The 230686-nt window shown below is 72.8% G+C and carries 197 protein-coding genes, 7 tRNA genes, 3 pseudogenes and 1 riboswitch (1 of these 208 cut by a window edge); of the genes and pseudogenes, 101 read left to right on the top strand and 106 right to left on the bottom strand.

Features of this window, described 5'->3' with window-relative positions; translation table 11 throughout:
* Nucleotides 1-128 precede the first annotated feature (128 nt).
* From OG556_RS18300 to OG556_RS18285, 4 genes are all read left to right on the top strand, one after another.
* Nucleotides 129-509, top strand: coding sequence for a hypothetical protein (locus OG556_RS18300; RefSeq protein WP_371517975.1), 381 nt, complete (start codon nt 129-131; stop codon nt 507-509).
* Nucleotides 481-900 (top strand): hypothetical protein, encoded by a 420-nt coding sequence (locus tag OG556_RS18295; RefSeq protein WP_371517974.1) that lies wholly within the window; start codon nt 481-483, stop codon nt 898-900. Before OG556_RS18300 ends, OG556_RS18295 begins: the two co-directional genes overlap by 29 nt.
* 96 nt (nt 901-996) lie before the next feature.
* Nucleotides 997-1533, top strand: coding sequence for a hypothetical protein (locus OG556_RS18290; protein WP_371517973.1), 537 nt, complete (start codon nt 997-999; stop codon nt 1531-1533).
* Between the two features lie 77 nt (nt 1534-1610).
* Complete coding sequence (locus OG556_RS18285) at nt 1611-1982, top strand: hypothetical protein (protein WP_371517972.1); 372 nt, start codon at nt 1611-1613, stop codon at nt 1980-1982.
* 39 nt (nt 1983-2021) lie between these two features.
* Here the strand turns inward: OG556_RS18285 and OG556_RS18280 are convergent, their stop codons facing one another.
* The gene (locus tag OG556_RS18280; RefSeq protein WP_371517971.1) at nt 2022-2255 is read right to left on the bottom strand and encodes a GntR family transcriptional regulator; all 234 of its coding nucleotides are present in this window, start codon (nt 2253-2255) and stop codon (nt 2022-2024) included.
* A gap of 157 nt (nt 2256-2412) precedes the next feature.
* On the opposite strand from OG556_RS18280, the gene OG556_RS18275 reads away from it, so the two are divergent.
* Nucleotides 2413-2862, top strand: coding sequence for a hypothetical protein (locus OG556_RS18275; protein ID WP_371517970.1), 450 nt, complete (start codon nt 2413-2415; stop codon nt 2860-2862).
* 328 nt (nt 2863-3190) lie between these two features.
* On the opposite strand, the pseudogene OG556_RS18270 reads toward OG556_RS18275, so the two are convergent.
* Both OG556_RS18270 and OG556_RS18265 read right to left on the bottom strand, forming a co-directional pair.
* Nucleotides 3191-3412: pseudogene (locus OG556_RS18270) on the bottom strand (fatty acid--CoA ligase); the annotation flags it as partial.
* 147 nt (nt 3413-3559) lie between these two features.
* Complete coding sequence (locus OG556_RS18265) at nt 3560-4417, bottom strand: glycoside hydrolase domain-containing protein (RefSeq protein WP_371517969.1); 858 nt, start codon at nt 4415-4417, stop codon at nt 3560-3562.
* Between the two features lie 152 nt (nt 4418-4569).
* Between OG556_RS18265 and OG556_RS18260 the strand changes: the two genes are divergently transcribed.
* Nucleotides 4570-5634 (top strand): DMT family transporter, encoded by a 1065-nt coding sequence (locus tag OG556_RS18260; RefSeq protein WP_371517968.1) that lies wholly within the window; start codon nt 4570-4572, stop codon nt 5632-5634.
* A 46-nt stretch (nt 5635-5680) separates the two neighbouring features.
* On the opposite strand, the gene OG556_RS18255 is transcribed toward OG556_RS18260, so the two are convergent.
* From OG556_RS18255 to OG556_RS18230, 6 genes are all read right to left on the bottom strand, one after another.
* The gene (locus OG556_RS18255) at nt 5681-6466 is read right to left on the bottom strand and encodes a pyridoxal 5'-phosphate synthase (protein ID WP_371517967.1); all 786 of its coding nucleotides are present in this window, start codon (nt 6464-6466) and stop codon (nt 5681-5683) included.
* Between the two features lie 506 nt (nt 6467-6972).
* Nucleotides 6973-7302, bottom strand: a complete 330-nt coding sequence (locus OG556_RS18250; protein WP_363579777.1) for a hypothetical protein — start codon at nt 7300-7302, stop codon at nt 6973-6975.
* Between the two features lie 428 nt (nt 7303-7730).
* Nucleotides 7731-8993, bottom strand: coding sequence for an FAD-binding oxidoreductase (locus tag OG556_RS18245; protein WP_371517966.1), 1263 nt, complete (start codon nt 8991-8993; stop codon nt 7731-7733).
* 110 nt (nt 8994-9103) lie between these two features.
* Nucleotides 9104-9931, bottom strand: coding sequence for a MerR family transcriptional regulator (locus tag OG556_RS18240; protein ID WP_363627853.1), 828 nt, complete (start codon nt 9929-9931; stop codon nt 9104-9106).
* Between the two features lie 117 nt (nt 9932-10048).
* Nucleotides 10049-10136 (bottom strand) — tRNA-Ser (locus OG556_RS18235).
* Nucleotides 10137-10199: 63 nt separating this feature from the next.
* Nucleotides 10200-12014: a S1C family serine protease gene (locus tag OG556_RS18230; protein WP_371517965.1), complete on the bottom strand. Its 1815-nt coding sequence runs from the start codon at nt 12012-12014 to the stop codon at nt 10200-10202.
* 323 nt (nt 12015-12337) lie between these two features.
* Nucleotides 12338-12485: riboswitch (TPP riboswitch) on the top strand.
* On the opposite strand from OG556_RS18230, the gene OG556_RS18225 reads away from it, so the two are divergent.
* The 4 genes from OG556_RS18225 (at nt 12478) to OG556_RS18210 (ending at nt 16777) form a co-directional block, all read left to right on the top strand.
* Complete coding sequence (locus tag OG556_RS18225; protein WP_371517964.1) at nt 12478-13935, top strand: cytosine permease; 1458 nt, start codon at nt 12478-12480, stop codon at nt 13933-13935. (Overlaps the previous riboswitch by 8 nt.)
* 79 nt (nt 13936-14014) lie before the next feature.
* The gene (locus tag OG556_RS18220) at nt 14015-14839 is read left to right on the top strand and encodes a glycerophosphodiester phosphodiesterase (protein ID WP_371517963.1); all 825 of its coding nucleotides are present in this window, start codon (nt 14015-14017) and stop codon (nt 14837-14839) included.
* Between the two features lie 305 nt (nt 14840-15144).
* A complete protein-coding gene (locus OG556_RS18215) occupies nt 15145-15687 on the top strand; it encodes an ATP-binding protein (protein WP_371517962.1) in 543 nt (180 codons plus the stop codon).
* A 106-nt stretch (nt 15688-15793) separates the two neighbouring features.
* The gene (locus OG556_RS18210; RefSeq protein ID WP_371517961.1) at nt 15794-16777 is read left to right on the top strand and encodes a DUF5926 family protein; all 984 of its coding nucleotides are present in this window, start codon (nt 15794-15796) and stop codon (nt 16775-16777) included.
* 206 nt (nt 16778-16983) lie between these two features.
* Here OG556_RS18210 and OG556_RS18205 read toward each other — a convergent pair whose 3' ends face one another.
* A complete protein-coding gene (locus OG556_RS18205) occupies nt 16984-17661 on the bottom strand; it encodes a bifunctional DNA primase/polymerase (protein ID WP_371517960.1) in 678 nt (225 codons plus the stop codon).
* Between the two features lie 613 nt (nt 17662-18274).
* Here OG556_RS18205 and OG556_RS18200 point away from each other — a divergent pair.
* Both OG556_RS18200 and OG556_RS18195 read left to right on the top strand, forming a co-directional pair.
* A complete protein-coding gene (locus OG556_RS18200; protein WP_371517958.1) occupies nt 18275-19711 on the top strand; it encodes a PP2C family protein-serine/threonine phosphatase in 1437 nt (478 codons plus the stop codon).
* Between the two features lie 136 nt (nt 19712-19847).
* The gene (locus tag OG556_RS18195; RefSeq protein WP_371517957.1) at nt 19848-21347 is read left to right on the top strand and encodes an aminopeptidase P family protein; all 1500 of its coding nucleotides are present in this window, start codon (nt 19848-19850) and stop codon (nt 21345-21347) included.
* A 52-nt stretch (nt 21348-21399) separates the two neighbouring features.
* Here OG556_RS18195 and OG556_RS18190 read toward each other — a convergent pair whose 3' ends face one another.
* Both OG556_RS18190 and OG556_RS18185 read right to left on the bottom strand, forming a co-directional pair.
* Entirely contained in the window at nt 21400-22854 is a 1455-nt protein-coding gene (locus tag OG556_RS18190; RefSeq protein WP_371517956.1) for a hypothetical protein, read from the bottom strand.
* Nucleotides 22851-23525, bottom strand: a complete 675-nt coding sequence (locus OG556_RS18185; protein ID WP_371517955.1) for an RNA polymerase sigma factor — start codon at nt 23523-23525, stop codon at nt 22851-22853. The genes OG556_RS18190 and OG556_RS18185 overlap by 4 nt, the downstream gene beginning before the upstream one ends.
* 234 nt (nt 23526-23759) lie before the next feature.
* Between OG556_RS18185 and OG556_RS18180 the strand changes: the two genes are divergently transcribed.
* On the top strand, nt 23760-24818 hold the full coding sequence (locus tag OG556_RS18180) for a helix-turn-helix domain-containing protein (RefSeq protein ID WP_371517954.1): 1059 nt from the start codon (nt 23760-23762) through the stop codon (nt 24816-24818).
* A 50-nt stretch (nt 24819-24868) separates the two neighbouring features.
* Here OG556_RS18180 and OG556_RS18175 read toward each other — a convergent pair whose 3' ends face one another.
* The 8 genes from OG556_RS18175 to OG556_RS18140 all read right to left on the bottom strand — a co-directional run bounded on the left by OG556_RS18175 (nt 24869) and on the right by OG556_RS18140 (nt 32003).
* Nucleotides 24869-25642, bottom strand: coding sequence for a MerR family transcriptional regulator (locus OG556_RS18175; RefSeq protein ID WP_371517953.1), 774 nt, complete (start codon nt 25640-25642; stop codon nt 24869-24871).
* Nucleotides 25643-25784: 142 nt separating this feature from the next.
* Nucleotides 25785-26954: a hypothetical protein gene (locus OG556_RS18170; RefSeq protein WP_371522747.1), complete on the bottom strand. Its 1170-nt coding sequence runs from the start codon at nt 26952-26954 to the stop codon at nt 25785-25787.
* Between the two features lie 227 nt (nt 26955-27181).
* Entirely contained in the window at nt 27182-28384 is a 1203-nt protein-coding gene (locus tag OG556_RS18165; protein ID WP_371517952.1) for an LPXTG cell wall anchor domain-containing protein, read from the bottom strand.
* 465 nt (nt 28385-28849) lie between these two features.
* A complete protein-coding gene (locus OG556_RS18160) occupies nt 28850-29428 on the bottom strand; it encodes a flavodoxin family protein (protein WP_371517951.1) in 579 nt (192 codons plus the stop codon).
* A gap of 98 nt (nt 29429-29526) precedes the next feature.
* Nucleotides 29527-30411, bottom strand: coding sequence for an NAD(P)-dependent oxidoreductase (locus OG556_RS18155; protein ID WP_371517950.1), 885 nt, complete (start codon nt 30409-30411; stop codon nt 29527-29529).
* Nucleotides 30412-30501: 90 nt separating this feature from the next.
* Complete coding sequence (locus tag OG556_RS18150) at nt 30502-30915, bottom strand: hypothetical protein (protein WP_063348559.1); 414 nt, start codon at nt 30913-30915, stop codon at nt 30502-30504.
* A gap of 43 nt (nt 30916-30958) precedes the next feature.
* Nucleotides 30959-31375 (bottom strand): PPOX class F420-dependent oxidoreductase, encoded by a 417-nt coding sequence (locus OG556_RS18145; protein ID WP_107453052.1) that lies wholly within the window; start codon nt 31373-31375, stop codon nt 30959-30961.
* 70 nt (nt 31376-31445) lie between these two features.
* A complete protein-coding gene (locus tag OG556_RS18140) occupies nt 31446-32003 on the bottom strand; it encodes a heme-binding protein (protein WP_371517949.1) in 558 nt (185 codons plus the stop codon).
* Between the two features lie 130 nt (nt 32004-32133).
* On the opposite strand from OG556_RS18140, the gene OG556_RS18135 reads away from it, so the two are divergent.
* Nucleotides 32134-33582, top strand: coding sequence for a sensor histidine kinase (locus OG556_RS18135; protein WP_371522745.1), 1449 nt, complete (start codon nt 32134-32136; stop codon nt 33580-33582).
* Nucleotides 33579-34223 (top strand): response regulator, encoded by a 645-nt coding sequence (locus OG556_RS18130; protein ID WP_371517948.1) that lies wholly within the window; start codon nt 33579-33581, stop codon nt 34221-34223. Before OG556_RS18135 ends, OG556_RS18130 begins: the two co-directional genes overlap by 4 nt.
* 605 nt (nt 34224-34828) lie before the next feature.
* On the opposite strand, the gene OG556_RS18125 is transcribed toward OG556_RS18130, so the two are convergent.
* A complete protein-coding gene (locus OG556_RS18125; RefSeq protein ID WP_371517947.1) occupies nt 34829-35338 on the bottom strand; it encodes a hypothetical protein in 510 nt (169 codons plus the stop codon).
* A 114-nt stretch (nt 35339-35452) separates the two neighbouring features.
* Nucleotides 35453-35920 carry a tail fiber domain-containing protein gene (locus OG556_RS18120; RefSeq protein WP_371517946.1) on the bottom strand — a complete coding sequence of 156 codons (468 nt, stop codon included), beginning with the start codon at nt 35918-35920 and terminating at the stop codon, nt 35453-35455.
* A gap of 485 nt (nt 35921-36405) precedes the next feature.
* On the opposite strand from OG556_RS18120, the gene OG556_RS18115 reads away from it, so the two are divergent.
* A complete protein-coding gene (locus tag OG556_RS18115) occupies nt 36406-37491 on the top strand; it encodes a sensor histidine kinase (protein ID WP_371517945.1) in 1086 nt (361 codons plus the stop codon).
* 60 nt (nt 37492-37551) lie between these two features.
* On the opposite strand, the gene OG556_RS18110 is transcribed toward OG556_RS18115, so the two are convergent.
* The 4 genes from OG556_RS18110 to OG556_RS18095 all read right to left on the bottom strand — a co-directional run bounded on the left by OG556_RS18110 (nt 37552) and on the right by OG556_RS18095 (nt 42185).
* A complete protein-coding gene (locus OG556_RS18110; RefSeq protein ID WP_371517944.1) occupies nt 37552-40089 on the bottom strand; it encodes an ABC transporter permease in 2538 nt (845 codons plus the stop codon).
* A gap of 5 nt (nt 40090-40094) precedes the next feature.
* Nucleotides 40095-40943: an ABC transporter ATP-binding protein gene (locus OG556_RS18105; protein ID WP_371517943.1), complete on the bottom strand. Its 849-nt coding sequence runs from the start codon at nt 40941-40943 to the stop codon at nt 40095-40097.
* A 311-nt stretch (nt 40944-41254) separates the two neighbouring features.
* Nucleotides 41255-41881: a DNA-binding response regulator gene (locus tag OG556_RS18100; RefSeq protein WP_371517942.1), complete on the bottom strand. Its 627-nt coding sequence runs from the start codon at nt 41879-41881 to the stop codon at nt 41255-41257.
* Nucleotides 41882-42111: 230 nt separating this feature from the next.
* Nucleotides 42112-42185, bottom strand: a tRNA-Gly gene (locus OG556_RS18095).
* A gap of 275 nt (nt 42186-42460) precedes the next feature.
* Here OG556_RS18095 and OG556_RS18090 point away from each other — a divergent pair.
* Together OG556_RS18090 and dcd are read left to right on the top strand one after the other, a co-directional pair.
* On the top strand, nt 42461-42682 hold the full coding sequence (locus OG556_RS18090) for a hypothetical protein (RefSeq protein ID WP_079135746.1): 222 nt from the start codon (nt 42461-42463) through the stop codon (nt 42680-42682).
* 72 nt (nt 42683-42754) lie between these two features.
* The gene (gene dcd, locus OG556_RS18085; RefSeq protein WP_363579803.1) at nt 42755-43330 is read left to right on the top strand and encodes a dCTP deaminase; all 576 of its coding nucleotides are present in this window, start codon (nt 42755-42757) and stop codon (nt 43328-43330) included.
* An 84-nt stretch (nt 43331-43414) separates the two neighbouring features.
* On the opposite strand, the gene OG556_RS18080 is transcribed toward dcd, so the two are convergent.
* The 4 genes and pseudogenes from OG556_RS18080 to OG556_RS18065 form a co-directional block, all read right to left on the bottom strand.
* Nucleotides 43415-44305, bottom strand: a complete 891-nt coding sequence (locus OG556_RS18080) for a metal-dependent hydrolase (protein ID WP_371517941.1) — start codon at nt 44303-44305, stop codon at nt 43415-43417.
* A 134-nt stretch (nt 44306-44439) separates the two neighbouring features.
* Nucleotides 44440-45498: a Yip1 family protein gene (locus OG556_RS18075; protein WP_371517940.1), complete on the bottom strand. Its 1059-nt coding sequence runs from the start codon at nt 45496-45498 to the stop codon at nt 44440-44442.
* Nucleotides 45499-45731: 233 nt separating this feature from the next.
* Nucleotides 45732-46805, bottom strand: a pseudogene (locus tag OG556_RS18070) (sugar phosphate nucleotidyltransferase); the annotation flags it as partial.
* Between the two features lie 307 nt (nt 46806-47112).
* Nucleotides 47113-49335, bottom strand: a complete 2223-nt coding sequence (locus OG556_RS18065; RefSeq protein ID WP_371517939.1) for a (Fe-S)-binding protein — start codon at nt 49333-49335, stop codon at nt 47113-47115.
* A gap of 296 nt (nt 49336-49631) precedes the next feature.
* Between OG556_RS18065 and dnaK the strand changes: the two genes are divergently transcribed.
* The 5 genes from dnaK to OG556_RS18040 all read left to right on the top strand — a co-directional run bounded on the left by dnaK (nt 49632) and on the right by OG556_RS18040 (nt 55233).
* Nucleotides 49632-51464, top strand: a complete 1833-nt coding sequence (gene dnaK / locus OG556_RS18060) for a molecular chaperone DnaK (protein WP_371517938.1) — start codon at nt 49632-49634, stop codon at nt 51462-51464.
* Nucleotides 51461-52096, top strand: a complete 636-nt coding sequence (gene grpE / locus OG556_RS18055; RefSeq protein ID WP_350876575.1) for a nucleotide exchange factor GrpE — start codon at nt 51461-51463, stop codon at nt 52094-52096. Before dnaK ends, grpE begins: the two co-directional genes overlap by 4 nt.
* Before the next feature lie 238 nt (nt 52097-52334).
* Entirely contained in the window at nt 52335-53492 is a 1158-nt protein-coding gene (dnaJ, locus tag OG556_RS18050; protein WP_371517937.1) for a molecular chaperone DnaJ, read from the top strand.
* 7 nt (nt 53493-53499) lie between these two features.
* Nucleotides 53500-54024 (top strand): heat shock protein transcriptional repressor HspR, encoded by a 525-nt coding sequence (locus tag OG556_RS18045; protein ID WP_371517936.1) that lies wholly within the window; start codon nt 53500-53502, stop codon nt 54022-54024.
* Nucleotides 54025-54225: 201 nt separating this feature from the next.
* On the top strand, nt 54226-55233 hold the full coding sequence (locus OG556_RS18040; RefSeq protein WP_371517934.1) for a hypothetical protein: 1008 nt from the start codon (nt 54226-54228) through the stop codon (nt 55231-55233).
* A gap of 83 nt (nt 55234-55316) precedes the next feature.
* Here the strand turns inward: OG556_RS18040 and OG556_RS18035 are convergent, their stop codons facing one another.
* Nucleotides 55317-55490: a hypothetical protein gene (locus OG556_RS18035; protein WP_371517933.1), complete on the bottom strand. Its 174-nt coding sequence runs from the start codon at nt 55488-55490 to the stop codon at nt 55317-55319.
* Between the two features lie 476 nt (nt 55491-55966).
* Between OG556_RS18035 and OG556_RS18030 the strand changes: the two genes are divergently transcribed.
* Nucleotides 55967-56482 carry a hypothetical protein gene (locus OG556_RS18030; RefSeq protein ID WP_371517932.1) on the top strand — a complete coding sequence of 172 codons (516 nt, stop codon included), beginning with the start codon at nt 55967-55969 and terminating at the stop codon, nt 56480-56482.
* A gap of 7 nt (nt 56483-56489) precedes the next feature.
* On the opposite strand, the gene OG556_RS18025 is transcribed toward OG556_RS18030, so the two are convergent.
* The 4 genes from OG556_RS18025 to OG556_RS18010 all read right to left on the bottom strand — a co-directional run bounded on the left by OG556_RS18025 (nt 56490) and on the right by OG556_RS18010 (nt 60385).
* The gene (locus OG556_RS18025) at nt 56490-57476 is read right to left on the bottom strand and encodes a LuxR C-terminal-related transcriptional regulator (RefSeq protein WP_371517931.1); all 987 of its coding nucleotides are present in this window, start codon (nt 57474-57476) and stop codon (nt 56490-56492) included.
* Entirely contained in the window at nt 57469-57603 is a 135-nt protein-coding gene (locus OG556_RS18020; RefSeq protein ID WP_371517930.1) for a hypothetical protein, read from the bottom strand. Before OG556_RS18020 ends, OG556_RS18025 begins: the two co-directional genes overlap by 8 nt.
* 90 nt (nt 57604-57693) lie before the next feature.
* Nucleotides 57694-58683: a LuxR C-terminal-related transcriptional regulator gene (locus OG556_RS18015; RefSeq protein ID WP_371517929.1), complete on the bottom strand. Its 990-nt coding sequence runs from the start codon at nt 58681-58683 to the stop codon at nt 57694-57696.
* A gap of 580 nt (nt 58684-59263) precedes the next feature.
* On the bottom strand, nt 59264-60385 hold the full coding sequence (locus OG556_RS18010) for a TDT family transporter (protein ID WP_371517928.1): 1122 nt from the start codon (nt 60383-60385) through the stop codon (nt 59264-59266).
* Nucleotides 60386-60455: 70 nt separating this feature from the next.
* Here OG556_RS18010 and OG556_RS18005 point away from each other — a divergent pair, with 70 nt between their 5' ends.
* The 4 genes from OG556_RS18005 (at nt 60456) to OG556_RS17990 (ending at nt 66270) form a co-directional block, all read left to right on the top strand.
* The gene (locus OG556_RS18005; protein WP_371517927.1) at nt 60456-61433 is read left to right on the top strand and encodes a LysR family transcriptional regulator; all 978 of its coding nucleotides are present in this window, start codon (nt 60456-60458) and stop codon (nt 61431-61433) included.
* Between the two features lie 80 nt (nt 61434-61513).
* The gene (clpB, locus tag OG556_RS18000; RefSeq protein ID WP_371517926.1) at nt 61514-64120 is read left to right on the top strand and encodes an ATP-dependent chaperone ClpB; all 2607 of its coding nucleotides are present in this window, start codon (nt 61514-61516) and stop codon (nt 64118-64120) included.
* A 312-nt stretch (nt 64121-64432) separates the two neighbouring features.
* The gene (locus tag OG556_RS17995) at nt 64433-64990 is read left to right on the top strand and encodes a YbjN domain-containing protein (RefSeq protein ID WP_063348532.1); all 558 of its coding nucleotides are present in this window, start codon (nt 64433-64435) and stop codon (nt 64988-64990) included.
* 119 nt (nt 64991-65109) lie between these two features.
* Entirely contained in the window at nt 65110-66270 is a 1161-nt protein-coding gene (locus OG556_RS17990) for a pyridoxal phosphate-dependent aminotransferase (protein WP_371517925.1), read from the top strand.
* Here the strand turns inward: OG556_RS17990 and OG556_RS17985 are convergent.
* Nucleotides 66250-66864 (bottom strand): TetR/AcrR family transcriptional regulator, encoded by a 615-nt coding sequence (locus OG556_RS17985; RefSeq protein ID WP_371517924.1) that lies wholly within the window; start codon nt 66862-66864, stop codon nt 66250-66252. The genes OG556_RS17990 and OG556_RS17985 overlap by 21 nt on opposite strands.
* Nucleotides 66865-66956: 92 nt before the next feature.
* On the opposite strand from OG556_RS17985, the gene OG556_RS17980 reads away from it, so the two are divergent.
* The 5 genes from OG556_RS17980 to pyrE all read left to right on the top strand — a co-directional run bounded on the left by OG556_RS17980 (nt 66957) and on the right by pyrE (nt 72844).
* Nucleotides 66957-68372 carry an amidase gene (locus OG556_RS17980; protein ID WP_371517923.1) on the top strand — a complete coding sequence of 472 codons (1416 nt, stop codon included), beginning with the start codon at nt 66957-66959 and terminating at the stop codon, nt 68370-68372.
* A 491-nt stretch (nt 68373-68863) separates the two neighbouring features.
* Entirely contained in the window at nt 68864-69394 is a 531-nt protein-coding gene (locus tag OG556_RS17975; protein ID WP_371517922.1) for a DUF2617 family protein, read from the top strand.
* 139 nt (nt 69395-69533) lie between these two features.
* A complete protein-coding gene (locus OG556_RS17970; RefSeq protein WP_371517921.1) occupies nt 69534-71171 on the top strand; it encodes a polyamine aminopropyltransferase in 1638 nt (545 codons plus the stop codon).
* 92 nt (nt 71172-71263) lie between these two features.
* On the top strand, nt 71264-72277 hold the full coding sequence (locus tag OG556_RS17965) for an SRPBCC family protein (RefSeq protein WP_371517920.1): 1014 nt from the start codon (nt 71264-71266) through the stop codon (nt 72275-72277).
* Between the two features lie 30 nt (nt 72278-72307).
* Entirely contained in the window at nt 72308-72844 is a 537-nt protein-coding gene (gene pyrE, locus OG556_RS17960; RefSeq protein WP_063348526.1) for an orotate phosphoribosyltransferase, read from the top strand.
* Between the two features lie 100 nt (nt 72845-72944).
* Here pyrE and OG556_RS17955 read toward each other — a convergent pair whose 3' ends face one another.
* Entirely contained in the window at nt 72945-73664 is a 720-nt protein-coding gene (locus OG556_RS17955) for a DedA family protein (protein ID WP_371517919.1), read from the bottom strand.
* A 343-nt stretch (nt 73665-74007) separates the two neighbouring features.
* On the opposite strand from OG556_RS17955, the gene fbaA reads away from it, so the two are divergent.
* Nucleotides 74008-75030, top strand: coding sequence for a class II fructose-bisphosphate aldolase (fbaA, locus tag OG556_RS17950; RefSeq protein WP_371517918.1), 1023 nt, complete (start codon nt 74008-74010; stop codon nt 75028-75030).
* A 113-nt stretch (nt 75031-75143) separates the two neighbouring features.
* Here the strand turns inward: fbaA and OG556_RS17945 are convergent, their stop codons facing one another.
* Nucleotides 75144-75563: a DUF3151 domain-containing protein gene (locus OG556_RS17945; protein WP_350876615.1), complete on the bottom strand. Its 420-nt coding sequence runs from the start codon at nt 75561-75563 to the stop codon at nt 75144-75146.
* Between the two features lie 122 nt (nt 75564-75685).
* On the opposite strand from OG556_RS17945, the gene OG556_RS17940 reads away from it, so the two are divergent.
* Complete coding sequence (locus OG556_RS17940; RefSeq protein WP_371517917.1) at nt 75686-76579, top strand: DUF3152 domain-containing protein; 894 nt, start codon at nt 75686-75688, stop codon at nt 76577-76579.
* Nucleotides 76580-76597: 18 nt separating this feature from the next.
* On the opposite strand, the gene OG556_RS17935 is transcribed toward OG556_RS17940, so the two are convergent.
* The 4 genes from OG556_RS17935 to purS all read right to left on the bottom strand — a co-directional run bounded on the left by OG556_RS17935 (nt 76598) and on the right by purS (nt 80674).
* Complete coding sequence (locus OG556_RS17935) at nt 76598-77425, bottom strand: sterol carrier family protein (RefSeq protein ID WP_371517916.1); 828 nt, start codon at nt 77423-77425, stop codon at nt 76598-76600.
* Nucleotides 77426-77490: 65 nt separating this feature from the next.
* The gene (purL, locus tag OG556_RS17930) at nt 77491-79746 is read right to left on the bottom strand and encodes a phosphoribosylformylglycinamidine synthase subunit PurL (protein ID WP_363579826.1); all 2256 of its coding nucleotides are present in this window, start codon (nt 79744-79746) and stop codon (nt 77491-77493) included.
* Entirely contained in the window at nt 79746-80423 is a 678-nt protein-coding gene (purQ, locus tag OG556_RS17925; RefSeq protein WP_063348520.1) for a phosphoribosylformylglycinamidine synthase subunit PurQ, read from the bottom strand. Before purQ ends, purL begins: the two co-directional genes overlap by 1 nt.
* A complete protein-coding gene (gene purS, locus OG556_RS17920; RefSeq protein ID WP_045692676.1) occupies nt 80420-80674 on the bottom strand; it encodes a phosphoribosylformylglycinamidine synthase subunit PurS in 255 nt (84 codons plus the stop codon). Before purS ends, purQ begins: the two co-directional genes overlap by 4 nt.
* Nucleotides 80675-81142: 468 nt before the next feature.
* On the opposite strand from purS, the gene OG556_RS17915 reads away from it, so the two are divergent.
* The 7 genes from OG556_RS17915 (at nt 81143) to OG556_RS17885 (ending at nt 85772) form a co-directional block, all read left to right on the top strand.
* Nucleotides 81143-81460 (top strand): Lsr2 family protein, encoded by a 318-nt coding sequence (locus OG556_RS17915; protein WP_063348519.1) that lies wholly within the window; start codon nt 81143-81145, stop codon nt 81458-81460.
* Between the two features lie 137 nt (nt 81461-81597).
* Nucleotides 81598-81670, top strand: a tRNA-Gly gene (locus OG556_RS17910).
* 39 nt (nt 81671-81709) lie between these two features.
* Nucleotides 81710-81785, top strand: a tRNA-Gly gene (locus OG556_RS17905).
* 157 nt (nt 81786-81942) lie between these two features.
* Nucleotides 81943-82956, top strand: coding sequence for an ABC transporter ATP-binding protein (locus OG556_RS17900; protein ID WP_371517915.1), 1014 nt, complete (start codon nt 81943-81945; stop codon nt 82954-82956).
* Nucleotides 82953-83786: an ABC transporter permease gene (locus OG556_RS17895; RefSeq protein ID WP_371517913.1), complete on the top strand. Its 834-nt coding sequence runs from the start codon at nt 82953-82955 to the stop codon at nt 83784-83786. Before OG556_RS17900 ends, OG556_RS17895 begins: the two co-directional genes overlap by 4 nt.
* A gap of 104 nt (nt 83787-83890) precedes the next feature.
* Nucleotides 83891-85123: a sensor histidine kinase gene (locus OG556_RS17890; protein ID WP_371517912.1), complete on the top strand. Its 1233-nt coding sequence runs from the start codon at nt 83891-83893 to the stop codon at nt 85121-85123.
* A 28-nt stretch (nt 85124-85151) separates the two neighbouring features.
* A complete protein-coding gene (locus OG556_RS17885) occupies nt 85152-85772 on the top strand; it encodes a response regulator transcription factor (protein ID WP_350876631.1) in 621 nt (206 codons plus the stop codon).
* A gap of 36 nt (nt 85773-85808) precedes the next feature.
* On the opposite strand, the gene OG556_RS17880 is transcribed toward OG556_RS17885, so the two are convergent.
* The 4 genes from OG556_RS17880 to purD form a co-directional block, all read right to left on the bottom strand.
* Nucleotides 85809-86708 (bottom strand): phosphoribosylaminoimidazolesuccinocarboxamide synthase, encoded by a 900-nt coding sequence (locus OG556_RS17880; protein ID WP_371517911.1) that lies wholly within the window; start codon nt 86706-86708, stop codon nt 85809-85811.
* Nucleotides 86709-86781: 73 nt separating this feature from the next.
* Nucleotides 86782-88395, bottom strand: a complete 1614-nt coding sequence (locus tag OG556_RS17875) for a N,N-dimethylformamidase beta subunit family domain-containing protein (protein ID WP_371517910.1) — start codon at nt 88393-88395, stop codon at nt 86782-86784.
* Between the two features lie 219 nt (nt 88396-88614).
* Entirely contained in the window at nt 88615-90198 is a 1584-nt protein-coding gene (locus OG556_RS17870) for a hypothetical protein (protein WP_371517909.1), read from the bottom strand.
* Nucleotides 90199-90730: 532 nt separating this feature from the next.
* Nucleotides 90731-91978: a phosphoribosylamine--glycine ligase gene (gene purD / locus OG556_RS17865; protein ID WP_371517908.1), complete on the bottom strand. Its 1248-nt coding sequence runs from the start codon at nt 91976-91978 to the stop codon at nt 90731-90733.
* Nucleotides 91979-92345: 367 nt separating this feature from the next.
* Between purD and OG556_RS17860 the strand changes: the two genes are divergently transcribed.
* Nucleotides 92346-93131: an SLATT domain-containing protein gene (locus OG556_RS17860; RefSeq protein ID WP_371517907.1), complete on the top strand. Its 786-nt coding sequence runs from the start codon at nt 92346-92348 to the stop codon at nt 93129-93131.
* Between the two features lie 111 nt (nt 93132-93242).
* Here the strand turns inward: OG556_RS17860 and OG556_RS17855 are convergent, their stop codons facing one another.
* The 3 genes from OG556_RS17855 to OG556_RS17845 form a co-directional block, all read right to left on the bottom strand.
* Nucleotides 93243-93890, bottom strand: coding sequence for a hypothetical protein (locus OG556_RS17855; protein ID WP_350876643.1), 648 nt, complete (start codon nt 93888-93890; stop codon nt 93243-93245).
* Nucleotides 93891-94005: 115 nt separating this feature from the next.
* Nucleotides 94006-95070, bottom strand: coding sequence for a GntR family transcriptional regulator (locus OG556_RS17850; protein ID WP_371517906.1), 1065 nt, complete (start codon nt 95068-95070; stop codon nt 94006-94008).
* Between the two features lie 205 nt (nt 95071-95275).
* Nucleotides 95276-96073, bottom strand: coding sequence for a carbon-nitrogen family hydrolase (locus OG556_RS17845; RefSeq protein ID WP_063348508.1), 798 nt, complete (start codon nt 96071-96073; stop codon nt 95276-95278).
* A 173-nt stretch (nt 96074-96246) separates the two neighbouring features.
* Between OG556_RS17845 and OG556_RS17840 the strand changes: the two genes are divergently transcribed.
* Both OG556_RS17840 and OG556_RS17835 read left to right on the top strand, forming a co-directional pair.
* Nucleotides 96247-97068, top strand: a complete 822-nt coding sequence (locus tag OG556_RS17840; protein WP_350876647.1) for a maleylpyruvate isomerase family mycothiol-dependent enzyme — start codon at nt 96247-96249, stop codon at nt 97066-97068.
* Nucleotides 97069-97689: 621 nt separating this feature from the next.
* On the top strand, nt 97690-98538 hold the full coding sequence (locus OG556_RS17835; protein WP_371517905.1) for a Bro-N domain-containing protein: 849 nt from the start codon (nt 97690-97692) through the stop codon (nt 98536-98538).
* A 57-nt stretch (nt 98539-98595) separates the two neighbouring features.
* Here the strand turns inward: OG556_RS17835 and OG556_RS17830 are convergent, their stop codons facing one another.
* From OG556_RS17830 to pdhA (OG556_RS17805), 6 genes are all read right to left on the bottom strand, one after another.
* The gene (locus OG556_RS17830; protein ID WP_371517904.1) at nt 98596-99957 is read right to left on the bottom strand and encodes a nitrate/nitrite transporter; all 1362 of its coding nucleotides are present in this window, start codon (nt 99955-99957) and stop codon (nt 98596-98598) included.
* Between the two features lie 162 nt (nt 99958-100119).
* Complete coding sequence (locus tag OG556_RS17825) at nt 100120-101352, bottom strand: M64 family metallopeptidase (RefSeq protein WP_371517903.1); 1233 nt, start codon at nt 101350-101352, stop codon at nt 100120-100122.
* 176 nt (nt 101353-101528) lie between these two features.
* Nucleotides 101529-102752 carry a benzoate/H(+) symporter BenE family transporter gene (locus OG556_RS17820; RefSeq protein ID WP_371517902.1) on the bottom strand — a complete coding sequence of 408 codons (1224 nt, stop codon included), beginning with the start codon at nt 102750-102752 and terminating at the stop codon, nt 101529-101531.
* Between the two features lie 380 nt (nt 102753-103132).
* Nucleotides 103133-104605 carry a dihydrolipoamide acetyltransferase family protein gene (locus OG556_RS17815; protein WP_371517901.1) on the bottom strand — a complete coding sequence of 491 codons (1473 nt, stop codon included), beginning with the start codon at nt 104603-104605 and terminating at the stop codon, nt 103133-103135.
* Between the two features lie 15 nt (nt 104606-104620).
* Nucleotides 104621-105595, bottom strand: coding sequence for an alpha-ketoacid dehydrogenase subunit beta (locus OG556_RS17810; protein ID WP_063348502.1), 975 nt, complete (start codon nt 105593-105595; stop codon nt 104621-104623).
* Complete coding sequence (pdhA, locus tag OG556_RS17805; RefSeq protein ID WP_371517900.1) at nt 105595-106749, bottom strand: pyruvate dehydrogenase (acetyl-transferring) E1 component subunit alpha; 1155 nt, start codon at nt 106747-106749, stop codon at nt 105595-105597. The genes OG556_RS17810 and pdhA (OG556_RS17805) overlap by 1 nt, the downstream gene beginning before the upstream one ends.
* Nucleotides 106750-107175: 426 nt before the next feature.
* Between pdhA (OG556_RS17805) and OG556_RS17800 the strand changes: the two genes are divergently transcribed.
* Both OG556_RS17800 and OG556_RS17795 read left to right on the top strand, forming a co-directional pair.
* Entirely contained in the window at nt 107176-107835 is a 660-nt protein-coding gene (locus OG556_RS17800) for a response regulator transcription factor (protein WP_350876661.1), read from the top strand.
* Nucleotides 107836-107902: 67 nt separating this feature from the next.
* Nucleotides 107903-109003 (top strand): phosphotransferase, encoded by a 1101-nt coding sequence (locus OG556_RS17795; RefSeq protein ID WP_363619424.1) that lies wholly within the window; start codon nt 107903-107905, stop codon nt 109001-109003.
* Between the two features lie 20 nt (nt 109004-109023).
* On the opposite strand, the gene OG556_RS17790 is transcribed toward OG556_RS17795, so the two are convergent.
* From OG556_RS17790 to OG556_RS17740, 11 genes and pseudogenes are all read right to left on the bottom strand, one after another.
* Complete coding sequence (locus OG556_RS17790) at nt 109024-110736, bottom strand: protein kinase (RefSeq protein WP_371517899.1); 1713 nt, start codon at nt 110734-110736, stop codon at nt 109024-109026.
* Nucleotides 110737-110919: 183 nt separating this feature from the next.
* The gene (locus OG556_RS17785; protein ID WP_371517898.1) at nt 110920-112395 is read right to left on the bottom strand and encodes a protein kinase; all 1476 of its coding nucleotides are present in this window, start codon (nt 112393-112395) and stop codon (nt 110920-110922) included.
* A gap of 258 nt (nt 112396-112653) precedes the next feature.
* Entirely contained in the window at nt 112654-113265 is a 612-nt protein-coding gene (locus OG556_RS17780; protein WP_371517897.1) for a bacterial proteasome activator family protein, read from the bottom strand.
* Nucleotides 113266-113464: 199 nt separating this feature from the next.
* The gene (locus OG556_RS17775) at nt 113465-114148 is read right to left on the bottom strand and encodes a hypothetical protein (RefSeq protein ID WP_371517896.1); all 684 of its coding nucleotides are present in this window, start codon (nt 114146-114148) and stop codon (nt 113465-113467) included.
* Nucleotides 114149-114312: 164 nt separating this feature from the next.
* On the bottom strand, nt 114313-115290 hold the full coding sequence (locus OG556_RS17770) for an NAD(P)H-quinone oxidoreductase (protein ID WP_371517895.1): 978 nt from the start codon (nt 115288-115290) through the stop codon (nt 114313-114315).
* Nucleotides 115291-115337: 47 nt separating this feature from the next.
* Nucleotides 115338-116384: a TrkA family potassium uptake protein gene (locus OG556_RS17765; protein WP_371517894.1), complete on the bottom strand. Its 1047-nt coding sequence runs from the start codon at nt 116382-116384 to the stop codon at nt 115338-115340.
* A gap of 49 nt (nt 116385-116433) precedes the next feature.
* On the bottom strand, nt 116434-117687 hold the full coding sequence (locus tag OG556_RS17760) for a molybdopterin molybdotransferase MoeA (RefSeq protein WP_371517893.1): 1254 nt from the start codon (nt 117685-117687) through the stop codon (nt 116434-116436).
* Nucleotides 117684-117965 (bottom strand): annotated as a pseudogene (locus tag OG556_RS17755) (DUF6457 domain-containing protein); the annotation flags it as partial. The pseudogene OG556_RS17755 and the gene OG556_RS17760, both read right to left, overlap by 4 nt.
* A 106-nt stretch (nt 117966-118071) precedes the next feature.
* Complete coding sequence (locus OG556_RS17750; protein WP_371517892.1) at nt 118072-118653, bottom strand: molybdenum cofactor guanylyltransferase; 582 nt, start codon at nt 118651-118653, stop codon at nt 118072-118074.
* A gap of 16 nt (nt 118654-118669) precedes the next feature.
* Nucleotides 118670-119725 (bottom strand): MBL fold metallo-hydrolase, encoded by a 1056-nt coding sequence (locus tag OG556_RS17745; RefSeq protein ID WP_371517891.1) that lies wholly within the window; start codon nt 119723-119725, stop codon nt 118670-118672.
* Between the two features lie 232 nt (nt 119726-119957).
* On the bottom strand, nt 119958-120722 hold the full coding sequence (locus tag OG556_RS17740) for a polyprenol monophosphomannose synthase (RefSeq protein ID WP_371517890.1): 765 nt from the start codon (nt 120720-120722) through the stop codon (nt 119958-119960).
* 330 nt (nt 120723-121052) lie between these two features.
* On the opposite strand from OG556_RS17740, the gene manA reads away from it, so the two are divergent.
* Complete coding sequence (gene manA / locus OG556_RS17735; protein ID WP_371517889.1) at nt 121053-122243, top strand: mannose-6-phosphate isomerase, class I; 1191 nt, start codon at nt 121053-121055, stop codon at nt 122241-122243.
* 74 nt (nt 122244-122317) lie between these two features.
* Here the strand turns inward: manA and OG556_RS17730 are convergent, their stop codons facing one another.
* Together OG556_RS17730 and dnaB are read right to left on the bottom strand one after the other, a co-directional pair.
* Nucleotides 122318-123796: an acyltransferase family protein gene (locus tag OG556_RS17730; protein ID WP_371517888.1), complete on the bottom strand. Its 1479-nt coding sequence runs from the start codon at nt 123794-123796 to the stop codon at nt 122318-122320.
* A gap of 83 nt (nt 123797-123879) precedes the next feature.
* Nucleotides 123880-125517 (bottom strand): replicative DNA helicase, encoded by a 1638-nt coding sequence (gene dnaB / locus OG556_RS17725; protein ID WP_371517886.1) that lies wholly within the window; start codon nt 125515-125517, stop codon nt 123880-123882.
* A 452-nt stretch (nt 125518-125969) separates the two neighbouring features.
* Here dnaB and OG556_RS17720 point away from each other — a divergent pair, with 452 nt between their 5' ends.
* The gene (locus OG556_RS17720) at nt 125970-127310 is read left to right on the top strand and encodes an MATE family efflux transporter (RefSeq protein ID WP_371517885.1); all 1341 of its coding nucleotides are present in this window, start codon (nt 125970-125972) and stop codon (nt 127308-127310) included.
* Nucleotides 127311-127408: 98 nt separating this feature from the next.
* Here OG556_RS17720 and rplI read toward each other — a convergent pair whose 3' ends face one another.
* The 4 genes from rplI to rpsF form a co-directional block, all read right to left on the bottom strand.
* Entirely contained in the window at nt 127409-127855 is a 447-nt protein-coding gene (rplI, locus tag OG556_RS17715; RefSeq protein WP_063348488.1) for a 50S ribosomal protein L9, read from the bottom strand.
* A 17-nt stretch (nt 127856-127872) separates the two neighbouring features.
* A complete protein-coding gene (gene rpsR / locus OG556_RS17710; RefSeq protein ID WP_030304537.1) occupies nt 127873-128109 on the bottom strand; it encodes a 30S ribosomal protein S18 in 237 nt (78 codons plus the stop codon).
* Between the two features lie 80 nt (nt 128110-128189).
* Entirely contained in the window at nt 128190-128807 is a 618-nt protein-coding gene (locus tag OG556_RS17705; RefSeq protein WP_350876693.1) for a single-stranded DNA-binding protein, read from the bottom strand.
* A 96-nt stretch (nt 128808-128903) separates the two neighbouring features.
* Nucleotides 128904-129194: a 30S ribosomal protein S6 gene (rpsF, locus tag OG556_RS17700; RefSeq protein WP_063348486.1), complete on the bottom strand. Its 291-nt coding sequence runs from the start codon at nt 129192-129194 to the stop codon at nt 128904-128906.
* Between the two features lie 315 nt (nt 129195-129509).
* Here rpsF and OG556_RS17695 point away from each other — a divergent pair, with 315 nt between their 5' ends.
* From OG556_RS17695 to OG556_RS17685, 3 genes are all read left to right on the top strand, one after another.
* Nucleotides 129510-129809, top strand: a complete 300-nt coding sequence (locus OG556_RS17695; protein WP_063348485.1) for a hypothetical protein — start codon at nt 129510-129512, stop codon at nt 129807-129809.
* Between the two features lie 176 nt (nt 129810-129985).
* The gene (locus OG556_RS17690; RefSeq protein WP_063348484.1) at nt 129986-131104 is read left to right on the top strand and encodes a peptidoglycan bridge formation glycyltransferase FemA/FemB family protein; all 1119 of its coding nucleotides are present in this window, start codon (nt 129986-129988) and stop codon (nt 131102-131104) included.
* A gap of 13 nt (nt 131105-131117) precedes the next feature.
* Nucleotides 131118-132152, top strand: a complete 1035-nt coding sequence (locus tag OG556_RS17685; protein WP_371517883.1) for an alanine racemase — start codon at nt 131118-131120, stop codon at nt 132150-132152.
* 24 nt (nt 132153-132176) lie between these two features.
* Here the strand turns inward: OG556_RS17685 and OG556_RS17680 are convergent, their stop codons facing one another.
* Together OG556_RS17680 and OG556_RS17675 are read right to left on the bottom strand one after the other, a co-directional pair.
* Nucleotides 132177-133754: a glycosyltransferase family 87 protein gene (locus tag OG556_RS17680; protein WP_371517882.1), complete on the bottom strand. Its 1578-nt coding sequence runs from the start codon at nt 133752-133754 to the stop codon at nt 132177-132179.
* 162 nt (nt 133755-133916) lie between these two features.
* Nucleotides 133917-136583, bottom strand: a complete 2667-nt coding sequence (locus tag OG556_RS17675; RefSeq protein WP_371517881.1) for a transglycosylase domain-containing protein — start codon at nt 136581-136583, stop codon at nt 133917-133919.
* A 352-nt stretch (nt 136584-136935) separates the two neighbouring features.
* Here OG556_RS17675 and OG556_RS17670 point away from each other — a divergent pair, with 352 nt between their 5' ends.
* The 4 genes from OG556_RS17670 (at nt 136936) to OG556_RS17655 (ending at nt 141090) form a co-directional block, all read left to right on the top strand.
* Entirely contained in the window at nt 136936-137637 is a 702-nt protein-coding gene (locus tag OG556_RS17670) for a PadR family transcriptional regulator (RefSeq protein ID WP_063348480.1), read from the top strand.
* A 126-nt stretch (nt 137638-137763) separates the two neighbouring features.
* Nucleotides 137764-138846, top strand: coding sequence for an inositol-3-phosphate synthase (locus OG556_RS17665; RefSeq protein ID WP_363579861.1), 1083 nt, complete (start codon nt 137764-137766; stop codon nt 138844-138846).
* Between the two features lie 140 nt (nt 138847-138986).
* A complete protein-coding gene (locus OG556_RS17660) occupies nt 138987-140324 on the top strand; it encodes an MFS transporter (protein WP_371517880.1) in 1338 nt (445 codons plus the stop codon).
* A 106-nt stretch (nt 140325-140430) separates the two neighbouring features.
* Nucleotides 140431-141090 (top strand): hypothetical protein, encoded by a 660-nt coding sequence (locus tag OG556_RS17655; protein ID WP_371517879.1) that lies wholly within the window; start codon nt 140431-140433, stop codon nt 141088-141090.
* A 109-nt stretch (nt 141091-141199) separates the two neighbouring features.
* Here OG556_RS17655 and OG556_RS17650 read toward each other — a convergent pair whose 3' ends face one another.
* Complete coding sequence (locus OG556_RS17650) at nt 141200-142600, bottom strand: CCA tRNA nucleotidyltransferase (RefSeq protein WP_371522743.1); 1401 nt, start codon at nt 142598-142600, stop codon at nt 141200-141202.
* 355 nt (nt 142601-142955) lie between these two features.
* Here OG556_RS17650 and OG556_RS17645 point away from each other — a divergent pair, with 355 nt between their 5' ends.
* The 7 genes from OG556_RS17645 (at nt 142956) to trxA (ending at nt 153786) form a co-directional block, all read left to right on the top strand.
* Nucleotides 142956-145523 carry a DUF6049 family protein gene (locus tag OG556_RS17645; RefSeq protein WP_371517878.1) on the top strand — a complete coding sequence of 856 codons (2568 nt, stop codon included), beginning with the start codon at nt 142956-142958 and terminating at the stop codon, nt 145521-145523.
* Between the two features lie 57 nt (nt 145524-145580).
* A complete protein-coding gene (gene murJ / locus OG556_RS17640; protein ID WP_371517876.1) occupies nt 145581-148070 on the top strand; it encodes a murein biosynthesis integral membrane protein MurJ in 2490 nt (829 codons plus the stop codon).
* A gap of 307 nt (nt 148071-148377) precedes the next feature.
* A complete protein-coding gene (locus OG556_RS17635) occupies nt 148378-150366 on the top strand; it encodes a serine/threonine protein kinase (protein ID WP_371517875.1) in 1989 nt (662 codons plus the stop codon).
* Nucleotides 150367-150407: 41 nt separating this feature from the next.
* Complete coding sequence (sigM, locus tag OG556_RS17630; protein ID WP_371517874.1) at nt 150408-151151, top strand: RNA polymerase sigma factor SigM; 744 nt, start codon at nt 150408-150410, stop codon at nt 151149-151151.
* Entirely contained in the window at nt 151148-152143 is a 996-nt protein-coding gene (locus tag OG556_RS17625) for a hypothetical protein (protein WP_371517873.1), read from the top strand. Before sigM ends, OG556_RS17625 begins: the two co-directional genes overlap by 4 nt.
* 204 nt (nt 152144-152347) lie before the next feature.
* Nucleotides 152348-153316 carry a thioredoxin-disulfide reductase gene (trxB, locus tag OG556_RS17620; protein WP_371517872.1) on the top strand — a complete coding sequence of 323 codons (969 nt, stop codon included), beginning with the start codon at nt 152348-152350 and terminating at the stop codon, nt 153314-153316.
* A gap of 143 nt (nt 153317-153459) precedes the next feature.
* Complete coding sequence (trxA, locus tag OG556_RS17615; RefSeq protein ID WP_371517871.1) at nt 153460-153786, top strand: thioredoxin; 327 nt, start codon at nt 153460-153462, stop codon at nt 153784-153786.
* Between the two features lie 75 nt (nt 153787-153861).
* Here the strand turns inward: trxA and OG556_RS17610 are convergent, their stop codons facing one another.
* The 9 genes from OG556_RS17610 to rpmH form a co-directional block, all read right to left on the bottom strand.
* Entirely contained in the window at nt 153862-154479 is a 618-nt protein-coding gene (locus OG556_RS17610; protein WP_371522741.1) for a GNAT family N-acetyltransferase, read from the bottom strand.
* Nucleotides 154480-154603: 124 nt separating this feature from the next.
* Nucleotides 154604-155650, bottom strand: coding sequence for a ParB/RepB/Spo0J family partition protein (locus OG556_RS17605; RefSeq protein ID WP_371517870.1), 1047 nt, complete (start codon nt 155648-155650; stop codon nt 154604-154606).
* Between the two features lie 14 nt (nt 155651-155664).
* Nucleotides 155665-156615: a ParA family protein gene (locus tag OG556_RS17600; RefSeq protein ID WP_371522739.1), complete on the bottom strand. Its 951-nt coding sequence runs from the start codon at nt 156613-156615 to the stop codon at nt 155665-155667.
* 282 nt (nt 156616-156897) lie between these two features.
* Nucleotides 156898-157737 carry a 16S rRNA (guanine(527)-N(7))-methyltransferase RsmG gene (rsmG, locus tag OG556_RS17595; protein ID WP_371517869.1) on the bottom strand — a complete coding sequence of 280 codons (840 nt, stop codon included), beginning with the start codon at nt 157735-157737 and terminating at the stop codon, nt 156898-156900.
* Nucleotides 157738-157915: 178 nt separating this feature from the next.
* Nucleotides 157916-158446 (bottom strand): protein jag, encoded by a 531-nt coding sequence (locus OG556_RS17590; RefSeq protein ID WP_371517868.1) that lies wholly within the window; start codon nt 158444-158446, stop codon nt 157916-157918.
* A gap of 82 nt (nt 158447-158528) precedes the next feature.
* Nucleotides 158529-159692, bottom strand: a complete 1164-nt coding sequence (gene yidC, locus OG556_RS17585; protein WP_363579875.1) for a membrane protein insertase YidC — start codon at nt 159690-159692, stop codon at nt 158529-158531.
* Nucleotides 159689-160060: a membrane protein insertion efficiency factor YidD gene (gene yidD, locus OG556_RS17580; RefSeq protein WP_063348465.1), complete on the bottom strand. Its 372-nt coding sequence runs from the start codon at nt 160058-160060 to the stop codon at nt 159689-159691. The genes yidC and yidD overlap by 4 nt, the downstream gene beginning before the upstream one ends.
* A complete protein-coding gene (rnpA, locus tag OG556_RS17575) occupies nt 160057-160485 on the bottom strand; it encodes a ribonuclease P protein component (protein WP_350876735.1) in 429 nt (142 codons plus the stop codon). The genes yidD and rnpA overlap by 4 nt, the downstream gene beginning before the upstream one ends.
* An 18-nt stretch (nt 160486-160503) precedes the next feature.
* Nucleotides 160504-160641 carry a 50S ribosomal protein L34 gene (gene rpmH / locus OG556_RS17570; protein ID WP_030392420.1) on the bottom strand — a complete coding sequence of 46 codons (138 nt, stop codon included), beginning with the start codon at nt 160639-160641 and terminating at the stop codon, nt 160504-160506.
* A 471-nt stretch (nt 160642-161112) separates the two neighbouring features.
* Here rpmH and dnaA point away from each other — a divergent pair, with 471 nt between their 5' ends.
* From dnaA to OG556_RS17505, 13 genes are all read left to right on the top strand, one after another.
* Entirely contained in the window at nt 161113-163026 is a 1914-nt protein-coding gene (dnaA, locus tag OG556_RS17565) for a chromosomal replication initiator protein DnaA (protein WP_371517867.1), read from the top strand.
* Between the two features lie 962 nt (nt 163027-163988).
* Entirely contained in the window at nt 163989-165119 is a 1131-nt protein-coding gene (gene dnaN / locus OG556_RS17560) for a DNA polymerase III subunit beta (RefSeq protein ID WP_363579877.1), read from the top strand.
* Nucleotides 165120-165302: 183 nt separating this feature from the next.
* Nucleotides 165303-166178 carry a phosphogluconate dehydrogenase (NAD(+)-dependent, decarboxylating) gene (gene gnd / locus OG556_RS17555; protein ID WP_363368219.1) on the top strand — a complete coding sequence of 292 codons (876 nt, stop codon included), beginning with the start codon at nt 165303-165305 and terminating at the stop codon, nt 166176-166178.
* A gap of 37 nt (nt 166179-166215) precedes the next feature.
* Entirely contained in the window at nt 166216-167349 is a 1134-nt protein-coding gene (gene recF / locus OG556_RS17550) for a DNA replication/repair protein RecF (protein WP_371517866.1), read from the top strand.
* Between the two features lie 106 nt (nt 167350-167455).
* The gene (locus OG556_RS17545) at nt 167456-167995 is read left to right on the top strand and encodes a DciA family protein (protein ID WP_363579880.1); all 540 of its coding nucleotides are present in this window, start codon (nt 167456-167458) and stop codon (nt 167993-167995) included.
* 268 nt (nt 167996-168263) lie between these two features.
* On the top strand, nt 168264-170279 hold the full coding sequence (gene gyrB / locus OG556_RS17540; RefSeq protein WP_363579881.1) for a DNA topoisomerase (ATP-hydrolyzing) subunit B: 2016 nt from the start codon (nt 168264-168266) through the stop codon (nt 170277-170279).
* Between the two features lie 133 nt (nt 170280-170412).
* Entirely contained in the window at nt 170413-172950 is a 2538-nt protein-coding gene (gene gyrA / locus OG556_RS17535; RefSeq protein WP_363619519.1) for a DNA gyrase subunit A, read from the top strand.
* A gap of 151 nt (nt 172951-173101) precedes the next feature.
* Nucleotides 173102-173842 carry a DUF3566 domain-containing protein gene (locus OG556_RS17530; RefSeq protein WP_371517865.1) on the top strand — a complete coding sequence of 247 codons (741 nt, stop codon included), beginning with the start codon at nt 173102-173104 and terminating at the stop codon, nt 173840-173842.
* A 260-nt stretch (nt 173843-174102) separates the two neighbouring features.
* Nucleotides 174103-175497 (top strand): class I SAM-dependent methyltransferase, encoded by a 1395-nt coding sequence (locus OG556_RS17525; protein ID WP_371517864.1) that lies wholly within the window; start codon nt 174103-174105, stop codon nt 175495-175497.
* 16 nt (nt 175498-175513) lie between these two features.
* Nucleotides 175514-175590 (top strand) — tRNA-Ile (locus OG556_RS17520).
* 131 nt (nt 175591-175721) lie between these two features.
* Nucleotides 175722-176099 (top strand): DUF6191 domain-containing protein, encoded by a 378-nt coding sequence (locus OG556_RS17515; RefSeq protein ID WP_371517863.1) that lies wholly within the window; start codon nt 175722-175724, stop codon nt 176097-176099.
* A gap of 246 nt (nt 176100-176345) precedes the next feature.
* Nucleotides 176346-176474 carry a DLW-39 family protein gene (locus OG556_RS17510; RefSeq protein ID WP_014137031.1) on the top strand — a complete coding sequence of 43 codons (129 nt, stop codon included), beginning with the start codon at nt 176346-176348 and terminating at the stop codon, nt 176472-176474.
* A gap of 210 nt (nt 176475-176684) precedes the next feature.
* Nucleotides 176685-176757: transfer RNA gene (locus OG556_RS17505), tRNA-Ala, on the top strand.
* Between the two features lie 116 nt (nt 176758-176873).
* Here OG556_RS17505 and OG556_RS17500 read toward each other — a convergent pair.
* Nucleotides 176874-177686 carry a DUF5324 family protein gene (locus tag OG556_RS17500; protein ID WP_371517862.1) on the bottom strand — a complete coding sequence of 271 codons (813 nt, stop codon included), beginning with the start codon at nt 177684-177686 and terminating at the stop codon, nt 176874-176876.
* A gap of 193 nt (nt 177687-177879) precedes the next feature.
* On the opposite strand from OG556_RS17500, the gene OG556_RS17495 reads away from it, so the two are divergent.
* The gene (locus OG556_RS17495; protein ID WP_371517861.1) at nt 177880-178725 is read left to right on the top strand and encodes a rhomboid family intramembrane serine protease; all 846 of its coding nucleotides are present in this window, start codon (nt 177880-177882) and stop codon (nt 178723-178725) included.
* Nucleotides 178726-179059: 334 nt separating this feature from the next.
* On the opposite strand, the gene crgA is transcribed toward OG556_RS17495, so the two are convergent.
* Nucleotides 179060-179308, bottom strand: coding sequence for a cell division protein CrgA (gene crgA, locus OG556_RS17490; RefSeq protein WP_350876761.1), 249 nt, complete (start codon nt 179306-179308; stop codon nt 179060-179062).
* 175 nt (nt 179309-179483) lie between these two features.
* On the opposite strand from crgA, the gene OG556_RS17485 reads away from it, so the two are divergent.
* From OG556_RS17485 to OG556_RS17465, 5 genes are all read left to right on the top strand, one after another.
* Nucleotides 179484-180242 (top strand): DUF881 domain-containing protein, encoded by a 759-nt coding sequence (locus tag OG556_RS17485; protein WP_371522737.1) that lies wholly within the window; start codon nt 179484-179486, stop codon nt 180240-180242.
* 69 nt (nt 180243-180311) lie between these two features.
* Entirely contained in the window at nt 180312-180491 is a 180-nt protein-coding gene (locus OG556_RS17480; protein WP_350876763.1) for a hypothetical protein, read from the top strand.
* A 63-nt stretch (nt 180492-180554) separates the two neighbouring features.
* On the top strand, nt 180555-181226 hold the full coding sequence (locus tag OG556_RS17475) for an aminodeoxychorismate/anthranilate synthase component II (RefSeq protein WP_371517859.1): 672 nt from the start codon (nt 180555-180557) through the stop codon (nt 181224-181226).
* 5 nt (nt 181227-181231) lie between these two features.
* Nucleotides 181232-182365, top strand: coding sequence for a class E sortase (locus tag OG556_RS17470; RefSeq protein ID WP_371517858.1), 1134 nt, complete (start codon nt 181232-181234; stop codon nt 182363-182365).
* A gap of 37 nt (nt 182366-182402) precedes the next feature.
* On the top strand, nt 182403-183206 hold the full coding sequence (locus OG556_RS17465; protein ID WP_371517857.1) for a class E sortase: 804 nt from the start codon (nt 182403-182405) through the stop codon (nt 183204-183206).
* A 168-nt stretch (nt 183207-183374) separates the two neighbouring features.
* Here the strand turns inward: OG556_RS17465 and pknB are convergent, their stop codons facing one another.
* From pknB to OG556_RS17435, 6 genes are all read right to left on the bottom strand, one after another.
* Nucleotides 183375-185531 carry a Stk1 family PASTA domain-containing Ser/Thr kinase gene (pknB, locus tag OG556_RS17460; protein WP_371517856.1) on the bottom strand — a complete coding sequence of 719 codons (2157 nt, stop codon included), beginning with the start codon at nt 185529-185531 and terminating at the stop codon, nt 183375-183377.
* Nucleotides 185532-185791: 260 nt separating this feature from the next.
* The gene (locus OG556_RS17455) at nt 185792-187249 is read right to left on the bottom strand and encodes a penicillin-binding transpeptidase domain-containing protein (protein WP_363619391.1); all 1458 of its coding nucleotides are present in this window, start codon (nt 187247-187249) and stop codon (nt 185792-185794) included.
* Entirely contained in the window at nt 187246-188622 is a 1377-nt protein-coding gene (locus tag OG556_RS17450; RefSeq protein ID WP_371522735.1) for an FtsW/RodA/SpoVE family cell cycle protein, read from the bottom strand. Before OG556_RS17450 ends, OG556_RS17455 begins: the two co-directional genes overlap by 4 nt.
* 160 nt (nt 188623-188782) lie before the next feature.
* Nucleotides 188783-190408 carry a PP2C family serine/threonine-protein phosphatase gene (locus tag OG556_RS17445; protein WP_371517855.1) on the bottom strand — a complete coding sequence of 542 codons (1626 nt, stop codon included), beginning with the start codon at nt 190406-190408 and terminating at the stop codon, nt 188783-188785.
* Between the two features lie 53 nt (nt 190409-190461).
* Nucleotides 190462-191004, bottom strand: coding sequence for an FHA domain-containing protein (locus tag OG556_RS17440; RefSeq protein WP_371517854.1), 543 nt, complete (start codon nt 191002-191004; stop codon nt 190462-190464).
* Between the two features lie 46 nt (nt 191005-191050).
* Nucleotides 191051-191911: an FhaA domain-containing protein gene (locus OG556_RS17435; protein WP_371517853.1), complete on the bottom strand. Its 861-nt coding sequence runs from the start codon at nt 191909-191911 to the stop codon at nt 191051-191053.
* A 418-nt stretch (nt 191912-192329) separates the two neighbouring features.
* On the opposite strand from OG556_RS17435, the gene OG556_RS17430 reads away from it, so the two are divergent.
* Nucleotides 192330-192413: transfer RNA gene (locus OG556_RS17430), tRNA-Leu, on the top strand.
* Between the two features lie 51 nt (nt 192414-192464).
* Here OG556_RS17430 and OG556_RS17425 read toward each other — a convergent pair.
* Nucleotides 192465-193613, bottom strand: coding sequence for a sensor histidine kinase (locus OG556_RS17425; RefSeq protein WP_371517852.1), 1149 nt, complete (start codon nt 193611-193613; stop codon nt 192465-192467).
* The gene (locus OG556_RS17420) at nt 193610-194281 is read right to left on the bottom strand and encodes a response regulator (protein ID WP_371522733.1); all 672 of its coding nucleotides are present in this window, start codon (nt 194279-194281) and stop codon (nt 193610-193612) included. The genes OG556_RS17425 and OG556_RS17420 overlap by 4 nt, the downstream gene beginning before the upstream one ends.
* Before the next feature lie 321 nt (nt 194282-194602).
* Between OG556_RS17420 and OG556_RS17415 the strand changes: the two genes are divergently transcribed.
* Together OG556_RS17415 and OG556_RS17410 are read left to right on the top strand one after the other, a co-directional pair.
* Nucleotides 194603-196432: a phosphatidylglycerol lysyltransferase domain-containing protein gene (locus OG556_RS17415; RefSeq protein ID WP_371517851.1), complete on the top strand. Its 1830-nt coding sequence runs from the start codon at nt 194603-194605 to the stop codon at nt 196430-196432.
* Between the two features lie 172 nt (nt 196433-196604).
* The gene (locus OG556_RS17410) at nt 196605-197402 is read left to right on the top strand and encodes a hypothetical protein (RefSeq protein WP_371517850.1); all 798 of its coding nucleotides are present in this window, start codon (nt 196605-196607) and stop codon (nt 197400-197402) included.
* Nucleotides 197403-197439: 37 nt separating this feature from the next.
* Here the strand turns inward: OG556_RS17410 and OG556_RS17405 are convergent, their stop codons facing one another.
* On the bottom strand, nt 197440-200247 hold the full coding sequence (locus tag OG556_RS17405; RefSeq protein WP_371517848.1) for a SpoIIE family protein phosphatase: 2808 nt from the start codon (nt 200245-200247) through the stop codon (nt 197440-197442).
* A 386-nt stretch (nt 200248-200633) separates the two neighbouring features.
* Here OG556_RS17405 and OG556_RS17400 point away from each other — a divergent pair, with 386 nt between their 5' ends.
* From OG556_RS17400 to OG556_RS17385, 4 genes are all read left to right on the top strand, one after another.
* The gene (locus OG556_RS17400) at nt 200634-201824 is read left to right on the top strand and encodes a rhodanese-like domain-containing protein (protein WP_371517846.1); all 1191 of its coding nucleotides are present in this window, start codon (nt 200634-200636) and stop codon (nt 201822-201824) included.
* 124 nt (nt 201825-201948) lie between these two features.
* Nucleotides 201949-202608 (top strand): DUF5819 family protein, encoded by a 660-nt coding sequence (locus tag OG556_RS17395; protein WP_371517845.1) that lies wholly within the window; start codon nt 201949-201951, stop codon nt 202606-202608.
* Nucleotides 202605-203924: an HTTM domain-containing protein gene (locus OG556_RS17390; protein ID WP_371517844.1), complete on the top strand. Its 1320-nt coding sequence runs from the start codon at nt 202605-202607 to the stop codon at nt 203922-203924. Before OG556_RS17395 ends, OG556_RS17390 begins: the two co-directional genes overlap by 4 nt.
* A gap of 10 nt (nt 203925-203934) precedes the next feature.
* On the top strand, nt 203935-206055 hold the full coding sequence (locus OG556_RS17385) for an FUSC family protein (protein WP_371517843.1): 2121 nt from the start codon (nt 203935-203937) through the stop codon (nt 206053-206055).
* 82 nt (nt 206056-206137) lie between these two features.
* On the opposite strand, the gene OG556_RS17380 is transcribed toward OG556_RS17385, so the two are convergent.
* Entirely contained in the window at nt 206138-206806 is a 669-nt protein-coding gene (locus OG556_RS17380; protein WP_371517842.1) for a hypothetical protein, read from the bottom strand.
* Nucleotides 206807-206906: 100 nt separating this feature from the next.
* Here OG556_RS17380 and OG556_RS17375 point away from each other — a divergent pair, with 100 nt between their 5' ends.
* Together OG556_RS17375 and OG556_RS17370 are read left to right on the top strand one after the other, a co-directional pair.
* Nucleotides 206907-207629 carry a TetR family transcriptional regulator gene (locus tag OG556_RS17375; protein WP_371517841.1) on the top strand — a complete coding sequence of 241 codons (723 nt, stop codon included), beginning with the start codon at nt 206907-206909 and terminating at the stop codon, nt 207627-207629.
* Nucleotides 207630-207652: 23 nt separating this feature from the next.
* A complete protein-coding gene (locus OG556_RS17370; RefSeq protein ID WP_371522731.1) occupies nt 207653-208408 on the top strand; it encodes a TrmH family RNA methyltransferase in 756 nt (251 codons plus the stop codon).
* A gap of 33 nt (nt 208409-208441) precedes the next feature.
* Here the strand turns inward: OG556_RS17370 and OG556_RS17365 are convergent, their stop codons facing one another.
* From OG556_RS17365 to OG556_RS17340, 6 genes are all read right to left on the bottom strand, one after another.
* Nucleotides 208442-209791: a peptidoglycan-binding protein gene (locus OG556_RS17365; protein WP_371517840.1), complete on the bottom strand. Its 1350-nt coding sequence runs from the start codon at nt 209789-209791 to the stop codon at nt 208442-208444.
* A 314-nt stretch (nt 209792-210105) separates the two neighbouring features.
* Nucleotides 210106-211119, bottom strand: a complete 1014-nt coding sequence (locus OG556_RS17360; protein ID WP_371517839.1) for an XRE family transcriptional regulator — start codon at nt 211117-211119, stop codon at nt 210106-210108.
* A gap of 299 nt (nt 211120-211418) precedes the next feature.
* Nucleotides 211419-213569, bottom strand: coding sequence for a protease pro-enzyme activation domain-containing protein (locus OG556_RS17355; RefSeq protein ID WP_371517838.1), 2151 nt, complete (start codon nt 213567-213569; stop codon nt 211419-211421).
* Between the two features lie 407 nt (nt 213570-213976).
* Nucleotides 213977-215464: an FAD-dependent monooxygenase gene (locus OG556_RS17350; protein WP_371517837.1), complete on the bottom strand. Its 1488-nt coding sequence runs from the start codon at nt 215462-215464 to the stop codon at nt 213977-213979.
* 156 nt (nt 215465-215620) lie between these two features.
* On the bottom strand, nt 215621-217321 hold the full coding sequence (paaN, locus tag OG556_RS17345) for a phenylacetic acid degradation protein PaaN (protein WP_371517836.1): 1701 nt from the start codon (nt 217319-217321) through the stop codon (nt 215621-215623).
* A 173-nt stretch (nt 217322-217494) separates the two neighbouring features.
* On the bottom strand, nt 217495-218763 hold the full coding sequence (locus tag OG556_RS17340; RefSeq protein ID WP_371517835.1) for a hypothetical protein: 1269 nt from the start codon (nt 218761-218763) through the stop codon (nt 217495-217497).
* 128 nt (nt 218764-218891) lie between these two features.
* On the opposite strand from OG556_RS17340, the gene OG556_RS17335 reads away from it, so the two are divergent.
* Nucleotides 218892-219476: a TetR/AcrR family transcriptional regulator gene (locus tag OG556_RS17335; protein ID WP_371517834.1), complete on the top strand. Its 585-nt coding sequence runs from the start codon at nt 218892-218894 to the stop codon at nt 219474-219476.
* A 43-nt stretch (nt 219477-219519) separates the two neighbouring features.
* Here OG556_RS17335 and OG556_RS17330 read toward each other — a convergent pair whose 3' ends face one another.
* Entirely contained in the window at nt 219520-219966 is a 447-nt protein-coding gene (locus tag OG556_RS17330) for an Lrp/AsnC family transcriptional regulator (RefSeq protein ID WP_363581606.1), read from the bottom strand.
* 164 nt (nt 219967-220130) lie between these two features.
* Here OG556_RS17330 and pdhA (OG556_RS17325) point away from each other — a divergent pair, with 164 nt between their 5' ends.
* From pdhA (OG556_RS17325) to OG556_RS17310, 4 genes are all read left to right on the top strand, one after another.
* Nucleotides 220131-221270, top strand: a complete 1140-nt coding sequence (gene pdhA / locus OG556_RS17325) for a pyruvate dehydrogenase (acetyl-transferring) E1 component subunit alpha (RefSeq protein WP_063348428.1) — start codon at nt 220131-220133, stop codon at nt 221268-221270.
* Nucleotides 221270-222274, top strand: a complete 1005-nt coding sequence (locus tag OG556_RS17320; RefSeq protein ID WP_371517833.1) for an alpha-ketoacid dehydrogenase subunit beta — start codon at nt 221270-221272, stop codon at nt 222272-222274. Before pdhA (OG556_RS17325) ends, OG556_RS17320 begins: the two co-directional genes overlap by 1 nt.
* Nucleotides 222274-223647: a dihydrolipoamide acetyltransferase family protein gene (locus tag OG556_RS17315; RefSeq protein ID WP_371522730.1), complete on the top strand. Its 1374-nt coding sequence runs from the start codon at nt 222274-222276 to the stop codon at nt 223645-223647. Before OG556_RS17320 ends, OG556_RS17315 begins: the two co-directional genes overlap by 1 nt.
* A 224-nt stretch (nt 223648-223871) precedes the next feature.
* Nucleotides 223872-225596, top strand: coding sequence for a globin domain-containing protein (locus OG556_RS17310; protein WP_371517832.1), 1725 nt, complete (start codon nt 223872-223874; stop codon nt 225594-225596).
* 96 nt (nt 225597-225692) lie between these two features.
* On the opposite strand, the gene OG556_RS17305 is transcribed toward OG556_RS17310, so the two are convergent.
* Nucleotides 225693-226235 carry an NUDIX domain-containing protein gene (locus OG556_RS17305; protein ID WP_063348425.1) on the bottom strand — a complete coding sequence of 181 codons (543 nt, stop codon included), beginning with the start codon at nt 226233-226235 and terminating at the stop codon, nt 225693-225695.
* A 327-nt stretch (nt 226236-226562) separates the two neighbouring features.
* On the opposite strand from OG556_RS17305, the gene OG556_RS17300 reads away from it, so the two are divergent.
* On the top strand, nt 226563-227426 hold the full coding sequence (locus OG556_RS17300) for a helix-turn-helix domain-containing protein (RefSeq protein ID WP_363626243.1): 864 nt from the start codon (nt 226563-226565) through the stop codon (nt 227424-227426).
* 289 nt (nt 227427-227715) lie between these two features.
* On the top strand, nt 227716-228141 hold the full coding sequence (locus OG556_RS17295) for an SsgA family sporulation/cell division regulator (RefSeq protein WP_371517831.1): 426 nt from the start codon (nt 227716-227718) through the stop codon (nt 228139-228141).
* Nucleotides 228142-228277: 136 nt separating this feature from the next.
* On the opposite strand, the gene OG556_RS17290 is transcribed toward OG556_RS17295, so the two are convergent.
* Nucleotides 228278-228658, bottom strand: a complete 381-nt coding sequence (locus OG556_RS17290; protein ID WP_063351244.1) for a phage holin family protein — start codon at nt 228656-228658, stop codon at nt 228278-228280.
* A gap of 153 nt (nt 228659-228811) precedes the next feature.
* Here OG556_RS17290 and OG556_RS17285 point away from each other — a divergent pair, with 153 nt between their 5' ends.
* The 3 genes from OG556_RS17285 to OG556_RS17275 all read left to right on the top strand — a co-directional run bounded on the left by OG556_RS17285 (nt 228812) and on the right by OG556_RS17275 (nt 230248).
* A complete protein-coding gene (locus OG556_RS17285; protein WP_363626245.1) occupies nt 228812-229129 on the top strand; it encodes a cupin domain-containing protein in 318 nt (105 codons plus the stop codon).
* Nucleotides 229130-229162: 33 nt separating this feature from the next.
* Complete coding sequence (gene tenA / locus OG556_RS17280; protein WP_371517830.1) at nt 229163-229831, top strand: thiaminase II; 669 nt, start codon at nt 229163-229165, stop codon at nt 229829-229831.
* A 216-nt stretch (nt 229832-230047) separates the two neighbouring features.
* On the top strand, nt 230048-230248 hold the full coding sequence (locus OG556_RS17275; protein WP_350876827.1) for a DUF5326 family protein: 201 nt from the start codon (nt 230048-230050) through the stop codon (nt 230246-230248).
* A gap of 68 nt (nt 230249-230316) precedes the next feature.
* Here the strand turns inward: OG556_RS17275 and OG556_RS17270 are convergent, their stop codons facing one another.
* Nucleotides 230317-230686: the 3' end of an IS30 family transposase gene (locus OG556_RS17270; protein WP_371522649.1), read on the bottom strand. Its footprint extends 764 nt past the window's final position; the window shows 370 of its 1134 coding nt (coding positions 765-1134); the start codon falls outside the window, past its right edge; it ends in the stop codon at nt 230317-230319.

Here is a 230686-nt window from a genome sequence, read left to right as displayed (position 1 = left end):
TACCACCACTCAGTGTCGGTCCTGAGTGGACGTCCCGGTACGGGAACAGCGGTCTCGTCCGTACATGCCCCCCGTCGTGGACGGGCGAGACCGCGCCCACCTGTACCTGCCAGCACAAGGAACCGCACGTGGCCCGGTGGCGAAACTGGAAGAACGGCGTTGAGGCGGCCGAACTGGCCGCGCGAACCGATGTGGAGAACAGCGGGACCGTCTCCCCGGCCGTGGCCGGTCGCCTGACTGGCCCGTCGCCCGGCTCGACCGCTGTCGACACCCAGCTCGGCACGCGGATCGGAATCGTCCACAACTACACGCGCGGGGTCGCGTACCTGCGTGAGCCCGGGTCTAACCAAGTCGTGTGGCCCTGTCCCTACCCCTACATCAGTCGCCCGACGCCCGAACAGGCCTTACGGGCGAAGCTTCTTGACGCCGGGGTTGCGCTGTACCGGGAAGACCCCACTTCGAAGAAGGGAGCTACCTGCGGTGCCGATCCCCCGACGGCTGCCGGCTGAGCCGATCGCCCCGAGTCTGTACAGCAGCATCGCGACTGCCATCTACGACGACCTGGAGTTCGACCCGGGCACTGGCTGTCGATGTCCGGAGCGGGCGGCGGGCGGCTGCGTTGACGACCTGGACCTGACTCTCCAGGGCTGGTACCTGCACACGGACGGACGAGAGGGCGTGTTCGTGCGCCGCCGCCGGGTATTGGACGCCGACTCGAAGGTCACGCTCCGCACCGAAGTGGCGTTCCGCAGCCACAACGCGCACGGCCAGCCCGTCTACTGGGCGCTCAAGTGCGCGGGCCCGCTGCACGTCGAGAACGAGTACGAGCGGGCGCGAACGTCCCGTCCGCCCGCGTCCGCGAGACTCCCGTTCCAACCGGCTACCTCCGTGGGTAGCTAGTCCGCACAACCCATCAGACTCCCGTCGGTTGAGCCGGCGGGTTGCACAACCCGTGCCCACTTCCGTGGGTACGGCCCTCCCATCTAGGAGGCAAAGTTGAGCACCATTGACACCGCCAAGCGAACCGGCCGTGAGCTGGTCGACCCGAAGCTGTTCTCCAGCGTCGCCGCGTTCGCGGTCGCGGAGCTGGGCGCGCCGAAGCAGTACGCGGACCGCATCGTGGGTCAGGCGGTCGCCTTCCTGGCGACGGTCGCGCAGTACGACGGTCCGGCGCTGATGCCGAGCGCCGCCGTAGACAAGGGCGTCCACGCCTTCTACCTCCACACGGCGGACGCCGCCGCGTGGTTCGAGAAGGTGGCCGGTCGGTTCATCCACCACAACCCCCGGCCGAACGCGGGCGGGCGCGGTAAGGCCGACCTGGGCCGCACGATCGAGGCCATGGAAAAGGCCGGGTTCGCCGTCGACCTGAAGTTCTGGGCGGAGACCCCGGATGGCCTGATGCAGTGCGACAGCGACGACGGCCGCCCGTACGGAGCCGTCGTCGGGGTCGACCCGGACGAGAGCCCCGACGACGGCGGCGGCAGCAACCCGCAGCCCGGCGACAGCGACGACGGCCGTGACTACCTCGCCTGACTCGCTAGCCTGAAGTGATCAGCCGGGCCGGTTCCCGAACGCTGGGGGCCGGTCCGGCGCCGACCTGATGGGGAGTCATGGCGTTGCACTGGCATGCATACGGGTGGATCGGACGGGAACGGGCGGAGAGTAAGAGCGTTGACGACGAGCTGCCGCCCATGGAAATTAAGTATTGGCTGAGGAAGCCCCCGCGATTGATCAGGGGCACGTTCCACGAGATCGACAAGGCGGTCGACTGGATGGCCGGGGAGCTGGCCCAGTACCCCTACCCGGAGTCCTACGGAAGCGATGACAAGGCGCGCCTGGAGTTCGTCAGGGACACGCTGGCCCAGGCTTCGGGGCGTGATGTGGTCTGGGGCTGGTACCCGAACAACAGCCAGTACGTCGCGCGCGCTCTCATTGCTTGCCCGCGCACTGTGGACGGGATCGCCTGCCCGGAAGGGCTCTAACGTTCGACCGGGTCCCGTCCGGGTTCGCCTGGGCGGGGCTCATCTCTGTGTGCGGTCCGTGACGAAGCTGCCCATCCCAGTTTCAGTCCGAATCAGCCCGTCTGCGCGCAGCGATGCCGTGACCTTCTGAACGGTCGCGCGCGCCACGCCAAAGTCCCGTTCGAGCTGTACCGCCGAAATGAGATAGCCGGGCGGGTACTCGCCGATTTCGATCTTGCGGGCGATCTCGTCGCGGATCTGTCGCCACTTGGGACGGGTCGGGTCGAACTCCATGCCACGAAGGTATCCGTCGACGGGCGCTGACGGCAGTCGGGTGCTATAGGGAGTGATGGACAGTGGTAGGGACCCCTAGTAAGGTCAACGCGACAAGAGCCCCGGCGACCGCGCCAACGGTCCCGGGGAATGGCCCTAGCTTTCTCGGAGCTAAGACATGACCCACTTTATCGCCTGGGTGTTCTTCACCTGGGCCGGCATCCTGCTGGCTGGCCTGATAGCGCTGTACCTGCCCATAGAGGCGGGGGACCCGTTCCAGGCCAAGCCCCCAGCGCCGCCCACCGCGCCGGAACCGGAGATGCCCGCACTCTGGAACATCCCGCCGCACGTAATCGAGCGCTCGAAGCCGCTGAACGCGGAAGATCACGCACCCGTCCGCCTGTACACCCCAGAGGCTCAGGAAGCCCCCGAGCCAGCCCGAGAAGACCCCGCGCCTGAACTCCCCCGACCGGCTACGGTCCGAGTGGTCCCGCTGTGGGTGGCGGTGCTGCTCGAAGACCAGCGGCAAACCGCCCGGCGGCAGGCACTCGAAGCGGCTTCGGCAGGACTGCCTGACCCCGGCTACACCTACCTGGGCGCCCAGGCGCTCATCGGGGCCGGTGCGTGATGGCAACGACGATCACCGAGACCTGCGGCGCCCAACCCCCCGACGGGAAGGCCGGACCGGCCCACAACACCCCGATCCGACCTTGCCACCGCTGTGGCGACACCCGCGACACCGTGACCGCAGTAGCCCACATCGAGGCCATCAGCGGCCCCGGCTTCACAGTCTGGGGATGCCCGACATGCACACCGCTTCTTCGCTGATCGGTTAACCAGCCTCTGCGCACGAGAAGCCCCCCTCCGGCCGGAGGGGGGCTTCTCGCTGTTCCGCCACCGCGGCCGATACCGCTCCGCCGCGTTTCCCCAGGTCAGGCTACGAGTGCTTTAGAGACGTTGTTCCACATCAGGGTCGCGACCCGGTCGTCCCCGGTCACCCCCAGTTCGTCGCGGAGCGCGTGGGCGAGCTGCGCGGCCCGCGCGCCCACCTCGGCGTACGTCCGCACGACCGGCCCGGTGCCGTCCCAGGTGGTGACGGTGGACCGGCCGTGGATGGTGGACCCGTGCTCCAGAATCCGGGCGACGGTGAGCGGGACGTCCTGCATCGTGCTGAACACGGGTCCTCCTTGACCTGGCGGCACTGGCGGCTGCGCCTGCGGCACCTACCGGGCGGTAATGCGCGCGGACGTGCCCGATTGTGCCGCCCCGCCCCGCCCGCTGTCAGTATCCCGGCTCCGTTGCCCGCGTCACGGATCGGCGTCGCGTCAGCCCGCGGTCGGGCCGTCGACGTGGTTGCGGTCGATCGTGAGGGCGGCGCCGCCGTAGGTCTCCTCGACGTTGCCGCGGTACTGGTGGACGCGCTGGTGGTAGCCCCAGAGGTCGGAGCCGAGGGCGCCGGAGTCGGCGGTGTCGGCCCGGTCGTCCCAGCGGGCGTACCAGAGGGCGTCGGGCAGCGGGGAGCTGCCGGCCCGGGCGGCGGCGGCCAGGTCGGCGATGCCGGAGTCGAGGCTGGAGTAGAAGCCGGAGCGGTAGCCGGCGGCGTGCAGGGCCTGGGTCCAGCCGACGGCGAAGTCGACCACGGCCTGGCCGCAGGCGGGGTCGCGCCGCGGGTAGGCCTCGACGTCGAGGTAGACCGGGCCGCCCTTGCCGAATCCGAGCGATCCCATCGCGTGGACGGCTTCGGTGGCCTCGTCCCGGCCCTGCTCGACCGCGTGGGCGGGGTCGATCCGGCGCGGCTTGTTGCCGAGTTCGCTGCACGGCGCCTGGAGCCCGACGTGGGCCGGCAGGAAGCGCCAGCCCAGTGCGCGGGCCTGGCGCACCCACTCGGCGGTGAGCCGGGGCTGGCCGCAGCCGCGCTGGGCGCCGCTGACGTAGATGCCGAGCGCGCCGTACGGGGAGGTCCCGTGCCAGGCCCGCAGGGTGTCGAGGGGCGGCGCGGTGCAGACGTCGAAGGCGGGGCCGGTGAAGTCGTCGTGGATCCTGGGCGGGCCGACCCGGTCGGGCAGGGTGAGGGCCCGGATGCGGGGGAGGGCGGTGGCTCCGGCGCTCACGCCCGTCCCGTCGGTGGCCAGCAGGAGCACGAGGGAGGCGGCGAACAGGGCCGCGGGGCGGAGGTAGCGCACCCGCCCTTGCTACTGACGGACCATCGGACGAACGCGGCAACCACGCCGGGCGCCCTGGGAGAGCCCACCCTTTCGGCCGTACCCGTCCACATCCGTCCCGATAGTTGTAACGAGCTTGCCCGTTTATCACTCCTTACGGCAAACTCGCCCATATGCCCAGCTCCCATCCCAGCGAAACCACCGCCCCGATGCCGGCTGCCGCCGTCGCCGAGGCGCTTGCCATGCCGCCCGCCCCCCAGGGCGAGCCCGCCGGCGAGCGGGGCAGCTGGCGACGAGGCGGGGCACCCGGCTCCACGGCACCGCCCGACGCGCCCCCCGGCCGGCCCACCGGCCGACTCCCGAAGGTCCTGCGGCGCCCGGAGAGGATCCCGGCGCCGCTTCTCTGTCTGACCGCGATGTTCCTGGTGCAGACCGGGATCGCCCTGTCCAAGCCGCTGTTCGGCCCGCTCGGGGTCAGCGGCACCACCTTCCTGCGGCTGGGCTTCGCGGCGGTCATCCTGCTCGCCGTCACCCGGCCCCGGCTGCGCGACAAGCGCCCGCGCGACCTCGCCGCGGCGGCCCTGCTGGGCGTGGCCTCGGCCGGGATGACCTTCCTGTTCGCCGGGGCGATCGACCGGCTGCCGATGGGCACCGCCGCGACCATCGAGTTCCTCGGCCCGCTCGCGGTCGCCCTGGTCTTCGCCCGGCGCGCCAGCCACCTGCTCTGGGCGCTGCTCGCCGCCGGCGGCGTCGTCCTGCTGACCCTGCTCGGCGAGGGCGGCGACGGGGGCGGGCTCGACCCGGTCGGACTCCTCTACGCCTTCGGGGCGGCCGCCTGCTACGCCGCGTACATCCTGTTCACCGACAAGGTCGGCGCCGCCTTCCAGGGCTTCCAGGGCCTGGCGGTGTCGATGACGGTCGGCGCGCTCGCCCTGGCGCCGTTCGGACTCGGCCAGGCCTGGGACGGGCTGACCGCGCCCGGCGCCTCGCCGCTGGGGCTGCTGGCCGCGGTGGCCGGGGTGTCGCTGCTGCTGCCGGTGATCCCGTACGCGCTGGAGATGACCGCGCTGCGGCGGATGCCGCAGCGGGTGTTCAGCGTGCTGGTCAGTCTGGAGCCGGCGGTCAGCGCGCTGGTCGGCCTGGTGGTGCTCGGCCAGCTGCTGGGCGTGCCGCAGCTGGCCGGGATCGGCTGCGTGGTGGCGGCCAGCGTGGGAGCCACGCTGACCGGGCGGCGGTAGGGCGGCACGGCCGGTCCGAGGGCCTGGCCCTCGGACCGTCGGACCGTTACGGCCACAGCAGGGTGCGCGACCACTCCGGGGTCCGGACCGGGCCGGTGCGGGTGTAGCGCAGCCGGACGTGCCGGCGCTGCGCGTCGCCCTGCCAGTACTCCACCTCGTGCGCCCACAGGGTGTAGACCGCGTGCCCGGCCGCGACGGCGTCCGGGGTGGCCTCCAGCCGGCGGCGGGCGACGGCGACGGCCTCGTCGTACTCGGCGAGCGAGGCCATCGGCTCGCTCTGCCGCCCGACCAGCGCGCCGACCCGGGCGTCCGGGGAGCGGGTGGCGAACTCGGCGGCGGCGACCAGGTCGGCGGCCCGCTCGACGGTGCCGCGGACCCGGACCTGGCGGCCCAGCTGGGGCCAGTAGACGGTCAGCGCGGCGGCCGGGTGGTCGGCCAGCTGGCGGCCCTTGGGGCTGTCGGCGGCGGCGGAGAAGACCCAGCCGGTGCCGGACGCGTCGACGTCGCGCAGCACCAGCACCCGGGCGTCCGGCAGGCCGTCCCCGTCGACCGTGGAGAGGGTGACCACCTGCGGGTCCGGCACGCCGGCGGCCAGCGCGGTGGCGAGCCAGTCCACGAACAGCGGGCCGGGCTCGGCGGGCGCGGCCTCGGCGTCGAAGGTCGGCAGCGGGCGGGCCATCGGCGGGCGTCCGAGCAGCAGCTCGGGCACGGACTTCGGCTCGGGCCGGTGCTCGGCCGGCTCCCGGCGGGCGTCCGGCCCGGATCGCGGATCCGGCTCCGGTGCAGGCCAGGCCTCGCCCGGGCCGGTCAGGCCCTCCTCCTCCGCCGCCATCGCGCGCCCTCTCCTCCGGTTGCCGCGGTCGCCGCCCCGGCCGGGCCGTCCTTCCCGGGCCCGGGCACGTGGTGCGCTGTCGGAGCGCAACCGTACCGCCGAACACCGACGGCTCCGGGCGCGGGCCCTCGCTGGACGCGTTCGCGCAGTCCGGGCCTGCCTCGACGGGCGGTCCCGGGCGGTCCCGGGCGGTCCCGGGCGGTGTCGGCGGCGACGGACGCTACCGGGCGGCGCCGGACGCTGCCGGCGGCGACGGGCAGCCGGCGACGAGCGGGCCCGGGCGGTTCGCTCCCGGCCCCGGACGCACTCGTGGGCGGTGCCGATGGCGGCACCGCCCACGAGGCCGGCTTCGCGGTGACCCTTTCCGCTGGCCGGTCATGCGCTGTTCTGATCCGCGCCCGGGCGGCGATTCCGCCCGGAGACTGGTTCGAGCCCCTCCGCGAGTGCTCAGCTCACCCGCGGCCGCCCACCTCCGGCGCCCCCGCCGTCGGTGGTGCCCGATCGGATCAGTGGAAGATCGGGGCGAACACGACGTTGATGTTCTTGTTGGACTGCCCGGCCAGGATGGTGCCCGCGTTGTCCTTCACCGCGAGGGTGTTGTTCTGGTTCGAGGCACCCGTCCCGGTGGCGGTCTGCTGGGTGGAGATGTAGTTGCCGTCGACCCCGCCGAACACGTTGCCCGTGCCGACGTTGGACACCACGCCGGCGTTGGAGCCGGCACCGGCGCCCGCACCGTTGTCGGCCGCCGCAGCGCCGGCGCCGGCCAGCAGCAGGCCGGCCGCGAGCGGGGCGGCGAGCAGGAGTCCGGCCACCCGGCGGGTGTGGATGCGAGCCATGAGAGCCTCCAAGAAGCTGTAAATCGTGCAATTGTCGAGCAGGGGGTGCGGGAGTTCGCCGGCCAGACGAACACCTGCGGGCTGCGACGCCGAGAGACAGACTTCCGCAACAAATCGACAAAGCACTAGTCGACGGAGCAGTTTTCGCCCGTTAGCGTGATATCCACCCGGGCTGCGCATAACGGACCGAAAATCGGACAGCGCGCCGACACACCCCTACTGAGCTGGCACTTTGCTTGGACGGCAGCCTCCCGGAGGGCCCTTCAGACAGGGCGCTCCACCGTCACGCGAGCCACCAGGCGCACCACCCCCGGCGCAGGGAAATCAGGAAACGCGCCCCCGAAAAGTTCGACCACCCTCCCATGTCGACTTTTCCAGCCATTCCCAGACCATCGGAAAGTCGTACTGAAATATGGGGGGAAATAACATCACACCATCTTGCCCGGGTTCATGATTCCCAGCGGATCGAAGACCGCCTTCAGCTGTCGCTGGAGGTCCAGCGCGACCGGCCCCAGCTCGCGCGCCAGCCAGTCCCGCTTGAGCAGCCCCACCCCGTGCTCCCCGGTGATCGTGCCGCCCAGCTCCAGCCCCAGCGCCATGATCTCGTCGAAGGAGCGCTGCGCCCGCGCCGCCTGCTCCGCGTCCGAGCCGTCGAAGATCACGATCGGGTGGGTGTTGCCGTCCCCGGCGTGGCTGACCACCCCGATGGTCAGCGCGGGCAGCGCCAGTCGCCGGGCCTCCAGCAGCAGCTGCGACTCCGCCTCGTCCTCGGCCGGCACCACCTCGGTCGCCCCGGCCGCCCGGCAGAGCTCCGCCACCCGCGCCAGCCCGGCCTCCCGGTCCGGCCCGTCGAAGGCCACCAGCAGCAGCGCCCGGGTCGTCTCCGGCAGCCCCATCCGCCCCAGGTCGTTGACCGCCCGCACGCTGACCGCGTCCATCAGCTCCATCAGCGACGGGGTCAGGCCGCACGCCATCACCTCGCAGACGGCCGCGCCCGCCGTGTCCGCGCTCGGGAACTCCGCCGCCAGCGCCAGCTGCGGCGCCGGCGCGGGCCGCAGCGCGAGCACCGCCCGGACCACCACGCCCAGCGTGCCCTCCGAGCCGACCAGCAGCCGGGTCAGGTCGTACCCGGCCACGCCCTTGGCCGTCCGGCGCCCGGTGGACAGCAGCCGCCCGTCCGCCAGCACCACGTCCAGGCCGAGCACGTACTCGCTGGTGACGCCGTACTTCACGCAGCAGAGCCCGCCCGCGCCGGTGCCGATGTTGCCGCCGATCGTGCAGGACTCCCAGCTGGACGGGTCCGGCGGGTACGACAGGCCCAACTCCTCGGCTGCTCGCGACAGTTCGGCGTTCACCACGCCGGGCTCGACCACCGCGATCCGGTTCACCGGGTCGAGCTCCAGGATCCGGTTCAACTTCACCATCGACAGCACGATGCAGCCGTCCACGGCGTTCGCCGCCCCCGACAGCCCGGTCCGCGCCCCCTGCGGCACCACCGGCACCCGCAGCGCGGTGGCGGTGCGCAGCACGTGCTGCACCTGCTCGACCGTCTCCGGGAACACCACCACGGCGGGCGCACCGGCGGCGCAGAAGCCGGCCATGTCGTGGCGGTAGGCGGCGGTCACGTCCGGATCCACCACCACCGCCCCGGCCGGAAGGCCCTGCGCCAGTCGGTCCGTCAGGTCACCCATCGCCGCCTCCACTCGCCGCCCGCCGCCTCCACCGCACTCTGCCCGCCCGCCGGGGGCCGGGCAAGTGGGCCCCGGCGGATCCGCGGGCATGAGGCCCGGCCGGATCGGGCCTACCGGCGGACCACCGGCTCCTGGAACTCCGTGACCCACCGCGCCGGGTCGTCCGGGCACTCCAGGTAGAGCTCCCGGGCGTAGCCGGCCGAGCGGTAGCCGTTCGCGTCGATGAAGCGGGCCAGCTCCTGGAAGCTCCCCATCGCCTCGTCCATCGAGCCGCGGTGCACGACCGTCGCCGCCTCCTCGATCGGCGGCAGGTCGAGCACCGCGAAGCCGTACCGGCCCGGCTCCACCGCCGGCCCGACCGGGACGGCCACCCGGATCAGCACCGTGCCCTCGCCCTCCGGCACGTCCTCGTACCGGGCGACGGACGGGCCCGCCTCGGCGATCCCGGCCTCGGCCAGCCGCCGGCACAGCTCCGCGAACAGCGGGCCGATCACCGGTCCGATGTCCTCCGGCTGGTAACTCGCGGCCACTGCGGTCAGTTCGGCCACCCGGACGGACGGCACCCGCTTCAGTACGACGTCGTGTGCGGACATGGTCCCCTCGCTCTCGATCGTCCGGAGCCTCGCCTCCACCCGGGTCAGCCGCTGCTCGTCCGCGGCGATCGCCTCGGCGAGTTGGGCCCGGCGCAGCCGCAGCATCCCGCGCAGTTCGGCCGCGTCCACCTGCTCATCCAGGACGGCCCGCACCTGCTGCAGCGTGAAGCCGAGCTCCTTGAGCGCGATCACCCGGTTGAGCCGGGCGAGTTGGGACGCCTCGTAGGACCGGTACCCGCTGACCGGGTCCACCCTGGCGGGCCGCAGCAGCCCGATCGCGTCGTAGTGGCGCAGCATCCGCACCGACACCCGGCCGTGGCTGGCGAAGTCTCCGATGTTCAACATGGTGCCCCCACTCCACCCCCTGCCACCGTGTCAGGGTCAACCCCCGCCCCCGGAAACGCGGAAGGCGGGTGCCGAGTGATCTCGGCACCCGCCCTGAGCAGGTGGTTCTCCAACCAGCGGAGAGCGTGGGATTCGAACCCACGGTACGGGGTCACCGCACGACAGTTTTCAAGACTGTTCCCTTAGGCCGCTCGGGCAGCTCTCCAGGCGGAGGTCAGCCTAACGGGTCCGGCGGGGTTCGGTGCACACCGTTTCGTGCGGGTGGGGGTCAGCTGTCGCCGTCCCGCTGGCCGAGGGTGACCTTGGTGTTGAACTGCTGGCCGTTGCGGGTGTACTCGACGTCGACGGTCTCGCCGGGCTTGTGCGTCCAGATCCGGCTGACCAGGGCGGGGCCGTTCTCGATCGGCACTCCGCCGAGCTTGGTGATGACGTCGCCCGGCTTGAGACCGGCCTTGTCGGCGGCGCCGCCGGGGGTGACGGCCGGCTGGCCCTGGATGTCGCGGGTCTGGATCTGCGCGCCGTCGCCCTTGTAGTCGTCGTTGCGCAGCACGTCGAGCTTGGCGTAGACCGGCTTGCCGGTCTTGATCAGGGTGTCGGCGACCCACTTGGCCTGGTTGATCGGGATGGCGAAGCCGAGGCCGATGCTGCCGGCCCGGCCGTTGGCGGAGGCGTTGGACTGGATCGCCGAGTTGATGCCGATCACCGAGCCGCTGGAGTCGAGCAGCGGGCCGCCGGAGTTGCCGGGGTTGATGGAGGCGTCGGTCTGCAGCGCGTTCATGTAGGAGGACTGGCCGCCGGTCTCGTCGCCGGAGGCGACCGGGCGGTCCTTGGCGCTGACGATGCCGCTGGTGACGGTGGACTCCAGGCCGTACGGCGCACCGATCGCGACGGTGGCGTCACCGACGTTGACCTTGTCGGAGTCGGCCAGCGGAAGCGGGGCCAGCTTGCTCTTCGGCGGGTTGTCGATCTTGACCACGGCGACGTCGTAGCCCTCGGCGTGGCCCAGCACGGACGCGTTGTAGGACGTGCCGTCGGCGAACTTGACGGTCAGTTTGCCGCCGTTGAGGGTCGGCGCGACCACGTGGTTGTTGGTGAGGATGTGGCCCTCGGTGTCGAAGACGAAGCCGGTGCCGGTGCCCGACTCGCCGTTGCCCTGCGCCTTGATGGTGACGACGCTGGGCAGCGCCTTCTGCGCGATGCCGGCGATCGAGCCGGGGGCGGGCTCGTTCTTCTGGGTGTTGCTGGCCTGGACGGTGGTGCTGCGGTGGTCGTCGGCGCTGTTGGTGCTGTCGTTGCGGTCCGCGACGGTCACGCCGAGCGCACCGCCGGCCACGCCGGCGACCAGGGCGACGGCGGCGATCAGGGCGACCAGGCCGCCGCGCTTCTTGCGCGGGCCGCCGGGGCCGCCGGGGTAGTCGGCCGGGTAGCCGAGCGGTCCGGCCGGGCCGCCCGGGTAGCCCGCGCCGCCGCCGGCGTCGTGGGCGGCACCCCAGCCGCCGAGCGGCTGGCCGGCGCCGAACGGGTGGTGGCCGGGCGCGGGGTGCGCGGCGGGCGCGCCGGGGGCGGCCGGGGTGCCGTACGGGTCGTGCGGGCCGGCGGCGGGGACGCCGTGGGCCGGGGTGGCGTACGGGTTGGCACCCGGCGGCAGGGCCGGGCTCTCGGCGACGGGTGCGACGGGTGCCGCCGGCGCGGCCGGGACCGGCGGTGCCGGCGGCAGGACCGGCGGCGGCGCGTCGATGTAGCCGGTGGCGGCGTCGACCGGGGCGGCCGGCGCGTCGGCGACCGGCACGGCCGGGGCCTGCGCGGGCGCCTCCGGCGCGGGGACCTTGGTGAAGGCCACCGTGGGCTGGTACCCGCCCTCGGCCGGAACACCGTCGGCCGCCACGCCCTCCGTCGGCGCGGCCTCAGCCGGTGCTGCCTCGGCGGCCGGAGCGGCCCCGGGCTCGGGGACCCGGCCGAAGGCCAGTGTCGGCTGGTGCCCGCCCGAGGCGTGGCCGTCGGAAGCGGGAACAGCCGCCGCCTGGCCGCCCGAGGGCTGCTCCCCCTGCGGCCCGGTGGGCCCAACCTCGCGCTCGGTGCTCACGAACGACCTCCATAGCTGACAGAACCAAGGACCATAGTTTTTCGTACTGCCGATTCGTTTGCCGTAAGGACCCCTCTGAATAACTCATAAGAATCCTTAGCCGCCGCCGACAGCCGGGCCGCCGACCAGGCTGTCCTGCGCCGACGACCGGGCCCACGACCGAGCCGACGGGCAACACGACCGAGCCGACGGGCAAGTCGACGGCCGAACCGGCGACCGGCCGACGACCGGAGGCTCCCCCACCTCCGCCGGGCGTCCCGCGATGCGGGCCGCACACCCCGTGGCCTTGGCGTTCACCCCCGGGCCGGTTAGCCTGTCGCTCACAACTGACACGCGGGAGCTTGGACCGTCCAGGCTGAGAGTGCGCTGGTCGACCGTACGCCACGGGATCGTGGGCGGACCGTCGAGGGGGCGCAGACCGCCGGAACCTGTCCGGGTAATGCCGGCGTAGGGAGTATCGGCCATGTCGCCTGCTTCGCCATCCTCTTCTTCGGGCGCGCCCGCGTCCAAGGGTTTCCCCGAACCGTCCCCGGCCGCTCACGGCGGTGACGGCGGTCACGCGGACCCCACCGGCACGGCGACCGCCGTCCTGGACCGCCCGGAGCGTGCCGAGGCGCCGCTCGTACTGGACACCGAGCCGCCGCGCACGCTGCGCTTCCGGGACCACTTCGCGCTCTGGATGAACCTGGGCGTCAGCCTGATCGGCTTCTCCACCGCCGCGACCGTGCTCGGCGCCAAGGGCAGCGAGCTGTCGCTGGCCGCCGCGGTGACCGCGATCGTGGCCGGCACCGTGGTCGGCACCGCGATGCTCGGCGTGGCCGCGCTGATCGGGGCCCGTACCGGCGCGCCCGCGATGGCGAACCTGCGCGGGCTGTTCGGCACCCGGCTGTCGTACGTCCCGACCGTGCTGAACATCGTCCAGTGCGTCGGCTGGGGCGTGTTCGAGCTGCTGACGATCGCGGCGGGCGCGCAGACCGTCGCCCACACCGACGGCTACCGCTGGCTGTTCGTGCTCCTGGCGGGCGCGCTGACCACCGCGCTGACCATCTGGCCGCTGGGCTCGATCGCGGTGCTGCGCCGCTTCGTGGCCGGTGCGGTCGCCGTCGCGATGGTGTACTTCACCGTCCAGCTGGGCCGCCAGGGGGTGCCCGACCCGGGCGCCGGCAACTGGCACGGCTTCCTGGGCGCCACCGACGCGATGATCGCGGTGTCGATCTCCTTCGTCCCGCTGGCCGCCGACTACACCCGGCACTCGCGCACCGCGCGCTCGGCGTTCTGGGGCAGCTTCTCCGGCTACACGATCGCCCAGGTCTGGTGCTACGTGCTCGGCCTGATGGCCCTGCTGCAGTCCGACGGCGACCCGAACAGGATCTTCGACTCCTTCCTCGGCGTCTGGGCCGGCTGGCTGTTCCTGCTGGTGCTGGTGCTGCGCGAGACGGACCAGTCCTTCGCCAACGTGTACTCGACCGCGATGTCGGTGCAGAACCTGCTGCCGAAGGTGGACCGCCGGGTGCTGACCGGCGGGATCGGCCTGCTGATCACCGTGCTGGCGCTGCAGATCGACAAGTTCACCGACACCTACACCAACTTCCTCGGCCTGATCGGCTCGGTCTTCGTGCCGCTGCTCGCGGTGCTGGCGGTGGACTACTTCTTCGGCGCCGGCCGGTACGGCTGGAACCTCTCCGCCGACGCGCCCTCGCGCCGCCTGATGCTGCTGCCGTGGGTGCTGGGCTTCGCGGTCTACCAGTTCATCGCGCCGACCGCGGTGGCCAGCTGGTGGACGGGCTTCTGGACCTCCGCCCAGGACGCCCTGCACTTCACCCCGCAGGAGTGGACGTCCGCCTCGCTGTTCGCCTTCCTGGTGCCCGCGCTGGTCACCTGGGCGCTCACCCCGCTGACCCGCAGGGCGGCGCTGAGCTGACCGACCGACACCGAAGACGGCCCCGCGGATTGGGGCCGTCTTCGCCTGCGCGTCACTTCCGCCGCCTATCGTGGGGCCCGTGACCAGCACAGACCCGTCCTCGACGGCGGCGCGCAGCACGCCGCCCGTCCAGGTGATCGCCCACCGCGGTTCCTCGCACGCCCTGCCCGAGCACACCCTGGCGGCGTACCGGCGCGCGCTCGACGAGGGCGCGGACGCGGTCGAGTGCGACGTCCGGCTGACCGCCGACGGCGAGCTGGTCTGCGTGCACGACCGCCGGATCGGCCGGGTCTCCAACGGCCAGGGCACCGTCTCGGCGATGACGCTGGCCGAGCTGGAGGCGTACGACTTCGGCGCCTGGAAGACCGGCCGCCCCAGCACCGACCCCGAGCTGCGCGGCGTGCTGCGGCTGGAGCGGCTGCTGGAGCTGGTGGTGGACTGCGGCCGCCCGGTGGACCTGGCGATCGAGACCAAGCACCCGGTGCGCTACCGCGGCCGGGTGGAGGCCGAACTGTTGCGGACGCTCGAACGCTTCAAGATCGGCGCGAACCGGGAGGGCGAGCGCCCCTCGGCCCGGATCATGAGCTTCTCCTCGGTGGGGCTGGACCGGGTGGCGGCCTCGGCGCCGGAGTACCGGCGGGTGTTCCTGTTCGAACGGGCCCTGCCGCTGGTCGGCCGGCTGCGCCCGGGCTCCCCGCTGCCCGGCGGGGCGCGGATCGCCGGACCGGGCATCGACCTGGTGCGGGCCCGCCCGCAGCTGGTGACGCGGCTGCGCGAGCTGGGGCACGAGGTGCACGTGTGGACCGTGGACGAACCGGCCGACGTGGAACTGTGCCTGGAGCTCGGGGTGTCCGCGATCATCACCAACCGGCCCGCCGAGGTCCTGGCGCAGCTCGGCCGGTGATCCGGCGTCGGACGGCGGGCCGCCCGCAAATCCACCCGCAAAGCCCGGACACAACCTGATCGTTCTGGTCGGCAGTCAAACCTTCCGGGCCCGTTATTGCCGGAATTCATGCGCCGGGGCGACGCACGGTGAGCACGGAATGACCTCAGGTCCACCCTCGGTCGCAATCGCTTGAAATGTCCTCGCGGGATCGTCCGGCGGTCGTTTCCGACGCATTACCAAGGGGCATCTCTCCCTCGGCATACGCTGAAGGAGGTCCGGGGGTGGCGTTGATGGTGGCGCGTGAAGTGCCGACTTCATCGACCATGGCAGTGCCGCACGGCCCGGCGAGTGTCGGGGTCGCACGGCGCCGACTGCGTCGAGATCTGGGTGACCGGCAGATACCGGAGCCGGTCATCGATGATGCCGTACTGATCCTTTCCGAACTGCTGAGCAACGCCTGTCGGTACGCCCGTCCGCTCGGCCCGCTGCGGGCCCTGGGGCGCGGCGCCCGGGCCGAGGTGGTGGACCAGCTGCTGGTCGGCGTCCCCTCCGGGACGCATTCCGCCACGGGCGGCCGGGAGCGCGACGAGCACGGGAGCGGAACGGACGGCGGCGTGCTGGTCCGCTGGCAGCTGCACGCCGACGGCGTGCTCACCCTGGAGGTCACCGACGGCGGCGCGACCACCCGGCCGCTGCCCGCCGGCCCCTCGCTGACCTCGCGCGGCGGTCGCGGACTGAACATCGTCGACCAGCTGGCCAGCGACTGGGGCGTGCGCGACGCGCCCGGCGAGGTGACGGTCTGGGCGGCGCTGCCCGCCCGGGCCCGGCACGCCCGGCGCACCGGTGGTGACGCCCGCAGCGCCTGAACCGACGCGCGCTCCCCACCCGTCCGCCCGGCGTGTGCCCGCGCGCCGGGGGAACGTCAGTAGGCTGCCCGGAGCAAAGGACCACCGTTCCCGGGAGAGCCGCACCATGGGCAAGAAGGCCGCCAAGAAGGCGCCGCAGCGTCAGTCCACCACCGCCGTCGCGGGCGAGGTCCCCGTGGTGGGGGCCCGCGAGAACTGCCCCTGCGGTTCGGGCCGCCGGTACAAGGCCTGTCACGGCCGGGAGGCCTCGCACGCGGTGCAGGAGCTGGTGCACCGCCCGTTCGAGGGCCTGGCGGGCGAGGCCGACTGGGTCGCGCTGCGCGAGCTGGTGCCCGCCGCCACGGTGCCGCTGACGCTGGCCGCCGGGGTGGCCGAGGGCGCCACCGGCGAGGTCCCGTCGGTGACCCTGGCCACCGTGCTGCCGCTGGCCTGGCCGGCCCTGCGCCGCCAGGACGGCTCCATCCTGCTCGGCCTGCAGACCCAGTCCTCCTCCGGCGACCTCAGCCGCGACCTCGCGGACGCCCTGGAGCTGGCGCTGGCCACCGAGCCGGGCAACCCGGTGCCGTCCCGCCGGACCGAGGCGGGCGGGCGCCGGCTCCAGGACCTGCTGGACGTCACCGCCGCGTTCACGCCCGCCGTGCACACCGGCTTCGAGTTCTGGCTGGAGGACGCCGAGACCGCGACCGGCGAGGTCGCCGCCTCCCTGGAGCGCGCCAACGCCTCGGCCATCCCGACCGAGAAGCTGGCGAGCGCCGACGCCGCCTACTGGTGCGGCACCCCCGACAAGAACCACCTGCGCTGGGTGATGACCGTGCCCGAGGAGCGGCTGCTGGACGCGCTGGCCCGGCTCAGCGCCGCCGACCAGTCCTCGCTCGGCCCGGACACCCGCCTGGTCGGCTCGTTCCGCGCGCACGGCCTGACCGTCCCGGTCTGGGACCTCCCGCTCGCCATGACCGCCGCCGACTGCGAGAAGCCGGCCGCCGAGTTCGCCGAGCGGCTGGCCTCGGTGCTCGCCGACGAGACCCCGTTGACCGCCGAGGAGCGGCGTGCCCGCGCGAACCTGGTGAACCGTCAGGTCACCTTGAACTAAAGCGCCCGGGATCCGGGTGATACGCGTCACATTGTCGCCATGGAGCCGCAATTTCCGGGCGGGCAGGGCGTCTTGGAAATTGGCGCGGGCGCGGATCCTTGTTACTGTCTAAAGAGTCCGGCCGCTGGTGCATCCCCCGTCGCCAGCGGCCGGATCTTTTGTTTTCCGCAGGGCCCCGACGAGCGGCCCGGGAACGGACCGGCGGATCAGTACGCCGAGCGACCGCTGTCCAGTCGGACCGTCGCCTCCACCAACTCGCCCAGCAGCGGCCCGACCTGCGGCAGCCACACCCCGCCGTCGGCGTCCGGGCGCGGGGCCAGCACCCAGCGCACCCGGCCGGCCGCTCCGCCGGGCGGCAGCGGCAGGAAGCCGTCCACCCCGTGATAGCGCAACGAGCCCGGCACCCAAGGGAGTTGAGCGAGCATCTCGCCGAGCGCGTCCAGCGAGTACGGGGCCACCAGCAGCGCGTACCGGCCCGGCATCGCCAGCACCGGACCGAGCGGCAGCCGCAGCGCGCCCAGGTAGACCAGCGCCCGGGCGCCGGCCGCCGCAGGCAGGCTGACCGCCGAGACCACCGAACCGGTGGCGGCCAGCACCGGAGCGTCCGGGCTCTGCCGCTCCCACCACCAGCGCACCATCCGGGCGTCCGTGGTGGCGGCCAGCAGCGACGGGTCGTGCGGGTGCGCGCCCGGCACGGCGCAGTCCTGGTCGCCGCAGGAGCACTGACCGCCGCGCAGGACGGCCCCGGGCACCACGGGCCAGCGGTGGTCGACGGCGGCCGTCAGGGCCGCGGCGAGCCGGGCAGGGCGCTGACGTGCGACGTCGTCCTGGACGGGGTGGTGGGGAGTGGCGGGCGGACACGGATCTTTCGGGTTCTCACGCATGGCGCTCGTTCCTTTCCCTGACCGCTCGGTTCGCTCCGGCCCGTCGGCACCGCCGGGACTCGTCACGCGGACCCGCGGTGGCACGGCCCCGGCGGCGCGAAGGGGGGCGGGCGGCATGGCGGGCGGCGCGGCGACGACGTGGATCACGGTGTGGAGCACGACATGAGAAGGGCCGCGCACTGGAACAGCCCCTGGAACGAGAATCCCGTATGCGACCGGATGGACGCCGCCCGGGCGCGCTTGGTTCCACCGTACGAGTGAGAGACTTCCGGCCAGCCCAGGTCCCGGGCGGCGCGGGCATACGATCCGGACGGCCGCCGGGTCCGTCCCCTCCGTTCTGCCCGCTCCCGGTCCCCTCCATTCCTCCCGACCGGACCAGCGCGCGCCCAGGCCGTACGCGCCCCCCGACCGGGTCTCGCGGATGTGGAACAGGCCACCGCGTCGTCCTGGATCTGGACATGCCCCAAATGGCCTGTGTAGAAGTGGTGGCATTGCTGTCGATCAATGACGAGTAGTAGCGAATCGAGGCGAAACGCGCCCTTTGGCCGTCATCGCTCCACACCGGCCGTACCTGGGGGTTCCGCATGGCACGTAGCACGTCAGGAGTGGCGGCATGACCGAGTCCCACCCGTCGTCGTCGACACCCTCCGAGCCGGGCGAGCCCGGCAGCGCCGGCGGGCTGACCGTCCTCGACCCACCGGGCTTCCCCGGCCCCGCCGACGCGCAGGACGGCACGGCGGACGTCCGCACGGCCCCGGCCGCCGGGGTGCAGGACCGTTTGGCCGGACGACTGTCCGATTTCGCCAGCCTGCACCGGCACACCGAACAGCTCGCCCGAGCCCGCGGCCTCGACGCCACCCTGGACACCGTCCTCGCCTCCGGCGCCGCCCTGCTCGGGGCCCGCCGCGGCGTCCTGGTCACCCGGATGCCCGGCGGCCGGCCCGGCCAGCCCGTCGGCCTCGGCCTCGACCGCGCCAGCCTCGGCGCGCTGGAGACCGTCCCGCCCGAGCAGAGCCTGCTCGCCAGGCTGCTGCGCGAACAGGACCGGCCCGAACGGCTGCACTCCCCCGACCTCGCCGAGGACCCGGCCACCGGCGCCCGGCTGCGCGAACTCGCCACCCAGCTCGGCCTCGGCGGCTGCTACGGCCTGCCGCTCGCCACCGAGGAGGACGGCCCGCTCGCCGCCGCCCTCTGGTTCTACGACGAGCCCGCCGAACCCACCGAGCGCCAGCGCGCGCTCGCCCACCGCTACGCCGGGATCGCCGCCCCGCTGCTCGCCAAACAGCTGGAGGCGGACAAGGTCCGGCGCACCACCGAGGCGCTGCGCCGCGGCCTGCTGCCCGACCGGCTCCCCCAGCCCGCCGGCCTGCGACTGGCCGCCCGGATCCTCCCGGCCGGCCTGGACCGCTCCTGCGGCAGCGACTGGTACGACGCCATCCCGCTGCCGGACGGCACCGTCGGCCTCACCGTCGGCTCCGTCTCCGGCGACGGCCCCGGCGCGGGCCCCGGCTCCGCCCCCGGCGCGGCCGCCGCGATGGGCAGGATCCGGGCCGCGCTGCGCGCCTACGCCGTCCTGGAGGGCGAGGACCCGGTGTCCGTCCTCGGCGACCTGGAACTGCTGCTCAAGACCACCGAGCCGGCCCGCACCGCCACCGCCGTCTACGCCTGGGTGGAACCCGAGGAGCGCCGGATCACCCTGGCCGGCGCCGGCCACTGCCCGCCCGTCCTGGTCGGCCGGCACGGCGCCGAGTTCGTGGAGACCTCGCTCTCCGCCCCGCTCGGCATGCTGGCCTGCTGGGAGGCCCCCGGCGTCGAGCTCACCGCCGACCGCGGCGACACCCTGCTGCTCTACACCGAGGGGCTGGCCCGCCGCTGCGGCCCGACCCTGCACGCCGGCCAGGCCAACCTGCGCCGGGCCGCCGCCGACGCCCCGCGCGACGTGCGGATCGACCCGGACCGGCTCTGCGCCCACCTGCTGGCCGTCTGCCCCGACCCCGGGCCCGGACCGGCCACCGACGACCTGCTGCTGCTCGCGGCCCGCTTCGAATAGCCGCCCCGAACAGTCGTCCCGACCCCGAACGGGCGAGCGGCCGGGCGTCCGTACCATGGACGCACGGCCGCCCGCGCGTGTCGCGATCCGACACTCCCCCGAGGGGCGGCGGTACCACCCCAAGGAGGCGTTACACGTGACCGAGGACCGCACGCCCGCAGTGGCCGAGAACCCCGAAGCCGACGGCGGCGACGAGCCGCAGCAGTTCAAGGGCCGCAAGAACGGCCTGTACGGCGAGGTCTCCGACGAGCTGGCCGCCTCGATGAAGACCGGCTGGGCCGACACCGACCTGCACGGCCTCGTCCCGGTCGCCCAGGCCCCGTACGCGGCCGAGCGCCGCGCCCGGCTCTCCGCCGCCTACCCCGGCGAGCGGCTGGTCGTCCCGGCCGGCAACCTGCGGGTGCGTTCCAACGACACCGACTACAGCTTCCGCGCCGCCAGCGAGTACGTGCACCTCACCGGTGACCAGACCGAGGACGCCGTGCTCGTCGCCGAGCCCACCGGCGACGCCGGCCACGAGTTCGCCCTCTACCTGCTGCCCCGCTCCGACCGCGAGAACGGCGAGTTCTGGCTGGACGGCTACGGCGAGCTGTGGGTCGGCCGCCGCAACAGCCTGGGCGAGCAGGAGCAGCTGCTCGGCCTGCCGGCGCGCGACGTGCGCAAGGCCGCCGAGGAACTGGCCGGGCGCACCAAGGACTCCTCGGTGCCCACCCGGATCGTCCGCGGCTACGACGCCGGCCTGGAGGACACCCTGGCCGACGTGCTGGACGCCGACCGGGACGCCGAGTTCAAGGAGTTCCTGAGCGGCCTGCGCCTGGTCAAGGACGAGTGGGAGGTCGGCGAGCTGCGCGCCGCCTGCGACGCCACCGTCAAGGGCTTCACCGACGTGGTCCGCGAGCTCGGCCAGGCCGTCGCCACCTCCGAGCGCTGGATCGAGGGCACCTTCTGGCGCCGCGCCCGGGTCGACGGCAACGACGTCGGCTACGGCACCATCGCCGCCGCCGGCCCGCACGCCACCACCCTGCACTGGGTCCGCAACGACGGCGACGTCCGCCCCGGCGAGCTGCTGCTGCTGGACGCCGGCGTCGAGACCCACACCCTCTACACCGCCGACGTCACCCGCACCCTGCCGATCGACGGCCGCTTCAACGAGCTCCAGCGCAAGATCTACGACGCCGTGTACGACGCCCAGGAGGCCGGCATCGCCGCGGTGAAGCCCGGCGCCCGCTTCCGCGACTTCCACGACGCCTCGCAGCGCGTGCTCGCCGAGCGCCTGCTCGCCTGGGGCCTGCTGGACGCCTCGGCCTACGACGTCGAGAAGGTCCTGGAGCTGGGCCTCCAGCGCCGCTGGACCCTGCACGGCACCGGCCACATGCTCGGCCTCGACGTCCACGACTGCGCCCACTCGCGCCGCGAGGAGCACGCCGACGCGCTGCTGGTGCCCGGCATGGTCCTCACCGTCGAGCCCGGCCTGTACTTCCAGCAGGACGACCTGACCGTGCCGCAGGAGTACCGCGGCATCGGCGTCCGGATCGAGGACGACATCCTGGTCACCGCCGACGGCAACGAGAACCTCTCGGCCGGCCTGCCGCGCCGCGCCGACGAGGTCGAGGCCTGGATGGCCTCGCTGGCCTGAGCCACGCACCGAGGGCCCGGCCTCCCCGTGGTGGGGAGGCCGGGCCCTCGTGTCACTTGGTGACCTTGACGGAGATCTTCTTCTCGCCGAGCACGGTCAGCTTGCTTCCGTTGTACGGAAGCGTCACCTGCGCCGAGACCGGCATGTCCCCCGGGCCGTTCCCGGCGCCCAGGGTCAGCCGGTAGGTGACCTTCCGGCTCTGCCCCGGGGCCAGGGAGAAGAGCGACGCCTGGTCCGCGATCGCGTAGCCCATGTCGCTGCCCGGCCCCATCGGCCCCGGCTTCCAGGTGTCGCCGTCCTGACGCTCCAGCTTGCCGTCGTTGGGCGTCTGCACGACCTGCACCGGCGGCGACCCCGGGTAGGGCTCCGTGACGACCAGCGGCTGCAACTTTCCGTAGGTGTTCTGGCTGGTGTTCCGGAAGGTCACCGAGAAGGTGACGACCGAACTCCCCGCCGTCAGCTGCTGACCGGCCGCCAGGCCGTCGAAGGAGACCGCGATGTCGTTCCGGTTGGCCTCCGTGGGCGGCGCCTGGCGGCCGCTCAGGTCGAGGGTGTTGACGATCGTCATCAGTCCGGGCTGGTAGTCGGCCTTGAGGCCGATCGCCGAGACGGACACGAAGTCCTTCGGCAGGGCCCACATCTGGGCCGTGAAGGCGTCGCCGCCGCAGTTGATCTGCCACTGCGACTTGCGTGCGGCACGGCCTGCCACGGTGGGTGTGCTCTTGGTCGGCCCGGCACTGTCGATCCCTCCGCTCCTGTCGAGCGTGGGGGAGTAGGACCACGCCGGGCACCAGGGCTGCGTGGTCCAACCGCTGTCGGAATCCAGGTCGGCCAGTCTCGGCCAGGTGTACGACTCCTGGTCCAGGACCGTCAGGAGCACGCCGTGCGGCAGGCAGTCACCGGCCGACGCGTCCTGCGGAGCACTCGGGCTCAGGATGCAGAGGCTGTTGGCGGCAGGATCCGGATTGACGGCCCGCCAGCCCGGCGGGATCTTGAACCTGGCGCCCCGGAAGGGGTACGTCGTCCCGGCCGGCGCGGTGGTGGCCGGGGTGGTGGCGGGGGTGGTGGGCGGCGCCGTCGTCCGGGTGCCGGCCGACGTCGGGTCGGAGAGGGGGGCACCGGTCCCCGGGTCGGCGGCGGGGCTGCCGGTGTCCGGCGAGGTGGCCGTGGGGGTCGGGGCGGCGGTCGGCTCGGGAGTCGGGCTCGGCGAGGTCGTCATGGTGGCGGCCGGCGGGGGGACGTCCTTCTTGGCCAGCGGATCGCCGTGGAAGGTGAGCAGGCCGATCGCCAGCGAGGCGGCCAGCGCGAAGACCGGCACGGCCGTCAGGTAGACCGGGCGCAGTCGCCGCACCCGGCCGCGCGGCGGTTGCGCCGGGCGCAGGTCGCGCGCGGTGATCAGCGAGGCGCGGGCGCTCATCGCCTCGCGCAGCAGCCGTTCGGTCGCCGTCTCGGCCGGCCCGTCACCGTCTCGGCCTCCGCTCTCGCGGCCGGGGAGCTTGTCGGTCATCGAACCTTCTCCAGATGCTTTTCCAAGGCGTCCAGGGCCCGGCTGGCGGTGGACTTCACGGCGCCCCGGGACAGCCCCAGGGTCTCGGCGATCTGCGCCTCCGACTGGTCGGACCAGTAGCGCAGCACCAGCACCTCGCGCTGGCGGGAGGTCAGCTCCTGCATGGCCGCGAGCACCCGTCGGTGCTCGTCGTTGAGCACCGCGTGGTCCTCCGCGGAGGCGGCGTCCGGCTCGTGCGGCGGGACGTACTCGCGGGCGGTCTTCCGGCGGCGCAGCATCGACCGGGCGCCGTTGACCACCGCGGTGCGCAGGTAGCCGAGCGCGTTGTCCAGGTCGTCCAGGTGCTCGCCGTACCGCTGGTAGAGCTGGGTGAAGGCCTCCTGGACGACGTCCTCGGCCAGGTCCTGGTGGTCGACCAGGAGGACGGCCATCCGCACCAGGCCCAGCCGGTGGGCGTGGTACAGGTCGGTCAGGGTGGGCCGGTCCTCCGCAGGCTTGCGCCCGCCGCGCAGCAGCCGGAAGCCGGAGCGGCGCTGCGCCGCCTGCTCGTCGCCCGGGCCGGCGGGCACCTCGCCGGACTCCTGCGCGCCGAACAGCACGGCGACCACTCCGCGAACGGAGAAACCGCGCCCCCTCGTCGGCCCGGCGATCGGCCCGATGGCCATGGACATGCGCGTTTCCGCTTTCCCCCGGGACGGTGGCGGCTCTCGCCGGACCGTCAGGACTCCTGATCAAGATCGTGATCGGGGAGATCCTGACAGCCGCGCTCGGCCCGCCTCTCTCCGCCCCCGTACCAATGGACGTGTGACCGGGGTGGAGGTTGCAGGTGGATCCGAGGAAGATTTCCGACCGGCCGGAACGGCTACACTCACCGCCATCCCGCCACCCGTCAGCAGGGGGTCCGCATGACCGAGCAGCACGTCGAGGGCCCGGTCGGCACCGGGCCGGGCCCGGTGCCCGTCGTGATCGGCCCCCGCCCGGAACCGGTGCACCACGTCGCGGTGTACGCCTTCGCGGGCATGGCGCCGTTCGAGCTCGGCGTGGTGGTGGAGGTGTTCGGACTGGCCCGGCCCGAACTGGGCGGCCTGCTGGCAGCGCCCTGGTACGGGCTGAAGGTGTGCGCGGACCGGCCCGGGACGGCGCTGGACGCGGTGGGCGGGTTCGCGCTGACCGCCCGGCACGGGCTGGACGACCTGGCCTCGGCCGACACGGTGGTGGTCCCCGGGGTGCCGAACGCGTTCAGCGGCGCGGTCTCCCCCGGGCTGGTCGCCGCGCTGCGGACGGCGCACGAGCGCGGCGCCCGGATCGTCTCGATCTGCTCGGGCGCCTTCGCGCTGGCCGCCGCCGGACTGCTCGACGGGCGGGAGGCGACCACCCACTGGAGGTACGCCGACCTGCTCCAGCAGCGCCACCCGGACGTGCTGGTCAACCCGGACGTGCTGTACGTCGACAACGGGAACGTGCTCACCAGCGCGGGCAGCGCCGCCGGGATCGACCTCTGCCTGCACCTGGTCCGCCGCGACCACGGCGCCAAGGTGGCCAACAGCGTGGCCCGCCGCTTCGTGGTGGCGCCGCACCGGGACGGCGGGCAGGCCCAGTTCATCGAGGCCGCCGTCCGCCCGGTCGAGGAGGAGGACGACGGGGTCGCCCGCAGCATGCAGTGGGCGATGGGCCACCTCGCGTCCCCGCTGACCATCTCGGTGCTGGCCCGCGCCGCCCGGATGTCGGACCGCTCGTACCTGCGGCACTTCACGGCCCGCAACGGCACCAGCCCGATGCGCTGGGTCGTCACCCAGCGCATCGCGGCCAGCCTGCCGTTGCTGGAGTCGCCGGAGGGGACGGTGGAGGAGATCGCGGCGGCGGTCGGCTTCGAGAGCGCCGCGACCTTCCGCCACCACTTCGGCCGGGTGATGCGCACCTCCCCGACCGCCTACCGGCGCTCCTTCGGGCGCGGGGTCGCGTAGCCCCCTCGGCCACGCGGCCCGCTCTCCGGTCTCCGGTCTCCGCCTGTGGGCTACGCCTTCTCGTGCCGGTCCGCGTTGGCGAGGATGGCGTCGTGCAGCCACTGCGCCAGGCCCGGGGCGAGGTCCTCGTAGGTGGTGGTCCACCGCGGGTCCGAGACGTACAGCCCGGCCAGGCCGCGGTGAATGGTGAACGTGCAGTCGTAGAAGTTCTGGCAGATGTGCTGCCGGTGCGCCTCGGCGAGGTCCGTGGCGACGGTGCCGTCGGCGGGTTCACCGGCGGTGAGCGCCTCGACCAGGCGGGTGTTGAGGGCGGCCATCTCCGCCTGGATCCGCTGCCAGTCGGCCTTGTCGTAGCCGCCGGTGCGGCGCTGCGACTCGGCCCAGGCCGCGGTGTCGCCCCAGCGCTGTTCGGCCTCCTGCTCCCACTCCTCCCGGTAGCCCTCGCCGAAGATCTCGAACTTCTCCTCCGGGCTCAGCTGAATGCCCATTCTTCGTGCCTCCATGGCGTGTTCGACGGCCGTGGCGAGGTCCTGGAGGTGCCTGATCCGGTCGGTCAGCAGCCGGTGCTGCCGACGGAGGTGCTCGCTCGGACTGACCGAGTCGTCGTCCAGGATCGCCGCGATCTCTTCCAGGGGGAACCCGAGTTCGCGGTAGAAGAGGATCTGCTGCAACCGGTCGAGGTCGGCGTCCCGGTAGCGGCGGTAGCCGGTCCGGGTGCGGTCCGCGGGGGACAACAGGCCGATCTCGTCGTAGTGGTGCAGGGTGCGGACGGTCACCTTGGCGATCTTGGCCACGGCTCCGACCGAGTAGCCCTCGCTGCTCATCCGGGTTCTCCCTTCGTGCTGACCACCAGCCTCCGCTCTCACGCCGCGTGAGGGTCAAGCCGTCCTCGGGGGGAGGGCCCCGGCGCTGTGACTGCGCCCGCGCCTGCGCTGGGGACCGTGCCGGTGCCGGTGCCGGTGCCCGTCAGGCTCCGGTGCCGGTCAGGACGCGCTCGCGCCGCCGGGAGGAACGGCGCCGCCCCTCGCCGTCCGCCGGGGTTCGCGGGCGGCGCGTCTGCTGGGTGGGCCAGAACAGCACGTACGCGGCGGAGACCACCACGAAGGCCAGCCGGACGAAGCCGCGGCCCGCGTCGGACGGGATGAACAGCGTCCCGCCGTACAGCGCGGCCAGCGCTATCCAGCTCCACCACGGGACGAGCCGCTTCTGCCCGACCGCGTCCCAGAGCAGGGTGCCGAGCAGGATCGAGGCCGTGTAGTAGGTGTACACGCTCGGGTCGAGCAGGATCCGGGCGTCCGCGCCGAGCAGCACCACGGCCGGCCAGCGGCCGCGCCAGACCGCGATGGTGCCGAGGCCGAGGCCGAGGGCGAACTGGGTCGGGCGGTCCCACCAGGGGGTGGCCGGGTCGGTCACCCCGAACCAGCGCAGTGCGGAGGCCGGCTGGTTGGGGATGGTGAACTTGGCGGCGGCCAGGGTGTCCAGATTGCCCAGGTAGAACGGCAGCCAGGCGACCGCCACCAGCCCGACGAACCAGAGCGCGCTGCGCAGCCAGGCGGGCCTGGGCAGCGCCAGGATCAGCGGGGCGAAGGCGATCGCCCACGGCTTGGAGTCCACCGCCAGCGCCAGGTAGACACCGACCATGGTGGGTTTGCCCCGGGCCAGGGCGTGCACGGCGAGGGTGGTGAAGAACAGCGCCAGGACGTCGTCCAGGTGCGCGAAGCGGACCGAGACCTCGACCCACATCGGGATGAACGCCAGCCCGGCGATCAGCAGGCGCTGCTGGAGCCGGCGGTGGTTGGTGCCGGTGCCCAGGTAGTACAGGGCGGCGGTGCGACCGATCAGGACCAGCATCACCAGGCCGAGCCCGGACATCGCCGCCTCGGCGATCAGCTGGCCGGTGTGGGCCGAGAACGGGGCCGTGAGCCGGGCCACGGCCAGGCTGACCGGGCCGATCTGCAGCTCCGGGTGGTGGGCGTAGAGCGCCAGCCCGCCGTCCGGGTGGTCGCTGAAGAGCAGCTGCTCACCCTGGCGCAGGTAGTGCCAGGAGAAGCCGCCGCTGGGCTCGACCAGGAAGAACCAGAGCACCGTCCAGGCCACCAGCAGAACGTGGTGTCTGCGCAGCGGCAGCCCCGCGATCCGCCCGGTCGCCGACTCGTAGTCGGTGGCCGCCCGTGCCGTGCGTGATCCCCGCACCTGTCCCTCTCCCCGCCGGTTCCGCCCCCCTCCGGCCGGACATCCTATGTGACGGAGGTGTCCCGCCCGCGCCGCCCGGAGGTCCGTCGAACGGACGGCCGGGCGGCGCGGGCGGCTGTCAGGCGGGTGCCGCCTCGGTGCAGCGGCTGGAGCGTGCCTTGCGGCCGCGGTCAGCCCTGCTGGGCCGACTTGCGGCGGCGCAGCACCACGAGGGTGCCGACACCGGCGAGCAGCACGGCGCCGCCGGCCGCGGCGATGGCGGTGGTGTCGTCACCGCCACCGGTCTGGGCCAGGGCCTTGTCGCCGTTGTCGGCGGCGGCCTTGGCCTTGGTGACGGCGGCCGGGGTGAGCGGCGGCGGGGTGAGGGTCGGGACGGCCACCGGGAAGTCGATCGGGCCGGCGGTGTCGCCGTTGCCGTCGGCCGGGGCCGGGGCGGAGGTCGACGCGGAGGCGGAGCCGGACGGCTCGCCCGTGGTCGGGGTGGTCGGCGGGACCGAGGGCGACGGCGTGGTCGGCTCGGCGCTCGGGGTGGCCGAGGTGGAGGGGGTGGCCGAGGTGGACGGGGTGGCCGAGGTGGAGGCGGTCGGCGACGTGCTCGCGGTCGCGGAGTGGGAGGCCGTCGGCGAGGTGGAGGCGGTCGGCGAGTGGGAGGCCGTCGGCGAGGTGCTCGCGGTCGGGCTGGGCTTGCCGGTGTGGGTCGGGCTGATGGTCGGGCTCGGCTTGCCGCCGCCGCCCGCCTTGATCACGAAGCCCGCGCCGCGGACGCCGTCGCAGCTGAGGTGGCCCCCGTCGACCGGCGCGTGGGTCTCGTCGTCGAGCTCGGCGGAGAACACCACCGGGACGACGCCGGCCCGGCCGAGCGGCGCCTCCGAGGTGAAGGAGACCCGGACCTTGATCGAGAAGCTCTTGCCGCGGTTCACGACGAGCAGGTCGTCGTCGGTGGGGTTGCCGTCCTGGCCGAGGGCGCCGAGCAGGGTGAGGACGGACTTGTCCTTGTCCTCGCCGCCGTCTGCGGCGACCGAACCGGTCTGCCACTGGCCGCCGGGCAGCTGGTACTGGACCTTGAGGTCCTTCGCCTTGAGCGAGCCCGCCTTGTTCTTGAACTTGAGCAGCGGGAGGAAGAGGAAGTCGTGCTTCGTCGAGTTGTCGATCTTGAAGGTGAAGTCGCGGGCGTCGCCGCCGGCGATGAAGGTACCGGGCACGCCGTTCACCGAGAGGTCGAGGCTCTGGTGGGAGGCCTTGCCGGCCGCCTGGGCGGCGGCGGACGGGGAACCGGTGGTGCCGACGGCCATGGCGCCCTGGGCGCCGGACAGCACGAGCGAGGACGCGAGCGCGGCGACGCCGGCAAGGGCAAGACTGCGACGTATGGACAAGGGAGACCTCACGGAAGAGTCCGGGCGAGGCCCGGGGCGCGGCGGGGCGGGCGGCCGTGGACGCCTCTGACCCCTCGCGAAGCTTGAAAGTCCGACGGAGATTACCGAAGGATCCGGCCACTCCGGAAGGCGGGTGTCACGCTGGGGACCGCTTACGGGACGGGAGTGCCCGAATCGCCCAATTCCGTCCAGTGGTAAGGCTTTTGCGCTTTGCCGAAAGATGACCGGAGAGTGACGGGTACACGTCCGGGGGACCGTATCGCACCGCCTCGCGTGGCGTGAAGCGATCGGTCGTGTGAACGTCCGGCGAATGCCTGGGTGAATGTCCTGTGAGGGTCGGCGCCAACGCCTTGTGCGCGCCGGCGCGAACGCCCTGCGGATGTCCGCACGAACGTCCGCGTGGACGTCCGTGCGAGCCCCCGCGTGAACGTCCGGGTGAGCGCCCGCCGGAACGGGTGCGCGGGCTCAGTCCGCGAAGAAGGACTTGGCCGCGATCAGCGCCCGCTCGTCGCGCAGCACGTCCCCGGGGCGGGTGCCGTTGCCGAGCAGCGCGCCGCCCCAGCGCATCCCCATGTACTCGGCCGTCAGCCGGAGCGTGCCGATCAGCGGTTCGGCCTTGTCGTCCTCGGTGGCGAGGGCGGTGACGCCCCAGACGGTGCCGCCGCGCATCCGGGCGCGGAAGTCCGCCCCGGGCTGCCGGAGCCAGGACGACCAGTGGTCGAGGTAGAGCTTCGCGCTGGTCGGCAGCGAGTACCAGTACAGCGGTGCGACGAAGACCAAGTCGGTGGCCGCCAACGTGGCGTCCAGCAACGTCCGTTCGTGACCGACCGGCTCGGGGTAGCGGCCGCCCTCGACGTGCCGCAGGTCCTCGAAGGGCGGCAGCGGGTGCTCGCTCAGCCGCAGCCAGCGCTGCTCCGACCCGGCCGGCAGGCTCGCCTCGGCGGCCAGCCGGGCGAGTTGCTCGGAATTGCCGCCGGCGCGCGCACTGGCATCGAGGAACAGGAAGGTGCGCGGCGCCTCGGCGCCCGTCGGCTGGTCCGCCATCGGAACTCCCCCGGTCGGTGGTGCGGATGGAGGTGCGAGCACCCCCCGCACCCCGGTTATTCCGCTTCCGGCGCACGGGAGTTCGCCCGGGAGTCCGCTCAGGCGGGCAGGCCGGCCCGGCGCCGGGCGACGGCCGCGACCGCCGCCCAGTCCTTGTCCGCGTCACCGTGGGCCAGCGCGTCCAGGAAGGCGTCCCGCAGGATGCTGCCGAACGGGAGCGGGACGTTCCGCGCGGCCCCGGCCTCCAGGGCCAGGCCGACGTCCTTGAGGCCCAGAGGCAGCCTGAACCCGGCCGGCTCGTAGCGGCGTTCGGCCACCATCGCGCCGTAGCCGGAGTAGACCGGCCCCGGGAACAGCGTGCCGGAGAACATCTCGACCAGGTCGGTCGGCCGGACGCCGTGGGCCTCGGCCAGGCTGCACGCCTCGGCCATCGACTCGATCGCGCAGGCCAGCAGGAAGTTGGTGCTGATCTTGGCGGTGTTGGCCTGTCGCGGGCTCGCACCGAAGTGCCAGGTGCGCTCCCCCATCGCGGCGAACAGCGGCTCCGCGCGGGCCAGCAGCTCCGGCGCGCCGGCGGTCAGGATGTTCAACCGGCCGGCCGCCGCGACCGGCGGACGGCCGAGGACCGGGGCGGCCAGGTAGCCGATGCCGTGCTCGGCGTGCAGCGCCTCGGCGCGCTCGGCGAGCCCGACGGAGATGCTGGCCATGTTGACGTGCAGGGTCGTCGCGGCGCCCGCGAGCAGGGCGGGGTCGAGCAGCAGCCGTTCGACCGCCTCGTCGTTGGCGAGCATGGAGACCACGGTGTCGGCGGCGTACACCTCGGCGAGCGTGCCGGCCGCCTCGGCGCCCTCGGCCACCAGGGCGGCCACCGGTTCGGGCGAGCGGTTCCAGACCCGGACGGCGTGGCCGGCCCGCAGCAGGCTGCCGGCCATGCCCCGCCCCATCGCACCCAGCCCCACGAAGCCGATCGTCGCCCCGGCCATCACGCACTCCCGTCGCCGTCACCGTCACTGTCGCCGCACTGCGGATGACTGTACGTCAGGAAACGGTGGTCTCCCGCGTACTGGACGGACTCACGCGCAGGCGCGCTCCGGCAGCCGGACGCGGCCGCGCTCCAGTTCGGTGACCACCCGGTGGCTCAGCAGCTCGTACTGGGCCTGGAGCCGGCCGGGGCGGGCCGGGCGGGCGACCGGACGGCCGGGGCTGACCAGTTCGTCCGGCCCGAACTGCTCGCGGGTGAGGTCGATCTCGATGCCGGTGGCGAAGCGGTTCCACCAGTGCAGATCCGTCCGGATCCCGCCGACGTGCACCTCGCCCATCATCAGCTCGCCGCCGAGCAGGTCGTGCACCACCATCGCCGTCACCCCGCACTGGCCGCGGGCGGGATTGTCGGGACGCCAGTGGGCCAGATCCTCGGGCGCACAGGTATCGACACCCCAGGAGGAGCGGATCGCACGTTCGATGTCGTTGAGGGTCCACGCCGTCATACCGGGAAGCCTGCCATGCACCACTGACAGCGGCACCGGCTTTTCAGAGGGCCACCCCGTGTTCTGCGGAGACCTTCTCGATCTTCACCCGAACGAGCAGTTCCCCCGGCACGCCGTTCCGGGCCCCGTACTGCTCCGCGACGTCCTCCCCCATGTACCGGGCGGCGATCCGGGTGGCCCAGGCGCGCACCTCGGCCAGGTCCTCGCTCAGCCGGGCGGTGCCCTGCACGAGGACGTACGCGAAGGGCGGCCGGTCGTCGTCCACGCAGATCATCACCCGGCCGTCGCGGGCCAGGGTGCGGCCCTTGACGGTGCCCGCACCGGTGTTGAAGACGAGCTCGTCGCCGTCCAGCAGGAACCAGACCGGCGCGACGTGCGGGCGGCCGTCGGCCCGGGTGGTGGCGAGCTTGGCGGTGCGGGTGCCCTCGGAGAGGAACGCCCGCCACTGGTCATCGGTCATCGTCGGCATACCGCACATCCTGGCCGGTCGGCCCGCCCCGCGCATCAGGGGACGGGCAACCGGCCGGGGGTCACTTCGCCAGTACGGCGACACCCGCCTGCGCGAACTGCTCGTCCAGGTCGCCGCTCGGCGCGCCCGCGACACCGATCGCCGCGACCGGGGCGCCCTTGGACTGCACCGGGGCGCCGCCGGCCAGGAACAGCGTGCCCGGGATGTCCTTGAGGGTCGGGGCCTGGGCCAGTCGCTTGGTCAGCTCCGAGGTCGGCGCGTTCCAGGAGACCGCCGTGAACGCCTTGCGCTGCGCCGACTCCGGGGACTGCGGGCCGGCGCCGTCGCCCTTGAGCAACACCCGGGTGACGCCGTCCCGGTCGACGACCGCGACCGAGACGTGCTGGCCGGCCTTGGCCGCCGCGTCCAGGGTGGCCTGGGCGGCGCGGGTCGCGGCGTCGATGGTCAGGCCGGTGCTCTGGGCGAGGTTCCTGTTCTGGGTGTCGACCTTCACCGCAGCCGGCGCGGGCGGGGTCTCGGAGGTCTCGGCGCTGGCCGAGACGGCGCCCACGGTGGCGGCGAGCGCGGCGGCGGCGAGGGTGCCGGTCAGCACCCGGGTGCGCACGGAGATCTTCTTCATGGTCCAGCTCCTCAGCGGATCGGCGAACGGGATCGGGGCCGCCGGGCGGCAGGGGTCCGCCCGGCTCCACCCCGATCCTCCGGCCGGGGCGGGGCCCGCCACATCGGCGCTCCGGCGCGACCGCGCGGGCATGATGGAGGACAACCCCGTCAACCGATCGGCTGATGCGGGACCGGGCCGAACGGGCCACCATCGAGGGATCGGTGCAGGTCGGTGCACCGGGCGTACCGAGCCCGCCGGGCACGCCGGGCACGCGGCCGAGGCGGCCGGTGCCCGTCCGGATGCCGATCGCCCGTCCAGCCAGGAGCCACCCGTGCAGCAGCCCCGCCCCGCCGCCGGTCACGACGCCGGCGACCCGGACGCGGGCCGCCTGGCGGTGCTGCTCGACTCCGCCTTCCTGCTGCTGCTCGCCGCCTCGCTCAGCCGCTACCTCACCCACCACCCCGGCAACCCCCGGATCCCCTGGGTGATCGGGCTGAGCATCGCCCTCGCCCTCGCCCAGCCGGCCGGCTCCTGGCTCGCGCACCGCCACCCGTCACCGTCACCGTCACCCGCGCCCGTGCCTGGAGCTGGGGCTGAAGCCGCGCCCGGCAACCGGGTTCCGCGGCGGCGCCGGTGGCCGCTGGCCCTGGTGGTCGCGCTCTGGGCGGTGCTGGTGCTGCTCGCGCCGAGCTTCGCCTGGTGCGCCGTCCCGCTGATCTACACCGCGCTGCGCACGCTCCCCGCGCGGGCGGCGATCCCACTCGTGGCGGCCCTGACGCTGCTGGTGGTGATCGCCGAACTCCGGCTGGCCGGCGGGGCGGACGCCACCCTCGTCCTGCTGCCGTTCGCGGTGGCCGCGCTCGCCACCGGCGTGTTCCTCTTCATGGACCGGCAGGACGCCCGGCAGCGCGCCCTGATCGCCGACCTGGTCCGCACCCGGCGCGAACTCGCCGCCACCGAACGGCGGGAGGGCACCCACGCGGAGCGCGAGCGGCTCGCCATGGAGATCCACGACACCCTGGCCCAGGGGCTGTCCAGCCAGCAGATGCTGTTGCAGGCCGCCGAGCGCACCTGGGACACCGAGCCGACGACCGCCCGCACCCACGTCCGGACCGCCGCCAAGGTGGCGGCCCGCAACCTCGCCGAGGCCCGCCGCTTCGTCCACGACCTCGCACCGGCCGAACTCGCCGACGGCCGTCCGCTCGACCAGGCGCTGCGCGCGCTCGCCGGACGGGAGGCCGCCGAGAGCGGTCTGCCGGTCCGCTTCCACCTGGACGGCACGCCCGTCCCGCTGCCCGCCGCCGCGCAGTCCGCGCTGCTGCGGATCGCCCAGGGCGCGCTGGCCAACGTCCGGGAGCACGCCGGTGCGTCGGCCGCGGCGATCACCCTGTCCTACCTCGGCGACCAGGCCGTCCTGGACGTCGCCGACGACGGGCGGGGCTTCGACCCGGGCGCGGTCGGGGCGGCCGGCGGCCGCGGGTACGGGCTGCCCGCGATGCGCGCCCGGCTGCGGCAGTTCGGTGGCACGCTGACCGTGGAGAGCACCCCCGGCGAGGGCACCGTCGTCTCCGCCGCGATCCCCCTGGAGCACCGATGAGCGAACGAACCGGACCCGCCCCCGTCCGGCTGCTGGTCTGCGACGACCACGCGGTGGTCCGGGCCGGCCTGCTGGCACTGCTCGCCAGCGCGGGCGACATCGAGGTGGTCGGCGAGGCGAGCACCGGGGAGGAGGCCGTCGCGCTGGCCGTCGGGCTGGCACCGCAGGTGGTGCTGATGGACCTCCAACTCGGCGACGGCATCGACGGGGTGGAGGCCACCCGGCGGATCACCGCCGCCCCGGGCGGCCCGCACGTGCTCGTGCTCACCACGTACGACACCGACGCCGACATCACCCGGGCGATCGGCGCGGGCGCCACCGGCTACCTGCTGAAGGCCGAGCGGCCGGAGGAGTTGTTCGCCGCCGTGCACGCCGCCGCGCGGGGCCGTACGGTGCTCTCGCCGCCGGTCGCCTCCCGGGTGATGGCACAGATGCGGACGCCCGCACCGCAGCTCACCGAACGCGAGCAGGACATCCTCGTGCAGCTGGGGCAGGGGCTGGGCAACCGGGAGATCGCCCGGGCGCTGTTCATCAGCGAGGCCACCGTGAAGACCCATCTCGGCCGGATCTACGACAAGTTGGGGGTCGACACCCGGTCCGGCGCGGTGGCCGTGGCCAAGGAGCGCCGACTGCTGCGCTGACCGGCCCTCACCTACGGCCGGCCCGGCCCGCCGGTGAACTCACTCCGCATCAGCCTGCCGGAGCACCCTCGGACGCATCCACTGCGCTCAGCGCTCGCGCGGTGTCACTGCGTGCTGCCATGATGCTCGGAATGTCGGATTCCAGCACGGCCGGCCGCCCGGCCCGCTTCCCGCCCCGGAGCCCGTCGTGCGCCCACCGAAGGGTCGCCGGGCGTCCTGCCTGGCCTCAACCCGCTGGTCCAGCGCTTGGCGGGACCTTCCGGACCGACCATCACGTTTGTGGATTTTTCGTGGATCCCACTATTGACAAACCAACCACGCGGTTTGTTAGCGTGAGACCACGACGTCCCCGGGGGTGGGGGCTCGCCGGGGCCTGTGTACCGCTCTCGCCGGAGGGTGCTGCCAGGGGGGAACGGCGAGGCTGCCGGGGAGTCGGGGGGAGCGGCAACGCGAAGCCGCGCAACGAGGCGGTGCGGAGCGAGTCCGGGGGGACTCGCTCCGCGCCTCCCCTGCGTCCACGACCCTCTGCCGCCCCAGCGCCTTCCGGCTCTTCCGGCCCCCGGTTCTTCCGGTTCCCGGTTCTTCCGCAGCCGGACAGGGCCCGGCTAGGCCATCGCGCTCCAGTACGGGCAGCACACGTTCGGCAGCGGCGCCGGGCCGCGACCGCCTGCACCCTGCAGCGACGGCAGCCGCTCCGAGCGGGCCACGCCGGGCGAGCTCGCGGTCAGTCCTGCCTCGCCCAACTCGCCGAATGTCAGGGCCAGTTGATAACCGTCCAGAGTGGCGGCGGCGACTCCTGGCCGGCTCCGGCCGGCGTTCAGCGAAGTGATCGTCCAGCCGCGCTGCCGCCAGTGCCGCTCGACCGCGTCCACCAGCGCCGCCCGCCGGACGGCCGAGACGATGGTGAGGATGTCCCGCCCCCGGGTGACGTACCAGCGCAGGTCCGGGTCCCGCCCCGGCAGCGGCAGCCGCGCGCCCGCCCTGGGCGCCGCCCCCTGCCAGACCGGCGCCGGCCGGACGGCGTCCAGGGTGTCCTGCAGCAGTGTCTCGCAGCGCTCGGCAGCGTCGAGCTGATCGACCGCCGGCGTCGGGCCGGGCCACCGGGCGGGCGGCACGACCGGCGCACCGCCTCGGCTTCCACCCGGGCATCCGACGTTCAGTTCGGCACCACCTGGCTGCACTGGTCCCCTCCACGCTCCTCCCGGCGTTCAGACCGGGCCGGGATTCCGTCACTCCTTGGACGGTGGACGTGGACGGACAGTTCCGCCTCTTACCGTTCCCACACCCTCTTCCGCACCACTCCCGCACGCCCCTCCCGCGCCCCCCGCATCCCCCTTGTCCCCCGCATCCCGCGGTTCGCTCAGGCGCTGGACCTCGGCGGCGAGTTCGTCGATGCGCCGGCTCAGGGCCTGGATGCAGACCAGGGCGATGCCGTTGGCGTCGACGACGGGGATCACGCGGGTGTTCTCGTGGTGGAAGTCGAAGGAGTCGTGCCAGTCCTGGGCCATCGGTCCGATGTGCCGCACCTGCTCGGGCTCCCACAGGTAGCGCCAGGTGCTGATGGGCAGGGCGACGACCGTCTCCAGCACCTGATGGCCGTTGACCGCCCCGGCCGGGGCGACCACGGCGGTGTCGGCGGTCTCGGTGCGCTCCGGGGCGGTCCGAGCCGCCTTCCCGGAGCGTCGGAACAGACCCATGCTCAGCGGCTCCAGTCGATCGGGACGCCCATCCCACCCGAGCACACCGCCCACGCACGTCCGGGAATCAGGGCATAGCGGACCCCGCCGCCACGCTTCCCCCCATCGAGTGAAGCCCCCGCCCGGACCCGCATTCGACCGCCGCACCACCTGTACGAGCCGCCGCCCGGTCCGTCGAGAGCCGATCATCGCGAAGTCCAGGGCGAGTTGGCAGGAGCAATCGTCGGTGGACCTCGGATTCGTAGGCCGGGGAACAACGTTGACGGTGAGTTTCCGACGGGAACTATGCTCACGGTCGGGAGCGCGGGGGGCCTTGAGACGGGCGACGGTCCTCACATGCGCCCATGGCGGGTCAAGTCACTTTTCGGGAGCTCTCATTGGGTCACGACGCGTACCGAAGGGGCGACGATCGCTACTCGGAGTCGTCGGACGAACAGCCACCCCCGAGGGATCCCCTGTCCCGTCTCGCCAAGGGCATCGTGGTCATGGTGGCCCTCGGGTTCTTCACCGCCTCGGTCGTGGCCACCGTCCGCAACCGCGACGGCCTCCCGTACCAACTGGCCGCCGTCATGGTCCTCTTGGCCCTGCTCGGCTTCCAGCTCCTGCACGCCGGCCCGTGGCGCCACAGGCGGCCGTGGTGGCCGTGGAGCCTGCTCGCCCACGGAGTGATCACCTACCTGCCGTTCCTGGCCTTCGACGGGGCGTGGGTCGGCCTCCCCGGGTCGTTCGCCGGATCGGTGCTGCTGACCGTCGCCGCGCCCAGGTCCTGGATCCTCTTCACCCTGCTGGTGGCGGGCCAGTACCCGATCTACGCGGCGCTGGGCGACAACGCCGGGCAGTGCCTCAACGCGAGCGTCTCCACGGCCGCGGGCGGGATCGTCGTCTACGGCGTGGCCCGACTGGCCGACATGACAGCGGAGTTGCGGGCGGCCCGCACCGAACTGGCGGAGCGCGCCGTGGACCAGGAGCGGCTGCGCTTCTCGCGGGACCTGCACGACCTGCTCGGCTACAGCCTCTCCGTGGCAGCACTGAAGTGCCAGATCGCCGAGCGGACCGTACTGGAGGACCCGCGGCGCGCCCGGGCGGAGATCTCCGAGGTGCTGGCGATGGTGAGGCAGGCGATGTCCGACACCCGCTGGATCTCCAGCGGCGATCTCCAGATGTCGTTGGCGCGGGAAACCCGCTTCGCCGCCTCGGCGTTGCGGGCGGCCGGCATCAGCGTGGAGGTCGACCTGGCCTACGGCACCCTGCCGCCCGAGCACGACGCCGTACTGGCGACGGTGGCGCGCGAGGCCGTCACCAACATGCTGCGGCACAGCGCGGCACGGCGCTGCGAGATCCGGGCCGTCAGGGGCGAACTCGGCGACGTGAGCCTGGTGGTGTCCAACGACGGCGTCCTGGCGGAGGGCGTCCCGGCGGAGCCGGGCGGCGGCCGGGGCATCGGCAACCTCACGGAGCGGTTGCTCGCCGTCGGGGGACGGCTGACCGCGGAGGAGGGCGAGACCGGCTGGTTCCACCTCTCGGCGGTCATCGCGGCCCCGCAGACCAGGACGACGTCCACGGCCGGCTGACCGTGCGGTCGTGGCCGCGCGGTCAGCCCGGCGGCGACGGCCACGACCGCATGGCGCCCGCTACTCCCGGAGTCCCATGGCCTCGACCGGCTCCCTGCGCAGCGCCAGCCGGGTGGTCAGCAGCACGGTGCCCAGACCCAGCAGAGCCGCCCCGCCCAGCACCGCGGCCGCCCAGGGCGCGGACACGGACGGCCAGGCCGAGCCGGTGAGCGCGAGGCTGACGGGCACCAGGACGGCGGCGGTGACGGCGGCGCCGAGGGCGAGGGCCACGCCGACCGTGATGCCCCCCTCCCAGGCCATCATGCGCAGGATCTGACGACGGGTGGTGCCCACCAGACGCAGCAGGGCGAACTCGCGCAACCGCTCGGTCGTGGCCATCACCAGGGTGTTGACGACGGCGATGGCGGTGAAGAGGCTGATCATGCCGAGGAGCAGCCGGCCGACGGCCGTGGCCGACTCCTGCCGGTGCCTGCGGGCGTCGTCGTACGCGGCCCGGTCGCTCGTACGGGCCATGGGGTAGGCGGCGGTGAGGCCTTGGAGCTCCCGGCCGACCTGCTGCGGGTCGGCGTCGGGGGCGGAGCGGACCAGGACCGTCGGCGCGAGGGGGTTCGGCGTGTGCACGGCGGCGAACTCGGTGGGCATGAGGGCGTCGGCGAACCCCAGGTCGCGGTCGTAGACGGCGACCACCGTGGCGGTGCTCTCGCTGCCGTCCGTCCAGCCGATCCGGAGCCTGGTGCCGACGCCCGCGCGGAGTCCGGAGGCCGCGCGCCGCCCCAACGCGACGCCGTCCCCGTGCAGTTGGTCCAGCGAGCCCGCGGTGACCCCGGGATCGAGCAGCTCGGACAGCTCGGCGGAATCGACCACCTGGGCGCTGACGCCCCGCGAGCCGACGGTGCCGGGCGATACGTCGGAGACCATGGTCATGGCGGGCACGACCCCGCTGACCGCTTCGACGCCCGGCAGTCGGCGGGCCGCGGCGACGAAGTCCGGCGGGAGCCCGACACCGCCGGCCTGGACCACGTGGTCGGCCCGCAGCCTTCGGCCGTCCTCGACCCCGGCGGCCTGGGCCTTGACGCCGGGGACGAACAGCACCGTGCCGGTGAAAGCCACCGCCAGCACCAGCGGGGTGACGGCGGCGGCGAAGCGGCGGGGCTGGGCGCGCAGGGCCGCGGACGCGAGGAACCCCGCCACGGGGAAGAGCCTGCCCACCGGTCCACCGATCACCACACTGGCGACCCGCCCGATCACCGGTCCGAGCAGCGCCACCCCCAGGAGCAACAGCAGGACCATGCTCTCGGCCGTGCCCGCCCCGCTCCGGCTGCCCGTGGAGGACGCCAGCACCACGGCGCACCCGGCGAGCGTCCCGGCCCCGAGCACCGCCCGCACCCAGCCGATCCGCGGCGCGGGCGCAGCGGACTCGCGCAGGGCCCGGGTCGGTTCGACCCGGGACGCCCGGCGCGCGGAGGCCCACACAGCGAGTTGCGCGGTGCCGACGGCCACGCCGACGACGGTCAGCAGTGCGGTGGGCCCGACGTGGAGCGGGACGTCGGAGCGGACCACACCGCGGTCGACGAGTACGCCGCGGAGCAGCGAGGCGACGCCGACCCCGACCGGGCATCCGACCAGCGCGGCGCCGAGGCTCAGGACCAGCGTCTCCATCGCGATCATCCGCCGCACCTGTCCCGACGTGGCACCCACGGCCCGCAACAGGGCCATCTCCCGCAGGCGTTGCTGGACGGTGAGCGCGAGCGCTCCCGCCACCACGAACACCGAGATGAACAGGGACAGGACGCCGACGGTCCCGGCGAGCGAGGCCAGGCCGTCGCCGGGCCCGGGTGTGCCCGAGAACTCCCGCTCGCCCCGCTGGTCGCCGGTGCTCACCTCGGGCCCGTACCAGAGCTCCGTCCCGGCGGTCGGGAAGGCCGTGGCAAGGACCTGCTCGACCTGCGCGGCCAACGCCTGCGGGCCGGCTCCGTCCCGTGCCGTGATGCCGATCGCGTCCGCGCCCTTGGTGGTGCCCGCGAGCCGGGCCGCCTGGTCGGAGCTGAAGAAGAGGGCGGACTGGCGGGCCAACTCCCTTGGAGGCGCGGCCAGTCCGGACACCGTGTAGGTGCGGGGGGCGGTAGTGGTGGCCAGCCGCACGGTGTCGCCGGTCCTGAGCCCGCCGCGAGCGCCCGTCGCCTCGTCGAGGACCACCTCGTCGGGGCCGGTCGGCGGGCGGCCAGAGGCCAGGCGGAAGGGGGCGAGGACGGCGCTGGTCCAGGAGTGCCCGAGGGACGCGCCGCCCTGCGGGCCGGAGAGGACCTGCCCCGATCCGGTGATCACGGCGGCGGGGAAGGAGACCTCCGGGGCGACGGTCCCGGCGCCGGGCAGTGCGGCCAGCTTCCCGATCAGCGGGTCGACGTCGGCCATCCGGGTCGAGCCGCTGATCACGACCGGGGCCGCCGCATAGCGTTCGGTGGGGGTGCCCGCACGCAGGGCGGACTCCAGCAGGACACCGCACGCGGCGGTCAGGACGAGGGCGAACGACAGTGCGGTGAAAGCACCGGCGAAGCCCGCCTTGCGGGCGCGCACCGTCTGCCAGGCCAGGAGGAGCATGCCGTTCAGCGCCTTCCCAGGTGGGTCATCCGGTCCGCGACCTGCTCGGGCGAGGGGTTGGCGAGTGCCTCGGCGAAGGAGCCGTCCGCCAGGAAGAACACCCGGTCCGCGTAGGAGGCGGCGACCGGGTCGTGCGTCACCATGATCACGGTCTGCCCCAGTCCGTCGACGACGTGCCGCAGCAGCCGCAGGACCTCCGTACCGGTGGTGCTGTCCAGGGCGCCCGTGGGCTCGTCCGCGAAGACGACCTCGGGCCGCGTCACCAGGGCCCGGGCGATCGCCACCCGCTGCTGCTGGCCGCCCGACAGCTGGGTGGGCAGGTGCCGCACCCGGTCGGCGAGGCCGGTCCGGTCGAGGACCTCCCCCAGCCAGGCCCGGTCCGCCCGACGCCGGGCCAGCCGCAGCGGCAGCGTGACGTTCTGCTCGACCGTCAGGGAGGGCAGGAGGTTGAAGGACTGGAAGACGAAGCCGATCCGCTGCCGGCGCAGGACGGTCAGCTCGGTGTCGCCGAGCGCCCCCAACTCCACGCCGGCCAGCCGGACCTGCCCGGAGGTCGGGCGGTCGAGCCCGGCGGCGCAGTGCAGGAACGTGCTCTTCCCGGACCCGGAGGGCCCCATCACCGCGGTGAACCCGCCCCGCCGGAATTCCATCGACACCTCGCGCAGGGCGTGCACGGCCCCCGCCCCGCGCCCGTACACCTTGCTCACCCCGTCGAGCCGCACCGCCAGGTCCGGCTCCGCAGTGGAACGGGCCTGTTCCGGATCGCTGGAATCCGCAGTCCGAGAGAAAACAGGAATCCCCTCCTCGATGTGGCGCCCTGCCCTCGTCCACCGCGAGCCTAGCCAGATCCACATCGCCCGCCCGGGACCTCCGACGGCGTCCGGACAGCGCCCGGGCGGCGGCCCCGGAGGCTCCTCCCCAGGTCAACCGGCCACTCAGTCCGCTGGACCGCCCGGCCGGGAGGGGCTGGACGTGGACAACCCATGGACACATCCATGCGAATCGCATGGGGCGCTCCATGGAATTCATCGCAGCCAAAAGGCCGCCCGAATACCGGGACCACACCTGTGCGGAATAACCGAACGCCGGCCTTCGGAATTCGACGAAGAAAACGTCCGGTCCGGCTTTCCGGACTTCCGATGGTTCGGCCCCTGCGTCCGGGGCCCTACGAGGGGCGAGGGCCGGCGGAGAGCCAGCCCATCTCCTCGGCGATCCGAATGGCGTCCACCCGGCTGCGTCCACCGGCCTTGGTCACCGCGGCGGCCAGGTGGTTGCGCGCGGTTCCCGCCGAAATGAACAGCCGGGCGGCGATCTCCGCGACGGAGGCACCTTCCGCGGCCAGCCGCAGGGTGTCCAACTCCCTGGGCGTCAGCGGGTTCTCGCGCGCCCCCAGGGCGGCGAGGGCCAGCTCCGGGTCGACGGCGCGCTCGCCGGCGGCCACCTTCCTGATCGCCGCGGCCAGTTCCTCGGCCGGGGCGTCCTTGCCGAGGAACCCGAGCACGTGAACGGACATCGCACTGCGCAGATGCGCGGGTCTCGCCAGCCCGGTCAGGATGAGCGTCCCGCACGTCGGGAGCTTGTCGTGCAACTCGGCCGCGGCCCGGAGCCCGTCCAGACCTGGCATGTCGATGTCGAGCACCGCCACGTCCGGCCGGACCCGCAGCGCCGTCGGCACCACCAGGTCACCGCGTTCGACGTCAGCGACGACCTCCAGATCGTCCTCGTACGCGAGGAGTGCCATCAGCGCGCTGCGCACCATGGCCATGTCCTCGGCCAACAGAACCCTGATCATCCGCGTCCTCCCCTGCCAGGCAACCCCGCCCACACAGCCCCATGAGACAACAGGGCCGCGGGCAGCCCGTATCCGATTGATCCACCATGCGTGACCGCGAGCGACGGAAACAACAGCGCGAACCCCATCGAACTACGGCCGACCCCCGCGAGCACGGACCCGGCACGGCGGACCCGAAATGGTCCGGACAACACGAGAGCCGCAGGTCAGATGACCTGCGGCTCTCGGTATGGAGCGGGCGACGAGAATCGAACTCGCGCTCTAAGCTTGGGAAGCTCATGTTCTACCATTAAACTACGCCCGCCTGATGAGCCGTCAGAGACCGCTCAATCCAGTGTCACTGTACCCCATTCGCGACTGTGGTTGCACGGCCCGCCCGGGGAGTGGTGGGGCGGGCGGGGGTGGGCGGGGGGCGTACTGTGTGGGCCGCGTACGAGTGCTCCGGCGGGTGGGTCCGGGGCGGCGAGCCACGGTGTGGAATGTCCGGAGCATCCCCTAATGTGACGCTGTCCCGGGGCGAGGTCCCGTGGGGCGCGATGAGTACGGGTGAGTACTGGGTTAGGGATGGGAAGGGGATCGATGGAGCAGCGCGCCGTCGTTCGTTGTGCCGAGGGGCACCTGTTCAGCACCACCACGTTCCCGATGCAGAACCTCGGGCCGGGCCGGCTCGGGCCCGGGCGGCTGATCCGCTGTCCGCAGTGCGGGCGGCTGAGGAGTTCGGTGCTGGCCGACGTGCGGGAGCTGTCGGCGCCGCAACTGGACCGGGCGCTGCGGCTGGAGGCCGCGGAGTTCCTGGCCTGACGGTCGACGCGAGGACGGAACGGGCCCCGGGCGGATTCGTCCGGGGCCCTGTCGTGCACGTAACCTCGAAGCGTGCTGCTCTCTGACAAGGACATCCGGACCGAAATCGACCTGGGCCGGGTCGTCGTCGACCCGTTCGACCCGGCGATGATCCAGCCGTCGAGCATCGACGTGCGCCTCGACCGCTTCTTCCGCGTGTTCGAGAACCACCGCTACCCGCACATCGACCCCTCCGAGGAGCAGCCGGACCTGACCCGGCTGGTGGAGCCCGAGGGCGACGACGCGTTCATCCTGCACCCGGGCGAGTTCGTGCTGGCCTCGACGTACGAGGTCATCTCGCTGCCCGACGACGTGGCGTCCCGGTTGGAGGGCAAGTCGAGCCTGGGCCGGTTGGGCCTGCTGACGCACTCGACGGCCGGCTTCATCGACCCCGGTTTCAACGGTCACGTGACGCTGGAGCTGTCGAACGTCGCGACGCTGCCGATCAAGCTGTACCCGGGGATGAAGATCGGGCAGCTCTGCCTGTTCCGGCTCTCCTCGCCGTCGGAGCACCCGTACGGCTCGGAGCGGTACGGCTCGCGCTACCAGGGCCAGCGCGGCCCGACGCCGTCCCGTTCGTTCCTGAACTTCCACCGCACCGACGTCTGATCCGGGCGGAGCGCACGCAGTACGGGCGGCCGACCCTCGCCGATGACGGACGAGGGGCGGCCGCCCGTCGCGTTTCCCGGGGGCTCAGGCCCGCTTGGGGCGGGTGACGGCGACCAGTTCGGTGCCGTCCTCGGAGAGCCGCAGTTCGGTGCGGAGTTCGGCGAGTTCGCCGAGGTGGTGCAGGTGGGTGCCGCCGCAGAAGATCTGCGCGCCGCCCTCGGGCAGCTCGCAGTGCCACTGGCGGCGGGCGGTGAGCTCGGGGCCGGGGACCTCGATGCGGACCGGGGCGTCGGCGGCGACCCAGGCGGCGAGCCGGGTGTTGACGGCCTCGGTGAGGGCGGGCAGGGCGTCGGCGAGGGTGGGGAGCTCGTCGGTGGCGTCCGCCGTGAAGCCCTTCTTCTTCAGCGACTTGCCGAGCCGGTAGGTGTCGGTGCTGGCCTCGGTGTCCATCACCGAGGTGGCCATCGCGAGGCTGTCGAAGTCGGGGTGGCCGAGGGCGTCGGAGCGGCCCGGGTCCTTGCGCCAGCGCGGCGCGAGGGCCTCGTTGAGGGCGAGGGCGAGCAGGTGGCAGCCGCTGTGCGAGGCGCTGAGGGCGGCCCGGCGGTCGGCGTCGACGGCGAGGACGGCGGTGCGGCCGACGAGGTCGCCGGGGTCGGTGTCGACGACGTGCAGGACCAGCCAGGACCACTCCTCGTCGCCGCGCCGGACCGGGATGTCGGCGCCGGCCAGCGGCGTTCCGCCGTCCGGGCCGACGGCGCCGGTGAGGCAGTCGACGACGGCCAGCTCGGTGCCGTCGACGGTGAGGGTGCCGAGGTCCGCGGGCTGGTCGGGCCAGGTGTGGTCGAGCGGGTGGAACGGGGTGGCCCCGGTCACGACGGCGTGCCGGCCGTCCCCCAGCGGGTGCACCGCGATCACCGTCGACTCGCCGGTCACCGCCCCGGCCGGGAAGCTGACGTGCGTGGTGGGGAGGGTCATTCCTGGCTCCGGTGACGTGTGACGTGGAACGGGTGAGGGAGTGCGGGGGTGGGGGGGGTGAAGGCTGAGGGGGTGCAGAGGGTGGACGGGCCCCGGCCCGACCGGGATCCGTCCACCATTGTGCCCTCCGACCGTCAGCCCAGGGTCGGCAGCTTGATCAGCACCAGCAGCGCGAGCAGTTGCACCGCCGAGGCGGCGGCCGCCTTGCCCCAGGGCAGGTCGTGCACCCGCCGGACCATGCTGGTCAGCAGGTACGCGCAGAACGCCCAAGTGGCCCAGCCGGCGACCTGGACGACCGCGCTGCCCGAGGGCAGCACCAGGTCGAGCAGCAGCCGGGGCGTGTCCGTCAGCCAGCCGATCAGCGCGGCCAGGCCGACCGTCGACTTCCACGGGCCGTCCCCGCCGAGCTGGCGGGCCAGCGCGTAGGTGACGCCGCCGAAGACCGCTCCGGCCACGGCGAAGCCGATCGCGGCGGCGGCGATGCCGGTCAGCGCGACGGTGAAGGTCGAGTCGACGATGTCGTCGTGGGTCAGGCCGATGCCGAGCACCGCGAGCGCGCCGTACAGCATCGAGACGGTGAGGGCGGGCAGCCAGACCTGGTGGTCGCGGGCGCGGTCGAAGGTCGCGGTGGGGGCGCGGAAGATGCCGATGAGCAGTTCGCGCCAGTGCGGGCGGGGCCCGGCGACGTGCGGGGCGGACTGGCCGCCGGCCCGGTAGACGGTGACGTTGTCCTGGCCGTACGGCGGCTGCTGCGGCCCGTAGCCGTCCTGGCCGTAGCCGTCGCCCTGCGGGTGTCCGCCCTGGTCGTAGCCCTCGGCGCCGTACCCCTCCTGCGGGTACCCGGAGTACCCGGGGTAGCCGGGGTGCCCGGCCGGTCCGGGGTGCCCGGGGTACTGGCCCTGGTCGTAGTACCCCTGGTGGGGCGGCTCCTGCGCGTACGGGTCACCGGTCGGGAAGGCCCGGGTGCCACCGGGCCGGTCGGCGGCGTACGGGTCGTAGCCGCCCTGCGGGCCCGGGGCGCCGGGGCCTCCGGGCGTGCCGTCGGGGCCGTCGGCCACGCTCCGGTGCGAGGTCGTGAAGTACTCCGGCCCGTCCGTCTGCCCGTGCCCCCCGGGCCCCGCCGGCGGCGGAGGGGGCGCCCACCTGCCGTGGGGGTCGGCGCCCTGCCCGCTGTCGTATCGATTACCAGCCACGCTCTGACGGTACCCGTCCGGCCCAATCCGCGTGGGGCCTGGACGGAGCCGGGGGCGGTTTGCAGCGAGCCTGAGACGAACGAGGCCGAAATCCCGCCGCCGAGGACGCCACCGACGACGCCGCCGACGGCCCGGCGACAGCGGCCCGGCCCGGGGTCCTACCGCTGCGCGCTGACCGAGGGCCCGTGCACCGCGGCGGCCGCGGCGGTGCCGGCCGGGCAGCCGCCCGGGCCGGCCGAGGTGCGGACCGCGCCGACCGGCAGCAGGGTGCCGCAGGCGATCCGGATGCCGTTCGGCAGCTCGTTGTCGGATTCGACGATCGCGCCGTCGCCGATCACCGCGCCGTCCAGCGCCGAGCGGGCGCCGACGGTGGCGAAGGCGCCCACGATGGAGTCCTTGACCAGGGTCTCCGGGCCGACCACCGCGCCCGGCAGGATCACGCTGCCCTCGACGATCGCGCCGGCCTCGACCACCGCGTTCGCGGAGACCACGGTGCCGCCGCTGAGCACCGCGCCGGGGTGGACGGTGGCGCCGGGCAGCAGCAGGGCGTCGCCGGTCGGGCCGGGGACGGCCGGGGAGTCGACCTTGCCGAGCACCAGGTCGGCCGAGCCGCGGACGAACGCGGCCGGGGTGCCGAGGTCGAGCCAGTACGAGGTGTCGACGACGCCGCGCAGCAGCGCGCCGGTGGCCAGCAGCTCGGGGAAGGTCTCGCGTTCGACGGACACCTCGCGGCCGGCCGGGATGCGGTCGATGACGGACCGGGTGAAGACGTAGCAGCCGGCGTTGATCTGGTCGGTGACGATCTGCTCGGGCGTCTCCGGCTTCTCCAGGAACTCCAGCACCCGCCCGCTCTCGTCGGTCGGGACGAGGCCGAAGGCGCGCGGGTCCTCGACCCGGGTGAGGTGCAGGGTGACGTCGGCCCCGGCGGCCACGTGGCCGTCGCGCAGGCCGGCGATGTCGACGCCGGAGAGGATGTCGCCGTTGAAGACCAGCACGGGTTCGTCGGGGCCGCAGGTCAGCCCGGACGCCGCGTTGCGGATCGCGCCGCCGGTGCCCAGCGGCTCGCGTTCGGTCAGGTAGACCAGCTCGATGCCGTACGGGGTGCCGTCCTGGAAGTGGTCCTCGAAGACCTCGGCCAGGTACGAGGTGGCCAGCACGACGCGGGTGACGCCGGCGGCGGCCGCGCGGGCCAGCTGGTGGGCGATGAAGGGGACGCCCGCCACCGGCAGCATGGGCTTGGGGGTGTGGGTGGTCAGCGGACGCAGTCGCGTGCCCTTACCACCGACCAGCATGATCGCCTCGGTCATGGTCTGCGCTGTTCCCCTTGTGCTCTGCGGCCCGGCCCGGCGGGCCGATACCTCCGTCGGTGGTCTGGACCCGTCCGGCCGTCCGGAACGGGTCGACCGGCGCGAGGCCGGTCTGCCGCCTACTGTATTTCCTCCCAACGGGCGGACACTCAGGCGGCCGTGCGATTGGCACCACTCCCCTACGAGTCCCGCCCCGGATCCGCCCCCGGTCCGGCCCGTCCCGGCGCCCCAAAAGCCCGGCCCGGCGGGCGCTCTCGCGGCGACCACCGGGCCGGGCAGTTGTAGCAGAACTGTCGAACAGAGGACGCTACGCGTCCACCGTCGCAGGCTCCTCGGCGGCGGCCGGCGGAGTCGCCTTCACCGAGTCGAGCAGCAGCTGGGCGACGTCGACCACCTTCAGGTGCTCCTTGGCGGCGCCCTCGTTCTTCTTGCCGTTGACCGAGTCGGACAGCATCACCAGGCAGAACGGGCAGGCGGTGGAGACGATGTCCGGGTTGAGGGACAGCGCCTCGTCCACGCGCTCGGTGTTGATCCGCTTGCCGATGCGCTCCTCCATCCACATCCGGGCACCGCCGGCGCCGCAGCAGAAGCCGCGCTCCTTGTGCCGGTGCATCTCCTGCTGGCGCAGACCGGGGACCTTGTCCATGATCTCGCGCGGCGGGCTGTAGACCTTGTTGTGGCGGCCCAGGTAGCAGGGGTCGTGGTAGGTGATCAGGCCCTCGACCGGGTTGACCGGGACGAGCTTGCCCTCGTCGATCAGGTGCTGCAGCAGCTGGGTGTGGTGGATGACCTCGAAGTGGCCGCCCAGCTGCGGGTACTCGTTGGCGATGGTGTTGAAGCAGTGCGGGCAGGTGGCGACGATCCGCTTGACCGGCGCGTCCTCCAGGGCCGCGTTCAGCGTCTCGACGTTCTGCGCGCCGAGCATCTGGAAGAGGAACTCGTTGCCCAGCCGGCGGGCGGAGTCACCGGTGCAGGACTCCTCCTTGCCGAGGATGGCGAACTTCACGCCCGCGGTGTGCAGCAGCTCGGCGAAGGCCTTGGTGGTCTTCTTGGCGCGGTCCTCCAGGGCGCCGGCGCAGCCGACCCAGTAGAGGTACTCGACCTCGGCGGGGTCGATGTCCTCGCCGATCACCGGCACTTCGATGCCGGTCTCCTTCTTGAGCTCCTTGACCCAGTCCAGGCGGGCCTTGGTGGCCATGCCCCACGGGTTGCCCTTGTTCTCCAGGTTCTTGAGCATCGTCCCGGCCTCGGTCGGGAACGAGGACTCGATCATCACCTGGTAGCGGCGCATGTCGACGATGTGGTCGATGTGCTCGATGTCCACCGGGCACTGCTCGACGCAGGCGCCGCACGTGGTGCAGGACCACAGGACGTCCGGGTCGATGACGCCGTTCTCCTCGGCGGTGCCGATCAGCGGGCGCTCGGCCTCGGCCAGGGCGGCCGCCGGAACGTCCTTGAGCTGCTCGGCGGTGGCCTTCTCCTCGCCCTCCATGTCCTTGCCGCCACCGGCCAGCAGGTAGGGCGCCTTGCCGAAGGCGTGCTCGCGCAGGCTCATGATCAGCAGCTTCGGCGAGAGCGGCTTGCCGGTGTTCCAGGCCGGGCACTGCGACTGGCAGCGGCCGCACTCGGTGCAGGTGGAGAAGTCGAGGATGCCCTTCCAGGAGAAGTGCTCGACCTGGGAGACGCCGAACACGGCGTCGTCGGCCGGGTCCTCGAAGTCGATCGGCTGACCGCCGCTGGTCATCGGACGCAGGGCGCCGAGCGCGGTGCCGCCGTCCTCCTCGCGCTTGAAGTAGATGTTGAAGAAGCCGAGGAAGCGGTGCCAGGCCACGCCCATCGAGGGGTTGATGCCGATGGTGGTCGCCCACGCGAACGAGATGCAGATCTTCAGCATCGCGAACAGGTAGATCAGGTTCTCCAGCGTGCCGTGCGACAGGCCGCCGAAGGCGGAGACCAGCGGGTACGAGACCAGGTGCTCGGGCCCGTACGAGTCGACGCCGTTGAGGGCGCCCTCCAGGGCGCGCAGCATCAGGATGCAGAGGCCGATGCCGAGGATCGTGTACTCGACGTAGAAGGCCTGCCAGGCGATCGAGCCGGCGAAGCGGGACTTGCGGCCGGACCGGGACGGCAGGCTGAGCAGCCGGATCACGATCAGCGTCGCGATGCCCAGCGTGGTGAGGGTGCCGACGAGCTCGACGAAGAGCTGCCAGAGCATCCAGTGGCCGATGATCGGCAGCGCGAACTCGGCGTCGAAGAGCTGGCCGAAGGCGTTGACGATGGTCAGCACCAGGCTGAAGAAGCCGACCGCGACGAACCAGTGGGCGATGCCCACGATCCCCCAGCGGTTCATCCGGGTGTGTCCGACGAACTCGACCGCGACGGTCTTCACCCGCTGGGCGGGCTGACCGAAGCGGGTGGGGTCCGGCTGGCCGGTCCGTACCACTTTGTAGATGTACAGCGCCGCACGGGCGGCGAGCGCGGTGCCGATCACGAACGTGACCAGCGAGATGACGATCGCTGCTAGCTGCATCGGCTCTCCGTCTCCTGCGGCTTGCTGTTGAGCGGTCTTTGAACGGTCTTGCGTGGAACGGATTGTACTCGCCGGTAACTTGCCGGGCCGACGGCCCGGACATTACCGCCCACCACCAGTACTCCAGAAGGTTCCCAAGCTATGGCGGCAGTCACGTGGCGCCACACGCCCCACGGCTGCGGGAAGGGGACCGCTCAGCAAAGTTGAGCGATGTCGACTCATCCCTGTTGACGGCACCCACCCGGTCATGCATCCTTGAGCCTGTAAAGCTCAACTCTTCCGTGGAGGTATTTACGATGGCACGCGCGGTCGGCATCGACCTCGGTACGACGAACTCGGTCGTCAGCGTTCTTGAGGGTGGCGAGCCCACCGTCATCACGAACGCCGAGGGCGCGCGGACCACGCCGTCCGTCGTCGCTTTCGCGAAGAACGGCGAGGTCCTGGTCGGCGAGGTGGCCAAGCGTCAGGCGGTCACCAACGTCGACCGCACCATTCGCTCGGTCAAGCGCCACATGGGCACCGGGTGGAAGATCAACCTGGACGGCAAGGACTTCAACCCGCAGCAGATCAGCGCCTTCGTGCTGCAGAAGCTGAAGCGGGACGCCGAGGCCTACCTGGGTGAGACCGTCACCGACGCCGTCATCACCGTTCCGGCGTACTTCTCCGACTCCGAGCGCCAGGCCACCAAGGAGGCCGGTGAGATCGCGGGCCTCAACGTCCTGCGCATCGTCAACGAGCCGACCGCGGCCGCCCTGGCCTACGGCCTCGACAAGGACGACCAGACCATTCTGGTCTTCGACCTCGGCGGCGGCACCTTCGACGTCTCCCTGCTGGAGATCGGCGACGGGGTCGTCGAGGTGAAGGCCACCAACGGTGACAACCACCTCGGTGGTGACGACTGGGACCAGAAGGTCGTCGACCACCTGGTCAAGGTCTTCCAGGCCGGCCACGGCGTCGACCTGTCCAAGGACAAGATGGCCCTGCAGCGTCTGCGCGAGGCCGCCGAGAAGGCCAAGATCGAGCTGTCCTCGTCCTCCGAGACCTCGATCAACCTGCCCTACATCACGGCCTCCGCCGAGGGCCCGCTGCACCTGGACGAGAAGCTCACCCGCGCCCAGTTCCAGCAGCTCACCTCCGACCTGCTGGAGCGCTGCAAGGTCCCGTTCCACAACGTGATCAAGGACGCCGGCATCTCGCTCTCCGAGATCGACCACGTCGTCCTGGTCGGCGGCTCGACCCGCATGCCCGCCGTCGCCGAGCTCGTCCGCGAGCTGACCGGCGGCAAGGACGCCAACAAGGGCGTCAACCCGGACGAGGTCGTCGCCATCGGCGCCGCGCTCCAGGCCGGTGTCCTCAAGGGCGAGGTCAAGGACGTCCTGCTGCTCGACGTCACCCCGCTGTCCCTCGGCATCGAGACCAAGGGCGGCATCATGACCAAGCTGATCGAGCGCAACACCACGATCCCGACCAAGCGCTCCGAGATCTTCACCACGGCCGAGGACAACCAGCCGTCGGTGCAGATCCAGGTCTACCAGGGCGAGCGCGAGATCGCGGCGTACAACAAGAAGCTGGGCATGTTCGAGCTGACCGGCCTGCCGCCGGCGCCGCGCGGCCTGCCGCAGATCGAGGTCACCTTCGACATCGACGCCAACGGCATCATGCACGTCGGCGCGAAGGACCTCGGCACCGGCAAGGAGCAGAAGATGACCGTCACCGGCGGCTCCGCGCTGCCGAAGGACGACATCGAGCGCATGATGCGCGAGGCCGAGCAGTACGCGGAGGAGGACCACAAGCGCCGCGAGTCCGTCGAGACCCGCAACTCCGCCGAGCAGCTCGTCTACTCGACCGAGAAGTTCATCGCGGACAACACCGACAAGCTCCCCGCCGACGTCAAGACCGAGGTCGAGACCGCCATCGGCGAGCTCAAGGAGGCCCTGAAGGGCGAGGACATCGCGAAGATCCGCGAAGCCTCGGAGAAGGTCTCCACCACCGCGCAGAAGCTCGGCCAGGCGCTGTACGCCAACGCCGACGCCGCCGCCCCGGCCGGCGAGTCCACCCAGGCCAAGGACGACGACGTCGTCGACGCCGAGATCGTGGACGACGAGAAGCCCAAGGGCGGTGCGGCATGACGGACAAGCCGCAGGGCGGCAAGCCCGGCGACGACTCCGCCGCCGACGAGGCTGTGATCAAGGCCGCTGAGGAGGCTGCCGCAGCCGGCGCCGCCGACTCCGGCTCCGGTGCGGGCTCCGACGAACTCGCCGCTGCCAAGCGGGAGTCGGCCGAGCGCACCGCCGACCTGCAGCGCCTGCAGGCCGAGTACCAGAACTACCGCAAGCGGGTCGAGCGCGACCGGCTGACGGTCCGCGAGATCGCGGTCTCCAACATCCTGGAGTCCCTGATCCCGGTGCTCGACGACATCGGCCGCGCCCGCGAGCACGGCGAGGTCACCGGCGGCTTCAAGTCCGTCGCCGAGTCCCTGGAGACGGTCGTCGCCAAGCTGGGCCTCCAGCAGTTCGGCAAGGAGGGCGAGCCCTTCGACCCGACCATGCACGAGGCGCTGATGCACAGCTACTCCTCGGACGTCACCGAGGACACCTGTGTGCAGATCCTCCAGCCTGGCTACCGCATCGGCGAGCGGATCATCCGCCCCGCCATGGTCGCCGTCGCGGAGCCCCAGCCGGGCACCCAGACCACGGCCGCGCCCGACGGCGAGGCGAAGTCCGGGGACGCGGACAAGTCCGACGGTGGTTCGGACAGCTGACAACCTGTGACAGCTGACAACCAGTGCGCTGCGGAGTCGTACGCCGGCCAGTACGGCGGCCGGCTCCGCAGCGCGCTGTCAACAGCGCCAGGTGAAGCGGCTGTTGACAGCGCAGCGACGATGGACATCGGGAGGTGGCGGCAGCTATGAGCAAGCGCAGCGAGCGAATCGTTGAAGAACGAATCGCCGAAAGGCGTGTGTTGCGCGGGGCGGCTGCCGAGCGGAGCGAGGTGGACGCATGAGTGGCAAGGACTACGTGGAGAAGGACTACTACAAGGTCCTCGGCGTGCCCAAGGACGCCACCGCCGCCGAGATCAAGAAGACCTACCGCAAGCTCGCGCGCGAGTTCCACCCGGACGCCAACAAGGGCGACGCCAAGGCCGAAGAGCGTTTCAAGGACATCTCCGAGGCCTACGACGTCCTGTCCGACGAGAAGCGCCGCAAGGAGTACGACGAGGCCCGCAGCCTCTTCGCCAACGGCGGCTTCCGGGCCGGCGGCCCCGGCCAGGGCAACGGCAGCTACAACTTCGACTTCGGCGACCTCTTCAGCGGCAGCCAGAACACCGGCAGCGGCGGGCTCGGCGACGTCTTCGGCGGGCTCTTCAACCGCGGCGGCGGCCGGCAGGCCCAGCCCCGGCGCGGCGCCGACGTCGAGACCGAGGTGACCCTCGCCTTCGACGAGGCCGTCGACGGTGCGACCGTCCCGCTGCGGATGACCAGCCAGGCCCCCTGCCGCACCTGCAACGGCACCGGCGCCAAGTCCGGCACCACCCCGCGGGTCTGCCCGACCTGCGTCGGCGCCGGCACCGTCAGCCGCGGCCAGGGCGCGTTCGCGCTCTCCGAGCCGTGCAAGGACTGCCGCGGGCGCGGCATGATCGTCGACGACCCGTGCGTCGACTGCCACGGCAGCGGCCGGGCCAGCTCCGCCCACACCATGCAGGTCCGCATCCCGGCCGGCGTCCAGGACGCCCAGCGCATCCGGCTCAAGGGCAAGGGCGCCCAGGGCGAACGCGGCGGACAGCCCGGCGACCTCTACGTCACCGTGCACGTCGGCCCGCACCCCGTCTTCGGGCGCAAGGGGGACAACCTCACCGTCACCGTCCCCGTCACCTTCCCCGAGGCCACCCTCGGCGCCACCATCGAGGTGCCCACGCTGAACGGGCCGGCCGTGAAGCTGAAGCTGCCCCCCGGCAGCGCCAACGGCCTCACCATGCGCGCCCGCGGCAAGGGTGCCACCCGCAAGGACGGCACCCGCGGCGACCTCCTCGTCACCGTCGAGGTCGTGGTGCCGCGGCACGTCACCGGGGACGCGCTGAACGCCCTGGAGCAGTACCGCGAGGCCACCGCCTCCGACGACCCACGAGCCGCCCTGTTCCGGGCGGCGAAGGGAGCGTGACGACCAGATGATCCCCGACAGCCCCATCGGCCCCGGCATCGGTGAAGGCCTGCCCGGCATCGGCTCCGGCCTGCCCGGCGACGGCCGCCGCACCCGGCGGCCCGCCGCCCCGCCGCAGTACGTCCTCACCGAGGACACCCCGGTGTACGTCATCTCCGTCGCCGCCGAGCTCTCCGGCTTGCACCCGCAGACCCTCCGCCAGTACGACCGCCTCGGCCTGGTCAGCCCCGACCGCACCGCCGGCCGGGGCCGCCGCTACTCCGCGCGCGACATCCAGCAGCTGCGCGAGGTCCAGCGGCTCTCCCAGGACGAGGGCATCAACCTGGCCGGCATCAAGCGGATCATCGAGCTGGAGAACCAGGTCACCGCGCTCCAGTCCCGCATCGGCGAACTGGTCGACTCCCTCGAAGGCGCCACCAGCGCCCTCCAGCAGCGCGAGGCCGCCGTCCACGCCTCCTACCGCCGCGACCTCGTCCCCTACCAGCCCCCCACCCAGTCCAGCGCCCTGGTCGTCTGGCGCCCCAAACGCTGAGACTTGGCTGAACACCTCCGGCCGCCGGCTCCCCTCCGCCCGGGGGGTGCCGGCGGCTCGGTCTTGGTGAGAGGGTGCTGTCAGCAGACACACATCGAGGCTGCACGTCGACTCCGGCCCGCGTGAAAGGCGCCTATGATCCCAGCCGGGACCGACCTGTCCAGCCCTCGTCCGGATCTGTACAACACCAAGGAGCCGCAAATGCCAGAGACGGCCGAGCCAGGGCTCACGTCAGGCGGGCTTGGTGTTCTCTCGGCCGATGCCCGGAATCTCTATCTCCACGTGGTCGGCAATCATGGCCGACTTACGCGCCAAGAGCGTGTAAAGGCCGAGACCAAGCATCTGCAAGAACTCCTCGATATCGGCCTGCTGGTGCCCGACACGGACGAGGACGATGTGCTCATCGCGGTCGACCCCCAGCAGCTTTCCGTCGGCCTCATCGCGTCGTGGCAACGCAAGGCGCTCGACCTCCTGTCCCGGGCGGAGGAACTGCCGACCGACTTGAAGGAGTTGGCAGAGGCCTTCAACACCCCGATGCAATCCGGTGGAAGTATCGAGTACGTCCGGGGAAAGGCCCTCATCAACCAGCGGCTCAGCCAACTGGCGAACAGTTGCACCGAGGAGTTCCTCGCCGCACAGCCCGGGGGACCCCGCCCGCCGGAAGCCCTCGCCGGAAGCCGTGACCGTGACCTCGCGCTGCTCCAACGAGGTGCGTTGGCCCGGACGATCTATCATCCGAGCACCCGCTACCACCCGGCCACCCGGGACTACGTCCTGGCGATCACCGAAGCGGGCGGACACGTCAGAACTCTTGACGAGCCGTACGCCAGACTCATCATCGTCGACCGGCGGACCGCGATCATCCCGGTCGCGGACGATCTGAACGTCGCGGCGTTCATACACGACCGCGCCATTATCAGCTTCCTCGTCTCCGAGATCTTCGAGCGGCACTGGAGCCACGCGCTGGAATTCGACGGCGCCCGCGTCGTCCCGCAGCAGGTGATATCAAGCCTGCGACAGACGATCATCGACCTTTTGCTCAAAGGCACCAGCCACCGCGTGATAGCCCGCAGCCTCGGGATCAGCGAGCGCACTCTCGCACGCCACATAGCGGACATGAGAGAGGACTACCAGGTGGATTCGCTCTTTCAGCTGGGCTACGTCCTCGCTCGCGCCACTCAGCACCGGGATCCGGACGGCCCTGCCTAGGTCGTCGAACCGGACGGCCCGACCCCGCGTCGCAACGCGGGATCCCGGCCAGGCCCACCCCCGACAACCCAACTGGCCCCGCCTCAGGTCCAGTTGCTGTCGTTCTCCAGCGTCATGACGCCGGTCTTCGCCTGCTGGGTCACCGAGGCCCCTCGATCCACCGAGCCGCCCTCGGAGGCCTGGAACTGAGCGCCACCGGCCAGTACGGCGATAACCACAGCGACCGTGGCCGCCGCGATGCGAACGTGTCGGATCATGCGAGGCACGCGATCACACCTTCCAAATAGTCGCAGTGTCGAGACAAATTGAGGACGTGTCCTCCAACCGCCCACATAATGCCGCAGTATCGACGTAGACGCCACAGCCCCCCTTCGGGGGGAGTGCGTCATCTCCATGCCAGGCATGGAGATGCCACCGTGCGGGAGTGGACTCGGTCCCCGGCAACGATGGACGATCAGTTCGCTCCCGATGGTCCCGGCAAGCTCACCACACTTGCCGATGTACCTTCAATCCAGTCCTTTACCTACTCATGTCGAGTGCCCGCCGAGCGGCTCTCGACATCGCCTGCCTGCTTACCCACCGGGCCCGGTGAACCCGGTCAGCCACTCCCCCGGAGTCGACAATGAGTGAGCCCTACCTGCGAGAGCACGCTGGACAGGCCCCCGAGGGCCGGCGTGCACGTGTGTTTCTGGCCGCGCCGCTGATGCGGTTGACCGGGCCGGCGGACAGTGTGGTGACGCTCGCCAGCCGGACGCGGCTGACGACGCTCCGTACCACCCTGCTCCGCAGCGGTGCCGCCGTGTACAGCGCGCACCACAGTGACGCCTGGACCGTCGCCGGGCAGGCGCCGGAGCCCCGGGTGCCGTCCGACTTCCGGGCCCTGCAGTCCGCGGACCTCGTGTTCGCCTACGTCGGGGCGCCGCTGTCGGCCGGGGTGAGCCTGGAGCTGGGGTGGGCGTCGGCGCTGCGGAAGCCGATCGTCCTCCTCGTCGACGAGGCCATCACGCACAACCCGCTGATCGCCACCATCGAGCAGGTCGCCCCCGTCCTGCCGCTGGTCTTCGACGACACCTGGTCGCAGGAGGCCCTCAACCACACCGTGGAGACCGCGCTCGACTGGGCCGGCATGGCGCTGTCCCTGCGCGAGGGCTTCTGGACCGCCCCCGGTGAGCAGTTCAACGTCCCCCGGCAGCAGCCCCCCGTCGTCGGCCGGACCGGCTACTGGCCGACCAGCGCCGCCACCGGCTGAACAGCGCTCACCCACCGGACTCCCCGCTCCTGGTCCGGGCTCCCCGCATCTGCCAGCCCAGTTGGAACAGCGTCTCCGCGTCGTACAGCTCACGCAGCCGGGCGATGTGACCGGCGATCGTCCGCTCGCTCAGCCCCAGACGGCTGGCGATCGCCCGCTGCGTGAGCCCCTGCGCGAGCAGGCGGCCGACCTGCTCGTGGATGGTGGGCTCCGCCCCGCCGACGGCGAGCACGGCCCAGTTCACGCCCTCGGCCTGCCGCCAGTGCAGTTCGAAGTCCCGCACCAGGAAGTCGACCACGGCCGGATCCTCGACGAAGGCCGCGCTGCTGTGGTCCGAGGCGGCGGGGATCACGGCGACGGCCCGACCGAAGATCATCAGCCGGGTGAACGGGACCGGTAGGACCCTGATCGCGGCGCCGAGCTCGGTCGACCTGGCAGCGAAGGCCACCGTCACCGGATCGAGTCGGGCTGACACCTCGTAGATCGTCCGCAGCGTGCCGCCTCGTGCGAGGTGGCGTCGGCTCTGCTCCAGCCCGTCGTCCAGGTGCTCCACAGGACGAGCACCCCCGGGCTGCATGGCGAGGGCCTCACTCGGATGGTCGTTCTGCACCTGGGCGATCCGGTGGCGGATCTGCAGCATTCCAGCGACGTACTCCACCCCGGGCGAACGCTCGGGGTGGCAGCGCGGCACCGCGTCGTAGGCCTGGGTCAGGTCGTCCAGCATCCTCGGCAGAAGTGCCGCCCGAGTGATCAGCCGGGCTCCCTCCTCGCGGAGTTCGGTGCCGATCCGCTCACTGACTGCGCGTGGGTTCATCGCCGAGTAGACGCCGTCCACGGCCCGCAGGACGAGCAGGCCCAGGTCGGTGAGCTGCTTCAACGCCGCCTCGTCCTCGGGGCGGGTCTCACCCACCCGGATCCGGCCGCCCTCGCCCAGGATCGCCCGGTAGAGATCACGGGCGGCGTCGTCGAGGAGGTCGAGTACGGGCTCAGGCACCGCGATCTCCCCTCATCTGCCGGACGAGTCGGAACAGCGCCTCGGCGTCGTGCGGTTCGCGCGGCCGGGCGATGTGGCCGGCCACCGTACGCTCGCTCAGGTCGAGTCGGGTATGAGGTTCGGTCACGGGGATCCCCCCGGAGCTGCCCGCCGAGGTGGAAGCGGGTGCGGGCGCGGGGCTGGCCGGTCGGCCGGGGCCCGCCCGGCGGGGCCGGGTTCATCGGTCATCGCGGGCGCCTCTCATCAGCCAGCCGAGTTGGAAGAGGGTCTGGGCGCCGTGGCGGTCGCGGAGGCGGGAGATGTGGGCGGCGACGGTGCGTTCGCTGAGGCCGAGGCGGGTGGCGACGGCGCGCTGGGTGAGGCCTCGGGCGAGGAGCCGGCCGACCCGGTCGGGGATGGTGCGGGTGGGGCCGAGGGCGGCGGAGGTTTCGGCGGTTTCGGCGCGGGCCCAGTCGCGTTCGAAGGCGCCGACCAGGAAGGTGATGGCGGCCGGGTCGGTGATGAAGGCGGCGGTGCTGTTGTCGTCGTTGGCGGAGATCACGGCGACGGTGCGGTCGAAGACGAGCAGCCGCTGGAACGGTTCGTCGAGGACACGGATGAGGGAGCCGTGCTGGGTGACCTCTTCGACGTAGGCGAGGGCGGGCGGGTCGGCGAGGGCGACCGGCTGGTAGATGGTGCGCAGGGAGCAGCCGCGCCGGAGCAGGTGGACGTCCTGGAGGAGGGCGACTTGCAGGCTGCTGGCGGGGCGGCGGCCGGGTTGGGCGGCGAGGACTTCGGAGCGGCAGTCGGAGGCGAGCTGGGAGATCCGCTGGCGGATGTGGACGTGGCCCTCGACGTGGACGGCGCCGCCGGCCCGGCCGGAGGGCCGGGGCATCGCGTCGTAGGCGCGGGTCAGGCCGTCGAGGGTGCCCGGGAGGTTCTCCGCGCGGACCAGCAGCCTGGTCGCCTCGCTGCGGAGTTCGGCGCCCAGGCGGTCGGTGACGGAGCGTGGGCTGACGGCGGTGTAGCAGTGGTCCATCGGGTTGGCGATGAGCAGGCCGAGGTCGACGAGCTGCTGGAGCGCGGCCTGGCCGGTGTCCTGGGTGTCGGTGAACGGGATGCGGCCGCCCCGGGCGAGGATCGCCAGGTACAGCTGCCGGGCGGCCTCGTCGGGTTCCTCGCCCGGTGGCTGTCCGTGCTGCGGCGCGACCGCCGGTTCCGCCGTCACGTCGCACACTCCCTGCCGGATGCTTCTCCCTCGTCGCCGCGCCCGCGCCGTCGGGCGCGGGGCTCGGCGGTCACGGTACCGGGCTCGACGTCGGCCCCCGGGGCCCGGGTGCCGTCGCACTCCGGGGTGTCCTGGGGGCCGCCGTCGCCACGCCCGTGCCTAGGCGCTTCCGTCGAGGCGGAGCAGCAACGCCTCGTCGGCTCCGGTTCCGGGGGGCCATCACCACACATGGCGCCCCGACCGGCGCTCTCCCCCCCGTTTCACGCGTGCGGGACGTTGCACCCGTGGTCAGTTCCGAAGAGCAAGTCGCCACCATCGGGCTGCGGTGCCCGGACGGCCTGGCGTGACTCCACCCTCACAGCGTGACGGCCGGTGAACAAGTGTCGCCCGAGTGCAGGTTCGCGCAATTGCAGCTATCTGCACGAGGGGTGCGGCGGGAGGGGTCGAGCGGCGGGCCGGGTTCCGGTAAAGGCCGAGGCCAGCGCGGTGACCGGGCGGTGACCGCCCGTACGGTCGGTCGGCGGTGCGCGGTCGGGCCGCGGGTGCGGGTTCCTGCAACGGCGGCGGGCCGCGGGAGGGGTCAGGCGCGCCCCAGCAGGCGTCCCCGGGCGAGCCCGGCGGCGGTCCCGCCGGCGGCGAGCATCCAGGCGGTGGCCAGCAGCAGGTAGAGCCCGGTGGCGATCGCGGTGAAGCCGCCGAACCCGGTGTGCCGGGCGAGCGCGGAGGCGCCGGTGACGCAGGTGCCGATCGGGAAGGTGTACGCCCACCAGGTCATCGCGAACGGCATGCCGGCCCGGCGGGCGCGCAGGTTGGCGGTGAGTGCGACGGCCAGCCAGAGCATCGCGACGCCGAGCACCGCGACGCCGTACAGCTCGGCGAAGGGGAGCATGGCGGGGGCCAGCGCGGGCAGCACCGGGCGGGCGGCGTCGGCGAGTTGGTGGACGGCGGTGACGGACTGGCCGAGCGGGCCGAGCACCAGGAACAGCGAGGGGGTGAGCACCAGGGTGGGCAGCTTGCTGTGGAACAGCCCGGTGAAGACCACCGGCAGCAGCACCAGGGTGGCCAGCAGGCCGATCCCGAAGAGGGCCCAGCAGGCGTACAGCATGGCCTGCTGCGGCAGCCCGGCCGGCAGGTGCGGGATGAGGGCCGGGCCGGTGGCGGAGGCGACCAGCGGGGCGACCACCGGCAGCAGCCAGGTCGGGTTGGCCTCCAGGGCGGAGACCGGGTGCCGGGTGATCATCAGGTACGGGATGCCGCCGGCGACGGCCAGCGCGTACAGGGTGCCGACGCCCCACAGCACGGCGTCGACGGCGACCGCGGGGCCGGTGCCGATCACCCGGGAGCCGAGCAGCAGGGTGCCGAGGCCGACCGAGAGCAGCGCCATCGGCGGGCAGCCGTAGAAGACGGCGGTGGCCGGGTTGTCCAGCAGCTGGGTGCGGGCGGCCTCGCGGTGCCGGGTGAGGTGGACCAGCCGGGCCGCGACCAGCACCAGCAGGGCGGCGAGTCCGAGCGCCCACATCACCTCGCCGAAGCCGATCAGCCCGGGCAGCCGGAGTGGCAGGACGGCCGCGCCGTTGCCCAGGATGGCGGTGCCCATGACGGCGGCGTACCAGTTGGGGCCGAGCTGGGCGAGGTCGAGGCGGGCACGCAGCGAGGTACGGGAGGGGCGGGTGAGCGGGCGGGCATCGGCCAAGGTGGACATGGTTCCACCGTGCCGCCCCGGGCCGGGCTCCGGTAGCGCCGCGGGCTCTATGAGGACATAGCCTGGACCTATGGCCCTCTCCCCCCGCGTCCCCGAGCTCGGCGCCCTGGAACTGCTGCTCGCGGTGGCCCGGCTGGGCAGCGTCGGGCGGGCCGCGGCCGAACTGGGCGTGAGCCAGCCGACCGCCAGCGCGCGGATCAAGGGGATGGAGCGGCAGATCGGCGTCCCGCTGCTGGAGCGCTCGCCCCGGGGCAGCCGTCCGACCGAGGCGGGTCGGCTGGTGGTCGAGTGGGCCGGGCACGTGGTGGAGGCGGCGCAGGCGCTGGACGCCGGGATCGACGCACTGCGCGAGCGGCGGGACGCCAAGCTGCGGGTGGTGGCCAGCCTGACCGTCGCCGAGTACCTGATGCCGGGCTGGCTGCTGGCCCTGGCCGAGGCCAGTCCGGGCACGGCGGTGACGCTGCGGACGGCGAACTCGGCGGAGGTCGCCGGGCACGTGCTGGCCGGGGACGCCGACCTCGGCTTCGTCGAGGGGCCGTCCACCCCGCCCGGGCTGGCCGGCGCGGTGGTGGCGGCGGACCGGCTGGTGGTCGTGGTGGCGCCCGGCCACCCGTGGGCGCGCCGCCGGGCGCCGCTGACCGGGCCGGAGCTGGCCGCCACCCCGCTGGTGCTGCGCGAGTCGGGCTCGGGCACCCGGGAGGTGCTGGAGATGGCGCTGGCGCCGTACGGGGGCGCGGTGCGGCCCCGGCTGGAGCTGGCCTCGTCCACCGCGCTGAAGGCGGCGGCGATGACCGGGGCCGGGCCGGTCTGCCTGAGCGAGCTGGCGGTGATGGAGGAGCTGGCCGTCCGGCGGCTGGTGGCCGTGCCGCTGGCCGAGGGGCTGGACCTGCGGCGGCCGCTGCGCGCGGTGTGGCCCGCCGGGCAGCGGCCGAGCGGGCCGGCCCGGGAGCTGCTGGGGCTGACCCGCCAGGTGCCCCGGGCGCAGCGGCCGCCCCGCGCGGAACGGGTGGAGCGCACGGAACGCACGGGACGCGCAGAACGGGCGTAAAAACTTGAGCGGAATAGACTCAACTTAGTGCATGCTGTACGTAGCAGCATTGAAGGACGACGAGGGAGGACCCCCCAGCAGTGGACGCCAGCAAGTTCACCACCAAGACGCAGGACGCCCTGTCCGCCGCGATCCGGCAGGCGGGCGCGGCCGGGAACCCGGACGTCAAGCCGGTGCACATCCTGATCGCCCTGCTGGAGCAGCCCGAGGGCATCGCCCGGCCGCTGCTGGAGGCGGTCGGGGCGGACGTCACCCGGATCGACGCCGAGGCCCGCCGCCAGCTGGCCGCCCTGCCCAGCGCGATGGGCTCGACGGTCGCCGCGCCGCAGCTCGCCCGGGACACCCTCGCGGTGCTCACCGAGGCCGGCAAGCGCGCCGACGACCTGGACGACCAGTACGTCTCCACCGAGCACCTGATGGTCGGCCTGGCCGCCGAGGGCGGGCCGGTCGCCGAACTGCTGACGCAGCAGGGCGCGACGGCGAAGGGCCTGCTCGCCGCGTTCAAGGACGTGCGCGGCAGCGGCCGGGTGACGTCTCCGGATCCGGAGGGCACCTACAAGGCGCTGGAGAAGTACGGCACCGACCTGACCCAGGCCGCCCGGGACGGCAAGCTCGACCCGGTGATCGGCCGGGACCAGGAGATCCGCCGGGTCGTCCAGGTGCTCTCCCGCCGGACCAAGAACAACCCGGTGCTGATCGGCGAGCCGGGCGTGGGCAAGACCGCGGTGGTCGAGGGCCTGGCCCAGCGCATCGTCGCCGGCGACGTGCCGGAGTCGCTGCGCGGCAAGCGGCTGGTCTCGCTGGACCTCAGCGCGATGGTCGCGGGCGCCAAGTACCGCGGCGAGTTCGAGGAGCGGCTGAAGGCCGTCCTGAACGACATCAAGCAGAGCGACGGCCAGGTCGTCACCTTCATCGACGAGCTGCACACCATGGTCGGCGCTGGCGCCGGCGGCGACTCCGCGATGGACGCCGGCAACATGCTCAAGCCGATGCTGGCCCGCGGCGAGCTGCGGATGGTCGGCGCCACCACGCTGGACGAGTACCGCGAGCGGATCGAGAAGGACCCGGCCCTGGAGCGCCGCTTCCAGCAGGTGCTGGTCGGCGAGCCCAGCGTGGAGGACTCGATCGCCATCCTGCGCGGCCTCAAGGGCCGCTACGAGGCGCACCACAAGGTGCAGATCGCGGACGCCGCGCTGGTCGCCGCGGCCACCCTGTCCAACCGCTACATCACCTCCCGCTTCCTGCCCGACAAGGCGATCGACCTGGTCGACGAGGCGGCCTCCCGGCTGCGGATGGAGATCGACTCCTCCCCGGTCGAGATCGACGAACTCCAGCGCTCCGTCGACCGGTTGAGGATGGAGGAGCTGGCCCTGGAGAAGGAGTCGGACGCCGCCTCGATCGACCGGCTGGCCCGGCTGCGGCGCGATCTCGCCGACAAGAACGAGCAGTTGAGCGCCCTGACCGCGCGCTGGGAGCAGGAGAAGAAGAGCCTCAACCGGGTCGGCGAGCTCAAGGAGCGGCTGGACGACCTGCACGGCGCGCTCGAACGGGCCCAGCGCGACGGGGACTTCGAGCGGGCGTCGAAGCTGATGTACGCGGAGATCCCGGCCGCCGAGGCCGAGCTCACCGAGGCCCAGGAGCGGGCGGCCGACCAGGACGCCTCCGCCTCGATGGTGAAGGAGGAGGTCGGCCCGGACGACGTGGCCGACGTGGTCGCCTCCTGGACGGGCATCCCGGCCGGCCGACTGCTGGAGGGCGAGAGCGCCAAACTCCTGCGCATGGAGGAGGAGTTGGGCCAGCGCCTGATCGGCCAGGCGGAGGCCGTGCGGGCGGTCTCGGACGCAGTGCGCCGCACCCGTTCCGGCATCGCCGACCCGGACCGCCCGACCGGCTCGTTCCTCTTCCTCGGCCCGACGGGCGTCGGCAAGACCGAACTCGCCAAGGCCCTGGCCGACTTCCTCTTCGACGACGAGCGGGCCATGGTCCGGATCGACATGAGCGAGTACGGCGAGAAGCACTCCGTCTCCCGCCTGGTCGGCGCCCCGCCCGGGTACATCGGCTACGAGGAGGGCGGCCAGCTCACCGAGGCGGTCCGCCGCCGCCCGTACAGCGTGGTGCTGCTGGACGAGGTGGAGAAGGCCCACCCGGAGGTCTTCGACGTCCTGCTCCAGGTGCTGGACGACGGCCGGCTCACCGACGGCCAGGGCCGCACGGTGGACTTCCGCAACGCGATCCTGATCCTCACCTCCAACCTGGGCAGTCAGTTCCTGGTCGACCCGGCCATCCCGGAGGACCGGAAGAAGGCCCTGGTGCTGGACTCCGTCCGGGCCGCGTTCAAGCCCGAGTTCCTCAACCGGCTGGACGACATCGTGGTCTTCGACCCGCTGGGCACCGCCGAGCTGAGCCGGATCGTCGACCTCCAGGTGGCCCGCCTCGGCGACCGGCTGCGCGAGCGGCGGCTCACCCTGGACGTCTCCGAGGCCGCCCGCGACTGGCTGGCCCTCACCGGTTACGACCCGGCGTACGGCGCCCGCCCGCTGCGCCGGCTGGTCCAGTCCGCGATCGGCGACCAGTTGGCCCGGGCCATCCTGTCCGGCCAGGTGCACGACGGGGACACCGTCCTGGTCGAGCGGGACGAGGAGGGCGACCGCCTCACCGTCCGCAGCCGCGGACTGCTGGAGAAGTAGCGGCACCGGCCCGGGCCGCCCGCACGACAGCGCGGGCGGCCCGGGCAACTCCCTTTCCAAACAGCACAGTTGACGTCCCACTCGGCTACGGTCGCACCCCGCCGCACCCCGCCGGAGCCCCGGCCGCGACGGCCCTCCACCCGGACACGCTCCGTCACCATCACCGCTCACGGCGGGCGTCGGAGCGCCCCGGACGAAGATCGACGCGTGGCCGGGTGCCCCTGTGAGGCAGGCCCCGGATGAGGCAGGATGGGAAGTGGAAAGGGCGGCCTCTCATTGCCGGCCACCACGTGCACTGAGGAAGAGGACCCCATGAGCATCGACCCGTCGTCCATCCCGTCGTTCGGCGCGCCCCAGGGCGGCGGCCAGCCCGGCGACCAGGGGCGGCCGGCCGGCCCGCCGCCGATCATCGTCCCGGACCAGGGCCTGGTGACCCAGCTGCTGGACCAGATGCAGCTCAAGCACGTCGTGGACGAGGAGGGCGACCTCACCGCCCCCTGGGAGGGCTTCCGCGTCTACTACATGTTCCGCGGCGAGCAGAAGGAGCTCTTCGCGGTGCGCGCCTTCTACGACCGCGCGTACCCGCTGGAGAAGAAGGGCGAGATCCTCGACCTCATCGACGAGTGGAACCGCGAGACCCTCTGGCCCAAGGTCTACACCCACACCCACGAGGACGGCGTGGTCCGCCTGATCGGCGAGGCCCAGATGATCGTCGGCACCGGCGTCAACCTGGACTACTTCGTCACCACCACCGCCAACTGGACCCAGGCCGCCGTCGGCTTCGAGCAGTGGATCGTCGAGCGCCTCGGCCTGCAGAACGAGATCGAGGGCGAGGACGGCGAGACCCCCGAGGGCACCAACGAGGCGTGACCCTGCCCGCCCCGCGAGCACACGGCCCGACCACTTGGCCCCAGGTGGTCGGGCCGTCCTTGTCCCCGGCCCCCGGCTGACCCAGGATGGGGCCGACGACGACGCGTGAGGAGCCACCGATGGGCAACAGGCCGCTGCTGAACCGCCGACTGGCCGACATGGGGACGACCATCTTCGCCGAGATGTCGGCCCTGGCCACGGCCACCGGCTCGATCAACCTCGGCCAGGGCTTCCCCGACACCGACGGCCCGGCTTCGGTGGCCCGGGCCGCTGCCGACGCCGTGCTGAGCGGCCGCGGCAACCAGTACCCGCCCGGCCCCGGCATCCCCGAGCTGCGGCAGGCCATCGCCGAGCACCAGCAACGCTTCCACGGCCTCGGCTACGACCCGGACACCGAGGTGCTGGTCACCGCCGGCGCCACCGAGGCCATCGCCGCCACCCTGCTCGCCCTGCTGGAGCCCGGTGACGAGGTGATCGCCCTCGAACCCTTCTACGACTCCTACGCCGCCTGCATCGCCATGGCCGGCGCCACCCGCCGCCCGCTCACCCTGCGCGCCCCGGACTTCCGCCCCGACCTGGACGAACTGCGCGCCCTGATCACCCCGCGCACCCGCCTGCTGCTGATCAACACCCCGCACAACCCGACCGGCACCGTGCTCACCGCCGACGAGCTGGCCGCCATCGCCGCCCTCGCCGCCGAGCACGACCTGCTGGTCGTCACCGACGAGGTCTACGAGCACCTCGTCTTCGGCGCCACCCACCACCCGATCGCCGCCCTGCCCGGCATGCGCGAGCGCACCGTCTCCATCTCCTCCGCCGGCAAGACCTTCTCCTTCACCGGCTGGAAGGTCGGCTGGGTCACCGCGGACCCGGCCCTGGTCACGGCCGTCCGCACGGCCAAGCAGTACCTCACCTACGTCAGCGCCGGCCCCTTCCAGTACGCCGTCGCCGAGGCGCTGCGGCTGCCCGACAGCTACTTCGACGGCTTCCGCGCCGACCTGCTCCGCAAGCGCGACCTGCTGGTCGACGGGCTCACCGCGGCCGGCTTCCGGGTGTTCACCCCCGAGGGCACGTACTTCATCACCACCGACATCACCCCGCTCGGCGAGAAGGACGGCATCGAGTTCTGCCGCGCCCTGCCGGAGCGCTGCGGCGTCGTCGCCATCCCGAACGCCGTCTTCTACGACAACACCGAGGCCGGCCGCAGCCTGGTCCGCTTCACCTTCTGCAAGCAGGACTCCGTGCTGGAGGAAGCGGTGTCACGGCTCCAGCGCCTCTGAGCCGTCGGCCGGCCGCCGCCCGAGGCCGGACAGGTGGGCGTCCAGGATCGCCCGGGCCTCGGGGGCGGTGAGGCGGCCGACGAGGACGTGCGTGGTGAGCCCGTCGGCAAGGGCCAGCAGCGTCTTCGCCTCCCGTGCGGCGTCCGGCCCGACCGCCGGCGACGCCTCGGCGATCAGCCGGGCGAACAGGCCCTCCAGGGCGGCGTAGTCGGCGTTCAGCGGGCCCGCCAGCCGCTCGTCGACGGCGGCCTGCGCGACGAAGGCCAGCCAGACCCGCGCCTGGGAGCGCTGCCCGTCGCCGAGCAGCGCCACCTCGCCGGCCGCGTGTGCCAGGAGCGCGGCGGGCGAGGGCGCCGGGTCGTCGGCGGGGTACGCCCGGACCCGGGCGGTGATCCGCTCGCCGACGTAGCCGAGGGCGAAGCGGAGCATCTCGTCCTTGGTGCGGAAGCAGCGCTGGACGGCGCCGGTCGACACCTGCGCGCGGTCGGCCACGTCGCGCAGGGTCACCCCTTCCAGGCCGCGTTCGTCGGCGAGCCGGCAGACGGCCTCGGCGATCCGCCGGCGCCGGCCGTCGTGGTCCACCTGTCTGGGCACGGGCTCCCCCTCCGGTTTATTCGATGCGCTCGTATCGGTTCCCAGGCTACGGTACCGATACGAGCGCATCGGAACGAGGAGGGGAGTACGTCATGCAGGACGCCCTGTGGCGACTGACGGCCACCGCGCAGGCGGCGGCGGTACGCGGCAAGGAGGTCTCGGCCGTCGAACTGCTCGACAGCCACCTGGAGCGGATCGGCGCGGTGAACCCGCAGGTCAACGCCGTCACCCAGGTCCTGGCGGAGCGCGCCCGGGTGCAGGCCCTGGAACTCGACCGGCGTCTGGCCGCGGGCGAGGACCCCGGCCCGCTGGCGGGCGTGCCGTTCACCGTGAAGGAGACCACCGCCATCGAGGGCGTGGCCACCACCTTCGGGGTGCCGCGCTTCCGCGACCTGGTGGCGCGGGCCGACGCTCCCCCGGTCGCCCGGCTGCGCGCGGCCGGGGCCGTACCGATCGGGCACAGCAACATGCCCACCATGATCCTGGCCGGGATGCACACCCGCAGCGAGCTCTACGGCGACACCGCCAACCCGTGGGACCGCGGCCGCACCCCGGGCGGGAGCAGCGGCGGCGACGGCGCGGCCGTCGCGACCGGCCTGGCCGCGCTCGGGCTCGGCAACGACTCCGGCGCGTCCGTCCGCGTCCCGGCCGCGTTCTGCGGGGTCGCCGGGCTGGTCCCGTCCAGCGGCCGGTTCCCCGCCGACCACCGCGCGTTCGGGCCGCAGGACCCGGGGCCGGCCTCCCAGTGGCTGGTCTCCGACGGCCCGCTCGCCCGGAGCGTCGCCGACCTCCGGCTGGCCTACGAGGTGCTGGCCGGCCCCGATCCGCGCGACCCGCGGGCCCTGCCCGTGCCGCGCTACGGCGAGCCGCTGCCCGGGCCGGTGAAGGTCGCGGTGGTGGCCGATCCGGGCGGCCACGGCGCCCACCCGACGGTCCGGGCCGCGGTCGGACGCGCGGCGGAGGCGCTGCGGGACGCCGGGTACGACGTGCGCGAGGTGGCGGACGTCCCGCGGCTCGACGAGGCCCTGGAGGTGTGCGACCGGATCACCATGACCGAGTTCGCGCCCAAGTGGCCCGCCGTACGCCGCCTGCTCGGCCCGGGCGGCGACCGCTACATCGAGCTGACGATGGCCCGGACCCCGCCCGCGACGGCCGCCGAGCTCATGGAGCTGATGGGGAGCTGGCTGGGCATCCGCCGCTCCTGGGCCGAGTTCCTGGACGAGTACCCGCTGCTGCTCGGACCGGTGTTCACCGAACCGCCGGTCGAACCGGGCATCGAGTCCCGGGACGCGGCCGGGTGGGAGCTGGTCCGCACGGCGATGCGGCTGTGCAAGGCGACCAGCTTCGCGGGGCTGCCCGCGGTGGCGGTGCCCACCGGTCTGGCCGACGGACTGCCGACCGGGGTGCAGCTCGTCGGGCGGGCGTTCCGGGAGGACCTCTGCCTGGAGGCGGCCCAGGCGGTCGAGGACCGGCTCGGGGTGCTCGCGCCGATCGACCCCCGGCCGTGAGCGGAGCAATGATGGCCCGGCGAGTGGGCCCAGTTCTTCTCAACTCGCCTGACAGTCATGGTTGGTTGACGTCTGGTTGACGATTGAATGATGTCTGTGAGGCAATTCCCTCGGCCTCGACGGAACGCTCCGACCGCCCTGCCCGCCCGGTGCGTGCAGGGCGGTGGCGCACGAGGCGTGCACCCGGCGCACTACCAGCGTGCACGGCGCACGACCCGGTCATAGGGGCGCGCGCTGTGCAGAGTCGCACACCGGGTCGATCAGAGCCGGGAAGCTGGTGTGCTCGAAACGGTGAATGCTTGACAAAGTTGGGTAAATCACCGGCGGACCCGGCGTATTCATGCTTCTCTGCTGCTGAATCTCCAGCCGGAATCCCTCCTTCCACGGTCGGCCGCGCCCAGGGCCGCACAGCCACGAACAGCCTCGCCATCGCCTAGGCCTACTCGGTGCTGCTCGGCGGGCGCGCACGGAGCTGAAACGCGGAGCCGAGCATGCTCACCACACTGCAGACCTCCTACACGGACACCCGCGCCGGTGACCTGGCCTGGTGCCTGGGCGGCGACCCGCTGCCCGCTCTCGCGGTCCGCGACCTGAGACTCGACGGAGGCGGCCACCCCGCCGCGTCCGGCACCCTCCAGCTGCGGCTGCTCGGCGCTTCGCACCAGGTGCTGATCGCCGCCGGCCCCGGCGAGTGCCTGGAGACCGTCGCCTGCCTGCCCGGCCGCCGCACCCCGCTGCCGGCCCGGGTGGCCAAGCAGGTCGGCGGCTGGGAGTACGAGTTCGCGGCCCGGATCGAGGCGCTGCCCCCGCACGACTTCGCGGCCCGCGCGCAGGAGCTGCTGGCCCTGGTCGAGGGTCACCCGCGCGGCCTGGCCGGAGTGTTCCCGGGCGACCCGAGCGCCTTCACCGCGCTGGTCACCCAGGGCGGCGCCGACCGGCTGCTCTGGCGGACCTGGCACGCCTACCCGCAGGAAGGCCGACTGGTCTGCACCCGCTCCTCGCTGGTGGTGTCCGGGGCATGACCGCCAGCCGTCCGAACAGGGTCGCCGATCCCGCCATGGCCCATGAATCGTACGCAGGAACGATTCGTCAATCCGGCGTCCCGCACTGTCCGTCGAATGGGCGCAGCTATCCGTCCCGAACGTCCCCTAGCGTTTGTTCGTGATCAACCATCCGGCCGGTCCACCCGCCCGCTCGCGAGTGGACCTCGACGACGGCGCCCCACCCCGGCCCGGGCGGAGCCTCGCCCCCCTGCCCGCCCGCCGTCGGTCCCGGCTGCGCTCCCGCCCCCGACTGGCCCGCCTCACCGTCCTGCTGGCCGCGTTCGTCTGTGCGGCCTGCGGACTCGTGTACGAACTCGAACTCGTGGCGCTCGGCGACTACCTGCTCGGGGACTCGGTCACCCAAACCTCCGTCGTGCTCTCCGTCATGGTGTTCGCGATGGGCCTCGGCTCGCTCCTCGCCAAACGCCTCACCCGGCAGCCCGCCACCGCCTTCGCCCTGGTCGAATGCGCCCTCGCGCTCACCGGCGGACTCTCCGTCCTCGCGCTCTACTCCTGCTGGGCCTGGATCGGCCGCTACCAGGCCGCCATGGTCGGCCTCACCTGCCTCATCGGCATCCTCATCGGCGCCGAGATCCCGCTCCTGATGACCCTCATCCAGCAGATCCGGCGCGAGGACGCCGGCCGCGCCGCCGCCGACCTCTTCGCCGCCGACTACGTGGGCGCGCTGATCGGCGGCCTCGCCTTCCCCTTCCTCATCCTCCCCGGCCTCGGGCCCGGCGACGGCGCCCTCGTCACCGGCGCCGTCAACGCCGTCGCCGGAGCCGCCGTCGTGCTCTGGCTCTTCCGCGAGGAACCCGCCCCCCGGATACGGCTCCTGCTCTGGGGCGGCTGCGCGCTCGTCCTCGCCCTGCTCGCCGCGGCCGCCGCCGGCTCCGGTGCCATCGAACGCGCGGCCCGGCACGCCCTCTACGGTGCGCAGGTCCGCTTCGCCGCCCGCAGCCGCTCCCAGGAGATCGTGCTCACCGGCCCCACCGAAGGCCCGCTCCGGCTCTACCTGAACGGCCGCCTCACCGTCTGCGGACCGGACGAGTACCGCGGCAACGAGGCCCTGGTCCACCCGGCGATGGCCGCCGGCCCGGACACCCGGGTCCTGCTCCTCGGCGGCGGCGACGGCCTCGCCCTGCGCGAGGTGCTCCGGCACCGCGGCGTCCGCTCCGTCCGGCTCGTCGACGCCGACCCCGCGCTCCCCCGGCTCGCCCGCACCGACCCCGGGCTCGCCGCCCTCACCGACCACTCCCTCGACGACCCCCGCGTCCACGCCACCGCCGCCGACCCGATGGCCTGGCTGCGCGGCGCCGCCACGGCCGGCGGACCGTACGACGTGGTGCTCGCCGACCTGCCCGCGCCCGCCGACGGCGGACCGGTCACCTTCCACTCCCAGGAGTTCTACGGCCTCGCCACCCGGCTGCTCTCCCCCGGCGGCCGCGTCGCCGTCCGGGCCGGCGGCGACCCGGACGGCCTCTGGCCGATCGAGTCCGGCCTGCGGACGGCAGGGCTGCAGACCGTCCCGTACGCCGTCCAGGGCAGCGCCACCGCGAGCTGCCGCCCCGACCAGCCGGGCGCCGCCCAGATCTTCCTCCTCGCGGCCGCCGCCCGGCCCCCGCTCACCCTCGCCCCCGACGCCCCACCGCCCCGCGCCCTCACCCCCGACGGCCTCCGCGGCTCCGCCACCCGGCTCGCCGCCCTCCGCCCCGCCCACCCCCCGGCCGCCCTCACCCTGCTCGGCCCCCGCTGAGCCGGGGGCGCGGGGCCGGACACCGGTGGTCCGGGGAAGTCGGGTGGCGGTGGGTGGGGACCGGGCGGGGTTGGGTCGGTAGGCTCCCTGACATGGAGCATGAGGTTGTCGTCCCGATGCCCGCCGAGTTGGTGCGGCAGGCCTTGCAGGATCCGGCTCTGCTGGCCCGTAGCGTGCCGGGGCTGAGCACCGAGCCGGCCGCGGTCGGCGGTGGGCCGGCGGAGGAGATCGGCGGCCGGCTGAAGCTGCGGATCGGCGGCTCCACCATCACGTACAAGGGCGTGCTGTCCCTGATCGAGGGGCGCGAGGGCGTGCTGACCGTGTTCGCCGAGGGCCAGGAGGCCCGCGGCAGCGGCGAGGCGACCGCCACCGTCCGGGTCAGCGTCGCGGACGGCGCCGAGGACGGTACCGCCGTGGTCCGCTTCACCGGCGACCTGAGCGCCACCGGCCGGCTCACCGAGTTCGACGGGGAGACCCTCGACGCCGCCGGCCGCCGTCTGCTGGACCGGTTCGCCACCGCGCTCGCCTCCCCGGACGCCGAGCCCGAGCCGGAGAGCGAGAGCGAGAGCGACGGCGAGAGCGACACGGAGACCTGCGGCGAGGCCGAGGCCGAGGGCGGGACCGAGGACGGCACCGAGACCGACGCCAGCGTGGTGTTCATCGAGGAGCACCAGGACCAGCCCGGCGACGACCTCGACGACGACCTGTCCGACCTGATCGCCTTCTCCGACGCCGACGCCGAGCGCTTCGGCCTGCCCACCGGCGGCGGCGACGAGGACGGGCCCGAGGAGGGCGTCGCCGAGGAGCTCCCCGCCGAGCCGCTCTTCGAGTACGACGAGGAGCCGGCGGGCGGCGGCCCCGTGCGCCGCAGCATCGTCGGCCGCTCGGCCGAGGAGGTGGACCACGCACCGCCGCGCGGGCGCTACGCCCCGGCGCTGCCGGCCCGCAGCGCCCGGGCCCGGGCGGCGTCCCGCTGGGGCGGCGAGGCCGGCGGGATCGTGGTGCCGGGTTCGGGCGGCCGCAGCGCGGTGCCGTGGATGATCGGCGGCGGGGTCGCGCTGCTGGGTGGCGCCGTGGTGCTGGTCAGGGCCTTGCGTCGGCGCTGACCGGCGGGAGAGGGCCTAGACTGGACGCTCATGAGCAACGACCGCGACGCCCTGCTGGCACAGATCAAGGACAAGGCCGTCGTACACGGCAAGGTCACCCTCTCCTCCGGCAAGGAGGCCGACTACTACGTCGACCTGCGCCGGATCACGCTGGACGGCCAGGCCGCCCCGCTGGTCGGCCGGGTGATGCTGGACGCGACCTCGCACCTGGAGTACGACGCCGTCGGCGGTCTGACCCTGGGCGCCGACCCGGTGGCCGCCGCGATGCTGCACGCCGCCGCCGCGCGCGGGCGTGAGCTGGACGCCTTCGTGGTCCGCAAGGCGGGCAAGGCGCACGGCCTGCAGCGCCGGATCGAGGGCCCGGAGGTCAAGGGCCGCCGGGTGCTGGCGGTCGAGGACACCTCCACCACCGGTGGCTCGGTGCTGACCGCCGTCGAGGCGCTGCGCGAGGCGGGCGCCGAGGTGGTCGGCGTCGCGGTGATCGTGGAGCGCGGCGGCGCGGCCGCGGTCGAGGCGCAGGGCCTGCCGTACGTGACCGCCTACGACCTGGACGACCTGGGCCTCTGAGCCCGGCCGGACCCGACAGCACGAGGGGCCGGGTCCTGTTTCACGTGAAACGTGAGACGGGACCCGGCCCCTTCGCGTGTCGTGCGCGAAGCCCCGGTGCTCAGCCGCGCCGGTGGCGGCCGCCGGTCTGCACGGGGTCGGCCTCGGCGCTCTCCACGGCGCCGCCGGCCTTCCGCTTCTTGCGCTCGCGCAGGACCTCGATCAGGATCGGCGAGATCGAGAGCAGGACGATCAGCAGCACCGCCGGGATCAGGTACTTGTCGATCACCGGGGCGAGCGCGTCGCCGAAGAAGTAGCCGATCAGCAGCATGGACTCGGTCCAGAGCACGCCGCCGATGACGTTCCACAGGAAGAACGTCCGGGCGGGCATCTCCAGGGTGCCCGCGACCGGGTTGAGGAAGGTCCGGACGATCGGCATGAAGCGGGCCAGCACCACGGCCTTGCCGGGCCCGAACTTGTTGAAGTACTCCTCCGCCTTCACCACGTACTCGCGGCGGAAGATCTTCGAATCGGGCTTGTCGAACATCTTCGGCCCGACCTTGACCCCGATCAGGTGCCCGAGCTGGGCCCCCGCGACCGCGGCCACCGGGGCGCCGACGAGCAGGACGGCGATCGGCAGCTTGGCGCCGTCGCCGAGCACCGACGAGGCGGCGTTCGACGCCGCGACGCCGGCGATGATCAGCAGTGAGTCACCCGGGAAGAAGAAGCCGACCAGCAGGCCGGTCTCCGCGAAGATGATCGCGATCAGCCCGATGGCGCCGAGGGACGAGATCAGGGATTTGGCGTCGAGGATGTTGACGGCCAGCTGGTTGTAGTCCACGGCCGCAGGATAGCGGGCCGTTCTGTACGAAGGCTTCGCCCAGCAGGTGTATCCGGTGTCCGCCGAAGGTCGCAGCAGCGGGGCGTCCGCTGACGCCGGCGGCGACGGTCCGACTGGCGGGCTCCTGCTGACCTGCGGGCACGAGTCTGGGAGGATGGCACGGGCGTCCGGTCCGCAGCGGCACACCACCCTCATTGCCGTACCGCGGAGGTCGCTCGAACCTTGGTGCCGGAGAGCCACACCGCAGCGCCGCGCGTCGGCGGCCGGCACGGAGTCGTACCGAAGGCGTACACAGCGTCGGACAGCACCGTCCGTACGCCGCAACCCGACAGGAGCGGATCGCATGCCCATCGCAACTCCCGAGGTCTACAACGAGATGCTGGACCGGGCCAAGGCGGGCAAGTTCGCCTACCCGGCCATCAACGTCACCTCGTCGCAGACCCTGCACGCCGCACTGCGTGGTTTCGCCGAGGCCGAGAGCGACGGCATCATCCAGATCTCGACCGGTGGCGCGGAGTTCCTGGGCGGCCAGCACAACAAGGACATGGTGACCGGCGCCGTGGCGCTGGCCGAGTTCGCGCACATCGTCGCCGCCAAGTACGACATCACCGTCGCGCTGCACACCGACCACTGCCCGAAGGACAAGCTGGACGGCTACGTCCGCCCGCTGCTGGCGGTCTCCGCCGAGCGCGTGGCCAAGGGCCAGAACCCGCTGTTCCAGTCGCACATGTGGGACGGCTCGGCCGAGACCCTCGCCGACAACCTGGCGATCGCCCAGGAGCTGCTGGCCCAGGCCGCCGCCGCCAAGATCATCCTTGAGGTCGAGATCACCCCGACCGGCGGCGAGGAGGACGGCGTCACCCACGAGATCAACGACGAGCTGTACACCACCGTCAACGACGCCGTGCGCACCGCCGAGGCGCTGGGCCTGGGCGAGAAGGGCCGCTACCTGCTGGCCGCCTCGTTCGGCAACGTGCACGGCGTCTACAAGCCGGGCAACGTCGTGCTGAAGCCGGAGCTGCTGCGCGAGCTGCAGGACGCGATCGGCAAGCAGTACGGCAAGACCGACCCGTTCGACTTCGTCTTCCACGGCGGTTCCGGCTCGACCGCGGCGGAGATCTCCACCGCGCTGGAGAACGGCGTCGTGAAGATGAACCTGGACACCGACACCCAGTACGCCTTCACCCGCCCCGTCGTGGACCACATGTTCCGCAACTACGACGGTGTGCTGAAGGTCGACGGCGAGGTCGGCAAGAAGAACACCTACGACCCGCGCACCTGGGGCAAGCTCGCCGAGGCGGGCATGGCCGCCCGTGTGCTGGAGGCCGCGCAGCAGCTGCGCTCGGCCGGCAACCGCCTGAAGTGAGCCCGGCGGCCGGGCTGAGCCCGGCCACGGTGTGAACGCGGATGCGCCCCCCGGTGGACTTCACCGGGGGGCGCACCTGTGGGTGGGTCTGCTGCCTCAGCAGCCGTGCGGGTCTACTGCTTCAGCTCCGCGTACGCCTCCGCGCTGCTGTCCTTCAGGAACTGCCAGCAGCGGGCCTCCTCCTCGGTCTCCTTGATCGCGCCGGCCGCCCGGGCGAGCCCGGCCAGGCAGCGCAGGAAGCCGCGGTTGCCGCGGTGCTCCCACGGCACGGGGCCGTGGCCCTTCCAGCCGTTGCGGCGCAGCGCGTCCAGGCCGCGGTGGTAGCCGGTGCGGGCGTAGGCGTAGGACTCGACGTAGCGGCCGGCCGCGTAGGCGTCGTCGGCGAGCATCGCCCAGGCGAGGCAGAAGGTCGGGAAGTCGGCGGCCACCTGGGTGGGTGAGGCCGATTCCTCCGCCAGCATGCGGTAGGGCTGCTCGTCCTCCGGGAGAAGGGTCGGGTCGGGGCCGTCGAGAAGATTCCGGTGAATCGCCATGCAGGCAGTCTGCCATCCGGGGCGCCAGGGTCAACCGCCGTCCCGGGATCGGCGGCCGCCGCCGGGCGCCTGCATACCCGGTATGTGGACATTCACCCGTTCGCCATGCCAGGGTGTCGATCATGCCCGCAGCCAGATCCGCCGCCAGGAGCGGCAGCGCCCGCGGCCGCCGACGCCGCCGGCCGCCGCGCAGGCTCGGGCCCGGCATGCTCGCGGCGCTGGTCACGGCGGTGGCGGTGCTGGGCGGTACGGCGGTCGTGCTGACCCGCTCCTCCGACGCGCCCGACGGCGGGCCGACCGCCCAGGCGCGGATCGCCCCGCCGACCGACCAGGCTCCCTCGCCCGTCGGCCCGACGCCGACCCCGACGCCGACGCCGACCGACACCCCGAGCGAGCCCCCCGCTCCGCCCTCGACGCCCACCCCCACCACGCCCGCCACGCCCGATCCCGGCCCGGCCAAGGGCGCGGGCACCTTCAGCATCGCCGCCGCCACCGCCCAGCCGGTCGGACGCGGCACCGTGCGCCGCTACCGGGTGGAGGTCGAGGACGGCATAGGCATCGACGCCGGCGCCGCCGCCACCCAGATCCACGGCTTCCTCGGCGACAAGCGCGGCTGGACCAACGACCGCAAGAACGGCTTCCAGCTGGTCGCCGGCGGCGGGTACGACTTCACCGTGAAGATCGCCTCGCCGGCCACCGTGGACCGGATCTGCGGCGCCTCCGGCCTGGACACCCACGGCGAGGTGAACTGCAACGTCGGCAACCAGGTGCTCGTCAACTCCAAGCGCTGGAACACCGGTTCACCGCAGTTCAGCGGCCCGCTCGACGAGTACCGGGCGCTGATCATCAACCACGAGGTCGGCCACCGGATAGGCCACGGACACGAGACCTGCCCCGGCCCGGGCAAGCCGGCGCCCGCGATGATGCAGCAGATCTACGGGCTCAAGGGCTGCGAGCCCAACGCCTGGCCGTACTCGGAGAACGGCACCTACCTCAGCGGACCGTCGGTGCCGTAGGACGCCCCCGAAGCGCGGCTACCCGAGCACCGGCAGGTACTCCCGCAGGTCGCTGCGCTCGCCGGAGGCGGAGACCGCCGCCGCGTCCACCGCGGCCGCCCAGTCGGCCCGGCCGGTGGCCAGCCGGATCCAGGTCAGCGGGTCGGTCTCGACCACGTTCGGCGGGGTGCCCCGGGTGTGCCGGGGGCCCTCGACGGCCTGCACGACGGCGTACGGCGGGATCCGCAGCTCGACCGCGCCGCCCGGCGTGCGGTCGGCGAAGGCGTCGGCCAGCAGCCGGGTGACGGCGGCGACGGCCTGGCGGTCGTGCGGGAAGCCGTCGAGACCGAGCGCGGCGGCCAGGTCGTCGGCGTGCACGACGGTCTCCACCAGCCTGGTCACCAGCATGTCGGCGAGTGTCATCGAACCCAGCCGGATCTCGAACCGCCGTACCGGGTCGGCGGCTTCGGGCCGGTCCAGCAGACCGGTCAGCGCGTCCGCCGCCCGGGCGAACGCCTGCGCCACCGAGGCCGCGTCCCCGCCGAAGTCGCCCGCGGCCCTCGCCCGGGCCTGCTCGTCGAGCAGCGGCGCGACCGTGCCGACCGCGGCCACCCACCCCGGCAGGTCCAACGGCGCCCGCCCCTCCAGCGGATCGTCGAGGTGCTCGGGGACGAAGTCGAGCTGGACGGCGAGGTGCGCGATCAGCTCGCGGACCGTCCACTCCCCCAGCCTGGTCGGCCGGGCCAACCACTGCTCGGCGTCCGGGCGTTCGCACAGCTGCCGGACGGCGTCGCGCAGCGCGCCGGTCTGCGCCGCGAGCGCGGTGCGCACCTTCTGCGGCTGGTAGGTACGGGGCTTGGGGGGCATGGCCCCCAACATACGCCGAGGGGCGGACGGCCCCGTCGGACCGTCCGCCCCTCGAACCGTGCGGGTCAGGCGAGCAGAGCCTCGATGACGCCGGTGTGGGCGTCCTTCAGCTCGGCCAGCGAGACGGTGAACTGGCCCTGGACGTCCAGGGATTCGCCGTCCACGACACCGATGCGGGTGGCCGGCAGGCCGCGCGCGGTGCACATGTCGTTGAACCGGAGCTCCTCGCTGCGCGGCACCGCCACGACGGCGCGGCCGGCCGACTCGGAGAACAGGAACACGAACGGGTCCGCGCCCTCGGGCACGATGATCCGCGCGCCGTGGCCGCCCTTGAGGCAGCTCTCCACGAGCGCCTGGCCGAGGCCGCCGTCGGAGAGGTCGTGCGCGGCGTCGATCATGCCGTCGCGCGAGGCGGCGATCAGGATGTCGCCGAGCAGCCGCTCGCGCTCCAGGTCGACCTTGGGCGGCAGACCGCCGAGGTGGTCGTGGACCACCTGCGACCAGGCCGAGCCGCCGAGCTCGTCCGCGGTGTCGCCGAGCAGGTAGAGCAGCTGCCCCTCCTCGGCGAAGGCGACCGGGGTGCGCCGGGTGACGTCGTCGATGACGCCGAGCACCGCGACCACCGGGGTCGGGTGGATGGCGACCTCGCCGGTCTGGTTGTACAGCGAGACGTTGCCGCCGGTGACCGGGGTGCCGAGCACCAGGCAGGCGTCGGCCAGGCCGCGGGTGGCCTCGGCGAACTGCCACATCACGTCCGGGTCCTCGGGGGAGCCGAAGTTGAGGCAGTCGGAGATCGCGAGCGGCTTGGCGCCGCCGGCCGCGACGTTGCGGTAGGCCTCGGCGAGGGCCAGCTGGGCGCCGGTGTACGGGTCCAGCTTGGTGTAGCGGCCGTTGCCGTCGGTGGCGACCGAGACGCCGAGGTTGGTCTCCTCGTCGATCCGGATCATGCCCGAGTCCTCGCCGACCGAGAGCACGGTGTTGCCGAGCACGTAGCGGTCGTACTGGTCGGTGATCCAGGACTTGGAGGCCTGGTTCGGGGAGCCGGCGACCTTCAGCAGGTCGGCCTTGAGGCCCTCGCCGGTGGTCGGGCGGGCCAGCCGCTCGCCGGTGGGGGCGTCGGCCTGCAGCGCGTCCTGCCAGCTCGGGCGGGCGTACGGGCGCTGGTAGGTCGGGCCCTCGTGGGCGACGGTGCGCGGCGGCACGTCGACGACGAGTTCGCCGTGCCAGAAGATCTCCAGGCGCTCGCCGTCGGTCACCTCACCGATGACGGTGGCGATGACGTCCCACTTCTCGCAGATCTCCAGGAAGCGGTCGACCTTGCCGGGCTCGACGATGGCGCACATGCGCTCCTGCGACTCGCTCATGAGGATCTCCTCGGGCGAGAGCGTGTTGTCGCGCAGCGGCACGGTGTCCAGCTCGACCCGCATGCCGCCGGAGCCGGCGCTCGCCAGCTCCGAGGTCGCGCAGGACAGGCCCGCGCCGCCCAGGTCCTGGATGCCCTTGACGAGCTTCTCCCGGAAGATCTCCAGGGTGCACTCGATCAGGAGCTTCTCCTGGAACGGGTCGCCGACCTGGACGGCCGGACGCTTGGTCGGCTTGGTGTCGTCGAAGGTCTCGGAGGCGAGCACGGAGACGCCGCCGATGCCGTCGCCGCCGGTGCGGGCTCCGTACAGGATGACCTTGTTGCCGGCGCCGGAGGCCTGCGCGAGGTGGATGTCCTCGTGCTTCATGACGCCCACGCACAGCGCGTTGACCAGCGGGTTGCCCTGGTAGCAGGAGTCGAAGACGACCTCGCCGCCGATGTTCGGCAGGCCCAGGCAGTTGCCGTAGCCGCCGATGCCCGCGACGATCCCGGGCAGCACGCGCCGGGTGTCCGGGTGGTCGGCCGCGCCGAACCGCAGCGGGTCCATCACGGCGACCGGGCGGGCGCCCATCGCCAGGATGTCGCGCACGATGCCGCCGATGCCGGTGGCCGCGCCCTGGTAGGGCTCGATGTACGACGGGTGGTTGTGCGACTCGACCTTGAAGGTCACGGCGTAGCCCTGGCCGACGTCGACCACACCGGCGTTCTCGCCGATGCCGACGAGCATCGCGTCCGAGTCGGGCTTCTTGTCGCCGAACTGCTTCAGGTGGACCTTGCTGCTCTTGTACGAACAGTGCTCCGACCACATGACCGAGTACATCGCGAGTTCGGCGCCGGTCGGGCGGCGGCCGAGAATCTCGCGGATGCGCGCGTACTCGTCCTCCTTGAGCCCGAGTTCGGCCCAGGGCTGGGCGACGTCCGGGGTCTGCTCGGCGTTCTTGACGGTGTCGAGGCTCATCAGGCGTTCACCAGCTGCTTCAGGACGGAAGTGAAGAAGCCCAGGCCCTCGACGGTCGGACCGGTGAGCGGCTCCACGGCGTGCTCCGGGTGCGGCATCAGGCCGACGACATTGCCGGCGGCGTTGGTGATGCCGGCGATGTCGCGGTACGAACCGTTCGGGTTGACGTCCACGTAACGGGCCACCACCCGGCCCTCCGCCTCCAGTTGGTCCAGGACGCGCTCCTCGGCGACGAACCGGCCCTCGCCGTTCTTCAGCGGAACGACGATTTCCTGGCCCGCCGAGTAATCCCGGGTCCAGGCGGTACCGGTGTTCTCGATGCGCAGCTTCTGGTCGCGGCAGACGAAGTGCAGCGAGTCGTTGCGGGTGAGCGCGCCGGGCAGCAGGTGCGATTCGCAGAGCACCTGGAAGCCGTTGCAGATACCGAGGACCGGCATTCCCAGCTTCGCCTGCTCGATGACGGTGTCCATCACGGGCGAGAAGCGGGAGATCGCGCCGCAGCGCAGATAGTCGCCGTAACTGAATCCGCCCGGCAGGACGACGGCGTCGACCTGGTGGAGATCCTTGTCACGGTGCCAGAGCGCGACCGGCTCGGCGCCGGCCAGGCGGACCGCACGCTGGGCGTCACGGTCGTCGAGGGAGCCGGGGAAAGTGACGACGCCGACGCGGGTGGTCACTTCGCCGCCTCCTCGACGCGGACGGTGAAGTCCTCGATCACGGTGTTGGCGAGAAAGGTCTCGGCGGCTTCGCGGATACGGGCGAGCGCGGCGTCGTCGACCGGGCCCTCCACTTCCAGCTCGAAACGCTTGCCCTGGCGGACGTCGGCGATCCCGGTGAATCCGAGACGGGGCAGTGCACGCTGCACCGCCTGGCCCTGGGGGTCGAGGATCTCCGGCTTGAGCATGACGTCGACTACGACGCGTGCCACTGGCACTCCCGGTGGTGTCTTCGGTGAGGCGGGGGAACTCCAGACTACCGGGGGTTTCGGGCGGGATTGCTGGCCGGGGCAGGCGACGCGCGTAGACCCGAGACCCTTACGCGACAAGGGATCCAAGCCCGTGAACCCCCGGCCGGGCCGCGCGGTTTCCACGGATTCGGCCCCCGGAACGAGAACACCCGAAGAACACCCGAATACGGCACTCCGGGACAGATCGACCCGTCCCGCACTCCGGTATCCGGCACTCCGGCGAAGACACGTGAATATCCGGAAAAGAATGCCGGACTCTTCGATTTCGACCCCCTTCGGGTGCAGAATAGGGCCACCTGTCGCGGCAAGTGCTGCGTATCCGGCGGGCCACCAGGCCTGCCCGTATGCGCTTGCGCGAGTGGGTGCACATCAGGCCCCCGGACGCACCCCGCGGACCGGCGGCCGAATTGCCCGAGAGGATTGACACCCATGGCTCAGCGTGTAGTTGTCACGCTCTCCGACGACCTGGACGGCGGCGCCGCGGCGGAAACCGTCCACTTCGGCGTCGACGGGAAGTCGTACGAGATCGACCTGTCCGTGGACAACGCGGAAAAGCTGCGGGAGGCCCTCGCTCCGTTCGTCGCGGCCGGCCGCCGCCAGAGCCGCACCGGAAAGTCCTTCCGCCGCACCGCGCTCACCCCGGACCCGGCCGCGGTGCGCGCCTGGGCCCTGTCGCGCGGCATGGAGCTGCCGGCCCGCGGACGCATCCCCAAGCACGTGTACGAGCAGTTCGCCGAGGCGAACTGACCGCCCCGGGCACCCCGGTCGCCCCGCCCGCCTGGACCGAAAGGGTGGGGCGACCACCCCGAACGATGCTGTAGAGTAATCCTCGTCGCCGCAACGGAGAGATCCGAAGAGGCGGCGGGTGCCCCACCAGGCACCGTGCGGACGTGGCTCAGTTGGTAGAGCATCACCTTGCCAAGGTGAGGGTCGCGAGTTCGAATCTCGTCGTCCGCTCGCAGTGCGCGAGCACAGCACAACTCCATAGTTAGACCTGCGGACGTGGCTCAGTTGGTAGAGCATCACCTTGCCAAGGTGAGGGTCGCGAGTTCGAATCTCGTCGTCCGCTCCAGAACGAAAGGCCCCCTCGATCGAGGGGGCCTTTCGGCATTCCCGCGCCACGCCGATCCAGGCCCATGACATTTGTCATCGCCGACCCGTGGATCTCCACCGCCGTCTCATGACGGCGCGCACTGCCCGCCCGGCCGGGTAGGCGGAAGGCTTGAGCCATGGAAACGAGCCAGCCCCTCCGCCCCGGCGACAGCGTGATCGAGGTCACCGACCTGCACCGCCACTACGGCACCGGCACCACCGGCTACCACGCCGTCCGCGGCGTCGACCTGACCGTCGGCCGCGGTGAGCTGTTCGCCCTGCTCGGCACCAACGGGGCGGGCAAGACCTCCACCATGGAGCTCATCGAGGGCCTGGCCGCCCCCACCGGCGGCACCGTCCGGGTGCTCGGCCACGACCCCCACCGGGAGCGCGCCGCCGTCCGCCCGCGGATCGGCATCATGCTCCAGGAGGGCGGCTTCCCCGGCGACCTCACCATCGCCGAGACCGGCCGCAGCTGGGCCGGCATGACCAGCGGCGCCCGTCCGGTCGACGAGGCCCTGGAGCTGGTCGGCCTCGGCCACCGCCGCGACGTCCGGGTCAAGCAGCTGTCCGGCGGCGAGCGGCGCCGGCTCGACCTCGCGATGGCCCTGCTCGGCCGCCCCGAGGTGCTCTTCCTGGACGAGCCCAGCACCGGCCTCGACCCCGAGGCGCGCGCCGCCGTCTGGCGGCTGGTCCGCGAACTGCGCGCCCAGGGCACCACCGTGCTGCTCACCACGCACTACCTGGAGGAGGCCGAGGAGCTCGCCGACCGGCTGGCCATCATGCACGGCGGCCGGATCGTCACCACCGGCACCGTCGCCGAGGTGATCGCCGGCCGGCCCTCCCGGATCAGCTTCGAACTCCCCGAGTTCACCGGGACGGCGCTGCCGGTCCTCGCCGGGGCCGAGATCACCGTCGACGGCCGCAAGGTCACCGTGCAGACCGGCGGCCTCCAGCACACCCTCTTCGAACTGCTCGGCTGGGCCCAGCAACACGGGATCACGCTCGGCTCCCTGGACGCCCGCAGCGCCTCGCTGGAGGAGGCCTTCCTCGCCATCGCCTCGGAGGCCGCCCACCAGGCCCCGCCCCAGTCGCCCGCCGCCCCCACCGCCCGCCCCGCCCGCCGCCGCCTGATCGGATCCGCCCGATGACCACCGCCACCGCCGCCAAGACCGCCGCCGGCCCGCAGAGCACCACCGCCCGCCGGCTGCTCGCCCTCGGCCGCGCCGAGGCCACCCTGCTGCTGCGCAACCGGGCCGCCCTGTTCACCGCGCTGCTGCTGCCGCTGCTGCTGATCGCCGGCCGGCACAACATGCTCAAGCAGCAGGCCGAGTCCCACCCCGGACTGGACGTCGACACGCTGCTGATCACCGGCACCATCGGCGGCATCCTCGCCTTCGTCGTCTACTACAACCTGACCGCCGCGTACGTCGCCCGCCGCAACGAGCTGGTGCTCAAGCGGCTGCGCACCGGCGAGGCCCGGGACATCGAGATCCTGGCCGGCACGGCGGTGCCCTCGGTGAGCCTCGCCCTGATGATGTGCGCCGTGGTCGGCGTCGGCGCGGCCGCCCTCCTCAAGCTCAGCACGCCGGTGAACCCGCTGCTGCTGGCCGTCGGGCTGGTCCTGAGCATCGCCGTCTTCATCGCACTGGCCGCCATCTCCAGCGCCTTCACCAAGACCGTCGAGACCGCCGGCATCACCACCCTCCCGGTGCTGCTGGTCTCCCAGTTCGGCTCCGGCCTGCTCATCCCGCTGGAGATCATGCCCCCCGGGCTGGCCGACTTCTGCCGCCTGCTGCCCACCACCCCGGCCTTCCAGCTGATCCGGATCGGCTGGACCGGCACCGACGGCTCGGCCGCCGCCACCGGCTTCGCCGGCACCTGGTCCACCGCCGCCCCGCACCTGGTGACCGGCGCCGTCTGGCTCGGCCTGGCGGTCTGGGGCGCGGTGCGCTACTTCCGCTGGGAGTCGCGCCGCTGACGCCCCCGGCGGGCACCCGCTCCGGAAGTGCGAAGGTCAGGACCCCGTTCCGCCTCTGATATGAAGGTAGCGACACGATCTTGATCGAAACGGGGAGCGATTCGATGGCCGTCCAGGGGCCGGTCCGCAGATGGAAGGGCTTCGGCAAGCCCCAACGCGCCGAGCTGTACTTCCGCTGGTCGCTCTACTTGGTGGCCTGGTGCATCGTTCCGGTGAACCTGGTGTTCAGCGCCTCCTCCGTCGAGAACCTCGACCGGTCGATCGGCGCCGTCCGGGTCACCCTGGTCGTCTCGCTCGCCTCCACCCTGCTCTGCCTCCGGGCGTTCCGCACCTCGCTCGACCACTACCTGCACCGCCCCACCGAGCACCTGCGCTGGCTGATCGTCAACAGCGGGATCTCGGTCGCCGGTTCCTGGGCCGTCCTGCTGCTGGGCCCGTCCGCCGCCGGACCCGGGCGGCCCGGAGGGCCGCCGTTCACCGCGTCGGTCGCCATCGCCCTGCTGTGCGCCGCCATCGGCCCGATCAGCGTGGGCCTGCCCCTGCGCCGGGCCTTCGCCGCCGGACTCGGACTGATCCTGCTGGTCGCCCCGGCGATGCTGCTGGCCGGGATGAGCCCCGCCACCACGGCCGGACTGGCGGTCGGGGCGGCGATCAGTCTGGCCGCCCTCGTCGGCACCTGCCGCAGCTTCGCCTGGGTGACCGCGATCATCTGGGAACTGGAGACCGCCCGCGAGGCCCAGTCCCGGCTGGCCGTCGCCGAGGAGCGGCTGCGGTTCTCCCGCGACCTGCACGACGTGATGGGCCGCAACCTCACCACCATCGCGCTCAAGAGCGAACTCGCCGTCCAGTTCGCCCGCCGCGGGCGCCCGGAGGCCGCCGACCAGATGGCCGAGGTCCAGCGGATCGCCCAGGAGTCGCAGCGCGAGGTCCGGGACGTCATCCGCGGCTACCGCACCGCCGACCTGCACGCCGAGGCGATCGGCGCCCGCGCGGTGCTGCGCAGCGCCGACGTCGCCTGCGAGATCGACCTCGGCGAGAACGCCGACCAGCTGCCGCCGCCGGTCCAGTCGGTGCTCGGCTGGGTGATCCGCGAGGCCACCACCAACGTGCTGCGGCACAGCGAGGCCGCCCACTGCCTGATCCGGCTGAACCTCCAGGACGGCCGCGCCGTCCTGGAGCTGGAGAATGACGGAGTGCCCGCCGTCCCGCTCCCCTCGCTGGGCGGCGGCACCGGACTGCGCGGCCTGCGCGAACGGCTGGCCGCCCACGACGGCGAGCTGACCATCCCCGAGACCGCCCGGGGCACCTTCCGGATGCTCGCCGCCGTCCCGCTCTGACCCGCACCCACCGACGGAGGACCGCCCGATGACCGACCCCGCACCCGTGCGCGTCCTGCTCGCCGACGACGAGCACCTGATCCGGGGCGCGCTGGCCGCGCTGCTCTCCCTGGAGGAGGACATCACCGTGGTCGCCGAGGCCGGCTCCGGCCCGGAGGCGCTGGCGATGGCGCAGGCCCACCGCCCGGACGTCGCGGTGCTGGACCTCCAGATGCCCGGCAAGGACGGCATCGAGGTGGCCACCGAACTGCGCCGGCTGCTGCCGGACTGCCGCTGCATGATCGTCACCGGCCACGGCCGCCCCGGCTACCTCAAGCGGGCGCTGGAGGTCGGGGTGCGCGGCTTCCTGCCGAAGACCGTCTCGGCGGCCGACCTGGCCGGCATCATCCGGACCGTCCGGGCCGGCGGCCGGTACGTGGACCCGGAGCTGGCCGCGGACGCGATCAGCGCGGGCGAGACCCCGCTCACCCCGCGCGAGACGGACGTCCTGGAACTGGCCGCCGACGGCACCTCGATCACCGAGATCGCCGAACGGGCGGCGCTGTCCCCCGGCACCGTCCGCAACTACCTGTCCTCGGCGGCCGGGAAGCTGGGCGCCGAGAACCGGCACGCGGCGGTGCGGATCGCCCGCGAGCACGGCTGGATCTAGGTCCGAACACGGGCACGGCTCGCGGGCGGTCGGGCGTCAGGCCCAGGCGGTGCCGGTCAGCCGCTCGTACACCTCGATGTACTTGGCGCGGGTCTGCTCGACCACCTCGGCCGGCAGCTCCGGCGGCGGCTGCTCGCTGTAGCGGTCCCAGCCGGAGGCCGGGGAGACCAGCCAGTCGCGGATCAGCTGCTTGTCGAAGGACGGCTGCGAGCGGCCGGGCTGCCACTCGTCGGCCGGCCAGTACCGGGAGGAGTCCGGGGTGAGCACCTCGTCGCCGATCAGCAGCTCGCCGTCCAGCAGGCCGAACTCGAACTTGGTGTCGGCCAGGATGATGCCGCGGTCGCGGGCGATGTCCCGGGCCCGGCCGTAGACGTCCAGGGTGGTGCGGCGCAGCTGGGCGGCCAGGTCGGCGCCGATCCGGCGGGCGGTCTCCTCGTAGGAGACGTTCTCGTCGTGCTCGCCGACCTCGGCCTTGAGCGCCGGGGTGTAGATCGGGGCGGGCAGCTCGGAGCTGTTCTCCAGGCCCTCCGGCAGGGCGATGCCGCAGACCGTGCGGTTCTCCTGGTACTCGGCCAGGCCGGAGCCGGCCAGGTAGCCGCGGGCGACCGCCTCGACCGGGACCATGTCCAGGCTGCGGCAGATCAGCGTGCGGCCCTTCCAGTCGGCGGGGGCGCCGGACGGGACCTCGGTGGAGATCACGTGGTTGGGGACGATGTCGGCGATCCGCTCGAACCACCACAGGGACAGCTGGGTGAGGACGCGACCCTTGTCGGGGATCTCGTTCGGCAGCACCCAGTCGTGGGCGGACATGCGGTCGCTGGCGACCATGACCAGCTCGCCCGACTCGGTCCGGTAGAGGTCGCGCACCTTGCCGGTGTGCAGGTGGACCAGGCCGGGCACCTGGACCGGCTCGGGCTTGGTGACAAATCCGCTCAAGGTGTCTCAGTCCTCAGGGGTCGTTCGCGGGCGTGGGGCGCGCGAAAGGGGAGGTCACTGCCCCCGCAGTCTTTCACGAACCCCCGAGGCCCCGTTTCTGGCCGAGGGCGGCCCCGTTCCGGGCGAGCGGGGCCCGGCCGAAGGAGGCCTCGTTCTTGCCGAGGCGGTCGAGCAGGTTGGCGGTGGCCCGCTGGATCCGCTCGTCGGTGAGGCCGGGGCGGCCCAGCGCGGGCGACCAGGCGAAGGTGCCGGCCGCGAACACGTACGCGCCGCTGGGCGCCCGGTACAGCGAGGTCTCCTGGTAGCGGGTGCGGCCGGCGAGGTCCTGGTACGGCGAGTGCGCGAGCAGCACCCGCTCGGTGTGCTCGGGCAGCGCCACCTTGGGGTAGTAGCGGTCGGCCTCGCCGGCGACCAGGCCGGGCAGTTCGTCGCCCTCCTGCAGGCCGGTGCCGTCCCAGAGCCAGTGCGCGGTGTGCCGGGCGATCAGCGGGACGGGCGCGGCGACCCGGCCCGAGTACTGCAGGCCGAGCACCTGCTGCTCGGGCTCGCCGGCGTCCCGCCACAGCGCGCTGGCCGAACCGGGCACCCCGGCGGCCGGGTTGCCCGGCTGGACCTTCTGCCGCTTGCGGCAGTTGAGCAGCCGGTTGGGTTCGCCGGAGGCGGCGGCGGTCAGCTCGACCCGCCAGTACATGGTGTTGGCGGACAGGAACACCAGCGAGGTGCCGTCGTCCCTGGCCTGCTCGACGGCCCGGCGCATCGGCTCGGACCAGTACTCGTCGTGGCCCGGGAAGATCAGCGCCCGGTGCCGCCCCGGGTCGACCAGGCCCGCGTGCAGGTCGGTGGCGGTGGCGTAGGAGAGGTCGTAGCCGTAGCGCTCGGCCCAGCGGATGAAGTCGTACGCGTGGCCGACGTGCAGCGGCAGCCCGGCGGTGGCGTGCGGGCGGTCGAAGGAGACCGTGACGGCCGCCTCCGGCTCGCCGACCAGGCCGCCCCGGCCGTCCCAGGCGTGGTAGAGGCTGGCGCCGCTGCGGCCGTCCTCGGGGAACAGGTTGTAGGCCTGCCAGGTCACGTCCGGGACCACCAGGAGCAATTCGGCGGCGTGCTCCCGGTCCTCGAAGTCCCGGACGGTGAACGGGATGTGGCTGCGGTGCAGCATGTCCGCGGTGGTCAGCACGGCGACGTACGCGCCGGGCTTCCAGTGCACCGGGATCTGCAACCGCCAGGAGTGCCACCAGTGGTGGCAGGAGACCGTCCGCTCGACCACCAGCGGGGCGGGCTGGGCCAGCCCGGCGATCAGCGGGCTGGACGTCATGTGGCGGGCGCCGTCGCCGCCGTAGTGGCCGATCCGCCAGACGTCCACGGTGAACTCGCGGGGCGGGTTGACGGTGACCCGGAAGTCCACCGAACCGCCGGGGCGGATCACCCCGGCCGAGGCGAAGCCCTTGATCTGCTGGTCCACGTCGTTGGCGCTCTGCGGGGTGCCGACCGGCGGCTTGGGCCGGGCGCCGGCCGCCAGCGGCCGCTGGCCGGGCGCGTCCACCGAGACGTACCAGGGGACGGCGCCCTCGGCACCGGCCAGGTACTGGTCCGGGCTGCGCAGCCAGGGCAGCGGGCCCTGACCGAAGGGGTCGGAGACGCTGTAAGCGTGCGTTCCGGACTCCCAGCGGCGGTTGAGTTCCGTGCCCACGCGCCCCTCCCAGGTGCACTTCCGCCCGGTTGGCACGTGCCCCCCGGATGTGCGTGCGGTCTAATACACCACAGAGTGCTGGCGCTCCGTCACCCTGCGGTCGCAATTGGTGCCGGGAATCTCACGCCCTCCCCCGGCCGGGCCTCCGGCCTGCGGAGACGGCCGCCCGCCGGTCGGTTTGGGGGCGCGCGCCGGAGCACCGAGCGCCGCCTGTCCGGCTCACAACCGAACGGGTTTCTCCAGACGGACATCGGCGGCGTCCAGCCAGGCCCGCAGCGGACCGTCCTGGCCCTGCTCGACGGCCTGGGCGACCGGCCCGGCCAGGTCGGTGCGGCGGATCCCGCCCAGCAGCAGCACCGGACCGTCCAGCCAGTCCAGGCCGGGCGCGCCGCCCGCGGTGTCGACGGCGGCGCAGCAGACCATCGCGGTGACGTGGTCGACCAGCAGGTCACGGCCGCTGCGGGCGGTTTCGAGCAGCGGGGCCGGGGCGGTGGTGCGGGCCAGCTGGGCGGCCAGCGCGGCGGCCAGCTGCTCCCCCTCGCCCTCGGCGAGCCGGACCAGCAGCCGGGTGAGCGTCGGGGAGCCGGGGCGGGCCTGGGGGGCGAGCCGGTCCAGGGCGGTCTGCAGGGCGGCGGCGCGGGCCCGCCAGCCGGCGTCCACCACGTCGGCCGGGTAGTCCGTCCACTCCAGCTCGTGCCAGCCTCCGGCGGCCGGGCTGCCGAAGAACAGCTCGGCGGCGAGCCGGGAGACCGCCCGGTCGACGGTGCCGGGCTCCTCCAGCAGGTCGCAGGCGGGGCGGTCGCCGAGCCGGGTGCCGTAGCCGTCGGCCAGGCGGTCGCGCCGGGACAGCTCGGTGAGGGCGGAGACGACGCCGGCGTTGAGGTGGGCGGGGTGGCGGCCGAGCCGCCAGGCGGGCAGCGCGACCCGGGTGAGCAGCCGGTCCCAGCCCGCGTAGGCCAGGCCGACCTGCTCCTGGGCGGCGATCCGCAGGCCGTAGTCGACCGTCCTGGCCTGCTCGGAGGCCCAGCTCGCGACGGAGCGCTCCAATTCGGCGGCGTGGCCCCGGCAGGCGCCGAGCAGCCGTCGGATGATCCTGCGGGTGATCCGCTCGGCGAGCGCGGCCGGACCGCGGCGGGGCGGCCGGGGCGGGCCCGCCAGGGTGGCGCCGCCGAGGCCGGGGGCGGCACCCTGGCCGGAGTCCAGGCCGGCGTCCAGGCTGCGCAGGAAGCGGCGGGCGGCGGCGATCTCCGGGTCGGCGGAGGCGGCGGTGCCGGCCACCACGGGGGCGAGCAGGGCGCGCAGTTCGCCGGCCCGCATCCACCACAGGAACGGCGAGCCGATCACCAGGACCGGGCCCGGCGGCTCGGGGTGCGTCCGGAACGGGCGGGCCCGCCGTACCGGCGGCACGTCCTCCAGCCAGCTGTCGCAGTCCGGGGTGAGGGCCACGGTGGAGGGCGCGGGCACGTCCAGCCGGTCGGCGAGTTCGTCGATCAGCCGGTACAGCTCGGGCGCCTCGGCGCGTTTCAGCGGGACGGCCGGGGTCCGGGGCGGGACGGCCCGGCGGTAGGCGCGGGCGGTCAGCCCGGCCACCAGAAGGGTGAGCGCGGCGACCGCGCAGACCACCCAGCGGGCGGCGTCCCACCCGGCGGCGTCGGAGGAGCCGGGTGCGCCGATCCGCCCGGTGAACCGGCCCGCGAGCAGGACCACCGCGACGGCGGCGGGCATGGCGGCGGCGGCCAGGGCGAGACCACGGACCCGCAGGACCGCCTGGGCATGAGCGCGCGCGGTGTCGACTGCGGCCATACGGTGCGGCACCCCCTTCGGAGCCCTCGGGCGCCCGGCGACGGGCCCTGAGCCGACTCGAAACGATCAGTTCCGACCGGGAAGCGGAGGCGTCCGATCCCCGGTAGTGCATGCTGTGTGGCGCTTCTGCCATGTTCGACGCACCGGCCCGGGTGGGTGTTCCGGATCGCCCCGGTTTCCACTCGTCCCGGTGACACCGCCCGGATTCCGGACGGTCACGACCGGTCCGGTGCGAAGCACCCGGGCACCCGCCCGGCCGGACGCCGTCCAGCATCCCCCCGTGGGAACACCGCTACCCGGCGGCGACCCCGGCGCACGGCCACGTCGCACTGCGATCCAGCGCACCATAAGGCCGGGCGCCCGGCTACGTCAGCCGGATGCGGGTGCTGTCACCCGATGGGCTGGAATCCGGCCGCCGAACGGTGCGCCGGCCCCCGGAGCCACTCCCGCCCCGGAAACGCCGCAGGGCGCTGCGTCCATGGGGGGAAATCCCACGGTGCGCGGCGCCCTGCGGGCGGAGGCGGGGCAGGCCCTACGCGGTGGCCGCCTTCAGGGCGATGTCGGTGCGGTGCTGGCCGCCCTTGAGCGCGATCCGGTCCACGGCGGCGTACGCGCGGTCGCGCGCCTCCGCCAGGTCGGCGCCGGTCGCGGTGACCGACAGGACGCGGCCGCCGGCGCTCAGCACCCGGCCGTCCTCGTCGGCCCTGGTACCGGCGTGCAGGACGAACGCGGTGCCGTCGGCCTCGGCCTCGGCCAGGCCCTCGATCGGGTCACCGGTGCGCGGCGCGGCCGGGTAGCCCTCGGAGGCGACGACCACCGTGACGGCCGCGCCCTCGTCCCAGCGCAGCGGCTCCAGCTGGTCCAGGGTGCCGGTGGCGGCGGCCAGCAGGACGGCGGCCAGCGGGGTGCGCAGCCGGGCCAGCACGACCTGGGTCTCCGGGTCGCCGAAGCGGGCGTTGAACTCGATCACCCGGGTACCGCGCGAGGTGAGCGCGAGGCCCGCGTACAACAGGCCGGAGAACTCGGTGCCCCGGCGGCGCAGCTCGTCGACGGTCGGCTGCAGGACGCTCTGCTGGACCTCCTCGACCAGCCCGGCGGGCGCCCACGGCAGCGGTGAGTAGGCGCCCATGCCACCGGTGTTGGGGCCCTCGTCGCCGTCCAGCGCGCGCTTGAAGTCCTGCGCGGGCTGGAGCGGGACGACGGTGGTGCCGTCGGTGATCGCGAACAGCGACACCTCGGGGCCGTCCAGGTACTCCTCGATGACCACGCGCTCGCAGGAGGCGGCGTGCGCCAGCGCGGCCGCGCGGTCGGAGGTGACCACCACGCCCTTGCCGGCGGCCAGGCCGTCGTCCTTGACCACGTACGGCGCGCCGAAGGCGTCCAGCGCCTCGGCGGCCTCGGCCGGGGTGGTGCAGACGTAGGAGCGGGCGGTGGGCACGCCGGCCCCGGCCATCACGTCCTTGGCGAAGGCCTTGGAGCCTTCCAGTCGGGCGGCTTCGGCGGACGGGCCGAACACCGGGATGCCGGCCGCGCGCACGGCGTCGGAGACGCCCGCGACCAGCGGGGCCTCCGGGCCGACCACGACCAGGGCGGCGCCGAGCCGCACGGCCAGGTCGGCGACCTGCGCGCCGTTCAGCTGGTCGACCGGGTGGACCGTCGCCACCTGTGCGATCCCGGCGTTGCCCGGGGCACAGTGGAGCTCGGAGACGGCGGGATCTTGGGACAGAGAGCGGCACAGGGCGTGTTCGCGGGCGCCGCCGCCGATGACGAGGACCTTCACGCTTGGCAAGGGTAGTCGGTGGCCAGTTCCGGCCGCTCTCCGGTCCCGTCCGATCCTCCAGTCGGGGCGGTCCGTACGCCGAGGATGTCGGAGAAACCTCCAACTCGGACCGGCTCGGTGCGCACCGGGTGCCCGAGTCAGGACGGCGGGTCACCGGACCCTCCCTCGGACGGGTGAAATCTCGCCGACCCCCGCATCCCTTCCACCTCGGGTTCCGGTGGCCGAATCCGGTAACGATCACCGGGGAAGCGACCCCATGGTCAGCCATTTGGCGGTAAGAAGTGCTGTTGGACAACCAACGGCAGACGTTGAGTCAGTCGATGGACCGCCAGACCCAGCAGTCCGCCCGCCACAGGGAGCCCCACAGGTGAGCCAGCCGGAAATGCAGCCCGAGGAGAGTGCCTGGGGCAAGGAGATCGGCGAGGAGGACCCGCCCGCCGCGACCATCGCCCGCCAGGAGTCCACCCGCCGACGGACCGATCTGAGCACTCGACAGTTCCCCCTCGGGGACTGGGGCGAGCCGGCCGAACGCCTGGAGGAGCTGTACCGCTGGTCCGAGGAGCGGGCGGTCGAGGCGATCGAGTGGTACCGCAAGGACCGGATCTGGAAGCGCCGCTGGGCGCGCCTGCTGCGGTTCGGCACGGCCGGCTTCGCGGTGGGCGGGGTGACCGCGCCGCTGGTCGACCTGACCGGCGTGGTCTCGCACGGCACCAGCTGGGGCTACGTCGGCCTGGCGCTCGCCGCCGCCTGCTACGGCACCGACCGGGTGTTCGGCCTCACCTCCGGCTGGATGCGTGACGTCAGCACCGCGCAGGCCCTGCAACGCCGGCTGGAGGCCTTCCAGTTCGACTGGGCGTCGGAGTGCGTGCGCGAGGTGCTCGGCCCGACCGAGGGCACCGCGGGCGAAGCCGCCGAGCGCTGCCTCGGCGTGCTGCGCCGGTTCTGCGAGGACGTCTCGGACATGGTCCGCACCGAGACCTCGGAATGGATGCTGGAGTTCCGCGCGTCCATGACGCAACTACCCACCCAGGCCCCGGGCACCTGGGGCGGGCGCAGCGAGAGCGGGGTGGGCGCCCAGGTGCGGGTGCTGCCGCCGCCGGGCACCCGACCCACCATGCCGCGCCAGCGGCCGCCGGAGGGGCCGCTGCGGTAGCGGGCGGGAAGGCGGGCCGCCTGCCGTGGCGGGCGGGCCGGTGCGGCGGCGGGGCGGACGCAGTGGGCGGATGCAGCGGGCGGTGCCTCGGACGGAAGGCCGCCCGGTGCCTCAGGCGAAAACCACCATCGAGCCCTGGGCGAGGCTGCGGGTCGCCGCCGCGTACAGGCCCGCCCAGGCGTGCCGCTCACGGGCGAAGGGGTGCAGGTCGTCCAGCGGCGGCCCGAACGGCTGCTCCAGGCCGGTCGGGCCGAGCGGCCGGGTCGGGTCCGGCGGGTTGAGCGGGTCGAGGCCCAGCGCCGGGGCGACGGCCTGCAGTTCGCGCAGCAGCCCGTGGCTGGAGCCGAGCGGACCGCCGGAGGCGAGCAGTGCGTCGTCCACCAGCGGAGCCGGGAACTCTATCGGCACGTAGGCGCCCGCGTGGTCGAAGTGCCAGACCAGGTGCGACTGTTCGGCACTGCTCTCGAACATCTCCAGCAGCTGCTCGTAGTCGCCGCCGAGCGAGTCCACCGGCGTGATGTCCAGCCCGGTGAGGCCCAGCAGGTAGGCACGGCGCAGGAAGTGCAGCGAGTCGTAGTCGAAGGCGGCTATCGGCTCGACCGCCCCGCTCAGCCCCGGTACGTACTGGTAGACCGGCACCTCGGGCAGCCCGCGGGAGGCCAACACCGCGTTGTAGAGGGCGAGATCGTCCCTGAAGGGATTGTCGGGGCTGTGGCTCAGCACGTCCACGAGCGGGACGAGCCAGAGGTCGCAGGCCATGGCCGGCAGTTCCTCTCCGGGCGACGGGGTCGCCCGCAGAGCGGGACGACGACGGGGGCGGGGTCGGTACCCGGACGGCCGTTGTGCGGGACGCCCGGTTCGACGACCGCCCACCCTACCGGCCCGGGGCCGGGCGCGGGTCGGGCCGTCCCTGCGGTGCGTCCGGGGGCGGTTCGGGCAGCCGCCGGCCGAACCGGCCGTACGACACCGAGCGCGGCTGCGGCACCAGGCCGAGGCCCAGCCCGAGTTCGCGGCCGAGCTCCCGGCCGACCTCCTCGCCCGGCCGGCGCCGGCCCCTCCCGACCTGGTCGAACGCCTGGCCGGAGGCCGGTTCGGCCGCCACCGACGGAGCGTCGGCGGACGGGGCGTCGGCGGACGGGGCCAGCGGCACGGGGCCACCGCCGTCGGGCCCGCCGCCATCGGACTCGCCGTCCACCGGTCCGCCGTCCAGGGGTTCGGTGAGCAGCCCCAGCACCGTAACCGACTCCAGCGGCCGCCCGGCCAACCCGGCCAACAGCCGGGCGGTGTACAGGTTGTACTCGCAGATGATCCGGTGCGCGCCGACCAGGTCCCGCGCGCCGATGGCGTCGACCAGGTCGAGGTGGCGGTCCCAGCAGACCTCGGCCAGAACGGGCAGGTCCCGCAGGTAGGGCGCGGCGAACATCCACGACTGCACCCGCAGCCAGTCCAGGTAGTCGCCGATCCGGCGGTTGCCGATCAGCGCGGCGACCTCCTGCCAGAACCGGCGGTCGCAGCCCACCATCACGTCCAGGTTCCCGGCCCGGGCGGCCCGGACCGCCGCGTCGGCCCGGCGGCGCAGCGAGGGCAGCCTGGCGAGGTCCGGCAGCGCCCTGCGAGCGGAGAACTGGCGGTAGTAGCTGTCGGTGACCAGCACCCGGGACTCGAAGATCTCCAGGAAGTCGTCCCAGCCCAGCTCGGGCACGGTGAACCCGCGGTGGTGCTCGGCCCGCAGCAGCCCCTGAGCACCGAGGTCGACCAGCGCCTCGCGGGCCGGGGTCGCCGAGACGCCGTACAGCTCGGCGATCTCCTTGACGGTGAAGTTGCGGCCGGCCGCCAACCGGCCGGCCATCATCTCCTCGCGCAGCGCACCGGCGATCTGCTCGCGCAGGCTGTTGCGCTGGATGACGGAACGGGTGTCGCCTGCGCCGTTGCCGGGCATGCGCGCAACCTCCTGGGGCGGGCCGATCAGGCCGCCCCTCGGCGGACCGGCCAACGAGCGGCGGGGAACACGACGAGTGCTCATCTTCTCAAACCCGCCCCGAGAAGGTACAAACCAACCCCCCGGAGGCCCCGACGCCCCCGGACTCCCCCGCCCGGGCCGGGCCGGGCGGGGCGAGGCGGGCCCGGGTCAACGCCGGCCCGGGTCAGCGCTGGACCGGCGCGGGGATCCCCAGCAGGCGGTCCCGCAGCACCGGGAACTCCTCGCGGGCCTTGCCCACCTCGGCCGGATCGAACTCGACGGTCAGCACCTGCTCCTCCGTGCCGGCCTCGGCCAGCACCCGGCCCCACGGGTCCACCACGATGCTGTGCCCGGCCTGCTCGACGCCGGCGTGCGTCCCGGCCGTGTTGCAGGCCAGCACGAACGCCTGCTCCTCCACCGCCCGCGCCCGCGCCAGCAGCGTCCAGTGCTCGCGCCGCCGGGCCGGCCAGGCCGCCGGAACCACCAGCAGCTGCGCGCCGGCGTCCAGCAGCGCCCGGAACAGCTCCGGGAAACGCAGGTCGTAGCAGGTGGCCAGGCCCAGGGTGGCGAAGTCGGTGGCCGCGGTGACGATCTCCTGACCGGCGCCCATCACCACCGCCTCGCCGCTGTCGAAACCGAAGCGGTGGATCTTGCGGTAGGTGTGCACCAGCTCGCCGTCCGGGGCGAACAGCAGCGAGGTGTTGTAGATCGGCCCGTCCGGGTCGCGCTCGACGATCGAACCGGCGTGCAGCCAGACCCCGGCCGCCCGCGCGGCCGCCGCCATCGCGTCCGACGTGGGCCCGTCCAGCGTCTCCGCGCCGTCCGACCACAGGTCGTAGGCGAAGCCGCCGAGCGGCCACAGCTCCGGCAGGACCACCAGGTCCGCGCCCTGCTGCGCCCGGACCAGCGCGGCGGCCCGGGCCCGCCGTTCGGCGGGCGGCTCGGCGTCGGAGACCCCGAGTTGGATCAATGAAGCGCGCACAGTACCACCGTCCACGGCAAGAGACCTACGATCGTCACCCGAAAGCGCTGCCCAGCTGTCTCCCGGCAGCGTAACGTGCGGTTAGCGTGTGCGCCTGGAAGCCGGACCATCCCGGCCGACCGGGGAGGCCGGGCGCAGAGGGCAAGGAAGCTGACGGAGGGCCGGAGATTCCCGTGACGGACAACCAGACCGTGCAGGCTTACACGGAGGCGTGGGCCCAGAGCATCGAGTCCATATCGGAGCTGGTCGCCCCCCTCCCCGAGGGCTCCTGGAACCGGGCCACCGAATGCCCCGGCTGGTCGGTCCGGGACGTCGTCTCGCACATCATCGCGGTCGAGTCCGAACTCCTCGGCGACCCCCGCCCGATCCACTCCCTGCCGCGTGACCTTCGCCACGTCACCACCGACTTCGCCCGCTACATCGAACTGCCGGTCGACAAGCGCCGCTGCCACACCGCTCTGGAGATGACCAGCGAGCTGGAGTACACCATCATCCGCCGCTCCCGGGCACTGCGGAACGCCAAGCAGATGCCCCTGGAGCCGGTGCGCTGGCCGGCCGGCCCGAACAGCCGCGACGTGCACTACCACGAGCTGCTGCGCCTGCGGGCCTTCGACGTCTGGGTGCACGAGCAGGACCTGCGCCGGGCCCTGGACACCCCCGGCAACCTCGACTCCCCGGCCGCCCTGATCGCCCGGGACGTCCTGCTCGGGCTGCTGCCCAAGGCCGTCGCCCACCAGGCCGGCGCCCCGGCCGGAACGGCCATGGTCCTGGACGTCACCGGCCGCGTGGAGTTCCTGCGCACCGTCCGGGTCGACTCGACCGGCCGCGGCACCGTCGACGAGTCGATCAGCCTGGCCCCCGACGTCCAGCTCACCATGGACTGGGAGACCTACCTCCGGCTCGCCTGCGGCCGCGGCCGCCCCGGCCCGGTCACCATCGACGGCGACAAGGAACTCGCCGACCGCGTCCTGTCCGCCTTCGCCGTCACCATCTGACCCCAGCCACCCCGCCGCGCACACCACCCGGCGCACACGCACCAGTGCGCGCCGGGTGCCGAATCCTGGGCCGGCGCAATCCGCCCGACGCCGTCAAGAGGTCAGAAACCCACCGGCACCGCGCTGTCGGCATGTGGCCGGTAACCATCACCCAAAGCGATGGTTAGGACGTTTCCGCAGGTGGGAAACCATACGCGAGCGGAAACCCACTGCTCGGAGTGATCAGCAAGGCGGGCTTGTATGCCTTGATGTCGAGCAAGCCCGACACCCAGCCGTTCAGGCACTGGGTCACCCGAGGCCGCATCTACGGGACAACACCACAGCTCGCCGAACTGCTTCGCGAGTACGGGCGCCGACCTGGAGTGGCATGCACAGTCGGGCCATGCCTGACTTTTAGTCAGGCATGGCCCGACTTTCGAGAAGGTTAATCACGTTTCCGCAGGTCGTTCGCCCTACATCTCGGCCGCCCGCAGCGCACACCACCCGGCGTACACGCACAAGCGCGCGCTGGGTCGGCACCACTCGTGCATCCATCCGTCAATCCAGCACCATCACCTCACCCGTTCGACCTCGTTGTTCCGGGCACCCCAGCCACCACCCGGAAGAAGGAGGGGCGTCCCCATGGACGACGAACAGCAGCAGATGGTCCTGGTCCGATCGAGCTTCCCGGTCACGGGCCAACCGATCCGAGTCGTGATGATCGACGGACAACCGTGGTTCGTCACGGCAGACGTGTGCCGAGTCCTGGGCCGAGGAAACCCGGCACACACCGTCAAAGGGCTGGAAACCCACCAGCACCGCACTGTCGACTTGCGCTCGGTAACCATCACCCGAGGTGATGGTTACGGCGTTTCCGCAGGTCAGAAAGTCTACCGACGAGGAAATCCATTGCTCGGCGTGGTGAGTGAGGCAGGACTGTATGCCCTTCTCATGAGGTCGGACAAGAAGTCCGCCCGACCGTTCCGCGCGTGGGTTACTGAAGACCTTCTCCCCTCCGTCCGCCGTGGGGACACCGACATTCCCACCCAGCAGCAGCGGATGGCGGAGACCTTGGCCGAGGCGATCGGGCAACAGGTACGGATCGTCGCCGAGATCGACCACGAGGACTGGCCCGGCCTGACCGTCCACTCGGACGGGACGGTCCACTGCCAGCACGGCGAAATGGTTCTCCACCTGCCGACCAGGGAGGAAGACAGCGGACCACCGTTCGGCGCGTACTTCGCCTGCCCGGGCGAGGAACGGGTCGGAATCCGGGCCAGCCGGATCGTCCCCGGCTGCCCGAAACTGAAGCTGGTGGACCTGATCCGCATGCGGCGCGAAGTCGCCGAACAGCCGACGCGACCGGGGGCGCATCCGGCTCGCACACCGATGATGCCTCCGGAGGGCACAGTGCTCTGTGTGATCGACCGGGTCCAGCTCTACGGACGGCCGCCGGAGGTCACCGAGGTGCTCCGGGGTATCGGGCTGTAATCGCGGGAGACCCTTGTTCTGAACAAGGGTCTCCCGCATCTTGGCAGGTCAGAAACCCTATGCCCCCGCCGCGACCTTGCGGCGCAGGCGCAGGATCATCATGGTGCCGACCGCCAGCGGGACGTACTGCCAGCAGAACGCCCAGCGGAAGGCGTCGGCCGAGTAGGAGTCGGTGCCGGCCGGGGAGAGGCCGTCCAGGAGGACGCCGATGCCGAAGAGGGTGATCATCGTGCCGATGAACCCGCCCATGTTGACGATCCCGGAGGCGGTACCGAGGCGCTCCACCGGGTTGCGGGCGCGGGCGTAGTCGAGGCCGACCAGTGAGGCCGGGCCGTTGCTGCCCATCACCACGATGATGGCGGACAGCAGCCAGATCGGCGGGTGTCCGCCGGGCCAGGCCAGGACGAGCGCCCAGCCGAGGGCGGTGGCCGTGATGACGGTGAGGACGATCGGCATTCGGGCCCGCGCCGAGACGGAGAGCACCCGGCCGAACAGGAAGCCGAAGGCCATGTTGCTGAGCACCAGCAGGGTCAGCATTCCGCCGGCCTCGGCCCGGGAGAGGCCCTGCGCCTCGACCAGGTAGGGCAGGCCCCAGAGCAGGCCGAAGGCGTTGCCGGGGAACTGGGTGGTGAAGTGCACCCAGAGCCCGAGCCGGGTGCCCGGTTCGCGCCAGCACGCGCGGACCTGCCGGCCGACGTTCGGTCGCGGCGCGGGCGGGTGTTCGACCGGCCGTACGGCGGCCGCCGGGGCCTCCTTGAGGAAGAGCGCGACCAGCGCGAAGACCGCGACGCCGAGCAGGGCGATCGCGGTGAAGGTGGGTGTCCAGCCCTCGCGGTGCAGGGCCTGTGCGAGCACCACGGTGGTGATCAGGTTGCCGCCCATTCCGGCGAGGCCGGTCAGCTGGGCGACGAACGGGTTCCGGGCGGCGGGGAACCACCGGGCGGCGAGCCGCAGCACGCTGATGAAGGTCATCGCGTCGCCGCAGCCGAGCACCGCCCGGGAGGCCAGCGCGGGGGCGAAGGAGGAACTGAACGCGAAGGCCAGCTGGCCGAAGCTCAGCAGGACGACGCCGAGGAGCAGCACCCGGCGCGGCCCGATCCGGTCGACGAGCAGGCCGACCGGTATCTGCATGGCCGCGTAGACCAGCACCTGGAGGATCGAGAAGGTGGAGAGCGCGGAGGCGCCGATGCCGAAGCGATCGGCGGCGTCCAGTCCGGCCACGCCGAGGCTGGTGCGGTGGATCACCGCGAGGATGTAGACGCTGACGCCGATGGACCAGGCCAGCCAGGCCGCGCGCCCGCCGGGCGGGGACGGCGCGGGGGCGACGGACGGCGTCGGGACTGCCGGCGGCGTCGGGTCGGCGGTTCGGGGAGCGGGGTCGGACAGGGGTGCGGCTGAACGGGCGGGCTCCACGGTCATAGTGCGACCAGACTAGTCATCCCATGATGGGACGCCCAGTGCGGGGTACGGTCGATCGTCCACGGACCACGGATCCCACGGCCCCACGGACCACGGATCCCACGAAGCACGGATCCCACGGACCCCCGGACCACGGATCCCACGGATCCCACGGACCGGGCGTCAGCCGGTCACCGTCCAGGACACCGCCCGGGTCATGTAGCGGTCCCGGAAGGCCTCGTCCCGCACCCAGTCGGTGGTGTCCCGGACGGTCGCCGTGACGGTGGCCGTCCGGCCCGGGGCCAGGTTCAGCTGGTCGGTGTCCAGCCAGGAGCCGTCGGCGGCCTGCGGCGTCACCGCGACGCCGTCCACCTTCCACTCGACCTTCAGCTGTCGCGGGCCGGTCAGCGGCACCGGCCGGACGTTCAGCCGGGGGCGCCCGCTCACCTCGCCGGGGGGCGGCGACGGGGTGTCGGTGGGCCGGATCCTGCGGTACAGCTCCTCCATGATCGCCTCGCGCGACGGCAGGTTGTAGGCGCTGCCCAGGGTGCGCATCACCGAGTCGGGGGTGGGCCGGTAGAGGCCGTTGGCGCTGCGGTAGGCACCGACCGTCCCGGCGCCGTCCGGGGACTCCGCGCCCAGCCAGCGCCACCACTTGGTCTGCTTCGTGCGCATGTCGTCGGCGTCGAGGGTGGCGAGGTTCGGGTAGTCGGCGTCGTCCGGGGCGCTGTCGTACTCGTCGCCGAGGTCCCCCACGGTGTGCCCGATCTCGTGCTGGATGATCCGCCCGGCGTCCGGGCTGCCGCCGGCCAGGGTGGTCACCCCGGTGCCGCCGGCGCCGCCGTACTCGGTGGAGTTGGCCAGGGCTATCAGGTACTGCGGCCCGGAGCTGTCGCCCGCGTACCGGGCGGTGGCGGCCTCGTCGGCGCAGAGCAGCCGGGCGGTGCCCTCGCACCAGAAGTGCATGCCGAGCGGGGTGGCGGGGTTGCGGCCGCGGCTCTCGGTCTCGGCTATCCCGGAGACCGGGGAGACCACTTCGACCCGCCGTATGTTGAAGAACCCCTGGTAGGTGCGGAACGGCTCGATGGCCATCAGCGCGTGCCAGGCCCGGTCGACCTGCTGTCGGAACAGGTCCTGTTCGGTGGCCGTGTAGCCGTCGCCGAGCAGGACCAGGGTGATCCGGTTGGCCGGGTCCCCGGTGCGGCGTATGTCGACGGTGGGGGCGGCCGTGACGGGCCGGCGGTCGGCGCGCTGTGCACTGTGCGGCGGGACCGCCCGGTCGGCGGGGGCGCCCGGCCCGATCACGCCGAACGGCGAGGGGCCGACCAGTTCCAGGGCGGCGGGGAGTACGGCGGTGGACACCAGCACGAGCGCGGCCAGACTCCGAACGAGACGGCCAGGGTTGCCAGGTGGCATACGGGTGCGTCCTCGGGGTTCCGGTCACCCGGCGTAGCCCGGGTGGTGGAGCGAAGACGTACCCGGACGGGTGTGTCACCCCTACCGCGCGCCGAAAATGTCACCGACCTGGCCGAATGACCCTCACCACACCAGTCATCCCAATGACTGGAATCTGACCGATGAAAAGCCTCTCGTCAGCGCCTGCGGAGGTTCAGCACCAGGTGGGTGCCGAGGCCGAACAGCAGGCCCCAGAAGGCCGAACCGATCCCGAACAGGCTCATCCCCGAGGCGCAGGCCAGGAAGGTCACCACCGCCGCGTCCCGCCCCCGCTCGTCCGCCACCGCCGCCGCCAGGCTGCCCTGCAGCGAGGCCAGCAGGGCGACCCCGGCGATCACCGCGATCAGTTCCTTCGGCAGGCCGGTGAACAGGCTCACCAGCACCCCGCCGAAGCTGCCCACCAGCACGTACAGCACGCCCGAGGACATCCCCGCGATGTAGCGGCGGCGCGGGTCGGGGTGGCTCTCCGGGCCGGAGCAGATCGCCGCCGTGATCGCCGCCAGGTTCACCCCCGGCGAGCCGAACGGCGCCAGCAGCAGCGACACCACACCGGTCGACCCGATCAGCAGCCGGTCGTCCGCCCGGTAGCCGAAGGCCCGCATCACCCCGAGGCCCGGTGCGTTCTGCGAGGCCAGCACCACGATCGTGAGCGGCAGCGCCAGCCCCACCGCGGCCGCCCAGGAGAACGCCGGCACGGTGAACACCGGCCGGGTCGGCCCGCCCGAGCCCAGGTGCAGCGGGAGTCCGACGGTCAGCGCCGCCAGCACCCCGCCCACCAGCAGCGCCACCGGGACGGCGTACCGCGGGGCCAGCCGCTTGGCCAGCAGGAAGGCCGCGAGGCTGCCCACCACCAGCACCGGCGCGCCGTGCACGGCGCCGAAGATCCCGGCGCCGAAGGAGAACAGGATGCCCGCCAGCATCGCGTTGACGATCCCGGTCGGCACCGCCGCGATCAGCCGGCCGAACCAGCCGGTGACCCCGAAGAGCGTCACCACCACCGCGCTCACCAGGAACGCCCCCACCGCCTCCCGGTACGGGTACGCGCCCAGGCTGGTCACCAGCAGCGCGGCGCCCGGGGTGGACCAGGCGGTGATCACCGGGGTCCTGGTCCACCAGCTCAGCGCGAAGCCGCTCAGCCCACTGCCGATGGCCATCGCCCAGATCCAGGACGCCGTGTGCGCCGCGTCCAGCCGCCCGGCGGCCGCCGCCGCGAGCACCACCACCAGCGGCCCCGAGAACGACACCGCGATGCAGACCAACCCCGCCAGCAGCGCCGGCCCCGACACGTCCCGCCGCAGCGAGCGGCGCTCCCCGCCCCCGTCCGGCACCGTCTCCGGTCGGACCGTCAGCTCTTCAGTCATTCCGGAAGTATCCCCAACACCGCAACCCGGGCTCCCGGAAAAGACTTTGAAACCACCTGCAACCCCCGGCAAGGATGCACGTCTGTACGGATGAAGGCACGGAGAGTGCGACCGGCGGGGCCGGGGCGCTTCCGCTCCGCCCGGAGCGGGGCCCGTCGCCTTCACCCGGCCACGCCGTCTTCACCCAGCCACGCCGTCGGACCCATGACCCCGGGGAGTCAGGTCATGCGCGCGTCCGCCATCGGCTGGTCCTGATCGCCGCGCGCCGCCTTCGCCCCCAGCGACGGCCGACGGGCGGGCAGAAGCGGAGAGGCCTTCCCCCACACGGCGGTGTGGGGGAAGGCCCCTTCGTGGCGTCCTGTCCGTGACGTCCCGGGCCGTCAGCCCCAGGTGATCAGGCGCTTCGGGCGCTCCAGCAGCGCGGCCACGTCGGCCAGCACCTTGGAGCCCAACTCCCCGTCCACCAGGCGGTGGTCGAAGGAGAGCGCCAGCGTGGTCACCTGACGCGGGACGACCTTGCCCTTGTGCACCCACGGCATGTCCCGGATCGCGCCGACGGCGAGGATCGCGGCCTCGCCGGGGTTGAGGATCGGGGTGCCGGTGTCGACGCCGAAGACGCCGACGTTGGTGATGGTGATGGTCCCGCCCTGCATGTCGCCCGGCGAGGTCTTGCCCTGGCGGGCGGTGTCGATCAGCTCGCCCAGCGAGACGGCGAGGCCCGTGAGGGTCTTGCCGCCGGCGTCCTTGATGTTGGGGACGATCAGGCCGCGCGGGGTGGCCGCGGCGATGCCGAGGTTCACCTGGCCCTTGATGACGATCTCCTGGGCCGCCTCGTCCCACTGCGCGTTGATCTCGGGGTGCCGCTTGACCGCGGTGAGCAGCGCCTTGGCGACCAGCAGCAGCGGGCTGATCCGGACGTCCCGGCCCAACTCGCCGCTCTCCTTGAGCCGGCGGACGAACTTCATCGTGCGGGTCACATCGACCTGGACGAACTCGGTGACGTGCGGGGCGGTGAAGGCCGAGGCCACCATCGCCTGCGCGGTCGCCTTGCGGACGCCCTTGATCGGCACCCGGACGTCGCCCGCCACGGTGACCGGCGCCGGCACCGCCGCCGCGACCTGAGCGGCCTCGACCGGCGCCGCCGGGGCGGCCTGCGCGGCGGCCAGGGCCGACGCGTGGGCGTGCACGTCCTCGCGGGTGATCACGCCGTCCCGGCCGGTCGGGACGACCGCGCGCAGGTCGATGCCGAGGTCCTTGGCCAGCTTGCGCACCGGCGGCTTGGCCAACGGCCGCTCCCCGGCGGGCTGTTCGGCCAGGACGGGCGAGGCGGTCGCGACCGGCGCGGCCGGTGCCGGAGCGGCCGGCACGACCGGAGCCGCCGGCACGACGGGCGCGGCCGGAGCCGGCGTCGCGGTGACGGTCGTCGTGGTCGTGCGCCGGGCCCGGCGCTGGGCGGTGCCGGTGCGCGGGCCGTAGCCGACCAGCACCTCGCGCCGCTCGGGCTCGGCCGGTTCGGCCGGCGCGGCGGCGACGGGCGCAACAGCGGCAGCGGCAGCGGCAGCGGCAGCGGCGACAGGAGCCGCGGCCCCGGCCTCCCCGGCGACCGCGACCGAGATGATCACGGTGCCGACGTCGACCGTCGCGCCCGCGGGGAAGAAGAGCTGCTCGACGACCCCGTTGAACGGGATCGGCAGCTCCACCGCCGCCTTGGCGGTCTCCACCTCGCACACGACCTGCCCGTCGGTGACGGTGTCACCGGGCTTGACGTACCAGCTGAGGATTTCGGCCTCGGTCAGGCCCTCGCCCACATCGGGCATCTTGAACTCGCGGAGCGAGCGAACTTCGGTGGTCATCTTCGCTCCCCCGGATCAGTACGCGAGTGCGCGGTCGACGGCGTCGAGCACGCGGTCCAGGTCGGGAAGGAAGGCCTCCTCGACGCGGGACGGCGGATACGGCGCGTGGTAGCCGCCGACCCGCAGCACGGGCGCCTCCAGGTGGTAGAAGCACCGTTCGGTGAGCCGGGCGGCCAGTTCGGCGCCCATGCCCAGGAAGACCGGCGCCTCGTGCACCACGACGGCCCGCCCGGTGCGCTTGACCGACTCCTCCAGGGTGGTGAAGTCCACCGGGGAGAGCGAGCGCAAGTCGACGACCTCCAGTCGGCGGCCGTCCTCCTCGGCGGCCGCGGCGGCCTCCAGGCAGACCTTGACCATCGGGCCGTAGGCGAGCAGCGTGGCGTCGGTGCCGGAGCGCACGATCCGGGCGTCGTGCAGTCCGAGGTCGGCGGCGTCGCCGACCTCGCCCTTGTCCCAGTACCGGCGCTTGGGCTCCAGGAAGACCACCGGGTCGTCCGAGGCGATGGCCTGCCGCAGCATCCAGTGCGCGTCGTGCGCGTTGGACGGGCTGACCACGCGCAGGCCCGCGGTGTGCGCGAAGTACGCCTCGTGCGACTCGCTGTGGTGCTCGACCGCGCCGATGCCGCCCGCGAAGGGGATGCGGATGGTGACCGGGAGCTTGATGTTCCCGAGCGCGCGGGCGTGCATCTTGGCCAGCTGGGAGACGATCTGGTCGAAGGCCGGGTAGACGAAGCCGTCGAACTGGATCTCCACCACCGGGCGGTAGCCGCGCAGCGCCAGGCCGATCGCGGTGCCGACGATGCCGGACTCGGCGAGCGGGGTGTCGATGACCCGTCCCTCGCCGAAGTCCTTCTGCAGGCCGTCGGTGATCCGGAAGACGCCGCCGAGCTTGCCGATGTCCTCGCCCATCAGGACGGTCTTCGGGTCGCTCTCCAGCGACTTGCGCAGCGCGCCGTTGAGCGCCTTGGCAATGCTGAGCTGACCGGCCATCAGAGGTTCTCCCCCGCCTCGAAGGAGGCCGCGTACTGGACGTACTCGGCCCGTTCCTCATCGACCAGCGCGTGCGGCTCGCTGTACACGTGGTCGAAGATCAGGGTCGGGTCCGGGTCGGGCATGCCGCGCACGCCCTCGCGCACCCGCAGCCCCAGCCGCTCGCTCTCGGCGTCGATCGCGGTGAAGAACTCCTCGTCGGCCAGGCCCTCCTTCTCCAGGAGGGCGCGGAGCCGGGCGATCGGGTCCTTGGCCTTCCAGGCCTCGGTCTCCTCGGTGGGCCGGTAGCGGGTGGGGTCGTCGGAGGTGGTGTGCGCGCCCATCCGGTAGGTGAACGCCTCGATCAGCACCGGGCCGTTGCCGCTGCGGGCGTGGTCGAGCGCCCAGCGGGTGACGGCCAGGCAGGCCAGCACGTCGTTGCCGTCGACCCGGACGCCGGGGAAGCCGAAGCCGGAGGCGCGGCGGTACAGCGGGATCTTGGTCTGGGTGGTGGTGGGCTCGGAGATCGCCCACTGGTTGTTCTGGCAGAAGAACACCACGGGCGCGTTGTAGACCGAGGCGAAGGTGAAGGCCTCGTTGACGTCGCCCTGGCTGGAGGCGCCGTCGCCGAAGTAGGCGATGACCGCGTCGTCGGCGCCGTCCTTGCTGATGCCCATCGCGTAGCCGGTGGCGTGCAGGGCCTGCGCGCCGATCACGATGGTGTACAGGTGGAAGTTCTTCTCGTTCGGGTCCCAGCCGCCGTGGTTCACGCCGCGGAACATGCCGAGCAGGTTGAGCGGGTCGACGTCGCGGCACCAGGCGACACCGTGCTCGCGGTAGGTGGGGAAGGCGTAGTCGCCGGTGCGCATGGCGCGGCCGGAGCCGACCTGGGCGGCCTCCTGGCCGAGCAGCGAGGCCCACAGGCCCAGCTCGCCCTGGCGCTGGAGTGCGGTGGCCTCGCCGTCGAACCGGCGGACCAGCACCAGGTCGCGGTAGAGGGCGCGCAGCTCCTCCGGGGTGGTGGTGAGCGGGTAGTCCGGGTGCTCGACCCGCTCGCCTTCCGGGGTGAGCAGCTGTACGAGCTCCGGCTGGGCGTCCTTCCCCGTGGCGCGGAGGGTGTCAGGGACGCCGGGGGCCGCCTTCTTGCGGGCCCTCGCCGTGCTTTTGACGGTCACGTTCACTCCTCGGTCTGTCCGGCCGCCCGGGGTCGCCGGTGACCGGTCCGGTCACCGCCTCGCGGGGCGCGCGTGGGTGTGCGCTCCTACTGCGGGGCAGGTGGTGATCCTGTTCCGACGGCGTCCCTCACGAGAACGTTACCCAGCGTCCGCCCTTGGCGCGCTTGCGCTAGGACGTCCTACTTGTTCAGGGCTTACAACCCCGAGGGTGCCGCGGGCAGCGCGCCGTCGGAAGGGTGGGGGTGACGGACCGCGTGACGCAGCTCTCAATTCGGGCGCCTTCAGGACACCAGCGCACGTTATCCGGGCGCGAGCCCGTACGTAAGGGGGTTCTCGGTATCGGTTTCGGACCGCCCCGGCCGGACCGCCTGACCGCGGCACCAGGGACGATAGGTCTTCCGTACGGTGATATGGGAGGCTTTGGACGTGACTGATAACGGACAAATCAGGGTTTTCCTGCTCGACGATCACGAGGTTGTCCGGCGGGGCGTGCACGACCTGCTCTCGGTCGAGGACGACATCGAGGTGGTCGGCGAGGCCGGCACCGCCGCCGAGGCGCTCACCCGGATCCCGGCGGTCCACCCCGACGTCGCGGTGCTCGACGTCCGGCTGCCGGACGGCAACGGGGTCGAGGTCTGCCGGGAGATCCGGTCCCGGCTGCCGGAGATCAAGTGCCTGATGCTGACCTCGTTCTCGGACGACGAGGCGCTGTTCGACTCGATCATGGCGGGCGCGTCCGGCTACGTCCTGAAGGCGATCCGCGGCACCGACCTGATCACCGCCGTCCGGGACGTCGCGGCCGGCAAGTCGCTGCTCGACCAGGTCGCCACCAGCCGGGTGCTGGCCCGGCTGCGCGACGGCGGCGAGAAGGAGGACGAGCGGCTGGCGCAACTCACCAAGCAGGAGCGCCGGATCCTCGATCTGATCGGCGAGGGGATGACCAACCGTCAGATCGGCAACGAGTTGCACCTGGCCGAGAAGACGGTGAAGAACTACGTCTCCAGTCTGCTCGCCAAGATGGGAATGGAGCGACGCACCCAGGCGGCGGCCTTCGTGGCACGGCACCAGGCGGACCAGCAGCACTGACCAGAACGGCGATCACAGAACTGACGACTTGTCAAGGGCCCCCGCACGGGGGCCCTAACCTCTGGCTGTGACTTTCAGCCAGACCCTCTCCTGCTCCCCGGCCCGCCCCGACCTCTCCGCGCCGCCGATAGGGACCCTCAGTCCGCCCGTCCCGCGCGCCGCACTCGCCGAGGTCCTGGGCCGCTACCGGGTGGGGGGACTGCTGACCGCCGAACCGGTCGCCGAAGGCCTGCTGAACCGCGGGTACCGGGTCACCACCGAGACCGGCGCGTACTTCCTGAAGTGCTACGTCGACGCCGCCACCGCCAGCCGCCCGAAGATCGTCGCCCACCACCGGGCGATGGCCGGGCTCCAGGCCCTCGGGCTGCCCGTCGCACCCCCGCTGACCTGCGCCGAACGAGCCGGCACGGTGGCCGGCTACGGCGGCCGGCTGTTCGCGCTGTTCCCCTGGGTGGATGGCCGACACCGGCACGGTACCGACCTCTCCCCGCCGCAGTGCGACGCGCTCGGCGCGCTGCTCGGCCGACTGCACGGCGCGCTCGACGACGTGTGCGCCCCCTTCGAACAACCCCCGGGCTACCGCACCGCCGACCCCCTCGACAGCGCCGACCTCGCCCGCGACCTGCGGCGCCACGCCCGCGCCCACCGCCCGTACGGCGACCTGGACGCGCTGGTCGAACGGAGGCTCACCGAAAGGCTGGAACTGCTCGCCGAACACGCCCACCGCCGCCCCGCCCCGCAGACCGCCCCGCCCACCGGCTGGACCCACGGCGACTTCCACGGACTCAACCTGCTGTACGGCGACGGCCCCGACGGCGGCCCGGTCGCGGCCGTCCTGGACTGGGACAAGCTCGGCCCGCAGCCGCGCGCCGAGGAGGCCGTCCGCGCCGCCACGCTGCTCTTCAACGACCGGACGTCCGGCACCCTCGACCTGGTGCGGGTCCGCCACTACTCGCAGTCCTACCGGGCCACCGGAGCCGCCACCGCCGAGCACCTGGCCGCCGCCGTCCACCGGGTCTGGTGGGAGCGGCTGAACGACTTCTGGATGCTCCAGTGGCGCTACCAGCGGGCCGACCACCGGGCCGACCCGCTCTACCCCGCCTCGGCCGGCCAGTTGACGTGGTGGTGCCAGGAGTACGAACAGGTCCTGGACGCCTTCGCCAACTGACCGGTGTCAGCCCGGCCCGATCAGGGCGTCGCCGGCGGCTGGGTCGCCGGCGGCTGGGTGGCCGGCGGGTTCGACTTGGTCGCCGGCGGCGGCGTGGCCGCCCCCGTGCTGCCGCCGCTTCCCGTGCTCGGGGTGGTCGGCGCCGTGCTGGGCGTGCCAGGCGCCGTGGTGGGCGGCTGCGTGTGGCTGGGGGTCTGGCTGGGCGACGCGGGCGTCGAGTGCTTGCCCGAACCCGGAGACGGCGACATGTTGTTGTTGCCGTTGTTGTTGCCGTTGTTGTTGCCGCCGCTGCCGCCGTTGTTGTAGCTGCCGCCGTTGCCGCCGTTCTCGGTCGGCTGCGTCGGGCGCCGGCTGCCGGTGTTGGACGCGGGCGGGCTCTGCGAGCCGCTCTGGGGCGGCGTGCTGGGCTCGGTCGTGCTGACCGCCGGGAGCGGTGTCGGCGGCACGACGTGCGAGTTCCCGGGTTCGTTGCCGCTGAACGCGAACGCCATGCCGACCCCGGCCGCGAGCAGCACGGCCGCGGTGCCGGCCACCCAGGCCCACGGCCCGCGCCGACGGCCGGAGCCGCCGTCGTCGTCGCCGTCGTAGGGGCCGCCGGCCCCCGGGTAGGGCGTCGACGGGGTATGCGGGCCGCCCGGGCCGCCCATCCCCTGGTAGGGCAGCACCGAGGTCTGGTCGCCGGGGCCGATCGCGCCGAAGGCCGCGGTGGCCGCGGTCTGGTCGGGCCGGATCACCTGGGTGGCGTCGGTGTTCCCCTGCCCTGCGGCGGCCAGTCCGGCCGTGGTGCCGGCCCAGCCCGCGCCGCCCGCGCCGTGCATCTCGCGCAGCGCGTGCTGGACGTGCGCGCGGAACTCGTCGGCGTCCTGGAAGCGGTCGTCCGGGTTCTTGGCCAGCGAGCGCAGCACCAGCTGGTCCAGCCCGACCGGCACCCGGCCGTTGGCCTGCGAGGGCGGCACCGGCATGTCCTGGACGTGCTGGTAGACCACCGAGAGCGGGGTGTCGCCGGTGAACGGCGGGCGCAGCGCCAGCAGTTCGTACAGCATGCAGCCGGCCGCGTACAGGTCGGAGCGGTGGTCGACGGGCTTGCCGAGGGCCTGCTCGGGCGAGAGGTACTGCGGGGTGCCCATGACCATGCCGGTCTGGGTCATGGTGCTGGCCGTGCCGGTCAGCGCCCGGGCGATGCCGAAATCCATCACCTTGACGGCGCCCGCGGTCGTGATGATCACGTTGGCGGGCTTGATGTCCCGGTGGACGATGCCGTTGCGGTGGCTGTAGGCCAGCGCCTCCAGCACCCCGGCGATGATGATCAGCGCCTGGTCGACCGGCGGCGCGTCCTCGTCCACCAGCAGCTCGCGGACGGTCCGGCCCTCGACCAGCTCCATCACGATGTACGGCGTGGACTCGTCCCCGGCGTACTCCTCGCCGGTGTCGTAGACCGCGACGATCGAGTGGTGGTTGAGCCCCGCGACGGCGTGTGCCTCGCGGGTGAACCGCAGCCGGGCGATGTCGTCCTGGGCCAGCTCGCCGCGGAGCAGCTTGACCGCGACCGTCCGTCCCAGCCGTACGTCCTCGGCCGCGAACACCTCGGCCATGCCGCCGCGGCCGAGCCGGTAGGTCAGCCGGTAGCGGCCGTCGCCGACCGTGCCCAGCGGCGCGGCCGTGCCGCGGCCGGGGGTCTGCGGGCCGCCCGGGGGAAACGCGCTGGTCGCGGCGTCGCTGCCGGGTCCGGGCATCCTCGGCGTCCCGCCGGTCCGGCCGTCAGCTCCGGCACCCGTTCCGTCATCCGGCTGCTGCGTCTGTGCCATCGCTCCTCGCCCCGGGCGTTCGCTCGGATCGCGGTGCCCTGTCGCTTCGTATCCCCGAACGCTACCGCCTCCGGCGCGGGCCCGTGGCACGCCCGAACCGGCCGGAAAGCGTCAGAGCAGGCCATTCCGGTCGGCCGGAAGGTCAACCACCAGCACCGCTGCGGGCCGCTCACCGGTGGTGTGCCCGCTCTTGGTCTTCGTCTTGTTGTCCTGCGCCTTGTTGACCACGATCGCGATGACGATGCCGGCCAGCACGAGCACGCCGACGATGATCCCGATGACGACCACGGCCGTCGAGCAGCCGCCGCCGCTGGGCGCCTTCGGCTGCTGGTACGGCGGCATCGGCTGCGGCGGCGGGGTGTGCGCCCGCTGCGGCGGGGCCTGCTGGAGGTACTGGGGGTGCGGCGTGTGCGGCCCCTGCGGACGCGGCGGCTGGAAGGCCGGCGGCGGGGTCCGGTACTGCGGCTGCTGCGGCGGCGGAGGCTGCTGGAGGTACTGGGGGTGCGGCGTCTGCGGCCCCTGCGGACGCGGCGGCTGGAAGGCCGGCGGCGGGGTCCGGTACTGCGGCTGCTGCGGCGGCGGAGGCTGCTGGAGGTACTGGGGGTGCGGCGTCTGCGGGGCCTGCGGCGCCGCGTGCACCGAGCGCGGGCCCTCGTTGATCACCAGCGGCGTGCTGGCCTGCAGCGGGTGCCCGCTGCCGCCGCCCTTCGCGGCCGCGATCAGCCGCTCCGCCTCGTCCCGCATCGCCGCCGCGCTCTGGAACCGGTGCGCCGGGTCCTTGCGCAGCGCCTGGGCGACGAAGGCGTCCACCGCCGGGTTGACCGACCGGTTGAGGGTGGACGGCGCCGGCGGCTCCTCCTGGACGTGCTTGTAGGCGATCGAGAACGCCGAGTCGCCGTCGAAGACCAGCTGCCCGGTGAGCATCTCGAAGAGCATCACGCCGACCGAGTAGAGGTCGGAGCGGGCGTCCACCGGCTTGCCGAGCGCCTGCTCGGGCGACAGGTACTGCGGGGTGCCGACCACCATGCCGGTCTGCGTCATCGACGTGGCGCCCGGTTCCAGCGCCCGGGCGATGCCGAAGTCCATGACCTTGACATTGCCCTTGCGGTCGAACATGACGTTGCCGGGCTTGATGTCGCGGTGCACCAGGGACATGTCGTGCGAGGCCTCCAGCGCGCTCAGCACGCCGACGATGACCCGCAGGGCCTCCTCGGTCGGCATCGCGCCGTACTGGGCGACCGCCTCGTTGATCGCCTCGCGCAGGCCCTTGCCGTCGACCAGCTGCATGACGATGTACGGGGTGCTGGAGCCGTCCGGCGCGACGTCCTCGCCGCTGTCGTACACCGTGACGATGTTCGGGTGCTCCAGCCGGGCCACCGCCTGCGCCTCGCGGCGGAACCGCTCCTTGAACGAGGCGTCCCGGCCCAGCTCGTTGTGCATGCTCTTCAGCGCGACCTGCCGGTCCAGCACGCTGTCGTACGCGAGGTGCACCGAGGCCATGCCGCCCTCGCCCAGCAGCCGCTGCAGCACATAGCGGCCGTTGCCCAGGGAGGAGCCCCCGACCGCCGCGTTGCCGTGCTCGCTCATGGTCCTCTGCTCCCCCTCGGCGCGGCCGTGGCGCCGCGACCGTGACGTTCGGTCTCGTCCGTGCGTGGTGGGCCGGGCCCGCGGGCCCGGCAGACCCCTGCCGCGGCGGTGCGACCGGCCTGCGACAGGGGTCAGGGTATCGGCTGACGCCGACGGTGATCGGTCCAGGGCCGGTCCTGCCCCCGGACCGCCGGGGCGCCTCCGGCGGCGCCCCGGCCCGGGGCGGACCGTCGTGGTACGTCCGGTGTCGGCGGCCCGTTACAGGTACGGGCCGGAACGGATGCCGCGGCCCTGGCCCGGCTCGTCCTCGTCCGGCTCGGCGCCGTGCAGACCGGGCGGCAGCGCCCGCCGCATCTGCTCCAGCTGGGCCCGCGCCGCCATCTGCTGGGCGAACAGCGCGGTCTGGATCCCGTGGAACAGGCCCTCCAGCCAGCCGACCAGCTGGGCCTGGGCGATCCGCAGCTCCGCCTCGGTCGGAATGCTGTCCTCGGTGAAGGGCAGCGACAGCCGCTCCAGCTCGGCGACCAGCTCGGGGGCCAGACCGAGCTCCAGCTCCTTGATCGAACTGGCGTGGATGTCCTTCAGCCGAGCCCGGCTGGCCTCGTCGAGGGGCGCCGCCCGGACCTCCTCCAGCAGCTGCTTGATCATGCTGCCGATACGCATGACCTTCGCGGGCTGCTCGACCATCTCGGTCACCGGGAGCTCACGCGGCAGGTCGCCCTCGTCCTCGTCCCCCGCCGAGCCGGCGAACCCCTGGCCCACGGGCAGCCCGTCCGGTCCGACGATCAGCACCTTCTGGCCGTCCTGCGACTGCCCGCCCGCGGCCTGGAATGGCTGCTGAAACGAGCGCTCGTTCATCGGATTCGTCATGAACAACATTCTCTCTCACTGGGGTTGGTCGGGCGGAAGCCCCCGTACGACCGCCGTCCTGAGCCACCGCTGACGACGGTACGCCCCCGGGCGCCGCCCCGGAATCCGTACGGATACTCAGCTCCCGGCCCGCCCCGGCCCCCCTGGGGCGCGCACACACCCCTCACGGAACCTCCCCCCGCCGCCCCCGCCCCGCGGCTCACCCCCGGCGCAGCCGCAACCCGATCAACCCCAGGCCGCAGCCGATCAACCCCAGCCCCGCGCCCAGCGGGAACTGGAGGGTCGAGGCGTCCCGCCAGCGGGCGGGCAGGACGGCGGGGACGGCGGCGGCGACGGCCTGGGCGGTCGCCGCGGCGGCGGCGTCCGGTGCGGCGTCGGCACCGGGAGCCGCCGCGTCCGGGGTGCCCTGGTCGGCCTCGGCCTGGTCCCCCGCACCGGCCGGCCCGGTGCTCCGGTCAGGAACCTGGTCGGGGTTCTGCTCGGGAACCTGCGCAGGGGTCTGCTCGGGGTTCTGCTCGGGAGCCCGGTCCGGCGCCCGCTCGGGGGCGGTGTCGGCGCGCTCGGGCGCCCACACCGCCCAGCGCCGGAACACCCGGGCGTCGCCCCGGCCGGGGCGCGGGTGCTGCGGCGGCCCGACCGCCGGAACGGCCTGGGGCTCCGGCCTGCCCACGGCGGCGGGCTCAGCGGTGAACGGGGACGGCGACGACGCCACCGGCCCGACGGCGGCGGCCGCCGAAGCGGCGGCCAGCGGGAGCGTGAGCCCGAGTACGGCCGCCGCGATCAGTCGCTGGGCCCGGCCCGGGCCGGTACGGCCGGTACGGCGGGTACGACGGTGGTGCGGCGCGGAGGGCAGCGGCCCGAGGAGGTGCGTTGGTGCGGCCACGGTCGGAGGTCCTTCCGACGGCCGACCGCGCGCGGCGGGGTCGGCGGCGGGACAGCTCCGAACCAGCCTCACACAATCCGACGATCAGGGCATTTCGGACGTTCCGCCCCAGGCCACAGACCCTCGGGCCGCAGACCCTCGGACGTCAGCCCCTCGGGCCAGGCTCAGGCCCGCAGCACGACCTTGCCGACCTGCTCCCCCGCCTCCAGCGCCCGGTGCCCGTCACCGGCATCGGTCAGCGGCAGCACCCGGTCGACCACCGGCTTCACCACCCCGGACTCCACCAGCGGCCACACGTGCTCGCGCACCGCCGCCACGATCGCCGCCTTCTCCGCCAGCGGGCGCCCGCGCAGATTGGTGGCGATCACCGCGGCGCGCTTGCGCAGCAGCGCGTTGAGGTCGAGCTCGCCCTTCACCCCGCCCTGCAGCCCGATGATCACCAGCCGCCCGTTGACGGCCAGCGCGTCCACGTTCCGCTGCAGGTACTTGGCGCCCATGATGTCCAGGATCACGTCCACCCCGGCCCCGCCGGTCGCCTCCTTGAGCACCTCGACGAAGTCCTGCTCGCGATAGTCGATCGCGATGTCGGCACCGAGTTCGACGCACCGGGCCAGCTTCCCGGCGCTGCCCGCGGTCACCGCGACCCGCGCGCCCACCGCCTTGGCCAGCTGGATCGCCATGGTCCCGATGCCGCTCGCGCCGCCGTGCAGCAGCACCGTCTCGCCGGGCCGCAGGTGGGCGGTGAGGAACACGTTGGACCACACCGTGCAGGCGACCTCGGGCAGCGCGGCGGCCTCCTCGAAGCCCAGGCCCTTGGGCAGCGGCAGCAGCTGCCCGGTCGGCACCGCGACGAGCTGCGCGTACCCGCCGCCGGACAGCAGCGCGCACACCTCGTCGCCGACCGCCCAGCCGGACACGCCCGGACCGAGGGCGACGATCCGCCCGGCGCACTCCAGCCCGGGGTAGGGCGAGGCGCCGGGCGGCGGGTTGTAGTTGCCCTGCCGCTGGAGCAGGTCGGCGCGGTTGACGGCGGTGGCCGCCACCTCGACCAGGACCTCGCCCTCGCCGGGCACCGGGTCGGGCACCTCCGCCCACACGAGTGCCTCGGGACCGCCGGGTACGGGAATCGTCATCGCATGCATGACCCGAACCTACTGCGCGTCACGGCGAGGAGCGGGCAAGGCCCGCGTCAGCCGGTCGACTTGATCACGATCACCCGGTCGGTGAGCTGGAGCACGGCGGCCTCGGGCTCGGTGTAGTTGAGCACCCGCCGGCCGCGGACCACCGCGACCACCAGGTCCTCGCACGCGCGCGGGCTGTGCCCGGCCTCGGCCCGGGTGACGGGGCGCTCGACCACGTCCAGACCGTTGCCGTAGGTGAGCAGGTCCTCCATCACCGCGCCGGCGTGCGGGCTGAGCATCGACAGGCCGAGCAGCCGCCCGGCCGAGCTGGAGCTGGTGACGACGACGTCGGCGCCGCTCTGCCGCAGCAGCGGGGCGTTCTCGTCCTCCCGGACGGCCGCGACCACGGTGGCGCCCTTGTTCAGCTGGCGCGCCGTCAGCGTGACCAGGACGGCGGTGTCGTCCCGTTCCGGCGCGACCACGACCCGGGCGGCGGTGGGCACCTCGGCCCGCAGCAGCGTGTCGGTGCGGGTGGCGTCGCCGACCACGCCGACCAGCCCGTGCCGGGCGGCCTGGTCGATCACCTTGCGCTGCGGGTCGACGACGACGATCTCGTCCTTCTTCACGCCCTGCCCGAGCAGGGTGTCGACGGCGCTGCGGCCCTTGGTGCCGTACCCGATGACGACGGTGTGCTCGCGCACGGTGGACCTCCAGCGGTTCAACCGCCACTGCTGGCGGGTTCGTTCGGTGAGCACCTCCAGCGTGGTCCCGACCAGGATGATCAGGAACACCACCCGCAGCGGGGTGATCACGAAGATGTTGGTGAGCCGGGCGCCGTCGCTGTACGGGGTGATGTCGCCGTACCCGGTGGTGGACAGCGTCACGGTGGCGTAGTACGCCGCGTCCAGGAAGCTGACCCCGTCGCCCGCGTTGTCGTTGTAGCCGTCCCGGTCGACGTAGACGATCAGCGTCGTGGCGACCAGGACGGCGAGCGCCAGCAGCAGCCGGGAGCCGACCTGCCGGAGGGCCGGCGCGCTCCGCCGGGCGGGCAGCACGATCCCGGAGTCCGACCACGGCTCGGTTCCCGGGGCGGGCACACCCCGCAGCCTGCTCATGCGGCCACCTCCCCGCTGTCGTGGGGCGCGCACGCCCCGGTGGGCCCGTTCACGGCGCCTCCAGCAGTTCGACGGGTTCGCCGGCCGCCGCGCCGCCGGGCGGGACCACGGCCAGCGCCTCGGCCCGGGCGAGGCCGCGCAGCATCGCGGGCCCGTCGAAGGCGAGCGGGACGACGCCGTCGGCGGTGTGCCGGACGGGCAGCAGCCGGGTGTCCACCGGGTGCCCGGGCAGGCCGACGGCGGTGGGTGCGAGGACCGGGGTGACGGCGGACCGCCCGCTGCGGGCGTGCAGCAGCGGCAGGGCGAGGGTGACCGTCCCGGCGACGGCGGCCAGCGGATTGCCGGGCAACCCCACCAGGTGACGCCCACCCGGCCCCCCGCTCCGGGCGGGGCCGGCCGACGGGCATGCGGGCGAGGGGAGTTCGGCCAGCAGCATCGGGTGTCCGGGGCGGACGGCCACGCCGTCCACCAGCAGCCGGGCCCCGGCCTCGGCGAGGGCCCGGTGCAGGAAGTCGACCGGGCCGGCCGCCGTTCCGCCGGTGGTGACCACGATGTCGGCGGTGGAGTGCCGCAGCGCGTCCCGGAGCAGCCCGAAGTCGTCCCGGACGGACCGCACTTCGGCCACCTCGGCACCGGCCGCCCGCAGCCAGGGCGGCAGCAGCGGCCCGAGCGCGTCCCGGACCAGGCCCGGACCGGGGACGCCCGAGGCGAGCAACTCATCGCCGAGGACGAGCAGTTCGACCACCGGGCGGCGGCGCACGGCGAGCCGGTCGTGACCGCAGGCGGCGGCCAGACCGAGCACGGCCGGACCGACCAGGGCGCCACCGGGCAGCAACGCCTCGCCGCGACGGCACTCCTGGCCGCGCGGGCGGACGTCCTGACCGGTGGTCAGCGACTGGTGGCCGCAGTCGTGCAGCAGCGTGCCGTCCGTGCGGCCGTGCTCACGGCGCAGGACGGCGGTGGCGCCGGGCGGCAGTTGGGCGCCGGTGGCGATCTCGACGGCGGCGCCGTCGGCCAGCGGCGCGGACGCGGCCCGACCGGCCAGCACCCGCCCGGCGACCCGCCAGGGGCCCGGCCCGGCGACCGCCCAGCCGTCCATCGCGGAGGTGTCGAAGGCGGGCAGGTCGGTCAGCGCGGTGAGCGGCTCGGCGAGGGTGCGGCCGAGCGCCTCGGCGAGCGGCAGCCCGACCGCCGGCAGCGGGCGCAGCCCGGCCCGGCGGGCGGCCTCGCGGGCCTGCGCCCAGCTCAGCACGCCGGGACCGGCCGACCGGGCGGCCACGGTGGTCCGGCCGACGGCGCTCACGGCTCGCCCGGCCCGTCGGCGGCGCTCCAGCGCTCGGCGAGCGCGGCGGTCCGCCGGGCGGCCTCGGCCACGGCCTCCGGCCCGCCGCCCTGCTGGGCGGCCGCGTAGCCGATCAGAAAGGCGGTCAGCGGCGCGGCCGGGCGGGCCACCCCGTGCGCGACCACCCGGGTGAGGTCGAGCAGTCCCCGGACGTCGACATCCAGGTCGATGCCCAGGTCGGCCCTGACCTCGGCGATCCAGTCTTCCAGCGTGCGCTCCATGCGCCCATGCTGCCTGATCGGCGGTTTCCCCGGAGTGTTCGCCCCGTGTGCGGCGCGCGTCGTTTCCCGCACGCACACCCGCGCGGTCCGTGCGCACGGACCGGCGGGAACGACGCAACACGCCCTACGACCGGTCGCGCTCCCGGGCCTGTTCGAGGTCCTCCCAGGTGTCGCAGTCGTAGGCGACGTTGTCGGTGTCGGCCACCAACTGCCGGGCGAGACCGCCGATGAGGCGGCGCAGCGGGAGGCCGGCCGGATCGCCGAGGGCGGCCAGCGCGGTGCGCAGCGGGGCGGTGCGGTAGGCGGCGGCGAGCGGCTGGTCGCGCCCGCCGGCGTCGACCAGGACGGCGGCCTCGACGGCCGGGCCCGCCTCGGCGAGGACGGTGACCAGCCGGTCGACGGTCCGTCGGTCCAGGAACGGCAGGTCGGCGGCGAGCAGCAGCACGGTCGGCGCGGTGACCAGGTCGAGCCCGGCGGCGACGGCGGCGACCGGCCCGCCGCCCGGCGGCTGCTCCCTGGTCCGGCGGACGCCGGTGCGCGCGGTCGGCCGGTCGGGGCCGACCACGACGGTGGTGCGGGCGCCCGTGCAGGCGGCGAGCACCCGGTCGAGCAGGGTGGTCTCGCCCACGGTCAGCCCGGGTTTGTCGGCCCCGCCGAGGCGACGGGCGGCCCCGCCGGCCGGGACGATCACGTCGTAGGGCGTCATGCGGCCAGTATCCGCCCTACTCGGCTCCGCCCGTCCCGCGCTCCGGGGACCGCCCGGGCTCCTCGGACTCCGTGGACTGCTCGGGCTCCGTGGACTCCCCGGGCTCCTCGGTGGGCTCGTCCTCGACGATCTCCGCCTCGACGATGTCGTCCTCGACGATCTCCGCCTCGACGATCTCGCCCCCTCGCGCCGCCCGGGCGGTGTTGGCGGCGGCGCCCAGTTCCAGGATGGCCGGCAGCGTCAGCTCCCCGTACCGCTCGTTCATCGCGGTGACCAGTGCCTCCGGGTCGTGCGGGTGCTCGGCCAGCAGCCGGTCGAAGTCCTGGAGGTACTCGCCGGTGAAGGCGAGCACCCGGGCGGCGTCGTCGCCCTGGTCGGGGGCGCGGTGGCCGGCGATGACCCGGTCCACGCCGAGGTCGGCGATCCGGCCGAGGTTGTGGCCCCAGGTGGTGCGCTGGGCCGGGGTGGTGTCGGCGGTCCAGACGTGGGTGCCGTTGTAGGCGAAGTCCCCGGCGATCACCGTCCGGATGCTCGGCACGTGGACGACCGTCGAGTCGCCGCAGTCGCCCTGGCCGAGCAGCAGCACGGGGATGACCTGGCGGTCGAGCATGAGGGGCTGCGGCAGCAGCGGAGCGGGGATCAGCGGGTGGTCCGGGATGTCGTCGCCGTAGACCGGCTTCCACTGGGCGACCTTGGCGGCGGCGGTGCGCCGGATGCCGTCGACCACGGCGGGCGCGGCCAGCAGCCGGGCGTCGGGGAAGAGCCTCAGCACCTCCTCGGCGCCGAAGTAGTGGTCGGGGTGGTGGTGGGTGACGACGATGGCGAGCAGTCGGCGGCCCTTGCCGGCGACCCATTCGGCGAGCTCGCGGCCGGCGCTGCGGGTGAGCTGGGCGTCGACCAGGATCGCGGTCCGCTCGCCGAGGATCAGGGTGGAGGTGGCGAAGAAGGCCGATTCGGGGCCGGTGAAGACGGCGACCTCCAGCGGGCGGGCGGGCCGCTCGTGGTCCGGGGCGGCGGCCTCGGCCGCCGTGCGCTCCGCGCCGGCGCCCTCCTCGGGCGGGGACGACGTCACTGGCTGCTCCCTCTGGTCGGCGGTCGGACTTCCTGCGCCCTACAGCATGGGAGTACCGGTGTCGGATTGCGCGGAAGGCGCGCCCGGCGGGGCACGCCTTCCGGCTCAGGTCACATCGCGGCCCGAACGGCCGGAGCCTCGGCGTCGTGGGCGGCCCGCCCCGGGGCACGGGAACGCCCGGGGCCCGTCCGTCGTGACGACGGACGGGCCCCGGGCGGTCACTTCGTGGGGGTCAGCGCTTGGCCGCGCCGCGCAGGCGGGCCAGCCGGTCGGAGACGCCCCAGGCGGTCACCCGCCACAGCGCCTCGACCACGATGTTGCGGCTCATCTTGGACGCGCCCAGCTCGCGCTCGACGAAGGTGATCGGCACCTCGGCCACCTTGAACCCGGCCTTCACCGTGCGCCAGGCCAGGTCGACCTGGAAGCAGTACCCGGCCGAGGCCACCTCGTCCATGCCCAGGCCCAGCAGGGTCTCCTTGCGGAACGCCCGGTAGCCGCCGGTGACGTCCCGGATCGGCACGCCCAGCGCCAGCCGCGAGTAGGTCGAGCCGCCGCGGGAGAGCAGCAGGCGCGACTTCGGCCAGTTCACCACCCGGCCGCCCGGCACCCAGCGCGAGCCCAGCACCATGTCGGCGCCGCGCAGCGCGCTCAGCAGCCGGTCCAGTTCCTCGGGCTGGTGCGAGCCGTCCGCGTCCATCTCGACCAGGACGTCGTAGCCGTTGTCGATGCCCCAGCGGAAGCCCGCGAGGTAGGCGGCGCCCAGGCCCTCCTTGCCCTTGCGGTGCATGACGTGCACGTTCGGGTCCTCGGCGGACAGCTTGTCGGCCAGTTCGCCGGTGCCGTCGGGGCTGTTGTCGTCGGCGACCAGCACGTGGGCCTCGGGGACCGCCGCCCGCACCCGGCCGACGATCCGCTCGACGTTCTCCGCCTCGTTGTAGGTCGGAATGATCACCAGGACCCTGCCGAGATCAGCAAAACTCTGCTGGTTCACGGTCACGTACAAACCTCTCGGCCGATGGCGGGGAGTGTCAGAACACCATCGCCCGCACTCTGGAACGCGGCTCCGCCGGCAGCCCGCCGACGGGGTGAACCACGGTGGAAACTGCTGTGCAGGGCGGAGACTACTGCGTCCTGGCATCCTACTACCGCGCCCGGGAACCACCGGTCCGGCCAGGGCACTCCCCTCCGGTACCCGCCGTTTCCTCGCGGGCGACACCGGTCGGCTAGGGTCGATGACCTTGCCCGTGTCCGGCCCCCCGCACCGTCGGGCCCGTTGCCCCGACGATCCGGCACACCCGCCACCCAGCGAAGGAGTAGGACCGCGCGCATGGACAGGCTCATCAACACCGTCCGCCCGTACGCCTGGGGGTCGCTGACCGCCCTGCCCGAACTGCTCGGGCAGGAGCCGACCGGCGAACCGCAGGCCGAGCTGTGGATGGGCGCCCACCCCGGCGACCCGTCCCGGGCCGACCGGGGCGAGGGGCCCCGCCGGCTGGACGAGCTGATCGCGGCCGACCCCGAGGGCGAGCTCGGCGCCGCGACCGTCGCCCGGTTCGGTCCGACCCTGCCGTTCCTGTTCAAGATCCTGACCGCGGGCCTCCCGCTGTCCATCCAGGCCCACCCCACGATCGCCCAGGCCCGCGCCGGGTTCGCCGCCGAGAACGCCCTCGGCATCCCGCTGGACGCCCCCGAGCGGAGCTACCGCGACGCCAACCACAAGCCCGAGATGGTCTGCGCGCTGGGCGCCTTCGAGGGGCTCTGCGGCTTCCGGCGGCCCGCCGAGGCAGCCGGGCTGATGGCCGGGCTCGCGGTGCCCGGGCTCGCCCCGCTGATCGACCTGCTGGCCGTCGAGGACGAGGCCGAGGCGCTGCGGGGCACGCTGGCCGCCATCCTCGCCATGGACGGGAAGGCCGCCGAGGAGACCGTCCGGGAGACGGCCCGGGCCCTGGCCCGCACCGACCCGGCCGGCGACTACGGGCCGTACGCCCGGATCGCCGAGGACTTCCCGGAGGACCGCGGCCTGATCGCCGCCCTGCTGCTCAACCACTTCCGGCTCCGGGCCGGCGAGGCGCTCTACCTGGACGCCGGCGTGCCGCACGCCTACCTGTCGGGCGCCTGCGTCGAGCTCCAGGCCAACTCCGACAACGTGCTACGGGCCGGCCTCACCCCCAAGCACATCGACCTGCCCGAGCTGCTGAAGGTCCTGGTCTTCGAGGCCGGCGCCCCCGAGCTGCTGCACCCCCGCCCGGTCGACGGCACCGCCGGCGAGGAGCTCTACCCCGTCCCGATCGACGAGTTCCGGCTCTCCCGCTTCGTCCTGGACGGCCGGGACCGCGAGGTCGACGGCCGCGCCCCGCAGATCCTGCTCTGCACCGAGGGCACCGCCCGGCTCACCGCCGCCGACGGCACCACCCTGGAGCTCGCCCGCGGCCGGTCGGCCTTCCTCCCCGCCACCGGCGCCCCCACCCGGCTGTCCGGCACCGCCACGACCCTCTTCCGCGCCACCGTCACCGTCTGACGGCGCCCGGGGGCCACGCGCCGAGGGCTCGCCTCCCGGGTGGGAGGCGAGCCCTCGGCGCGTCCGTGCGGCGGTCAGCCGACCCGTTGCCCCGGGCCGCCGGCGCCGACTTCGACCGGCACCTGTTCCTGGTCCTGCCCCCCGCCCTGGCCCTTCTCCCCGGACTGGCCCTTCTCCCCGGACTGAGCCGGAACGGCCCCGGCGGCCTCGCCGGTCGCGGGCGCCCCGGTCGACGCGGCGGCCGCCGGCTGCAGGGCACCGCCCGGCCAGCGGCGCTCGACCGCCTTGGCCACCTTGCGGCCCAGCTTCTGCACGGGCAGCTCCACCAGCCGGTACATCACCCAGCTCGCCAGCATGATCACGACGAGGTACTCGGCCGTCCAGATCAGCTTGCCGCCGGTCGTCGGCGGCACCTTGGGCACGTGCAGCAGCGGCTGGATGGTGTGCACCAGCGGGACGTGCAGCAGGTAGAGCGAGAAGCTGATCCCGCCGAGCCAGGTGAGCGGCTTCGGGAAGCGGCGCTTGCGCAGCGCCATGCCGATGCCGAACGTGATCCAGGCCCCGAGGTAGGAGCCGGCCCAGGCCATCCAGCCGGACGTCCAGGTGTTCTGCTCCATGCCGTCACGGTTGTACATCCAGGCGACGGCCACCCCCGCGACGAGCACGAAGCCGCAGCACATGATCGCCTGGAGGCGGTCGATCTGGCGGTTCTCGGCCCGGTAGATCGCGGTGCCCGCGAACATCGTCGCGAAGATCATCAGGGTCTCGAACATCGGGGCCCGGCTGTTGTTGTACATCAGCACGAAGCCCAGCAGGCCGAGCGTGATCGCCCCGACCCGGGTCAGGTTCGGCCGGCCGCTCAGCACGCAGGCGAAGCCGAACAGCACGATCAGGACGGAGCCCCAGACCAGGTTGCGGGTCGAGGTGATGTCACTGGTCAGCGTGTGGGAGGCGATGGAGGTGCCGAAGAGCAGCGCCACACCGGCGAAGCCGACCGCGATCGGGCCGCTGCGGCGGTGCTGGCCGACCGTGAAGAGCGCGGTGACCATGTAGTAGAAGACCATCTCGTAGCTGAGGGTCCACATGACGCCCAGGCCGTTCCAGACGCCCATGAAGTCCTGCAGCATGGTCGAGTTGGCGGCCACGTAGATCAGGTCGTGATCGGTGGCGAAGAGCGCGACCGAGCCGTCGCCCTTCGGGATGATGGCCAGCGCCACCGTGATTCCGATGATCACCGGCGGCCAGAGCCGGAAGATCCGTCCGATCCAGAACGCCCGCACGTCCCCGCGGCGCTCCAGCGAGGCCGGGATGATGTAACCGCTGACCAGGAAGAACAGCATGACGCCGTAGAGGCCCAGGTCGGCGTGCCACCAGATGAAGGACGCCACCCCGTCCGGCAGCATCTTCAGGACGTCGAAGTGGTGGAGCGCCACCACCAGGGCGGCCACGCCGCGAAGCGCGTCGAGCCAGCCCAGCCGACTGGCCGATCCGCCCGCCCGAGCCTGCTTGCTTCCCCCGGCCCGGCGGGCGGACAGCTGTCGTATCGTTTTCACCGCACGGACAGTAGCTCATCACACTGATGCGTTCGCCTCGGTGACGGTCGGACGAGGCCTCCCGAGTGCCCCCGCGGCCGTTCCTAGTCCCGGGTCATGTCGACGAAGCGCGAGTAGTGGCCCTGGAAGGCCACCGTGATGGTGGCGGTGGGGCCGTTACGGTGCTTGGCGACGATCAGGTCGGCCTCGCCGGCGCGCGGGGACTCCTTCTCGTAGGCGTCCTCGCGGTGGAGCAGGATGACCATGTCGGCGTCCTGCTCGATCGAGCCGGACTCGCGCAGGTCGGAGACCATCGGCCGCTTGTCGGTGCGCTGCTCGGGGCCACGGTTCAGCTGGGAGAGCGCGATGACCGGGACTTCCAGCTCCTTGGCCAGCAGCTTCAGGTTTCGCGACATGTCGGAGACCTCCTGCTGGCGGTTCTCCGCCCGGCGGGAGCCGCCGGACTGCATCAGCTGGAGGTAGTCGATGACGACCAGCTTGATGTCGTTGCGCTGCTTGAGCCGGCGGCACTTGGCCCGGATCTCCATCATCGACAGGTTCGGGGAGTCGTCGATGAACAGCGGCGCCTCGCTGACGTCGGGCATCCGGCGGGCGACGCGGGTCCAGTCATCGTCCGTCATGTTCCCGGAGCGCATGTGGTGCAGCGCGACCCGGGCCTCGGCGGACAGCAGGCGCATGGCGATCTCGTTGCGGCCCATTTCGAGCGAGAAGATCACGCTCGGCAGCTTGTTCTGGATCGAGCAGGCGCGGGCGAAGTCCAGCGCCAGCGTCGACTTTCCCATCGCGGGGCGGGCCGCGATGACGATCATCTGGCCGGGGTGGAGGCCGTTGGTGAGCGCGTCGAAGTCGGCGAAGCCGGTCGGGACGCCGGACATCTGGCCGTTGCGGGAGCCGATCGCCTCGATCTCGTCGAGGGCGCCCTCCATGATGTCGGCGAGCGGCGCGTAGTCCTCGTTGGTGCGCTGCTCGGTGACGGCGTAGATCTCCGCCTGGGCGGCGTTGACGATCTCGTCGACGTCGCCCTCGGCCGCGTAGCCCATGCCGGCGATCCGGGTGCCGGCCTCGACCAGGCGGCGCAGGACGGCGCGCTCGTGGACGATCTGGGCGTAGTACTCGGCGTTGGCGGCGGTCGGGACGGAGTTGACCAGGGTGTGCAGGTAGGAGGCGCCGCCGACGCGCTGCAGTTCGCCGCGCTTGGTGAGCTCGCCGGCCACGGTGATCGGGTCGGCCGGCTCGCCGCGGGCGTACAGGTCGAGGATCGCGCCGTGGACCATCTCGTGCGCGGGCCGGTAGTAGTCGGCCGGCTTGAGCACCTCGACCACGTCGGCGATGGCGTCCTTGGACAGCAGCATGCCGCCGAGGACGGACTGCTCGGCGGCGAGGTCCTGCGGGGGGACGCGCTCGAAGCCGTCCACGCCGCCCTGGCCCTCGTCGTCGCGGCGCTGCCAGCCGCCGCCACCGCTCTGCGAACCGTCGCGCGGGGCGCCGCTCCGGCCGCCCTTGCCGCCCTTCTGGAAGCCGCCCTCACGACCGCCGCCGTCCCGGTTGCCCTCCCGGCCGCCGCCCTGGCCGGAGCGGCTGCGGGAGACCGGGAGCCGGTCGCCGGGCCCGTCGGGGAAGGACGCGTCGTCGAAGGCGCCGGCCGGGAAGGGGTCCTCGGCGGGCTGCCAGTCCTCCTCCGGCGGCGGGGCGTCGTGGTCGTCGTACTGGGGGCCGGTCACGCGTGTTCCCCGATCAGCGAGTGGTGCGAGTTGGAGCGGGCCTTGCCGGTGGCTGGGTGGAGCGGAGCCGCTCCTCTTTGTACGCCACGGCACCGACAAATCGGACGCCGGGGCGGGCGGGAGTGTCGGGCGGAGGGCCCACGCTAAGGCGCCGGGAGCCGTTCAGCCAAGGCGGTTATCCACAGGGGGTGTGGACGAGCGGCCCTGGGCTGTGGAGAAGTGCCGCAAAGCTGTGGACGCCCCTGTGGAAGGCCCTGTGGATAACCAGACCATCTGTCCACCGTCAACCTGCTGACCAGGTATTACCTCTTACCGGGCCTGTGCATGAGAAATTCTTCACACGCAGCCGGACGCCCGCGGGCGCGCAGCGGGCCGAGCGCCTCGCTCAAGAATTCGAGTAATAGCCAACTACCACTAGCAGTCATTACCTGTGGATGAGTAGCCTGGAGCCCATGACCGCCCCTCCCGCAGCCCCGACCCCCTCCAGACGCCGGCACGACCGGGAGATCCTCGCACTGGCCGTCCCGGCCTTCGGCGCGCTGGTCGCCGAACCGCTGTTCCTGATGGCCGACTCGGCGATCGTCGGCCACCTCGGCACCCCGCAGCTGGCCGGGGTCGGCGTCGCCGCCGCCGCGCTGTCCACCGCGACCGGCGTGTTCGTCTTCCTCGCCTACGCCACCACCGCGGCGGTGGCCCGCCGGATCGGTGCCGGGGACCGCCGCGGCGCCGTCCAGCAGGGCGTCGACGGCATCTGGCTCGCCCTCGGCCTGGCCGTCCCGGTGGTGCTGCTCACCGTGCTGCTGGCCCCCTGGGCGGCCGACGTCCTGGGGGCCTCGGAGACCGCCGCCCCCTACGCCGTGACGTACCTGCGGATCAGCGCCCTGGGCATCCCCGCGATGCTCATGGTGATGGCCGCCACCGGCGTGCTGCGCGGCCTCCAGGACACCCGCACGCCGCTGCTGGTGGCGATCGCGGGCTTCACCGCCAACATCGGCCTGAACGCCGGCCTGGTGTACGGCGCCGGGCTCGGGGTGGCCGGCTCGGCCTGGGGCACCGTGCTCGCGCAGACCGGGATGGCCGTCGTCTACCTGGTCGTGGTGGTGCGCGGGGCGCGGCGCGAGCACGCCTCGCTGCGGCCGGACGCGACCGGCATCCGGGCCAGTGCCAGGGCGGGCGGTCCGCTGCTGGTCCGGACGGTCAGCCTGCGCGCGGTGCTGATGATCGCCACCGCGGTGGCCGCCAGGCTGGGCGACGACCAGGTGGCCGCGCACCAGATCGCCATGACGCTGTTCAGCTTCCTGGCCTTCGCCCTGGACGCCATCGCGATCGCCGGCCAGGCGATCATCGGCCGCTACCTGGGCGCCGAGGACGTCCCGGGCGCCAGGGCCGCCACCCGCCGGATGGTCGAGTGGGGCATCGGCTCGGGCGTGCTGCTGGGCCTGCTGGTGGTGGCCGCCCGCCCGCTGTACGTCCCGATGTTCACGCCCGATCCGGCCGTGCAGGGGCAGTTGGACACCGCCCTGCTGCTGCTCGCGCTCAGCCAGCCGGTCGCCGGCCTGGTCTTCGTGCTGGACGGGGTGCTGATGGGCGCCGGGGACGGCCCCTACCTGGCCTGGGCGGCGATCGCGACCCTGGCGGTGTTCACCCCGGCGGCGATCGCGGTGCCGGCCACCGGCACCGGGCTGGCCGGGCTGTGGTGGGCGATGAACCTGTTCATGCTGGTCCGCGCGGCCTTCCTGGTCGGGCGGGCGCGCGGCGGCCGCTGGCTGGTCACCGGGGCCGTCCGGGGCTGACGGCACCGGGGCCGAACGTTCCAGCACGGAACGCGCCGGAACACGACCGAGGGCCGGACTCCCGGAGGAGTCCGGCCCTCAGGCCACTGCTACGGAACTCAGGCAGCGACGACGGCGACGTCGAGGTTGGCCTGGACGTCGGCGTGCAGCTTGACCGAGACCTTGTGGGTGCCCACGGTCTTGATCGGCGAGGCGATCGCGACGGCGCGCTTGTCCACGGCCGGGCCGCCGGCGGCCTTGATGGCCTCCACGACGTCGGCCTGGGTCACCGAACCGAACAGACGGCCGGCGTCGCCCGAGCGAACGGCCAGCTTGACCTGGACGCCCTCGAGCTTGCCCTTGACCTCGTTGGCGGCCTCAAGGGTCTGGATCTCGTGGATCTTGCGGGCGCGACGGATCGCGTCGACGTCCTTCTGGCCGCCCTTGGTCCAGCGGATGGCGTAGCCACGCGGAACCAGGTAGTTGCGGGCGTAGCCGTCCTTGACCTCGACGACCTCGCCGGCGGAGCCGAGACCCGGCACCTCGTGCGTGAGGATGATCTTCATTACTTGGTCACCCTCTCTTAGCGCGCGGTGCTGGTGTAGGGCAGCAGCGCCATCTCACGGCTGTTCTTCACGGCCGTGGCGACGTCACGCTGGTGCTGGGTGCAGTTGCCGGTGACCCGGCGGGCACGGATCTTGCCACGGTCGGAGATGAACTTCCGCAGCAGGTTCGTGTCCTTGTAGTCAACGTAGTTGACCTTGTCCTTGCAGAAGACGCAAACCTTCTTCTTCGGCTTGCGAGCAGGCGGCTTCGCCATTGTGTGCTCCATTTGGGGTTCACGGCCCGGCCTGCGTCCTCAGGACGCCGGCGGCCGGGCCGCACGAAATCTGTCAGCTCTTAGAACGGGGGCTCTTCCGAGAAGCCGCCACCGGACGGGGCTCCCCAGCTGCCGCCGCCCTGCTGGCCGCCGGACGGAGTGCTGGACGCCCACGGGTCGTCGGAGGGGCCGGACTGGCCGCCGCCGCCGGAGTTTCCACCCCAGCTGCCGCCGCCCTGCTGGCCGCCACCGCCGCCCCAACCGCCCTGCTGGCCACCGCCGCCGCCCTGCTGGCCGCCGAAGCCGCCACCAGAGCCGCCGGGGCCACCGGACCGGTTGGCCCGGGTGACCTTCGCGGTCGCCGAGCGCAGGCTCGGGCCGACCTCGTCGACCTCGACCTCGAAGACCGTCCGCTTCTCGCCTTCCTTGGTCTCGTAAGACCGCTGGCGCAGTCGGCCCTGCACGATGACGCGCATGCCGCGCTGCAGCGACTCGGCCACGTTCTCCGCCGGCTGCCGCCAGACGTTGCACGTGAGGAAGAGGCTCTCGCCGTCCTTCCACTCGTTCGTCTGACGGTCGAAGGTGCGGGGGGTGGACGCGATACGGAACTTCGCGACCGCCGCACCCGACGGGGTGAAGCGCAGCTCGGGGTCGTCGACGAGATTGCCGACGAGGGTGATGACGGTCTCGCCTGCCATGGTGGTGATGACCTCTCGGGAAGATGTCCGTTCACCGCTGTTTCACGTGAAACAGCGGACGCGAGCTACCCGAGACCCGAAGGCCTCAGAGGTGGCTCAGTGGGTGTCCGGGCGCAGGACCTTGGTCCGCAGAACCGACTCGCTCAGGCCCATCTGGCGGTCGAGCTCCTTGACGACCTCAGGCGTGGCCTTCAGGTCGATGACCGAGTAGATGCCCTCGGACTGCTTGTTGATCTCGTAAGCCAGACGGCGACGACCCCAGGTGTCGACCTTCTCCACCTTGCCGCCGGCGTTCCGGACGACGGTGAGGAAGTTCTCGATCAGGGGGGAGACAGCGCGCTCCTCGACCGAGGGGTCGAGGATGACCATCACCTCGTAGTGACGCATGGGTAACCCACCTCCTTTGGACTCAACGGCCACGGTCTCTCCGTGGCAGGAGGGTTGTGCAGCGTCGGCACCGGAGCAGTGACGACACCGGCCACCGTAGCGGCCGGGTCCGACAATCGGGCCCCGCTCACCCGACGGGGTGGTCGCCCGGAAGAGGGCGCAAGGGGGCACAACTACACCAGTGCAGACGGCACAGCCTACCCGCACCCGGACGGCCGAACAAAACGCATAGGGGTTGTGAGACCGACCCAACCGCCGCAATCTGGACGGAACGGGATTCCTGCCCGTTCGTCTCCACGCCAGGAGGTGGGACACATGGCCCAGTCCGTCCACCGCATGCCCGCGCTCACACTGAACACCGACGGCCACCCGCACCCCCGCGAGAACGCCCTGGTGGGCCTCACCGCCGTGCTGGGCGTGATCGCCTTCACCACCTCGTTCTTCCACAACCTGCACCTGCTGACCTCGTGGACCGGTCTGTTCGGGATCATCACCGGGCTGCTCGGCATGTTCGTCTCGGTCACCACGGCCGAGCGCTTCGTGCTGATGATCACGCTCGGCGCCTCCGCCATCGGCTTCTACCTCGGCATCGCCCGGGGCGGCCTCTGGGGCTGAGCCGCCCCGGTCGCACCGTTCCGGAACCCTCGGCGCCCCCGTGGCGTATCTGCAAGGAGACAGGTACGCGACGGGGCGCCGTCGCGCCCGCAGCGGCGGGCGCCCGGGCCCCGGACGATAGGGTCAGCCCGAGAACCTGGGCCCACCGCAGCCCGACCGACGAGGAGCACCGAGCAATGAGCCTGCGCCTGAGGACGATCACCCGCGAGGAGCACCTCGCCTTCATCAGGAGCCGCGCCTCGGCCAGCCACATGCAGGTGCCGTCGTGGGGTGACGTGAAGGCCGAGTGGCGCTCGGAGTCGATCGGCTGGTTCGACGAGGCCAACCAGCTCGTCGGCGCCGGCCTGGTGCTCTACCGGCAGCTGCCCAAGCTCAAGCGCTACCTCGCCTACCTGCCCGAGGGCCCGGTCATCGACTGGTTCGACCGGGACCTCGACCGCTGGCTCTCCCCGATGCTCGCCCACCTCAAGTCGCAGGGCGCGTTCTCGGTCAAGATGGGCCCGCCGATCGTCATCCGCCGCTGGAACGCCCCCACCATCAAGGAGGCCATCGCCGGCAAGCAGGCCAAGCGCCTGCGCGACGTCGAGGCCGACTGGTACGAGGCGCGCGCCTTCGAGGTGGCCGACCGGCTGCGCAAGGCCGGCTGGCTGCAGGGCGAGGACGGCGGCGCCGGCTTCGGCGACGTCCAGCCGCGCTACGTGTTCCAGGTGCCGCTGGCCAACCGCTCGCTGGACGACATCCACAAGAACTTCAACCAGCTCTGGCGCCGCAACATCAAGAAGGCCGAGAAGAGCGGCGTCGAGGTGTACCAGGGCGGCTACGACGAGCTGCCGATCTTCCACCAGCTCTACCTGGTGACCGCCGAGCGCGACAAGTTCACCCCGCGCCCGCTGTCCTACTTCCAGCGGATGTGGAAGGCCCTCACCGCCGAGGACCAGAACCGGATGCGGCTCTACATCGCCTACCACGACGGCGAGCCGCTGGCCGCGACCACGATGCTGGTGGTCGGCGAGCACGTCTGGTACTCCTACGGCGCCTCGGCCAACCACAAGCGCGAGGTCAAGCCGTCCAACGCGATCCAGTGGCGGATGATGCGCGACTCCTACGCGCTCGGCGGCGGCGTGTACGACCTGCGCGGCATCAGCGACACCCTGGACGAGAACGACCACCTGTTCGGCCTGATCCAGTTCAAGGTCGGCACCGGCGGCCAGGCCGCCGAGTACCTCGGCGAGTGGGACTTCCCGCTCAACAAGCTGCTGCACAAGGCCCTCGACCTCTACATGTCCCGCCGATGAGGAGGCTGACCCGATGACGCTGTCGCTCTACCTCGACACCGAACGCTGGCGCACCCACCAGCGCTCCGTCCTCGCCGAGTTCCCCGGCCTGGTGCCGGTCGCCAAGGGGAACGGCTACGGCCTGGGCAACCACCGGCTGGCCGAGGAGGCGACGCTGCTGGGCACCGGTGTGCTGGCCGTCGGCACCGCGTACGAGGCGGCCGACGCCGCCGAGTGGTACGGCGGCGAGCTGCTGGTGCTCACCCCGTACCGGGTCGGCGAGGAGGCCCTGCCGCTGCCGCACGCCCGGGTGATCCGGACGGTGGCGAACCTGGACGCGCTGCGGGCGCTGCACGGCGCCCGGGTGGTGGTGGAGTGCATGACCTCCATGCGCCGCCACGGAGTGAGCGCCGCCGACCTCGCGGCCGTCGCCGCCGAGCTGGACGGCGTCGCCTTCGAGGGCCTGGCGCTGCATCTGCCGATGGACCGGCCGGACGGCTCCAGCCCGACCGAGGAGGTCGTCCACTGGGTGGACACCGCCCGGGCGGCCGGGGTGCCGGTGCACACCGTGTACGTCAGCCACCTCGGCGCGGCCGGCATGGAGCAGCTGGCCCAGCGCTACCCGGACATCGTCTTCCGGGCCCGGATCGGCACCCGGCTCTGGCTGGGCGACCACGGCGCGCTGGAGGTCCGGGCCACGGTGCTGGACGTCACCCCGGTGAAGAAGGGCGACCGCTACGGCTACCGCCAGCACCCCGCGCCGGCCGACGGCCACATCGTGGTGGTGGCCGGCGGCACCGCGCACGGCATCGGCCTGGAGGCGCCCAAGTACGTGCAGACCATGGCCTCCCGGGCCAAGGGCATCGCCCGGGCCGGCCTGGCGACCGTCAACAAGACCAAGTCGCCGTTCCACTGGGCCGGCAAGCAGCTCTGGTTCGCCGAGCCGCCGCACATGCAGGTCTCGCTGCTGTTCCTGGACGGCGAGACCAAGCCTCCCGCGATCGGCGAGGAGCTCGGCCTCCAGGTCCGGCACACCACCACGCACTTCGACCGCGTGGTGGACCGCTAGGGCGACCGAAGCGCCTGAGCGCGCCTACGCCTTCTCGGCCGGCTCCGGCAGTCCTGGCTCGTCCAGCCACTGCTCGGAGCCGGCCGGCGCGTATCCGGCGTAGCTCTCCTCCTCGCGCAGCGTCCGGGCGGTGCCGAGCACGAACACGTCCGGGGCCCGGTCGAGCACCCCGCCGGACGGGTCGTCGCTGCCGTCCCAGCGCACCGGGTCGCGGTCCGCCTGCAGGGCGTCGCGGACCACCACGACCACCAGGTAGAGCGTGCCCAGCAGGTGCAGCACGACCGCGAAGTGGTACCAGGCCTCGCCGATCCCGTGCTGCTTGGGCCCGGTGACGAAGCCCAGGTGGGACCAGATGCCCAGGGTGTACAGCACCTCGCAGGCCTGCCAGATCAGGAAGTCCCGCCAGCGCGGCCGGGCCAGCACCGCGAGCGGCAGCAGCCAGAGCGCGTACTGCGGCGAGTACACCTTGTTGACCAGCACGAACAGGGCGACCACCAGGAAGGCCAGCTGCGCGAAGCGCGGGCGGCGGGGCGCCGAGAAGCCGAGCCACGCTATGGCCAGGCAGCCGAGGACCATCAGCACGCCGATGTAGACGTCGAGGTCGACCAGCCCCGTGCCCCGGCTCTGCATCAGGATCAGCCAGAACGAGCCGTAGTCCTCGGCGCGGTGCTTGCTGAACACGTAGAAGGTCGACCAGCCCTGCCAGTTGGCCGCCATGATCGGCAGGTTGACCAGCAGCCAGGAGCCGACCGCGCCGGCCAGCATCACCCGGAACTCGCGCCACTTCCCGGCCCGCCAGCAGAGCACCAGCAGCGGGCCGATCAGCAGCACCGGGTAGAGCTTGGCCGCGGTGGCCAGGCCGATGAAGACACCCGCCCAGCCGGGCCGGGAGCCGGACCACCAGGCCATCGCCACGGCGGCCAGCGCGACCGCGAGGAGGTCCCAGTTGACCGTGCCGTTCAGCAGCAGGACGGGCGCGAGCGCGAACAGCAGGGCGTCCCAGGGGCGGCGGCGGTGGGTGCGCGAGAGCGCCACCACGGCGATCACCGCGCAGGCCATCAGCAGCCCCGCGTTGATCGCCCAGAACCACCGCTCCTGGTCCTGCGCGGTGCCGGCGCCGGGCGTCAGCCAGGCCGCGACCTGCATGAACAGGCCGGTCAGCACCGGGTATTCGAGGTACTGCAGATCCCCCGAGGTGCCCGGGATGCGGTCCACGTACGGGTGCAGCCCGGCCGAGAAGCCGCGGCCGGAGAACAGGTGCGGGATGTCGCTGTAGCAGGCGTGGATGTACTGCGGCGAACCCGGCTGGAACCAGGCCTGGTTGTAGCAGGGCGCCTTCTGCACCATGCCGAGCACCGAGATCACGATCACCGCCAGCGCCAGGAAGCGCGCCGGGATCCACCACGAGACGCCCAGCAGCGCCCGACGGCCCGGCGGGCCGCCGATCACCTCGCTGCCGGCCGCCGCCACCGGGTCCTCGTCGGCCGGGACGACCACGGTGTTGACCGGCGGCGCGGCCGTGGCGACGGCCGGCCCGACCGGTCCTGCGGCGTCGCCGGGCCCGGCCGGCCCTGCGGATTCGTCACGATCGCTCGACGTCATGCCGGACATCCTGCCGCACCGGCCCCACCGGGACGAGGAGGACCCCGCAACGGGCCCGGCCTCCGTCGCCCGGCGGCACGGCGAATCATGACGAAACGGCGGTGGCGGCCCTCCGGGGAGGGCCGCCACCGCCGTTCGGTTCATCCGCTCAGCGGGTGGTGGTCAGGGCAGCAGCGCGTTCTGCCCACCACCACCGCCGGTCGAGGCCGGGGTCGTAGGCCTGTTGCTCGGCTTGGTGCTCGTCGCCGGGGGGTCCGTCGGCGGCGCCGTGGGCGGGGGCGTGCTGCAGCCGAGGAAGCCGCAGCTGGTCGTCGGACCGGGGTTGGTCTTGGTGTGCGACGGCGTCTGGCTCGGCTGCGTGCCCGGGCAGTCCACGCCCGGGACACAGCCCGGGCCCTGGGTGGACACGGGCGGCTGCGGCTGGTTGTTGTTGTTGGTCGGCGGCGGCTGGTTGTTGGCCGGCTGGGTCGCGGGCGGGGCCGACGGGGTTTCGCTCGTCGTCGGCGTGGGCGTCATGCTCGGCGAGACCGGGGCGCCGGAGGAGTCCACTTCGGTGCCGACCGGCTGCGGGGTCGGGAAGTCCATCTTCTTCTCGTTGGCCAGCGCGGCCTTCATGTACCGGGTGAAGACGTCGGTCGGGATGTCACCACCGTGGATGGACTCCTTGCCGCCGGTGCCGTTGAGCGACAGCCGCTCGTGCTTGCTCGGGTCCTCGCGCCACATCGCGACGCTGGTCACCAGCTGCGGGGTGTAGCCGACCCACCAGGCCGACTTGTTCTGGTCGGTGGTACCGGTCTTGCCGGCCACCGGGCGGCCCAGTTCCTTGGCCTTGAAACCGGTACCGTTCTTCACCACGTTCACCAGCACGTCGGTGACGTTGTCCGCGACGGCCGGCTCCAGGGCGACCTTGGAGTCCTTCTTGCCGAAGCCCGGGCGCTCGATGCCGTTCACCTCGACCTTGGTGACCGAGTAGGGCTCGGCCTCCTTGCCGCTGGCCGCCAGGGTGCCGTAGGCGGTGGCCATCCGGATCGGGCTGATGGTGGAGGTGCCGAGGGCGAAGGTCGGGGTCTTCGGATCCGCGAAGCTCTCCTTCCGGACGCCCATCTGCTCGGCGATGTTGGCCACGTTCTGACCGCCGACGTCCTGGTTGAGCTGGACGAAGGGCACGTTGAACGAGTTCTGCATGGCCGCCCGCAGCGAGACGTAGCCGCGCTTGCCGGAGTCCTCGTTCTTCTGCCGGTAGGGCTTGCCGTCGTCGCCGATCACCAGCGAGCCGTCCGGCTTGCGGATCTCGGACATGTCGTCGGACAGGTAGCGGCTGTCGGCGTTGATCCGCTTCGGCTTGCCCTTGTCGTCGGTGGCCGTCTGGACGCCGATCTGCATGGCGGTCGCCAGCACGAAGGGCTTGAAGGTCGAGCCGACCTGGACGCCGATGGCGTCGGCGTTGTTGTCGAAGTGGCCGTTCTCCACGCCGTCGCCGCCGTAGAGGGCGACGATCGCGCCGTCGCCGGGGCGGATGCTGGCGGAGCCGAACTGGATGAAGGTGTCGTTGTTGGGGCGCTTCTGGGCGTTGAGGTTCTCGCCCTTGACGTCGTCGACGGCCTTCTTCAGGGCGTCGACCTTGTCCTTCTCGAAGGTGGTGTAGACCTTCAGGCCGCCCTTGTCGATCACCTGCTGGGTGATCGACTTGTCGGTGGCCACCAGGTACTTGTTGGCGGTGTCGACCAGGTAGCTGACCTCACCGTTCATGCTGGAGTTGGGCTTCACCGGGATCGGGTCGGGGAACGTGCTGCACTTGGCGCGCTCCTCCGGGGTGACGGCCTTGATCTTCACCATGTTGTCGAGGATCCAGGACCACCGCCCCTGGGCCCGCTCCTTGTTCTCCGGCTTCGTCGGGTCGTAGTACGACGCGCCCTTCAACAGGCCGGCCAGCATGGCGCTCTGGCACAGGTCGAGGTCCTTGGCGTCGACCCCGTAGTAGGCCTGCGCGGCGGCCTGGGCCCCGTTCGAGCCGCGACCGAACCAGCTGGTGTTCAGGTACCCCTTGAGGATGTCCGGCTTCTGCATCTTCTGATTGATCTTCAGCGTGATGAAGAACTCCTTCAGCTTGCGGCTGAGGGTCTGCTCCTGGCTGAGGTACGCGTTCTTCACGTACTGCTGGGTGATCGTCGAGGCGCCCTGGGTCTCGCCGCCCTTGGCCATGTTGTAGACGGCGCGGAGCATGCCCTTGGGGTCGATGCCGCTGTCCTCGCGGAAGGTCTGGTTCTCCGCCGCGATCACGGCGTTCTGCAGGTTGGGGCTGATGTCGGAGAGCTCGACGATCTGACGGTTGGTCTCGCCCTTGCGGGTCATCTCCGAGCCGTCGGCCCAGTAGTAGATCGTGTTCTGGTCCTTCATCAGATCCTTGAGCTTCGGGATCTCAGTGGTCTGGTAGAGGTAGAACACCCCGCCCACGCAGGTGGCGAAGACGATCAGGAAGCCGCTCAGCCACTGCCGCCAGGACGGCAGCCAGCGCCGGACGCCGGTCTTGCCGAAGCGCGGGTAGTCGATGAACCGCTTCTTGCCGGGGCCTGCGGCGGCGGCCGCGGACGCGGAGGCGGCGGCAGCACCGCGCCGACCGCCCTTGCCGCCCTTCTGGGCGGCCTTGCGCAACTCGGCGCGGGTCATCCGGGGTTGCTGAGCGGTCTCCCGTTCGCCGGGGGGGCGCCGGCGGCCGACGCCGTCCGAGCTCACCTCGTCCCGGCCGGGTCCGCCCTGACGGCCACCACCACCCGGGGGCTGCTGCCCGTCACCGCCCGGGCTGGGCGTCCTTCGCCGTCGTTCACTCATGTTGCAGCCACTCCTCGCCAGGCGGTTCCAGCCTGAAGGCAGGGTTCACGTCGATGCCCGCCAACCGCCCTAACCCCGGAGGTGGTCCTCGTGCACACGCGACAGCGTACGCAGCCGGGAATCCCAACTAATCGGGCATCAGTCCCCAATGACCGCAAAACGGCAGCAGATCATTACACGCCCGTTGCCAATCACTCGTGCGCGTCGGCTTGTGATCACCTTCACGCGTGCCCCCCTTGCCCGTTCCGAGGGCCCGGTTTACTGTTCTCGATATATCGAGCCGATACATCGACGCGACATACCGCCCGATGCAACGGCCGGACGACGGCCGAGAGGAAGGAGGACGACGGCAATGGGCAGGCGCTCAGGAGTGCTGGAGTTCGCCGTTCTCGGTCTGCTCCACGACGCCCCGATGCACGGCTACGAGCTGCGCAAGCGGCTCAACGTCCTGCTCGGAACGTTGCGGGCGTTCTCGTACGGAACGCTCTACCCGTGCCTGAAGAGCCTGGTCGCCCAGGGCTTCCTGGTCGAGGACAACCCGGACGTCGAGTACGTCCCGGCCACCGCGCTCAACGGCAAGCGGTCCAAGACCGTCTACCGGCTCTCCCCCGAAGGCAAGCAGCGCTTCGAGGAACTGCTCGCCGACTCCGGGCCCGACGCCTGGGAGGACGAGCACTTCGGCGTCCACTTCGCGTTCTTCGGCCAGACCGACCGGGCCGTGCGGATGCGCGTCCTGGAAGGGCGCCGCAGCCGGCTGGAGGAGCGACTGGAGAAGATGCGCAACTCGCTGGCCCGGGCCCGCGAGCGGTTCGACGACTACACCGTCGAGCTGCAGCGGCACGGACTGGAGTCGGTGGAGCGCGAGGTCCGGTGGCTCAACGAGCTGATCGAGACCGAGCGGGCCAACCGCACCGGCCGGACCGGGCCCGCAACCGGCGGCAACACCACCGCCGTACCCCACAAGACTTCGGACGGCCGTGGCCAGGAGGAAGGGTCCCAGGACCCGCCCGGGCCACCGTACGACCGCCCGGGGCGCTCCGCCCAGGAGCGCTGACACCGCGTCAGCCCTGTGCCGCGCGGCAGGAGTGGGCGCCTCGCGCCCGTACAAGCAGTCATCGAAGAAGCAGGACGAGTGCCGTCGACCCCGGCGGCCCTCATGAGATCACAGGGAGCAACCGGAATGGGTTCGGTTCGCGTAGCCATCGTGGGCGTGGGCAACTGCGCCGCGTCGCTGGTGCAGGGTGTCGAGTACTACAAGGACGCCGACCCGGCCGGCAAGGTCCCCGGGCTGATGCACGTCCAGTTCGGTGAGTACCACGTCCGCGACGTGGAGTTCGTCGCCGCGTTCGATGTCGACGCCAAGAAGGTCGGCTTCGACCTGGCCGACGCCATCGGCAGCAGCGAGAACAACACCATCAAGATCTGCGACGTGCCGCCGACCGGCGTCACCGTCCAGCGCGGCCACACCCTCGACGGCCTGGGCAAGTACTACCGGGAGACCATCGAGGAGTCCGACGAGACCCCGGTCGACGTCGTCCAGGTCCTCAAGGACCAGCAGGTCGACGTCCTGGTCTGCTACCTGCCCGTCGGTTCCGAGGCCGCCGCCAAGTTCTACGCCCAGTGCGCCATCGACGCCAAGGTCGCCTTCGTGAACGCCCTGCCGGTGTTCATCGCGGGCACCAAGGAGTGGGCGGACAAGTTCACCGAGGCCGGCGTGCCGATCGTCGGTGACGACATCAAGTCCCAGGTCGGCGCCACCATCACGCACCGCGTGATGGCCAAGCTGTTCGAGGACCGCGGTGTCATCCTCGAGCGCACCATGCAGCTGAACGTCGGCGGCAACATGGACTTCAAGAACATGCTCGAGCGCGAGCGCCTGGAGTCCAAGAAGATCTCCAAGACCCAGGCCGTCACCTCGCAGATCCGCGACCGCGAGCTGGGCGCCAACAACGTCCACATCGGCCCGTCGGACTACGTGGCCTGGCTGGACGACCGCAAGTGGGCGTACGTCCGCCTCGAGGGTCGCGCGTTCGGCAACGTCCCGCTGAACCTGGAGTACAAGCTCGAGGTCTGGGACTCCCCGAACTCCGCCGGTGTCATCATCGACGCCGTGCGCGCCGCGAAGATCGCCAAGGACCGCGGCATCGGCGGCCCGATCCTGTCGGCCTCCTCGTACTTCATGAAGTCGCCGCCGGTGCAGTACTTCGACGACGAGGCCAAGGAGAACGTCGAGAAGTTCATCCGCGGCGAGGTCGAGCGCTGAGGTCGAGCGCCGGAGTCGGCGGCGGGTGACCGCCGCCGGCCGCGCCGGAGGGCCCACGATCATCGGATCGTGGGCCCTTCACCATTTCTCGGCGAATGTTTCACGTGAAACGGCGGCCGGTTCCATGGCACTCTGGGCGGGTGGCGATCACCGAGAACGGCAGCACCCACCAGTCCGCACACCGTGCCACGCTTCTCGGTCTGCTCCGCGGCCGGGACTTCCGGCGGCTGCTGACCGCCCGGGTGCTCTCCCAGCTCTCGGACGGCGTCTTCCAGGTCTCGCTCGCCGCCTACGTCGTGTTCTCCCCGGAGAAGCAGTCCTCCCCCGCCGACATCGCCTCGGTGCTGGCCGTGATGCTGCTGCCGTTCTCGGTGATCGGCCCGTTCGCCGGGGTGCTGCTGGACCGCTGGCGCCGCCGCCAGGTGCTCTACTACGGCAACCTGGCCCGCTTCGGGCTCGGCCTGGTCACCGGCGCCCTGCTCCTGGCGGAGGCGCCGACCTGGCTGTTCTTCGCCTCGGCGCTGCTGGTCACCGCGCTCAACCGGTTCATCCTGGCCGGCCTGTCCGCCGCCCTGCCCCGGGTGGTCGAGCAGGACCAGCTGGTCACCGCCAACGCGCTCTCGCCCACGCTGGGCACGGTCGCCGCCGCCTCCGGCGGAGGGGTCGGCTTCCTGCTGCACCAGGTGATGACCCCCGGGCCGAAGGCCGACGCCGCGCTGGTCACGGTGGCCGCGCTGCTCTACCTGTCGGCCGCACTGGCCGCCCGCCGGATGGACCGCGACCTGCTCGGCCCGGAGAAGCACGGCGACCGCCCGGCGCTCGGCCAGGCGTTGGTCCGGGCCGCCGTCGAACTCGGCGCCGCCGTACGCCACTTGGTGCGGGACTGCCGGCCCGCCGTGCACGCGCTGGCCGCCGTCACCGCGGCCCGGTTCTGCTACGGCGTGCTGATCGTGGTCGTGGTGATGCTCGCCCGGTACACCTTCAACGACCCCTCCGACAGCGCGGCCGGACTGGTCACGCTCGGCCAGGCGGTCGGCCTGTCCGCCGCCGGGTTCTTCGTCGCCGCGGTGATCAGCCCCTGGTGCACCCGTCGGCTCGGCCTGGCCGGCTGGATGACGGTCTGCCTGGCGGCCCCGGTGCTCTTCGTCCCGGCGCTCGGCCTGAGCTTCACCCTGCTGCCCTGCCTGATCGCGGCGCTGCTGCTCGGGGTGGTCACCCAGGGCACCAAGATCTGCGCCGACACCGTCGTCCAGGAGTCGGTCGAGGACGAGTACCGCGGCCGGGTCTTCGCGATCTACGACGTGCTGTTCAACGTCGCCTTCGTGACCGCCGCCCTGGTCACGGCGCTGGTGCTGCCGCTCTCCGGCCGCTCGGTCGTGGTGGTCGTCGGCGTCGCCGCGGTGTACGGGCTCTCGGCACTGTTCTACCTGCGCTCCGCCCGGCGGTACGGGCCGCTCCCCGGCGACCAGGCCTCCTGAAGGCTCCTGAAGGCCCTCCGCCCCTCGGAACGGGAGCGTCCGACCGAGTCGCTAAGGTACGTCAGACCTGTCGGAGCGACAGCACTCGGCCTCGGGGGACGAACTGATGAGCACACCGCCCGGCCCGTACGGGCCACCTCCGCCGTACGGGCCGCCCCCGCAGCCGGCCCCGCCGTACGGGCAGGTGCCGTACATCCCGTCGCAGCCCCAACCCGCACCACCCGGCTTCGGACCGCCCCAGCCCGGACCGTCGCAGCCCGCGCAGCCCCAACCCGCACCACCCGGCTTCGGACCGCCCCCGGCCTACGGCCAGCAGCCGCCCGGCTACGGCGCCCAACCGCCCTACGCCCAGCAGCAGCCCGTCGGCCCGTACGGCTACCCGCCCTCCGCCCCGGCCGCCGAAGCGCCCCCCGCGAAGCGCGGCGTCAAGGCGAAGCTGCGGATCGTCGGCGTGGTCGGCGGCTGCCTCGCGCTGGCCGTCGGCTACTTCGTCAGCGGCCCGAGCGTCAGCAGCGCCAAGCCCGGCAACTGCGTCCGGGTGAGCGGCACGCGCGATGTCGAGATCGTCAAGTGCACTGATACCAAAGCGAATTACCGGGTCCTTTCGACGTTCGGCGACACCACCGACGTGAACCGCTGCCGGCAGACACCGCAGACCACCAGCGCCGTCTCGGGCAAGAGCGGACGCCGCTGGAACAAGAAGCGGTACGTGCTCTGCCTCGGCCCGATGACCCCGGCCGGCGCCCCGCTGCCGGGAAAGGCCTGACCTCTGTCGGCCCTCAACTACGTGCTCTGCCTGCAGAGCCTCCACGGCTGACCCGGCACGCCCGAGGGGTGGTCCCGGCGTCGGCCGGGACCACCCCTCGCGGCGTCGCTCAGCCCTGCTGCTCGGCCCACCAGGCCCGCAGCGCGGCCACCGCCTCGTCGTGCTCCAGCGGGCCGTGCTCCAGCCGGAGTTCGAGCATGTGCTTGTACGCCTTGCCGACCTGCGGGCCGGGCTTGAGCCCGAGCAGCTCCATGATCTGGTTGCCGTCCAGTGCCGGGCGGACGGCGTCCAGCTCCTCCTGGGCCTTCAGCTCGGTGATCCGCTGCTCCAGGCCGTCGTAGGTGCGCGACAGCGCCGCCGCCTTCTTGCGGTTGCGGGTGGTGCAGTCGGAGCGGGTGAGCTTGTGCAGGCGCTCCAGCAGCGGTCCGGCGTCGGTGACGTAGCGGCGCACCGCGGAGTCCGTCCACTCGCCGCCGCCGTAGCCGTGGAAGCGCAGGTGCAGCTCGACCAGGTGCGAGACGTCCTCGGTGAGCTCCTTGGAGTACTTGAGCTCGCGCATCCGCTTGCGGGTCATCTTGGCGCCGACCACCTCGTGGTGGTGGAAGGAGACCCGGCCGTCCGACTCGAAGCGGCGGGTGCGCGGCTTGCCGATGTCGTGCAGCAGCGCGGCCAGCCGCAGGGTGAGGTCCGGGCCGTCCTGCTCCAGGTCGATGGCCTGTTCCAGGACGGTCAGCGAGTGCTCGTAGACGTCCTTGTGCCGGTGGTGCTCGTCCCGCTCCAGCCGCAGTGCGGGCAGCTCGGGCAGCACGTGGTCGGCCAGGCCGGTGTCGACCAGCAGCCGCAGGCCCTTCACCGGGTGCTTGGCCAGCAGCAGCTTGTTCAGCTCGGCCTGGACGCGCTCGGCGGACACGATGGTGATCCGCTCGGCCATCGCGGTCATCGCGGCGACGACCTCGGGGGCCGGCTCGAAGTCGAGCTGGGCGGCGAAGCGGGCGGCGCGCATCATCCGCAGCGGGTCGTCGGAGAAGGACTCCTCGGGGGTCGCGGGGGTGCGCAGCACCCGGGCCTCCAGGTCCTCCAGGCCGTGGTGCGGGTCGACGAAGCCGCGGCCGGGCAGGTCGACGGCCATCGCGTTGACGGTGAAGTCCCGGCGGACCAGGTCCTGCTCGATGGTGTCGCCGTAGGTGACCTCGGGCTTGCGGGAGGTCCGGTCGTACGCCTCGGAGCGGTAGGTGGTGATCTCGATCAGGAAGGAGCCCTCGGGGGTGTCCTTGCGGGCGCCGACCGTACCGAAGGCGATGCCGACGTCCCAGACCGCGTCCGCCCAGCCCTTGACCAGCCTGAGCACCTGCTGCGGGCGGGCGTCGGTGGTGAAGTCCAGGTCGTTGCCGAGCCTGCCGAGCAGGGCGTCCCGCACCGAGCCGCCGACCAGGGCCAGCCGGTGGCCGGCCGCCTCGAACCGCCGGGCGATCTCGTCGGCCACCGGCGACACCCGCAGCAGCTCTTGCAGCCCCAGGGTCTGGGCCTCGCTCAGGCCTGGGACGGCCTGGACGGCGGTGCTGGAACGGTCGAGGTGCGCGGTGGACTCATTGGCAGTGGACACGGCTCACAAGAGTACGTGGCCCGACAGGTCAACCGCCCGCGCGTTTTGGGCGTCTCACCCCAAGGCCCGCAACACTGCACCACGGGCTGCATCGTTACCATGCCGGTGGACGAGTCTCGGGCACCGGACAGGGGATGCGGTGTCGCGTGCCGCCGTGAACGGCGGAGCTCCCGCGGCACCAGCGCGGCGAACAGCGTCAAGCGAAGAACGTCAAGCGAACAGCATCAGCAGCGAGCGATCGAGAACGGCGAGGGCGGAACGAGTGAGTGAGCCGGCACGGCACTCGGGCCTGGGGGCGGACCGACGGCCCGGAAGGACCGAACGCCCCGTCGAAGGGCACGGTACGGGGCGGCGCGCGGGGCGGGCGGCCCGCCGCCTCGCCGCCGTCTGCGGGGCCGCCCTGGCCCTGTTCTCGGCGGTCGCCCCGGCCGCGGCGCTACCCGCCGGGGGCGGCATCCGGCCGACCGCCGACAACGGCGTCTCGGCCGAGTACCCGGTGGAGATGACCATCGAGACGGTGGCACCGCAGGTGGCCAGCCCGAACGGCATCGTGAAGATCACCGGGCACGTCACCAACACCGGCAAGGCCGCGGTCAAGAACGCCCACGCGGCCGTCCGCAAGCCGCTGTCCAGCAAGCCGCTGCAGCGGCGCAGCGACCTGTCCCTGGTGGCCACCCGCAGCGGCCCGAGCAACTCCGACGGCGTGGAGCTGGACAGCCCGCAGTACGCCCTGCCGGAGCTGGGCCCGGGCCAGAACCAGCCCTACACCCTGAGCGTCTCGGTGAGCGACCTCGGGCTGTCCGACAGCGGCGTCTACGAGCTCGCGGTGGACGCCTGGGGCTCGACCGCCGACAACCAGCGCGACCGGCCGCTGGGCATCGCCCGGACCTTCCTGCCGTACAACCCGGGCGGCGCCGAGGCGCAGCCCAGCAAGGTCACCACGCTCTGGCCGCTGGTGCACGCGCCGGTGCTGGCCGCGCAGACCTACTCCGACAACGACCAGCCCGTCCCGGTCCTGCGCGACGACAGCCTGACCGCCGACTTCTCCCCGGGCGGCCGGCTGTACGAGCTGGTGGACACCGGGTCCAAGATGACCGGGCTGACCTGGGTGGTCGACCCGGACCTGCTGGACACCGCGTTCGCGATGACCAGGCCGTACCGGGTGCAGAAGCCGGGCCAGGACGTCGGCAAGCCGGCCAAGGACGACAACACCGTCCCCGGCACCGGCCAGGCGGCCGCCACGGCCTGGCTGGACAAGCTGCGGGCCGCCGTCGCCAAGCCGGGCGGCCAGGTGGTGTCGCTGCCCTACGCCGACCCGGACCTCGCCTCGATCGCGCACAACGGCGCCGACCTGACCGGGATGGCCACCGCCCTGGGCAAGGCGGCCACCGCCGGCCGGCTCACCGTCGAGGGCCGGCTGTCCGTCGACACCCGCTCGGACGTGGCCTGGCCGTACCAGGGCTACCTGGACCAGCAGATCGCGGGCATCGCCCAGCAGTCCGGCGACAGCCTGGTCCTGGTCAACGGCGCGAGCATGCCGGAGCCGGACGCGATGAACTACACCCCGACCGCGGTGCGCCCGATCGGCAGCGGGCAGAACGCGGTGGTCGCCGACGAGACCGTCTCCTCGCTGTTCCAGACCGACCTCGCCTCCCCGCAGGCGCAGACCAGGGCCAACCAGCGCTTCCTCGCCGAGACCTACACGATCACCCACGAGCAGCCGCAGAACCAGCGCGGCCTGCTGGTGATGCCGCCGCGCGACCTGACCGCGAGCACCGCCAAGGTGCTGGCGGACGCCCTGCAGACGGCCTCCGACAACAAGTGGCTCACCCCGGTCAAGCTGGACACCCTGGCCCAGGCCTCGCCCGACCCGAAGGCCGGCAACACCGTCCCGGCGGCCGTCGACTACCCGGCCCAGGTCCGCGCCTCGGAGCTGTCCGCGGCCGAGCTGAGCAGCACCGACGAGATCCAGCAGAACCTGGACACGCTGATGCGGGTGCTCACCCTGCCCCAGCGGGTGCGCGGCCCGTTCAGCGCCGCGATGGTCCGCTCGCTGTCCACCGAGTGGCGCACCAACGCGGCGGCCGGCAGCACCTACCGCGCGGACGTCGCCAAGTACCTGGACGAACTGACCGGGGCCGTCCGGGTGCCGAAGAAGAACGTCGTCACCTTCGCCGGCAACACCGGTCTGCTCCAGGTCAGCGTCCGCAACGACCTCACCCAGACCGTCACCAACCTCAAGCTGGTGCTCACCTCGACCCAGCCGAACCGGCTGCGGGTGGGCAAGGAGGAGGAACTGGTCATCCCCGCCTCCCAGAGCGTCACCCTCCGGTTCAACGCCGAGGCGCACAACAACGGCCCGGTCAACATGACCGCCCAGCTCTGGACCACCGGCCCCAACCCGCAGAAGTACGGCGAACCGCAGCAGTTCAGGGTGGACGTCACCTCGGTGACCAACGGCGTGCTGTACGTCTTCGCGGCCGCCGCCGCCCTGCTGCTGCTGGCCGCGCTGCGCTTCGTGCGCCAGCGCAAGCGGCGGGCCGGGCAGCCGCACGCCGACGGCGACCAGCCGGTCGACGGCCCGGCGGCGGGCGGGGCTCAGGACCCGGACGGGGACGCGAACGGGGACGCGAACGGCGAGAAGCCCGACGGCGAGGCCGGGGGCGGTGCCGGCGGACCTGCCGGGAAGGGCCCCGGTGACGGCCCCGGTGGCGGCCCCGAGGCCGGCTCCGACGGCGGATCCGCCGGGGCCGGCCCCGCGCAGACACCGCGCGGCAGCAACGCGGATGGCCGGGATCGGACCGCCAGTGATGAGAAGGTTGGTCCTTGATACCGCCGAGACCCCGCAACGCCGGGCCGGCCTCCCCCACGACAGCGAAGAGGTGACATGACCGGGCGCAGCGAGGAGCGGCCGCCGGGCCGCGGTGAGAACCGGCCGGGCGCCGAGTCGCCGTCCGGCGACTGGTACGTGGCCGACACCTACGCCCAGGACCCGTACGCGGCCGACGCGTACGGGAACCCGCAGGCCGGCCAGGACCCGTACGGTCTGCGGGCCGACCGGCCCGCGGCACCTCAGCCGCCGGCCACCGCGTACGACGTGCCGCCGCAGCTGCCGCCGCAGGGCGGCGGCTACCCGACGCCGGTGCCGCCGGCGCAGTACTCGGCGCCGACGCCGTTCGCGGCCCCGGTGCCGCCCGTGCAGCCCGGCTGGGACACCCCGGTGCAGGCCGCCTGGCAGGATGCCCCGGCTCCGGCCGGCGGCGGCCAGTGGGGCGGCCCGGAGCAGCCCCGGCCGCAGTGGGAGCCGGGCCCGGCGCACTCGACCTGGGACAGCGAGACCACCGAGTACGTCGGGGTGGACGCGCTGTTCGGCGGCCAGCAGGCGCAGGCCGCGGCCCAGCCGCCGGTGCCCCCGCCCGCCCCGGCGCACCCGACGGCACCGCCGGTCGCTCCCCCGCCCCCCGCCGCCGTGCCGCCGGTCGCTCCCGCGCCGTACCCGCCGGTGGGCGGCTACCCGGGGCAGCAGCAGTACGCCGGCCCGGACGGGCACCGCCCCTTCGTCCCCCCGATCGAGTTCGACCCGCCGCTCTCCGAGGACGAGGCCACCATGCAGGTGGCCGCCGTGGCGGTGCCGCCGGCGGTGGAGCCGCTGGCGGACCTCGTCGCCGAGGAGCGCGCCGCGCAGTACGCGCCCGCGCCCGCGGCCGAGCCCGCCCCGGCGGCCGGCGGCGGCGGCAAGGTCGCGAGCCTGCTGAACTCCAGCGCGATCATGGCGGCCGGCACGCTGGTCTCCCGCGGCACCGGCTTCGTCCGGACCATGGTGATCACCGCGGCCATCGGCGTCGCCGTCATGGGCGACTCGTACAACGCCGCGTACACCCTGCCGACCCTGCTGTACATCCTGATCGGCGGCGGCGCGCTGAACGCCGTCTTCGTGCCGCAGCTGGTGCGCAGCATGAAGAACGACGAGGACGGCGGCACCGCGTACGCCAGCCGGCTGCTCACCCTGGTGATGGTCGGGCTCGGCGGCGTGGTGTTCCTCGCGGTGCTCGGGGCCCCGCTGCTGGTGCAGCTGATCTCGCACCCGATGATGGAGAACGCGGAACGCGCCGAGACCACGGTCGCGCTGGCCCGGTACTGCCTGCCGACCATCTTCTTCATGGGCGTCCACGTGGTGATGGGGCAGATCCTCAACGCCCGCGGCCGGTTCGGCGCGATGATGTGGACCCCGGTCCTCAACAACATCGTGGTGATCTTCACCTTCGGCGCCTACATCTGGGTGTACGGCGGCTACAGCGGCACGCACGTGACCCCCGAGGGCATCTCGCCCGAGGGCATCCGGCTGCTCGGCCTCGGCACCCTGCTCGGCCTGGTCGTCCAGTCGCTGGCGATGATCCCGTACCTGCGGTCGGCCGGCTTCCGCTACCGGCCGCGCTTCGACTGGCGCGGCCACGGCCTGGGCAAGGCCGCCCGGCTGGCCAAGTGGACCTTCCTCTTCGTGCTCGCCAACCAGGCCGGCTTCCTGGTCATCACCCAGCTGGCCACCGCCGCCGGCAGCGCCGCCGAGAAGGGCGGCCACGAGGGCGTCGGCCTCGCGGCGTTCTCCAACGCCCTGCTGATCTGGCAGCTCCCGCAGGCCGTGATCACCGTCTCGATCATGAGCGCGGTGCTCCCCCGGCTCTCCCGGGCGGCGGCCGACGAGGACGCCGGCGCCGTCCGCGACGACCTGTCGTACGGGCTGCGCACCACCGCGGTGGCGGTCGTCCCGGGCGCCTTCCTGTTCCTGGCGCTCGGCCCGGCGATCGCCCGCTCGATCTACGGGATCGGCGGCGGTGACCGGGCCCTGGACAACGCCACCAACGTCGGCCTGATGCTCTCGGCCTTCGCGCTCGGGCTGATCCCGTACTCGGCCCAGTACGTGATGCTGCGCGGCTTCTACGCCTACGAGGACACCCGGACGCCGTTCTCCAACACCGTCTGGGTCGCGGTCTGCCAGGCCGGGTTCTCGGTGCTCTGCTGGTTCGCGCTGCCCGCCCAGTGGACCGTGATCGGGATGGCCTTCGGCTATGGTCTGGCCTACGCCGTCGGGGTGACGGTCGCACTGCCGAAGCTGAAGAAGAAGATCGGCGGGCTGGACAGCAAGCGGATCGGCAAGACGTACAGCCGGCTGGCCACCGCCGGCGTGCCGTCCGCGCTGGTCGGCCTCGGCGTCAGCCTGGCGGTCCAGCAGGTGCTCGACGGCTGGATGGGCAGCGTGCTGTCCCTCGTCGTGGGCGGCGGCCTCCAGCTGGCCGTGTTCGTGCTGATCGCGAAGCGCCTGCGGATCGAGGAGCTCAACGCCATGCTCGGCATGGTGCGCGGCCGGCTGGGCCGCTGATCCACCACACCGACCGACCGGACGAGCGGGCGCCCTGACCGGGTGTCAACGGGAGCCACCGGCTCCTCCGCCCGTCCGGCCGGGTGCCGGGCCGCCGCCCGCGCCCGGCTCCGCCCGGGCCGCGAGATGGCGGCCCGGTGTCGGATCTGCACCACATCTCTCCACCAGCACGCAACCGAGCGCGCCCCTCAGCGGTCGTACTCGGTGGAGAAGAGTGGGCACAATTGTCCTGGAGCACGTGGCCGCCAACCCGCGGGCTCCAGCGACTCTCTCAAGCCGGGGCGACACAAGGGGAGGCAGGACCACGGTGGCTGATGGCACCAAGGCGGTCGTCGACACGTCAGCAGCTGACGCGGCGGCGGACGAGGCCGCACTGGCCGCGGCGATCGACGAGCTCACGGCGGGGAAGGCCGCCAAGGCGGGCGCCGCCGACACCTCCTCCAAGAACCCGTCCGAGAACCCGTCCGAGGACGCGCCCGAGGACCGGGCCGCCGCCCCGGACACCCCGGTGGCCGCCGACGCGGACACCGACGCCTCCGACGCCGGCCAGGGCACCCCCCGCGGCGAGGAGACCTCGGAGATCACCGCTCCGCTCTCGGTCCACGAGATCGCCGCCGAGCTGGCCGCCGGCGGCGCCGCCCGGCGCAAGCCCGCCGCCCCGGAGCCCGCGGCCGCCAAGCGCCGCCCCACCGACCCGCAGCCCACCGTCGACCCGCGCGACACCGCCACCCTGCCCCGCACCCTCCCCGCCCCGATGCGGCACAGCGGCGACATGATCGGCCACCGGTACCGGCTCGAGGAGTGCATCTCCCAGACCGAGACCTTCAGCAGCTGGCGCGCGGTCGACGAGAAGCTGCGCCGGGCCGTCGGCGTCCACCTGATGGCCTCCGGCCACCAGCGCGCCCGCAAGGTGCTCGCCGCCGCGAAGTCCGCCGCCCTGCTCGGCGACCCGCGCTTCGTCCAGGTCCTGGACGCCGTCCAGGAGGGCGAGCTGGTCTACGTCGTGCGGGAGTGGCTGCCGCACGCCTCCGACCTCGCCAAGCTGCTCGCCGACGGCCCGATGGAGCCGCACGAGGCGTACCAGATGGTCCGCCAGGTGACCGACGCGGTCGCCGCCGCCCACCGGCGCGGCCAGGCCCACCTGCGGCTCACCCCGCGCTGCGTGCTGCGCACCGACAGCGGCCAGTACCGGATCAACGGCATCGCGGTGGACGCCGCCCTGCGCGGGCTGCCCGACGAGAACAGCACCGACGGCTCCGAGCGCACCGACACCCGCGCGATCGGCGCCCTGCTGTTCGCCGCGCTCACCCACCGCTGGCCCTACCCGGAGGACCGCTACGACCTCCAGGGCCTACCCAAGGGCCTCCAGAACGCCGCGCCGGACCAGGTCCGCGCGGGCGTCCACAAGGGCCTGTCCGAGCTGGCCGCGCGGGCCCTGTTCGACCATCCGCCGCACCACGCCGAGCCGATCACCACCCCGGAGGAGCTGACCCGGGCGATCGCGCAGATGCCCCGGATCCGCCAGCCCGAACCGGAGCTGCCCGCCTTCCCGGCCCCGCCCCGGCACAACACCCACGCGCTGCCGACCGCGCCCAACCCGACCCGGGTGGCCGACCCGGCCGTCGCCCCGCTGCCCGCCTCGTCCCGGCCGACCTCGAACCGGCGCACCCGGCGGCGGCTGCGCCGAGTCGTCAAGGCCACGGCCTGGACGGTCGCCCTGGGCGCCATCGGCGTCGCCTCCTGGCAGTTCGTGGACAACCTGCGCAACACCGGACCGGTCACCACCCCGCGGGCCACCGCCACCAGCGACGCACCGACCCCGCAGGCCAGCACCCACAACCCGACGCCGATCGCGCCCAAGGCCGCCCTCTCGTACAACCCGAAGGGCGACTCGGCGGAATCCGCCTGGGCCCTCCCGAAGGCCATCGACGGCGACCCCAGCACGAGCTGGCCGACCTACGGCTACGACGACCAGTTCGTCCCGGGCGGCTACAAGGAGGGCACCGGTCTGCTGATCGACCTCGGCTCGCCGCACGCCGTCAGCTCGGTGAGCGTCCAGTTCGTCGGCAACACCACGGCCGAGCTGCGGATCCCGAACGCCCAGGCGGCGGACAACCCGCAGAAGGCGCCGCTGACCTCCTTCACGGTCGCGGGGAAGAAGAGCGGCAACACCGTCGACTTCGCTCTCAGCACCCCGACGAACACCCGCTACCTCTTGATCTGGCTGACCAGCCTGCCGAAGGATACGGATGGCAAGTTCCGCGGGCAGGTCGCCGAGGTGAAGGTCACCGGCTGACCGGAGATACGGCCAGCGGGACGACGGCGAGGGGGGCGAGGGTGACGGTGGCGGAGGACGACGCGGCGCTGCTCGCCCGGCACGTCGCCGGCGACCCGGACGCCTTCGGCACCCTGGTGAACCGCCACCGCGACCGGCTCTGGGCGGTCGCCCTGCGCACCCTGGGCGACCGCGAGGAGGCCGCCGACGCCCTCCAGGACGCCCTGGTCTCCGCCTTCCGCGCCGCCCCCGGCTTCCAGAGCCGCTCGGCGGTCACCACCTGGCTGCACCGGATCGTGGTCAACGCCTGTCTGGACCGCGCCCGGCGCAGCGCCACCCGCCGCACCACCCCGCTCGACGAGGACCCGCGGCGCCTGGACACCCTGGTCGGCGCCGCGGAGCCGGCCGACTCCCCGGTGGTCCGGGCCGAGGTGCAGCGCGAACTGGCCGCCGCGCTCGCCGAGCTGCCCGCCGAGCAGCGGGCCGCGCTGGTCCTGGTCGACATGCAGGGCTACCCCGTCGCCGAGGCCGCCGAGCTGCTGGGCGTCCCGGTGGGCACGGTGAAGAGCCGCTGCGCCCGGGGTCGGGCCCGGCTGCTCCCGCTGGTCCGCCACCTGCGCGCGAGCGGCGGCGGGCCGGATGTTTCACGTGAAACACCGGAAACGCCGAAAACACCGACCGCCCCCGGGGCGGCCCCGCCACCTCGGCGGAACACGCCGGGGAACCCGACGGGCACCGGCACCGTCACAGGGACAGGCCCGAACACCGGTCGGACGGTTCTGGAAGGAGACGCGAGCACGCGATGACGGCCCACCTCTCCTCCCCCGGCCCCGCCGGCCCCGCCGAGGACCACCCCTCCGTCGACGAGCTCGCCGACCTCGCCGAGGGGCTGGTCGAGTCCGCCGACGCCGCCCGGACGCTGCGCCGGCACCTGGACGGCTGCGCCGAGTGCCGCGAGACCGCCGACGCGCTCGGCGAGGTCCAGGCACTGCTCGGCGCCGTCGAGGCACCGCCGATGCCCGCCGACGTCGCCGCCCGGCTGGACGCCGCCCTCGCTGCGGCCGCCGCCTCTTCCACCGCCTCCTCCGCCTCCGCAGCGACGGAGGAGGCCGAGAACGCCCCCCTCGCGGCCTCCCGGGCCGCCTCCCCTGCCCCGGCCGCCCGGGCCGCCGCGGCGCCCGCCGCACCCCCTTCCCGGCCCGCCGCGCCCACCGGCCCGGGCCGTCCCCGCCCCCGGCGGCGGCGCGCCGGCCTGCTGCTCGGCGCGACCGCCGCCCTGGCCGCGATCGCCCTCGGCGCGACCCTGCTGCTGCACCCGACCGGCCAGGGCGACCAGCACCCGGCCCTGTCCGCCGGCGCCCCCGCCTCCGCCTCCCTCGGCACCGGCGCGAGCCCCGGCACGGGGCAGAGCTCCCGCGCCGACCACGCCGCGGGCGCCGGCCCGACCTACCAGGACGACCAGCTCGCCGCCCAGGTCCAGCAGCTGCTGGCCCGGTCGGGCACCGCCCCCGGGCTGCGCCCGACCGGGCCCGCCAAGCCCTCCGCCGCGATGCCCGCCGACGGCCGCCAGGAGCTCACCACCCAGGCCTCCCCGCCGTCATCCCAGCCGTCATCCCCGCCGTCCTGCCCGGCCCCCGCCGAGGGCGTGCCGCTGGCCACCGACCACGGCAGCTACGCGGGCGCCCCGGTCGAGGTCCTGGTCTACCCGGCGCCCGGCCGGCCCGGGTTCGCGGACGTCTACCTGCGCTCCCCCGGCTGCGGCCCGGTCGTGCTGCAGCGCACCGTCCCCACCCGTTGACGTCCCGGGGAACGGAGGTCCCTGGGATCGGGGCTCCGTTCCCATGCGATCGACGAGCAGGGCGCCGCGCCGCTCCCACAGTGCGGCCGCCTGGTACTGATCCGCCTGGGAATGCGAGACACTGGTCAGTCGTTGTCCCGGGCGGCGGAGCAGAACCGCCCTCCCCGCACCTAGCGCGGGTCGCGATGCGAACCAGGAGATGCAGTGAGCGACGTCCGTAACGTGATCATCATCGGTTCCGGCCCGGCCGGCTACACGGCCGCGCTCTACACGGCACGGGCCTCCCTCAAGCCGCTGGTGTTCGAGGGGGCCGTCACCGCCGGCGGCGCCCTGATGAACACCACCGAGGTCGAGAACTTCCCGGGCTTCCGGGACGGCATCATGGGCCCCGAGCTGATGGACAACATGCGGGCGCAGGCCGAGCGCTTCGGCGCCGAGCTGATCCCGGACGACATCGTCTCGGTCGACCTCACGGGTGACATCAAGACCGTCACCGACTCCGAGGGCAACGTGCACAAGGCGCGCGCCGTGATCGTCACCACCGGCTCCCAGCACCGCAAGCTGGGCCTGCCGAACGAGGACAAGCTCTCCGGTCGCGGTGTCTCCTGGTGCGCCACCTGCGACGGCTTCTTCTTCCGCGACCAGGACATCGCCGTGGTCGGCGGCGGCGACACCGCCCTGGAGGAGGCGACCTTCCTCTCCCGCTTCGCCAAGAGCGTCACGATCATCCACCGCCGGGACAGCCTGCGCGCCTCCAAGGCGATGCAGGAGCGTGCCTTCGCCGACGAGAAGATCCGCTTCGAGTGGGACAGCGCGGTCGAGGCCATCCACGGCGACCCGAAGCTGACCGGCGTCACCCTGCGCGACACCACCACCGGCGAGACCCGCGAGCTGGCCGTCACCGGCCTGTTCATCGCGATCGGCCACGACCCGCGCACCGACCTGTTCAAGGGCCAGCTGGACCTCGACGCGGAGGGCTACCTCAAGGTCGAGGCGCCCTCGACCCGGACCAACATCCCGGGCGTGTTCGGCGCCGGCGACGTCGTGGACCACACCTACCGCCAGGCCATCACCGCCTCCGGCACCGGCTGCTCCGCCGCGCTGGACGCCGAGCGCCACCTCGCCGCCCTGGACGACCTGGAGGCCAAGGCCACCGCCGCCGTGGCGGTCTGACCTCCTCCACCGACCGACCCCCGGCGGGGGTGTGACACCCGTTTCACGTGAAACACCCCCGCCCCGGCCAGGGCGAAACAGAACGGGCCCACCCGTTGTTCACCCTGGCAGCAGCCCCCTCCGTCCGAACCCGAGGAGTTCCCGTGGCCGGCGCCACCACCACCGTCACCGACGCGACGTTCAAGGCCGACGTCCTGGACAGCGACAAGCCCGTGCTGGTCGACTTCTGGGCCACCTGGTGCGGCCCGTGCCGCCAGGTCGCCCCGATCCTGGAGGAGATCGCGGCCGAGCACGGCGACAAGCTGACCATCGCCAAGCTGGACGTGGACGCCAACCAGGCGACCGCGGCCGAGTACAACGTGATCTCGATCCCGACCCTGATCCTCTACAAGGGCGGCGAGCCGGTGAAGTCCATCACCGGTGCCCGTCCGAAGGCCGCACTGCTGCGCGAGCTGGACGGCTTCATCTAGGTCGACCGGTCGTCGACCGTACGGCGGCGGGGCTCCCCACACCAGGGAGCCCCGCCGTCGTCGTTCCCAGCCACCTCAGAACGGCCGCAGCGCCGGCTCCTTGCGCGCCCCGCCGAGCAGCCGCTCCAGCGCCACCTCCACATCGCCCCGCCAGGACAGCGTGGTGCGCGCCTCCAACCGCAGTCGCGGGTAGCGGTGGTGCGAGCGGACGGTCTTGAAGCCGACCGCGAGCAGGTGGTCGGCCGGCAGCACGCAGCTGACCGGCTCAGAACCGGCCGAGCCGAAGGCCTCGATCGCCCGCACCCCGCGCCCGAGCAGGTCCTTGGCCACGGTCTGCACCAGCACCCGGCCGAGCCCCTGCCGCTGGTAGCCCGGAACCACCCGGCTGACCATCAGCTGGACGGCGTCCGGCGAGACCGGACTGGTCGGGAAGGACTGCGACCGGGGGACGTAGGCGGGCGGCGCGTACAGCACGAAGCCGGCCGGCTGGTCGTCCACGTAGACGATCCGACCGCAGGACCCCCACTCCAGCAGCACCGCGGAGATCCACCCCTCCTTCTCCAGCTCCGGCTTCCCGGACTCCACCGCCGCCTTCCCGCTGACCGGGTCCAGCTCCCAGAACACGCAGGAGCGGCAGGTCGTCGGCAGATCGGCGAGGTTGTCCAGGGTCAGCGGAGCGATCCGGCGTCCCATGCCCCGCACCTCCTCCTCCACTTCACGGTCGAGCATGCCCCCACAAACGCCGATGGGTGCATGTTTCACGTGAAACAGTGCTCACGCGGAACATGCACCCATCGGGTGTCGTCCCCGGCCCGGCTCAGCCCTGCGACAGCCGCAGACCGTCCTCGCCCGGGGCCAGGCTGTCCAGGATCCGGTTCAGGTCCTCCACCGAACCGAACTCCAGCACCACCTTGCCCTTGCCCAGCTTGCCGCCGCGCTGCGACACCTCGACCTTGACCCGGGTGTCGAAGCGGTCCGACAGCCGGCTCGCCAGATCGTTGAAGGCCGGGGAGATCAGCTTGCCCGCCTTCGGCGCCTGGCGCTTCGGCTTCCGGTCCTCCTCCTCGGCCATCAGCGCGACGATCTCCTCGGTGGTCCGCACCGAGAGGCCCTCCGCGACGATCCGCTTGGCCAGCAGCTCCCGCCGCTCGTCGTCCGGCACCCCGAGCAGCGCCCGGGCGTGGCCGGCGGTCAGCACGCCGGCGGCGACCCGGCTCTGCACGGTGGGCGAGAGCTTCAGCAGCCGCAGCGTGTTGGAGACGTGCGAACGCGAGCGGCCGATCCGGTCGGCCAGCTCGTCGTGGGTGCAGGAGAAGTCCCGCAGCAGCTGGTCGTAGGCGGCCGCCTCCTCCAGCGGGTTCAGCTCGGCCCGGTGCAGGTTCTCCAGCAGGGCGTCCAGCAGCAGCTTGTCGTCCTCGGTGGCGCGGACGATCGCCGGGATCTGCTGCAGCCCGGCCTCCTTGGAGGCGCGCCAGCGGCGCTCGCCCATGATCAGCTCGAAGCGCTCGGGCGCGACCTGGCGCACCACGATCGGCTGGAGCAGACCGACCTCCTTGATCGAGACGACCAGCTCGGCCAGCTTGTCGTCGTCGAAGACCTCACGCGGCTGACGCGGGTTGGACGTGATCGCGTCCAGCGGCAGCTCCGCGAAGAAGGCGCCGGCCACCGGCGCCGGCTGCGCCTGCTCGGCCCGCTTCTCCGCGGCCACCCGGGCCGCCACCGTGCCGCGGCCGGTCGGCAGCGTCGGTACCGAGGTCGGCGACGTCGCGTCGGCCGCCCCCACCGGGGCCGGTGCCGGCGCGGGCGAGGCCCCGCCGTCCACCGGCACGGCGGGGCGGATCAGCGCCTCCAGTCCTCGTCCCAAACCCCTGCGACCACTCACCGATGACCCTCCGTCGTACCGTGCTGTGCCACCGGGGCTCCGTGCCCCGTACCGCTGCCGTGCCGCTGCTGCCCCAGGAGCGGGCCGCCGCCCGCCCCCACCGCGCGCAGCCCGAGCTCGCGGGCGGCCTCCAGGTAGGAGAGCGCCCCGGTCGAGCCCGGGTCGTAGGTGAGGACCGTCTGACCGTAGCTGGGCGCCTCCGAGATGCGCACCGAGCGCGGGATCGCGGTGCTCAGCACCTCCTGCGGGAAGTGCGTCCGGACCTCCTCGGCGACCTGGGCGGCCAGCCTGGTCCGGGCGTCGTACATGGTGAGCAGGATGGTCGAGACGTGCAGCGCGGGGTTGAGGTGCGCGCGCACCAGCTCGACGTTGCGCAGCAGCTGGCCCAGGCCCTCCAGCGCGTAGTACTCGCACTGGATCGGGATCAGCACCTCCCGCCCGGCCACCAGGGCGTTGACCGTCAGCAGGCCCAGCGAGGGCGGACAGTCGATCAGGACGTAGTCCAGCGGCTGCTCGTAGGCGGCGATGGCGCGCTGGAGCCGGCTCTCCCGGGCCACCAGCGACACCAGCTCGATCTCGGCGCCGGCCAGGTCGATGGTCGCGGGGACGCAGAACAGCCCCTCGACGTCCACCACCGGCTGCACCACGTCGGCGAGCGGCTTGCCCTCGACCAGGACGTCGTAGACGGAGGGCACATCGGCGTGGTGGTCGATGCCGAGGGCGGTGGAGGCGTTGCCCTGCGGGTCGAGGTCGACGACCAGGACGCGCAGTCCGTGCATGGCGAGCGAGGCGGCCAGGTTGACGGTGGTGGTGGTCTTGCCGACCCCGCCCTTCTGGTTGGCGACCACGATCACCCGGGTGGCGCCTGGGCGGGGAAGACCCTCACCCGCTCGGCCGATCGCCTGAACCGCAGCCTGGGCAGCCCTCGCGATGGGCGTGTCATCGATCTGGTCGATGGTCTCCGAGTCCTGCATGAGGGTCAGTGTTTCACGTGAAACCGGAGCGGCAACAGTCGCCGCCCGGCTGCGGCCGAGGATTCCCGAGAGCAAGGAGCGACGTTTCACGTGAAACACCATGCCCGCTATGTCGGAAATCTGACGTTGCGACACTCCGGTGTCCTCCCGTCGACCGGCCGTCACCCCGACGGCCACCGGAACGACGACGGGCGGGCGGCTCCCCCTCAGGAGGAACCACCCGCCCGTTGTCGAGCGTGTCCGGCGTCACCCGCCTCAGCGGGTGCGGCGCCGCCCGCCCCGGCTGCGCTCGCCGGTCCGGACGCCCGCGTTCCGCCCGGCCCGGGCCGCCTTCGCCCGCCGGGTCGCAGCCTTCACCCCGCCGGGGCTCTCCCCCGCCTTGACCTGGACCACCCGGGTCGAGGTCTCCAGGGTGCCCTCGCCGACCGAGATCACGCTCCACTCGACCGCGCCCAGCTTGGTCAGCCCGGCCCGCGAGTCGGCCAGCTCCTGCTCGGCGCTGTCGCCCTTCAGCGCCAGCATCTGCCCGTGCGGACGGAGCAACGGCATCCCCCAGCCGGCCAGCCGGTCCAGCGGCGCCACCGCCCGGGCGGTCACGACGTCCACCGCGAGCTTGCCGACCATCTCCTCGGCGCGGCCGCGCAGCACCGTGACGTTCTCCAGCCCCAGCTCCCGGACGACCTCCTCCAGGAAGGTGGTCCGCCGCAGCAGCGGCTCCAGCAGCGTCACCGAGACGTCCGGACGGGCCAGCGCCACCGGGATGCCCGGCAGGCCGGCGCCGGAGCCGACGTCGCACAGGGTGGAGCCGGCCGGCAGCAGCTCGGCGAGCACCGCGCAGTTGAGGACGTGCCGGTCCCAGAGCCGGGGCACCTCGCGCGGCCCGATCAGCCCGCGCCGCACGCCCGCGGTGGCCAGCAGCTCGGTGTAGCGGACCGCGGCGTCGAAACGATCACCGAAGACCTCCCGGGCGACGGCCGGGGCCTCGGCCAGCTCGGGCACCTCGGTCGCCTCGACCGCCTCGACGGCCGGCCCCGCAGCGGCCGGATTCACGTCGTCCGCCCCCGGCTGGCCAGCGGCCGCGTTCTCCGTGTCCATCTCGACCTCTCCGATCCCCGGATCCACCGACCCGCTCTCCGCACAGTTTCACGTGAAACATCTCGCGCCGGGCCCACGCCCCGCGAAGGGACGACGACCCCGCCCGCACGAGGCGGACGGGGTCGCGTCCGGTGAAGCCCACCGGCCGCCGAGGCGACCGGTCGTCGTGCTGCCGACCTCAGGCCGGCAGCACGACCACGCACCGCTCGGGCTCCTCGCCCTCCGACTCGCTGCGCAGACCGGCGGCCGCGACCGCGTCGTGGACGACCTTGCGCTCGAAGGGCGTCATCGGCCGCAGCTTGACCTGCTCGCCGCTGCTCTTCGCCTGCTCGGCGGCCTCGGCACCGAGCGCGGCCAGCTCGGAGCGCTTGCGGGCCCGGAAGCCGGCAATGTCCAGCATGAGGCGGCTGCGCTCCCCGGTCTCCCGGTGGACAGCCAACCGGGTCAGCTCCTGCAGCGCCTCCAGCACCTCGCCGTCCTGGCCGACCAGGCGCTGCAGCGCGCGGTCGTTGCCCTCACCGACGATGGAGACCAGAGCGCGGTCGCCCTCGACGTCCATGTCGATGTCACCGTCGAGGTCGGCGATGTCGAGCAGACCCTCCAGGTAGTCCGCCGCGATGTCGCCCTCCTGCTCCAGTCGGGCGATGACGTTCTCGTCGGTGCTGGCGGCGGCCTCGGCCTCGACGGCGGAGGTGGTGCCTTCCGTCACTGATGGACTCCTTCGGAGATGGGCCCAGATTGGTGGGCCGGGAACGAAGCTCTGCGCGCTGTCACAACGGGTCCAGGGCCGGTCAGGACTTCTTCTTCGGCCGCTGGCCGCCACGCTTGGGCTGCTGCCGAGCGGTGCCCGGCTTGGCCGCGCCGGGCTTGGCCGGGCCCTGCTGGGCGGCCGCCGGCTTGGCACCGGAGTCGGCCGGGACGGTGTCGGCGGGCTCCTCGGCCGGAGCCTCGGTGTCCTTGGTCAGGTCGGCGGTCTGCTGACCGGCACCGCTCTGCTGGCGCTGCGCCTTGGTCTGCTTGCGGGGCTGCTGGCGGCGCGCCTGCGCCGACTCCTCGACCACGGCGGCCGCCGCCGAGGCGGCGTCGAGGGTCGACTTGGACGGGGGCAGCAGGCCCCAGAGCGCGCCCTTGATCTCCGAACCGTCCGGGTTCAGCCGGCCGGCCTTCTTCAGACGGACCTGCCGCTCGTCCCACGCCTTGCTGCCCGGGGTCGGGTTGTTGTGGATGACGATCAGCTGCTGGCCCATCGACCAGACGTTGGTGGTCAGCCAGTAGACCAGGACACCGACGGGGAAGTTGATGCCCATCACGGCGAACATCACCGGGAAGACGTACATCAGCATCTTCTGCTGCTGCATGAACGGCGTCTTGACCGTGAGGTCGACGTTCTTGGTCATCAGCTGGCGCTGGGTGATGAACTGCGACAGCGACATCATGATGATCATCACCGCGGTGACGATCTTGACGCTGGTCTCGTGGCTGCTGACGAAGGTCGCGGACAGCGGGGCACCGAAGATGTGCGCCTTGCCGGCGCTCAGCAGCAGGTCGCCGTGGATGACGCCGATCGGCTCGCTCTTGGCGACCTTGGCGAGCACGCCGTAGAGGGCGGTGAAGAACGGCGCCTGCACGATGATGGGAAGGCAGCTGGAGAACGGGTTGGTCCCCGCCTCCTTGTACAGCTTCATCATCTCTTCGGACTGGCGCTGCTTGTCGTTCTTGTAGCGCTCCTGGATGGCCTTCATCTTCGGCTGGATCGCCTGCATGGCCCGGGTCGCCTTGATCTGCTTCACGAAGAGCGGGATCAGGCAGATCCGGATGACGACCACCATCGAGGCGATGGCCAGACCCCAGGCCCAGCCACCGTCCGGGTCGAAGATGTTGCTGTACAGCGAGTGGAACTGGACGATGATCCAGGACACCGCTGTGTACAGGGGATTCAGGAAGGAGAAGGTCACCGGTCAGGCTCCTTGGACATGTGGATTGGCCCCTCGGGGCCAATGGTCGCCGGGCCCTCGGGGTCCGGACCGGCGGGGGTCGTGGTCACCGGCTGTCCGGTGGCGGACCGGCTGCTCAGCCAGTCTCGCAGCCGCCGGTGCCACACCGGATGCTTACGCGGCGGAACGTGATCGACCCCGCCGGGCGTCCACGGATTGCAGCGCAGGATGCGCCACACGGTCAGTCCGCCGCCCTTGACCGCCCCGTGCACCTTCACGGCCTCGTAGCCGTAGTGCGAACAGGAGGGGTAGTAACGGCAGACCGGACCGAGCAGTGGGCTGATGGTCCACTGGTAGACCCTGATCAGACCCATCAGCAGGAACTTCATCGTCCTGCTCCCGTCGGCGCCGTCGTGGCGGACTCCACCTTCAGCAACCGTTTCAGCGCCGCGTCCAGGTCACGTTCGAGGTCCTGGTACGAGGCGGTCGCGGCCTGGGGCAGCGCACGCACCACTATCAGGCTACCGGCGGGCAGCCTGGAAAGACGATCACGAACGAGGTGCCGCAACCGGCGCTTGACCAGGTTGCGAACGACCGCCGGGCCGACGGCCTTGCTCACGACGAAACCCGCACGCGCCGAAGGAGTCCCCTCGGCGACGTGCGGGCGGGAGTCGCTGGTCCGGTCGGTCTGCCCCTTGGGGTCGCCTTCTCTGCTGAGATGGACGACCAGAAGGGGCCGGCCGGCCCGGCGACCGCGTTTCACCGCGGTCGCGAAGTCCTGGCGCCGCCGCAGCCGATTCTCGGAGGGCAGCACAACAGACTCTGTCGTGGATCAGGCGGACAGGCTGGTGCGGCCCTTGCCACGGCGGGCAGCCAGGATGGCGCGGCCGGCGCGGGTACGCATACGCAGCCGGAAGCCGTGGGTCTTCGCGCGACGACGGTTGTTCGGCTGGAAGGTGCGCTTGCTCACTCGGGGGCTCCTGAGGTGAATCGTAGGATGACGGGGGATCGCTTGGCCGTCACCGTGCGTCCGCGTGATCTCCCCTGATTCGGAAATCCGGCCCATCGCCCCAGTTCGGCTGGGGTTCAGGGCAATCCACGGCGCCCGTGCTGCGCGCCTTATGGAGCGGGTGGACCCGCGGACATGCGGCAGCGGCCATCGACAACTCGACCTGGTTACGGTACGCGGGACGGGGCACGAGGGTCAAACCAGCTTTTTCGAGCGGACCCCCGGAGGGCACCCGGAGCCCCCTTCGCCCACAGCCTGTGGACAACGACTTGATCCGGCTCTGTTCGCTGACTACCGTTGCAGGACTTGTCTGGTTTGTTCTTCGTGTTCTTCCTCGTGGGGTCGGTCCGCCGGAGACGGACCCGCCGATCCACAGTCTCCTGATCCACCACCCCCTGCTGGAGCCGCGGGGAACCGAGAAAGCGTGCACCAGTGGCTGATGTCAACAGCGACCTCGTCCCGGTCTGGGCGAGAGTCGTCGAGCGGCTGGTCAGCGACCCGGACGTCGGGGAGATGGACAAGCAGTGGGTGCAGCGCACCCAGCCGATGTGGATGATGCACGACACCGCCCTGCTGGCGACCCCCAACGAGCGGGCCAAGCAGGTGCTGGAGGGCCGGCTGCTGCCGCAGCTCACCGAGGCCCTCAGCCGCGAGCTCAGCCGTCCGGTGCGGATCGCCGTGATGGTCGACGCCAACGCCGTCCCGACCACCCCCGCGCCCGCCGCCCAGGCCCCGGCCGAGCCGTACCCCGGCCCGACCGGGGAGGATGCCGGCGGCTACGGCGGCCAGGACTACCAGCAGCCGTACGAGCAGGACTACGACCGGCCCCGCTACGACACCGGCGGCTACGAGCAGCGCCCCGCGCCGTACGGCGGCCCGGCGGCCGGCCCGACCTGGCCCGGCTACCCCGAGCAGGGCGGGTACCAGGAACAAGGCGGCTACCCGGAGCAGGGCGGCGGCTACCCCGACCAGAACGGGTACCAGGAGCAGGGCGGCTACCCCGAGCAGGGTGGCGGCTACCAGGAGCAGCCCCCCGGCTACCGCGAGGCCGACGAGCCGTCCCGGCCGGCGCCGCGCCCAATGCCCGGCCCGCCCTCGACCACCCAGGGCGACCTGTTCGGCGGCGCCTACGGCCCCGGCCCGAACGAGCAGCCCCGCGCCGGTGCCGGCCGCCGCGCCCTCGGCGCACGCCCGGCCGGCGGCCGTCCCGCGGACAAGAACGCGCCGGAACGCGCCACCGAGCGCCCGGCCGTCCCCGGCGTGCCCGCCCCGCCCGGCGCCCCGCCGGCCGGCGGCTCCCGCAAGGACGAGCCGGCCGCCCGGCTGAACCCCAAGTACCTCTTCGACACCTTCGTCATCGGCGCCAGCAACCGCTTCGCGCACGCGGCGGCGGTGGCGGTCGCCGAGGCCCCGGCCAAGGCGTACAACCCGCTCTTCATCTACGGCGAGTCCGGGCTGGGCAAGACCCACCTGTTGCACGCCATCGGGCACTACTCGCGCAGTCTCTTCCCGGGCACCCGGGTGCGCTACGTGTCCTCGGAGGAGTTCACCAACGAGTTCATCAACTCGATCCGGGACGGCAAGGCGGACACCTTCCGCCGGCGCTACCGGGACATGGACATCCTGCTCGTGGACGACATCCAGTTCCTCGCGAGCAAGGAGTCCACGCAGGAGGAGTTCTTCCACACCTTCAACACCCTGCACAACGCGAACAAGCAGATCGTCCTCTCCTCGGACCGGCCGCCCAAGCTGCTGACCACGCTGGAGGACCGGCTGCGCAACCGCTTCGAGTGGGGCCTGATCACCGACGTCACCCCGCCGGAGCTGGAGACCCGGATCGCGATCCTTCGCAAGAAGGCGATCCAGGAGCAACTCAACGCCCCGGCCGACGTGTTGGAGTTCATCGCGTCCCGGATCACCCGCAACATCCGGGAGTTGGAGGGCGCCCTGATCCGGGTCACCGCCTTCGCCAACCTCAACCGGGCGCCGGTGGACCTGGAGTTGGCCGGGATCGTCCTCAAGGACCTGATCCCGGGCGGGGACGAGGACGCCGGGCCGGAGATCACCGCGCAGGTCATCATGCAGCAGACCGCCGCGTACTTCGGGCTGGGTGTGGACGACCTCTGCGGATCCTCGCGCAGCCGCGTCCTGGTGACGGCCCGTCAGATCGCCATGTACCTCTGCCGGGAGCTGACCGACCTCTCGCTGCCGAAGATCGGCGCGCAGTTCGGCGGCCGCGACCACACCACGGTGATGCACGCGGACCGCAAGATCCGCTCGCTGATGGCCGAGCGCCGGTCGATCTACAACCAGGTCACCGAGCTGACCAACCGCATCAAGAGCTAGCCGCAGGGCCGGTGTCGGGCCCGTGCCGGGTCCGGTGCCGAGGTGGCCGGAAAGGGCGTCAGGAGCGATCCTGACGCCCTTTTCTCGTGTCCGCAGGTGTGCCTCGGGCGCCGGCTGGGCAGAGATGCCGTCGACGGACGTTGCGCCAGTCCACAGCCCGCGCCGAACATCTGACCGGTGATTCGAAAACCGGGGCCGCGCAGGGCAGTTGTCCACAGGGCGGGTACCTTCCCCGTAGTCCACAGGCCGGGGCGTCCGAAGTTATCCAGAATTCGTCCACAGGCGTGTCGCCGCTACGCTCTTCCGCGCAGGTCAGGTGCCTGTGGACTTGTGCACAACCGTTATCCACAGGGTGTGGACAATTGACGGGCCGCCAATGGGCCATCCGGGTTGTCCACCGGTTGTCCCCAGGGGAGGGGCGGTTATCCCCAGGTTGTCCACAGCATGATCCACAGTTCGACAAGCGTGGGGCGGCGTTCATGCCCTGGTGTGAAAGGCGTCACGTAAAGTTGACCGGCGCCCGTGGATAACCGGGCCCGGATCTGGGGACAGCCCTGGGGATAACCTGTGGATACCCAGCGTGCCCTGTGGGTAACGCTCCGCTGTCCACAGCACCGCGTGTTCGTCCACAGCCGCCGTCCACACCCGCTGTGGACAAAAAAGTGGGTCTGACCTGGGGAAACGGGGTTATCCACGGTTTCCACAGGCCCTACTACTACCACTACACATTTAGACCCATCGACTCGCTTGAAAGTGGGTGGGCCCCGAATCTGTGGACAACCGCGCCCCGACATCTGTTCGGCTTGCTTCCGCCCGTCTGCCCCGTCTGTCGGCGGAGTACGTCAGACTGTCCTCGGCGACTGGAAGCGGAGTGGCACAGCTCGGTGGACAGCCAGACCGACGATCAAGATCAGACGAACCAGAGTGCGAGCGGGAGCGCTCGATCCAGGAGGCGGTTACCGGTGAAGTTCCGGGTGGAGCGTGACGTCCTCGCGGAGGCGGTGGCCTGGGCTGCCCGCAGCCTCCCGGCACGGCCGCCGGTGCCGGTGCTGGCCGGCCTGCTGCTGACGGCACAGGACGGCAGCCTGGCGCTGTCCGGCTTCGACTACGAGGTCTCGGCCCGGGTCGAGCTGGAGGCCGACATCGAGGAGGCGGGCACCGTCCTGGTCTCCGGTCGGCTGCTGAACGACATCTCGCGCAACCTGCCGAACCGGCCGGTGGAGATCTCCACCGACGGCCAGCGGGTCAGCGTGGTCTGCGGCAGTTCCCGCTTCACCCTCCCCACCCTCCCGGTGGACGAGTACCCGGCGCTGCCCCAGATGCCGACCGCCACGGGCACCGTCTCGGGCGACGTGTTCGCCTCCGCGGTCAGCCAGGCCGCGGTGGCCGCCGGCCGCGACGACACCCTCCCGGTGCTCACCGGTGTCCGGGTCGAGATCGAGGGCGACCGGATCACCCTGGCCGCCACCGACCGCTACCGCTTCGCGGTCCGCGACCTGCTGTGGAAGCCCGAGCAGTCGGACATCTCGGCCGTCGCCCTGGTGCCCGCCAAGACGCTGCAGGACATCGCCAAGTCCCTGGGCAGCGGCGACAACGTCTCGATCGCGCTCTCCTCGGGCGGCGCGGGCGAGGGCCTGATCGGCTTCGAGGGCGCCGGCCGCCGGACGACCACGCGGCTGCTGGAGGGCGAGTTCCCCAAGTTCCGCAGCCTGTTCCCGACGGAGTTCAGCGCCGTCGCCGCGATCCAGACCCAGCCCTTCCTGGAGGCGCTCAAGCGCGTCTCGCTGGTCGCCGAGCGCAACACCCCGGTCCGGCTCAGCTTCGAGCAGGGCGTGCTGACCCTGGAGGCGGGCTCGGGCGACGACGCCCAGGCCACCGAGCGGATCGACGCCGACCTGGAGGGCGACGACATCTCGATCGCCTTCAACCCGGGCTACCTGGAGGAGGGCCTCAAGGCCATCGACTCCGCCTACGCCCAGCTGAGCTTCACCACGCCGACCAAGCCCGCGCTGCTCAGCGGCAAGGCCTCGGTGGACGCCGAGGAGGACAAGGCGTACCAGTACCTGATCATGCCGGTCCGCCTCTCCGGCTGACCTCGCGGCCGCTGCCCCGAGGCCGTCACCCACAGGCTGTGCACACCGGCTGTGCACAGCCTGTGGGCGTCCTCCCCCGGTCGGCCCGACCACAGGGAGCCGCCACCGCCGCAGCGCGTAGGCTCGGGGGCGTGCGGCAACGGCGCCGCCGGCAGGCACGTCACCACAGGTAAGGACTTGGTCATGGAGCTCGGCCTCATCGGTCTCGGCAAGATGGGCGGCAACATGCGCGAGCGGATCCGCCGCGCCGGCCACACCGTCATCGGCTACGACCGCAACCCGGACATCTCCGACGTCGAGAGCCTCCAGGAGCTCGTCTCCAAGCTGCAGGGCCCGCGGGTGATCTGGGTGATGGTCCCGGCCGGCGCCGCCACCCAGGCGACCGTCGACGAGCTCGCCGAGCTGCTCTCCCCCGGCGACGTGGTGGTCGACGGCGGCAACTCCCGCTGGACCGACGACATCAAGCACGCCGAGGCGCTGGCCGCCAAGGGCATCGGCTTCGTCGACTGCGGCGTCTCCGGCGGCGTCTGGGGCCTGGAGAACGGCTACGCCCTGATGTACGGCGGCGACGCCGAGCACGTGGCCCGCGTCCAGCCGGTGTTCGACTCGCTCAAGCCCGAGGGCGACTTCGGCTCGGTGCACGCGGGTGCCGTGGGCGCCGGCCACTTCGCCAAGATGGTCCACAACGGCATCGAGTACGCGATGATGCAGGCCTTCGCCGAGGGCTGGGAGCTGCTGGAGGCCGCCCCCGAGGTCACCGACGTGCGCGAGGTCTTCCGCAGCTGGCAGGAGGGCACCGTCATCCGCTCCTGGCTGCTGGACCTGGCCGTCCGCGCGCTGGACGACGACGAGCACCTGGCGAAGCTGCGCGGCTGGGCCGCCGACTCCGGTGAGGGCCGCTGGACCGTCGAGGCCGCGATCGACCACGCGGTGCCGCTGCCGGCGATCACCGCCTCGCTGTTCGCCCGCTTCGCCTCCCGCCAGGACGACTCGCCGCAGATGAAGATGATCGCCGCGCTGCGCAACCAGTTCGGCGGCCACGCGGTCGAGTCCAAGTAACCCGCACCTCCCCAGAAGGCGAGCGCAGTCCACAGCCATGCACGTCGCGCATCTGTCGCTCGCCGACTTCCGGTCGTACGCCCGGGTCGAGGTTCCCCTTGACCCGGGCGTGACGGCCTTCGTCGGTCCCAACGGCCAGGGCAAGACCAACCTGGTCGAGGCGGTCGGCTACGTCGCCACGCTGGGCAGCCACCGGGTCGCCACCGACGCCCCGCTGATCCGGTTGGGCGCCGAGCGGGCGGTGGTCCGCACCTCGGTGGTGGACCGCGGCCGCACCACCCTGGTCGAGCTGGAGCTGACCCCGGGCAAGGCCAACCGGGCCCGGATCAACCGCTCCGACAACGTCCGCCCGCGCGACGTGCTGGGCCTGCTGCGGACCGTCCTGTTCGCCCCCGAGGACCTCAGCCTGGTCAAGGGCGACCCGGGTGAGCGCCGCCGTTTCCTGGACGAGCTGCTGACCGCCCGGGCCCCCCGGCTGGCAGGGGTCCGGCAGGACTACGAGCGGGTCCTCAAACAGCGCAACGCCCTGCTGAAGACCGCCGCGATGGCCCGCCGGGCCGGTGGCGGCAAGGGCGCCGACCTCTCCACCCTGGAGGTCTGGGACGGCCATCTGGCAAGGGCCGGAGCCGAGTTGACGGCGTTCCGGATCCAGCTGGTGGCTTCCCTCCAGCCGTTGGTGGCGGCTGCGTACGGGCAACTGGCCCCGGGCGGCGGCGACACCGTCCTGGAGTACCGCAGCTCCTTCGAGGGCGGGCTGCCGACCAGCCGCGAGCAGGCCGAGGAGCAGCTGCTGAACGCGCTGCAGGCGGTCCGCAAGCAGGAGGTGGACCGCGGCATCACCCTGGTCGGCCCGCACCGCGACGAGCTGGTGCTCAGCCTCGGCCCGCTGCCCGCCAAGGGCTACGCGAGCCACGGCGAGTCCTGGTCGTTCGCGCTGGCGCTGCGGCTGGCCTCGTACGAGCTGCTGCGCGCCGACGGCGGCGAGCCGGTGCTGATCCTGGACGACGTGTTCGCCGAGTTGGACGCGGCCCGCCGGGACCGGCTGGCCGAACTGGTGGCCGGCGGCGAGCAGGTGCTGGTCACCGCGGCGGTCGCCGAGGACGTGCCGAAGGCGCTGGCCGGCGCCCGGTTCGCGGTCGCCGACGGCGCCGTCCGCCGGATCGACGCCTGACTCCCCCCGCACCTTCGCAATCGCCGTCCGGGCACTCCCGTAGGCTGGACGGCTCACCGGCGCGCGTCCGCGACCGTTGTCCACAGGCTGGGGAAAGGAGATCGCCGTGAGCGAGCCGGCGGAGCACTCCCCCCGGCCGGGCGACCCGGCGCCGACCGGCGCCGACCTCGCCCGCTCCGCGCTGCGGGCGGCCCGGGCCCAGGCGCGGCAGCGCGGCGAGCAGGTCCGGGAGAAGCGCGAGGCGAAGCGGCACGGCCTGCGCAGCGGAGCCCGGTCGGACGGCCGCGACCCGGTCCCGCTGGGGGCGGCGCTGAACCGGCTGCTGACCGAACGGGGCTGGGAGTCCTCGGCCGCGGTCGGCGGGGTGATGGGCCGTTGGCCCCAGATCGTCGGCCCGGACATCGCCGCGCACTGCCACCCCTCCTCCTACGACGACACCGCCGCGGTGCTCACCGTGCAGTGCGACTCCACCGCGTGGGCCACCCAACTGCGTTGGCTGGCAAGACAGTTGGTAGCCCGTCTGAACCACGAGCTGGGCCACGGCACGGTCCGCACCATCAAGGTGCTCGGCCCGGCGGCGCCCGCCCGCGGCTACGGCCGGCTGCGCGCCCCGGGGAGCAAGGGACCGGGCGACACCTGGGGCTGACCGGGTTGCCGGCCCGTCGCCGGGGGCGCGGAGCGGACCGCGATCTTCCGGAATCCCTGACAGCCCTTCCAGGCGCTCTGGGCCCCCGGGGCGAGTATCGGGACATGTCCAGAGGGGATTCAGGGCGGCATATCTGCCTTCAAGGGCTGCCAAACGCCCATCTCTGTCAGTCGTACCGGTAGACTGAGAGCCAAACACTGTTGCTAGTGGCAACCGAGTCGAAACGCCGTGGTCGCACGCCCGCCCACACGGGGCGGGAATGCGGCCCGTGCTGTGCCAGAGAGGGCGCTTCGTGGCCGATTCCGGCAACCCCAGCCAGATCCCAGACCAGACCGACCAGGCTTCCTACACCGGTAGCAACATCCAGGTGCTGGAAGGCCTCGACGCCGTCCGCAAGCGCCCCGGCATGTACATCGGCTCCACCGGCGAGCGCGGCCTGCACCACCTGGTGCAGGAAGTGGTGGACAACTCCGTCGACGAGGCGATGGCGGGGTACGCCGACACCATCGACGTCACGATCATGGCCGACGGCGCCATCCGCTGCGTCGACAACGGCCGCGGCATCCCGGTGGACATCGTCCCCGGCCAGGAGAAGCCGGCCGTCGAGGTCGTGCTCACCGTCCTGCACGCCGGCGGCAAGTTCGGCGGCGGCGGCTACGCCGTCTCCGGCGGTCTGCACGGTGTCGGCGTCTCGGTCGTGAACGCGCTGTCCACCCGCCTGTCGGTGGAGATCCACCGCGACGGCTCGCGCTTCACCCAGGACTACAAGGCCGGTGCGCCGACCGCTCCGCTGGCCACGCACGAGGGCTCCGAGCAGACCGGCACGACCGTCACCTTCTGGGCCGACCCGGAGATCTTCGAGACCACGGTCTACTCCTTCGAGACGCTGTCCCGGCGCTTCCAGGAGATGGCCTTCCTCAACAAGGGCCTCTCCATCTCGCTCACCGACGAGCGCCCCGAGCACGTGGACGAGGAGGGCAAGCCGCTCACCGTCACGTACAAGTACGACGGCGGCATCGCCGACTTCGTCGCCCACCTCAACTCCCGCAAGGGCGAGGTGATCCACCCCTCGGTGATCGACTTCGAGGCGGAGGACAAGGACAGGGCGATCTCGGTGGAGATCGCGATGCAGTGGAACTCCTCCTACACCGAGGGGGTCTACAGCTTCGCCAACACCATCCACACGCACGGCGGCGGCACCCACGAGGAGGGCTTCCGCGCGGCGCTGACCGGCCTGGTCAACCGCTACGCGCGGGACAAGAAGCTGCTCCGGGAGAAGGACGACAACCTCTCCGGCGAGGACATCCGCGAGGGTCTGACCGCGATCATCTCGGTCAAGCTCGGCGAGCCGCAGTTCGAGGGCCAGACCAAGGACAAGCTCGGCAACACCGAGGCGAAGACCTTCGTCCAGAAGGTCGTCCACGAGCACCTCAACGACTGGTTGGACCGCAACCCCAACGAGGCCTCGGACATCATCCGCAAGTCCATCCAGGCCGCCACCGCGCGCGTCGCCGCCCGCAAGGCCCGCGACCTCACCCGCCGCAAGGGCCTGCTGGAGTCCGCCTCGCTGCCGGGCAAGCTCTCCGACTGCCAGTCCAAGGACCCGGCCGAGTGCGAGATCTTCATCGTCGAGGGTGACTCCGCCGGCGGCTCGGCCAAGCAGGGCCGCGACCCGCGCACCCAGGCCATCCTGCCGATCCGCGGCAAGATCCTGAACGTCGAGAAGGCCCGGATCGACAAGGTGCTGCAGAACACCGAGGTCCAGGCGCTGATCTCGGCCTTCGGCTGCGGCATCCAGGAGGACTACGACGAGTCCAAGCTCCGCTATCACAAGATCGTCCTGATGGCGGACGCCGACGTCGACGGTCAGCACATCCGCACCCTGCTGCTCACCCTGCTGTTCCGCTTCATGCGGCCGCTGGTCGAGTCCGGGTACGTCTACCTCGCCATGCCGCCGCTGTACAAGATCAAGTGGGGCAAGGACGACTTCGAGTACGCCTACTCCGACCGCGAGCGCGACGCGCTGATCGCGGCCGGGGTCGAGGCCGGGCGCCGGCTCCCCAAGGACGACGCGATCCAGCGCTTCAAGGGTCTCGGCGAGATGAACGCCGAGGAGCTCCGGGTCACCACCATGGACGCCGAGCACCGGCTGCTCCTCCAGGTCACCCTGGAGGACGCCGCCCGCGCCGACGAGCTGTTCTCCGTGCTGATGGGCGAGGACGTCGAGGCACGCCGCTCCTTCATCCAGCGCAACGCCAAGGACGTCCGCTTCCTGGACGTGTGACGCCGCCCGACCGGCAGCGAAGCACGTACCAGTCCGCGTGAAAGGAAACTGACCACCAGTGGTCGACGACAACCGTCCCGAAGGCGAACAGCCCGAGACCTCCACAGCCGCCGAGGCCACCGCCCAGGTGACCATGCGGATCGAGCCGGTCGAGCTCGAGACCGAGATGCAGCGCTCGTACCTCGACTACGCGATGAGCGTGATCGTCAGCCGGGCGCTCCCCGAGGTCCGCGACGGGCTCAAGCCGGTGCACCGGCGCGTGCTCTACGCGATGTACGACGGCGGGTACCGCCCCGAGAAGGGCTACTACAAGTGCGCCCGCGTCGTCGGCGACGTCATGGGCAACTACCACCCGCACGGCGACACCTCCATCTACGACACCGTCGTCCGCCTGGCCCAGCCGTGGTCGCTGAGGATGCCGCTGGTGGACGGCAACGGCAACTTCGGCTCCCCGGGCAACGACCCGGCCGCGGCCATGCGCTACACCGAGTGCAAGATGATGCCGCTCGCCATGGAGATGATGCGCGACATCGACGAGGGCACCGTCGACTTCGCGGCCAACTACGACGGCCGCTCGCAGGAGCCGACCGTCCTGCCGGCGCGCATCCCCAACCTGCTGGTCAACGGTGCCACCGGCATCGCGGTCGGCATGGCCACCAACATCCCGCCGCACAACCTGCGCGAGGTCGCCTCCGGCGCGCTCTGGGCGCTGGAGCACCCGGACGCCTCCAACGAGGAGCTGCTCGAAGCCCTGATCGAGCGGATCAAGGGCCCCGACTTCCCCACCGGCGCGCTGATCGTCGGCCACCGCGGGATCGACGACGCCTACCGCACCGGCCGCGGCTCGATCACCATGCGCGCCGTGGTCGAGGTCGAGGAGATCCAGGGCCGCCAGTGCCTGGTGATCACCGAGCTGCCGTACCAGGTCAACCCGGACAACCTCGCGCTGAAGATCGCCGACCTGGTCAAGGACGGCAGGGTCGCCGGCATCGCCGACGTCCGCGACGAGTCCTCCTCCCGCACCGGCACCCGCCTGGTGGTCGTGCTCAAGCGCGACGCCGTCGCCAAGGTCGTGCTGAACAACCTCTACAAGCACACCGAGCTGCAGACCAACTTCGGCGCCAACATGCTGGCCCTGGTCGACGGCGTGCCGCGCACGCTGTCGCTGGACGCCTTCATCCGGCACTGGGTCAACCACCAGGTCGAGGTCATCGTCCGGCGCACCACCTTCCGGCTGCGCAAGGCCGAGGAGCGCGCCCACATCCTGCGCGCCCTGCTGCGCGCCCTGGACATGATCGACGAGGTCATCGCGCTGATCCGGGCCTCGGCGAGCGCCGACGCGGCCCGCACCGGCCTGATGGGGCTGCTCTCCATCGACGAGCTCCAGGCCAACGCCATCCTGGAGATGCAGCTGCGCCGCCTGGCCGCCCTGGAGCGCCAGCGGATCATGGACGAGCACGACGAGCTGCAGCGCAAGATCGACGAGTACAACGCGATCCTGGCCTCGCCGACCCGCCAGCGGGAGATCATCTCCGAGGAGCTCACCGCGATCGTCGAGAAGTACGGCGACGAGCGGCGCTCCACCCTCATCCCGTCCGACGGCGACCTCTCGATCGAGGACCTCATCGCCGAGGAGGACATCGTCGTCACGATCACCCGTGGCGGCTACGTCAAGCGGACCCGCTCCGACCTCTACCGCTCGCAGAAGCGCGGCGGCAAGGGCGTGCGCGGAGCGCAGCTCAAGCAGGACGACATCGTCGACCACTTCTTCGTGACGACGACGCACAACTGGATCCTGTTCTTCACCAACAAGGGCCGGGTCTACCGCGCCAAGGGCTACGAGCTCCCGGACGCCGGGCGCGACGCCCGCGGCCAGCACGTGGCCAACCTGCTGGCCTTCCAGCCGGAGGAGCACATCGCCCAGGTGATGGCCGTGCGCACCTACGAGGACAAGCCCTACCTGGTCCTCGCCACCCGGGCCGGCCTGGTGAAGAAGTCCGCGCTGAAGGACTACGACTCCCCGCGCTCCGGCGGCCTGATCGCGATCAACCTGCGCCAGGACGAGGAGGGCCAGGACGACGAGCTGATCGGCGCCGAGCTGGTCTCCGCCGAGGACGACCTGCTGCTGGTCTCCAAGAAGGCCCAGTCGATCCGCTTCACCGCGACCGACGACGCGCTGCGGCCCACCGGCCGCGCCACCTCCGGCGTCAAGGGCATGGCCTTCCGCGAGGACGACGAAATGCTCTCGATGAACGTCGTCCGCCCGGGAACGTACGTGTTCACCGCCACCGACGGCGGGTACGCCAAGCGCACGGCCGTGGACGAGTACCGTGTCCAGGGGCGTGGCGGCTACGGGACCAAGGCGGCGAAGATCGTCGAGGGCCGGGGCTCGCTGGTCGGCGCGCTCGTGGTCGACGACACCGACGAGATCATGGCGATCACCCTGTCGGGTGGGGTGATCCGCACAAGGGTTTCCGAAGTTCGTGAAACCGGACGTGACACCATGGGCGTCCAACTGATCAACCTCGGTAAGCGCGACGCGGTCGTGGGCATGGCCCGCAACGCGGAAGCCGAGGACGAGGAGACGGTGGAGGACGAGGTCGCGGACACCGCTTCCACCGAAACGGCTGAGGGTGCGGAGACGACGGCCGGCGGCGACGCCGAGGTCTGAACCGAACCACGGGCCGGTGCCGTCGCGTCCTGATAGAGGGGCGTGGCGGCACCGGCCGCCCACCAGTTCCGGGCAATCCCGCCGGGCGCTGGATGACGAGTGACGAAGCAGGGCGGTGCCGCCGTCCTGGTGGGAAGTGCGGGAGGACCAGGTGAGTGGAGCCACGGGTGCTGCGGGAGGACCCTCCGGCGGCCGTCCGGGCGCGCAGGGCGGGGGTGGGTACGGCGCGCCGCAGCCGCCGGCCGAGCACTCGGCCGCGTCCACCTCGCTGATGCCACCGGTCGGCGGAGCGGGACAGGGCGGCGCGACCTACGGCGGACAGACGCCCCCGCCGCCGGGGGCCCCGGCGCCGGGCGCGAGCGGGTTCTCGCAGCCGACCACCTATGCCAAGGGGCAGCCGACCCCGGCCCGGGGGACCCGGACCAGCGGCAACACCCCGCCCGGCGGCACGCCCGTCCCGGGCGCGGCGCGCCGACCGGCCCCGGCCGCCCCCGCGGCGGCCGCCGGTGTCGGCCTCGGCCGGACCCGCAAGGCCCGGCTGCGGGTGACCAAGGTCGACCCGTGGTCGGTGATGAAGGTCAGCTTCCTGCTGTCGCTGGCCGTCGGGATCATCATCATCGTGGCCGCGGCGGTGCTGTGGATGACGCTGGACTCGCTCGGCGTCTTCGACTCGCTGACCAAGACCCTCAAGGACGTCACCGGCTCGGACAGCGCCGGCGGCCTCAACCTGATGGACTACGTGGGCTTCGGCAAGGTGATGACCTTCACCTCGCTGATCGCCGTGGTCGACGTCGTCCTGCTGACGGCGCTGTCCACGCTCTCGGCGTTCATCTACAACGCGGCGGCCGGCTTCACCGGCGGCGTCGAGCTGACCCTGGCCGAGGAGGACTGACCCCGGTCGGATCCTGACCCCTGGTCAGTTCGCCGTCCACGGACGGAATGGACGGGCCCCGCAGGCTGTTGCAGCCTGCGGGGCCCGTCGGCATTTCGGGTGACAGCCGGCCGCCCGCGGCGTGCCGCCCGGGAGCGGGCCGGCCGCGGTGGGATTAGCTGGGTGGCGCCCGGTCCACGCCTGGGAGTGCCGCAGGCCGCCCCCGGTCCGCCCGACCGGGTCAGGAGACGTTCCGCAGGACGGCTGGACGGAGGCGCGCGGTGGCGAAGCTCGCAGGTCAACTGGTCGAGGCCCTGGACGGGCTGTTGGGGGTTCCGGTACCGCTGCGGGTCCAGGCCTGGGACGGCAGCGTCGCCGGGCCGCCGGGAGCCCCCACGGTCGTCCTGCGCAACCGCCGAGCCCTGCGCCGGCTGCTGTGGCAGCCGGGCGAGCTGGGCCTGGCCCGGGCCTACGTCGCGGGGGACTTGGAGCTCGCCCCCGGCATCGACCTCTACGAGGTGCTCTCGGCCGTCGCCCGGTTCGTCGAGCGGCCGGAGATCCGCCGCCTCGACCTCGGCCCGCGGGACGTGCTCGGCGCCGGCGGGCGCCGCGTCCTCGCGGCCGCGCTGCGGGCCGGGGCGCTCGGCCCCGAGCCCACGCCGCCCCGGGAGGAGGTCCGCAAGGCCCGCGGGCGGCTGCACAGCCGCAGCCGGGACCGCGCGGCCATCAGTCACCACTACGACGTCGGAAACGACTTCTACGGGCTCGTCCTGGGCTCCTCGATGGTCTACTCGTGCGCCTACTGGGCCCCGGAGGCCAAGAGCCTGGAGGCCGCCCAGGAGGCCAAGCTCGACCTGATCTGCCGCAAGCTCGGCCTCCGGCCCGGGATGCGGCTGCTGGACGTCGGCTGCGGCTGGGGCTCGCTGCTGCTGCACGCGGCCGAGCACTACGGCGTCACCGCGGTCGGCGTCTCCATCTCGCGGGAGCAGGTCGCGCTGGCCCGCCGGCGGGTCGAGGAGGCCGGCCTGGCCGGGCGGGTGGAGGTCCGGCTCCAGGACTACCGGGAGATCGCCGACGGCCCGTTCGACGCGATCTCCAGCGTCGGGATGGCCGAGCACGTCGGCTCCGAGCAGTACCGGGTCTACGCCGAGGGCCTGCACCGGCTGCTGGTGCCCGGCGGCCGGCTGCTCAACCACCAGATCGCCCGCCGCCCCGACCGCCCCGGTGAGCCGCACCGCACCAGCCCCTTCATCGACCGCTACGTCTTCCCCGATGGCGAGCTCTCCCCCGTCGGTTCCACCGTGGCCCGGCTGGAGGAGGCCGGCTTCGAGGTCCGGGACGTCGAGTCGCTGCGCGAGCACTACGGACTGACCCTGCGCGAATGGGTGGCCAACCTGGAGGCGCACTGGAGCGAGGCGGTCCGGCTGGTCGGCCGCGGCCGGGCCCGGGTCTGGCGGCTGTACATGGCCGCCAGCGCGCTCGCCTTCGAGGAGAACCGGATCGGGATCAACCAGATCCTCGCCGTCCGCAGCACCGAGGAGGGCGCGGCCGGCCTCCCGGCGACCCGCGAGGAATGGCTGCTGCGCCCGGCCGCCGGAGCGCCGCCGCTGGTCGGCGGGGTGCCCGCCGGGAACCCCGCCGGCCCGGATTTGGGAGATCGGCCATCGGTCCGCTAATCTTTCAGTGCGGCAAGGGCCTATAGCTCAGACGGTTAGAGCGCTTCCCTGATAAGGAAGAGGCCACAGGTTCAAGTCCTGTTAGGCCCACCACCGCGAAGGGCCCGGAGTGATTCACTCCGGGCCCTTCGGCGTTTCCCCCTCCGTTGCGGGAACCGCGCGTCCCGCCGGGCTGTTCTCCGGGGAGGGAACGGGGAGGGAACGTGTGGAGGGATGGTGACGACATGGCGGTCTTCTGGGCGATGAGCATCCCCGGACTGGTCTGCGCCCTGGTGGTGCTCGCGGTGGTCGACCAGCTCGCGTTACGGGCGCGGCGGTCACGCTGGGTGCCGTGGCGGGGGACCGGCCGGGAGGGGCAGATCTCGGCCACCGGCTTCGAGCAGTTGCACGCGCAGTTCGCCGCAGGCAAGCAGCACGAGCTGGACGAACGCGGCACGACCCTGATGCTGCGCGACGAGGAGGGCGAGGGGGCGCCGCCCCGGACGAAGGTCGACCTGGCGGGCGGGAAGGCCGTGGTGGTGACGCCGTCGAACCGCTCGTCGAACCGCCCGTCCGACCGCTCGTCGGGGCACCCGTCCAGCGCCCCGCCGGGCACGCCGTAGGGCCCGGCCTGGGAGGGCCGGACGTACGGCAGGAGGTGCGGCGTCAATCCTCCGCCCGGACCGCCGGGTTGGCCGCAGCGGTGGCTGGTCACGATTGGGACACTGGTGTGTATCATCGGCCGCAAGGGCAGTCTGGCACCCGGCAGCCCGCTCGCGATCGAAACACATCTGGACTCGTCGGCCCGGTCAGTCCGGCCGGAGCACCGGCTCTTGAGTCCGCCAACGCAAGAAGGACGAGGTCCCGCGGTGAAGAAGCTTCTCCTGGTCGCCCTGGTCGCCCTCGGCGGCTTCTTTGTCTACCGTCAGGTCCAGGCGGACCGCGCCGAGCAGGACCTGTGGACCGAGGCCACCGACCCGGTTCCGGCCGGTCGCTGAGCCCGGACGATCCGACGATCAACGATCTTCGGAGGCGCTTCACCGCGCCTCCAGGGCCGGCCGGCCCGGTCATCCGACCGGATCGGCCGGATCCCAGGCACCGCCCGGACGCCGCCTCGGCGGCAGGTCCGGTCGGCCCGGGGGGAGGGCGCCGGGAACGGCGCCGGAACCCGGTACGCTAGTGCCCGTCGGCACCTGCGGTGCCGTCGAGGGGCATTAGCTCAGTTGGTAGAGCGCTGCCTTTGCAAGGCAGATGTCAGGAGTTCGAGTCTCCTATGCTCCACAGCTCATCGCAGTCGTGACGCCGATCGGCCGCTGACCTGAATCCCGGTCAGTGGCCGATCGGCGTTTCCGCGTCCTCAGGGCGTGTCCGACACGCCCTGAGGGCCGGGCGACGGGTCAGTGCGGTCCGCGCGGGTCGTGCGGCTTGGGGTGGTCGCCGTTGCCGTCGTTGCCGTCGTTGTCGGGCCGGACGGGCGGTGGAGTGGGCTCGCCGGCCGTGTCCCCGGCCCGGGGTCCGGCGGGAGCGGCCGGGCCGCTCTGCGGGGCCCCGGCGGCGTTGACCGGCCCGGGGGTCGTCGCGCCGGCGGCGTGCGCACCGGCGGGTTGGTCGGCCCGGTCGGTCGGGGGCTCGACCAGCCACTCCGGGTTGCTGTGCCGGCGCCACCACTGCCAGGCCACGATCCCGCCGCCGATCGCCAGCGCACCGGCCACGGCGAGGCCGGTGGCCAGGCCGTTGCACCGCTTCCGCCGGGCGTTGCGGGCGGCGAGGTGGCTGATCTCGGCCGAGGTGACGTTGCCGTGCAGCGCGGTCAGCGCGGCGGCGCCCCGGGTCTGGGCCTCCTGGGCGACCGGGGTGACGGCGGCGCGGGCCTCCTCGACGGCCTGGACGACCCTGGGGCCGACCGTGGAGCGGGCCTGGTCGGCAGCGCGGGCTGCGGAGAGCCGGGCCGCCAGAGCGGCCTCCTGGGCGCGGTGGAAGGCCTTCAGGGCGTTCTGCTGGGCTTCGGGCGGCAGACTGGCGAAGGCGTGACCGAACTGCGGGGCGATGTGCCGGTCGTACTGGACGCGGAGGCTCTGGGCGGCCTGGGCGGCTTTCGGCCCGAAGGTGTCCAGGGCCGGGCCGAGGCGCTGCTTGGCGCCGTCCGCGAGGTGCGCGGCGGTGTCCCGGGTCTTGGTGGCCGTCTCACGAGCCGAGTCCGAAAAGGTCACGAGTCTCTCCTCCTGGGTGGCGTCCTTTATGCACATATCCACCTGAATGCTGATCATGCATGCTGATTTGTCCACCGGCATGTCGGAGTGGGCCGTACGCGGGGTGCGGAAGGAGCCGGGGAGCGGGCCCGATATCGGATCCGCCGCAGTAGGCTGGCGATTTCGGGGTCCCGTACGGGAGGGGAAGAACCTCATGCTGACCGGCTGCTACCGGCACCCGCAGACGGCCACCGGCGTCTCCTGCACCCGCTGCGAGCGGGCGATCTGCCCGCAGTGCATGGTGGCCGCCTCGGTGGGCTTCCAGTGCCCGGAGTGCGTCGGCGGCGGGCACGCCGGGACGCGGCGGGCGACCACCCGGTTCGGCGGGGCGATCGCCCAGGACGGCGGGCTGGTCACCAGGGTGCTGATCGGCATCAACGTGGTGGTCTTCGTGCTGGCCGCCTACGTGCTCACACCGCGGCTGGGCCAGGTCTGGGAGCTGTACAGCGCCGGGCGGGCCTTTCTGGGCGGTCCGGACGGCGTCGCCGACGGGCCCGCCCAGTGGTACCGGCTGCTGACCTCGGTGTTCCTGCACCTGCAGTGGTGGCACGTCGGGATGAACATGGTGGTCCTGTACTTTCTGGGCCCCGCGCTGGAGGCGGCGCTCGGCCGGCTGCGCTTCCTGGCCCTCTACCTGCTCTCCGGTCTGGGGGGCAGCACTTTTTCCTTCCTGATCGACGGCAACTTGCTCGTGTCGATGGGGGCCTCGGGCGCGATCTTCGGGCTGATCGGCGCCACGGTGGTGATGCAGCTGCGGAACCGGGGCCCGCTCGGCCCGGTGATGGCGTTCCTGGTCTTCAACCTGGTCGTCACCTTCTCGCGGACGGACATCGACTGGCGGGCGCACATCGGCGGCCTGGTGGTGGGCGCGTTGACGGCGGCCGGTCTGATGTACGCCCCGCGCGAGCGCCGGGGCCTGGTCCAGGGGCTGGCGCTGACGGGGTCGTTGGCCGTGGTGGCGGCGATGCTGATGATCGGGATGGCCCGCTACGGCGCGTGACGCTGCGGGTGTTTGTCCACAGCGGGTGCGGGGTTGTGCACAGGCTGTTCGCCGCCCAGGGTGTGGACTGCTGTTCTACGCGTGTCCTGCTGTGCGGTTTTCCCATTCCCGGGAAGTTGTGCACAGCTGTGGAAAGCCTGCGGTCGAAAGGTTATCCACAGGCTGGAGAGACTTTTCCCCAGTGTGGATAACCATGTGGATAAGCAGGACAGTCTGATGATGGGGATAACCGACCGGTTTCCCGCCCGTGTCCGGGCACGCCTGACCGCCGCCCGGCACCAGTGGTCCGAAGCGGCGGAGGTGGCTCGACCGGAGCCTCAGGAGGAGCGGAAGGTCACTTCCACTGGGTGGAGACGCCGAACCCCGCGGCGATGAACCCGAAACCGACCAGGATGTTCCAGTTCCGCCAGCTCTCGACCGGGTAGCTGCCGCTGGTCACGTAATAGGTGACGATCCAGACCAGGCCGATCAGGAACAGTGCCAGCATCAGCGGTGCGACCCAACTGCGGCCCGAACTGATCTTCACCGCGGCCGTGGTCGGCGGGGTGTAGTCGGACTTCTTGCGGAGTCGAGACTTCGGCACGAGGAGCTCTCCTGTCGATGCGCTGTGAGACCGCGCAGAGGTGCAGCGGGGGTCGGTCGGCCGGTGACGGGCGGTGCGGAACGCACGGGACCGTTCCCGCACGCGCCACCGGCGTCCGTTAGCGTAGTGGCTCGGTGGGTCTTAAGGAGATAAGGGTACGGTGCCTAATTTGTCGATTCCCCCTCGGCCGACCACTACCCGCCGCTCCGGCACCCGAATTGTCGGGCGTGCCCTGACCTGTGCGGTCTTCGCGCTCGCCGGACTGCTGTTCTACATCAGCGCGCAGACCGCCCGCGGCACCGACCTGCGGACGGACAACTCGCTGCTGAGCCTCGGCGACGTGATACGCCAGCGCAGCGCGCAGAACCAGCAGGCCCAGGCCCAGCTGGCCGACCTCCAGGCCCGCGCGCAGGAGCTCACCGGGCAGCAGGGCGGCAACCCCGCCGACGCCGCCCGGCTGGACGACCTGCGGCTCGGCGCGGCCCTGGAGCCGCTGCAGGGCGGCGGCCTGACCGTCACCCTCAACGACGCCCCGCCGAACGCCACCGCCCGCATCCCGGGCGTCCCCGAGCCCGGCGTCAACGACCTGGTCATCCACCAGCAGGACATCCAGGCCGTGGTCAACGCGCTGTGGCGGGGCGGCGCCGAGGGCGTGCAGGTGATGGACCAGCGGCTGATCTCCACCAGCGCCGTCCGCTGCGTCGGCAACACCCTGCTCCTGCAGGGCCGGGTCTACTCGCCGCCGTACGTGGTCCGGGCGGTCGGCCGCACCGATGCGCTGAAGGCCGCCGTGGACGGGGACCCGACGATCCGCAACTACCTCCAGTACGTCCAGGCGTACGGGCTCGGCTGGAAGGTCCAGGAGAGCGGTGACCTGACCCTCCCGGGATACTCCGGCACCACCGAGCTGCGGTCGGCGGGCGGGCAGCAGTAGCGGACCGGCCCCGCGGTCGTTGATCCCGGGTCTACTCTTGACCCCAGTCCGCTACGTCGAGGGAGCACCATGTACGGCTGGATCTGGCGTCACCTCCCGGGAAACACCCTGGTCCGCGCCGTCATCTCGCTGCTCCTCGTCGTGGGGATCGTCTATCTCCTCTTCACCTACGTCTTCCCGTGGGCGGAACCGTTGCTCCCCTTCGGTGACGTCACAGTGGACGGCGGCGAAGGCGCCGCGGCCGGCTGAACCGGCGGCCCTGCTCCTCCACCCTGCCGACCCCGCCCCGCATCCCACGGAGACCACGCGAGAATGACCACCCAGCCGACCGCGCCCCGCATCCTGGTCGTGGACAACTACGACAGCTTCGTCTTCAACCTGGTCCAGTACCTGTACCAGCTCGGTGCCACCTGCGAGGTGGTGCGCAACGACGAGGTGACCGTCGAGCACGCCGTCCGCCGCTCCGGGGGCGAGGACGACCAGGGCTTCGACGGGGTGCTGCTCTCCCCCGGGCCCGGCGCGCCGGAGGAGGCCGGGGTCTGCATCGGGATGGTGCACCACTGCGCGGGGATCGGCCTGCCGGTGTTCGGAGTCTGCCTGGGCCTGCAGTCGATCGCGGTCGCGTACGGCGCGGTGGTCGACCGGGCACCGGAACTGCTGCACGGCAAGACCTCGCCGGTCGAGCACGAGGACGGCGGGGTGTTCGAGGGACTGCCCTCGCCGCTGACCGCCACCCGGTACCACTCGCTGGCGGTCGAGCCGGCCACCGTGCCGGACGAGCTGGTGGTCACCGCGCGCACCGACAGCGGCGTGATCATGGGCCTGCGGCACCGCGAACTGCCCGTCGAGGGCGTGCAGTTCCACCCCGAGTCGGTGCTCACCGAGGGCGGGCACCGGATGCTCGCCAACTGGCTGGCGGAGTGCGGCTACCCAGAGGCCGTGGACCGGTCGGCCGGGCTCGCCCCGGTGATCGGCCGGGGCTGAGCGGCGTGACCGCGCTGCGTCCGGAGGGGCGTTACCAGCCGGAGGCGGGCCCGGGCGACGGACAGCCGTACGGCGGCGCGCAGTACGGCGGCCCGTACGGGGACGGCCGGTACGGCGACGGGCAGCACCACGGTGACGCGGCGGCGTACCCGCAGCCGTACCCGGCGCAGCCCGGACAGGGCGCCGCCGAGGACGCCTGGGGCGTGTACGAGCAGGCCGAGCAGCCCGCCGTGTCCGGCCCCGAGTACCCCTGGCTGCCCGACCAGACGCTCCAGCTGCGCCTGCCCCTCGACATCGGCGGGCCGGCCGCGGAGCCGGCCCCGCCCACCGGCGGCCGGGCCGAGCGCCGCAGGGCCGCCCAGGGCCGGACCTCCGTGCGCGCGGGCGTCGGCCGGCGCCGGGCGAGCGGCCGGGGCGCCGGGGCGAAGGCGCGGCCCAAGGAGTCCGCGGTCGTGGTGGCCGCGCGGCTCGTCGGGGAGCTGTGCATCACGCTCGGCGTGGTGATGCTGCTCTTCGTCTCGTACCAGCTCTGGTGGACCAACGTGCAGGCCGACGCGGCCGCCGACGGCGCCCGCAACCGGCTGGAGCAGCAGTTCGACGCCGCCCTGGCGCCGCCGACGCCCGGGCAGCCGGCTCCGGACCCGGCCAAGCCGGAGTCGTTCGAGCCCGGCAAGGGCTTCGCCATCATCTACCTGCCCAAGCTGGGGCTGAAGTTCCCGATCGCCGAGGGCACCTCCAAGCCGGCGGTGCTCGACAAGGGCCTGGTCGGCCACTACACGGGCACCGGGATGCCGGCCGACAAGGCGGGCAACTTCGCGCTGGCCGCGCACCGCAACACCCACGGCGAGCCGTTCCGGTACATCAACCAGCTCGGCAAGGGCGACAAGATCGTGGTGGAGACCGCCACCTCGTACTACACCTACGAGGTCACCAGCAGCATCCCGGAGACCTCCCCCAACAACGTGAGCGTGATCAAGCCCGTCCCCAACGGCGCCGGTTACGCGGGCGCCGGCCGGTACATCACGCTGACCACCTGCACCCCGGAGTTCACCTCCAAGTTCCGCCTCATCGTCTTTGGCAAGATGACCGAGGAACGGCCGCGCAGCCAAGGCAAGCCGGCCGCGATCACGGGCGGGTGACCGCCCGGGCACCCGGCACGAAGGGGGAGCACCGGAGATGACGGACGAGACCGCGCAGTCGGCCGAGCCGCGGGAGGAGGCCTTCCCGCCGCCCGAGGACGGCCCCGCGCCCGCCCGGCGCGGCCGCAGTCGGGCGCTGGCCGCGCTCGGCGTCTTCGGCGAGCTGCTGATCACCCTGGGACTGGTGCTCGGCCTGTTCGTGGCCTACTCGCTGTGGTGGACCAACGTCGAGGCGGACCGCTCGGCGGCCGCGGCCTCCGACCGGCTGCGCGACACCTGGGCCGCGAGCCCGTCCGGCACCCCCTCGGCCGCCCCCGGCGGGACGTCCGCCCCCGCCGCGCCGTTCGCGGCCGGGGACGCGGTCGGCTTCCTGCACGTCCCGGCGATGGGCCGGGACTACCAGGTGCTGATTCGGATGGGCACCGACAGCGACACCCTGGCCGAGGGCGTGGCGGGCGTGTACGAGCAGCCCTACCGCGCCGCGATGCCCTGGGACCAGGCCGGCAACTTCGCGCTGGCCGCCCACCGGGACGGCCACGGTGCCAAGTTCCACGACCTGGACGCGGTGCACAAGGGCGCCGCGGTCGTCGTCGAGACCAAGGACAAGTGGTACGTCTACCGGATCGACAGCACCCTGCCGGAGACGTCCAAGTACGACACCGGCATCGTCGCGCCCGTCCCGGTCGGCTCCGGCTACACCGGCCCCGGCCGGTACATCACGCTGACCACCTGCACGCCGGTGTACACCTCGCGCTACCGGATGGCGGTCTGGGGGAGCCTGGTGCGGGTGGACGACGTGGACGCCAAGCGCACCCCGCCGCCGGAGCTGCGCCGGCCCTGAGCCCGTCGGCCGCTGCCGCGGTCCGGAAGCTGGCCCGGCTGCTGCGGCCCGGCTCCGGGAACGCCCGGAACCGAGTACGCCCGAGGGCCCGTCGCAACCGCTGCGACGGGCCCTCGGGCGTACGGCCGGACAACTCCCACCAAGCCTCAGATCCAGGGGAACCAGGGCTTAGTTGTTGTTCCCCCCTTTGGTGTTGGAGGGTGAGGGGGAGAGGGGGTCACCCCCTTTGGGCGGATCGGCCGGCTTCGTGATGAGCATCACCTGGGTGTTCGGGTCCAGCTGGGTGCCGGCGGGCGGGTTGGTGCTCACGACGATGGCGTTCGGGTCCGACGGACCGGACACCACCGTGTAGAGCAGCCCGACCTTGCCCAGCTGGGAGATGGCGTCCGACAGCTTGACGTTCTGCAGCGGCGGGACCTGGGGCTTGTCCTGCATCTTGAAGATCGTCAGCGAGATCTTCGTGTTGGCCGGGGCCTTGGTGTTGGCCTGGATCGACTGCGCGGCGACGGTGTTCGCCTTGCTCTGGTCGGTGGTCTGCACCGTCTTCGAGGTGTCGACCTGGAAGCCCAGGCCCTCCAGCTGGGCCTGCGCCACCTCCTTCTGCGCGCCGGCCACGTTCGGCACGGTCACCTTCGTCTTGCCCTGCGAGACGGTCAGCTTGACCGGGGCGGTCGGGTCGCCGGGGGTGCCCGCCACCGGGTCCTGGGCGGTGACGTTCTCCTGCGGAGCGGTGTCGTCGTCCTTGTACTCGGTGGTGACGTTGGTGAAGCCGGCGTCACCGAGCGCCTTGGTCGCCTGGTCCTTGGTCTTGCCGACCACGTTCGGCAGGGGGGCCTTGGCCGGGCCGGAGGACACCTGCACGGTGATGGTGCTGTTCTCCGCGACCTGGCCGCCGACGGCCGGGTTCTGGGTGCAGACCTGGTCCTTCTTGATGTTGGCGTCCGGGCAGGCGAGCTTGTCGCCCTCGGCCACCACGAGCTTGGGACCGGCCGCGGCCGCGGCCGTCTTGGCGTCCGCCAGGCTCTTGCCGACCAGGTTCGGCACGGAGACCTTCGGGGTCTCGGTGGTGCCGGCGCCGTTGCCGTTGAACATGGCCTGGGCCACGAAGAAGGTGCCGACCAGGACCAGCACGGCGGCGACCGCCAGCACGATCCAGGAGGTGTTGCTCTTCTTCGGCGGCTGCTCGCCGCGCCGGCCGCCGTCCCGGCCGTAGCCGTCGTCGTGGCCGCCGCCCGCCGGGCCGTCGGCGTAGGCCTGGCCGTAGCCGTCGTCCTGGTAGCCGCCCTGCGGGCCGTAGCCGCCCTGCGGGCCGTAGCCGGGCTGCGCGCCGGCCTGCGGCAGCATGGTGGTCGGCCCGCCGCCGGGCTGCTGCGGCAGCACGTTGGTCTGGCCGTACGGGTCGTGCTGCTGCGGGTAGCCGTTCTGGTCGTAGCCGTACCCGGCGCCCATGCCGTACGCGGCGGCCTGCTGGGCGGCGGCCACCGGCAGGCCGTCGAGGAAGCGCTCGATGTCGTCGCGCATCTCGTCGGCGCTCTGGTAGCGGTAGTCGCGCTCCTTGGCGAGCGCCTTCAGCACGATCGCGTCGATCTCGGGGCGGACCTCGGGATCGAAGACGGACGGCGGCTGCGCCTCCTCCCGGACGTGCTGGTAGGCCACCGCGACCGGGGAGTCGCCGACGAACGGCGGGCGGACGGTCAGCAGTTCGTAGAGCAGGCAGCCGGTGGAGTAGAGGTCGGAGCGGGCGTCGACCTGCTCGCCCTTGGCCTGCTCGGGGGAGAGGTACTGGGCGGTGCCGATGACGGCCGAGGTCTGGGTCATGGTCATCCCGGCGTCGCCCATCGCGCGGGCGATGCCGAAGTCCATGACCTTGACGTTGCCCTGCCGGGTCAGCATCACGTTGGCCGGCTTGATGTCGCGGTGCACGATGCCGGCGCGGTGCGAGTACTCCAGCGCCTGCAGGATGCCGATGGTCATCTCCAGCGCGCGCTCGGGCAGCAGCCGTCGGCCGGAGTGCAGCAGCTCGCGCAGGGTGGACCCCTCGACGTACTCCATCACGATGTACGGGATGGAGATGTTGTCGATGTAGTCCTCGCCGGTGTCGTACACGGCGACGATCGCGGGGTGGTTCAGGGACGCCGCGGACTGCGCCTCGCGGCGGAAGCGGGCCTGGAACGACGGATCCCGGGCCATGTCGGCCCGGAGCGTCTTCACGGCGACGGAACGGCCGAGCCGGGTGTCATGGGCGAGGTACACCTCGGCCATGCCGCCGCGTCCGAGGACGCCGCCGAGCTCGTACCTGCCGCCTAGGCGACGAGGCTCTTCCATAGTTCCGACCCTCTCCCTCACCTGCCGGCGAGGTTGTGACGTAGGTGTCCCCGCACGCTCTGGGTGACGCCGAGCGGGTCTCGACCGGTTCTCCGGCCGGGCCGTGCGCCGTCTCGCGGGCGGCAACGGGCACACCCGCTGCTGGCGGATACGCTACCGGTCGCACCGCATCGGACCGGAGTCGGCCGTCGGCCGATATCAGACCGGTATCCGGACGGGGGTGTCGATCGTGACTTTCCACTCACGGTCGGGCCTCCTCCTCACTTGCCGAGGACGGCCTGCATCACCGCCTTGGCGATCGGGGCGGCCAGCCGGCCGCCGCTGATGCCGTCGCGGTTGTTGGAGCCGTCCTCGACCACGACCGCGACCGCGACGGACTGGCCGTCGGTGGTCTTGGCCCACGAGGTGAACCAGGCGAACGGCAGCCCGGCGTTGTCCTCGCCGTGCTGCGCGGTACCGGTCTTGCCGCCGACCTGGAGGCCGGGGATCTTGGCGTTCTTGCCGGTGCCGTTCTCCACCACCGAGACCATCAGGTCCTGCATCTTCTGCGCGGTGGCCGGGCTCATCGGCTGGGAGAACTGCTTCTCGGTGTGCTTGGAGATGGTGGTCAGCGAGGCCGAGCGCTCCTGGTCGACCAGGTACGGCTGCATCAGGCTGCCGTTGTTGGCGATCGCGGCGGACACCATGGCCATCTGCAGCGGGGTGGCGCGGGTGTCGTGCTGGCCGATCGAGTCCTGCGCGGTGCCGTCCAGGCTCGCGCTGTTCGGGAAGATGCTCTTCTCGGAACGGACCGGGGTGTCGATGGTGCTGTTGAAGCCGAACTTCTCGGCCTGCGCCCGCATCTTGTCCTTGCCGAGGTCCGCGCCCATCTTGGCGTAGACCGTGTTGCAGGACTGGTCCATCCCCGACTTGACCGTGGCGTTCCCGCACTTCTCGAGCGGCGACTCGTTGTTCAGCACCGTCTGGGTGCCCGGCAGGGTGTACGGGTCCGGCGTCGCGGTCTGGTCGTCGATGTTCTGGTACAGGCCGTTCTCGAACGCGGCGGTCGCGGTGACCAGCTTGAACGTGGAGCCGGGCGGATAGGTCTCCTTCAGCGCCCGGTTGAGCATCGGCTTGTTGGGGTCGGCGTTGAGGTCCGTCCAGGCCTTGGAGTCGCCGCTCTCGCTGCCGGCGATGGTGCCCGGGTCGTAGGACGGGGTGGAGACCAGCGCCAGGATCGCGCCGGTCTTCGGGTCGATCGCGACGGCGGCGCCCTTCTTGTCCCCCAGGCCGTCCCAGGCGGCCTTCTGGGCCTTGGCGTTGATCGTGGTGACGACATCGCCGCCGCGCTGCTGCTCGCCGGTCAGCATGTCCAGGGTGTTGCGGAAGAACAGCCGGTCGTCGGTGCCGGAGAGGATGCCGTCCTCCAGGTTCTCCAGCTGGCTGGAGCCGAAGACCTGGGAGGAGTATCCGGTGACCGGGGCGTACATCGGGCCGTCGACCCAGGAGCGCTTGTACTTGTAGCGCAGGCCGTTGACGAAGTCGGACTTCGTGACCGGCTGGCCGCCGACGATGATGTTGCCGCGCGGGTGCGCGTACCGGTCGTACTGCTGGCGCTTGTTGTTCTTGTTGGTGGCCCAGGCGTCGGCCTGGACGCCCTGCACCCAGTTGGTGCGCACCATCAGGGCCAGGATCAGGACGAGGCAGAAGATCGAGACCCGGCGGATCGGCTTGTTCATCGAGCGGGTCCTCCCTGGCCCTCGGTGGCCGGGGTCGCTTCGACCCCGGGTCGGCGGGCGCTGTCGCTGATCTTCAGCAGGATCGCGACCAGCGCCCAGTTGGCGACCACGGACGACCCGCCCTGGGCGAGGAACGGCATGGTCATACCGGTGAGCGGGATCAGTCCGGTGACCCCGCCGGCCACGACGAAGACCTGCAGCGCCATCGCCGACGAGAGCCCGACGGCGAACAGCTTGCCGAACGGGTCGCGGGCGGCGAGGGCGGTGCGCAGGCCGCGCTGCACCAGCAGGGCGTACAGCAGGAAGATCGCCATCAGGCCGGTCAGCCCGAGCTCCTCGCCGAACGAGCCCAGGATGAAGTCGCTCTTCGCGGCGAAGTTGATCAGCCAGGAACGGCCCTGGCCGAGGCCCGAGCCGGTCACCCCGCCGGAGCCGAGCGCCATCAGCGACTGGCCGATCTGCTCGGTGGCGCCCTTCGGCGGGTGTGCTCCGAAGGCGGCCATCGGGTCGAGCCAGGCGTCGATGCGGACCTTGACGTGGCTGGTGGTCATGGCGACCGCGACCGCGCCGCCGATCGACATCAGCAGGCCGAACAGGATCCAGCTGGTCCGCTCGGTGGCGACGTAGAGCATCACCACGAACAGGCCGAAGAACAGGAAGGACGTGCCGAGGTCGTTCTCGAAGACCAGGATCAGCAGGCTGAGCAGCCAGATCACGATGATCGGGCCGAGGTCGCGCCCGCGCGGCAGGTACAGGCCCATGAAGCGGCGGCTGGCCAGGGCGAGGGCGTCGCGCTTGACCATCAGGTAGCCGGCGAAGAACACCGTCAGGATGATCTTGGCGAACTCGCCGGGCTGGATGGAGAAGCCGCCCATCCGGATCCAGATCTTGGCGCCGAAGTCCTCCGCCCGGGCCGGGAAGAAGGCCGGCGCGGCGAGCAGGACCAGCGCCGCCACCATCGAGATGTAGGTGTAGCGCTGGAGCACCCGGTGGTCCTTCAGGAACACCATCACGGCGATGAACAGCCCGATCCCGAGGGCCGACCACATCAGCTGGTTCCGGGCCGCCGGGAAGTTGGCGCTCAGCAGCTTGCCGGCCTTGTCGAGCCGCCAGATCATCACCACGCCGAGACCGTTCAGCAGGGTGGCGATCGGCAGCATCAGCGGGTCCGCGTACGGCGCGAAGCGGCGCACCAGCAGGTGCGCGACCAGCGCCAGCGCGCCCATGCCGAGTCCGTAGCCGACCATGCCGCTCGGCAGCGAGGAGTCCATCGCGAGGCCCACGTTGGCGTACGCGAGGATCGGCAGCACGACGGCGAAGGCCAGCAGGGCCAGCTCGGTGTTGCGCCGGTTCGGCGCGCCCTGGAGGGAGATGGTGGTGTTGGCCCGGCGCCGGGTGGCGGCGCGGTCGGTGGCCGTCCGGCGCCTGCCGGCCCGGCCGGTGTCGTCGCTCAGGTCGTAGGTGCTCACGTGGTGACCGCTCCCTGACGGCCGGCTGCCCCGCTCGGGGCGGGCCTATGTCGGATCACGGAGGTCACTGCTTCGGGCAGGAGTCGGCCCGGCTGCGCTCCTCCTCGGTCAGCCCGGACAGGTCGCCCGACGGGCCGGTGTTCGGCGCGGCGGCGTTCGGAGCCGGGGCGGACGTGCTGGGGGCGGTCGGGGTCGGGGTGGCCGGGGTCGGGGTGGTGGGGGCCACCGGGGGGCGGGTCTTCTCCCCCGGGGTGGGCGTGACGGCCAGGAACGCGGCGTGGGTGGCCTGCGCCGCCTGGGTGCCCTGGGCGGCCGGGACGGTCCGGGCGTCGGCGACCTTCTTGCAGAGCTTGACCCAGCCGTCGAGCTCCTGGACGGTCGCGGTGGCGGCGCCCAGGCTGTTGGCCGTGATGGTCTTGTTGAGGTGCTCGGCCTGGTCCTGCGGCAGGTACTTGAGCTCGACGTCCTTGTACGCGGTGTGCACCGAGGACAGGCTTAGGCCGGCCAGGTTCTGGTTGATGCCCTGGTAGACCGCGACGTGGTCGCCCTGCTTGCCGACGTAGTACTGGTCCTGGGTCCACTGGTAGCCGAAGAACCCGGCACCGCCGAGCAGGCCGAGGGTGACCAGGACGGCCACCGAGACGGTGAGGCCCTTGCGCTTGCGCTTCGCGGGCGGCTCCTCGTCGAACTCCTCGGCGCCGTACACCGAGGGCTCGCCGGAGCCGTAGCCGTACTCGCCCTCGTAGCCCTCGGCGGGGCCGAAGCCGCCCTGGGCGGCGCCGTAGCCGGCATCGTAGCCCTCGGCCGGGCCGAAGGCGCCCTGCGGGGCGCGGCCGAGGCCGGCGGCGCGGCCGGCCGGGGTGTCGGCGATCGAGCGGTCCGCGGCGGCCGAGGACGGCGGGGTGTCGGCGACCGCGCCGACCACCACCGGGACGTCGTTGTACTGGCCGCTCGTGGTGTCCGTGGCGCCGACGTCGATGACGTCCGCCACGATGCAGGTGATGTTGTCCGGACCGCCGCCGCGCAGCGCGAGCTGGATCAGCTCCTGCACGGTCTGCTCGGGCGAGTAGTAGCTGCCGAGGGTGTCCTGGAGGGTCTGGTGGCTGACCGGGCCGGAGAGGCCGTCGGAGCAGATCAGGTAGCGGTCGCCGGCGCGGACCTCGCGGATCGACAGGTCGGGCTCGACCTGGCCGCGGCCGTCGAGCGCCCGCATCAGCAGCGAGCGCTGCGGGTGGGTCTCGGCCTCCTCCGGCGTGATCCGGCCCTCGTCGACCAGGCGCTGCACCCAGGTGTGGTCCTGGGTGATCTGCACCAGCGAGCCGTCGCGCAGCAGGTAGGCGCGGGAGTCGCCGACGTGCACCATGCCCATCCGCTGGCCGGTCCAGAGCATGGCGGTCAGCGTGCAGCCCATGCCCTCCAGCTGCGGGTCCTCCTCGACCATCTGCCGGAGCCGGTCGTTGGCACCCTGGACGGCGTCGCCCAGCAGGGTCAGCAGGTCGGCGCCCGGCACGTCCTCGTCCAGTCGGACGATCGAGCCGAGCACCTCGGAGGACGCGACCTCGCCGGCCGCGGCGCCGCCCATGCCGTCGGCCACGGCCAGCAGCCGCGGCCCGGCGTAGCCGGAGTCCTCGTTCCCCTCCCGGATCAGTCCCTTGTGGGAGCCGGCGGCGAAGCGCAGCACCAGGGTCATGCGACCTGTGCCCCCCTCTGGGTCATGGACGGGATGCTGTCCCTCATGCGCTACTACTTCCGCAGTTCGATGACGGTCCTGCCGATACGGATCGGCATGCCCGGCTGGAGCGGAGTGGGCGCGGTCAGGCGCTGCCGGTCCAGATAGGTGCCGTTGGTGGAGCCTAGATCCTCGACCGTCCACTGCCCAGTCTGATCCGGATAGATCCTGGCATGCCGGGAGGACGCGTAGTCGTCGTCCAGCACGATGGTGGAGTCGTGCGCGCGGCCCAGGGTGATGGTCTGGCCCTGGAGCGCGACGGTGGTGCCCGCCAGCGAGCCCTGCACCACCACGAGCTGGGTCGGGGCGCCGCGACGGCGGCCGCCGCCCTGGGTCTGGCCCGCCGCGGGGCCGGCGGCCGGGGCCTGCGCGGCGCGCCCGGCGGCCGGAGCGGCGGCGGCGCCACCCTGAGCGGCGTTGGCGCCGCGACGGGAGGAGCGGGGGTTCACCTTGGTCCCGAACAGGTCGCTGCGGATCACCTGGATCGCGACGATGACGAACAGCCACAGCACGGCCAGGAAGCCCAGCCGCATGACCGTGAGGGTCAGTTCTGACATGGCCGGCCCGCCTGTCGGTGAGCGAGGCGCGCGAACAACTCGGACACTACCCTTCGACCTGTCGGTAGACGATGGTGGTGGAGCCCACGACGATGCGGGAGCCGTCGCGGAGCGTAGCGCGCTGGGTGTGCTGCCCGTCCACCACGATGCCGTTGGTGGATCCGAGGTCGAGAACCATCGAAGGGGTGCCGGGGCGGATCTCGGCGTGCTTGCGGGAGACCCCGGGGTCGTCGATCCGCACGTCCGCCTCGGTCGAGCGGCCGAGCACGCAGGCCGCGCCGGTGATCTGGTGGCGCGCGCCGTTCACCTCGATCCAGCGGCGGACCGAGGCGCCGTGGCCGGCGCCGGGGAAGGCGCGGACGTTGCCGCCGGACGTCGCGGGCGGGCCCGGAGGCATCGCCGGGGGCGCGGCCGGCGGCGGGGGCGCGCCGTACTGGCCGGCGCCGGTCTGCTGCCACGGTGCGCCGGGGGCCGGCGCGGCCGGCTGGCGGTCGTAGCCGGGCTGCTGCTGCGGGGCGTACTGCTGGGGCTCCTCGGCCGCCAGGGTGCGGCTGCGCACCCGGTACAGGCCGGTGTCCAGATCGTCGGCCTTCTCCAGGTTCACCTGGAGCGGGCCCATGAAGCTGTACCGCTGGGCCTCCGCGTACTCGCGGACCATGCCGGCCAGCTCGGCGCCCAGCTGCCCGGAGTAGGGGCTGAGCCGCTCGTGGTCGTGCGGGCTCAGCTCGACGATGAAGTCGTTCGGCACGACGGTGCGGTCGCGGTTCCAGATGCTCGCGTTGTTGTCGCACTCGCGCTGCAGCGCACCGGCGATCTCCACGGGCTGGACCTCGGACTTGAACACCTTGGCGAAGGTGCCGTTGACGAGACCCTCAAGCCGCTGTTCGAACTTCTTCAGCACTCCCATGGGACACCCCCTTCCAGGGTTCGTTCGCCTGCCTGCCGACCGGATCCCGCCGGGAGTCGGTCGTGCCTACTTGCGGTACTTCCGTACTGATCGTATCCACGCCGGGCCCTTCCGTACGGTTCCCGGACAGCGTGGTGCCCGGGGGTGGGCTCGGACACACAGGGTGACGCATACCGGGTGCGGCACGCCAGGTGTGCCCGCCCGGACGGGCTCCCGTCACTCGCTCGCCCGTTCGTCGTGCATCCGTTCGGACGCGCTTCGTCCCGCCGGAGAACGGATTCGGAGCGGCCCCCCGGGTCGTGCTACTGTTTTCCACGTCGGAAGGGCCGCCCACCAGGGAGGCCGGTCCAAAGAAGCGCGAAGACCACATGGTACCGAGCGGTTCGGAAGATCGGTCGGCAACGAAGACGACACCCATGCGCGGGTGGCGGAATAGGCAGACGCGCTGGATTCAGGTTCCAGTGCCCGAAAGGGCGTGGGGGTTCAACTCCCCCCTCGCGCACAGCGAAGCCCCGCAGATCTACGGATCTGCGGGGCTTTCTCGTTGTCCCGGTCAGGAACGGGTGGCGGGCAGCTCGGCGCGGACCTCGAAGCCGCCGTCCTGGGTGGGGCCGGCGCTGAGCGAACCGCCCAGCAGCTGCGCGCGCTCGCGCAGGCCGACCAGGCCGTGGCCGCCGCCCGGCAGGATCTCGTCCGGGTGGACCGGGGGCGCGTCGTTGCGCACCTCGACCCGCAGCCGGCGCCCCTTCGCCCGGACCTTCACGTGCACCGCCGCCTCCGGGGCGTACTTGGTGATGTTGGTGAGCGCCTCCTGGACGGTGCGGTAGGCGGCCCGCTCGACCGCCTCCGGCCACGGGCGGTCACCGGGGTTCAGTTCGGTGTCGGCGGCCAGCCCGCTCTCCGCGATCAGCCGGGGCAGGTCGGCCAGCCGGGGCTGCGGGGCGAGCGGGGCGTCCGGGCGCGGGCCGGCGGTGCTGCGCAGCACCCCGACCATCTGGCGCAGCTCGTCGAGGGTGCGGACGGCCAGTTCGCGGATGGTGCGGGCGGTGGTCGCGGCGGCCGGGTCGGCGGTGCTCACCTGGAGCGCGCCGGCCTGGATGCTGATCAGGCTGACCTGGTGCGAGACCACGTCGTGCATCTCCCGGGCGAGCCGGCCGCGCTCGCTGATCAGCACCCGTTCGGCGAGCAGCCGGCTCTCCCGCTCCTGGCCGCGGGTCAGCTCGTCGAGCCGGGCGGCCAGCTCCCGCCGGGTGCGGGCGAGCAGCCCGGTGGCGGCCGGGCCGGCGGCCAGCATCACCGACTGGATGGCGTAGAGCGCGGTGTCCCGGCTGAGTTCGAGGGTCTGCTCGGACAGCGGCCAGTGGAAGAACTCGACCAGCGTGAACAGGGCCGCGCAGGGGATGACGATCCGCGGGCGGGGGCGCTCGGCGGCCACCGTGTAGACGGCGGTGATCGGGGCCAGCCAGATGTCGTCGACGTAGCTGCCGGGCATGGTGAGCAGCAGCGCCGCCACCGGGAAGCGGCGGCGCCAGAGCAGGGCGACGGCGGCCAGCGTGGAGAGCGCGATCTGCCACCACGGGGAGTTCCGGGCCACCAGGGCGGCGTCCAGGAGGGAGTAGAGGGCGGGCAGCAGCAGCATCAGCCAGGGGGCGGTGCACCAGGCCGGGAGCCGTCTGGACGGCAGCTGTTCGGTGGCCGTCATGCCCCGTCGCCGGGTTTCGGCCGGACCAGCCCGGCCCGGTGGGCGAGCACCGCCGCCTGGACCCGGTTGGCCGCGCCGAGCTTGCCGAGGATCGCGCTGATGTGGTCCTTGACGGTGCCGGTGCCGAGGAAGAGCCGGTCGGCGATCTCGGCGTTGGACAGTCCCTCGCCGAGCAGGGCCAGCACGTCGAGCTCCCGGCCGGTGAGGGTGCGGGCGAGCGAGGTGGCCTCGGCGTCCGGGCCGCCGCCGTCGACGTAGCCGCCGATCACGGTGCGGGTCACGGTCGGGGACAGGATGTTGCCGCCGGCCGCGAGCACCCGGACGGCGTGGACCAGCTGCTCGGGGGCGGTGTCCTTGAGCAGGAAGCCGGAGGCGCCGGCCCGCAGCGCGGTGCCGATGTACTCGTCGCTGTCGAAGGTGGTGAGCATCGCCACGGTGGGCGGGTCCGGCAGGGCGCGCAGTCGGCGCAGCACCGAGATGCCGTCGAGGTCCGGCATCCGGATGTCGAGGAGCACCACGTGCGGGCGCAGGCGCTGGACGTGCTCCTCGGCCTGGCCGCCGGAGCAGTCGCCGACGACCTCCAGGTCGGGGGCGGAGCCGACGATGAGGCCCAGGCCGGAGCGGACCAGGATCTCGTCGTCCACGATCAGCACGCGGGTGTCGGTGATGGTGCCTCCTCGGTTCTGGCGGCCGGGGTCGGGCGGTCCGCGCGGGTCGTTTCGAGGGTAGGGGTAGCCGGTGCGGGGCGCCGAACGGATGGCGGTCCTCACCCCCGCCACATGGCGGGGGTCGGAATCCGCTACCCGGTTCACGCAATTCTCAGGCCGGGTGGGGAACCATGGAGTTGGCTGCCCTTTGTCGGCCTGCTCCATTCAGTGGGCGCCCGGTCGAGGTGAGGGCCGCCGGTCAGTCCGTCGGGCCCCCTGCGGGCACCCGTCGCCGGGCCGTGTGCGGATGCGCCCCACTATCTGATCGTTTGGAATTGAGCTGTGTCGTCCACTGTGAAGTCGGAGCCTTCCGCCACGTCCACCGGGCCCCGGCCCGTCGGCGTGCTCGACCGCTGGCGCCCGCGGGCCGCCGCCGTCTCCGTGTGGTACCTCCGGCTGCTGGCGCTGCTGAACGTGGCGACGGTGCTGCTGGTGCCGTGGGGGAACCAGGTCAACGAGCACAACGAGGGTGAGTACTTCACCCCGTACCTGATGACCTCGGGTCTGGCCAGCGCGGTGCTGGCGGTCTTCCTGGCCATCGCGATGCGCCGGCGCAAGCGGGCCGCCTGGATCTTCAACGCGGCCCTGGCCAGCATGTTCGCGCTGCTGTACCTGCTGGCCATGGTGATGCCCGGCGAGCGGTTCAAGGACCACCCGCTCAACTACATCTCCACCGTGCTGACCTGCCTGTTCGTCCTGGCGCTGGTCATCGGGCGGAAGGACTTCACGTCCAAGGGCGACCGCTCCAACCCGAAGACGGCGGCGGCCACCTTCGTCGGCGGGCTGCTGTTCGGCGGGGTCGTCGGCGCGCTGCTGGTCTGGGCGACCAACGGGCTCGGCGGCGCGGGCTTCTGGGACCTCTTCCGCTACTCCGTCGGCCGGATGATCACGATCAACCCCTCGGAGCACCTGCGCTCGGTGATCTCCTCGCCGACCTGGGTCAACGCGGCGATCAACGCGATGGGCGCGGTGCTCTTCCTGCTGGTGCTCTACGTGGCCTTCCGCAGCCCGCGCGGCAAGGAGCTGCTGAACCCCGAGGACGAGGCGAAGCTGCGCTCGCTGCTGGACAAGCAGGGCGAGCGGGACTCGCTCGGCTACTTCGCGCTGCGCCGGGACAAGGCGGTGATCTTCTCCCCCAGCGGCAAGGCGGCGGTGACCTACCGGGTGATCGGCGGGGTCTCGCTGGCCTCGGGCGACCCGATCGGCGACCCGGAGGCCTGGCCGGGCGCGATCGACTCCTGGCTGGCCGAGGCCCGCGAGCACGCCTGGGCGCCGGCCGTGATGGGCGCCTCCGAGGAGGCCGGCGTGATCTACGCCCGGCACGGGCTGGACGCGCTGGAACTGGGCGACGAGGCGATCGTCGAGCTGGACGAGTTCTCGCTGGACGGCCGGGCGATGCGGGTGGTCCGCCAGGCGTACAACCGGGTCAAGCGGGCCGGGTACACGACGCGGATCCGCCGGCACGAGGACATCCCCGAGTCCGAGATGGCCGAACTGGTGGCCAAGGCCGACCAGTGGCGCGACGGGGCGACCGAGCGCGGCTTCTCGATGGCGCTCGGCCGGCTCGGCGACCCGGGCGACGGCCGCTGCGTGATGCTGGAGTGCCACGACGGCGACGGCGAGCTCAAGGCGCTGCTGAGCTTCGTCCCGTGGGGCCCGGACGGGCTCTCGCTGGACCTGATGCGCCGGGCCCGGGACACCGAGAACGGCCTGATGGAGTTCATGGTCATCGAGCTGCTGCAGCGTGCCGAGGAGGTCGGGCTGAAGCGGGTGTCGCTGAACTTCGCGATGTTCCGCTCGGTCTTCGAGCGCGGTTCGCGGCTCGGGGCCGGCCCGGTGCTGCGGCTGTGGCGTTCCGTCCTGGGCTTCTTCTCGCGCTGGTGGCAGATCGAGTCGCTGTACCGCGCGAACGCCAAGTACCGGCCGATCTGGGAGCCCCGCTACCTGCTGTTCGAGAAGAGCAGCGAGATCCCGCGGATCGGCATCGCCAGCGCGCGGGCCGAGGGCTTCATCGTCGCGCCGAGCCTGCCCGCCCTGTTCCGCCGCCGGCACTCCGGGGCCGCCGTGGTGGCGCCCCGCCTCCCGGTCGCGGCGCGGGACGGGAAGGGGTAGCCCTCCGCCGGGGGGCGGAGGGGACCGGGCGGTCGGATAGGGGGTGAGGTGGGGGATATCCCTCCCCCCAGAGGATGACCCTGATCCGCATCCATGCCGATGTGCATTTGTTAAGAGGCTTCTAATGTGGGAGTAGCTCAGAAAGTTCGGGGATTCGGGAGTAACGGTTGTGATGGACAGGACCCACGCGGGGGGCGTGCGGGAGGGGTCGCTGGCACTGGTCAGATCGGCCGCTGTCGCCGAGTGGGGGACGTTGTACGCGACGGTGCGGGACGCGGTGGTGCGCAAGAAGTTCGCCGCCGTCCCGATGGCCACGGCGGCGACGTTTCTGATCCTCCTGTTCAGCATCACCCAGCACCTGCCGGGCGGTGAGCACTTCGTCAACCGCATCGGGGTGGTGAAGGCGGCGCTGCCGCTGGACGTCTCGCTGTTGCGGACCCCGCTCTCGCTGTACGTGCCGGCGCTGGACCTGCCGGTCTGGGGCGCGCTGGCCCAGGTGTTCGTGGTCTTCGGCGTCGCCGAGATCGTGCTCGGCCGACGGATGACCCTGGTGGTGGCCTACACCTGCACCCTGGCGGGCACGCTGTTCGCCCGGATCGGCGTGGCGCTCGGCCCGGGCCACCTGTTCGGCTTCCCGAAGTGGGTCGCCTACGTGCGGGACACCGGGCCGTCGGCCGCGGTGGTGGCGCTGGCGATCTGCATCGCGTTCCGCTGCCGGGCCTGGCTCACCGCCGGCCTGGTGGTGGTCATGATGGTCGGCGAGGCAATCGTGCTGCCGAACCTGGCCGGGCTGGAGCACGTGGTCGCGGTGATCACCGCGCTGCTGCTCGCCGTCTCGGTCGAGGTGTTCGGGGACTTCTGGCCGCGGGTGCTGGCCGGGGTCGGGGCCGCCACCTCGGTGGCCGCGGCCGCGTCGCGCGAGGTCGCGGTGGAGGCCCGGCGGCGCCCGGCGGGCGCGCTCGTTCCCTGATCCACACGCCGTCTGACGGCCGTCGGGCAGCCGGCCGTCAGCCGTGCGGCAGGGGGAGTTCGAACCAGACCACCTTGCCGACCGCCTTGCGGGCGGTGCCCCAGCGTTCGGCGAGCTTGGTCACCAGGGTGAGGCCGCGGCCGGTCTCGCCCAACTGCTCGGCCGGCTCCAGCGACGGCAGGTTGTGGTTGTCGTCGCTGACCTCCACCAGCAGCTTGTCCACCCGGATCAGCTGGAGCTGGACGCGGTCCCGGGCCACCCGGACGGCGTTCGTGACCAGCTCGCTGACCAGCAGCTCGGTGATGTCGCTGAGCGCCTCCAGGTGCCAGCCGGCCAGCTGCTCGCGGACCAGCGAGCGGGCCCGGCGCACCTCGCGGTGGTCCACCCTGAGGTCCCAGGTCGCCACCTCGGACGGGGCGACTCCGTCGAAGCGGGCCACCAGCAGGGCGACGTCGTCCTTCCGGTCGTCCGAGTGCAGGCGCTTGAGCACCACGTCGCAGGCCTGCTCGGGGCTCTGCAGCGGGTCGATCAGATTGCCGCAGAGCGCGGCCAGGCCCGCTCCTATGTCGCCGCCCCGGACCTCGACCAGGCCGTCGGTGCACAGCACCAGCATCGAGCCGTCCGAGACGTCGATGGTCTTGGCGACGAACGGCACCCCGCCGACGCCGATCGGCGCGCCGGCCGGGATCTCCAGCAGCTCGCCGGAGCCGTCCGGGTGCACCAGCACCGGCGGGACGTGGCCGGCGCTGGCCAGCTCGCAGGTCCGGTTGATCGGGTCGTAGACCGCGTACAGGCAGGTGGCGAGGTGGTCGTCGCCGAGCTTGTGGGCCAGGTTGTCCAGGTGCCGCAGCAGCTGGCCGGGCGGCAGGTCGAGCGCGGCGAGGGTCTGCATGGCCGTCCGGAAGCGGCCCATCGCGGCCGCCGAGTGCAGGCCGTGGCCCATCACGTCGCCGACCACCAGGGCGACCCGGCTGCCGGGCAGCTGGATCGCGTCGAACCAGTCGCCGCCGACCTCGGCCTTCGGGTCGCCCGGCAGGTAGCGGTGGGCGATCTGGACGCCGGGGATCTGCGGCGGGCGGGTCGGGATCATCGAGCGCTGGAGGGTGGTGGCCACCCTGGCCTCGGCGCGGTGCAGCCGGGCGTTGTCCAGGGAGAGCGCGGCGCGGACGGCCAGCTCCTTGAGGGTGGCGGCGTCGCTCTCGTCGAAGGGGGCGCGGTCCGGCAGCCGGAGCAGCTTGAGGATGCCCAGCACGGTGCCCCGGGCGGACAGCGGCACCACCAGCATCGAGCGGCCGGAGACCACCGGGGCCAGCTGGGCCCCGCCGAGCGCGATCGCGTAGTCGACCGCGACGTCCGCGCTGATCACCGGGACCAGGACCGGCTGGTTCAGCTGCAGGGCCATCCCCGGCGGGGTGCGGCGCGGCATGCTGACCAGCGAGCCCTCGGAGAGCACGTGGTCCCAGGCGCCGCCGGTCTCGTTGTAGACCAGGGCGACCCGGCGGAGCATGGTGTCGTCGTCCGGGCGGGCGGCCGGCAGCTCGGATTCGGAGATCAGCCCGTCCACCAGGTCCACGCAGGCGAAGTCGGCGACCCGGGGGACCAGCACCTGGCAGAGCTCGTGCGCGGTGAAGCCGAGGTCCAGGGTGGTGCCGACCTTGCCGCCGACCTCGTTCAGCAGCGCCAGCTGCTCGCCGGCCTGCCCGTTGGTCAGGAACGGGCTCAGCCGCCCGGACTGGGCGCCCTCGGCGCCGGTGGGGGCGGCAGGGGTCCGGTCGGTACGGCGGGGCGGACGGCGGCGGGCGGGCGGTTCGACGGCGGCCGGCTCGATGGCGGCTCCTCCTCCGGTCGGGGGCGGGGCGGTCGCGGACGGGACCGCCGGGGCCGGGGTGGTCGTAGCCGGGGCGGTCGGCGGGACGCCCACCGGGGCGCCGGCGGCGCCGGACGGCTGGGCGGCCGCGGACCGCTCGGCGGTCTCGCGCTGGGCCGGCAGCGGGCCGGACGGCCGCCCCCGGACCATCCGGGCCGGGGGAGCGGACTGCTCGGGCTGCGGTGGCGGGCCGACCCGGGCGGCGCGCTGCTGGGCGGTCGGGTAGCGGCGGCCGAGTCCGGCGGCGGCGTGCGCGGCGGCGGCCTGCGGGTCGGCGGGCAGCACCGGCAGCACGGTGGCCGGGTCCAGCCGCAGGGCGGGCAGACCGGCCCGGTCCAGCACGTCGAGCAGCAGCGCCCGGCGGTCGGCCGAACCGGCCGGCAGCAGCCCGGCCAGCCGGTCGGCCGACAGCAGGCCGGCGCGCAGCCGGCCGGGCGGGGTCAGGGCCGCGCCCAGCCGGTGGAAGCCGCCCCGGGCGGGCGGGGCGGCGGCGAACGGCAGCAGCCGCTCGCCGAGTGCGAGCCGGGGGCCGGCGGTGCGCAGCGGCCGGGCGTCGGCGGCGAGGGCGAGCAGGCCGCCGAACGGGTCGGGCAGCGGCCAGGCCCACCAGAGCACGTCGCGCAGGTGCTCCTCGCGGTCGATGACGGCCAGCTGGCCGGCCCAGGGTCGCCCGTCGGCGGTCAGCGCGGCCAGGGTGTCCAGGGCGTCGCAGCGGCGGCGCACGGCGGACCCGGCGGCCTGGTCGGGGGCGGCGAGCGGCTCCAGGGCGGGCAGCAGTCCGCTGGCCGGCCGGTCGTGGGCGACCTCGGCGCGGTGCCCGAACAGTTCCTCGGCGGCCCGGCTCCACTGGGCGATCCGGCCGGCCCGGTCGACCAGGACGAGGGCGAGCCGGACCAGGGCGGCCACGCCGGTCGGGTGGTCACCCGGTACGGCCTCGGCGCCCGCCGGGCGCGGTGTGGAGTTGGACTCGGCCACCATGGATTCGGTCTGCTCCCGCCTGGCCGCCACGCCTGGAGGCGGCCGTCTCTCCGGAGGAAGGCACGCTGTGCGGAAACCCGGGGCGTGTCTTGTGGATCGTGCCGGGCTTGAGGGCGTGTCTGAACGAGTCCGCCGGGTGCCCGACGCCGCGTGCTGATCCGACGCGAATCATCAGACACGCCCTAGCGAAGCACGGACCGGCCCGGGCGTGATAGCGAAACGGGGAGATTCCTCAGGATCGGTTGCGTGCCGTGCGGCGCGCGCCGGTTCGCACTCCCCGTTCACCCGGACGGGGCCTTCGCGCGCGAGGGTAGGGTGGCAGGCCGGGCCACCCCGCGAGGCGGCTCCGCATGGACGCAGCCGGCCGGACGAGACAGAGGCGAGAAGTGACCGCGCAGAGCCCCGTCCGCTGGACGGACCCGCAGCAGCAGGAGCTGGAGGAGCGGGTCGCCGCCGCCGAACTCGCCTGGCTCAGCATGGACGTCGACGTGCAGACGCTGCGGGTCGAGATCGACAACTTCGCGCTGATCCACCATCAGCTGCTGGGCCCGCTCTATGCCCGGCTGGACGAGCTGGAGGCGCTGGTCGCCGAGGCGGTCGCGGCCAGGACCGGGCACCCCGAGGACCTCCGCCGGGCCGCCGAGGCCCGCCGGCAGGTCGACGAACTGCCCGACCTCGACGCGCTGTTCGACTCCGTCCGGGAGCAGGAGGCGGCCCCGCCGCCGCCCGCCGCGCCCGCCCGGGTGCGCCCCGGCCGGGACGCCCAGCGGATCTACCGCGAGCTGGTCCGCCGGGCCCACCCCGACCTCAGCACCGACCCGGCCGAGCAGCAGCGCCGGGCCGCGTTCCTGGCCCGGGTGAACGAGGCCTACGCCGTCGGCGACGCCGCCGCGCTGGAGGGCCTGTCCGCCGAGTGGTCCACCGCGCCCGAGGCCGCGCCCGGCACCGACTCCCCCGACCGGCTGGAGTGGCTGCGCCGCCGGCTGGAGTGGCTGACCGGCAAGATCACCGAGACCGCCACCGAGCAGGTCCGGCTGGAACAGACCCCGATGGGTCAGCTGCTCGCGCTGGCCCCGCAGGACCCCGACCGGCTGCTGGAGCAGCTCGCCGAGGAACTGCTCGCCAAGGCCGCCGCCCAGCAGGCCGAGCTGGAGCGGCTGCTCGGCGCCCCGGCCGCGGCGGGCGACGGCCACCGGCAACCGGTGGGCGACAATGGCACCGACCCGACCCAGCCCCAGGAGAGCCACACGATGTTCGCGCAGATCCCCTCCACCACCGCCGCCGCAGTGCCCGCCGACGCAGCCCTGCTGGACGTGCGCGAGCAGGACGAGTGGGACGCCGGCCACGTGGACGGCGCGCTGCACATCCCGCTCGGCGAGGTGATCGCCCGGATCGGCGAGCTGCCGGACGGGAAGCTGTACGTGCTCTGCCGGGTCGGCGGCCGCTCCGCGCAGGTCGTCCAGTACCTGGTGCAGCAGGGCCGGGACGCGGTGAACGTGGACGGCGGCATGTACGCCTGGGAGGGCGCGGGCCGTCCGATGGTGAGCAGCACCGGCCAGGACGCCTTCGTCCTGTAGGTCTGCTGGCTTCGTAACCCGGTGGCCCCGTCCGGCACTGTCGTGTTCACCCGGTAGGGCAGTATGGGCGCGCGACCGCGCCGGGACGGGACCCGGGCGGCGCGCCGACCGGGCCGGGGAGGCCATGACGGAGACGACGGACCGCCCGGCCGCCGGACGGGTCTGGTCGACGCCCGCGCAGCTCGTGCTCGGCCTGACCGCGGCGGTGCTGGTGGTCGGCACCGGGCTCTTCCTCGCGGCGGTGTTCCTGCACGTCGCGCCAGCCAACTCGCTGTCCCGGCAGTACCGGAACGAGGTCGACGGCCTGGTGTACCCGGAGTTCGAGCAGAACTGGCGGCTGTTCGCGCCGAATCCGCTGCAGCAGAACGTCAGCCTGGACGCCCGGGTGCGCACCGCCGCCGCCGACGGCACCACCCGCACCCGCGACTGGACCGGGCTGACCGCGCAGGACGTCGCCGCGATCCGGCACAACCCCGCCCCCAGCCACGTCGACCAGAACGTGCTCCGCCGGGCCTGGGACTTCTACGACGGCTCGCACAACCCGCAGGACGAGGCGCTGACCAACACCCGCGGCAGGCTCGCCGAGCAGTACCTCAAGCGGATCGCCCTGCAGCGGATCGGCCGGGAGGTGGACGGCGAGCGGATCCTGGAGGTCGAGTTCCGGGCCACCGCGGTGACCGTCCCGCCGCCGTCCTGGAGCGGCGAGGCCGCGCCACCGGCGCCGAAGGTGCGGGAGCTGCCCTGGTGGCCGGTTGACGACGAGGACTACCGGGAGCTCGGGTGAGCGAGGTGTCGCCGGAGGTGTCGTCCGAGCTCTCGCCTGACGTGGCGTCCGAGCTCTCGCCGGAGGCGCCGCCCGGGCAGCGGTGGTCGGAGGGCATCCCGCGCCAGGCCGGGCAACCGCCCGCCGCCGGCTCGGCCCCCGGGCCCCGGCCCGACCCGGCGCCGCGCGGGCCCGGCCCGGCCGACCTGGCCGCCCGGGCGATGGCCGCCTTCACCGGGCGCGCGCTGGGCCGCCACCAGGCCGCCGTGGTGCGGATCGGCTTCGGGCTGGTCTGGCTCGCCTACCTGCTGCGCGAGTGGCCCAACCGGCGGGAGCTGTACGGGGACCGGTCGCCCTGGTCGATGGACCTGGCCGAGCGGCTGCTGACCGACAACGGGGCGTTCACCGTGCTGCCGTGGTTCGGCGGGCGGCCCTGGTTCGAGCTGGTCTACCACCTGGCGGTGCTGGCCGCCGTCGCGGTGGTGCTGGGCTGGCGGACCAGGGCGAGCACGGTGCTGTTCCTGGTCACCGTGCTGTCGCTGCAGAACCGCAACGTCTTCCTCGGCGACGGCGGCGACAACGTCGTCCACCTGATGGCGGTCTACCTGGTCTTCACCCGCTGCGCCGAGGTGTGGTCGCTGGACGCCCGGCGGGCCCGGCCGGGGTGGGCCGGGGTGGTGCTCTGGGTGCTGCTCGGCGCCGTCCTGGCGGCCTGCCAGCTCGGCGGCTTCTCCGGCGAGAGCCTCACCTGGACGGTCCGGACCTTCCCGTACGTCGGCTGGGCGCCGTTGTTCTGGGGGCTCTGGGCGGTGGCCGGGCTCTGGTGGACGCTCGGGCGGCTGAGGCCGGACGGCGAACCGCGCGCGGTGCTCGACGCGCTGGCGAACATGGTGCACAACTGCGCGATGCTGGTGATCGCCGTCGAGGTGGTGCTGATCTACGCGACGGCCGGCTGGTACAAGGTGCAGGGCTCGCGCTGGCAGGACGGCACCGCGCTGTACTACCCGCTGCACCTGGACTACTTCACGCCCTGGCCGTGGCTGTCCGGCCTGGTCGGCTCGGCGCTGCTGCCGGTCTTCCTGATCTCGTACGGCACGGTGATCGTGCAGGTCGCGTTCCCGTTCACGCTGCTCAACCGGCGGGTCAAGAACGTGCTGCTGGCCGTGCTGCTGGCCGAGCACCTGGGGATCGCGCTGCTGCTCGGGCTGCCGGTGTTCTCGCTCGCGATGATCGCGGCGGACGCGGTGTTCCTGCCGACCGGCGCGCTGCTCTGGGCGGCGGCGCGGCTGCGGCGGATCCGGCGGTCACGAGCGCCGGTCACCGAGGACGTGGCCTAGGCTGACCCGTATGTCCTGGTTCGCCGCCCTTCGCGACACCGCGCGGACCGGACTCACCCTCGACCGGGCGCTCACCGACCCCAAGCGGGCCCTGCGCGGGGCCGTCGCGGTGGCGCTGGTGCTCTTCCCCACCCTCGCGCTCGGCGGGGTCGCGCTCGCCACCTCGGCCGCGATGGGCGCCTTCATCGCCGGCACGGCCACCTTCCAGCGCAGCTTCCGGCCCCGGGCCAGCCTCGCCGTCGCGGCCGGGGCCGGACTCGGGATCAGCACCTTCCTCGGCTACCTGGCGGCCGGGGTCCCCGGGTTGTTCCCGGTGCTGCTCGCGGTGTGGGCCTTCGGTGCCGGGCTCGCCTGGGCGATCGGGCCGACCGCCGGGGTGGTCGCGACCAACACCGTCTCGGTGATGCTGATCGTCGTCCAGCTCCCGGTCAGCGCGACCGCCGCGCTCGGACACGGGCTGGTCGCCGCCCTCGGCGGGGTCGTCCAAGCCGTCGTCATCACCCTGTGGCCGATCGGGAGCTGGAGTGCCCAGCGGGACGCCCTCGCCGACACCTATGCGGAACTCGCCGACTACGCGCGCAGGTTGAGACAGGATCCGACCGCGCATGTCGACCCGGAGCCGTTCATGACGGCCCGGCACGCCGCCGCCCTGACGCCCTGGCAGGACCGCCACCGGCCGGCCGAACTGCGCGGCCTGCGCGGCCTCGCCGAGCGCATCCGGCCCACCCTGGCCGCGCTCGCCGATCCCAAGGTGGGCGCCCCGGAGGAGGGGCCCGAACGCGACCGGGCCCGTGAGGTGCTGGCGGCCGCCGCGGAGGTCATGGACGCCCTGGCCCGGGCCGTCCGCACCGGCGACCCCGTCCGGCTGCCCCGCTCGGCGCCCACGCTCACCCTGGTCCCGCCGGACGAGGGACCGCGGTTGCAGGGGGCGGCCCGGCGGTCGGCCCGCCGACTGGGCGGGCTGCTGCGCAAGGCCGCGGACACGCTGGAGCGGGGCGACGCGGACACCATCACCACGCCCGTGATCGGCGCGGGCGGGGCGCTGCACAGGCCGTCGATCCTCCGGATACTGCCGGTCGCGCTGCGGACGGTGCGCCGGCAGCTGCGGCCGCGCTCGGCGATCTTCCAGCACGCCGTCCGGCTCGCCGGGGTGGTCACCGTCGCCTACCTGCTGGCCCGGCTGATCGGGTTCCACCACGGCTACTGGGCGCCGATGACCGCCGCGATGGTGATGCGGCCGGACTTCGCCCAGACCTACAGCCGGGGTGTCGCCCGGCTGGCCGGGACGGTCGTCGGGGTCGCCGTCTCGACGCTGGTGGTGCAGCTCACCCACCCCGGGGAGTGGGTGCTGGCCGCGCTGGCCGTGCTGTGCATCGGCGGGTCGTACCTCGCGTTCCGGACCGGGTACGCGCTGACGACGGTCGGGATCTCGACGTACGTGGTGTTCCTGCTCGGGCTCCAGGCCGGGAACCCGCTCACGACGGCCTTCGAACGGGTCGGGCTCACCCTGCTCGGCGGGTCGGTGGCGCTGGTGACGTACGCGCTCTTCCCGACCTGGCAGACCGCCCGGCTCGGGGAGCGGCTGGCCGAGTGGCTCGCCGCCGCCGGGCGGTACGCGGCCGCGGTGGTCGCCTGCTACGAGGACCCGGCCGCGCCGCGCGGGCGGGCGGTGCGGACCGCGCTGCTGGACTCCCGGGAGGCCCGCTCGGAACTGCTCCAGGCCATGCAGCGCGCCGACGCCGAACCGGGTCGGCACGCCTCCGGACTGCCCGGGGTGTCCCGGCGCCAGGTCGACCGGGCCCGGGCGGCCGTCGGGCACCTCGGACGGGTCGCCGTCCTGCTGGAGGCGCACCTGCCGGCCGCCGACGCCGACCCGGTGCCGGGGACGGCGGAGTACGCGGAGGAGCTGCGGCTGGCCACCGCGCTCGCGGGGGCGGCGCTGCTCACCGGGCAGCCGGTGGAGTTCGGCGCCGTGCGGGAGGCGCAGGCGCGGCTGGAGGAGCGGCTGGCGCAGGCGCCGGCGGGGGTGCAGCGGGACGTGGTGCGGGCGGGGACGCGGCTGCTGGGGCAGGCGCTGAAGGACCTGGAGCGGGCGCTGCGGGGGCGGGAGGACGTGCGGGGGCCGCAGTAGGCGACGTTCGCCCCTCCTGGAAGGGCGAACGTCGGGGGGCGGACAGCGGAGGGCGGATTTCGGGGGCGAACGGTGCCGGGCGTCAGGCGGCGCGGGCCGCGGCCTCCAGCCAGTTGGCGAACTCGCAAGCGAAGTGCCACTGGTGGCCGGTGCCGAGGAGGGCGGGGGCGGCCTCGGGGAACTGGACGGTGAGGCGGATCCGCAGGCCGTCCGGGGTGTCGGCGAACTCGTGCATCACCCGCAGCACCTCGGTGCCGTCGGCGAGGGTGCCGGTGCCGCCGATGCGGACCGGGAAGGCCTGGTGGCCGGGCCCGGCGATCGGGACGTCGTCGTGGAAGCGCAGGAAGAAGCGGGCCGGGCCGGTGCCGAGGGTCTCGATGATCTCGACCCGTTCGCCGGTGGAGTCGGCCAGGTAGTGCTCGGGGTTGGCGGCGAGCAGGGCGTCCCGGTCGGGGGCGTGCAGGCGGCCCTGCCACCAGGTGAGGAAGCGGTCGGCGTCGATGCCGGCGGCGGTGAGCTCGGTGACGGCGGTGCTCCACCGGCCGCCGGAGGCATGGGCCCAGGCGGCCAGGGCGGTGTCGGCGGCGGTGGTGTCGGGGGTGAGCAGTTCGCGCGTCCGGTCGTCGCCGAGGCGCTGCTTGAGCAGGCGCAGGGCGGTGCGGGCGCGGTCGAGCTCCCAGGCGAGGACGGCCTCGCGCGGGTGGCTGGTGCCGTCGATGTCGGTGTGGACGGTGAGCGCGGTGGTGGTCACGGCGTCACTCCTCGGCTCCTCAACGATGCGGAGAGATTTTCTCCGCTTCACTGGGACGCTAGCATAGGGGGAGAGAATTTCTCCGGTTAGGGAGTTGCCGATGAGGGCCGACGCGGAACGCAGCCGGCGCAGGATCCTGGACGCCGCCTGCGAGGTGTTCCTGGAACGGGGCCCGGACGCCCCGCTGGACGCCGTCGTCCGGCGGGCCGGGGTCGGCCCGGCCACCCTCTACCGGCGCTTCCCCGACCGGGAGGCCCTGGTCCGCGCCCTGGTGACCGACCTGCTGGCCCGGCTCGCCGAGGCCGCCGAACAGGCCCGTCGCGACGAGACCGACCCGTACCGGGCGCTGCGCCGCTTCGTGCACGCCGCCGCAGACCTGCGGATGGGCGCGGCGATCGTGGTGCTGCTGGAGCGGCTGGTGGTGGACGAGGGCCTGGTCGCCGTCCGCCTCGACGTCGTCACCGCCGTCGAGGCGCTGCTGCGCGCCGCCCAGGACGCCGGGCGGCTGCGGGCCGACGTGGGGATGGGCGACCTGGTGCTGCTCTGCGTCCGGGTGTCCCGCCCGCTGCCGGGCGCGCTGGCCGCGCTCGACGCGGACGGCACGCTGGTCCACCGGCACCTCGACCTCGCGCTCGCGGGGCTCGCCGCCGATCCGGACGGCCCGACCGGCCGGCCGCTCGGCTTCGACGAGGTGATCGCCGCCGCCGGCCGCCCCGGCGAGCCCGGCCCGGGCGGGACGGCCCCGGATCAGGCGGTCCTGGATCAGGTGGCTCCGGGTCAGACGGCCCTGGGTCAGACGGCTTCGGACGAGGTGGCAGAGTGAACGCCATGAACGCCGTGAACGCCATGGACGACGAGGTGCTGCGGGCGTGGCGGGCGGCGGAGCGGGAGCCGGGGGCCGTCCTGCTGGACGGGTTCCACCCGCTGAAGCACGCGCTGCGCTTCGGCGGGGACGTCCGGCGGGTGCTGACCGCCGACCGGGCGGCGCTGCTGGCCCTGGCCGGGGAACTGGCGCCGGACGTCGCGCCGGCGCTGGACGCGCTGGCGGTGGAGCTGCCCGAGGACCGGCTGCGGACGCTGGCACCCCGGCTGCACCCGACCGGGGTGGTCGCCCTGGCCGCGCGGCCGTCCGTCGACGCGAACCTGGCGGCCCTGGCCCGGCGCCCGCGCCCGGCCCCGGTGGTGCTGCTGGAGAACCCGCGCAACCTGGGCAACGTCGGGGCGGTGATCCGGCTGGCGGCCGGCTTCGGCGCCACCGGCGTGGTGACCACCGGCGATCTGGACCCCTGGCACCCGACCGTGCTGCGCGGCAGTGCGGGCCTGCACTTCGCCACCGCGGTGGAGCGGCTGGCCCTGCCGGAGCTGCCCGCCGGGCCGCTGTACGTGCTGGACCCGGAGGGCGCGGACATCCGGACGCTGCCGTTCCCGGACGACGCGCTGCTCGCCTTCGGCACCGAGCGGCACGGCGTCTCGGCGGAGCTCAAGGCGCGGGCGGACCACCTGGTCTCGGTGCCGATGCAGCCGGGGGTGTCCAGCTTCAACCTGGCCACCAGCGTGGCGATGGGCCTCTTCCACTGGATGTCGTCGAAGCCCCAGGGGTGAGGCGTGGTGCCCGCCCGGCGGGCACCACGCCGTTCAGAGCCCCTGGGCGAAGAGTCGGCGCCAGGTGTCAGGGCCGGGGTAGCCGTCGGCCTCGGCGCCGCGCCAGCCCTGGGCCTGCTGGAAGGCCTGGACGGCCCGCCGGTCGCTCTCGCTCCAGCGCGGGCCGGGGCCGACGCTGTACGAGCCGCCGAAGCCCTTGCGCACCAGCTGCTCGCCCAGCAGGCGGACCTGGTCGTTGTTCTGGCCCGGGCCGAAGTACTGCCGGCCGGGGAAGGCGGGCGCCCCGGTGCCGGGCTGGACCGGCGGCGGTAGCGGGGTGGTGCCGGCGTCGATGGCGCGGCCCTTGCCGTTGACCAGGTAGTCCCAGGTGTCCTTGCCGGGGATGCCGTCGGCCTCGGCGCCGCGCCAGCCCTGGGCCTCCTGGAAGGCCTGGGTGGCCCGCCGGTCGGCCTCGCCCCAGTGCGGGTCGGGGCCCTCGGAGTAGAACCGGGCGCCGCCGCGCTGCACCAGCAGCCGGCCGAGCTCGGTGACGTACGCGTTGTTCGCGCCGGGGCCGAACTTGTCCGCGCCCGGGAAGGCGGTGGCCGGGGCGCCGTCGTTGCTGCCGCCGGACAGGCCGGTGTAGCGGTACGGGACGTAGGCGCCGGAGTTGTTCCAGTAGGCGTACGGGGTGTCGCGCTTCTTGGTGCCGGGGGAGGTCTGCTCGTAGGCGAGGTAGCGGGTGAGGGAGGAGTCCGTCCAGCCGCCGAAGATCGTCACGTGCGAGCCGGACTGCGGGCTGGCCGGGTTGTTGTAGATCAGCACGTCGCCGGGCTGGAGGTCGGCCTTGCCGATCCGCTCGGCGAAGTTCGGCAGGGTCCAGGTGGTCTGGCTGCTGCCGAGGCCCCAGGCCATCGAGACGAAGCCGGAGCAGTCCTGGCGGTAGCCGTCCGACCAGTAGCTGCCCATGCCGTACGGCACCTGCTGGTCGACCCAGCCCTGGGCGCGCTGGATGATCTGCGCCCGGGTGGGCGGCTGGGCGGCGGCGCGCGGGGCGGCGAAGGCGCGGGCGCCGGGTGCTTGGCCGTAGAGGCCGCTGACCTCGCCCTGCGGGGTCTGCGGGGGCTGGGCGGTGCTGCTGCCGCCCGGGGTGGGGCTCGGGGTGGGGGCGGCGGTGGCGTGTCCGGCGGCGGCCGTCCCGCCGCCCACCGCGGTGCCGACGGCGGCCATCAGCACGGCGGCCCGGCGGCGGATGCTGCGGGCCGCGGCGTGCCCGCCCTCGTGCACGGGTGCGGCCTGCCGCCGGGCGCGGCGGCGGGCGCTGCAGCCCCCGCATATGCAGTCCTCGTCCGGTTCGACCTCGTCGAATTCCAGTAGCGGGGACAGGTGGTCGGTACGGGTCATGCTCCGCCTCTTTCCTGCGGTCTTCCTGGTCGACGCCTGACGGCGTGACAGGACTGGCCTTCCCGGGCCGGCCCCGCGTGTTATCGGGACCAAAGTCCCAAAGCGGGCGGAAGGTGGCACGGCGGATTGCGCCGGACGGGTGACAACCGTTCGGCGGCCCGGGCGTGGCGGGGGTGAGGGGGAGGCGCTAGTGCCGGTGCGGGGACTGGCGGAGGGTCAGGCTCGGCGGGGGTGCGCGGGCCGGTTCGAGGAGGGCGGCGGCGGTGGAGTTCGGGGGCAGCGGGACGCCGGGTGCGGCTGGACGCCGGGGGCGGCTACTGCCACTCCCAGCGGATGCCGATGTGCCCGGGCTGCTGGTCCGGGGCGAGCACGTGGGCACTCGCGGAGGCGCCGATCCAGAGCTGCTCGCGGCGGTGGTCGACGTCCGCGCCCGGCTCGCGGTCGTAGCGCTCGCAGTGCGCCGGGACGGCCGCCGGGTCGAAGTGCACCTGGAGCACGTACTCGCGCACCGGGGTGGCGAAGCGGCGGCTGTACTCCAGCGTCGGGCCGCCCGGCGGGATCTCCACCTCGTACTCGAAGACCGTGCTGTCGCCGAGCGCCAGCGGGCGGTCCAGCATCAGCTCGCCGACGGTCAGTCCGGTCTCCGGACGGCGCCGGACCCGGCCCAGCCGGCCGTGCCGCACCGAGGTGATCTCCGGGCAGCCGGTCGCCTCCTCGTCGGCCTTGTGCACGACCAGGCAGCGGCCCACGCCGCTGACGGTGGCGCGCACCACCTGGCGCATCCGCAGCAGGTTGCCGCGCCGCTCGGCGTCCACGTAGTACGAGTCGTGGATGCTCAGCCGCTCCAGTTCGCCCTGCGGCGGGGCGTCCAGCTCGGCGAAGATGTCCGCGATCTGCCGTTCGCCCGGCCAGACGTCCTCCAGGCCGAGGTGGCAGGTGTTCGCGACGGCGGCCCAGCGGCCGCGCGGGCGGGGCGGGCCGAGCAGCGAGGTGAGCGCGCTGTGCGGCAGTCCGAGCAGTTCCTCCAGCAGGTGGACGGCCCTCAGCGAGCTGGCCCGCTCGGGCTGGCTGCGTCCGCGCCGCCAGTAACTCAGCGTCGTGACGCTGACCCTGACGCCGCGTTGGGTGAGGGCGGCTCTGATCCGGTCCAGGCTGAGGCCACTGGCCTCGATGGCCAGGTGCAGGGTGTCCGCGAATCCGCCGGGGGCGGTGGCCCGCCCGGCGTGCGCGGGTGTCGGAGGCGGTGCGGGTACGGACGGGCCGGGGCGCTCCGGGCGCAGTCCGACCAGCCGGAGTCGCGCGGAGTCCTGAGGCTGCTGTGCGGCCATGCGGTGACCCTCCCCGCCAGGTGAGTTCGGAGGGGCCTGGCCGGCGCCGAGGCTCGCCGCCGACGGCTTCACCGAGCTTTGGGGAACCCTATGCACGGTCGAGAGGCTACGTCATCAGTCGTGCGTATGACAGGGGTCACGGCAGGTGAACCGAAGGGTTAGTGATCTTGAAACAGTTCGGAAACACACTCCCTCGCCGCCCGCCCCCGTCGTCCGCCGCGCCGGGCGGACGCACACCGCCGGGGCGGGCCCTGTCGGCGCCGCCCCGGCGGGGGTCAGGTGGTGCTACCCGCTGGTGGTCAGTTGACGTTCAGCGCGACGTCGTCGATCACGAAGCTGGTCTGGTTGGAGCCGTCCTCGGTGCCGGTGAACTTGATGGTCACGCTCTTGCCGGCGAAGGAGGAGAGGTCCAGGGTGCGCTTCACGTAGCCGGCGGCGGCGTTGACGTTGGAGTACGTCGCCAGCGTGGTGCCGTTGGCCTGGACGGTCAGCTTGTCGTACGCGGTGGTGCCGGTCTCCGCGGTGTCGATGTGCAGCCAGAAGGTGAGGCTGGCGGACTTGCAGCCGGCCGGCACCGAGACGGTCTGCGACAGGGTGTCGGTGTGGGCGCTGCCGTAGCCGTCCAGCCAGGCCTTCCAGCTGCCCGAGTGGGCCGCCTGCGAGGAGCTGTTGTCGATCACGCCGCTGGAGGTGGTCCACGGGGCGGCGGTGCCGGTCTCGAAGCCGCCGTTGCCGATCAGCTGGGCCGCGGTGCAGCCGCCGGTGGGCGGGGTGGTGGAGCCGCCGCCGAGCAGGGCGGTGGTCAGGCCGTCGGCGATCGGGGTGCCCCAGCCGGTGACCTGGTCGTAGCCCGTCCCGGCCGGGAAGTCCTGGTTGGAGCCGCTGGTCACGTCGTGGAAGGCGCCGGAGTAGTTGCTGCTGTTCGCGACCGCGTACAGCTTCGGGTTCGCCTCGCCCAGGACCGGCTGGCCGGCCGCCTTGGCCTTCTGGTTGAACTGGGCCGCGTAGCCCGCCCACAGCGGCGCCGCCGCGCTGGTGCCGCCGTAGACCTGCCAGGAGCCGGCCGTGTAGATCGCGAAGCCGCTCGCCGGGTCGGCGTTGGAGGAGACGTCCGGAACGGTGCGCATGGTGCCGGTGCCGGTACCGGTGCCGGTCTGCCAGGTCGGCTTGCCGAACACGGTGGAGACGCCGCCGCCGGCGCTGCTCCAGGCGCTCTCCGAGGAGTACGAGGTGCCGGACACCTGGAGGTTGGTGCCGCCGACGCCGGTCTGGTGCGGGCTGGACGCCGGGAAGTCGACCGCCTTGACCGACGAGCCGCTGGTGGAGCGGGTGCAGTCGCGGGAGCCGTCGTCACCGGAGGCGGAGAAGATCGAGATGCCCTGGGCGGCGGCCTGCTTGAAGGCGTTGTCCACGGCCGTCATCGAGGCGGCGGTGGTGTCCGGCTCGCAGGAGCCCCACGAGATCGAGATGACCGAGACCTGGTTGTCGGCCACGATCTTGTTGGCCATGTCGATCTCGCCCTGGTCGCTGTTGGGCGCCTCGTAGACCAGCTGGGTCGCCTTCGGCGCCGCGCCGCGGACGATCTCGCTGTCCAGCTCGACCTCGCCCTGGCCCCCGCCGGGGGCGGAGTCGTAGTTGGCGCCGTCCACCGAGACCGTGGAGACGGCCGGGCCGGACAGGCCGTACTGCGAGTCGTAGGTGGTCAGGTTGGAGGACGAGTAGCCGTCGAACTCCCAGAGGGCGACCGTCGTGCCGGTGCCGTCGGCGCCGGTCTTGTTCAGGTTGTAGGCGCCGTCGTACTGCGACGGGCCGAAGCCGCTCGGGGTCGAGGAGGCCGTGTGCGGGGTGACCGAGTTCGGCTTGGCCAGGCGGTTCTTGCGGACCGCGTGGTTGTCCAGGCCGCTCACGCCCTGGACCACGTCGGCCAGGTCGGCCGGGACGGAGGCGGCGGCGTCGTTGGCGAAGAAGGCGCGCTGCAGCTGCGGGTCGACGTAGGAGCTCTCGTGGGTGCCGAAGGCCTGGGAGATCTGCGCGTTGGTGCCGTGGGCGCTGACCACCTGGCGGTTGGCGCTCACCTCGGTGACGGTCAGGCCCTGGGCGGCCAGGTAGGTCTTGACCTGGTCGACGGCGGCCTGGGTCGGCCCGAACCGGGCGGTGAACTGCTCCGGCGTCAGGTACTTGCCGAACTCGGGGGTGCCGGGGGTGGCGACCGCGGCGAGGAAGCGGTCGAGGGCGGCGGTGTCACGCAGCTTCAGGCTGACGGCCACCGAGATCTGCTGCTCGGCCGGGACGTCGCCCTTCTTCTCCGAGTGGGCCACCGCCGGGTTGACGGTGTTCGGGAGCGCGACACGGGGAGCGGGGGCGGCCTGCGCGGTGGAGACACCGAGCGAGACGGCGGTCAGCGGCAGCACGGCTATCGCCGCGGCGAGGGCAAGGGAGCGGGGGCGCAACGGATCCTCCTCTGGCCGGCTGTGGGGGCCGGCAAGGGGCCAGAGCGTTCCGGAGTCGAAAACGCTGGCTAGAACATGACAGAACCAGTGCGCAAAGTGGCTCATGGTCAAGCAATTCGTTGCTAAAAAACAGTCAACTGTGGACACCCGGAATGCGGGGATTCCATACAGTGAATGGCCCGGATTCCGGAACCGGTCCCTACCGGTGGGGGACGGAAGGGACGGACGTGGAACCGGGTGGGGCCGCGCGGGAAGCATGACCGGCGTGGGCCGAACGGCGACGCGCGGGAACGGGGCGCAGGCGGCGCGGAACTATGTGAAAGGCCGGGCCCGAAAACCGGTCTGACAGCCGGTCCGGCGGCGCGCCTGGCGGGTGCGCGGGGAGGCCGCGCACCCGCCGACGGGGGTCAGGGGGTGCCGAGCCAGGCGGTCAGGGCGGTGCGGAGCTCGCCCTGGCCGGGGTCGACGGCGCCCCAGGCGGCGTAGCCGTCCGGGCGGATCAGCAGGACGGTGTCGCGCAGCTTGCCGTGCGGGTCGGCCGGGGCGGCGGTGACCATGCGGTCCGCCCAGGGCTCGGCGGCGGCCAGCTCGTCGTTGCTGACCAGGACGAACTTCCCCTCGCGCAGCGCCTCGTAGAGCCGCTCGGGGGCGGCCGGGGCGCCCTCGACGGGCTTGCGCAGCGCCGTCAGCCGCAGGTCCGGGACGCGCTTGCCGACCTGCGGGTGGGCGTCCTTCGGGGCCGGGTAGGAGATGTCGATGCCGGAGACCATCCGGGCGCCGCGCTCGGTGACCAGGTCCAGGTGGCCGCCGAGCGTGGTGAGCGCCCCGCGCAGGGCGCGGGTGGGGGCGGACTCGGCGAGGGCGAGCCGGATCAGCGCGCCGGAGGTGCGCAGCACCGTCCGGCCGACCGGGTGCCGTTCGCTCTGGTAGGTGTCGAGCAGGGCGTCGGTGGCGCGGCCCTGGAGGGCGGCGGCGAGCTTCCAGGACAGGTTGGCGGCGTCCTGGAGTCCGGTGTTCATGCCCTGGCCGCCGGCCGGGGAGTGGCAGTGCGCGGCGTCGCCGGCCAGGAAGACCCGGCCGGAGCGGTAGTTGGGGGCCTGGCGCTCGTCGCTGTGGAAGGTGGAGCTCCAGCGGACGTCGTGCAGGCCGTAGTCCTCGCCGAGGGTGGTCCGGGCGATGGTGGCGAGGCGTTCCGGCGAGGGGGTGGTGCCGTCGGGCTGCTGCTCCTTGCGGTCCCAGGCGATCAGCCGGTACCAGCCGTCGCCGAAGGGGGCGAGGAAGGAGAAGCCGGTCTCGTTGGCGCCGACGGTGATGGTGTCGGCGGGCTCGCGCTCCAGCCGGACGTCGGCGAGCATCACCGAGTCGACCACGGACTCGCCGGGGAACGGGATGCCGAGCAGGTCGCGCACGGTGGAGCGGACGCCGTCGGTGCCGACCGCGTACCGGGCGGTGAAGGTGTTCCCGTCGCGGGTCTCCAGGGTGACGCCCTCGGCGTCCTGGCGCAGGGCGGTGACCTCGGCGCCGCGCAGGATGGTCGCGCCGGCCTGCTCGGCGCGCTCCTGGAGCAGCCGTTCGACGTGGTACTGCGGCGTGATCAGGACGAACGGGAAGCGGGTGGGCAGCGAGCTCAGGTCGATGCCGAAGCGGTCGAACATCCTCAGGCCGGTGACCGGGCGGCCGGTGGCGATGAGGTCGTCGGCGAGGCCGCGGGCGTCCAGGAGCTCCAGGCTGCGGGCGTGCACGGCGAAGGCCCGGGTCAGGTTGGACTCGGCGCCGCGCTTCTCCAGGATGGTGACGCCGACCCCGGCCGCGGCGAGGTCGCCGGCCAGTAGCAGTCCGGTCGGTCCGGCACCGACGATCAGGACGTCGGTGGCGGTCGTCGGCTTCGCGGTCATGTGTCAGCTCCCGGTGTTCGGAGGGCGGTTGGACGCCGTGTCCGGCGTTCTCCCAGACTCCATCATCCAGGGCCCCTGGGGAGCTGTGAACCGCCGGGCCCCGGCGGTGGGTGACCGCCGGGGCCCGGAGCGGATCGGACGGGGCCGGGACGGCGCTCAGCCGTGCCGGCGGACCTCCACGGTGCGGAACCGGTTGGCGACGAACGCGCCGTCGCAGTAGGCCGAGTTGGCGGCCGGGTTGGCGCCGGTGCCGTGCAGGTCGGAGAAGGCGGCGGTCTGGTTGGGGTAGACGCCGCCGGTCAGGTTGAGCGAGAGCGAGACGCCGGCGTCGAGCGCGGCGGCCACCAGCAGGCCCTCCACCTCGGGCGAGGTGGTGTAGCCGGAGGCCGTCATGGCGCCCTTGTCGCGGACGGTGGTGCGCAGCAGCTCGACGGCGGCGGGGGTGGACTCGACGGCGACGGCGAAGGAGACCGGGCCGAAGCACTCGGTGCGGAAGACCGCGCGGTCGTCCGGCTTGTCGGCGTCGAGCTTGACCAGCGCGGGGGTGCGGACGGTCGCGCCGGGGAAGTCCGGCGAGGTCACCGCGCGCGGGGCGAGGGCGAGCTCGCCGTACTCGCCGCCGGCCGCGGCGGCCGAGCGCTGCAGCACGCCCGGGTTGACCACGGCGCCGAGGATGGCGGCGGCGCGGGCGTCGTCGGAGAGCAGGCCGTCGATGGCGGCGGCGAGGTCGGCGACGACCTGGTCGTAGGACTTGTCGCCCTGGTCGGTGGCGATGCCGCCGCGCGGGATCAGCAGGTTCTGCGGGGTGGTGCACATCTGGCCGCTGTAGAGCGAGAGGGCGAAGGCCAGGTTGCCGAGCATGCCCTTGTAGTCGTCGGTGGAGTCGATGACGACCGCGTTGACGCCGGCCTTCTCGGTGTACACCTCGGCCTGCTTGGCGTGCTCCTCCAGCCAGTCGCCGAAGGCGGTGGAACCGGTGTAGTCGATCAGCCGGATCTCGGGGCGGACGGCGAGGGTCTGGGCGACGGTGCCGCCCTCGTGCTCGACGGCCAGGCAGACCAGGTTGGGGTCGTAGCCGGCCTCGGCGAGCACCTCGCGGGCGGTCCGGACGGTCAGCGCGAGCGGCAGCACGGCGCGCGGGTGCGGCTTGACCAGCACCGGGTTGCCGGTGGCCAGCGAGGCGAACAGGCCGGGGTAGCCGTTCCAGGTGGGGAAGGTGTTGCAGCCGACCAGCAGCGCGAGGCCGCGCGGGACGACGGTGAACTCCTTGGTCATCACCAGCGGTTCGCGCTTGCCCTGGGGCTTGGTCCAGCCGGCCCGGCGGGGCAGCCGGGTCTGCTCGGCGTAGGCGTAGGTGACCGCCTCCAGGCCGCGGTCCTGGGCGTGCGGGCCGCCGGCCTGGAAGGCCATGCCGTAGGCCTGGCCGGTGGTGTGCATGACGGCCTGGCCGAACTCGTGGGAGCGGGCGTTGATCCGGTGCAGGATCTCCAGGCAGACGGCGGCGCGCTCCAGCGGGGTGGCGGCGGCCCAGTCGGGTCGGGCGGCGCTCAGCGCGGCGATCAGCGCGTCCGGGTCGGCGTGCGGGTAGCCGATGCCCAGCTCGATGCCGTACGGGGAGGCCTCGCCGCCGACCAGGTCGCCGTCGGCGGGGTGGCCGTCGAGGGTGAACGGCTGGCCGAGCAGGGCGTCGAAGGCGGCCTTGCCGTCCGCCGGGCCGCTCTCGCCGTACGCCTTCGGGAACTCGGGGTAGGGCGACCAGTAGTCGCGCTTGGCGGCGGCGTCGAGGGCGGCGTCCAGGGTGGCCTGGTGGCGCTCGACCAGTTCGCCGACGAGGGGGTGGGTGACCGCTGCGGACATCTGTGCGCTCCTCAGGAGGGAGGACGGGACACGTCACAGGGTAACCGAACGATCGGTCGGCTCAAGAGGGTGCAGGGGACGGAATCCGGGAGGACGTACGGGGCGGTGGCCGGAGAACGCGCGGGGGCGCGTCCGTCGTGGACGCGCCCCCGGGGGCCGGTGCGGGGCAGGGCCTACGGCACGCCCAGCTCGAAGATGACGTACCCCGCGTACCAGCCGGAGGCGACCGCGCCGAAGCCCAGCACCGCGGCCAGCACCGGCCAGCTGAGCTTGCGCATCGCCACCGCGAGCGCGATCAGCAGCGGGAACGCCGGCAGCAGGTAGCGCGAGACGTTGCCGAAGATGCCGAGGCTCCCCAGCACCGAGACGATCGTGGCCAGCGTGTAGGCGGTGAGCACCAGCGGCGGGCGCAGCCGGATCAGCAGCACGATCAGCACCGGCAGGGTGAGCACGATCAGGGTGGCGAAGAGGTCCGGCACCGGGAACGCGAACGGGTAGTCGTTGCGGCCCAGCAGCACGCCGCGGATCGCGTGCCAGGTGCCCTGGCCCCAGTCGAAGTAGTGCAGCCAGGCGTCGTGCTGGAGCCGGAAGTAGCCGCCCCACTCGCCCATCCGCCAGCCCACCCAGGCCACGTAGCCGAGCAGGCCGACCGGGGCCAGTAGCATCGCGGTCAGCGGGCGCAGGATGCCGCTCTCGCGCCGGTACAGCTCCACCAGCGCGGCCAGGCCGACCGCGCCTATCAGCGCCGCGGCGGTCGGCCGGTTGAGCCCGGTGACCAGGGTGATCACCCCGGCGGCGACCCACTGCTTGGTCATCACGCAGTAGCAGGCCCAGGCGGCCAGCGCGACGAAGGTGGAGTCCGAGTAGACCGCCCACTCGGCGCCCGAGCCCGGGGCGATCGCCCAGATCCCGGCCGCGATCACGCCCGCCCTGGGGCCGGCCATCCGGTCCACCACGGCGTAGATCCCGGCGGCGGCGAACAGCGAGGCCACCACCGAGACCAGCATCCCGGCGCCGTACAGGCCGAGGCCGGTGACGTCCGAGGTCATCCGCATCAGGCCCGGGTAGAGCGGGAAGAACGCGGCGGAGTTCTGCTCGACGGAGAAGCCGACCGGGCCGTTGGGGATCGTGACGAGTGCCGGGTGGTAGCCGAACTGGGCCACCTGCTGGTACCACCAGCCGTCCCAGGTGGCCAGCACGTCCCAGGGGTTGGCGCCGCCGCCGAACCGGGCCGGCTTCTTGAGGTAGTCGCCGGAGAAGGAGAGCAGCTTCATGAAGACGGTGAAGCCGATCAGCTTCAGCACCGCGTAGCACCACACCGCCGGCCCGAACCGGACCACCAGGGCGCGGGCGGCTTCCCGCCAGCCGCTGCCGGGAGCGCCCTCCGGATCATCGCTGCGCTGCTCGGGCACGTCGGAGGCGACGGCCGGTATTGCGTTCATTCGGACTGGACCCCACCCTGCTGGACGTGGACGATCGTCCGCCGAGTCTAGGGCCTGTGCATCGGGGCCTGGTGTGGACCAACCGACCCGATCGCGTACGGCGCCGGGCGGCCGGGGATACTCGGAGGATGGCCGATCACAGCGCGCGTACCGCCTACACCGTGGAGTCACTGCTCGCGGTGACCGTCGACGTGTTCAACGAGCGCGGCTACGACGGCACCTCGATGGAGGACCTGTCCCGGGCGGCCGGGATCTCCAAGTCGTCCATCTACCACCACGTCCGCGGCAAGGAGGAGCTGCTGCGGCTGGCCGTCGGGCGGGCGCTGGACGGGCTGTTCGCGATCCTGGCCGAGCCGGCGGCGGTGCGGGGCCCGGCGGTGGAGCGGCTGGAGCACGTGGTGCGCCGCACCGCCGAGGTGCTGCTCGCGGAACTGCCGTACGTGACGCTGCTGCTGCGGGTGCGCGGGAACACGGCGACCGAGCAGTGGGCGCTGGAGCGGCGCCGGGAGTTCGACCACCAGGTCGCCGAGCTGCTGCGGGCGGCGGTCGCGGACGGTGCGCTGCGCGCGGACGTCGAGCCGCGGCTGGCCACCCGGCTGCTGTTCGGGATGATCAACTCGATCGTGGAGTGGTACCGGCCGGGCCTCAAGGGCACCGACGGCGTCGCGGACGCGGTCGTCCACCTGGCCTTCGACGGGCTGCGCGCGCGGTAGCCGCCGCCGGCCGGCGGCCGGGTGGTCGGTCCGGGGGGACCGGTCAGTCCGGGGGGACCTGGTCGGTCTCCTCGAAGATCAGCATGGTCCGGGTGCCGAGCACCTGGGGGATGGACTGGATGCTGCCCAGCACCAGTTCCCGCAGCGCGTGGTTGTCCGCGGTGTGCACCAGCAGCAGGACGTCGAAGTCTCCGCCGACCAGGGCGATGTGGGCGACCCCGGGGAGCTCCAGCAGCTGCTCCCGGACCGTGCGCCAGGAGTTCTGGACGATCTTCAGGGTGATGTACGCGGACGCGCCCTGACCTGCCCGTTCGTGGTCGACGCGGGCGGTGAAGCCGCGAATGATGCCGTCCTCGACCATCCTGGATATCCGGGCGTAGGCGTTCGCCCGGGACACGTGCACCCGCTCGGCCACCGAGCGGATCGAGGCGCGGCCGTCCTGCTGCAGCAGCCGCAGGATCGAACGGTCGACCCGGTCGAGTCTGGACATCTGTTCAGCCGACATGACCCCCCACCCTCGCCGATTGGACGCACTGCCACCAGTCGACCGCCGCTCAGGCCGAATGTCCACCACCTTGTCACGCTTCTGGTCAAGATGAACAGACGACCGAACAATCGGTAGGGAGCCCCCGCCACCCCAGGAGGTGCCCCGAGATGACCGTTCTCGACCACAGACACCACACGGCGGTGCCCGGCTGGACCCCCGGGGCCACCGCCCCGCGGACCGACCCGGCCCCCCTGCTCCCGGACGCCTCACCGGTCCGGGTGCTCGGCACCCCCGCGCTGGAGAAGTACGACCCCGCACTGCTGCGCGAGCTGTACCGCCGCCTGGTGGTCGGCCGCCGCTTCAACCAGCAGGCCACCACCCTGACCAAGCAGGGCCGGCTGGCCGTCTACCCGGCGTCCACCGGCCAGGAGGCCTGCCAGGTCGCCGCCGCGCTGGTGCTCGGCGAGGCCGACTGGCTGTTCCCCAGCTACCGCGACACCCTCGCGGTGGTCTCCCGGGGCGTCGACCCGCTGGAGGCGCTGACCCTGCTGCGCGGCACCGCCCACACCGGCTACGACCCGCGCGCCACCCGCACCGCCCCGCTCTGCACCCCGCTCGCCACCCAGGCCCCGCACGCCGTCGGGCTGGCGCACGCCGCCCGGCTGGCCGGCGAGCCGGTGGTCGCGCTGGCCATGCTCGGCGACGGCGGCACCAGCGAGGGCGACTTCCACGAGGCGCTGAACTTCGCCGCGGTGCTCCAGGCGCCGGTGGTCTTCCTGGTGCAGAACAACGGCTACGCGATATCCGTCCCGCTCAGCGCGCAGTCCGCCGCGCCCACCCTCGCCCACAAGGCCGTCGGCTACGGCATGCCGGGCCGGCTGGTGGACGGCAACGACGCGCCCGCCGTGCACGGCGTCCTGACCGAGGCGGTCGAGCGGGCCAGGACCGGCGGCGGCCCGACCCTGGTCGAGGCGCTCACCTACCGGGTCGAGGCGCACACCAACGCCGACGACGCCACCCGCTACCGCACCGACCCGGAGGTGGCCGCCTGGCGGGAGTACGACCCGATCCTGCTGATGGACCGCTCGCTGCGCGAACTCGGCGTCCTGGACGACGCGCTGGTGCAGTCGGCGGCCGACGAGGCGGAGGCGCTGGCGGCCCGGATGCGGGCCGAGTTCCACGCCGACCCCGAGCTGGACCCGATGGCCCTGTTCACCCATGTCTTCGCCGAGCCGACCCCGCAACTGAGGGAACAGGCCGCCCAGTTGTCCGCCGAGCTGGCCGCCGAGGCCGAGGTGCAGCACTGATGAACCAGACGGCCACACCGACCCGTACGGCGAGCATGGCGCAGGCGCTCAACGCGGCGCTGCGCGACGCCCTGCGCGAGGATCCGACGGTGCACGTGCTCGGCGAGGACGTCGGCGCGCTCGGCGGCGTCTTCCGGATCACCGACGGGCTGACCGCCGAGTTCGGCCCCGACCGCTGCCTGGACACCCCGCTGGCCGAGGCCGGCATCCTCGGCACCGCGATCGGCATGGCGATGTACGGGCTGCGCCCGGTCGTCGAGATGCAGTTCGACGCCTTCGCCTACCCCGCGCTGGAGCAGCTGTTCTCGCACGTCGCCAAGATGCGCAACCGCACGGCCGGCCGGCTCCCGCTGCCGATCACCGTCCGCATCCCGTACGGCGGCGGCATCGGCGGGGTCGAGCACCACAGCGACGCCTCCGAGGCGTACTACGCGGCCACCCCCGGCCTGCACGTGGTCACCCCGGCGACGGTCGCCGACGCGTACGGGCTGCTGCGGGCCTCGATCGCCTCCGACGACCCGGTGGTCTTCCTGGAGCCCAAGCGGCTCTACTGGGGCAAGGACGCGTTCGACCCGGCCGCGCCGGTCGAGCCGATCGGCCGGGCCGTGCTGCGGCGGCCCGGCACCTCCGCCGTGCTGATCACCTACGGGCCCTCGCTGCCGGTCTGCCTGGAGGCGGCCGAGACGGCGAAGGCCGAGGGCTGGGACCTCGCGGTGCTGGACCTGCGCACCCTGGTGCCGTTCGACGACGAGACGGTCTGCCGGGTGGTGCGCTCGCTCGGCCGGGCCGTGGTGGTGCACGAGGCGAGCGGCTTCGGCGGCACCGGCGCGGAGATCGCCGCCCGGGTCACCGAGCGCTGCTTCCACCACCTGGCCGCGCCCGTGCTGCGGGTGACCGGCTTCGACATCCCGTACCCGCCGCCGATGCTGGAGCACCACCACCTGCCCGGGGTGGACCGGATCCTGGACGCGGTCGCCCGGCTGCAGTGGGAGGACCGAGGATGATGCCCGTCGTGCGCGAGTTCCGGCTGCCCGACCTCGGTGAGGGACTCACCGGGGCCGAGGTGGTGCGGTGGCTGGTCGAGGTCGGCGAGGTGATCGCGGTCGACCAGCCGGTGGTGGAGGTGGAGACCGCCAAGGCCGTGGTGGAGGTGCCCTGCCCGTACGGCGGGGTGGTCACCGCCCGGTACGGCGGGGAGGGCGAGGAGATCGCCGTGGGCGCGCCGCTGGTGACGGTCGCGGTGGCTCCGGCGGACGGGGCTTCGCTGCTGGTCGAGGCGGCGGCCGGGATGCTGGCCGAGGCGGCGGCGGAGGTGGAGCGGCCGCTGGTCGGGTACGGGGTCGCGGAGCCGGGGAAGGGCGGGCGTCGGCGTCGGGTCGGGGCTGCGGCTGCTGTTCCTCCTGCTGGTGTTCCTGCTGCCGTTCCGGTTCCTGTTCCGGCTGTTGTCCCGGTTGTCGTTCCGGCTCCCGCGCTGGTGGTGCGGACCGCTCCGGGCGTGGTGCCGGTGATCTCGCCGCTGGTGCGGCGGCTGGCCCGGGAGCAGGGGGTCGACCTGGCCGCGCTCTCCGGCAGCGGCCCGGACGGGCTGATCATGCGCGCGGACGTCGAACGGGCGGTCGCGGCGAAGTCGGCGGCCCCGACGGCCCTGACGGCTCCGACGGCCCCGACGGCTCCGGCGCCGGTCGTGCGGGAGGGCGTCGTCCCGCTGCGCGGGCTGCGCAAGGCGGTGGCCGAGAAGCTCAGCCGCAGCCACCGGGAGATCCCCGCCGTGACCTGCTGGGTGGACACCGATGCCACCGAACTGATGCTGCTGCGGCGGCAGTTGAATGCCGCCCCGGGCCCGAAGGTGAGCGTGCTGGCGCTGCTCGCCCGGATCTGCACGGTCGCGCTGGCCCGCTTCCCGGAGCTCAACTCCATTATGACGGAGGACGGTTCGGGCATCATCCGGCACTCGGCGGTGCACCTGGGCTTCGCCGCACAGGGCGAGCGGGGGCTGGTCGTCCCGGTGGTGCGGGACGCCCACGCCCGCACCACCGAGCAACTCGGCGAGGAGCTGGGCCGGTTGACCGGCGCGGCGCGCGACGGCTCGCTCACCCCGGCCGAACTGACCGGCGGCACCTTCACGTTGAACAACTACGGGGTGTTCGGTGTGGACGGTTCCACCCCGATCCTGAACCACCCCGAGGCGGCGATGCTCGGGGTCGGCCGGATCGTCGCCAAACCCTGGGTGCACGAGGGGGAGTTGGTGGTGCGCGAGGTCGTGCAGCTGTCGTTCACCTTCGACCACCGGGTCTGCGACGGCGGGACGGCGGGCGGTTTCCTGCGGTTCGTCGCGGACTGCGTGGAGCGGCCGGGGACGCTGCTGCGGCAGCTCTGAGCACGGCTCGGTCGCCCTGGGTGGTGTGCTCCGCACCCAGGGCGACGGGGCGGCGGAACGAGGGAGAGTAGCGCGTCCCGGGCCCGGGTGTCCGGGCTTCGCGTGATTTGTCGGATGAGCAGTTCGGGCGTGCCACGCTGCCTAGGCGTCAGCAGAGACAAGCCAGGTGGTGGCGCAGGGCGGCCGGAGGCGAAACGATTCTCTTGGGTACTCGAAACGTTGCGGTGAAGTCCCGCAGAACACTTCTGGTCCGCACCGGGCACGGATCGGCGGGCGCCGCCTCCGTCCCGGGCCTGCCGGAGCTCCCGGCGGACGCGGGGCCGGACGCGGCGGACGCGACGGCGGACACGATGGTGCACGTGACGGCCGAGGTGACGGCGGCCGGGATGGCGGCCGGAATGGGAGCCGCGAGGGCGGCCGGGGCGGGGCCCGAACGGCCGCCGATGCCGCTGGCACCGCCGGACCTCCCGCCGCAGATCCCGGCCGAGGCGCCGACGGCCGTCCTCCCGGCGGTGCCTGCCCTCCCGTGGGTGCCCGCCCCGCCGGTGCAGCCGCCGGCCGTCCCCGCGCCCGACTACCCGGAGCCGCCGGCGGGGCCGCCCGCCGTGCCGCCTGCCGCCCCCGCGTTCCGGCCGCTGTTCACCGACGCGCCCGGCCTCAACTGGGCTGGCCCCGGCGACAGTTGGACCAGGGCCTGGGCCGTGCAGGAGCCCGCCGGGGGCCGTCCGGCCCAGCTGTCGGCCCCGTTGGCCGCCCCGCTGCCCGCCCCCGACCACAGGGCCCCTGACAGCAGCGCCTCCGCCGTCGAACAGCCGCTCACCGTACGGGACATCGAGCTGATCCGGGCCAGCCTGGCGGTCGTCGAGCCGGTCGCCGACCGCGCCACCGCGCACTTCTACGCGCTGATCTTCCTGCACCACCCCGAGGTCCGGGCGCTCTTCCCGGCCGCCATGGACGTCCAGCGGGACCGCCTGTTCCGCGCGCTGCTGGCCGCCGCCCGCAGCGCCGACGACCCGGCCGGCCTGCGCGTCCACCTCGGCGCGCTCGGCCGCGGCCACCGCCGGTACGGCACGCTGACCGGCCACTACGGCCCGGTCGGCGAGTGCCTGGTGCAGGCGCTGGCCAGGTACGCGGGCAGCCGGTGGGACGCCGAGACCGAGCTGGCCTGGCGCCGGGTCTACCGGCTGGTCTCCTCGATCATGATCGAGGCCGCCGAGGAGGCCGCCCGCACCTCGCCGCCCTGGTGGCAGGGCGAGGTGGTCCGGCACGAGCGCCGTACCCGGGACGTCGCGGTGATCACCGTCCGGCCGGACCAGGCGTACCCGTACCGGGCCGGGCAGTACACCAGTCTGGAGACGCCCTGGTGGCCGCGGGTCTGGCGGCACTTCTCGTTCGCCTCGGCCCCCCGGCCGGACGGGCTGCTGACCTTCCACGTGAAGGCCGTCCAGGCGGGCTGGGTGAGCAACGCGCTGGTCCACCGGGCCGCGCCCGGGGACGTCCTGCGGCTGGGCCCGGCGGCCGGCACGATGACCGCCGACCACGTCGCCGGCGCGGACCTGCTCTGCCTCGGCGGCGGTACCGGCATCGCGCCGATCCGCGCGCTGGTCGAGGAGGTGGCCGAGCGCGGCACGCCGGTCGGCGCCGTCGACGTGTTCTACGGGGCCCGCCGCGCCGCCGACCTGTACGAGCTGGACGGGCTGGACGAGTTGGCCCGGCGGCTGCCGTGGCTCACGGTGCGGCCGGTGCTCTCCGGCACCGGGCCGGCCGAGGGTGCGCTGACCGGCGAACTCCCCGAGGTGGTCGGCCGGTTCGGGCCGTGGGCCGGGCGGGAGGCGTTCGTCAGCGGGCCGCCCGCGATGGTCCGCCGGGGCGTCGGGGTGCTGCTGCGCTCGGGCGTGGCGGCCGAGCGGATCCGGCACGACCTGGTGGGCGACCTCGCGGCGGGGTGATCGGGCGGCGGGGTGGTCGGGCGGCCCCGGCGGGTGAATCAGCCGGGATCGGGATCGGGAGTGGCCGGCGGGTCAGCGGGTCGGCCGGTCAGCCGGTCAGCCGAGGTCCGGGGCGAGCAGCGCGCGGACGCCCTCGATGTTGGCCGCCAGGTACGCCCGCAGCCGGGGCGGGACGACGTTGACGGACGTCACCCCCTCGCGGGTGAACGGCAGTCGGACCACCTGGTACTCGCCGTTGGGCTCGTCCACCTCGGGGCCGTGCCGTCGGCTGAGGTCCATCGAGGCGAGCCGGCAGGCGAAGAAATGCTGCACCTTGACCCCGTGCGGGTGGAGCAGGGTGCCGTCGTCATGGTGCGTGTGGCTGATGGTGTCGACGAAGGCGGGCACCACGTCGACGATCTTGCCGCCGAGTTCCTCGTCCACCTCGCGGTGCAGCGCCTCGACCACGGTGCGGTCGCCGCGCTCGACCCCGCCGCCGGGAGTGATCCAGTACGGCTGGGGCGAGCCGGGCCGGACCCGCCGGATCAGCACGATCGAGGCCGGGCCGTACGGGTCGTCCGGGTCGAGCTCCAGCAGGATCGCCCGCGCGGTGCGCTTCACCACCGGGCGGGGCGGCGGGGTTCGGTTGTCGGGGCCCATGGCGACCTCCGGGGCTGGAGCGTTGTGCGGGAGTCTCCCGCGGGACGGTCCGGCCGAAACCCGCCCGAACCGGTGCGTCCGTTCGGGGGCGGGGAGTAACTGCGGATAGATCTTGGATCGCGAAGGTGAATCTTGAACTGATCTTCCAAATGTCGATCGATTCTGATTTCTACCTTCGAATCGAAGGATTTTGCCGAGTGATCGGTGTAAGAGTGATTGCAGGGAGGTCGTCCCTGTGCTGCAATGAGCCACTATCGGGCAGATCGGAGGGCTTCGCTCCGGATGCCCTTTCTGTGCATTGACTCGGGCTGGGGGATGGACGTGGCCATGGATCAGATCGCAGAGCCGTCCAGGACGGTCCGCACCGGGCGCGTCGCCAGGTCGCCGACGCCCACCTCGCCGCCCGGCAGCCCGCCGCCGTCCACCTCTCCGTCCACCTCGCCGGGCAAGGGCCGCGGCCCCACCCTGATCGGCTCCGTCCAGCGGGCGCTGCGGCTGCTGGAGGCCGTCGGGGGATTCCGGCAGGGCGCCACCGCCAAACAACTGGCCCGCGCCGCCGGACTGCCGCTCGGCACCGCCTACCACCTGCTGCGCACCCTCACCCACGAGGGCTACCTCCGGCGCTCCGACGGCCGGTTCTTCTACGGGGAGTCGGTCAACGGCATAGGCCGGGCCGACGACCGGCAGTCCGACCGGCACGACCTGCGCACGCGGATGCAGCGGTTACGGGACGAACTCGGGGCCCCCGTCTACTTCGCGCTCTACCGGGACGGCGAGATCCACGTGGTGGACGTCGCCGACGACCCCGGCCGGCCCGCCGTCCAGCCCTGGGCCGACCTCCGCGCCACCGGTCACGCGCACGCCATCGGCCAGTGCCTGCTCGGCCAACTGTCCGAGGAGGAACGCCGTGACCACCTCGCCCGCCACCCGCCGGTCGGGCTCACCCCCTCCACCGTCACCGGCGAGGCCGCCGTCCTGCGCCGGCTCGCCTCCCTGCGACCGACCATGCCCGTCCTGGAACGTCAGGAGTACGCGCTCGGCACCGTCTGCGCGGCCGTCCCCATCACCGTCGGGCCGATGGTCGCCACCATGGCCCTCTCGCTGCCCGTCGAACAGGCCGACCGGCTGACCGTCGTCGCCGGCCAACTGCGGCGCAGCGTGGGCGCGATGGGTCCGTCGTTCGTCCTCTGACGCTCCTCGCGCCGGTACGGATCCCGTTCGTTCACCATTTGAAAAAGCACGCCTTGTCCACTACGTCCCCAAACATGGACGATGGTGACCTAACGGGGATTGGTTGCACAAAAACGTCAGAAAACGCCCCACGCACAGCAATTGACGATTCCGGCCCCACATTCGAAGCCCCCGGCCCCCGGCCCCCGCCCCCGCCCACCATCCCCGCCCCCCGCTCCACATCCCCGCTCCCCAACCCCGCCCCCACCCCACGGCCCACCCGGCCGGCCCCACGAGAGGTACTGGCGCCATGCAGCACAGCACAGTCCAGGGACACCTGGTGATGAACCTCGTGGTCTCGCACGAGCTCTCCTTCCGTATCGTGGTGGACCTGGACTACGAGCCCGACGACCCGTACGCCGTCCGGTTCACCTTCCACCTGCCCGGCGACGAACCCGTCACCTGGGTGTTCGCGCGCGAGCTGCTGCTCGACGGCATCAGCCGGCCCTCCGGCGAGGGCGACGTGCACATCCACCCGGTCGGCGAGGAGCTCACCGAGGTCTGCATCGTGCTGCACTCCCCCGAGGGGGACGCCCTGCTGCGGGCCTCGGCGCCGCCGCTGGTCGCCTTCCTGGTGCGCACCGACCGGCTGGTGCCGATGGGCCAGGAGATCACCGGGCAGGAGCTCGACGCCGAGCTCGCGGACATCCTCCGGGGATGTGAGAACGCGGGGTGAGCGGTGGTCGCACCGCCGCCACCGACGAAGGGGCCCGCGCCGGGTGAACCACCCGGGCGCGGGCCCCTCCCGTGTCGGGCCGGTCGGTGACCGGCCAGGTCGGGTTCGGCCAGTCGGTGCCCGGCCACGGCCGAGGTCAGTCGTCGTCCAGGGCCAGGTGCAGCCCCCACGAGACCAGGCTGATGATCAGCGAGCCGAGCAGCGCGGGCACGAAGCCCGTGACGTTGAAGTCCAGGTGCAGCTTCCCCGCGGCCCAGGAGGTCAGCCACAGCATCAGGGCGTTGATCACGAAGGTGATCAGCCCCAGGGTGAGGATGAACAGCGGGAACGAGAACAGCTTGACCAGCGGCTTGATCAGGAAGTTGACCAGGCCGAAGACCACGGCGACGGCGACCACCGTCAGGGCCTTGTGTCCCAGGTCGGCCTTGCCGCTCGCGAGTTGGATACCGTTGACGATCCAGGCGGCGACCCAGATGGCCACCGCGTTGATCACTGTCTTGATGAGGAAACCCTTCATGACGCCCAAGCCTGGCAGGCTCCGCCGCCCCGGGGGAAGCTCTCCTCGGACATGTTGGCGCTCCCGCCGGACATCTTGGCGCCCCCGGTCCGGTGCCCGTGGTGTTGAATGCCCGTGGCCCGCACGGAGGATGGACGAAGGAGGGGAGCAGCGGTGAAGCTGTTCCGGTTGGACGAACTGGACGTCGAACGCGCGGCGAACGACGGCGCGTACCTGCGCTTCCTGCGCGAACCGCGGATGTCCGCCGGGCTCTACGCGCTCTCCCCCGGCGACACCGACCCGCAGACCGCGCACGACCAGGACGAGATCTACCAGGTGATCAGCGGCCGCGCCGAACTGACCGTCGGCGCCGAGACCGCCACGGTCGGCCGCGGCACCGTCGTCTACGTCCCGGCCGGCACCCCGCACCGCTTCCACCACGTCACCGAGGAACTGCGGGTCCTGGTGGTGTTCTCCCCGCCCGAGGGCTGACCGTCCGCGGACCGACCGTCTAGGGTCCTGGGCATGAGCAAGAGCCTGACGGAAGAACTCTGGGCGGCCATCGAGCCGGTGTACGCCGAGATCCTCGCCCACCCCTTCATCGGCGGCCTCACCGACGGCACCCTGCCGCGTGCGGCCTTCCGCCACTTCGTCGTCCAGGACTCGCACTACCTGCGCGACTACGCCCGCGCGCTCGCCGTCTGCGCCGCCAAGGCGCCCGGCGAGGAGGACGTGCGGGCCTTCGCCGACGACGCCGTCGGCGCACTGGCGGCGGAACAGGGCATGCACGCCGAGTTCCTGACCGCCTTCGGCGGCAGCGCCGAGGAGGCCGCCGCCGAACCGGTGCTGCCCACCACCCGGGCCTACACCAGCTACCTGCTGGCGACCGTTTACGGCGGCTCCTTCGCCGAGGCCGTCGGCGCGGTGCTGCCCTGCTACTGGATCTACGCCCGGGTCGGCGAGGCGCTGCTCGCCCAGGGCTCCCCCGACCCGCTGTACGCCAAGTGGATCGCCACCTACGGCGACGAGGCGTTCCAGTCCGTCGTCCGCCGGGTGCTGGCGCTCACCGACCGCCTCGGCGAGGAGATCTCCCCGGCCGAACGGCGCCGGGTCGTCGAGCACTTCACGACCACCTCGCGCTACGAGTGGATGTTCTGGGACGCCGCCTGGCGCGGCGAGCGCTGGCCGGTCTGACCGCTGGTCGCAGGGGGTGCGGGGCCCTTCCCGGGGGTCGTCCCCGAGTCCCGCACCCGGGTCTCCCCGGGGCCCCGGGTCGGGGTGATCTAGGGGTTCTCTCCGGGCCGACGGGCCTCGTTCCGGCACTCGTGTCCCCGTACGATCGAAGTACCGAAAGCAAGCGGGATGCGGCACCGGACGGCAGCCGACCCCACGGGGAGAGAAGGAACGGTCATGGCTGAGCTCTGGAAGTCGCTGCCCTCCTGGGTGCGGAACATCGTCATCCCGGTGCTGGTCCTGGTGCTGCTCTGGAACATCCTGGGATTCGTCTTCGGTGTCGTCGGCGCCCTGCTGAGCATCATGATCAAGGTGCTGGTCGTCGCCGGCATCGCCGCCGCCGTGGTGGTCCTGGTGAAGAAGGCCGCCAAGGGCTGAGCCGCTGCCCGAGGCCCGGCCCCCTGGACGGCGGTTTCCAGGGGTCGTTGCAACACGTGGTGAGTTGATCAAGCCGCGATCAGTTTATGCAGGCGCTCGGCTGGGGTTTCCCAGCCGAGCGTTTTGCGTGGGCGGCCGTTGAGTTCGGCGGCGACGAAGGCCAGATGTTCGGGAGCGTGGACGGACAGGTCTGTGCCCTTGGGGAAGTACTGCCGCAGCAGGCCGTTGGTGTTCTCGTTCGAGCCGCGCTGCCAGGGGCTCGCGGGGTCGCAGAAGTAGACCGGGACGTCGGTGGCGATGGTGAAGCTCTTGTGGGCGGCCATCTCGGAGCCCTGGTCCCACGTGAGCGAGCGCACCAGGTGGGCGGGCAGGGTCTGGACGGTTTCCACGAGGGTGTCGCGGACCTGGTCGGCGGTGCGGCCGTTCGGCAGGTGTAGG

The sequence above is a fragment of the Kitasatospora sp. NBC_01300 genome (assembly GCF_041435235.1).
Taxonomy (GTDB): domain Bacteria; phylum Actinomycetota; class Actinomycetes; order Streptomycetales; family Streptomycetaceae; genus Kitasatospora.
Note: the sequence above shows the minus strand (reverse complement) of the source record. Positions and strands in the feature narration are given on the sequence as shown.

What these genes read in the sequence shown, in the direction of transcription:
- OG556_RS17780 (WP_371517897.1), bottom strand. Translation starts at nt 113,265, where the DNA reads ATGACGAATCCGATGAACGAGCGCTCGTTTCAGCAGCCATTCCAGGCC.
- OG556_RS17695 (WP_063348485.1), top strand. Translation starts at nt 129,510, where the DNA reads ATGGCCCAGTCCGTCCACCGCATGCCCGCGCTCACACTGAACACCGAC.
- OG556_RS17455 (WP_363619391.1), bottom strand. Translation starts at nt 187,249, where the DNA reads ATGAACAAGCCGATCCGCCGGGTCTCGATCTTCTGCCTCGTCCTGATC.
- OG556_RS17940 (WP_371517917.1), top strand. Translation starts at nt 75,686, where the DNA reads ATGCCCGCAGCCAGATCCGCCGCCAGGAGCGGCAGCGCCCGCGGCCGC.
- OG556_RS17295 (WP_371517831.1), top strand. Translation starts at nt 227,716, where the DNA reads ATGCAGCACAGCACAGTCCAGGGACACCTGGTGATGAACCTCGTGGTC.
- OG556_RS18215 (WP_371517962.1), top strand. Translation starts at nt 15,145, where the DNA reads ATGGCAGTGCCGCACGGCCCGGCGAGTGTCGGGGTCGCACGGCGCCGA.
- OG556_RS18210 (WP_371517961.1), top strand. Translation starts at nt 15,794, where the DNA reads ATGGGCAAGAAGGCCGCCAAGAAGGCGCCGCAGCGTCAGTCCACCACC.
- OG556_RS17465 (WP_371517857.1), top strand. Translation starts at nt 182,403, where the DNA reads ATGACGGACGAGACCGCGCAGTCGGCCGAGCCGCGGGAGGAGGCCTTC.
- gyrA (WP_363619519.1), top strand. Translation starts at nt 170,413, where the DNA reads ATGCGGATCGAGCCGGTCGAGCTCGAGACCGAGATGCAGCGCTCGTAC.
- OG556_RS17425 (WP_371517852.1), bottom strand. Translation starts at nt 193,613, where the DNA reads ATGACGGCCACCGAACAGCTGCCGTCCAGACGGCTCCCGGCCTGGTGC.
- OG556_RS17610 (WP_371522741.1), bottom strand. Translation starts at nt 154,479, where the DNA reads ATGGGACGCCGGATCGCTCCGCTGACCCTGGACAACCTCGCCGATCTG.
- pknB (WP_371517856.1), bottom strand. Translation starts at nt 185,531, where the DNA reads ATGGAAGAGCCTCGTCGCCTAGGCGGCAGGTACGAGCTCGGCGGCGTC.
- OG556_RS17690 (WP_063348484.1), top strand. Translation starts at nt 129,986, where the DNA reads ATGAGCCTGCGCCTGAGGACGATCACCCGCGAGGAGCACCTCGCCTTC.
- dnaJ (WP_371517937.1), top strand. Translation starts at nt 52,335, where the DNA reads ATGAGTGGCAAGGACTACGTGGAGAAGGACTACTACAAGGTCCTCGGC.
- OG556_RS18065 (WP_371517939.1), bottom strand. Translation starts at nt 49,335, where the DNA reads ATGCAGCTAGCAGCGATCGTCATCTCGCTGGTCACGTTCGTGATCGGC.
- OG556_RS18080 (WP_371517941.1), bottom strand. Translation starts at nt 44,305, where the DNA reads ATGACCCTCCCCACCACGCACGTCAGCTTCCCGGCCGGGGCGGTGACC.
- OG556_RS17375 (WP_371517841.1), top strand. Translation starts at nt 206,907, where the DNA reads ATGAGGGCCGACGCGGAACGCAGCCGGCGCAGGATCCTGGACGCCGCC.
- OG556_RS18200 (WP_371517958.1), top strand. Translation starts at nt 18,275, where the DNA reads ATGACCGAGTCCCACCCGTCGTCGTCGACACCCTCCGAGCCGGGCGAG.
- OG556_RS17705 (WP_350876693.1), bottom strand. Translation starts at nt 128,807, where the DNA reads ATGGCAGGCGAGACCGTCATCACCCTCGTCGGCAATCTCGTCGACGAC.
- OG556_RS18040 (WP_371517934.1), top strand. Translation starts at nt 54,226, where the DNA reads ATGCCAGAGACGGCCGAGCCAGGGCTCACGTCAGGCGGGCTTGGTGTT.
- rpsR (WP_030304537.1), bottom strand. Translation starts at nt 128,109, where the DNA reads ATGGCGAAGCCGCCTGCTCGCAAGCCGAAGAAGAAGGTTTGCGTCTTC.
- OG556_RS17495 (WP_371517861.1), top strand. Translation starts at nt 177,880, where the DNA reads ATGCTGACCGGCTGCTACCGGCACCCGCAGACGGCCACCGGCGTCTCC.
- OG556_RS17320 (WP_371517833.1), top strand. Translation starts at nt 221,270, where the DNA reads ATGAACCAGACGGCCACACCGACCCGTACGGCGAGCATGGCGCAGGCG.
- OG556_RS18275 (WP_371517970.1), top strand. Translation starts at nt 2,413, where the DNA reads ATGACCCACTTTATCGCCTGGGTGTTCTTCACCTGGGCCGGCATCCTG.
- OG556_RS17410 (WP_371517850.1), top strand. Translation starts at nt 196,605, where the DNA reads ATGGACAGGACCCACGCGGGGGGCGTGCGGGAGGGGTCGCTGGCACTG.
- pdhA (WP_063348428.1), top strand. Translation starts at nt 220,131, where the DNA reads ATGACCGTTCTCGACCACAGACACCACACGGCGGTGCCCGGCTGGACC.
- OG556_RS17395 (WP_371517845.1), top strand. Translation starts at nt 201,949, where the DNA reads ATGACGGAGACGACGGACCGCCCGGCCGCCGGACGGGTCTGGTCGACG.
- OG556_RS17835 (WP_371517905.1), top strand. Translation starts at nt 97,690, where the DNA reads ATGGACGACGAACAGCAGCAGATGGTCCTGGTCCGATCGAGCTTCCCG.
- OG556_RS18135 (WP_371522745.1), top strand. Translation starts at nt 32,134, where the DNA reads ATGATGGAGGACAACCCCGTCAACCGATCGGCTGATGCGGGACCGGGC.
- OG556_RS17870 (WP_371517909.1), bottom strand. Translation starts at nt 90,198, where the DNA reads ATGGCCGCAGTCGACACCGCGCGCGCTCATGCCCAGGCGGTCCTGCGG.
- purL (WP_363579826.1), bottom strand. Translation starts at nt 79,746, where the DNA reads ATGAGCCTCGACACCGTCAAGAACGCCGAGCAGACCCCGGACGTCGCC.
- OG556_RS18150 (WP_063348559.1), bottom strand. Translation starts at nt 30,915, where the DNA reads ATGACGGCGTGGACCCTCAACGACATCGAACGTGCGATCCGCTCCTCC.
- OG556_RS17670 (WP_063348480.1), top strand. Translation starts at nt 136,936, where the DNA reads ATGGGCAGGCGCTCAGGAGTGCTGGAGTTCGCCGTTCTCGGTCTGCTC.
- OG556_RS17480 (WP_350876763.1), top strand. Translation starts at nt 180,312, where the DNA reads ATGTACGGCTGGATCTGGCGTCACCTCCCGGGAAACACCCTGGTCCGC.
- OG556_RS17820 (WP_371517902.1), bottom strand. Translation starts at nt 102,752, where the DNA reads ATGACTGAAGAGCTGACGGTCCGACCGGAGACGGTGCCGGACGGGGGC.
- OG556_RS17330 (WP_363581606.1), bottom strand. Translation starts at nt 219,966, where the DNA reads ATGTCCAGACTCGACCGGGTCGACCGTTCGATCCTGCGGCTGCTGCAG.
- OG556_RS17945 (WP_350876615.1), bottom strand. Translation starts at nt 75,563, where the DNA reads ATGGCGATTCACCGGAATCTTCTCGACGGCCCCGACCCGACCCTTCTC.
- OG556_RS17405 (WP_371517848.1), bottom strand. Translation starts at nt 200,247, where the DNA reads ATGGTGGCCGAGTCCAACTCCACACCGCGCCCGGCGGGCGCCGAGGCC.
- OG556_RS17360 (WP_371517839.1), bottom strand. Translation starts at nt 211,119, where the DNA reads ATGGCCGCACAGCAGCCTCAGGACTCCGCGCGACTCCGGCTGGTCGGA.
- OG556_RS17515 (WP_371517863.1), top strand. Translation starts at nt 175,722, where the DNA reads ATGGCGGTCTTCTGGGCGATGAGCATCCCCGGACTGGTCTGCGCCCTG.
- OG556_RS17685 (WP_371517883.1), top strand. Translation starts at nt 131,118, where the DNA reads ATGACGCTGTCGCTCTACCTCGACACCGAACGCTGGCGCACCCACCAG.
- OG556_RS17435 (WP_371517853.1), bottom strand. Translation starts at nt 191,911, where the DNA reads ATGGGAGTGCTGAAGAAGTTCGAACAGCGGCTTGAGGGTCTCGTCAAC.
- OG556_RS17965 (WP_371517920.1), top strand. Translation starts at nt 71,264, where the DNA reads ATGGAGCATGAGGTTGTCGTCCCGATGCCCGCCGAGTTGGTGCGGCAG.
- paaN (WP_371517836.1), bottom strand. Translation starts at nt 217,321, where the DNA reads ATGTCCGCAGCGGTCACCCACCCCCTCGTCGGCGAACTGGTCGAGCGC.
- OG556_RS17475 (WP_371517859.1), top strand. Translation starts at nt 180,555, where the DNA reads ATGACCACCCAGCCGACCGCGCCCCGCATCCTGGTCGTGGACAACTAC.
- OG556_RS17335 (WP_371517834.1), top strand. Translation starts at nt 218,892, where the DNA reads ATGGCCGATCACAGCGCGCGTACCGCCTACACCGTGGAGTCACTGCTC.
- OG556_RS18185 (WP_371517955.1), bottom strand. Translation starts at nt 23,525, where the DNA reads ATGTCCATGGCCATCGGGCCGATCGCCGGGCCGACGAGGGGGCGCGGT.
- OG556_RS17990 (WP_371517925.1), top strand. Translation starts at nt 65,110, where the DNA reads ATGGGCAACAGGCCGCTGCTGAACCGCCGACTGGCCGACATGGGGACG.
- rsmG (WP_371517869.1), bottom strand. Translation starts at nt 157,737, where the DNA reads ATGGACACGGAGAACGCGGCCGCTGGCCAGCCGGGGGCGGACGACGTG.
- rpsF (WP_063348486.1), bottom strand. Translation starts at nt 129,194, where the DNA reads ATGCGTCACTACGAGGTGATGGTCATCCTCGACCCCTCGGTCGAGGAG.
- OG556_RS17655 (WP_371517879.1), top strand. Translation starts at nt 140,431, where the DNA reads ATGAGCACACCGCCCGGCCCGTACGGGCCACCTCCGCCGTACGGGCCG.
- murJ (WP_371517876.1), top strand. Translation starts at nt 145,581, where the DNA reads ATGACCGGGCGCAGCGAGGAGCGGCCGCCGGGCCGCGGTGAGAACCGG.
- OG556_RS17975 (WP_371517922.1), top strand. Translation starts at nt 68,864, where the DNA reads ATGCTCACCACACTGCAGACCTCCTACACGGACACCCGCGCCGGTGAC.
- OG556_RS17340 (WP_371517835.1), bottom strand. Translation starts at nt 218,763, where the DNA reads ATGAACGCAATACCGGCCGTCGCCTCCGACGTGCCCGAGCAGCGCAGC.
- OG556_RS18205 (WP_371517960.1), bottom strand. Translation starts at nt 17,661, where the DNA reads ATGCGTGAGAACCCGAAAGATCCGTGTCCGCCCGCCACTCCCCACCAC.
- OG556_RS18140 (WP_371517949.1), bottom strand. Translation starts at nt 32,003, where the DNA reads ATGAAGAAGATCTCCGTGCGCACCCGGGTGCTGACCGGCACCCTCGCC.
- OG556_RS17935 (WP_371517916.1), bottom strand. Translation starts at nt 77,425, where the DNA reads ATGCCCCCCAAGCCCCGTACCTACCAGCCGCAGAAGGTGCGCACCGCG.
- manA (WP_371517889.1), top strand. Translation starts at nt 121,053, where the DNA reads ATGGACAGGCTCATCAACACCGTCCGCCCGTACGCCTGGGGGTCGCTG.
- recF (WP_371517866.1), top strand. Translation starts at nt 166,216, where the DNA reads ATGCACGTCGCGCATCTGTCGCTCGCCGACTTCCGGTCGTACGCCCGG.
- OG556_RS18105 (WP_371517943.1), bottom strand. Translation starts at nt 40,943, where the DNA reads ATGTGGATCTGGCTAGGCTCGCGGTGGACGAGGGCAGGGCGCCACATC.
- OG556_RS17370 (WP_371522731.1), top strand. Translation starts at nt 207,653, where the DNA reads ATGGACGACGAGGTGCTGCGGGCGTGGCGGGCGGCGGAGCGGGAGCCG.
- OG556_RS17900 (WP_371517915.1), top strand. Translation starts at nt 81,943, where the DNA reads ATGGAAACGAGCCAGCCCCTCCGCCCCGGCGACAGCGTGATCGAGGTC.
- OG556_RS17365 (WP_371517840.1), bottom strand. Translation starts at nt 209,791, where the DNA reads ATGACCCGTACCGACCACCTGTCCCCGCTACTGGAATTCGACGAGGTC.
- OG556_RS18280 (WP_371517971.1), bottom strand. Translation starts at nt 2,255, where the DNA reads ATGGAGTTCGACCCGACCCGTCCCAAGTGGCGACAGATCCGCGACGAG.
- yidD (WP_063348465.1), bottom strand. Translation starts at nt 160,060, where the DNA reads ATGAAGTTCCTGCTGATGGGTCTGATCAGGGTCTACCAGTGGACCATC.
- OG556_RS17830 (WP_371517904.1), bottom strand. Translation starts at nt 99,957, where the DNA reads ATGACCGTGGAGCCCGCCCGTTCAGCCGCACCCCTGTCCGACCCCGCT.
- rplI (WP_063348488.1), bottom strand. Translation starts at nt 127,855, where the DNA reads ATGAAGATCATCCTCACGCACGAGGTGCCGGGTCTCGGCTCCGCCGGC.
- tenA (WP_371517830.1), top strand. Translation starts at nt 229,163, where the DNA reads ATGAGCAAGAGCCTGACGGAAGAACTCTGGGCGGCCATCGAGCCGGTG.
- OG556_RS18155 (WP_371517950.1), bottom strand. Translation starts at nt 30,411, where the DNA reads ATGGCCGGGGCGACGATCGGCTTCGTGGGGCTGGGTGCGATGGGGCGG.
- OG556_RS17995 (WP_063348532.1), top strand. Translation starts at nt 64,433, where the DNA reads ATGAGCATCGACCCGTCGTCCATCCCGTCGTTCGGCGCGCCCCAGGGC.
- OG556_RS17885 (WP_350876631.1), top strand. Translation starts at nt 85,152, where the DNA reads ATGACCGACCCCGCACCCGTGCGCGTCCTGCTCGCCGACGACGAGCAC.
- OG556_RS18115 (WP_371517945.1), top strand. Translation starts at nt 36,406, where the DNA reads ATGGTGGCCCTCGGGTTCTTCACCGCCTCGGTCGTGGCCACCGTCCGC.
- OG556_RS18225 (WP_371517964.1), top strand. Translation starts at nt 12,478, where the DNA reads ATGTCGCCTGCTTCGCCATCCTCTTCTTCGGGCGCGCCCGCGTCCAAG.
- OG556_RS17855 (WP_350876643.1), bottom strand. Translation starts at nt 93,890, where the DNA reads ATGGCCTGCGACCTCTGGCTCGTCCCGCTCGTGGACGTGCTGAGCCAC.
- OG556_RS17770 (WP_371517895.1), bottom strand. Translation starts at nt 115,290, where the DNA reads ATGCATGCGATGACGATTCCCGTACCCGGCGGTCCCGAGGCACTCGTG.
- OG556_RS17825 (WP_371517903.1), bottom strand. Translation starts at nt 101,352, where the DNA reads ATGCCACCTGGCAACCCTGGCCGTCTCGTTCGGAGTCTGGCCGCGCTC.
- OG556_RS18285 (WP_371517972.1), top strand. Translation starts at nt 1,611, where the DNA reads ATGGCGTTGCACTGGCATGCATACGGGTGGATCGGACGGGAACGGGCG.
- OG556_RS17680 (WP_371517882.1), bottom strand. Translation starts at nt 133,754, where the DNA reads ATGACGTCGAGCGATCGTGACGAATCCGCAGGGCCGGCCGGGCCCGGC.
- OG556_RS18190 (WP_371517956.1), bottom strand. Translation starts at nt 22,854, where the DNA reads ATGACCGACAAGCTCCCCGGCCGCGAGAGCGGAGGCCGAGACGGTGAC.
- OG556_RS17305 (WP_063348425.1), bottom strand. Translation starts at nt 226,235, where the DNA reads ATGGGCCCCGACAACCGAACCCCGCCGCCCCGCCCGGTGGTGAAGCGC.
- OG556_RS17785 (WP_371517898.1), bottom strand. Translation starts at nt 112,395, where the DNA reads ATGAGCGAGCACGGCAACGCGGCGGTCGGGGGCTCCTCCCTGGGCAAC.
- OG556_RS17810 (WP_063348502.1), bottom strand. Translation starts at nt 105,595, where the DNA reads ATGGCCGGTCAGCTCAGCATTGCCAAGGCGCTCAACGGCGCGCTGCGC.
- OG556_RS17315 (WP_371522730.1), top strand. Translation starts at nt 222,274, where the DNA reads ATGCCCGTCGTGCGCGAGTTCCGGCTGCCCGACCTCGGTGAGGGACTC.
- OG556_RS17675 (WP_371517881.1), bottom strand. Translation starts at nt 136,583, where the DNA reads ATGAGTGAACGACGGCGAAGGACGCCCAGCCCGGGCGGTGACGGGCAG.
- OG556_RS18120 (WP_371517946.1), bottom strand. Translation starts at nt 35,920, where the DNA reads ATGGGTCTGTTCCGACGCTCCGGGAAGGCGGCTCGGACCGCCCCGGAG.
- OG556_RS17790 (WP_371517899.1), bottom strand. Translation starts at nt 110,736, where the DNA reads ATGCCCGGACCCGGCAGCGACGCCGCGACCAGCGCGTTTCCCCCGGGC.
- dnaK (WP_371517938.1), top strand. Translation starts at nt 49,632, where the DNA reads ATGGCACGCGCGGTCGGCATCGACCTCGGTACGACGAACTCGGTCGTC.
- OG556_RS18010 (WP_371517928.1), bottom strand. Translation starts at nt 60,385, where the DNA reads ATGTCCACCTTGGCCGATGCCCGCCCGCTCACCCGCCCCTCCCGTACC.
- OG556_RS18035 (WP_371517933.1), bottom strand. Translation starts at nt 55,490, where the DNA reads ATGATCCGACACGTTCGCATCGCGGCGGCCACGGTCGCTGTGGTTATC.
- OG556_RS17720 (WP_371517885.1), top strand. Translation starts at nt 125,970, where the DNA reads ATGACCGCCCCTCCCGCAGCCCCGACCCCCTCCAGACGCCGGCACGAC.
- OG556_RS18110 (WP_371517944.1), bottom strand. Translation starts at nt 40,089, where the DNA reads ATGCTCCTCCTGGCCTGGCAGACGGTGCGCGCCCGCAAGGCGGGCTTC.
- OG556_RS18145 (WP_107453052.1), bottom strand. Translation starts at nt 31,375, where the DNA reads ATGACCGATGACCAGTGGCGGGCGTTCCTCTCCGAGGGCACCCGCACC.
- OG556_RS18250 (WP_363579777.1), bottom strand. Translation starts at nt 7,302, where the DNA reads ATGGCTCGCATCCACACCCGCCGGGTGGCCGGACTCCTGCTCGCCGCC.
- OG556_RS17750 (WP_371517892.1), bottom strand. Translation starts at nt 118,653, where the DNA reads ATGACGCCCTACGACGTGATCGTCCCGGCCGGCGGGGCCGCCCGTCGC.
- OG556_RS17350 (WP_371517837.1), bottom strand. Translation starts at nt 215,464, where the DNA reads ATGACCGCGAAGCCGACGACCGCCACCGACGTCCTGATCGTCGGTGCC.
- OG556_RS17440 (WP_371517854.1), bottom strand. Translation starts at nt 191,004, where the DNA reads ATGTCAGAACTGACCCTCACGGTCATGCGGCTGGGCTTCCTGGCCGTG.
- OG556_RS17890 (WP_371517912.1), top strand. Translation starts at nt 83,891, where the DNA reads ATGGCCGTCCAGGGGCCGGTCCGCAGATGGAAGGGCTTCGGCAAGCCC.
- OG556_RS17290 (WP_063351244.1), bottom strand. Translation starts at nt 228,658, where the DNA reads ATGAAGGGTTTCCTCATCAAGACAGTGATCAACGCGGTGGCCATCTGG.
- OG556_RS17980 (WP_371517923.1), top strand. Translation starts at nt 66,957, where the DNA reads ATGCAGGACGCCCTGTGGCGACTGACGGCCACCGCGCAGGCGGCGGCG.
- OG556_RS17915 (WP_063348519.1), top strand. Translation starts at nt 81,143, where the DNA reads ATGGCTCAGCGTGTAGTTGTCACGCTCTCCGACGACCTGGACGGCGGC.
- OG556_RS17445 (WP_371517855.1), bottom strand. Translation starts at nt 190,408, where the DNA reads ATGACCCTGGTGCTGCGCTTCGCCGCCGGCTCCCACAAGGGACTGATC.
- OG556_RS18100 (WP_371517942.1), bottom strand. Translation starts at nt 41,881, where the DNA reads ATGATCAGGGTTCTGTTGGCCGAGGACATGGCCATGGTGCGCAGCGCG.
- OG556_RS18130 (WP_371517948.1), top strand. Translation starts at nt 33,579, where the DNA reads ATGAGCGAACGAACCGGACCCGCCCCCGTCCGGCTGCTGGTCTGCGAC.
- OG556_RS18260 (WP_371517968.1), top strand. Translation starts at nt 4,570, where the DNA reads ATGCCCAGCTCCCATCCCAGCGAAACCACCGCCCCGATGCCGGCTGCC.
- OG556_RS17300 (WP_363626243.1), top strand. Translation starts at nt 226,563, where the DNA reads ATGGATCAGATCGCAGAGCCGTCCAGGACGGTCCGCACCGGGCGCGTC.
- OG556_RS17815 (WP_371517901.1), bottom strand. Translation starts at nt 104,605, where the DNA reads ATGACCACCGAAGTTCGCTCGCTCCGCGAGTTCAAGATGCCCGATGTG.
- OG556_RS18180 (WP_371517954.1), top strand. Translation starts at nt 23,760, where the DNA reads ATGACCGAGCAGCACGTCGAGGGCCCGGTCGGCACCGGGCCGGGCCCG.
- OG556_RS18045 (WP_371517936.1), top strand. Translation starts at nt 53,500, where the DNA reads ATGATCCCCGACAGCCCCATCGGCCCCGGCATCGGTGAAGGCCTGCCC.
- OG556_RS17625 (WP_371517873.1), top strand. Translation starts at nt 151,148, where the DNA reads ATGACGGCCCACCTCTCCTCCCCCGGCCCCGCCGGCCCCGCCGAGGAC.
- grpE (WP_350876575.1), top strand. Translation starts at nt 51,461, where the DNA reads ATGACGGACAAGCCGCAGGGCGGCAAGCCCGGCGACGACTCCGCCGCC.
- OG556_RS18240 (WP_363627853.1), bottom strand. Translation starts at nt 9,931, where the DNA reads ATGTTGAACATCGGAGACTTCGCCAGCCACGGCCGGGTGTCGGTGCGG.
- OG556_RS18175 (WP_371517953.1), bottom strand. Translation starts at nt 25,642, where the DNA reads ATGAGCAGCGAGGGCTACTCGGTCGGAGCCGTGGCCAAGATCGCCAAG.
- OG556_RS17385 (WP_371517843.1), top strand. Translation starts at nt 203,935, where the DNA reads ATGTCCTGGTTCGCCGCCCTTCGCGACACCGCGCGGACCGGACTCACC.
- OG556_RS17275 (WP_350876827.1), top strand. Translation starts at nt 230,048, where the DNA reads ATGGCTGAGCTCTGGAAGTCGCTGCCCTCCTGGGTGCGGAACATCGTC.
- OG556_RS18255 (WP_371517967.1), bottom strand. Translation starts at nt 6,466, where the DNA reads ATGGCGGCGGAGGAGGAGGGCCTGACCGGCCCGGGCGAGGCCTGGCCT.
- OG556_RS17895 (WP_371517913.1), top strand. Translation starts at nt 82,953, where the DNA reads ATGACCACCGCCACCGCCGCCAAGACCGCCGCCGGCCCGCAGAGCACC.
- gnd (WP_363368219.1), top strand. Translation starts at nt 165,303, where the DNA reads ATGGAGCTCGGCCTCATCGGTCTCGGCAAGATGGGCGGCAACATGCGC.
- OG556_RS18090 (WP_079135746.1), top strand. Translation starts at nt 42,461, where the DNA reads ATGGAGCAGCGCGCCGTCGTTCGTTGTGCCGAGGGGCACCTGTTCAGC.
- fbaA (WP_371517918.1), top strand. Translation starts at nt 74,008, where the DNA reads ATGCCCATCGCAACTCCCGAGGTCTACAACGAGATGCTGGACCGGGCC.
- OG556_RS18160 (WP_371517951.1), bottom strand. Translation starts at nt 29,428, where the DNA reads ATGGCGGACCAGCCGACGGGCGCCGAGGCGCCGCGCACCTTCCTGTTC.
- OG556_RS18245 (WP_371517966.1), bottom strand. Translation starts at nt 8,993, where the DNA reads ATGGGTGACCTGACGGACCGACTGGCGCAGGGCCTTCCGGCCGGGGCG.
- OG556_RS17665 (WP_363579861.1), top strand. Translation starts at nt 137,764, where the DNA reads ATGGGTTCGGTTCGCGTAGCCATCGTGGGCGTGGGCAACTGCGCCGCG.
- OG556_RS17765 (WP_371517894.1), bottom strand. Translation starts at nt 116,384, where the DNA reads ATGAGCAGGCTGCGGGGTGTGCCCGCCCCGGGAACCGAGCCGTGGTCG.
- OG556_RS18005 (WP_371517927.1), top strand. Translation starts at nt 60,456, where the DNA reads ATGGCCCTCTCCCCCCGCGTCCCCGAGCTCGGCGCCCTGGAACTGCTG.
- OG556_RS17850 (WP_371517906.1), bottom strand. Translation starts at nt 95,070, where the DNA reads ATGCCCGGCAACGGCGCAGGCGACACCCGTTCCGTCATCCAGCGCAAC.
- pyrE (WP_063348526.1), top strand. Translation starts at nt 72,308, where the DNA reads ATGAGCAACGACCGCGACGCCCTGCTGGCACAGATCAAGGACAAGGCC.